The following is a 230686-nucleotide window of genomic DNA, read 5'->3' as shown; positions in this document are numbered from 1 at the left end:
TTGTTGATGTTATAATCTGTATCCTCGTAACGATAGGGTACTTCGGATTATTCACGACACATAGAAGGAAGATTCGGATTGATAATAAGAAGGTGCATGCATAATTGGCCACCTGATCCTTCATATTATTGAGGGTACTCATCTAAGAACAAAGGAGAATACACTTTGCAGCAGCAACTACAGCCAGGAAGCATGACAATAGGGGGACAGCAGCTAGACCACGGCGCCCATGAAATGTTCGATGTGCACGAGGTATTGTCCTGCCAGATCAATGTACTGGACCAGTTTATGATGTTCAGAACTTTTGTACAGGATCAAGAGCTTTTGTCTATTTTGGATCGGCAGTACAATTTCATGCTGGATCAGTACAACTTGACCTGCCAATGCTTTAAGACAGGGCAAAAGCCAAGCCAGGAAACGGCTACCTATCTTATCCCGAATATGACACAGCCGGTTTACGGCCTCCAACCGGCCCAGCCGAAGAAGCCTAACCAATCACTGGAAGAGGTGAAAGATGCGGGCGTCAGCGGGTATATGCTGGGTCTAATCAAATCCCATGCCTCACTGCTGGCCATGTCTTCACCCGAAGTGACGAACCCAGCGCTGCGCCGGGTGCTGGCTTCACAGGTGCAGAATTTTATTGAAATGGGATATGAGTTGTTCCTTTATCAGAACAAACATGCCTACTATCAGGTTCCGCAGCTTCAGGTTTCAGTAATACAGCAGATGCTGGATGCCTATGTTCCCGCTGCCGGTTCCCCTCAGATGCCCGTAAATAACTAGGCACTGACCAATTCTAACCGTAGAAGACCCGACTCGTTTGTTGTTGAACAGGAAGTCGGGTCTTCTTTTGTCTGCCTAAGCCTATACCAGAATAAAATAGCTCCCGAAAACGCATAGTAACACCAGACGGGGGGATATACATATGGGTACTCCAACTGGCAAGCTACCTTGGTGGCAGCTTACTCTGTTTGGTGTAGGCTGCACAATTGGCACGGGATTTTTTCTTGGTTCCAGCATCGCTATCCGTAAAAGCGGATTATTGGTGTTGGTTATTTTTGTGTTAGCGGCTGTGGCAACTCTGTTCGTCTATGAGGCGCTGGCCCAAATGACTATGCAGGATCCTCAAAAGGGTTCTTTCCGTAGTTATGCTAAGGCGGCTTTTGGACGTTGGGCCGGATTTGGCATGGGCTGGATCTATTGGTGTTCAGAAATTTTAATACTTGGCAGTACTTTGACTGCTTTGGGACTGTTCTCGCGGGTATGGTTTGCGAGTTGGCCGCTTTGGGTTTTTACCGCAATTTATGCCGTGCTGGGTCTGCTGGTAATTATTCTAGGTAGCCAGGGGATTAACAAAGCGGAAAATGTATTCGCCATGATCAAAATCGCCGCGGTACTGATGTTCATCGTGGTCGCCGTGGTTGCCCTTTTGAGAGGGAGGGGGAATTGGGATACGGTTCACAGTTCGGCAGCATGGTTGAACAAAGGGTGGATGGGCGCTTGGAAAGGGTTACTTTATGCGTTCTATGCTTTTGGGGGTATTGAGGTTATGGGCTTTATGGCGATGGACTTACGCGACCCAAAAGAAGCTCCGAAAGCAGGCAGGTTTATGCTGCTGGGCGTGACCCTGCTGTATGTACTGTCGATAGGACTCGCCCTATTATTCGTGAGCCCTGAGAAAGTGAGACCTGATCAAAGCTCAATTATTGCTGCTCTTGAAGCGATGGAACTACCTATTCTTGTATACGTGCTGAACGGGGTAATGATCGTGGCCGGGTTCTCTATCCTAGTGGCTTCATTGTATGCGGTCTCGACTATGCTGGTGACCTTGGCCGAGGATAAAGATGCCCCTTCTTGGTTGGCGGTGACAAAAGGAAAAAGAAAGATGCCGCTCTACGCGCTTGGTATTAATATGCTGGGCCTTTGCGTGACAATTGTACTGAGCTTGTTTCTGCCAAAGCAAATTTTTGAGCATATCACTACAGCTGCCGGTCTAGTTATTTTGTACACATGGCTATTTATCCTTGCCTCTTTCCTTAAGCTATTGAAACCAAAGATGGGCGGTTGGATTAGATCCTTGGTTGCTATGGCGCTGATCATTGCTGCCGTGGCAGGTACACTTTTTGAAAAAGGGGGCCGTCCCGGCTTCTGGTCCAGCCTTCTGATCATCTGTGTCGTTGCTTTAATTACCTGGTTTAGGGAGCACCTCTTGAAAAAACGCGAACAAACCTCATAAGCGCTTAAGAGTGAAATTTAATTCCTATAGCTTTGAACTTGTTCTTCATATAAGTATATGGACATTTAGACGGCGCACTTTCGTCATCCCGCAGAAAATATTGCTTCCATTCCAAATTGCTCTCCTGCCCATACCATTGAAGGGAAGGATGCGCAGGTATACTATCATAGTCTGCGAGCTTCTTGCGGATCTGCTTTTTCATATTTCGACCAAATGCGGTAGAATCGTTAATATTCTCGAATACCCAACGCGGCTGAAAGGCAATCACAAAATAAGGGGTATGGCGGCTTCTTCGCAGCTCATGTGCCGGGGTTGCGCAGAACGCAAAATACGGATGCCCATCATAGCAGAACTCCCACGAAGGATGTGCGGGATCGGTAGAAATTTCATCCGGCCAGGGCACCGTATCCACCGCACTGACGCGGCCCAGAATGGACCAGAACAAATTCTCATATTCCTCGATGGAGTAGCCTTCTGCCAGATCTGCCGGAGTTTCAAAAAACAGGACAAGGGAGGCATATTTACCGGTATCCCGCGAGCATTGGCCATATTGGCGAAGTAAATAAGCGACTTCCGTAGTCGAGTCTTCGTTTCGTGGATCAGCAACGAAACCAAAGCGTAAATTATTGGATAGAAACCCCTGCCGTCCCGGGATACAGGGATATTTGCCTTCAGGATCTGCAATCATAGATGTAAATTGACGAAAAGCATCCTGCTGCCAGTACGGCAGCTCAGCCAGATGTTCATCCAGCCAGACCTTTGTGTTCAAATGGGCCATCCAAAAACACCCTCCTCGTTAAGTTCAAAACATCCTATGCGAAGGGAGGGAGATAGGTGAAGGCCTAGGAAATCTCTTGCTGGTTGAACCTATTAGCCAAACAACTGTATAAATGCCTGAGAGCCGAAGTAGATGCCAAAACCAAGAAGGCAAATCCCCGCGGCAAGGGAAATGAACCGGAGCATAGAAGGGCCGGTGAACCGATGAAAGAAGCTAGACAGCATCGCCATCACCACATCCCAGAGTAGGATGCCGACAAAAATACCCATGCTGTTCCACAGCACCTGATCGAAATGTTGATTTTCTATGCTTTTGGCCAGAATGGAGCCGTAAATGCCTAACCAGAACAGAATGCTGAGTGGGTTCATCAGTGCCATTAGAAATCCAGAACGGAAGGCGCTAGTGCCGGTCTGTGCACCACGCGAGGCGGATCCAGGCACGGCATTGATATTTTTCAAAGTGTCAATTCCGGTATACAGGAGAACGAAGCTGCCGAATGTCCATAGGAAGGTTTTCATAAACGGGGTATTCAGAAAGTGAGCTAATCCAAAGTAAATGAGTAGCATATACACTAAATCCGCACACATAGCCCCCAGTCCAATCATCCAGGATTGGAAAAATCCCATCCGCGCTCCCCGGTCAAGCTGGGCTGCATTGATGGGACCAATAGGTGCAGATAATGAGATGCCGAGTACTATATAGGTGATAAAGCTATTCATGGTCATCGCTCCTTGAATGAGATGTTAACTTGTACAAGTCATTCTATTCAAGAAGTGGGCCGGTTAGAAGACGAGCCTGGTGGGCGCTATTCTTTTTGCAACATACTCTAAAGAATCTCTACGGCAATCGGTGTACACTTGTACCCATTGCAGACACTTTCGGAGCAGGGACAAGCTGATATGGCAATGATCAGATCCATCTCAGCCCGCAACTCCATATAATCCCCGGCTTTAGAAAGCGGTCGCTCCACGCTGACTTTTCCAGAAGGATCAATGACAGTATTCATAAAAAGATTAAACGGATAATGCTGATCGGGAGCGGGCAGGCCAAACTCCGATAGCGCCTCATTCAGGTTATTGTAACAGCTGGCGTGATCCTTTTTGTTATACAGCACCTCATACATCTCGGGACGACAGGCAGAGTTAATGAAATCATGACGGCCCACAGTATCCTTAATAATCGTAAGCAGTGGCCTGTATTGGTTGGAATAGAGGATGTCCCCCGGGAGCACATTCATCTTGCCTAGAGCATCTATCGTTACACCGGGGTCAATCCGTTCATTAGGGCGAACGGCGTTATAAGCAGCAAAATCTGCTACCTGCTCTCCTTCTACATCGGTTACCCGGACGATCTGCCCTTTGTCCAACTTGAAGCCCAATCCCTTGGTTGCTGGAATTAGCCATTGGTGTTCACTCATGAGTATTCTCCTTCGGTCATAGTCTGTGAGAAGTAGTATGGCTTTTTGCCAAAAAAGTCATACCAAGTATGGAGCAGTGTGACGTTCATAGAAACAATTGTATTAGATATGATGACATTACAAGCCTATAGTAGCGTTGTTGCAGGAATCATCCCATTTGTCGTTGAATATATCCCGTTAACCGTATTGCGTATTCAAGATACGCAGCCACAGGAGGGAACAACTTTGAAATCGACTACCGTTCAAAGCCTTACAGAGACGTTTAAGCTGGAAGTACTTGCAGGTGCTAGCTGCATGGAACGTGAAATCACTCGTTCAAAGGCGCATAGACCTGGTCTGGAGTTCGTGGGTTACTTTGATTTTTTCCCAACGAAGCGGGTACAAGTATTGGGCTGCAAGGAAATCAATTATCTGTTAACCCTAAGCGTTGAAGAGCGCAAGTTACATATTGGTAATATCGTCAAGTATCATCCACCATGCTTTATTGTGACGACAGGTCAGCAGGAGATTCCTTATTTAACTCTATTCTGCGAAGAAGAGGGCATCCCGTTGCTTCGGACGCAGGAGACGACGACAGAGATCATCGCAAAGATTGACACCTATCTGGTGAAGGCGCTGGCGCCAGAGCTTTCCATTCATGGGGTATGTGTAAATGTGTCTGGTATAGGTGTCCTACTCCGGGGCAAGTCTGGGATTGGAAAAAGCGAAACCGCGCATACGCTTATTAGAAGAGGCCACCGGTTTGTGGCGGATGATATCGTGGTGCTGAAGAAGCTGGGACCGGCAACGCTTCTCGGCACACATAATGAGACGACCCGCGAATTCCTAGCGCTGCGCAGTATTGGTCTGATCAATGTTGTACGCCAGTACGGGCGTAGAGCTTTTCAGGATGAGACGCGAATTGTACTCGACATTGAGTTGTCTCCTTGGCGAGAGAATTCCTTGAATAATGAGCTCGAGCTGGAGCCGAAGTTCACAGACTATCTTGGTGTCCAAATTCCACATATTGAAATCCAGCTTCAGCCCGGCCGTGACGTAGCCGGCCTAATCGAAGCTGCCGCCAACAACTGGTATCTGAAACAGCTTGGCTATAGCGCCGTTGAAGAGTTTATGCAGAGGATTGAAAACGGGATGCAGTCGTGAAGGTAAAACATATGGATAAATAGAATATCCAAGTACTTTTGAAAGGACTGTCCGCAGGTGAGAGTGCTGCTTATGGACGGTCTGTCTTTTTATTATGACCTACGCATTACTTTTTGCGTATGCTAAACTGTAATAATGAAAAGGGGGATGGACCATGGGTAGAAAACAAACTTTTACTGAAACCGAGCTGCTTGATATGACAAAAAAATTAGTATTGGATCATGGCTACGATGGCTTTCATCTCAAACTGCTCTCGCAGCATCTGTCCGGTGCCCGAAGTACCATTTATCAATATTATGCTAATAAAGAAGAAATCGTTGCCGCTTGTATGAAGCGCGTAATTGCAGCGGTATTAGATAAGGCATTAACAATTAACGAGGCAAATCCCATGGACGCTCTCGAGCAGTTACTTCTCATTTACGTAGAAGAATCTTCGCTCCATCAGCTCCTGGGAGATGCCAGTAAAATAAACACAGCGAATTCTGCTGCAGCGGCGAGGGATCTTGAATTTATTGAAGAAGCACATAAGACTCTTAAAATTCAGTTATCTGGTTTGTTCGCACGCGCACAGCAGGAAAAAAGCCTACGGCAGGATATCCCACTTCCTGTACTTATTGGTGTTTTTTTTAACCTAATTAATACACCAAATATGCTGAATATCCCAACACCTGATTGGGGTAAGGTGTTATTTCAAATGTGGATTGGGGGTGCAAAGAGCTGATCTAATTTTGAAGAGAATTTGACACATGTGTCATTTATATTGTTTAATAAATGAGACAGATGTGGTGGTGCCATCTAATTTGACACATGTGTCAATTAATATAAAGGGAGCTGAAAAAAGATAATGTTCTTAGCTATGAAGGAAATAATGCATAGTAAAATGAAGTTTTCAATGATTGCTATTATTTTTGTATTAATTGCTTGGTTGGTATTCATTTTATCAGGTTTAGGAACTGGATTATCTACACTAGCTGCATCCACACTCAAGACTATGAAGGCTGATTATGTAGTTTTTGAAGAAGGGTCGCAGTCTTCGATGAGCAAGTCTCTTCTGTCTGAGCAGTTATTGACCGAAGTGGAGTTATTGCCAAATGTTAGTGCTGCAGCACCGATGGGAAGTACAATGGCAACAGCGCTGAAAGAGCAAGGTGCTAAGAATGAGGATAAGGTAGACATCGCGATTATTGGAATTAATCCAGGAAGTTTCTTGGAGCCGACTATCGTGGAAGGGGAGAGTTTAACTTCTGAGAATTCTACTGGTGTACTAGTGAACTTGACCATGAAGGATGAGGGTTATAGCCTAGGTGATACTTTTCAGTTAGACGGTACAACGGAATCATTAACGATTATCGGGTTTGTGAAGGATCAGACCTATAACCACGTTGCTTCCGTATTTACTCCGATGGAGGAGTGGCGGAAGATTAGTTTTGCTGCTCCGGGTTCAGATAAAGGAATTCCAGGTCCGGTTAATGCAATTATGCTGCAAGGCAAGGATATCGATCCAGAAGTAATGAATAGCAAATTATCAGGTACGGATACGGTTACCCGGGCAGAAGCTGTTCAAGGGATGCCAGGTTACAAGGAAGAGAATGGTACTATTTTAATGATGCTAGCATTTTTGCTGGCGATCTCTGCATTCGTGCTTGGAGTGTTCTTCTATGTAATTACGATGCAGAAGAGCAACCAGTTTGGCATTATGAAAGCTATAGGTGCCAGTAACAAATTCCTTGGAAAAGCCATTATATCGCAAGTATTTATAATTTCTTTGACTAGTATTGTAATTGGAATCTTACTGACTTATGGGACAGCCGCCATTATGCCGAAGGGTATGCCTTTCAAGCTGGAAACGAATCTTGTCGTAATTTATTCTTTAATCTTACTAATCATCGCTGTGTTAAGTTCGATGGTATCCGTTCGAAAGATTACAAAGATTGATCCGCTACAGGCATTGGGGAGGGTTGAATAATGACTAAGGGATTACAAATGAATGATGTCACAAAATACTATGCTGAAGGAAGTAATCGTATCGCCGCACTTGATCATGTAACCCTATCGGTCGAGCCGGGTGAGTTCGTGGCTGTAGTTGGACCGTCGGGTTCAGGTAAAAGTACGTTCTTGTCTATCGCTGGAGCCATGCTTGAAGCTTCAGAAGGGGAAGTTAAGCTGAACGGGCATACTATTTCTACGCTTACTGCCAAAGAACTGTCGAATATAAGACTACAAGAAATCGGATTTATTATGCAATCTTCAAATTTGGTTCCATATTTAAATGTTTTGGATCAATTGCTAATAGTAAAAAGGATGTCGAGCACAGTAACTAGAGAGGATAAGCAATTGGCCACTAAGCTGCTCGAAGAGCTGGGTCTTGGCGCGAAGCTAACAAGTCTTCCAGAAGAGTTATCAGGTGGGGAGAAGCAACGGACAGCCATCGCTCGCGCTTTAATAAATAACCCTAATGTCATCTTGGCGGACGAGCCTACAGCTAGTTTGGATACTAAACGGGCCCATGAAGTAGTTAGTCTAATCGCGCAAGAGGTGAAGTCACGCCAGAAAGCAGCGATTATGGTTACTCACGATGAACGTATGCTTAAATATTGTGATAAAGTATACCGGATGGAGGATGGTAAGTTATCTTTGTTCCCTCTAAAAGATGTTTATAAATAAATTTTTCTCTGTCTACACAAATAGACCGCAGATCAATTCTGCGGCCTATTTTTTTAATAGTAAATTATGCTTTCAGAAATTAGAGGATCATTTAAGATTAGAGGTGTTGTATTCAACCAGCTCGAGTCAGTTGCTAAGTTTGAAACTTTTGTTAAAGACTGAGTAGCTAATGATGAAAAGAATCGTAATCAAAGAGCGACTGTGGCTGACACGGCGCTTTTTTTGTGATGATTGTAATCTTCTTGCGACATACTATTCCTATGTAATAACCCCCTCAAGGGTATGAATACGCAGGAGGACTTGCGTTATTGGCTGGGCATAGGCTATAAATGGTATAATTTCTAATAGGTATTTTGAGTGATCGTTACTAGGAGGTATTAATGATGAGTGATGAGCTATTGGAAAAATTGGACACTTGGCATGAAGAGGATGAATTTCAAGAAATCGTGGATGCAATAACGGAAATTCCTGAAGAGGAAAGAGATTATGTTCTAACTAGTCATTTGGGCAGAGCACTTAATAATCTCGGGCAATATGAAGAGGCCTTAGAGCAGTATTTGAGCATTGAAGAAGAGGGCGAAGGTGATCCGCTCTGGCATTACCGTATCGGAGTTTCCTACTATTATCTGAAGCGCTATGACGAAGCTTTAAAAGCATTTACAATTGCAGACGAGCTAGAGCCTGATGATGAGGACACCTTGGAGTTTTTGGGTTGGATCAAACGCAAATTGGCTAAGAAAGCTACCAAAAAGCCTGTGAGTAAACCCGCAAATAAGCCTGTAGTAGCAATCGACTCCACCAATTTTTGGGATGACAGCGAGTATGCGTTCGAAGAATATATCTCTGAACCGCCTACAGATGCATTGATTGCTTCAGTGGAAGAAGAGCTGGTATTTAAGTTGCCAAAATACTACGTTGAAATGATGAAGTTACATAATGGGGGAATTCCTCATAACAATCGGTACCCAATTCCGGGAACAGGAGAATTTATTACGATTTCAGGTATCCTTGGCATTGGACGAGATAAAAATAAGTCGCTCTGTGGAGCTTCTGGCAGCCGGAATGTGATTGAAAATGGACGTTATCCTGAGGTTGGTGTGGTGATTTGTGATTGTCCTTCGGAGAATGAAGTAATCATGCTGGATTACCGCGAGTTTGGAAATGATGGCGAACCTGAGGTTATCCATGTAGATCGTGATAACAAATACAAGATTACTCGCTTGGCTGACAATTTCGAGTCCTTTATCGGTGGACTGGTGAAATAGTGGATTCGGCGATTTAGCTGAAGGCGAGACGGGTTCCGAGTCGTTAGACTTTGGTGAACCTATAATTAGTCATGAATCAGCCCATTCATGAACCAGGAAACAGAGCAGCGGTTATCCAATCATGGAGATACGCTGCTCTGTTTTCTTTTTTATCCACTCATTGACCGTTAATGAACACCCTGGACTGAAGTACATCGAGCGCTTGGTTGATTTCCTCCAATTCTTCAGTAGAAGAATCTTTAATTCGATCCAGAAAACGTTCGCCGATTTGCTCAAAAGCTTTATTCATCATCGCTTGTCCCTCTTCAGACAGTCGGATAAATTGCTTACGCCGATCTTCTGCGACATCAAACTTCTCACAAAGGTTCTTTTCCGTTAATTTCTTAAGTTCACGGCTTGTGTTTGGCATAGAGATATTCTTACAATCGCTGATTTGGCTGAGGGTAACAGGCTGGCTAACGGCAATATACTCCAGAATACTATATTGAACAGGCGTAATACCTTCCGGTCTAACATCTTTGGTTAGGTCGAATGTTACTTCATGGACTGCCGTCGTAAAGGTCACTAATTTATGGAAAAACGCTTCTTTGTCCATTACGATCACCTCTTAGTGTAAACTTTAACAAAATAATTATCATAATACAATTATCATTTGACAACTAAATATAGGTTGTGATACGATTTTGTTATCAAATGATAATTAAAGAGGTGGAGCAATGAACGTCTTAGTCATCTATACACATCCGAATCATAAAAGTTTAAGTTATTCTTTTTTCAATAAAGTCATCCAAGGAAGTAATGAGAATCAACAGATCTCGAAGATAGAGGTACTTGATCTATATGAAGAGCAATTTGATCCGGTGCTGGTTTTTAATGAACATAAACGGAGAAGAGACATGCACACCGATCCCCAGCTAGAGAAATATCGTGAGCAGATTCGTCAGGCCGACAAAATTGTATTCGTGTATCCCATCTGGTGGGGGCGGCCTCCGGCCATGCTGCTAGGTTATATTGATCAAATGTTTGCTTCTAATTTCGCTTACAGAGAAAAGGGCGGGCTTATACCTGAAGGGCTGCTGAAAGGGAAGTCGGTAGTTTGTATTTCCAGCATGAAGGGTCCAACCCTGTATCCTTTATATTGGTTAAATAATTCCCATAAAGTGCTGATGAGAAAAGCATTGTTTCAATATTGTGGGATCAAGAAAGTGAAGTTTTTTGAGTTTGGCAACATGGAGAGCCCGAAAGGTAAACATGAAAAGAAGCTAAATCAGGTGTATCAATATTTCAAATCTGTAGCTAATTAATACGATAGATGAAGCAGCGTTATGATTATTTCGGCTCGTTGTATAGATAGGCAACATAATCCTGTAGCACTGAGGTATGATCCATTTGTCGCAGCATTATCCCGATATTACCGCGGTGATAGCTGCCATGATTCGCGATGTGAAAGATAGCTCCGGAAATAGATGTCTCAAGCGATCCCATAGTTGGATGATCTAACACAACGGTGGGGTCCTTATCTATGTGACTATTCAGAACCATTTTATTTTTACTGGATAGCTCACGATAGAGGACATCCATTTCTTCAATATCTTTTATTGCTAACAAGGGCTCTAGTTGTGCTGCTGATGCTATAGCTTCATTCCTAGTTCGCCCTGAAATCAAGTCAAACCAAATATTCTCCACGACATAAATATGCGTCACAACCTTTGCTACCGAAGAAAAACCACTCTGGATATCCTTATGATAAATGTCTTTAGGCAACTCCTTTAAGCGATGGATGATCGTTTGATTAGCCCATACATTGTAGTCATACATTTCTAACGTAGGATGTTTCTCCATGAGTTACTCCCCCTAAGATTATTGATGCTTTAATTATACCCATTCCAAAATTGTTCGGTACAATTTAGAGATGTTTATTATAGGATCCTTTGTCCAAAATAAACCAAGATACAGACGACAGCGATAAAGCAGAGGAGTAACCAATTCGCTAGCTTCATTCCCATCTACACCGTACCTGCCTTGAACATTGTTAAGTCCTCGCCGCTTACTTGTTTGATTAAATTCATTACCTTATAGGCTCCTCTGCCGTTCTCATAAGGCTTCATCTTATCTTTGTAAGTAGAGCGGTTCTCGTATAGCATCATAATCGAATGAACAAAGGTTTGATTAGTCATCTCTTCTTCAAGTAACATTTCAGCGAGTCCAGTTTGTTGAAAATACTGCGCTTGGGCAAGTTGACCAGAGCGGCTGCCACCATTCGTGTGAGGAATTAATAACATTGGCTTTTGCATAAAAAGAAGCTCCATCATAGAATTTGAGCCTGCACGCGATACGACAACATCCGCCATAGCTAATAAATGCGGCAGCTCACAGCTTGTAATGAATTCATACGATTTGTAGCCTGACATAGAGAGGTGATAATCAACCTTTCCCTCCCCGCAAATATGAACCACTTGAAATTTATCTATCAACTCAGCGAGTACATTGTTCACCATTTGGTTAATGCTGTGTGCCCCTTGGCTTCCTCCCATAATAAGAAGAACAGGCTTAACAGAGGTGAATCCGCAAAAGGCTAAACCACGTTGTTTATCCGCTAATTTGAATTGCTCCTTCAAGAGCGGTCCCACATGAACGGCCTTGAGTGAAGCAGATTTGGTTACAGTATCCAGAAAATTTGTACACAGATGAGTGGCAAACGGAAGTGATATTTTATTAGCTAGTCCAAGATTTAAGTCTGGTTCATAAATAATGATGGGCACTTTGTTAAGTTTGGCTCCAATCACGACCGGTACAGAAACAAATCCACCTTTAGAAAAAATTACACTTGGTTTGATGGCTCGTAGGAGCCGGTAGGATTGAAAGATGCCCTTCATGACTTTGAATACATCAGTTACATTCTTCCAGTCGAAGTAGCGTCTCAATTTTCCTGTGGAAATGGGGTGGTAGGTCACATCCTCCTTGTATTCAGACAAAAGCTTGCGCTCAATCCCTTGTTCAGAACCTATATAATGGACGTCCCAATCCTCTGCAAGACATTTAGGGATCAACACTAGATTACCAGATACATGTCCTGCGGAGCCTCCGCCTGTAAATACGATCGAGGGCCTCATGATAGGAACCCACCTTGTTGTAGCATTTCTTTTATTGCGGGTTGGCTCATCAACACATGATTGGAATCATAGCTTTGGAAGTCCACAGGCGGGCAAGAGGCATAAGCTTCTTGTAACCCTTCTATAGGAAAAGGAGGGAGAATCACATAATAGTGATCATCCAGATGAATGGAAGAAGCACTCTCGAATTCCGAAATTAGGGCCTCGCTTAAGCTTTCTCCTAGGCGAATCCCCGTTTCATTGATTTGGATCGTGCTAGTTGATAAGTTATCAATTAAGACTTGGGCAAGATCCTTAATATTGCAAGCAGGCATCTTGGTCACAAAGACTTCTCCGCCCCTGCTTTCTTCTGTCGCTTTAAGGAGTAAGGTAATTGCATCATCTATGGTTAAGAAAAAGCGAGTCATTCTAGCATCTGTAAGGGAAATGTCTACCTCATCCGCAATACTTTGTTTGAAAATGGGAACCACACTGCCGGTTGAGCCGAGGACGTTGCCACTTCTCACACATACAAACTGTGTTTTGGTTTGTCTGAGATTGGCATGAACCATTAACTTTTCGCCGAGTGATTTTGTCATTCCATAGGTGCTCGATGGATGAGCTGCTTTATCAGTGGAGACGTAGATCACTTTTTTAACGCCATGTTTAATAGCGGCTTGAATCACATGCTGAGTTCCGAGTACGTTAGTCTTCATCGCACTGTCCGGTTGTTGTTCGCAGATCGGGACATGCTTCAAGGCCGCTAAATGATAGATATAATCTACCTGATGGCAAGCCTGCATCAGTTCTTGCTTATCACGTATATCACCGATGATGAACGTTAGTTTGGGATTATGATGATATTCCTGTTGTAGTTCTACTTGAAGTGACTCATTGCGGGAAAATATTCTGATTTCTTTAGGGTCACTTTCCAATAACCGTTTCACGAGTTGTCTTCCCCATGATCCGGTTCCCCCAGTAATTAATATGGTTGTATTTTGCACGGTTTGTTCCTCCTATGATCTTAGCTACACAACAATCATAGTGTTCATATGTTACGTGAATATGGCAAAGCGAAAGCTCCCAAAATCAAAAAAAGGTTAAAGAACCCGTATAACAGGTCCCTTAACCCTTCTTTTAACATCTAATAGCCATCGGTTTGTTTACCGGATTGCTCCGCAATTTCCGCGCCGGCTCGATTATCCGAGGTACCTATATGCTTGTGGTCGGCTTGGGCTTGAGCAAGACCTTCAGCCACTCGACGGCCATAGTCTGGATCGGCCTTTGTGAAATGCTCGATCATATTATTCTGAATGACAGGCGCACATATTTTCAGTGCATCGACCAGGTTATGAATCAATTCATCCTGTTCCCAATCCTCGAACTTGCGATAGGTATCTCCAGCTTGCCCGAAGTCATTTGCCCGACTAATTTTGTCGCGAACTAGTCGATCATTATACATCGGTTGATGTTCTTTGCCAGAAGGGGTTGCCTCCTTTAACCCGCCAAGCGAGGATGGTTCGTAATTCACGTGTGGGTTTTGCTCAGGTGCCTTATCCACATGATAAGTCATTTGCCCATCCCGCTGATTCGTTGCTACCCTTGTCTTTGGAGCATTAATCGGCAACTGAATGTAGTTCGCGCCCACCCGGTGCCGCTGAGTATCCGAATAGGAGAACGTCCGGCCTTGCAGCAGCTTGTCATCCGAGAAATCCAGACCGTCTACTAGAACTCCAGTCCCGAAAGCGACCTGTTCGACCTCGGCAAAATAATTATCTGGATTTCGATCCAGAATCATCTTCCCTACAGGTAAAAATGGAAAACGTTCATGATCCCAAAGCTTAGTAGGATCGAGTGGATCAAAGTCGAGCTCTGGATGCTCATCGTCACTCAGGATTTGTACACAAAGCTCCCATTCAGGATAATCCTTGCGCGCAATAGCCTCATATAAATCCTGCGTAGCATGGCTGACGTTTTTGGCTTGGATATCCTCAGCGGCTTGCTGAGTGAGATTCTTAATGCCATGTTTCAGCGGCTCCCAATGGTATTTGATTAAGACGGCTTCGCCTTTTTCATTCACCCATTTATAGGTGTTGACCCCAGACCCCTGCATCTGCCGATAGTTGGCTGGAATCCCCCAAGGAGAGAACAAAAACGTAATCATGTGAGTAGCTTCAGGAGAGTTCGATACGAAATCAAACATCCGTTCCGGGTTTTGCAGATTGGTCACGGGATCTGGCTTGAAAGCATGAACCATGTCAGGGAATTTCAGCGGATCACGGATAAAGAAAATCTTCAGATTGTTGCCGACCAAGTCCCAGTTGCCATCCTCTGTATAGAATTTTGTGGCGAAGCCACGGGGGTCCCGAAAGGTCTCCGGAGAGTAAACACCATGAACTACCGTAGAAAACCGTACGAATACAGGTGTTTTTTTGCCTGCTTCTTGAAAAAGCTTAGCACGCGTATACTTCGAGACGGGTTCATCGCCTACTTTTCCGTAAGCTTCAAAATACCCGTGGGCTCCTGCACCCCTAGCATGTACAACACGTTCCGGAATACGCTCTCGATCAAAATGAGATATTTTCTCGATAAAGTGGTAGTTTTCGAGCGTCGACGGTCCGCGATTGCCTACCGTCCGTATATTTTGATTATCTGTAATTGGATGACCCTGTCGATCCGTTAAAGTCATATCTTCTTTTTCCTTGTCCATAGGGCAGAGCTCCACCTTTCTTCAGATATGTATAGTATTTTCTACCATAATTCTGAAAAGTATGCGAAACCCACTGACAAGAGATGTTATGAAAGTTACAATTTTTATTGGCATTTGAAATAATGACTGTTATATTTGAAAATACTATGTGTTATAAGCTTAGCAACTTGGTATCGACAGAATGGAGAGGCGGAATTACATGCAACAATTTTTAGATAGTATGATTAGCGTAACAAATGATTTTTTATGGTCGAAAATATTGGTGATCCTTCTTATTGCTTGTGGACTTTATTTCACCGTAAGATCGAAATTTGTACAGTTTGGTATGTTCAAAGAAATGTTTCGGGTTCTTAAAGGATCTAATGAAAGGTCAAAAGATAGTATTTCATCCTTCCAGGCCTTCTGCATCAGTATGGCGGCGAGGGTAGGGACAGGTAATATAACGGGAATCGCAATTGCTATTGCGATAGGTGGTCCGGGGGCTATCTTCTGGATGTGGGTGATTGCCATTATTGGATCAGCGTCTGGTTTTATAGAAAGCACTTTGGCACAGGTATATAAAGTGAAGGATAAGACCGGATTTCGCGGTGGGCCTGCCTATTATATGGAGAAAGGCCTGAACAAGCGCTGGATGGGAGCGATATTCGCGGTTCTGATTACATTATCCTTCGGGCTTGTATTTAACGCGGTCCAATCGAATACGGTCACAGTGGCCTTTGAGAATTCATTTGGCACCAATCGGGCCATTCTTGGCCTTATAATGGCTGCTGCCTTTGCGCTGGTTATCTTCGGCGGTGTTAAGCGTATCGCAAGAATGTCCGAATATATTGTGGTGGTAATGGCAGGAATCTACATTGGGGCTGCTCTTATTATTATGCTGATTAATATTACAGAGCTCCCGGGAGTTCTCGCACTCATTGTGAAAAGTGCCTTCGGATTTGAACAAGTCGCTGGTGGCTCTCTTGGTGCAGTAATTCTACAGGGCGTGAAGCGTGGTTTGTTCTCTAACGAAGCGGGCATGGGGAGTGCGCCAAATGCTGCAGCAACGGCAACCACAAGTCATCCGGTGAAACAGGGGCTAATGCAAGCCCTGGGCGTACTCACGGATACGTTACTTATTTGTTCGAGTACGGCATTTATTATTTTACTGTCTGATGCCTACAAGCAGCCTGGGCTAGATGGGATCAAGCTGACACAAGCCGCATTAAGCGAGCATATTGGTTCGTGGGCATCTGGATCACTAGCGATCATGATTTTATTGTTTGCCTTCAGTACATTAATTGGAAATTATTATTACGGTGAGACTAATATAGAATTCTTGAACTCCAACAAAAAAGTATTATTATTCTATAGATACAGTGTCTTGGCGATGATTATTTTTGGTTCCGTAGCAAAGGTTCAATTGGTATGGGATTTGGCTGACTTATTTATGGGTTTCATGGTTATCGTGAATTTGATTGCCATCCTGCTATTATCCAAAGTGGCCTTTGCCGCCTTGAAGGATTATAAGCAGCAGAAACGTGAAGGGAAGGATCCTGTTTTCTATAAAGACAGCATTCCGGGGCTCGAGAACATTGAAGGTTGGGACAATTCTTCAGATATAAAAAGATAGAAATGTATTTGAAGAGCTCAGGAGACTGAGCTCTTTTTGCTGTCAGATTAGAAAAACGAGCCTTTAGAATTGCTTCTATAGGCTCGTTTTGCATAGAGAATATTTAAACAGTCTTTTTTAATCTAGTATTTAACCTGCCGCCCACACATCTAACTCAATTTTTAATTCTGGTAAACCTAATCCTTTAACATAAGCAATGGTCATTGAAGGAGGCGTCATCCCGAATACTTTATTCCAAATTTCATAGAAATGATCCCAATCGATTTCTTCAGTGGCCCAAATGTTGATTTTGATTACGTTATCGGGAGTCAGCTTTTGAGAAGAGAGGACTTCCACAATATTACTCATTGTATTTGTTACTTGTTGATTAAAATCTGTAGGAATATTACTGTTTTGATCAATTCCAATTTGACCAGAAAATACATACATTTCAGCGTTCCTGCTTATTTTTGTTACATGACTATAGTTACCAACGGGTTTCGCAATATTTTCTGGATTATATCTTGTAATCACATGATTATTTAAGTTCATTTTTATGAAGTCTCCTTTAAATAGAAGATACATAACGATAGCTAGGTTATATATCTCCACTGTTTTTTAGTTTTAATTTTTGACAGACCTATCCTATCCATCATTAATTCTAGAAAAAAACAGCAGTAGAATACCCAATACCAAAAGATAAATATTTTAGGGATCTCTTTTTCATCAGGTATTCCTCCTTCATATTTAAAGTAAGATAACGCCATCAGAATGATAACATTAATCCATGCGTGACGGCAACTTTGCCTCCCTCGGCACAAAAAACACTTACATTAGCGGATATTATGTTGTTATAATTACAAACAGACCGGTTGGTATGTTAGGGGGAATACGTAATTATGGATACAAAATCACTAATGATTGAGAAGGCGACACTCCTTTTTCAACTAAAAGGTTATAAGAGTGTAGGCGTTAGTGAAATTTTAAAGGCTTGTGATGTTACCAAAGGAGCGCTCTATCATCATTTTCCAAATGGAAAAGAAGAGCTATTAATTGCTTGTCTAAAGAGCCTAAAGGAAGCCATAACAATAGATATGGAGGATATTTTTAAAAGGCATTCTTCTACGCAAGAGGCCACGCAATTTATGCTTAATAAGTTAATTCACAACTTGGAAACCGAGGGCAAGCTTACAGGCTATACATTTAGCAGTATTGTCAGTGAAATGGCTACAGTCAGTGAGCCTGTCCGCCAAGCATGTAACTCACTTTATGAGAACATTCAGACTATTTATTACACGAAGCTTACAACTGAAGGCTTCTCGAATGAACTAGCTTCTGATATTGCTTTATGGATGACAACCTCGATTGAGGGTGCGATCATGCTGTGTCAAACGCAGCGATCTACTGCACCTTTAAAGACTATTGCGAAACTATTACCGACAATTTTGAAAGGAAGAACATCATGAATTTAGAAACAAGATTACCGAGAAACGGCAAAGAGGGTGCATTATACGGTGCAATTATTTGTACACTAACCGTTCTGTTTATGTCTTCACTAAATGTCATTTTAGCGGTTGGAGAATTTAATGGGGAAGTTGCCTTATCGATCCTTAAGGTGTTTCCGATCATTTGGGTCATTGTTATGATTATAGAGCCTGTTGTTATTGGGCGTATCGCAGAAAAGCTGACAGCTAAATTCACACAACCTAGTGATAGCTTCAATGCCAAAATTCTATTTCGTATTCTTTTCACCGTACTAGGAATGTCTTTTGTGATGACCTTTATTGGAGACATTATCGGGAATGGATTGAGTTCTGATACGTTCCATCACTTCTTAGCGAATTGGCCAAGAAATTTCCTGATTGCACTGATCGCTGAAAGTATAGTGATCCAGCCTTTTGCACGATTTGTGATGGTAAAGCTACATGCTTCTCAGGATAAAAAGAAGTCCAGCACCGCTGGTATAACTGCATAAGGATTTTCGGAAAAAAACTCGTAACATAAATAAGCTCTCAGGCGAAGCGTTTCGTTTGAGAGCTTTTCTATTACCGTATATAATGATATTTTAGTCGAATAATTGAAACCCTCCTATAACAAAGAAAGCTTAACAATGAAAGGTAATATCGAACATGATGATCTATAGTCGTCTTGCCATAATGATGCCCCCATTTCCCTAGCTAGGCTCATATTCTTGTTGTTCTAGGATATAAGCTTGTAGGAGGGCGAATTTAATATGAAAAAATATGCAGTACCATCTTTACTGCTAATGATTGTTCTTGTGGCTTTTCCGCAAATCAGTGAGACGATCTACACTCCATCGTTGCCGGATATTGCGGTAGCACTTGGGGTCTCTAATAGTTCTGTACAATTAACATTAAGTATCTATTTTATCGGATTTGCTTTAGGTGTTTTGTGTTGGGGTTGGCTCTCTGATTTCATCGGACGGAGACCTGCCATGCTGGGTGGCCTCATTGTATATGGTATTGGATGCTTGATGTGTTTTAACTCGGAATCCATTACTCTACTTCTGGTCAGCCGTTTCATTCAAGCGTTTGGGGCAGCGACAGGCTCAATCATTACACAAACGATTCTTCGTGAGAGTGTATCCGGAAATAAGCGGCATGCCATGTTTGCCCAAATCTCGGCGGTGATTGCGTTTACTCCAGCCGTAGGGCCTCTTATTGGCGGATTCGTGGATCAAGCTTTTGGCTTTCGGGCGGTTTTCTTTACACTAGTAACGATGAGTGTGTTGTTATTTGTATATGCTTTTTGGAAGCTGCCAGAAACGACTGATGTTTCCGCGAGAAAAAAGGTGGCTATTCTACCTATCGTTAAAAGAATGCTCTCATTGCCACGTGTACTGGTGTTTGGGTTACTGATCGGGGGCATCAATGGAGTTTTATTTAGCTATTATGCAGAAGCACCCTTTATATTTATTGAACACTTTAACATTTCACCGGGAGTATATGGTTTTCTAGGTATTGTTGTGGCTTTGGCATCGATAGTGGGAGCAATGATGTCCAAGAGATTATTGAGTCTCTATGCCGCAGAAAAAATAATTCACATCGGCTGTCTAGTCATGGCTACCGGTTCCTTACTATTAACATTAGTATGTAGTCTCGGAACGTTGCCGGATATGATACTGATCGTATGTATCTTGGTAACCCTTTTTGTCATGTTAATGGGGGCCGGTATCGCCTTACCTAATTGTCTAAGTCTTGCGCTTGTCAATTTTCAGGATGTTGTGGGAACAGCAGGTGCGATCTTCAGCTTGGGATATTACTTATTAGTTAGTTTGGCGACATGGGGAATGAGCGCCCTGCATAATGGTTCATTACTGACGATGCCCATCTATTTCTTAGGGATTAGCGGCGGAATGTGGTTATTAAGTAGAAAGTTTATTGTAGCGGAATAGAATTTTTATAAGTGATTTGCAAAGAGAAGGTATGGAATGGGGCATCCATATAATAATGGCAGTCTGGAACCTTTTGAGTTCCGGACTGCTTTTTATTTGTTAGTCCACTTCCGGCACAATGACTTGGATATGACGAGGGAGAACACTTAGCGAAATTGGTAAAATCGGACCTTCTTCACCATCCACATTGGTTCTTACAGCTTCTGGAGAGCTTACAGTTACATTTTGGGCCGTGAAATAGACAACGTCTTTATGATCCTTAAGACTGCCAAGTAATAAAGAAATACTGGCTGTAATGGTATTGAGTATACTGAGGTCTTGAATAATAAAACAGTGAAGCAGACCATCGTCAACCGCAGCATCAGGGATCAGATTCTCGAATCCGCCAACGGAGTTGGTTAACACGGCGAGAAAAAGCGGGGAATCGCCTTGCCATGTTTTCTCGTCATAATGAATAACAAGAGGGTGCGGGGAAGTGCTTGTAAGTTGTTTTAGGCCTTCTTTCAAATATGCCAATGAGCCGAGCTTGGTTTTCTCTTCGATTGTTACGGAGGATAAGGATCCGGCGATTGAACCTACAGCAACAACATTTCCGAATAAGCGGTCATTTAAGCAACCAATATCTACTGTCTTTACGTTAGAGGAAGCAAGGGTTTGAATGGCTATTTCGGGATTCAGTGGAATCTGTAACGCGCGGGCAAAATCATTAACTGTTCCTAAAGGGACTACACCTAACTTTGGATGTTGTTTCTGATTCATAAGACCATTAATGGTCTCGTGAAGTGTGCCATCCCCGCCAATGGAGACGACTAGATCGTAACACTCCTCACAGGCAGTGATACAATAACGAGTTGCATCTAGTTCTTTTGCTGTCTCCTTGATCGTAACCAAGTAACCTTGATCAGCTAGAACTCTTTCTGCATATCTGACATATTCGCCAGCTTCTTCTTTACCAGATGAGGGGTTAATAATAATCATAGCTTGCGGCATAGGGATTATCCTCTCTTATTCAATCTAATACCTATTAGATGATTACCCCAAAGTGGTATAGCAGAAATCATAACAACCTAAAAAAAGGTGAGCAAGAACGACCTAAGTCGCCTTACTCACCTATTTATATATACATAATTCTTATATTTCTTCTGGATTAATAGACCTTGTCACCATTAAAAATGGAATTCTTAACGATAACATAATCGACTTTACGAATGGCTTCTAATTTATTGCCTCCAGCATAAGAAATCGAGGACTGAAGATCTTGCTCCATCTCTCTTAAGGTTTCTGCTAAAGCACCTTTGTGTTCGACAACAATTTTTTTGCCCTCAACATTCTTCTTTTCACCTTTTTGGTATTCAGAAGCGGAGCCAAAGTACTCTTTATACAGCTTTCCATCGATCTCGATGGTATCACCAGGAGATTCTTCATGCCCGGCAAATAGGGAACCGATCATGACCATGGAAGCACCAAATCTAATGGATTTGGCGATATCCCCGTGTGTCCGAATGCCTCCGTCAGCGATAATAGGCTTACTTGCAGCCTTGGCACACAAGCGTAGTGCGGCTAATTGCCAGCCACCTGTTCCGAATCCTGTCTTAATCTTCGTGATACATACTTTCCCTGGTCCAATTCCCACTTTAGTAGCGTCAGCCCCAGCGTTCTCTAATTCTCTAACGCCTTCAGGAGTTCCCACGTTTCCAGCAATAACGAAACTAGCAGGCAAATACTGTTTAATATGTTTAATCATTCGAATGACAGCTTCGGAATGACCATGTGCAATATCGATCGTAATGAATTCCGGAATTAACTGTTCGTTAGCTAATTGTTCAACAAAATCGTATTCTTCTTCTTTGACTCCGACACTAATGGATGCGATTAATCCGCGGGCGTGCATTTCTTTGATGAACGACGTACGCTTCTCCGGCTCAAAACGATGCATAATGTAGAAGTAGCCATTTTCTGCTAAGAAGCTGGCGATCTTCTCATCTATGATGGTTTGCATATTTGCGGGTACCACAGGTAATTTAAAAGTATGACCACCTAAGGTGACTGTTGTATCACACTCAGAACGGCTATTTACGATACATTTTGCAGGAATTAACTGAATATCTTCATAATCGAATACTTTTTTCATTATATACACCTCTAAATGCGAACATTATAGTATTTGTTTTGATTATTGTTCGTCCACTTTGTAATGTACAGCATTCCGAACAAGAAGTCAAAATTCTAGTACATTATGGTGTAAATTGGACTTAATTATACGACGATTTGGTGTACGGCTTATGATTCATATAAAAAAGCAGATTATTCATAACGAACCAAAGAAATGAGTATTGCGTTAATATGTACTATCATACAATGCCGGCCATCATATAAAAAAATAGTTGTTTAGAGGTCATCGAGCGATTCAAGCGATATAGACAAAGAAAAACCCCTTCTGCGGTTTGTTCAGCGGAAAGGGCTACATTTTTCTTTGAAATTTATTGTGCTTCTGCCTTGCTTACAGGCACCTGGATTTCATAAGTATCATCAATCCCTGCTAGTTTGACCTGAAGGGTTAATTCGAACTCATCCGGCAGCTGCTCACCTTCCTCGGGAATTATATCCACCAGAGCAGCATTCTTTTGTACAGTATGATCAGAATTGATGATTGGCATCACGCTCATTAAATTTCGCTCACCGTTCACCAGAACGATAAATTCTTCTGTCACCAGAAGACCTCTTTCCCGATTTTCCCAGTGTCCAATTAACTGATCGTCCGTCGTGGTTACTCCCTCGCGTTCAAGGGCAATCGACAGGCGGCTTCCATCGTGGTAAGCCTCAGAGACTTTCAGTGTTACACCTTCATGGGTATCGCTGATGCCGAGCTTGGTAATAAGGCCATTCTCTGCAGCCAACTTCAGCCCATTATCCACGTTATTATTGAACAGACTGCCTATGACAGGAATTTGTCCCAGTGTATCTGCCATAGCGGGTGAGATAAAGCCAGTGCTGATAATCCCTAGACCAAGTGCAGCTGCTGTAGTGGCGGCGATTAATGTTTTCTTAAACATACGTCCTCGTTTAGTGGTTTTATTCATGGGATTCTCTCCTATCCGGTTCATGATTTGTGTACTAAGGCTATACTGTGGCGTCCCGGTTTCCCGGATCATGCTTTCAATTTGTTCCATTTGTCTGTCATTCGTTGGATTGCGCAAATAATCCGCCTGCCCTTCGTTGTTTATTGGCTTGTTCCATGAGCTTCTGGCGCAAGCGCTGATATTTTTTTCGTACGGTTGCTGCCTTACAGTCCATGATTTGACCAATCTCTTCAAAATTGTATTGCTCCACTGCTTTCAGCAATAGAATGTGCCTTTCCTCTGAAGTGAGATAGGTCAGTAACTCAGTTAAAGGCGATTCCGGCTCTGGAATGTGCTCCGTGGCTTCCTCCTGTTGTTTGAAGTACGATACAATCTTTAACCTTCGATGCTGTTTCTTTAGCAGGTTTAGGCTGTGATGATAGGCAAGCTTGTACAACCATGCAGAGAAGGAGACAGTAGGCTCATAACGGTGAATATCTTGATAAGCTTTGATGAATATTTCTTGAACGGCATCTTGAGCTTCTTCCCGGTTTTTGAGCAGATGATAGCAATAGATGTACATGGGTTTTTCAAATCTGTGGATGATAGATGTATAAGCCTCATGATTTCCCGACTTAACCAGTGAAACAGCGGCCTCTATTTGCTCTGTAGCAGCGCCACTAGGTCTAGCTTCTTCCAAGCGATCACCTCCTTTGCTTTTCGTTTATATAACAATTTCAAGTCGTTGATTTGTGACATTGTTTTGTTTAGAATCTCAGAGACGTCGATAGTGACCTCTATGGAATTTGTAGCATCAGCATAAATGTCATTCCAACTCATGACCTTTTGTAACTAGTAAGGTCCCAGGGGGTTACACTATAATAAAGGTCAAGTCAGCACAGTATATAGGGGGCAATGTCTTGTTTAATCTGGTCAAACAGTGGTTCTGGTACGATTGGCTCGTCCTCCTGTTTCGGATTTGTTTTTCTACTTCTTTATTGATTACCATGTGTTATCTTTCGGACAATTTTACGATTCCTTTTTGGATCGCGTTTGTTTGGGGCTTGATCGCTTTTTCAGTGCCTTGGTTCTGTTTGCAGCTGCATTATAAATATTATCTGATTGCGGAGATCCTTCTTTCGGGTGGTCTATGTTTATATTTGGCTGCGCTATTTCCTGAATCCTATGTAACTTTTTTACCTACTGCCTTTATGATTGCTAGCAATAGTGCACAGAAGTCTTATCGTTGGTCAGCACCGATTACGGTTATTTTGATTCCAATTCTGTTGTCTAGGTTGTCACAGCAAGTGGATGCTGTATCGATGATCTTGAATATTGGCTTGGTGTATACGCTTGGCTTCGCCTTTCATTTACTGATGGTCAATCACAAGCAGAGCGGAATCATTAAGGATCAGAATGCGGTCTTGGAGCAGTATATCTCACAAGTCGAGCGTATGACACTTCTGGAAGAACGAGATCGGTTGTCCAAAGATCTGCATGATACGGTGGGGCATTCTTATACATCCATTCTTATGGGGCTAGAGACTTTACGTACGGAGGTGAACACTTCGGACGGGGCGCAAAAGATAGATGCCTTGTTAAAACTAACTCGCCATGGCCTAGATGACGTTCGGAGATATTTGCACCAAGTGGGTTCTTCGCAGGATTCGTTGACGCTTATACAGTCTCTGCAGAAATTAGTGGATGATTTTCAAACCTTCTCTAAGGTTAAGATTCGCCTAAGAACGTTCGGAGAGGCCTACACAGTATCCAAGCAGGCTCAAATGACATTATACAGATGTCTCCAAGAGTCAATAACCAACGCTGTACGCCATGGTCAAGCCAGTGAAATTGTCATTAGTCTCCATTACGAAGAGAAGTTGATCCGGCTGGATGTGCAGGATAATGGATTAGGCGCAGAGGATTTAACAGCAGGGTTTGGTCTGAACGCGATGAAGGAACGAGCTTCTAACTTGCAAGGGCAAGTGTATGTTTATTCAAAGCTAGGAGAAGGGACCTTAGTGACCTGTAGTTTGCCGAGGCTTGAAGAGATACAGGAGGAAACGGTCCGCTTACTACTGGTAGATGATCAGCCTTATATCCGGGATAGTCTGCGAATTATTTTAGAGCAGGAACCCGATTTTGAGATCATAGGTTTAGCAGAGAATGGTGAGCAAGCAGTAAGCTTCTGCGAACAGGATCAACCTCACGTGGTGCTAATGGACTTAAATATGCCAGACATGGACGGTGCGGAAGCAACGAAGCTTATTAAGCAAAAGTGGCCAGGGGTACGCGTGCTGATCCTGACTACTTTTCAAGAAACAGATTTGGCAGTCGAAGCACTGCAAAACGGGGCAGATGGCTACTTGTTAAAGTCTACTGAACCGCAGGAGCTATTCGAAGGGATACGTCTCGTACATCGGGGTGTGAAGATGATAACACCAGCTATTACGAATGTATTAATTGATCATTATGAGATGCATCCAACATCTGAAGCGCAGACTGAGCAGAGTAATGAGTATGGGCTGACCCCGCGCGAGCTGGAAATTCTAGAATGCCTGTCAAAGGGCATGCGTTATAAGTCTATTGCAGCTAAATTGTATTTGTCCGATGGCACGGTGAGAAATTACGCTTCTACCATCTATGCTAAGCTAGGTGTACGGAATCGCGAAGAGGCTGTTGAGAAAGCCTTTGGTACTTTGGAATAACTAAAACCGAATGATCTGAAATTGAAGCGCGAGCACCTTGTTGTCTATATTCCCTTACGGGAGTAGGCAATAGGGTGCTTTTTTTGTATGAAAAACTGTCATATGACATTACGGCACTGGTCGATTTTACATCAGAAGCGCTAGCATGGGAGTTGCTTAGATGAACAAATTTTTATTACAGAGAGGGAGAGAAGAAGATGAATCAAATGATCCGGAAACATGTGAGGAATTTCTGTTTCTTATTAATTACTTTTGCCACAGGGCTGTTTTACCTTTGCTTTTATTTGGTAGGCATCACCTTTGGAGTTGCAATGTCCTTCACCATAGTAGGGATTCCGATCCTTTATTATGTTTTGCGTTCTACCGAAACCTTTTTACAGCATGAGCGAATTCGAACGAAAATCTATACGGATATCTCCGTTCGCACGCTTCCAACCCGATCTCAAGAAGAAGGCAGCATGTGGGAACGGGTTAAGGCAGAGTTTCTAAATGAACATAACTGGAGAGCGATTATTGGACTGATGCTGCACGGTATTATCGGAATGCTCAGTCTAATATGTGCAACCCTTTTTTACTTGGCTCCTATTATTCTTTTGTTCGCACCTGTCTTGTACTTACTCGGCATCTCTTCTATATCGGTATTCGGGATTGAAAATAATACGCTGAGCATCTCACTTTTTTTCATGCTGTTAGGTGCGTTATTTCTATGGATAGGTGCTTATCTTGGAAACAGTCTGGTAAAGATGATCGGCAGGTATACGCGGCGTTTAGTAAAAGATTTTGCTAGAAGATAAACTTAAACGGGAAGAAGGAAGAATAATGGTAGCTTCAGTTTCATTTATAAAATTATTCTCGCAATCTCTTTGGATGATGTGGGAGAGCGTATTTGCTGTCATAACCAAATTTCGCAGTCAGTCTGTGCGCACATATGGGATATGTAAATTGGTAGTGGTGAAGTATCACGGGGAAAGTGTGGTCTGCCAAGATGGGCACCAGATACTTCCCGGTGATTGGGTGGGTGAGCTTCATCTGGATAATCGTCAGGTCGTGCAGCTGACACGTACATTTGGTGCAGATCGAGCGGGAATCCGTACTGCACGTATGCTCCGTGAGGCTATGAAGGAGATCAGTCGTGATCTGGACAACAATCCAGAACTAAGCAAAGTGCAGGCGTTAACGGGGATTACGCTACTTCACCGCGGAATCATTCATGGCATAGGGTTTGAGCAGCATCCTATCAAGTCCAAATGGCAGCGGCGATGGTTCGGAATCTATCTTCGGTTCTTACTTCGGATGCTGCATCCTGAGGGGAAACATCGCGTTGAGGACAGCACGGAGAAGTTGTCTCCTAAGATGCTCGTGCTTAGTAAGCAGTCTTTGAAAGCACGGTTTGCTCCTCGAAGGAAAGAGGCGGTTTCCTGATGCTAACGTTCATTATTCTAGCTATAGATATAATTGTTCTCTTTATGATTGTTCCTTTTGTGATTACCCGCATTTGGGGATGGGGAGTTCATACGGAAGGAGGAGCCGTGAAGGAAATTGCTTTTACGTTCGATGATGGCCCAGATCCTTGTTATACACCTGAACTGCTGGACTTGTTACATGAGCATGACGTTAAAGCGACCTTCTTCGTATTAGGCAAAAAGGCTGAGCAATACCCGGATATAATCGAGCGAATGCACCGGGAAGGACATCAGATAGGCATTCATAATTATACGCATACGCCTAACTGGATCTACTCCCCATGGACGAATAGACGGAAGCAAGTAGATCGAACAGCTGACATTGTGGAACGAATCACAGGCGAACGTCCTATTTTTTACCGGCCACCCTGGGGTCTTGTGAATCTAGGGGATCTCTTTTTAATAAGGAAGTCTTATCAGATCGTGTTGTGGTCTGTTATGGTCGGAGACTGGAAAGCGTCAGTTAGTGCAGAGCAATTAAAGCATGCCTTATTAAAAAAAATTAAACCAGGCTCCATCATCGTTCTTCACGACAGTGGAGATACGCCTTGGGCAGATGAAGAAGCGCCATTGAACATGATCACAGGACTGGAAGAGGTCTTAAAGGAGATTCCTAGAAGGGGGTTAAAGGGCCTGCGGGTGGATGAGCTGCTCAACAAGGAAGCTAGTCGTATTGGAGAAGCTAGATCCAGAGTCAACCATCACGGTCAGATTAATCTGTAGCTATGGATGACATGATGTCACTAGATTGGAAGGGAAATCCGACATTGAAAAAGAAAACCGTTCGAACTATCGTTATGACCGTTGCTGTAGTATACATGGTGTTGATTTTTGCAGGTCTATGTATGTATACATTTTCTAAGTTTAATGAAATTCTCAGTCATGAAGTTGAACAAAAGCTTAACTATAAGGTGGAGCTTACTTCTACTAAACTAAATAGTCGATTCTCGAATGATTTCGAGAAGAGCTTGGCTGGAATGAGGGAGGATGCAGGTTATTATTTTGTCATAGATAAAGCTGGTCGATATGTAGCAAGCCAGAACCCTAAGCACGTTATAGGCAAAGCTATATCTGATGAACCGGACATACAGCTGCAAAAGGTCGGTCAGGTCATAGCACAATCTACGGGAACTAGTGGTACGGAGAACTCGAAGAATGTCTATGCCTTTACAAGAATCGGCGATACAGATTATAAGTTAGTGCTGGTGATGCCTGTAAAACAGATTTTGGAGCCTATGATGGATAACCAATATTTAATTATAAGCGGTTTTGTTATCGCTCTGATTATTTTTATTGTCTTACTCTTCATTATCTTAACCCGCCTTATTGTACGACCGCTTCGCAGAATCAATGAGCATGTAATGGAGCTTGTTGAACACGGAGGCGATCTGACTAAGAAGCTGGACATGAAGCGAAATGATGAGATTGGGATGTTGGCGTATTCTATGAATCAGTTTCTGGATAACATTCGGGCCATCGTCAGGAATGTCACGTCACAGGCCAATCATCTGAATGAAAATGCAGGGATACTTCAAGTTTCAGCAGAGCAGACAAATGAGACATCCAAGCAAATCACAACGATTATTACGGATATGGCTGTGAGGTCGACGGAGCAAGCAGAACATGTGCGGCAAGTACTCACGATGATGGAACGGACAGTTGAAATCTCCGAGGAAATTATGCAGGAGACGGTAAATACAGTTCACGATTCCAATCATTTAATAAAAGCCGTGCAAACTGGCCAGCGTGCAAACCAGGCATCTGTAGATCATTTGGAAACTATGGTTAGTTCCATTGAAAACTCAACAGAAACCATTGCACAGCTGAACAACCGATCCAGCCAAATCGGTGAGATTATTCTCGTGATTTCCGAATTAGCCAGTCAGACGAATCTACTCGCGCTTAATGCAGCCATTGAAGCGGCCCGCGCTGGAGAGCAAGGGAAAGGTTTTGCAGTAGTTGCAGGAGAGATCCGTAAGCTTGCTGAAGGTTCCGAAAGAGCAGCCGAGCAGATTGCCAAGCTTGTTGGCGCGATTCAAGCGGATACGAATGCAGCGGTCAAAACGATGGAATCAAGTCAACAAGTGGTCAATCAACAGAATGACTTAGTATTACAAGGGCAACAATCCCTAGAGGAGATCGTACAGAAGGTTGATCTAACGACCCAAAGCACGCTGCGCATTCAAGGCATATTTGGTGAGTTATCTACCATGTCACATCAATCATTGAAGGCGCTAGTGCAATCTTCGCAGCTCATTGATCAGTCGGCATCTTCCTCACAGGAAGTAGCGGCTTCCACGGAGGAGCAACTTGCGACTATCGATGAGATGACGACCAGACTTAGAGAACTCAGCGAGTTATCTGTATTTTTAAAGTTAGAAGTTGGGATATTTACGATATAGTCTTATGCTAAAAACCTTTCAAACATTTTTATATAGGAAGGGCTATGGTACCATTTAGGATAAAGTGGTTCGCACCTATATTAAATCGTTGAGAAAAGGATGGGGTAGCATGTTGAATGCTTCTTACTGGTTAACCAATATAAGATTAGAGCAGGGTTATGTTATTGAGGATGGACAAGTGGTTGGTACGGATACGAAGGTTTGTCATATCCGAATTGACGGAGATAAGATTTCAGAAGTGGTTGGAGCGGACGTAGAGCTTCAGAGTCATCTACCTAAATATGACTGCAAAGGGTTATTGATGCTTCCTTCTTTTGAGGAGGCGCATATCCATTTAGATAAAACATATTTCGCTGGACCCTGGAAAGCGGTAAAGCCTGCGGCCGGTGTCTTCGAACGCATTGAGGAAGAGAAGGTATTATTGCCTAAGCTGCTGCCTATGGCGAGACAACAAGCGGAGAGCATCTTGACGCTTATACAGCGTTTCGGTGCGACACATGTGCGTAGTCATTGTAATATTGAGCCTGTCAGCGGTCTGAAGCGTTTAGAAGCAACCCTGCAAGCTTTGGATACCTTCTCCGGAAAAATTTCATCTGAAATTGTAGCTTTTCCGCAGCATGGTCTGCTTCGCTCTAATTCTGTTGAATTAGTAAAGCAATCTCTGGCAGAGGGGGCAACCTATGTAGGTGGTGTCGATCCATACTCCGTGGATGGAGATATCGAGAAGTCACTCCAGACCATGGTCGAGCTAGCGGTAATGAATAATGCTGGCATTGATCTTCACTTACATGATGGAAAAGAAGCAGGAAAACAGACATTGTCGCGTTTGGCTGATCTCACAGAAGAAGCTGGCTTACAGGGCAAGGTGACCGTTAGTCACGCATTCTGGTTCGCAGGTGCTCCGCAGCAGGAAACAGAAGAAATGGCTACACGGATGGCATCACTTGGTATGGGTATTGCATCCACAGTTCCTATTGGAAGAATGATGATGCCATTACCGATGCTGCACAGCCAAGGTGTACAAGTGAAACTGGCAACAGACAGCCTTACGGATCACTGGTCTCCTTTTGGAAATGGAGATCAATTGGAGAAGGCGGGACGGTACGCAGAGTTATATGGGTGTAGTGATGAACGGTCACTATCGCAATCCCTTAGATTCATAACAGGAGGGATAACGCCTCTTAATCTTAAGGGTGAACAGGTATGGCCAAAAGTAGGAAACACTGCAAGCTTTGTGTTACTGCATGCCAGCTGCTCGGCCGAAGCAGTAGCAAGAAGAGCGGACCGTCAAGCGGTATGGTTCGAAGGGCGTCTCGTGAGTGGATCATTATAGGGATATGAGAGGTGGATGACATGCTCATCTCTAACCATTTACAACAGTATAAAGCTGCGATGCTCTCTCTTCCGAAGGGAACCGCGCTATCGAAAGACGATCTGCAGGTGGATGAGCTTCTAATGAAGCGAAGCGGGAAGCTTGAAATGTACTATGCACCCCACAATGAATACATCAATCCCTCTGCAAAGGTGATTATTATCGGGCTAACACCCGGTTTTACACAAATGAGAATAGCCATACAAGAAGCAGTCATTGGGTTGAAAGCCGGGTTTTCAGATGAAGAGGTATGCAGAAAAGCAAAAGAAGCGGCGAGATTCGCAGGCTCCATGAGGAGGACGTTAATTCGCATGCTAGATATACTTGGCCTTCATCAGTATTTGAACCTTACCTCTTGTGACCAATTGTTTCAGGAGCAGCAAACGAATTTGCATACCACCTCTTTACTGCGTTTTCCTGTATTTGTAGAGAAGAAAAATTATAGTGGGGCACATCCTAAGCTGCGATCAGATTCATTCCTTAGAGAATGTGCATTATTGTCGTTAGAGCAGGAGCTGGGCATCCTGAGCCAAGCTTTAATTATTCCTTTAGGAAAAACGGTGGAGGAAATGCTTCAGCTGTTGGTATCTGAGGATAAGCTCGATGATCACCGCTGTTTATGGGGATTTCCTCATCCTTCTGGAGCGAACGGACATAGATTTAAACAGTTTGCCAGCCAGCGAGATAACATGACAAAGACGCTCCAAGATCATTTATGGAACGGCTGAGTGATCAATCTTATCGCAACATTTGTTCTGGACCTCCCGTCAAGAATGATAGAGTAACACAATTTCATTCATCTCAGGAGGTATAATTCACTATGAAAACATTCAAAGTAATCGGAGCGGTTCTGGCTGGCACGCTCATAGCATCGAACGTCATCTCTGCTGCCCCAATCCAGCCAGCTCCAGTCACACCAGCGGCTAATTCCTCAGTGCCGCAGGATTCTTATGGTGGTCTAAAATATGTGCTAGTCATTGATGGTAACGGCTTCTCCCCAGTCGATGTTCCGCTATACGTAGGTTCAAGTAAGGAAGTTATGATCCCTATCCGTACAGCAACGGAAGCGCTTGGATATAAGTTAACATGGACTCAAAGCCTTCAATCGCTAGGCCTTGAGAAAGAAAGCCAGTCGATATCCTTTCAAATTGCAAAAGATGCTTACCGTAATGGCACATTAATTCATTCGCTAGGTGCTGTACCAGAGCTAAAGAACGGTAAAACCTATGTTCCATTATCTTTCTTCGAAAAAGTATTGGAGCTTGAAGTAGTCGCAGGACCAACTGGAACCATATCGATTAATTCCAAGGAACAAGGAAATGGAGAGACTGCCTCAGACACGATCAAGCAAGGATCAATCACTAGTATCTATAAGGGCGAGCAAAATGCTGAAATCGGCCTCAACGGCTATGGTCATGGCGTTCGCTTAGGCATTTCTGATGAAACGGAAATCGTATCTGCTGATAATAAGAAGCTAACCTTTGCTGATCTGCAGCTAGGCATGTCCATCGAGGTTGAGCACAGTATGGTCATGGCTATGAGCATGCCGCCATTGGCGGGCGCGATCAAGATTGTTGTGAAAGACCAAGCTCCGGATCAGCAGACCTTGGGAACGGTTGGCGTGATCGAAGAGGTTACTTCTTCAGATAATGGCATGACCCGCGTTGTAATTAAAGGCGATAAGCTCAGTGATTCTTCCTTCGAGACGATTGTTCTAAATACTACAGACACTACGACTATTCTCGGCACGAAAGATAATCAGAAGATTGCCACAAGTGAGCTGAAAAAAGGTGACAAAGTGTATGCGTTCTACGGTCCGATGTTAACCAAGAGCTTGCCACCTCTCGGCCAAGCGACCAAAATCGTTGTAGAAAACTAATTTACATGAAATCGAAGAAATAACGGATGACATGGAAAAAGACCGGCGAGGTGTAGGTCAAGCTGTCTACACGGCTTAAATAGCTTTCTTTTAAAGCTACGAATTTATCACCATCACCGATGAGCAAATCTCGCTTCAGCACGGAAACCGTTAAGCTACCCAAGAAGCCGCTCAAACTGATTAACATGCCTGACAGGAAACCGAAAATTGGGTTGAGCGGCGTCAGGTAGGGATAGATCAAATAGGAGACCCCGGTTGTTACGACAAATGCACAGGCAAAACCTTCCCAGGTCAAATACGGGTTGGCAGTTGGGACCACTTTGCGCTTTCCCATATAGAGGGATGCGAGATAGTGGACCACATCATTCAGCTGTGTCAGCACTACTAGGAATAATACAAGCCCCGCCCCATACTCCGGTGTAGCAAATTGAAAATAGGCTAAGTGACTAAGTCCGAAAACCATCAGCATTAATCCCCACTGGGTTGAACTAACACTACGCAGGAAGCCAACGGTCCCTTTATTAATAAGCCTAGGTAGCGGTAGGAGTAAGAAAACATAGACTGGAATAAACACAATAAACATCCCGTACCACTCGATATAAATCCAGTAGAACTGTAGAGGAATGGATAAGTACGCCCACAGAAATAATCTGCGGTCGGATTTTCGTGACTTTATCATGGAGAAATATTCTTTGAGTGCGAAGAAGGTCAGCACCATTAGTGCCAACAGTGAGACGACTGGATTAAAGAGAGTAGCTAAACAAAAGATAAAAAGCATGCCCCACCAGGTTTTGATGCGGAAGCCGATACCCGTATAGTCTTTACTGGGCTGTAATTTGCCTATAACTACATACATCAAGTGAATGGCCGATAAGGCCGCAAAAATCAGGATTACCGTTAATAGAGAGCGGTCGATAGCTAATCACCAACTTGTCGTAGAGTAGATTCCATTAATGGGTTCATATGTTATTATGAAGGAAACGTTCAATCTTGATAAGGGGAAAATTGTAAATGGCAGATGATCCATCGGTCTTTATCTTGCTTACGAACACCGGAACGCTCTTTACGAAGCTTATCCAAGGCTACACGAGAGCTCCTTATAATCATGCCTCGATCTCCTTTAATCGGGAGCTTTCCGAGTTATATAGCTTTGGCAGAAAGCACCCAAGCAACCCTCTAAACGGAGGGTTCGTGAAGGAGAATATTAAGACGGGCACGTTCAGCAAATATCCAAATACCACGTGTGTTCTATATGAACTTCAAGTTACAGTCCGTGAAGTGGAGAAAATGGAGCGGGTACTCAAAGTCTTTATCCGAAGCCGGCAAAAGTACCTCTATAATATTCTCGGCGTGATTGGTATCGCACTGAAAGAACCTGTCGAATTCAGCAACTCCTACTTCTGCTCACAGTTTGTAGCGGAAATTCTGGAGAGGTCTGGCATTAAGCTATGGAACAAGCTGCCCGCGCTCGTAACGCCGGATGATTTTCGGCAAAGCGATCGGCTGAAGCTGATTTATCGAGGCAAATTAAGTGAGTACGAACCTAAAAGCTAAGGGAGAGTATTGGGATGAATAACAAAGAACGTTTCTCAAATCGGGTAGATTCGTATGTGAAATATCGCCCGAGTTACCCTAAAGAAGCCATTGATTATTTATACAATACGATTGGGCTAAAACCGAATTGTGATATTGCGGATATTGGCGCAGGAACAGGAATATTTTCGGCACTGCTTCTGGAGCGCGGGAGTCGTGTGACTGCCGTTGAACCAAATCCGGAAATGCGTACAGCTGCGGAGGAGATGCTCGCAAAGGATAACCATTTTCGCGCATTGCCTGGGTCTGCCGAGAAGACAGAATTGCCAGACCAGTCTGTAGACTTTATCGTATGTGCCCAGGCGTTTCACTGGTTTGATAGGGACGCAGCGCAATTAGAATTCAAGCGGATTCTTAAACCGGGTGGAAAGGCAGTTCTGATATGGAATTCTCGGCGTACTTACGGTACCCCATTCCTGGAGGAATATGAGCAGCTTGTGCAAACCTTCGGCACCGACTACACTGGGGTTAATCATAAGAACATTACCCCTGAAATCCTTAGCTCCTTTTTTAAGGCAGGGCAGATGCAAGCAGCGCACTTTAGCAATCAGCAGGTGTTTGATTTCGAGGGATTAAGCGGACGGGCGAGATCATCTTCCTACATTCCAGCCCCCGGAGATCCACGTTTCGAGAGTATGATGACGGAGCTGAGGAACCTATTTGAACGAAATAAACAGGATGATAAAGTATTTTTAGAATATGAGACCGAGGTCTATTGGGGCGAAGTATAGTATATGATCAGCATATTAAAAAGACTCAAATCCTAGTGATAACAGGGATTGAGTCTTTTTTTACTTTTAGTTATGAGAGATGAACGTAAAAGGTGGTGGATTCGCCGACCGTGCTTTTGGCGTAAATTTTTCCTTTATGTTGTTCAACGATGGATTTGGCAATCGCCAGCCCTAGGCCATAACCCCCTTGTATACGCGCTCGGGAAGCATTCGTACGGTAGAAACGGTCAAAGATTCTCGCTAAGTGCTCCGATGCAATGCCCTCACCCGTATTGGTGACCGATAACACCATATCATTATGGTGGTTTTTAAGGGATAAAGTGACTGAGCCTTTAGGATTCGTATATTTTACAGCGTTGTCTAAAAGGATCATAATCACTTGTTTAATTTGTTCACTATTCCCTAGCACGATCAGGTTAGGTTCAATGTCATATTCAAGCGAAATATGCTTTTCGAAGATAACAGCTTCCATTGTTAAAATAATATTCTCAACCGCTTCGCTCAAATTGAATTTCGAATAGATCAGGGTCGATCTGGAATCGTCCATCTCGGTTAGGTATAGCAGATCATTGGTCAGACGGGTCATTCTCTCTGTTTCCGACTTGATATAGTGCAGCCACTTCGATTGATTGTGAATAGTATCATCACTGTTGGAGAGAAGAACATCCGCATTGGTGTTAATAATGGTCAACGGCGTCTTCAATTCATGGGAAGCATCGGCAATAAACTGCTTCTGTTTATTAAAAGCCTCCTTCACCGGTGCGATAGACCGATTAGCGAAAAACCGGCTTGTGAAGTATAAAATAATTAGCATCACCGAGCCAACTACAGAGAAGGTATAGATTAGATTGGTGAGGATTTTCTGCTGGGCAGTGATGTCCAGAAATACAAGCATCGCTCCATCATTCGTATGCTGGATGTTGAAGATCCATTTGCTGCTGTCCAAGGTGAACCTTCCGGTATCTTTATCAGCACTTAGAGCCTCTTGCAGAGCTGTAGTATAAAAATCATCATCCATCGTAAATTTGGAATCTTTCCCGATGAGGTTCGACGCTGTATCTATCTTCAGCATAAATGAGACAGACCGTTCCGGAGGTGGAGTTCCGTTATCGATACGTTTATTATCAGCATGGGGTAACTGGGAACTTCCCTTAGTTGAGCCCATTCGTCCTGTATCACCGCCGGGAGACTTGTAGTTCTCCATAATTCTGTGAAGATCCATCTGAATATTGTTTTGGACATCTTGGTACGTAATGACATAAATCGAGATGAAAGCCACCAGCATTATTACGGATATAGTTACTAGGTTAACAATAAGAAATCGATTTCTGAGCTTCGTGAACATTAGGCTGTCACCTCTAATACATACCCTACATTTCTGATCGTACTAATGCGTACAGTGGAATTTAAGAAGGTCAATTTTTTTCTCAAAAAAGAAATATACACTTCTACATTGTTGTGCTCTGCCTCCGAATCAAACCCCCATAACTTCTCAATAATTTGTTCCTTGGAGGTTACGGCTTGTTTCCTCAGAATCAGAAGCTCCAATAATTCACTTTCCTTAAGATTCAGCTTGATCTCTTTGCCACCTACGGTAAGCTTCAGAGTCGATGTATTCAATTCAATATCCCCGAACTTTAAAGCATCATCTGGAATAACCTCGTTTTTACGTCTTAGTACAGCCCTTATTCGTGCCAGTAGGATCTCCGAGGAAAAAGGTTTGGCGATATAATCATCAGCCCCATAGTCTAGTCCAGTGACCATATCTGTTATCTCACCCTTTGCTGTAAGCAGGATAACGGGAGTGGATACCCCCTTCTTACGCAGCGACTTGAGGACGCTAACCCCATCCATCTCAGGCAGCATAATATCGAGCAGCAGCAAATCATAAATTCCGCTCAGTGCATAATCCAGACCCGATCTACCGTCATGGACTGCGTCCACCGAATAATTATGTTTTTTTAATATTTGAGTTAAGGCTTCGGCGAGATGAAGCTCGTCTTCTACGATTAATATTCTCATGGTTCTGCCATCCCCTACATAAAACGAGTATTTGTTATTGAGGTCATTATATCAGTATTACCTTTACTGAACCTTAATGAAGGTTGGTATAGAACTGTATTGTGAAAATTGAACAGGTGGCAAGTAACGGAGGGGAATTTTGGAACTGTAGGAGCAATAGCGTCCGCCTTTGTCTGCGAAAGTCCAACATTCACCGCAGTTACGATTTACACCTCTGTTAGTGGGATGTAAAACCATTTAAGATTCATTAAAGGTTTGGGATCTAAGATACATTCATAAGCACAAGAGACAACGATAAACAGAAAGGAATGATCCCATATGGCGATTGAGGTATTCAACCGTTATGAGAACAAATATTTACTGGATAACGAAGCCTACTATAAATTTTATAACCAATTACTTGAATACATGGAGCTAGACGATTTCAACAAGCAGCATGAGTTTTATTCCATAACCAACTTATATTATGATACTGCGCACAATACGCTGATTCGTAACAGTCTTGCGAAGCCGAAGTACAAAGAGAAGCTGCGTTTAAGAGCTTACGGTGTGCCAAATCAAGATACAAAGGTTTATCTGGAAATCAAGAAGAAGGTGTTCGGGCTGGTGAATAAAAGAAGAACGTCGCTCAAATTGGACGAGGCTTATGCTTTTGTTGCCACAGGCAGGGAGCCAGAATTCGAGGACTACATGAACAAACAGGTGATTGAAGAGATTAAATACTTTTTAACGCGATATGAATTGCAGCCTAAAGTGTATCTGTCTTATGACCGCAAAGCGTTGTTTTGTAAAAATAATCGTGATTTAAGAATCACGTTCGATACGAATATCCGAAGTCGGCGGTACGATCTCAAGATGGAGCATGGCGTTTATGGCGAACCATTACTAGAGCCGGGTCAGTGGCTGATGGAAGTAAAGGCTGAAAATACGATTCCGGTCTGGTTAGCAAAAATGCTCTCAGAGCATCAAATGTACCGTACAAGCTTCTCCAAATACGGTAATGAATATAAAAAAATGCTGAAGAACAGTAAAACAGATCGGGGGAGTGCTCTTTATGCTTGATTCATTATTTACCGTAGCAACGAGTACAGAGCTAACGTTTACCAACGCAATTCTAACTATTTTTATAGCTATCGCCCTTGGCGGGATCATTAGCTACACCTATATGAAGACAAATTCCGGCGGGTATTCGCAAAGCTTCACACTCACGATGGTACTGCTGCCCGTAATTGTGGCCATCATCATTCTGCTTATTGGCAGTAATGTTGCCAGAGCCTTCAGTCTTGCCGGAGCATTCTCCATCATTCGGTTCAGAAGTGCGCCTGGCGATCCGAAGGATATCACCTTTGTATTGTTCACCATGGCATCAGGACTTGCCTGCGGGGTAGGTTCTTTCGGATACGCGGTGTTGTTTACCCTTATTCTGTGCGCCCTGATGTTTATTCTTAATCGGACTAATTTTGGGGTAAGAACAACATCGCAAAAAACACTAAAGGTAACTATTCCAGAGAGTCTGGGGTATGAAGAAGCCTTCGCAGAAGTTTTCAATACATTTAATGTAGGGTATGAGCTTAAGAAGATTAGAACGACTGAGCTTGGCAGTTTATATGAACTGGTCTACTCCGTTACGCTGAGTGAGGCTGTGAACCAGAAGGAGTTCCTGGATGCGATCCGTACTCGAAATGGGAATCTAGATCTCTCGTTAACCATGACTCCCACTGTAAATGACTATTAAAATGACCGAAAGGATGGATGGAATATGAAAAATTATATAACAGTCAGTAAAATAGGGATTTTGTTATTGTGTGCGGGACTCATGTCGGCTTGCAGCAATAATAATACAACAGCACAGTCTGAAGCTACGTCGAGTGAATTAACGTTGAGCCAGAGTGGAGCTGCTACTGAAGTACAATTGGCAGGTGCTAAGCTGTCGGACTTGGTAACGTTCGATGAAGACGATTCTAATACAAGTTGGACGGCGGACCAATCCACGGATATTGCCCTGGCTGGCACGAGCGCTGTTGTCGAAGGTGCGGGAGCTGAATCCAAAGATGGGTCAGTGGCGATTATTGCAGCAGGAACCTATGTGCTTTCGGGTAAGCTGAGTGATGGGCAGATCGTAATTAATAATCAGGATGACGGAATTGTACATCTGGTGCTGAACGGTGTGAACATTACGGACAGTGACAGCGCTGCAATTTATATTAAAGAAGCGGGTAAAGTAATCATTACCTTGGAGGACGGAACAGAGAACTCCGTATCGGATGGGGCAACTTATGTCTATGCTGATGACACTACAGATGAGCCTAGTGCAGCTATCTTTAGTAAAGCAGACTTAACAATCAATGGCACAGGGAAGCTGTCTGTTTCTGCTAATTATAATGATGGGATTACAAGCAAGGATGATCTCAAAATCATGAGTGGCATCCTTGAAATTCAGGCTGCTGATGACGGGATTGTCGGTAAAGATCTAGTTGCTGTGCAGGATGGAAGTATCAGCATTACAGCTGAAGGTGACGGAATCAAATCGACCAATGATACCGAAACGGATAAAGGCTTTATTGGTATCACAGCAGGAACGTTTGATATTCAGGCTGGCAATGACGGAATTCAGGCGGAAACTGCACTTGTAATCGATGGCGGAACGTACACCTTGGTTACAGGCGGAGGCAACGAGAATGGTGAAGTGAAGACAGGTGATCCAGGGGCAGGCATGGGCATGAGAGGTAATCGTGGACAAGGAACAGGTGGCCAAGCACCAGGAACAACAGATACATCGACATCAGAAGCAAAGCCAGAGACAATGCCGGAGGCGTCACAGCAGGAAGCGTCAACTACATCAACAACGGCAGAATCCGAAACAGTAAGCACTAAAGGGTTGAAGGCTGGAGGAGATATTAGCGTAAACAACGGAACATTTAACATTGATTCTGCTGATGATGCAGTGCATAGCAATAGCAACATTGCGATAGCCGCTGGAGAATTTAACATCAAAACTGGCGACGATGGAATTCATGCGGATGCCTTGGTGGCGATATCCGGTGGCAAAATTGATATTACGAAGAGCTACGAAGGGATTGAAGGAGCGAACATCGCGATGTCCGGAGGCGAAGCTCACGTAGTCTCTTCTGATGATGGAGTGAATGTTGCAGGAGGTAATGATGAAGTGACTGTAGGAGGTGGCCCTCAGGAGCAGGATCAGTTCAGCGATGCTGCAGCTAATGTACTCACGATTAGCGGAGGAACATTAACGGTCGATGCCACAGGTGACGGATTGGATTCGAACGGCTCTATCGTGATGTCCGGTGGTACAGTAATTGTTAACGGACCTACTAATAGTGGAAACGGCGCTCTCGATTACGATGGCAGCTTTGAACAGAGTGGCGGTACTCTAATAGCCGCGGGAAGCTCGGGTATGGCTCAGGCAACGTCTGACACCTCCAGCCAACATGCAGTCAGCATGACGTTCCCTCAGATCCAGAAGGCCGGAGCATTGGTCCATCTGGAGGATAGCGAAGGAAACACAATCCTAACCTTTGCTCCATCGAAAGATTATCAGTCGCTCGTGATGAGTTCCCCTGATTTGAAAGACGGTGGATCATACACCCTCTACTCGGGAGGTACCTCGACTGGCAGTGAAGCAAATGGATTGTATACGGATGGCGAGTATACTGGAGGAACGAAAGTAGTAACGTTTGAAATCACCAGTAGTGTAACTTGGCTGAATGAATCCGGAGTAACCACCGCGAACACCAATCAAGGCCCAGGTGGCGGTGGTGGTGGAAAAGGAAGACCATAATCTATAAAATGCATATTAAAAGCCACTCCAGCACATTGGAGTGGTTTTTTGGTGGTTGAGATAATTAGTCGCTATTAATAGAGAGCAAATTCTGCTTAATGGGTTGATTTGAAGTCTTTATGATCACATTATGTGAATTAAAAGACAGAATTTGAATCAGCTGCTCGGCCATATGGTTCGCAGTATATTTGAACCCTCCTTTTACCCATTCCATGATTAATCCAAATAGAGCATAGGCCGTATAGCTAGAAAATAATTCGATATTTATATTGTTATTAGTATGATTAACCGCGACTAAGTCCTGCTTGGTTAGCTCCTTTAAGATGTCACAAATCTTATTTTGAAACCCAGGCAGAACATTGGAATTTACAATGATGGTATAAAAATTAGAATAGGAAACGACATGCTCAAAAATTTTGATGCTAGAGGTAGTAAGCTCACTCACCATAAATTTATCGGTATGGAGATAGGGATCTTTATAAGCCTTAATTAAATCCTCCAGCACATCATCAATTAACTCATTCAGAAGTTCTTCTTTGGTTTGATAATGCTTATAGAAGGTTCCACGGTTTAAATCGGCTAGGGTAACAATATCGGTTATCGTAATGGTGCGGAAATTCTTTTTTTCCATGAGTAATATCAATGCATTTTTTAGTTCTTTCCTCGATTTACTTGTTCTTCGATTTTTAAGCAACAGAAGACCACCTAACTGTCTATTTTCTAACCCTATTTCAACACAATCCTGCTTTATATTTATTTATGAACATTTGGTGTCCCGTTTGTATATTGATAGTTAAATTGCAGATGATTAAACTTAAGTAGAATAAATTTTAATCGTTTTAGAGATTTTATATATTAATACTTACATTATAGATAAACGTAAAGGAGACTTCCAACATGAAACTTCAAGACAGAGTTGCAGTTGTTACCGGAGCAGCATCGGGTATGGGGAAATCTATCGCAGAGTTGTACGCTAAAGAAGGTGCTAAAGTAATAGTAGCCGATCTTAACTTGGAAGGTGCGGAACAAGTCGCAGCAGGAATCGTTAGTAATGGTGGAGTAGCTAAGGCGTTAAAAGTAAACGTTGCTCTAGTCGAAGATATCAATAACATGATTGATACCGCAGTAAATGAATATGGAACGCTAGATATACTAGTGAATAATGCGGGTATTATGGATGGATTTGAGCCAGTTGGTGATATTAATGATGAGAGATGGGATCTTATCTTTGACATCAATACCAAAAGTGTAATGCGGTCCACACGTAAAGCGCTACCTATTTTCCTCGAAAAAGGAAAGGGCGTTATTGTGAATACCGCTTCTACAGGTGGCGTAAGTGGTGCTCATGCTGGAGCAACTTATACTGCCTCCAAACATGCAGTAGTAGGCTTGACAAAAAATACAGCTTTTATGTATGCCAACAAAGGCATTCGTTGTAATGCCATCGCACCAGGAGCTACTGCCACTAACATTAGTGCTTCTATGAAAAATATTAATGAGTTCGGCATGAGCCGTACTCAACTTACACAGGCTGTAATTCCTCGGGTGGGTTCACCCGAAGAAATCGCACAAGTTGCGTTGTTCCTGGCTTCCGATGACTCCAGTTTTGTAAACGGAGCAGTCCTCGCTGCCGATGCGGGATGGACTTCTGCATTCTAAAATTAGATAGCATAAAAACTCCGCTAGAGATTACTCTAGCGGAGTTTTTTATGCGCTTGATATTTCCAGGCCAACCCTTCAAAATAGAGAGAATGCTAACTATAAAGGGAGTTATATGAAATGAACGATGTTAGGGCGCGGAATCACGTGAAAGTGATTGGAGAAGGAGAACGAACCATTGTTTTTGCACATGGATTTGGGTGTGACCAGAGCATGTGGCAGTTTATTACGCCCTCTTTTGAGAAGAAATATCGAATCGTTCTATTTGATTATGTAGGCTCAGGTAACTCTGATTTAAGTGCATATACAACAGATAAATATCATACGCTCCACGGCTATGTACAGGATGTATTGGATGTCATCGAAACGTTGGAACTCAAAGATATTATTTTTATAGGTCATTCGATTAGCTCTATGATCGGGATGCTGGCTTCGATTGAGCGGCCGGATTATTTTGATAAAATGATTATGATAGGTCCTTCTTCATGTTATTTAAATGAGGGGAATACTTATTTCGGAGGCTTCGAGAAAAGTGATATTACTGAGCTTCTGGAGATGATGGAGATGAATTTCGCTGGCTGGGCTAGCTTTATGGCACCTCTTGCTATGAACAACCCTGACCCGGTGTTAACGAAAGAGCTGGAGCGCAGCTTTATCTCGGCAGATCCTGTTATTGCAAGGGAATTTGCAGAAGTTACGTTCTTTTCAGATCATAGGGAAGATCTACCTAAGGCTACAATCCCTACACTTATTCTACAATGCTCGGATGACAGTATCGTACCTATAGCGGCTGGAGAATATCTACATAAACACTTGAATAATAGTACCTTCCGTTTAATGGAGTCTAAAGGGCATTACCCACACATTAGCCATCCTGAGGAGACCATCACTTTAATTAATGAATATCTTACGTAAGCTAGATGAGATTATGCTGTGTTGAAAGGATATTTAGATCATGGATGACCGATTAAGATATGCGCCTTGTGGCTATGTTTCTATTACCCATGAAGGAATAATCAAGGATGTAAATCAGACGTTTTTGGACCGTATGGGGTATAAACAGGTTGATTTGGTGCATAAGCATTTTGAATCTATCATGTCTACGGCAAACAAGCTTATTTTTCATTCATACTTCTATCCTTTTATTAATCTTAATGGACAGGTGGAAGAGTTATTTATAAATCTGAAAGATAGTGATGGTAAAGCGGTTCCCTATTTATTGAATGGCAGAAGGCTCGAGTGTGAAGGTGTAGAGGTCATTGATTGTATCCTGGTACAGATGGGAAAACGTATTGACTATGAGCTGGAGCTTCGGTCTGCCAAGAAGCAAATAGAAGTGGCTTATTGGGAAAAGGATCAGGCGCTTGCCGAGCTCAAGCGAATTCATTTAGAAATTGAACAGAAACAAGCCGAGCTGCTGGAGATGAATGCCGTTTTAGTAGAGTTATCTAATACAGATAAGCTGACTGGGCTGAAGAATAGAAGGTTTCTTCAAGAGAAGCTGGAAGAGCAAATTGTAGGGTACGGCCAAGTTCAAACAGCATTTTCGCTGTGTATTATAGATATTGATCATTTTAAAAAAGTGAACGACACCTATGGGCATCAGACAGGTGACTATGTGCTGGAGAAAATGGCGAGTATCTTGAAACTGCAATCTCGTAAAGAGGATATTGCGGCTAGATATGGCGGTGAGGAATTCATACTTCTTTTACCTAATACAGACATCTCGGAGTCAAGGACTATAGCTGAGAATTTACGGCAGTCTATCGCGTATTCAACTTGGGAAATGGGCCGGATAACGGTGAGCATTGGTGTAGCTACATTTATTCCAGCCGATTCAGAAAACACCCTGCTGCAAAAAGCTGATCAAGCGCTCTATGCCTCTAAAGAACAGGGGAGAAACCGCGTTACCCACTTCATAGATTTGAATGAAAAGCTTCTTTAACAGGGGGCTTTTTTGTTATTTATAAACGATACATCCTCTTTGCTCTAATTGCTCTAAAATGTCTGTTTCCTTCAAGCTGTGATTCCATCGGAGATCCAGTTTCTCTAATCGTTCTAGTTGTAGAAGGGAATTCGGAATTTCTTGCAGGTTATTATCTCTTAGGTCAAGCTCAACAAGGCTGCTTAATTGACCTATTTGCTCAGGCAGCTGATTCAGTTTATTTTTTCGAAGGTTCAGTTTTCTTAACTTGCTTAGTTTACCGATAGATGAAGGTAGTTCAGTGATTCGATTATCATTTAAATCAAGTATCCGAAGTTCTTCTATAGCACCCAAATGCTCGGGTAACAAGACCAGTTGATTACCATACAGATGGATCTCTCTTAGCCCTTTTATTTGTGTGATTGAATCTGGCAGACTTTCTAGCTGATTGTAATATAGCCGCAATTCAATTAGACTGCTCATTGCGCCTAAAAGAGTAGGCAGTTGCTTGAGATTATTATCTGTTACATTCAGATACTTGAGTTTCTGGAGATTACAAAGCTGCTCCGGCAGCTGCTCGAACTGATTATTACTTAGGTATAGAAAAGAATCCAACCCCCGTAGTTCTCCAATACTCTCCGGCAATACCTTGAGTTGATTATGGCCTAAATCAAGCATTCTTAAGTGAACTAAACGACCGATGTTCTCGGATAACCGTTCGATGTCATTACCCGCATAATTTAGTACCTCTAATTCATCATGAAGGAAGAGTTGATCGGGAATCTCTTTAATATGGTTGTTGTACATGCTCAGTTCTAGTAGAGGATTGCTCTCAAACACGATCTCTGGCGTTTCTGTAAGTCCTTTTCCGTCAAAATTATATCTCATAGAAGGTTCTCCTTTGTTATTGGTATTGGCAATCGTTACGATAGAATATAACAGGATAATGATTTATTATCTGTATGTTGGTATACAAAACTATGGCGTGTTTTAGAAAGGAATAATGAGATGGAAGCTTCTTTTTGGAAAAGGGGATTTCTTTGGCGATCTGGAAGTGATCCGTCCCTCCAATGCAAGAGTGATATCAGCGGTGGCGATGAACGATACACTACCCGTTAGTTAAGGAACAATTGATGCTGCTGCAAATGGATCGTTTATTTTTATCGAATCGGTTATTACCCGAAATGAAATTTCATGCTGCGAGAGCGCGTGCAATTTTTACTCTAAGAAGACTATACCAAATATTCGGGATAGAGGAGCAAGGTGAGATGAGGATTAATCTCCGGCTGACCCATCAGCAGTTCGCGGATATAATCGGAACGCTCAGGGAGACGGCTACCCTTGTGCTTAAAGATCTGCAAGAGCAAAAGATTATTGAGATTCAACATCAACAGTTAACCGTGTTAGACCCGTCGTACTTACTGGAGTAAACGGATTTTGATTGAGAATAGTAGTTCTGGGATCTTTTTAAGAGAGTCGAAGATGAAAGGGGTTATGAATGTGGCTTGTAATCATTGTGTAGTAAGAGAACTGAATTTTGAAATTAAGGCTCATGGCGAGCTTAATCTAAGGATGTTACCTGAGGTTATTCATCATTTGAGTAGAAGCAATACGATACATAAGGTAGAAGAAAATGTGATTACGATTAAAGAGGCTGGGGCGCGGGATTTTCTGGATTTCTGTAATGATCATATGGCGTCGAAGCAGATTGAATTCCGTATAGATGACCAAACATGGAGACCTCTATCCGAGATGCCCACTGTACTTGATATGGAGTGGATTGATGAGGTTATCACTAAGGGGTTAGTGATTTGTCACTTCCAGCCAATCGTGAATGCAAAGGAAGAGATTTTTGCATACGAGGTCTTATCCAGATTTAAAAAAGAAGATGGAGCCCTTATCTATCCTAATGAGATCTTTACGGCGGCACGCAATCGTGGCCGTTTATATGCTTTAGACCGGTTATGTAGAATGACTGCTGTAAAATGTGCTGCACCCTTAAATAAAAAAACGTTTATTAATTTTATCCCAACGTCGATCTACGCTCCAGAGTTCTGCCTAAGATCAACAGTTGAATTGGCCAATCAATTAGGCGTAGATCCCTCTCTTTTTGTCTTTGAAGTTGTTGAGACGGAGAAAGTGGATGACCTTGCTCATTTGAAAGCTATTTTGACATATTACAAGGATCGGGGATTTGAATACGCTCTAGATGATGTTGGCGAAGGCTTCAGCACAATCGAGATGTTATTGGCACTTAAACCCCATTACATGAAGCTGGATATGAAATATGTTCAGGGTGTGTCTAGTGATCCGAGCAAACAGAAAGTAGCAGAACAGTTTTTAGAAAAGGCATTAGAAATCCAATCCGTTCCCTTAGCAGAAGGAGTGGAATTTAGAGAGGACTTTGAATGGCTTAAGCAGAGTGGTTATCAGTTGTTTCAGGGATATTTATTTGGAAAACCTGACCCTATTCCCAAACAGTGATCCTAATGAGTAGATCTCCGTCTAGAGGATGAGATGAATTCAGGTCAGAGTCTGATTACAGGTGAGCCCCGGGGCTGTACAATTTAGGTAATTGAGAAGGGGGGCGGATGAATATGGAATGGCATAAATACATCACACGTTGGGCAGATTCCAGGGGCTGGGAAGGGCGAGAGATTGATTATCAGTGGCCTTCTCCCTCATTTCCAGTGGTAAGTATTCGCAGCAATTTAGGTCGCTACTCTGGTCAGGGTTATGGCAGCAGACCTCGTGTGAAGACAGCTGTTGGATTAATTGCTATTGGAGATATAGCTGTAGGCTTGATTTCCATAGGTGCGATAAGCGTAGGGGTACTATCCGTGGGTGCAATATCACTAGGAATGTGGTTAGCACTTGGAGCGATAGCACTTAGCTGGCTTGGCTTCGCAGCTGGGGCGATTGCTATTGCAGGAGTGGCTGTAGGAGCGATCGCGATAGCCGAAAAAGCGTTAGGTGCTGTCGCCATAGGGGATACGGCATTTGGAGCGGTAGCCATAGGACGGATTGCTGGGGGAGCCGTAGCTATTGGACAATGGGCATATGGTCTAATCGCGGTTGGCGAGCATGGCTTTGGGTTAATTCCGATCACAGGTGATGTGTGGAATTGGTTTCGGCGACTATTTGGAGGTTGAACGCTCCTCCAGTCCTAAAGTATCACTCTTCGTCTGGGACAGTTGATAAATAATATCGATCAGTTAGAGGAAATTGATTGCAATTACCTATGTCGATCAAATATCAATTTCATACCAAATAATCATGCAATAAGATGCATAGTTATGTTAACCTTTGTAATGTAATCGAAACTTCATAGGCAAACCTATGGAAATGTAGGGACGCAAAGCTATAGGGACTAAGGTTATCACGACTATTGTCAGCCAGCTGCCAAAGAGTGTATAACGCTTTTTGTTTTTAAGGTTTAATAAAAATTAAGTCTTAATTTTTATGCAACTTTAGCTGCAATCAAGCTACTCTTTCGGGGTAGTTTTTTTTGTGCCCATTTTTAGGCATTGAAGAGATTTATATTACATCTGGGGGGTAGAAAAGATGAAAAAAATGATTGCAATCGCTACATCGGCAGCCATGTTAGCTAGCTTTTCGAGTGAGGCAGGTTATGCTTTAGCAAGTGATGTAAGCAAGGTAACTGTAGTGAACACTGTAGTACAAAGCAAGGCTGACCTAATAAGCAATGCGTCAGTTATTCCGTTTGATCTGTACGGCAAGGCTATCCTAGGCGCTTATAATGATGTTTTTAGAATGAATCCTGCGAATATTAAATCCATTACCAATAACGGTGGTAACTACTCAGGTTCACCTATAGCTAAGGCTATTGATGGCGATATGAGTACGCATTGGGAAACGGGCAAACCGAATAGTTCAACGTTTACGAATGAGGTTGTCTTTGTATTCAATGAGTCCACTGAATTAAATAGAATCGTATATGCTGCAAGACAATCCAGCGCAAAGGGTAAGGGGTTTGCCCAGGAATTTGATATTTATGGCTCAACAACGGATGCAGGCGATTATACGCTAGTATCCTCTGGAGAATATAAAGGCTCAACAGGTGACGTAGTAGAGGTGCAGTTTGACAGGGCAACCTTTAAGAGACTTAAATTTGTCTTCAAAAAAGCTAACCAAGATTGGGCGAGTGCGGCTGAGTTTTCTTTTTACAAAGAAGATGCCGTATCCGCTAAAATGAAAAATTTATTCACAGATGACAGCTTGAGTCAAGTTAGCGCAGCATTTAATACGATGGAGAAATTAACGGCTTTAGAACAAGAAGTGCAGACACATCCACTGTACGCGCAGTTTCAAGCAGATATAGAGAATGCAAAAGTACTTCTGGAGAATCATCAAATAGAGGCAACAGCGGCTAAGGTTTCGAAGCTAAAAGGCTATGGTACAGCATATGAAAATGCCTATAGCGAAGCTTATAGAATGCCCAACTCAAACGTATCAAAAGTAACGGTGAACGGCGGAAGCTACCCAGGTACGAAACCGGAATACATGCTCGATGACCAACCGAATACACACTGGGAAACCAATAAAAACAATGACGACAGCTTCACGAATGAAGTTGTGTTTGAGTTAGCGCAAGCGAAAGTATTAGATAGAGTGGCTTTCCTGGCTAGAGATAACCGCAAAGGCTTCCCAGAGGCTTTTCAAATTTATGCATCAGAAACAAGTAAGGGAGAGACCTTCCAGCTCGTATCTAGCGGAACCGCGAATAGTACGAATGACTTTCTGGAGTTTAAATTTGAACCTACGAAGTTTAAAAGATTGAAATTCAAGTTCACAAAAGCCAATATCAACAGACCCTTTGCAGCCGAATTTAGATTTTATACAGAGGATAAAGTAAGTGAAGCTGTAAATGGTATTTTCACAGATGGCACGATGAGTGCGGTTGTTCCCGCTTATAATAGCGTCGAAGCAATCAACGAATTAGAAGAAGCGGCAAAAGTACATCCGCTCTATCCAATCCTGAAGGATTCTTTGGATTTAGCTAAGAAGCTAGTGAATGGTGAAATTCAAACCGAAGGCACCATCATTGAGTCGGAACAACGTGGAGATATGAAAAAGCATGCGCAAGAAAACCTGAGAATTGGTTTCGGTACGAACAACCAGCCTACAGGTCTCGTTGCAATGCCTGGAGATACAATCAACGTTTATGTGGACGCAGCTTCGAGCGATAAATTGCCTTCTTTAGTCTTTTCTCAACAAGAGGCGGCTTGGAACGTTTGGGCTAGCAGTGTGAAATTGCGTCCAGGTAAAAACACAATAACCGTTCCTGAATTTGCGACGAATAGTTATTATGCACATGAAGTGACTAAGGGCGGTACAGTGTATATCGTCAATCCATATACAGCGGAGGAACAAGGTAAAGCACCTATGATCCGGTTCGAGGGGCTTACCAAGATCCCTATGATGACTAAGATTACAGATCCTGAACAATTCAAAGCCTTCTTAACCACCTATAAACAAAAAATAGATGAAGATAAGGCAGCGCATCCGAATGTTCAAGATCGCAAGCTCATTGATGTGGTGGAAATGGTCAGCGATCATGTTATTTTCACAGGCACTGCGACAGAAGCTTATAACATGTTTATTACGCAAGGAAATGATCCGCTGGGTACCGTAACCGGCTATGATACTTGGATGAAGACGATCTTTGACTTCTATGGCTTGGATGGCAGTAGTGTGATTCATGATGCCAAGCTAATTCGTGAGAATATCCGATTGATGCAGCCTTATGGTGCGATGTATGCAGCGGGGGACCATACAGGGATACAACTTGGAACCGTGGGGACAATGTTAGGTGATTTTAACAAAGTCTATCCAGGCTGGGGATTGAATCATGAAATAGGGCATCGCTTGGCGATGGGCGAACGAGAATATGGTGAAGTAACCAATAATATGGTGTCTATGCTGATGTCAGTCTATGCGGACTCGATGGATACTCGTATTCCTTTTGAAAGTGATATATATAAATATGTAATCGAAGAAAATAAAGTGGTTATGAATCAGCAGGGCTTATTTGCACAGCTTGGTGCCTATTGGCAGTTAGAATTGGCGCATCCGGGTTACTGGACAGAACTGACCAAGCTGTACCGCGAGCGGAAGGTCTCCCTTCCGAACGGCGACAATTCCAAGCAGCAGTATTTGGTGGAGTTCTCCTCTGAAGTGCTGGGGTTAGACTTAAGTAGCTATTTTGCCAGACATGGCTTCACTGTGAATCCTGAAACAAAAGTGAAGTTAGCTAAATATCCAGCACCGAAAAAGCTCTGGTATTTAAACAATTCAGTGGTTCATTATGAAGGAACAGGAATAGCAGATAAGAATGTTGCGATAAAGGTTAATATCACGCCTAACACTACTGCTAAATCGAACACACTAAGCTTCAGTATGGATACGGATCTTAAGAAAGATTTCTTAGGTTATGAGGTGTATAGAGACGATAAGTTAGTAGGGTTTACAGGGACTGACCAGTTCGTGGATACGAATGTAGATAACAGCATCAATTATACGTACAAGATCGTTGGTTATGATAAGAAGCTGAACCCACTGAAGCCGGTACAGGTTAAAGCCTTCAAGCCAGCGTTATCTGTTGAAGATCAAATCACGTTAAAGCTTAATCAAGCTTTTGATCCGATGAACTATGTAAAAGCGACTAACTATCAAGGAAACGATATTACGGCTAATGTCACCCTGAAAGCAAATACCGTTGATGTAACGCAAAAAGGCGACTACGAAGTGGTGTATGAAGTGAAGAACGAAGGGGTTACAGAAACCAAAACAACACTGGTTACGGTAACGAGTGACTATGCTTATCTTTCGGATCTTAATGCCAAGTCAGTCGTTGTTGGTTGGGGTGAATTAAAGAAAGATAAAGCCGTTTCTGGTGGAATCATCAGCCTTGTTCGACAAGGGCTAGCTGCAACCTATGCCAAGGGAATCGGTGTACATGCGAACTCTGAAGTTGTTTATGATATTGAGGGTATAGGTTATGACTTCTTTGAAAGCTACATCGGGATCGATCAAGCGATGAAAGGAAAGCCATCCTCTGCAACCTTTGAAGTGTATGTAGATGGAGAGAAGAAATTCGCGAGTGATGTTTTCCGGGCAGGGACAGAGCATGAATTTGTGAAAATACCTGTGACAGGTGCGCGCGAAGTGAAGCTGGTTACCACAGATGCTACAGATGGCAATGCTTCAGATCATACGGTATGGGCCGATGCGAAGTTTACGAATACTTCAAGTAAGCCGACCATCACAGTGCCGGAAGAGACAACTTTCGTTCAGTTGAATAGTGAATTTGATATTTTGACTGATGTCATAGCCGTTGATAAGGAAGATGGTAACTTGATTGGAGCCGTTGAGGTAAACCCGAATGGTTTCACTTCAAGTAAAACAGGCACTTACACCGTCGAACTGTCAGTTACAGACCGGGATGGGAATACAGCTGTGCAGACCCGAAAGATCGTTGTGTACAGCGCTAGTAAATACTTGAGTGATACAGCTTGGCAGTCGGCAAGAACGGATTATAATGTGGTTCGTAAGGATAAGGCAAGTTCTAACAATCCGATTAAACTACTTGTAAATGGCGTAACCAAAGAATTTACGAAGGGCTTAGGAACGCATGCTAACTCTGAAATTGTGTATAATCTGGCGGGTGCTAATTTCGAATATTTTGAAACATGTGTAGGGGTTGACCGAAATATCCCAGAGCAAAATAATTCTAGTGTGATCTTCAAAATCTTTGCCGATGGGGCAGAAGTATATAATAGCGGACTGATGAAATTTGGCACGGAAGCTAAAATAGCTCGAATCCCTGTGAAGGGTGTAAATGAATTGAAATTGGTATTAGATAATGCAGGTAACGGAAATGCATCAGATCACGGTGATTTTGCGGATGCGAAGTTTATGATTCTGAACAGTACGCCGGAGCTTACGATCCCTAAACCTGTATCCACCAAAGTGGGGCAAGCCATAGCCATAAATGAAAGCTATTCGGCAACGGATTCAGAAGATGGTGACTTAACGGCTCAAGTAAAGGTTACGGGTGAAGATCAGGTTAAATTCAACAAAGCTGGAAAGTATCCGATCACTTATATGGTAACCGATAGTGATGGAAATACGACCACGAAGACTAGAACTATAGCCGTAGTAGACATGACGGATTTTACGTATCTGACGGATTACGACTGGAACTCTACTCAGAACAGCTTTACCGCACCTTTGAAGGACAAATCTGTTAGTGCCAATACGCTGAGATTAACAGATAAGGGCAATCAAGTGGTGTCTTACGAGAGAGGGATTGGAGCGCACTCCAACTCGACGATTGTATACGATCTAAGCGATAAGAACGCGGACTACTTCACTTCCTATGTGGGTGTAGATCGGCAAATGTACGGTACGGTTGGTTCGGTGAGCTTCGAAGTGTTCGTCGATGGAGAGAAGAAGTTTGATAGTGGACTTATGAACTCCAGAGATCCACAGAAATTTATCGAGTTAGATGTTAATGGAGCCCAAGAGCTGAAGTTAGTCGTTACAGACGGTGGAAATGGCAACGGATCTGACCATGCTACATGGGGGGGGACCAAACTACATTTCGCGAATGGAGATCACCTATTCACTGGAGATCTGGAACAAGCGATTGCTGTGGCGAAAGCAATTTCTCTTGAAGGTTTCACAGCCGAGAGTATTGCGGTGTTTACGGCCAGTCTCTCGGGTGCAGAAGCAGCTTTGGCTAATCCTTCGGTCACACAAAGTGAGGTAGATGCAGCCGCAGCGGCGTTACAACAGGCAGCAGAGGGTCTCACCGAAATAGACCTTACGCAAGAAATCACGATTGCAGACCCATATTTAAGTGCCTCAATTAAGGCCGCACTAGGCGTATCTGGACAGCTAACGCTAGGGGACATGTATAAACTTACGACGTTAACGAGCGTAACTGGAAGAGCTAAATCTTTGGAAGGTCTTCAGTATGCTAAGAACTTAGAAACACTTAATATTGCTGGAAATGAAATTACGGATTTCTCTCCACTACAAGGATTGACTAAACTGACTAGCTTATTGGCCGACCCACAAGTGATTGAGATAGCACAATTAGAGGGTCCTGTAGTTGAATTGACCAATCTGGTGAAAGGGCTCGATGGCAGTAAAGTAATTCCTAGTTCAGCAGGGGTTAGAAACACTGGGACATTTAAAGAAATTATGTTTGATATGAATGAATGGGCAGCTAATCCAGAGGTGTTCACCCTAGATCTATCGAACGAAGAGAAGGGAACTTACATGCTAGGGGTAACTTATCAAGTTGCAGGTAATCTCGTGCAATTGATTTCTTTTATTAATAATCCTTAAATTCATAGGCACAGGAAAACAGGCAAATTGTGGTGTATTCAACCATGACTCGCCTGTTTTTTATTGAGTTTATCTAATAAGCCTCACTTTTATTTGGTGGCCGTCTGGGTAGGCGTTAAGCGCTTTTGGCTCCGCTGCTCTGCTAGTAGATGGTTCATCCATTGCTGAATACTTCTGCTCTGCACTGTTGCTAGGGTGGTGTGAGCAAGGTTGCGAGCTTCTAAAGGATCTTCAGTTAAGTTGTAGAGCTCAAACTCCTCAGGTACGGGTACTGTTTTAACTTTTGTAGTCCATTCACCGGGTTTTCCCTCCACAGGCTGGAGCGTGACATCCTGTACCCCGGGCTCACTCCAAAACTTAGGATTATCGAAATAGCGGGAAAATTTCCATAGCTCTGTCCGACCCTTTCTTTGGAGATACGTTAGAATCGTTTCAATATGGTTCGGCTGAACGACGGAGGAATAGGGTTCTCCCAAGGGATTTGTCTGATGCTGGCCGCGAGTCACATCATCGTCGGTCATGAAATAGACGGGGGCATCAGCAATCGCAGAGGAATCGTGCCCCAGTATCTGAGGTGCAAGATTACGGCCCACAAAAGGGCGGGCATCACTGAATCTATTTTGCATACGGCTCTGAAGGTTTGTGATGTCCAGATTGGCGAGCCCCAGCATAGTAGGAATCAGATCTACATGGCTTGTTAGGGCATGGGCATCCTGAGATTTGGGAAATAAGCGTCTATTATGGATGAGAAAAGGGACATGTAGAAATTCTTCGTAGGCAGAGTACCATTTTTGATGGAGATCGCCATGAGCTCCTAATAAATCTCCGTGATCGGAAGTAAAGATGACGATGGTATTGTCATAGAAAGAAGAGCGAGTTAGAGTCTCGAAGATCTTTCGCATTTGAAGGTCCGCGTTTTTTTGAAGTTGATAATACAGTTGGCGATAAAAAGGCTGGTCAATAATAGGCTGCAAGGCTTTTGGATAGAGGTCCCGGTAGCTGGCTTGGCAGCGCGGCTTGGTAGCTAATGATTCATTTTGCGTCGGAGAGGGAGCAACCTCAGGCATAGGCTCGACCTCAAACCTAAAATTAGGCAAATGTGCAGTGAGGGCTCCGTATAGAACAATATCATGTGGATTTACAAGGGAAGAGACGAGAAGCCAGGGTGGAGCGTTGTTGTTCTGGTTTTTTTGGCGATCCAGTGCTTGAATGATTTCTACAGTTTCTGCACCATATACCTCGTCGCGTCCACTTAATCCGATCGCGGCTGAGGAAGCAGAGTTTCGCGGATTTTTTCCAATCGGATCAGGTCCCACCCAACCAGAGAACCCAAAGTTATCTAAACGGTTCGCTCGTAAATAAATTTCTTCAAGCTGCCTGTCAGGGACGCCAGTCACCGAATTATAGCTGGGCAAGCTGTCATGGGTACCGGGAATGATAATATCCTCATTGGAGATATGCCACTTCCCTTTATAGTGGGTTTGGTAACCGGCTTCCCGGAAGTAGTCACCCATTGTAGGTACAGTGTTACTATCCAGCCAAAACATATTGGAATCAAAGGATTCTTTGGCAATTCCTACTGTTTGACTGACACCATGGAGCGAAGGATAGTGACCTGTAAACAGGGTTGCCCGGCTGGGACAGCAGGCCGTAGTTCCGATGTAGTGTCTGTGGAACTCAAGGCTATGGGATTTTAATAATTGCTGTGTGACTAGATTCTGACGTCGCCATTCTCTGATTTCGGGATGTTCATATATGGGGGCATATCGCTCCTCATCTACGAGAATAACAAGAAAATTGGGCCTCTCTAAACGGCGTGATGATCCTGTAGTGCCACTCATGGCAAACACATCCTTGATTAGATTATTTACTTAGATTATGTGGGTTGACTCCAAAACAGTAGCCTATCAGGAAGACCTTTTTAAAGTTTGTTTTGCAAAAAAAATCCAATTTGTCATATGACAAAAGAAATGACAACGCTCACTATAAGCAGACTATTCTTTTCACTATACTTAATCAGAAGTATATGAAATTAAATTAAATTTCTATTTTTGCTATTAAACGGTATCAAAAATATAAATATCTAGAGGTGATGCAAATGTTAGGAATCGGGTTGATCATCGTTATTATAGCTGGAGCCTATTTAATCGTTGCTTGCAACCAATTGATCATGATGCGTAATCGTGCGAAAGAGTCCTTTGCTACCATTGAAGCCTATTTACAGCAACGATTTGAGGCGCTGATGGAAGTATCGGAAATGGTTATCTTTTATGCCGTAAATGATCGTGAGACATTGGCGTTAGTGAATAGAATGCGTGCGGGCTTAAAGGATCATCAGCTACCTGTTGAGAAACTAACTAGATACGTGGAAATGGAGAAGTATCTTCATACCATAAATGTTCAGGTGGACAATTATCCCGAGCTAAAGGCTGGTGATGAGTATATTAAATTGCAACGAAGTATAAATATTTTAGAGGAAAAATTATCAGCCAGTAGACGGATCTATAATACAAATGTGACAAGCTACAATACGATAATTAGCACCTTGCCTTATCGTTTATTTGCAAGAGCTGCTGGGTTTAAATCAGAAATCTTACTCAAAATGGAGGGAGCCAAGCGGTCAGAGGTTAATTGGAAGGTATCCTAAGACGCTTTGCTCTGGAAAATTAAAGAATGCATGATTGTTTGAGGGAGTGGTTTCTATGAAAATCGTTATTGTGGATGATCATCCGTTAGTTAGAAGAGGGTTGGCATCTGTCATTTCAATGCAGCCAGGTGTGCAATTCGCTGGTGAAGCTACGAATGGTCAAGAAGCATTTGATGTGATTGAAGCGACAAAGCCGGATATTGTTCTCATTGATCTAAAGCTTGTTGATGAATCGGGCTTGGATGTCATTAAGACAGCACGTGCTCGCGGCATGGTTAGTAAGTTCATTCTGCTGACTTCCTCTGCAAGCAGAGAGGATTTTTTGAGGGCTGAAGAAGCAGAAGTAAACGGATATGTCCTAAAAGAGGCACTGCCGGAAGAGTTACTCTTTGCTATCCAGTTAGTGCATAAAGGGAGAAAGTACTATGATCCTGGTCTAATGGAAGAAAAGATGCGTATTAGCGGCAGCAGCCCGGCGGATGAATTGACATCGAAAGAGAAGGAAGTATTGATTGAACTTGGACAAGGTGCTTGCAACAGAACGATTGCTACACGTCTCTTTATCAGTGAATTTACGGTGAAGAAGCATGTCAGCCAGATTTTAGCGAAGCTGCAGGTTAATGATCGGACACAGGCGGCATTGTACGCAAACGCGATAGGGCTAACGAAATATGAAATGTCTTATGAGTAAAATATGTCATCAGCATTATATACGAGGAGGTGTCTCAGCAGCCAGTTCATAGCTCCTGAGGCACCTCCTGAATTTTTCTTTTTTGTATGTAATGTATTTAGGAAGCGGCTATGTAGTCCTCCGCATCCTTAAAGCTGATTCGTTTAAGTCCAGTTCAGTGAGTACTCACCTTTAGGTAAGTACATGAACTAAATGTGCGTACTTACGCATTTCCTTGATGTGGGTTACACTCAGTTTCAGAAACAGATACCGCTCAAGGAGGGAAAAACATATGAAAACACTTATTATCGTCACGCATCCAAACATGGACACGTCCATCGTCAATAAACGCTGGATAGAGGAGCTCCGCAAATACCCGGAAAAATATACGGTTCACGAGCTTTATAAAGCCTACCCGGATGGAAAGATCGACGTGGAAAAAGAACAACAGCTGGTTGAAGCTCATGACAAGCTGGTCTTACAGTTTCCCCTCTACTGGTGGAGTTCCCCGCCGCTGCTAAAACAATGGTTCGATGAAGTATTCACACACGGATGGGCGTACGGATCGAAGGCCAAAGCATTAATAAACAAAAAAACGGCTCTGGCCGTAACAGCCGGGGGAACGGAGCATGATTTTAGTGTGGAAGGAACCTTAGGAAAGACTCTTGAACAGTACCTGGTTCCCTTTGAAACGACTTTGTCGTACTGCAAAACTAATTACCGCTCTTTCTTTGTCTTTTATGGCGCTGAACACTATTTAGCAGATAACAGCGATTTACCACTTATTTTGGACCGCAGCGCGCAGGGGTACGTGGAGTTTCTTGACAAGCTTTAATGTAACAAAAAGAAGCAGTATTTCTATCAAAGGAAATGCTGCTTCTTTCCATGTTAAATTTGGAGCGGCTCTGTCTCCGACTTAACATCGGATACGATGTTTTCCTCTCCCCATATGCATATCATATCAAGCACGGGAATAACCGCTAGAACTCGTTCTCTAGCCCCTATAGCTTCTACAGTAGGCAGATCACCAATCGCGTAGGGTAGTCTATGTAGAAAAGATACAATTTGAATCCTCCGTATTCTGGGATGATTGAGTGTTTTTTTCTATATTATCACAATGAAATTTTATAGATGTCATATGACAAAATAGATGACAAAGTTAATTACAACATAGGATTCTATGGCGAGATCAGATGATATAATGAGTATAACTACTTTTCGATATTGTGTATTCTGTCTACCTAATTGTAACTAGGGAGTGCTGTTAATGTTTGAGTTGCCAGGATACCAAACTTTAGATTTTATAGAGACTACCTCAGATATCAAGCTGTACAGACTGCTACGTCAAGAAGATGGCCTTAAGTTTATCGCCAAGACAACTACAGGCGAGTATCCAGGGTCTACTATAGTTGATGCTTTTCGTTATGAGTATGACATACTTAAGCGACTTAACGGTCGTGGAGCAGTCGAGGCGTATAGTCTGGAACTCACACCGGAACGGCCAGTCCTTCTCTTGAAAAATATAGAGGGGGTTACGCTGGATCAGATACTGCATACACCTGATTCACTGGAGCTTCCAGCGCTACTTCGTATTGCCATAGCTATAGCCGATTGTCTTATGCAAATTCATCGTGAGAAAATAACACTAAATGAACTAACCCCCGCTCATCTAATCGTAAATCCTAGCACCTTTGAAGTGAAATTTATTGATATCCGTATGTCCTGTACCGAAAGTGTTTCCAGTCCTTTGTTAGCATTAAGTGGCCGACCGGATGCTTTGCTTCCTTATATATCGCCAGAACAAACGGGCAGAACAGGGGTGAACCCGGACTACCGTTCTGACTTTTATTCGCTTGGCGTTATCATATATGAGTGCCTGTCAGGTAGTCTTCCCTTCGAACTTCATGATGTGGTTGATATTGTATATCGTCATCTTGCAGATACACCGGAGCCTATACATCGCAGGTTTCCCACTATCCCTCTATCTGTCTCAGACATTGTTGGCAAATGCATGGAGAAAATGCCTAGTGCGAGATATGCCAGCGCCTTTGGAATTAAGTCGGATCTTGAGGAATGTCTAACTCACCTAGAACAATTCGGGTACATCGAGCCCTTCTTGTTAGGAAGCTGGGATATTCCGGAGCACTGGATGGTATCGGAAAAATTCTACGGAAGACATTTTGAGAAACTTAGCTTACGAGAAGCGCTGAAACGAGCATCACAAGGTGCTGTAAAGACGGTCTGGCTTAGTGGGGAGAGTGGTATCGGCAAAACAACCTTTCTAAAAGAAACGCTTAAAAATACGATTTCTTTGGATGTTTTTTTCGCCAGAGGCAAATTTGAATCTCTACATACCTCACTTCCTTATGGCATCTGGCATCAAGTGATAGAAGAATTGGTCAGTCAACTGCTGATGGAAACGAAGCTGCAGCTGGAGGTTTGGAAGCTGCGTATTTTACAAGCGGTGGAGAATTACGGGCAGCTGCTGATCCAGTTTGTTCCTAAGCTTGAACTCTTGATTGGCCCACAGCCTTCCGTACCTCCGTTGCCTCCGTTGGAAGCTCAGCATCGATTTCGATTAATCATGAGCCGATTTATTCAACTCTTTCCTCATGAAGATCATCCTTTGATCTTGATATTGGACAATCTGCAATGGGCGGATGAAACATCGCTGCAATATCTCATTTCGCTTATAGAAGACACGGCCACGAGTCATCTGCTAATCGTTCTATCCTATCGTGATCGGGAAATTACGAGGCTGCATCCGCTTAGTAGATTGGAAAAGCATCTGATCGACCGTAACGCAGCGATGAGCCGAATCACTTTACAAGCGCTTGAACTCACCGATATAAAACAACTGCTACTTGATGTTATGCGTTATGAAGCTGCAGACTTGGACGAGCTGGCGCGGGTGCTGCTACATAAGACTGATGGAAATCCGTTATTTATTAAGCAATTCCTTCAAGATTTAATTGATGATCAGCGGGTGGAATTTGATGAAAATATGCGAAGCTGGAAATGGGATCTCCAGCGTATTACTGAATTGAATGTTCCTGATAATGTAGCAGCATATCTATCAAGTAAATTACAGCAATTTCCTGAGCAGACGGTATATGCACTTAGTAGAGCCGCTTTACTAGGCAGCATATTTGATGTGGGTACGCTTGCCGAAATAACGGAGATTCCGATAGAAATATTGACCGAAGCGTTGGCAGTAGCTGTAAATGGACGCTTGCTACAACCTGTTAGCGGGGAGAAATATACGCATTTTAAATTCCAGCATAACCACATTCATCGGGCGGCTTATGCGCTTGTTCCCGAAGAGGAGCTCCCAGAGTTGCATTGGAGGATTGGATCACTATTGCTGGGTCGTCACCCTGATAGTGAGGGAACAGTCCTATTTGAAGCTGTCCATCATTTGAATCAGATACTTACCTGGATAGATAACCCTGAACAGAGGCTTCAACTGGTAGAGCTGAATTTAGAGGCAGGGATAAAAGCCAAACAAACAACCGCACATGAGACAGCCTTACAATATCTGCTTCAAGCGACGGCGTTATTAGAGGAGCAGAGCTGGGAGCAGCATTATGTGCTAACCTTTCGGGTATTTCGGGAAAGGGCTGAGCTCGAATACTTATGTTCCCATTTCGACACGACTAATGAATTATTCCATTTGTTAATCCATAAAGCTACAACAGATATGGATAAGGCTTATGTCTACGCGATGAGGGTTCAACTGGAAGCAAGTAATGATAACCATGAAGAGGTTATCTCTTTAGGGAGGCATACATTATCGTTACTGAAAGTGAAACATCAATTTGATCCGAGTTATGTTCAATTGACGCTCCAGTGGTTACGATTGCGGCGTAGGCTAAAGAAGGTTTCTATCGAGTCGCTTAAACTGTTACCTCCAATGACCGATGAAGCACGTAGAATCGCCATGTCTACTTTAGATCATTCGAGCAATTCCTGCTTCTATGTTAATCGAGAAGGTTGGCTCGCTTCTTCTCTCACCATGATTGAGTTAACGCTCGACTATGGGATGACTCCGGAGGCTTCTCTTGGATTCATAGGCTACGCCATGTTTCAATACTATTACTTCCGTAATGATGAAGAGACATTCAAATGGGCCATGCTGGCTTGCAGCTTATCAGAACCTTATCCGAAGCTTCATGTGACAACCCTGTCTGCGTTCGCCATGTGCTATGATAGCTGGCGGAAATATGATCCAGCTATGCTCCAAACATTTACCGAGCATGCAGGTAAAGTCGGTTTGGAATCGGGCGATCTATGGAAGGGTAACCAGAGTATACTGATTAATTGTGCTTCCCTTTTACAATTTGGTCACCCACTCGGTGATATCTATAATCGGTTAATTACTCATTCTGGAGCTTTGCTGCGCCATAACAACAGCCTCCATTGTAAGCAGGCTATCATAGCAGTGGCCATTCTTGTTCGATTGACAGGTTATCGCTCTGTGGATGATCCATTTAACATCACAGAGATTAGCGAATCTGATTTTGCACAGTCGGTTCATGGCGACACCTTTGATTTTATACAGGAAATGGTCTGGATCTATCAGTATTTGACAGGTTATATATTTGGGGAGTACAGAGAAGCCAGTGAGGCATTAGCCAAATCAGCAGCCATTATAAAATCACGTGAGGATGGGTTAGACACTCCTACACAGACCATGTACGAAGGTTTAGTTTGGGCGCAGTTGTATGAGGAATATGACGCTGAAGAGCAGCGCATATATCGGAGAAAAATGCGCGGTTGCCTGGAGAAAATGAAAAAGCTTGCTAGGCGTAGCCCGGAGAATTATCAGCATAAATATTTATTGATGAAAGCTGAGCTTACTCGTCTATCACGAGATCCTCGCCAAGCTGAAGTCTTCTATGAACAATCCATTGAGACCGCTCGTATTTACGGACATATCCATGATTTAGCATTGGCAGCGGAGTGCTATGGCAAATATGGGCTTCGCCATGGCAAATTACATCTGGCAAGAATCTATATGACGGAGGCCTACGAGGCTTATCTGCAATGGGGCGCAAAGGCTAAAGCGGATGAACTGGAGAAGCAGCACAGCTATTTGCTGCATATTAAACGCGAGCCTGGGCTCGATCGTGTGGATTCTCTTTCCGTGGTAATGTCTGCCCAAGCTTTGTCGGGTGAGATGGAGATGAGTCGATTATTGGCCACATTGATGCGAATCATGCTCCATAATGCTGGGGCCGAATATGGAGCCGTTATTTTTGATCATGATGGCAAATGGATGGTTGAAGCTTATGGTACCTCGGAAGCTCAGCATATAGAATCTGTACCGCTTGGGGAAGAATCGTCGCTGGTTCCGGCAGCAATTATAGCTTATGCGGCAAGAACACATGAGCAGGTTGTATTACATGATGCACTCAGTGAGGGAATATTTACGCGTAATACTTACGTTAGGAATCATAAACTGAAATCCGTTCTTTGTCTTCCGATCATGAATCAGAATAAATTGGTTTGCCTGCTCTATTTGGAGAATAATCTATCACCAGGTGTATTTACTCCGAGCAGGCTTGATGTGCTCAAGCTGCTTGGCTCTCAATGCGCCATTTCTATCGCCAATGCTAAGCTTTATTCAGGAATTCAATATCTTAAGAAAAATCTAGAGGACCAAGTCATAGAAAGAACCCGTAGTCTGGAGCGTTCAATGCGTGAAACGTCTGCAGCTTTGGCTGAAGCTACCGTCTTTGAGGAACGTAATCGTATTGCCCAAGAGATTCATGATATTGTCGGGCATACACTTACGTCGACGATCCTGCAGATTGAGGCTGGAAAGCGGCTACTCCATAAGAAGGACATTGACAGTGGATTTCAGCGTCTGGCTGAGGCCCAGGATCTTGTGCGGCATAGCCTGAATGAAATTCGCGGCTCCGTCCATATGCTGAAGGAGGACCGGTATTCTGATTTAACCGTTATGCTGAAGCAGCTGATTAGAGATACAGAGCGCAATACAGGCGTTGTTATCCATGCAGTTATTTATGATCTGCCGGAAGCCATGTCAACAGCCTATAAGAAGGCACTGTATCATGCTCTACAGGAGGGATTAACGAATGGAATTAGACACGGGAAAAGTACACAGTTCCATTTTAGCCTGGAGTCTGTTGGAGCGAATTTGCAGTTTAGGCTAAAAGATAGTGGGCTAGGGGCTAGTCCTATTGTGATGGGATTTGGTCTAAGAACGATGAAAGAACGGGTTGAGCAACTAGGGGGCAGCTTATCCATCGATTCAGAAATGAATGAGGGCTGTTTACTGGAGATCGATCTGCCAATGCGAAGGGTCGTGGATAGAAATGAGTAAGATTAAGATTGTAATTGCCGATGATCAATTGTTTACGCGTGAGGGACTTCGCACCATTCTGGATCTGGAAGATAATATGGAAGTGGTTGGTGCTGCCAAGAATGGGGAAGAGGCCTGCGAGATGGTGGAAGCATTCCAGCCTGATCTAGTACTTCTTGATATTCAAATGCCGGTTATGGATGGAATTAGCGCCTTGAAACGAATAAAGCAGATTCGGCCAGACATCTTTATTTTGATTCTGACTACTTTTATAGAGACTGATTATATTGTTGAGGGGATGGCCTACGGAGCGAGCGGCTATATGCTGAAGGATATGGACGCAGATAAAATGATCGCATCGATTCATGATACGTTATCCGGTCAGTTTATTCTTCCAGCTCCTGTAGCAGCTAAACTGGCAGCAAGGATGAATAGGCTAACAGAGGAGTATGAGCATTGGCAAAGATCTAGCCTAGATCGCATCAGTCTGACAGAACGGGAGGAGGAGCTGGCGCAGCTCATTATCCGGGGGCTTAACAATCGCGAAATTGCCGATACACTGCATATTGCGGAGGGGACAGCCCGTAACTATATTAGTAATCTTTATAGCAAATTAGAGGTGGTTGACCGGGCTCAAGCGATTGTGCGACTTCAAGCTATTATGTAAACGTGATTGATGCTAGCCAATTACTGTTGGAGCCAAGTAATAAAACATTGGGAAATTTCTCAGTATTCCAAATGTAACGGTCAGGATCAACATTACAGCCATAATACAATAGCTAAGTGGTTGAATACGCTTCTTTTCAGTAATCAAGTACAACATATACAAAGGTGCTAGAATAAATAGCAACGGGTTAAATCTAAACGACTGAATGAAGTCGAACTTTAATAAGGATAAGATAGCTCTTGTAATTCCACATCCCGGACAATAAAATCCGGTCCATTCATGAAACAGACAAGGAATACCCATATGGGTTAAGGGCAGCCATACAGTGAAATATAGTAAGCCAAGGAGACTTAAGGACACACTCCAAAATAGTTTGGGCTGTGTCCTCTTATTAATCGTAAAATTATACCAATTTATTAACATCTGATTGCACCAAAGCGTATGTAACAATACCAAAACTAAAGATTGTGAGGATCACATAAAGAGCTGAATTATCGGACACGAGTTGGCCGCGTTGTCTTTGAGCTTCTGCAACATGTTTACCGATCTGGTAGGCCCAAACCAGGCTCCATATCCCGCAAGTAATCAATGTCAGAAGAAAATGCTTTCCTCCAGTAAATGTGTAGTCCCCACTTAACTTGCCTACGTCATTCGTTAGAACGATAAACCAAAATATTCCGTATATTCCACATGTAATTAATGATAATATAATGGAAAATGCGACACTCCTTTGACTAATCATTGTTCACTCTCCTATGTATTTATATGAAAATTTTACAGTATTATCATAGTCAATTGTGAAAACATATACAAGATAATATTTAGTAGTTTGTTTTCTAGGAGAAAATCAGGAAACGTGGAACAAACTTACTATCTGGATATAGTGGAATCATTACTCCATATGAAATATACTTTTAAAGATTAGCCGCAAGACAGCTAGAATTTGAACTACGATTGGAGAAAATGAAACAATGTCTAATTTACCGAACTGCCCGAAATGTAATTCTGAGTACACTTATGAAGATGGAAGTCTACTAGTCTGCCCGGAATGTGCACATGAGTGGACATTAGAATCAGAGTCTGAGAATAGTGAAAGTCAAAAGGTTATCAAAGATGCCAACGGCAACGTACTAAATGACGGCGACTCAGTAACTGTAATCAAAGACCTTAAGGTAAAAGGAAGCTCATCCGTTCTGAAGATAGGCACCAAAGTCAAAAACATCCGTTTAGTGGACGGAGATCATGATATTGATTGCAAAATCGATGGGTTTGGAGCTATGAAATTAAAATCCGAATTTGTTAAAAAGATATAAAAAAATATAAAAGAAAGAATCAGCCTACCTTCTATAGAAGCAGGGCTGATTCTTTCTTTTTTTAGGTAATGTTTAAAGGCGTGTCATCTTATGATCTCGACAATTTGGTTTCGTCCTGCATTTTTGGCTTGATATAAAGCTTTGTCCACTGATTCGAATAAATCATTTAGTTGATTGGTCGGGCTTTCTGCATACTGCTCTGCAAAATTATTAATAGACAGTAGTCCCATGCTTACAGTGATGGATACAGAATGAGCAACTTCATCCACATGTACTTTATTGGCCTCTATCATGAATTTGATATGCTCTGCCCAGAGGTTTGCTTGTGTGTGGTTCGTATTTGGTAAATAGACGATAAACTCTTCCCCACCATAGCGTGCCAGAATATCCGTCTCTCTTAGTGAATGCTTAATGACCTCCACCGTGCTGCAAATTACAACATCGCCGACTAAGTGGCCGTAATTGTCATTCACCGTTTTGAAAAAGTCGATATCCAGTAGAATGATGGCAAAAGGCTGCTTCAATATCATATTTTCTATAATCTCTTTTTCTAAGTACTGCGTTAAGTAATGACGGTTATAACAACCAGTTAAGCTGTCCGTTATGGCCATCTGCTTGAGTTTTTGGTTGGTCTGAGAAAGCTTATTCTGGATTTCAATTAATGCCAGATTACGCTCTTGCAGGATCTCGTTCTGCTGATTAGTCTCAGCAATGAGGCGATGCAGTTCACTTCTATCCTGAAAGGTGAGAATCCGTCCAACCATGATCTCGCCTACGACAATGGGTGCCGCTGTAATATTGATGTATGCTTGGAGCGAGGTGTAGAAGACTTCAACTTCGGTTCTCTCCATGGGCTGTTTAAGATATGTATGTTGAAACAATCGGAAAGCGCTGGCAGTCTGCTCCAGGGGTGTTAGCGTTGATAAGTCGAAGCGGTCACCGATCTGTAGGTTGATTTTTGGCAAAAGCGATCGATTGATCTCTACCACAGTCTCGTTATCATCAAGTACAAGAATACCTACTGTGAGTGTGTCAATGATATCCTGATGGGCAATGGTTACGAGATCAAATATTTTATCACGATGGATGGCAATGACGAAAAAGATCGCAGAGATTAGTATCCCCAGAGAGGTCATCCCCGGAATCACCGGCTGAGATTTAAACAGTACTACATTAAGAAAGACATCCAGTAATACAAATACAGTCAGCACTAGCACACCCTTAAGTACATGCGTAACCTGTTTTTTGATCCGCTGTGTGGCGTTCGATATAAGCGCTGAATAGATGATATACAGAGAAATAATAATAGTGCAGATCAAGAAGAGAATAAACAGCCAAAAAAGCGGACCATAAGATCTTTCAACATATCCACCATGCATAGGCAGTACAAAGCTTTGCTTTGGATTGACGATCACTCCTATTAAGATCAATGCTGCGACAATGTATAGGAGCAGCGTTTTCTTTTTTCGGAGAAGGTATGATTTTCCAGTTAGAAATATCGTAAAAAGAAGCCATCCAATCGTTAACAGTATCGAGTCAATAAAAGCGAGCTTCACATAAAACAATTGAACATCGGGATCAGCTGTAGTTTTGAGAGCGAATTGACAGAAGGGCCATAACATCATCGTGAAATGGAAAGTCAAGTAAACCTTATGTAAGTTAGTGATGGTTACAGTAACAAATATGTAGATGAATAGAACGAAAAGAACGAAGAATAATGATAAGTCAATCCATGTCATGATATTCAATTTGGTAACACCTTCTTATATAAAAAAATAGGTTCATCTTTATTCATTTATGCTCGAAACCTTCTCCCACTCGGTTAGCAGCTCTTGTACACTCTGTGCGGACTGTGGCTTACTGAATAAGTAACCTTGAATTTTATCGCAGCCTTGCTCCTGTAGGTAATCGAGTTGTACAGTTCGCTCTACACCTTCTGCAATAACACACATATTCATGCGTTTACCAATCATAATAATTTGTTCGACGAGAACGGCTTGATGTGTCCCTGTTCGAATGGAATCAATGAAGGACTTGTCTATTTTTAATGTCGAGATCGGCATATGAGTAAGATAGCTTAAGGAGGAATAACCTGTACCAAAGTCATCCAAGGCAATTTTGATGTTGTGAGCTCTGAGTTCAGTCAGTTTGCTGCTCACATATTCGTAAGATTCAACCAGAACACTTTCTGTGATTTCTAGCTCTAAGAATTCAGGGTCTAGCTCGTAGGCTTGCAAGGTGTCTAGCACTAACTCATTGAAATCGCTTTGCAGGAGCTGCAGCATTGAAATATTAACAGACATGGTCAGATGTGATAATCCTTGCTCATGAAGACTTTTTAAAAAGGCGCAGGCCGTTCTGAGCACCCACGCTCCAAGAGGAATAATGAGATGGGAATCTTCTGCTATTTTGATGAACTTATCCGGAGGGACCATGCCTAGTATAGGGTTATTCCAGCGCATAAGAGCCTCTAGTCCCGTCACCCTGTTCTGAGTCAGATCAATCTGGGGTTGATAGAATACTTCCAGCTCATTTTTCTCTAAAGCATTATATAACTGCTTCTCAATGTTCATTCGCTCAGTGAAGGTATCGTTGAGCAGTTGATCAAAGACAATAATTTGCCCCTTACCAGCGTCTTTGGCTTTATACATAGCGATGTCTGCGCATTTAAGGAGTTCCATAATATTACTTCCATGTTCGGGGTGAGCACTGATTCCGATGCTTAGGCTAACATGCAGCAGACTGTCATCCATCTCAATCGCATCTTTAAAACCGGCAATAATGTGGGTGGCTACGCTAGTTATACACTGACTGTTCTCAATAGAATATAAAAGTATGATGAACTCATCCCCGGCGAAACGATACACTTCCCCACTACTCCCAACCAGGGACACCAATCTCTCACTAACCTTAACAATTAGCCGGTCACCAAATTCATGGCCCATTGTATCATTTACATATTTGAAGTAATCAATGTCGATAAACATTAAGGCTGCAATGTTATTCCTTTCCAAAATGTGAGGCCCATTCTCATAAAATGCTAATTTGTTGGGCAAGCCGGTTAATAGATCATGATACGCCAGATAATGCATCCTTTCTTCATTCATGGCTAGCTTCTCTTGATTCTCAATGAGCTGATCATATTGTTGTCTGAGTTCTTCTTCCGTAGCTGTGATTTCCTCATAGGCGGCCTCTAGATTTTCGTGGGCGCTTACCTTATCCCTATAGGCAAGATCCAGTTTCTTTTCGATCCTTTTAATTCGTTTCAGAGTACCTAGAATTAACGCAAAGATAAGCAAAGCTGTTATGAGGACAAAGAACCAGCCTTTAATTATATTACTAAGTCTTATCCATTCCGGATCTCGTGTAAAAGCGGAAACGGCTTTATCTGTTAAAGGGATCCATAAGCACCCTATAATAAAATATATTACGGCGATTTTTAAGGAACCCCGAACAGGATTGAAGGATTGTTTGGATATGGAATTTTTGTGTTTATTTCTTTGAAGCATATGTCCCTCCTATATTAAGCATGAGATGCGCGAGAGCTACTTGTTTTAGATCATTTCAACATATTTCATCAAAATCCTCTATTTGTCAGCGAGGTTCTGCAAATTTTAAGAATGAGTTTTTGGACAAGCTGAGGCTAGGCATTAATGCCTAGCTATGCTTGAACGTAACTTGTGTTATAATCAAACAAACAACTCGAAGAGAAAACTATAGTTAAGGGGGAATCGTAAGTGGAAATAGGTATCAGTACGTTCGTAGAAACAACACCGGATGTTCAATCAGGGGAGTTAATAAGTCATGCACAGCGATTGCGCGAGGTAGTAGAGGAGATTGTTCTTGCAGATAAGGTGGGCTTAGATATATTCGGTGTGGGTGAGCATCATCGAAAGGATTATGCTGCATCTTCTCCAGCAGTATTGCTGGCTGCGGCTGCCTCCCAGACGACACGAATTCGGCTGACCAGTGCGGTAACTGTGCTGTCCTCTGCTGATCCAGTACGTGTATTTCAGGATTTTGCAACACTTGATGGAATCTCAAATGGACGGGCAGAAATCATGGCAGGCCGGGGTTCTTTTATCGAATCTTTCCCGCTCTTTGGATATGATTTAAATGACTATGATGAGTTATTCGATGAGAAGCTGGACCTGTTGTTAAAAATAACGGCATCCGAAAAAGTAACATGGAGTGGAAATCACCGTCCAGCCATTAATAATCTGGGGATTTATCCGCGCCCTGTTCAGAATCCATTGCCCGTATGGATTGGCAGTGGAGGCAATACAGAATCTGTAATTCGTGCTGGCCTGCTCGGGCTACCACTTGTGCTCGCGATTATCGGAGGAAGTCCGTTGCAGTTTGCTCCACTGGTGAAGCTCTATAAGAAAGCGGCGGCCCAAGCAGGACATGATGTGTCGAAGCTTCCGGTTGCCTCACACTCGCACGGCTTTATTGCAGAGGATAATCAGCTTGCGGCCGATATGTTCTTCCCCTCTACGCAGGCTAGCATGAATGTGATTGGTCGTGAACGTGGCTGGGGTCATTATAGTCGGGCGAGCTTTGATGCGGCACGTAGATTTGAAGGTGCCTTATATGTAGGAGATCCAGACACCGTTGCAGAGAAGATTATTCACCTGCGCAAACACGTAGGAATTACACGCTTTATGCTGCATGTGCCGCTAGGTACGATGCCTCATAAGGATGTAATGAGAGCCATTGAGCTATTGGGGACTGAAGTAGCACCCATTGTTCGAGCTGAGATATCGAGATGGGAAGCAGAGGTCGAAGCAAAATAGGATTGACCCTTTCTAGATTAACCAGTATGATCTTACCAATTATTGTACTGATGGGAGGAGGGGACTGAAGTGGCGGATCGAATCATAGCGGACAGGCTTGAGGAATTAGGTATTGTTCTACCTAGTGCCAGTGAACCGGCGGCAAAATATGCTAACTACGTCATTGTTAATGGATTATGTTTTGTATCGGGAAAAGGCCCTGCCGGGCACCCCAAAGGCAAGCTGGGACAAGACTTCACCACCGAAGAAGGTTATCATTTTGCACGTCAGACTGGTATAGAGATCCTTGCCGTCCTTGAGTCAGCTTTAGGTTCCTTGGATAAAGTGAAGAGAGTGGTCAAAATTCAAGGATTCGTGAATGCAGATCCCTTATTCGAAGAACATCATAAAGTGCTCAATGGCTGTTCGGATTTAATGCTGGAGGTATTCGGAGACAAGGGCAGTCATGCTCGTTCGGTATTGGGCGCTGTTTCTGTAAGGGATAATCTTCCCATTATTATCGATTCTATTTTTGAAGTGGAATAACAAGAGGGCTGTGGCACCGAAAGGTGACCACAGTCCTCTTTTTTTAAAAATATTGGCTATGTTAAATCTTAATGTGGGACCGGGATTTCTTTTTCCATAACAAAATCATCCATGACGAATCCATGTCCGATATCCGCAATTTGCTCTCGTACGGTCCGGAAGCCTTTTTTCTCATATACCGCTATACTCGATTCGTTATGACGATTGACCGTCAGCCAAATATGGCTTAGGTTTCGATCTTTGCACAGCTTCTCAAGGAATGCCAACGCTTGGCTGGCATAGCTGCGTCCCCTGTACTCCTTGCCGATATAAAACTTGCTCAAGAAGAGCTTTCCCTCTTCTTGTCTGGCCGAAATATATCCGACTGCGGAGCCATCGTTATGGAGCAAGTAATATTCGTAGCCCTGATGCTGGATCTGATCCGTAATCGCTGGAACCGATTGGTACTTGTCAATCATGTAATCAATCTGCTCGATTGTAATAATGGAAACATAATATTCGCGCCATATTTCTGCCGCCAATCGCGCAACCTCAGCGGTTTCTTCCGCTGTATTCACGTGTGAAAACATAAGCCTCATGACAGGTGCCTGCCTTTCCTGGATCTTTCGCTTCATCCAATCAATAGAATATCATAAATTAATATATATAGAAGCGCTAGTCGCAACTAGCGAAGCATGAAAGGTAAGTAACGCTTCCAGTTGCTTTTGTAGGCTTCCACCAATAATTGTAACAGAACTAATTACCCTTTTTTTAGTAATAATAATTGAACATATCAATCAACGAGGTGATGACATCATGAGGATTCATAAGAAAGCAACACTACTTGTACTACTTACATCTATACTTTATACAGTTCCAGCCCATGCGGCGGTGACGCCTCAGAATCAGGTTACGGGCGTTTTTCTGGATGATCGGCAGCTTGAATTAGAGGTTCAGCCCTTGCTCATAAACGGTACAACGCTTATTCCCATGCGCAAGCTGTTTGAAGAACAGGGAGCAAAGATTTCATGGAACAACGATACCAAAACAGTTAAGGCCACTAAGGGAACGCTGCTGCTGACTTATCAAATAGGAGATTTAACTGCGAACAAAAATGGACAAGTCTTAAGCTTAACCGTTCCGGGTCAGGTTGTCGGTGGAAATACGATGATGCCGCTGCGTTTTGTCAGCGAGGCTCTAGGCAGCACCGTGAAGTGGGAGGCTAACACTCGGACCGTCCGCATCTATTCAGCACTGAATTACGATACAACGATTCGTTATGGGGTTAACCTGCGCAGTTCGCCGAATTCATCGGATCAATCAGGTGTCCAGCAAATGTTGTCCGTAGGCGATAAAGTCCATATCGTTAGAGAAGTGGATGCTTTGTGGTTAGAAGTGCGAACGCAAGACAACAAGACGGGGTACATATCTGCTAAACCGAAATATAGCGATTATACTAGTGATTCGCTCGCTGAGAAGCAGGGAAACGAACTGCTTGCATACGGAGAGAAGTATCTGGGAACCCCTTATGAATTTGGTGCAGCAACAAACCAGACGTCTACCTTTGACTGTTCTTCTTTCGTAGGGCATTTATTTGAGAACGTGTTGTCGGTGGATCTGCCACGTGCCTCTTATAATCAAGCCAAAGAAGGGAAGGAAGTTGGGATCACCGAACTGCGTAAAGGTGATTTGTTATTCTTTAGTGCACGTGGCCTCGACATTGGTCATGTTGCCATGTATGCGGGGAATAATCAGATATTGCATACGTATTCGAAGGAACAAGGCGTCCATTATGAAGCCCTGAGTGAGAAGTGGAAGAAGCGTTTTGTGACGGCCCGTAGAATGTTTTGATTGGGTAGCGATTAAGCTATAATGATCACGATGAAGAAGCATCCGAATACATTTGGGGGATGAAGCATAGTGACTAAAACAATCGTTGAAAAGCTGAACTTACAAAAATAAAACCAAGTAGCGATATTGAGTAAACCAGAAGGCTCCGATTATTTAGCGGAATTGACGGATTATGATACTTCGCTAAATGGGGCGTATGATCTTATATTTGCCTTTGTACTAGACATGGCGTCGTTACAGGAACTAGTGAACCGTGTGATTGAGCAACAGCATCTTCATAAGAATGGCTATCTCTTTGTGGCGTATCCTAAAAAGGGAAACAAAGTGTATCCGACCTTTATTCATCGTGATGACTTACTAGAGGGTCTGGGCAGTGATGAGAATGGCTACATCGGGACAAGCAATATTAAATTTGCACGCATGGTAGGTTTGGATGATGTCTTTACAGTTGTGGGGTTGAAAGAGGACGCTAAGGGGAAAGGTCAGCTTTCCAATACCCCAAGTCAATCTGTGGATGACTATATTTCTTTCATTCCAATTGTGGAAGAAGATCTGAAAGATACACCGGAGCTTCTAGCCATCTATCAATCGCTTACCCCGGGATACCGCAAAGACTGGGCTCGATATGTCTATAGTGCCAAACAAGAGGCAACAAGAGCTAAGCGTAAAGAGGAAATGAAGATGATTCTACAGGCTGGTTATAAGAGCCGTGAGCTGTATCGGCAAGCCAGTAGTACTGAACTCTAACTAGACCTTTCTTCATCAAAAAGATTATTTGTAGACATAAAGACGGTTTTTGAACTCCTTTTCCGTCTATGTTATGAACTTGATTGTTAAGGAGGCAGATAGTGACTTGTACGGATGCAGAACTGGTAGATAAGGTGTGTAAAGGGGATATGGATGCATTCAGTGGGCTTATCGGCAAATATTCCAATGCAGTATACGGAGTAGCTTACGGTAAATTGGGTGATTTCCACACCGCGCAAGACATTACACAAGAGGTTTTTGTTAAGACCTATCGTAATTTACTCAACTTAAAGGAGCCAGAGAAACTCGCCAGTTGGTTATATGCAGTTACTTCACGGGAATGTATGGATTGGTTTAGGGCGAATAAGAAGAAAGCTGCATATGAATTCATGGAGCAAATCGAGGTTTCTCAGCTGGAGACCACTGAAGATCAGCTCCTCCGAAAAGAACTCCAGCAAGATGTGTGGAAGGCATTAAACACCTTATCCGAAGCTAACCGTATAGTCACCATTCTATTCTATATCGACAACTACAAGGTTAGGGAGATCGCTGATTTCCTTGATTTATCTATTGAAGCTGTCGAGAGTAGACTCCGCAGATCAAGAACGATCTTAAAAAGGGAGATGTTGAGTACAGTGAATAACAATCTAAGTGAAAACAAATTGCAGGACGAATTTAAAAAGAGAGTTTTTCAGGATGAAAGAATGCCTGAAACCAACTTTCGTCGTGTGGCCATGGGCCAAAGTGAATTCGATGATATTGATATGCCTAAGACGAACTTTTCTAATGTAAATATGGCGGGTACTAAGTTTGACAATATTAATATGAGCAGTACTACTTTTAACGATATCAATATGCATCTTGTTAAGTTTAATGAAGTCGGATTGTGGGAAATCGAGGTTAGCAATAGTGAATTAGGAGAAGCCTATTTCCATGATATTCACTTGTATGGTAAAGGCAATAAGTTTGAACGATGCCAGCTTAACGGCACATCTTTTGTAGAGTGTGATCTTTCGAATGTAGAGATAAAAGATTGCAATCTTTCAGGCGTCACAGTTAATGGCATTTCATTAGAGGCTCTGCTAGAGAGTTATCATAAAAATAAATAATATTACAACAGTTCTATTTATTCCTCATAGATTTCATCGAAACCACTCCATCCTAGGAGTGGTTTTTAAATTTGGGGTATAATGGATGTAGATCATATAGTATAAACCTACAGGGGTGAAATATAGATGAAGCGCATTACGATTTTGATTGCGGATGATGAGGCGGAGATTGCGGATCTTGTGGCTTTGCATTTGCAAAAAGAAGGGTATCATATCATTAAAGTATCCGATGGGCGGGCAGCGGTGCAAGCTATTGACTCCCAAACGATAGATTTGGCGATTCTCGATATTATGATGCCAGGGCTGGATGGCTATGAGGTAACCCGTCACATCCGGGAGCAGCATCATCTGCCGATTATCTTTTTAAGTGCGAAAACTTCTGATCTCGATAAGATCACGGGACTTGTCATAGGCGCAGATGATTATATGACCAAACCGTTTAATCCCATGGAGCTAGTAGCCCGCGTTAATTCTCAACTACGGCGCTCTATACAATTCAGTCAGCCCGCAGCCATTCTTAAGTCGGTCCTTGAAGTAGGTGGGCTGACGATTTCACCAGATGAGCATACCGTCACTCTTTACGGCGAGATAATAGACCTAACTCCGAAAGAGTTTGATATTCTGCATTTATTGGCAAGCCATCCTAAGCAGGTGTTTAGTGCGGAAAGTATCTTCCAGCAGGTATGGGGAGAAGCTTATTATGAAAGTGGCAACACGGTCATGGTGCATATCCGTACCTTACGCAAAAAGCTCGGTGAAGACATCAATAAGAACAAATTTATTAAGACGATCTGGGGCGTAGGATATACCTTTACTGGGTAAGACCACTGAGATCTTATACATTTTAAGAAAAACTTTATAATTGTCCTGCCTTTTCTTTAAAGTGTCTTCGTTATTCTATTCCTATCAAGCATAAACGCTTTAAGGAAATGGGAGGACATTACGGATGAAAAAGTGGGGCTTTTTGGTGATTGTTGTGTTATTTCTTGGTTACGCTGCAGCTCGTTATTTACCGGATACGGGTAATTTAGCTGATAAGAATGATAAGGTTCAAAAAGGATCGATTAGAAATAGCGATAGTTTAAAGGTGGTTACGCAAGATCAGGTATATCAAGGGGATTTATTGCTGGTGAACAAACAATATCCGGTACATGAGGACAGTGTGAAGTCCGATATTGTAACCTTATCTGATCAGAAGGAACTGGTTCAGGGCTACGGATTACTAGATACCTCGATTCGGTTGTCTGAAAGTGTAACCCATAAATTTATTAAGATGATTAAGGCTGCTGAGAAGGATGGCGTGAATCATTTTTTAATTAGCAGCGGGTACAGAGACTTTGAGGAGCAAGAGGAATTGTATAAGGAAAAAGGTTCAGACTATGCTCTGCCAGCACAATATAGCGAACATAATCTAGGATTATCGCTGGACATCGGGTCGTCCCAATCGGAAATGAGCAAAGCACCTGAAGGCAAATGGTTGGAAAAGAATGCGTGGAAATACGGCTTTATTCTACGCTATCCGAAAGACAAAACGGAGATTACGGGGATAAAATATGAACCTTGGCACTTCCGTTATGTCGGCTTACCGCATAGTGCGATCATTTATGAGAAGGGAATTGTGCTGGAACAATATTTAGATCTTTTGAAGGAGAATAGAGAAATTTCAACGGTTGTAGACGGCAAAACATATACGGTGAACTATTATCCAGTATCAGGATATACAAGTATTAAGATTCCAAAGGAAGGGCAATATAAAACGTCGGGCGATAATATGGACGGCGTAATTGTCACTACATTTTGATGAGTACGAAGCCTAAGAGCGAGTCTACTATGAAATTATTGCTGGCAGCCGTATTTATTGTCTATATGTATTTCTTGATCCGAATTATTGTATTTAAAGGCGCACCTTTTAGCTTGCCATCACTTTGGGAACAGGCTGGGCGTATGCTTGAGCATCCCGACAGAATTTTTAATCGACAGGGCAACTATATACCTTTTAAAGAGATCTCGCGGGGGATAGAACATCTGTCACTTTCAGATCCTTTTTCATCACTTAATTTAGTGGGCAATCTTCTGGCGTTTATTCCTTTTGGAGCCATTGTACCTATGCTGTTATCGCAAAAAGAAAGGTTATTCCAAAAGGTCTTCATGCTCTCTTTTGCGCTGAGTCTGAGCTTTGAAGTTACACAATTAGTATTGTATATCGGCACCTTTGACGTAGATGATCTGATCTTAAATACTTGCGGTGGGGTAGTCGGTTACGCCATGTATAGAATGCTGGTTTCTTCTGGATTGTTTACAACTATATCGAAGCGGTGTTAGTATTTGTGGATGGTAGATATAGACAGGAAATAGAAGGGGCATGGTATGAAAAAACGTATTTCGGATATTGTTTCCATCATTGTAGGAGCATTGCTGTTCTCCTTGGCCGTTAACTTGTTTGTGATTCCGAACGAATTCGGTGAAGGCGGGGTAACGGGACTGACTATGATTACATACTATTTGTATCAATGGTCACCGGGTATTGTTAGCTTAATTCTTAATGCTTTATTATTGATTATGGGTTATAAATTTTTGGACAAAACGACGACGGTATACACGATTATTGCGGTGTTTTTTAACTCGTTATTCTTGATTCTTACGAAGAATTGGCATATCGCCAGCGATGAGTTGATCATCAATGCAATATTTGGAGGCATCTTGTCTGGTGTGGGTATCGGAATGATCATACGCGTGGGTGGGACGACCGCAGGTTCAACCATTATCGCCAGAATCTTGCATAAATTTTTGGATTGGAACGTTAGCTACGCTCTTCTTCTGGTCGATTTAGTTGTGGTATTTGCTTCGTATTTCATCATTGGTGTTCAAAGTCTGATGTTTACGATTGTGATGCTCTATATAGCGACTAAGGTGATGGACTTCATTATTGAGGGAGTGAATCCTAAGAAGGCCATTACGATTGTATCCAAGGAGCAGGACAAAATTGCTGAACAAGTGAATCGGATCATGGATAGAGGGGTCACAGTCATTTATGGCCGGGGATATTATACTAAAGAACCCAAAGAGCTGCTTTACATTGTCATTAGCAAACAGGAAGTGACCATGCTTAAGAAAATCGTAAGATCGATTGATAAAGAGGCTTTTATCGCCATTCACGATGTAAGAGATGTGTTCGGGGAAGGCTTTGTGGAACTGGCAAAATAAGAGCTAAAGTGCTGTCCGGTAGCTACCTGAGCTGCTTGGGCGGCTTTTTTTTGGTTGGGTATTCGAATGTGATAGATATCATTGCGTTTTCTGTTTGTTCACATTTTATTAAATTTTAAAGTGATTCAGCGCACACTCGCTCATTTGCAGCTTCTATATGCTCGTTATAGAGGCATTATCTAATTGCAGGAGAGAGGGTATTCATATGTTAGATCAACAAACGATTGCTATTATAAAATCAACAGTTCCTGTATTACAGGTTCATGGAACCACCATTACTACGACGTTCTATGGCATGTTATTTGAAAACCATCCAGAGCTATTAAATATATTTAATCATGCCAATCAGCGGCAAGGCAGACAGCAGACAGCGCTTGCTAACGCAGTTCTAGCAGCGGCTATGAATATTGATCAACTAGAGAATATCTTACCAGTGGTGAAACAGATTGCTGAGAAGCATCGCGCGCTAGGTGTATTGCCTGAGCATTATCCGATTGTGGGTGAGACCTTATTAGCTGCGATTGGGCAAGTGCTTGGCGATGCGGCAACACCGGAAATCATAGATGCATGGGCCAAGGCCTATGGTGTGATCGCAGATGCTTTCATTGGTGTGGAAGCAGAAAAGTATCGTGAAGCTGCGGAAGCTCCGGGGGGCTGGAGTGGATTCAGAAACTTTGTCGTCACTCGGAAGGTTAGAGAAGGTGAGCTTATTACTTCTTTTTACCTGTCTCCTGAGGATGGAGGGGAGATCTCCTCTTATGCCCCGGGTCAGTACATCACGGTTCGTGTTCAGCCTACGGGCGAGGAATATTCCCATATTCGCCACTACAGTTTGTCCAGTGCTCCGGGACAGATGTATTACCGTATCACTGTTAAACGGGAAGGCGAAGGGTTAGACAGACCCGCAGGCGTCGTATCTACTTATCTGCATGATTTCGTCCAAGTGGGCTCTATTTTAGAAGTGGGTTCTCCAGCGGGCGATTTTGTACTGGATCAGCGTAGTGATACTCCGGTGGTTCTAATCAGTGGGGGTGTGGGCTTAACCCCAATGGTAAGTATGCTGGAGACAATAATTGCTGCACAGCCAGAACGCGAGGTAACCTATATTCATGCAGCCATCAATGGAAGTTTGCATGCTATGAAAGATAGGGTGGCAGATTTAGCGCAATCTCATTCTTCTCTTCGGTCCTATGTATGTTATGAATCTCCAAACGAAGGAGAACAGTACAATAGATCTGGTTATATTGATCTTTCTTGGCTTCAAGAAATAGCAGATGTGAACTCTGAATTCTATTTCTGTGGGCCGACCCCTTTTATGAAGGTCATATATAAGGCGCTCAAGGAATGGCGGGTACCTGATGACAGAATTCATTTTGAATTTTTTGGCCCTGCCGGCAGTTTAGAAGAATAATATAAAACAAAAAGCGCTTCAGCCGATTGGCTGAAGCGCTTTTTGTTTTGCGTTAGTATTTATTTGAAAGAAGCAAATGGATCGGTGCCTTTAGGCAATATTGAACTGAAATTAAAGGTGTAGGTAGGAATTCCAGCTGCATAAGGTGCGATTTCATATTGTTGATAGAAGATAGCTAAGCCACTTTCACTGACGTAGAAGGCTGGTTTATCTGTGAGTCCACCCGTTGACTCCGGAAAAGCAATATCCTTAGTGCTTGCCTTCAACATTTTATCTAGCTTTTGTTTGTAGTTTGGTTCTGCCTTTAGCAGGTCTTTAAGCTCTATCTTCTTACCATCCTTCAGCGAGAAGGTATGTCCCTCGCGCATGGTACCGCCGTGTGCTCCACCGCTGTAACCATATTGATCGACTACAATACTAAGTATGCCTTCACGGTTAAAGGTGACAACATAATTTTGAGAATAGTCATATTTATTCTCTATCGTACCATCTCTACGGCTAGACTCTTTCTCAGCCTCTGACACGAATAGTTCAGCCTCTTTTTTGAAGGTAGCATTAATCGTATTTTGCACTTCATCGGTTAGACCGCTGATTTTTGGATATTGTACTTTAATACTAGCATTCTTATTGCTCTTGTCTAAGGCAACAGAGGTGATCTTGATGTCATTCATCACCTTATTGCTAAGCTCAAGCGATTTCTGAGCTGGATTATATACGCCTTGAACACCTAAATAATCATTTAACAGCTTGAAAGGAACATATAAGCGGTCATTGATCATCTTCACTTCATGATTTCCGGTCATGCTATAAATGTAATATCCGTTTAAATCGGTACTGACGCCATAGTCAGAGACCTCCATGTTCAGCTTCGCCGAGTCACTACCTACACTGTAAGTCTTTGTGGTTGAATTGTATTGAATAGCAAGGCCGAAGGCATCACGCAATACGGTTAAAGGGATCATGGTATTTCCATCTACGATTTTTCCTTGCTGCGTTAAGACTTGGCCTTTATATTTAAGCACCACAGAAGGCTGCTGAACGGCTTGTTTAACCGTTTTCGTGGTCGTTGCAGCCTGAACAGAATTCCCTCCGATGAGTCCAGTACCTCCAAGTAATACTCCAGTTGCTAATACAGCAGACGTCCATTTCATAGTTTTGTTCATGATTTAATTTCTCCTCTCCAATGATGGGCTTATGTAGTTCATTATGATTTTTGATGTTGTCTATCACTCCTACAATTATACCTAGGCCCCCAATAGATTTGATTACAAACAGGGTTACAGTGTTGTTGCATAGACGTGCAAAAGGTATATACTTTTTAACCATTTATTAATTTTTGACACAATCATAAGGACTTTAAAGTAATTACGGTAAGCTCGGGGCGGCAATTAAAACGTATAGGCATACGAGTCACTCCAATCCCGCGTGTGGTATAGATCTGGAGTCGACTATCTGGGAGCTGGTATAGTCCGCTTGAATATTTACTGCCGTGAGGCGGAGTATACAAGGCACCTACAAAGGGGAGACGCACCTGTCCTCCGTGACTATGGCCGGACAATTGCAGATCTATGGGAAGATCACTATATTCATCAGCAAAATCAGGCTCGTGAGCAAGGAGTAGGGTACATGCCTTATCAGGGATATGGCGTAGCGCCTGATGAATATCTGCTTTGCCGACCCACGGATCATCTACTCCAGCTAGATAAAGCGCCTCCGCATCTTTTTTTAAGACAATATGTTCATTATGAAGCACGTGGAAGCCAGATTGCGCTAACCCTTTCGTTACAGCTTTCCTAGTACCAAAAGCATCGTGGTTACCTAATACAGCATATTGTCCAAAGGGTGCCCGCAACTGTGAACATAAGTCTACAGCCTCAGAAATATATTCGGTTGAATGATCTAGTAGATCCCCAGTGAAGCAGATCAGATCTGGACTTACATGTTGAATTTGCTGTACTAACTCTGTTAAGGCCTCGGACTTCGTATACACGCCTAAGTGTAAATCACTGAAATGAACGATACGAAATCTATCGAATGTTGGAGGGAGTAGAGGAAGCTTTATATCTATATGTTTAACTTCAAGCCAGTAGGGCTCGACCCAGTGAGAATAAATGCCGGTCGCACTAGCGGTTCCAAGCAGCCCGAGCGACACTTGAGCACTTTTCTTCAGAAATTGGCGTCTGCTAATAGGTTTAGTATTCATGAATCCATCCTACGGTAGAATTGTTACTTTAATATGACAATATTCATTATGTCACCCATTGTGTCGATAAACTTACATATACATTTACTTAATGGGAGATGAACAGATGAGTATTATCGATGCCTTAGTCCTCGCAGCACCTTACTTCAAAAAGCTTCACTCGCAAGATATTATGATCGGTATTACGGACAGGGAAATCTTCCAGTATTATACTCCTAGTAATGCCATTAATCTTGGATTGGTTAAAGGAAGTCCTATTCCACCTGAAGACTTAACCATTTCAAATGGATTGAAAGGTGAGGTTAGCTTTAACCGCATTCCAGCAGAAATATATGGAGCTCCTGTGATTTCAACATGTGTTCCTATATATGGAACAGATAACGAGGTAGTGGGCGTGTTCGCAATTGCTTACACACTGGAGAACGAGAATAAGCTTGAGGTATTTACAGAAGAGATTAATGGGATAAGCAATCACCTAATGGATATGGTTCAGAGCGTAGCTGCCCAATCTGAAGAATTATCGGCCACCTCTCAACAAATATTAGATAATACACGTAGAGCGGTAACGGAGTCTCAAGAAGTAAATAAGGTTACTAGCTTCATTCGTGAAATTTCTGAGCAGACGAATCTGCTAGGACTAAATGCGGCCATCGAAGCTGCGCGTGTAGGAGAGCAGGGGGCGGGCTTTGGCGTTGTGGCTAAGGAAGTACGCAAACTGTCTGTAAATACCAAAGAAGCAACCCATAATATTGAAAAATCACTCAGTGATGTTCAAAAGTCCATTAAACAAATGGAGCTGGAAATTGAAGCGATCTCCGCTTCTTCACACGCACAAGCAGAACTTGTCACCGAATTCAGCGGGGTAATTGAACGCTTGAATAAGGCTAGCAAAGAAATGACTACTTTCATGCAATCCATCATCCAGTAGGGTGTATGCATAAAGTTACTTATCCTAAACCATGCTAGAAGAGACAGGCGCATTTCAGAAGGGAGCGAATTTCATTTATGAAACAACCCGATTCCAGTCTGCAAGCGAACGACAATGTAACTCAAGCCAAAAATGCTTTAGGCAAACTTCATTTCTCTGTCTCTCAGGCGCTTAGTCATCCAACAGAACAGACTTTGGCACAGGCTGAGAACCGTTTGGCGCATACCGAACAGGCGGTGGAGCAAGCTCAGGCCTGGTTAGGCCCCCAAGGTGTGGAGTTGGCTGAAGAACTGCTGGCCGAGGATAAGAGCAGGCTTGCTGCATTGAAGACGCAAGGGAAACGTTCAGAACGCTAGATGTTCCTGCTACAACCCGTGAGGCGACTAAGCTTCACGGGTTGTTCTCATGCACTGTTTCTTTAAGGGTGTAGCTTAGGATTGAGGATGGTATACTGGATTGAAGGTTCTGGCAAGAGCTTGGATGGGGGATAAACGATATGAATGGTAAGGACATTGAAGAGTTAACCCGGCAGGCGGAGGCTTTCGTTCGACAATGTTACGCTGAACTTGATAAGACTGAAGCTGATATGGATCATCGCATCCAAGCCGTACGAGAAGAAATTAATCAATCCGGGAGTTACACACATACAACGGAAGAGTTGGCTCATGGGGCAAGAATGGCTTGGCGAAATAATAGCCGCTGCATTGGCCGCCTCTTCTGGCAATCCATTGAGCTGATGGATGAACGTCTGGCAGAGACCGAGGAGGATATTGCTGAAGCTTTGCTGCGACATCTGGAAAAGGCGAGTAATGGAGGACGCATTCGTCCACTTATCACGGTCTTCCGCAGCGGGGTAGATCCTGACCGGAGAATCCGGATTTGGAACCATCAATTGATTCGTTACGCGGGATATCCTGGTGATGCTGAACATGAACGCGCTGGTGATCCGGCATCGGATGAATTTACGAAATTGTGCCAACAACTAGGCTGGCAGGGAACAAGGGGCGATTTTGATGTATTGCCGCTAGTGATCAGCATAGGTAATGGGCATCCCCATGTATTTCCTATTCCTCAATACCTCATTCAGGAGGTACCGTTAACGCATCCCGAAATTGAACGTTTTGCAGAGCTTCAGCTTCGCTGGTATTCTGTACCGATCATTTCGGACATGCAGTTGGAGATTGGGGGGATTCTATACCCCGCGGCTCCTTTTAACGGCTGGTACATGGAGACTGAAATAGGCTCACGTAACTTAGGGGATACTGGACGATATAACACTTTGCCGGCTGTAGCTGATCTGATGGGACTTGACCGCTCCAGTAACACAACGCTTTGGAAGGATCGGGTGCTTCTTGAGTTGAATCGTGCAGTACTGCATTCCTTTAAGCAAGCTGGGGTCAGTATCGTTGATCACCATACAGCAGCCGATCAATTTGTGAGATTCCAAGAGCAGGAGCAGGGACATGGACGTCAGGTTTCGGGACGCTGGTCATGGCTGATCCCCCCTATGTCTCCGTCGTCTACACCGATTTGGCATGACAGTAAGCTGAAAGAATATGATTACAGCCCTCGTTTCCTTTATCAGCGATCACCTGTGGCCACCTGCCCTTTTCACTAGCAATCGAATTTATGATCAAAAAAGCGCCAAGTTCCCCTTATAAGGAAACTGGCGCTTTTTAGGCTTTTAAATGATCCAGGAAAATTCGTTTGAGAAGCTCAAGCTGATCGTCGGAGTCTAGGTCCGATTCTAGCAGGAGAATATTCTTTTTCATCGTTAGTTTCCTGGAAAAGAGGGCAAAGCTATTCATAAGAGTGATCAAGGTCTCTTTCACAGGGAGACCGGCACGAATAGAACCGTCTTCCACTCCATTTTGAATGATTCTGGAGTATTCATGCCAGATCTTACGATTGAGTGCATTGAAATTCAGCACATCCTCCACAGGCTCACTGGAGTGCGAGGCGTAGCTTTCGAAATTGACCATAAAGATAATACTTAGATGATTCTGATCCAGTATAAAGAAATCAAATAATTTCTCAATCTTTTCAAGACAGGTAAGTGGCAAGTCGGCCACATATTTAAAATAATCGAGCATAGGCTCCAGCATTCGGGTGGCCACAGCCACGATGAGCTTTTCTTTTCTAGGAAAATATCGAAACAACGTCGCAATCCCTATATTTGCTTCACTCGCGACATCCTGCATCGTCGATTTTTCAATTCCTTTTTGCGAAAATACCTGTTCTGCGGCTTCGAGGATATCCAATAATCTTTGCTGCTTACCATCGGATCTTTCTTTTTCGTAGCGTGTTTTAGGATTCATGAGGGATAGACCCTTCCATTTTTTGATTAGGTTCTTTAATTATTAGTATTATATCCACCGTTTATTGGATTAAGCAAGTAGTAGTTGTAGTTGTTTCATAATAATGATATGATGTATATCACAGTGATAGTGTGACTATCATCACTCGAATTATTATATCACAATACGATTATAGAGGAGACTTAATTATGAATCGTCTAACTAATAAAGTAGCAATCATTACAGGTGCAGGCAGCGGTATGGGTCGTGAAGAAGCGCTTTTGATGTCCAAAGAGGGCGCTACAGTTGTAGCAACAGATATTAACGAAGCTGCCGTACAAGCGGTTGTGAAGGAAATCGAAGCCAATGGTGGACAAGCAGCAGCTTATGCACATAATGTAGCTTCTGAAGAAGATTGGATTAAGGTTGTAGAAGATGTGGTTAGCAAGTTTGGTAAAATCGATATCCTGGTAAATAACGCAGGGATCTCTTTCCCTGTTCAATTGCTTGAATCCACTGTTGATCAATGGAACAAAGTAATGAACATTAACGTGAGCAGCGTATTCTTAGGCATGAAGCATGTTGTTCCTCAAATGCAGAACAATAAAGGCGGTTCCATCGTCAATATTTCCTCCATCGCAGGTTTGACGGGCAGCAGCGGTGCTGGCGCTTATACAGCATCTAAAGGTGCCGTTCGTATGCTGAGTAAAGCAGCAGCTGTAGACTTTGGTAAAGATAACATTCGCGTGAACTCTGTTCACCCAGGCTTTATCGAAACCCCAATGAGTGCTGAATTTGTAAATGACGAAAGAATGCATAGCTTCTTTATGTCCCAGACTGCATTGCCACGCGTTGGACGTGCTTCTGAAGTAGCTGAAGCTGTATTATTCTTGGCTTCTGATGAAGCTTCTTACATTACAGGTGTTGAGTTGCCAGTTGATGGCGGAGTGGTAGCTAAATAATAAATTTATAAATAGGAAACACTAAGAAAGCCGTCTCATGCGTAGAATCTGTCTATGCGTAGGGCGGCTTTTTTGCACCCATTTCTACCGAACATTAGCCTACAACCCTGCATAACATATAGCACTTGTAAGTAGGAGAAGGGTGTGGTTCGGAGATGGGCATCCAATTAACAGCACTCCATTATGTATATCTGGCATTCATCGTGTTCATTATGGCACTTCTGATTAAGCGGCGGGATACAACGATGATCTGTATTGCAGGCATCTTTGTACTAGGCTGGCTCGCGACAGAAACGATTAGTGGTTCGGTCACAGGCGTATTCAACTCTTTTGTATATGCAACTAAGGAGCTAATGGGTACGATTATGATTATTTCGATCATTGTAGCCATGAGCAGAGTATTAACACGTACCGGAATAAACGAGACGATGGTTGCTCCGCTTACCCGTTTTTTACGTACGCCGTTTATGGCATTTTGGGGCATTGGCTTCATTATGATGGTAACATCATGGTTCTTCTGGCCTTCGCCAGCCGTTGCCTTGATAGGGGTTGTGCTACTGCCCGTTGCTATTCGTGTGGGATTGCCTGCACTTGGAGCAGCGATGGCGATGAATCTATTCGGTCATGGGATTGCGTTGTCGAGTGATTATATTATTCAAGGTGCACCTAAATTGACGGCAGATGCGGCAGGGCTGCCGGTAAGCAGTGTCATGGAAGCGAGTATTCCACTTGTGATCGTGATGGGTGTAGTCACTACAATAACAGCTTATTGGATGATGCGGCGGGATCAGAAGAATGGTACTTGGCGGGATGGACTTATCTCGGGGAAAAATGCCGGGAATGCGCTAGCTGCAGAGATTGATGCGGTAGAAGATCAAGCTGTCATTCCGCCCACACTGAAGAAATGGTTGGCTATCTTGATCCCACTCTTGTTTCTAGCTGATGTAGCGGGCATGTTTCTGCTGGATTTACAGGGGGGAGACGCAACTGCTTTAGTTGGCGGGACTGCTGTATTTATCTTGGTCGTAGTAACATTGCTCGCACATCGTAATAAAGGATTGGAGCAAGTTACCGCCTATCTAATCGATGGACTTACATTTGGCTTTAAAGTATTTGGTCCAGTGATTCCGATTGCTGCATTCTTCTATTTGGGTGATTCGGCCTTTGCTGAATTGTTTGGAAAAGTTTTACCTGCTGCATCTCAGGGGATTGTTAATGATCTTGGGGTTGCTCTAGCGCATAATGTGCCACTGAATGGTGCTGTAGGTGCTGTGACCGCCACCATAACAGGAGCCATCACGGGTCTTGATGGTTCAGGGTTCTCGGGAATCTCACTTGCGGGGTCCATCGGAAAATTGTTCGCGGTGGCCACTCATTCTGACGCAGCTACTTTAACTGCACTTGGTCAGGTATCTGCCATTTGGGTGGGTGGGGGTACGTTAATCCCATGGGCATTGATCCCAGCCGCTGCGATCTGCGGTGTAAGCCCGTTTGAGCTCGCTAGACGCAATGTTAAACCGGTACTAATTGGACTGATAGTTACTACAATTGTTGCTATGTTTCTGGTGTAGACCCAGCTTAAAACATGATGGAATCCAAAAAAAGCTGCCGAGAATATTCCCGGCAGCCTTATATGTTTATCGTATACCCTTCATGAAATTCTGAATCTTCGAAGAGAACAGGAAGAGAATTAACGCGAGCACAATGGCGACTCCGCCGATGACTCCGAAGTACAGCATTTCAGTATCCGGGGTATAGAACTTCACAATCTGAGCATTGATAGCTTGCGCAGCAGCATTGGACAAGAACCACATGCTCATCATCTGAGCTGTAAAAGCAGCGGGTGCCAGTTTGGTTGTTGCCGAGAGGCCAACAGGTGACAAGCATAGTTCCCCAATGACGACGATAAAGTAGCTGAGAACCAGCCATAATGGATTCACCAGTGAATGGGCTCCACCGAAGTAAGCCGGTACCAGAATCACTAGGAAGGACAGACCGGCAAACAATAAACCAAGCGAGAACTTTTGGGGAATCGTTGGTTGGCGGTTACCGAGCTTTAACCAAATCCAGGCAAATGCAGGTGCAAGGGCGATAATAAACAGTGGGTTAAGCGACTGGAACCAAGCAGGAGAAATGTGTATGCCTGCAAAATCCAACTGGGTGCGCTTATCAGCAAAGCTTGCTAGAACCGTTGAAGTTTGTTCCTGAATCGCCCAGAACATAATCGAAGCCATAAATAAAGGAATGTATGCGAGAATCCGTGATCGCTCTACAGCAGTTGTCTTGGGACTGCGGTACATCACAATAAAGTACATGGTAGGAATAAGCAGCCCTAAGACCCCTACAATTTTAATGAATGTCTCAAAAGTAAGTGCTCCAGTAAGAATGCCTATCGTAACTAATACAGCAAGCACAACTAATCCAATCCCAATCCAAGTAAACAATTTTTTCTTTTGTTCGGCTGGAATCGGGTTGTGTACAATCGTACCCGCCAGACCTAGATTTTTGGTGCGAGTCATTACGTAAACAACTAGTCCGATAAACATTCCGATTGCGGCAATCGAGAAGCCTAGATGGAAATTATTCATACCTACCGCGCCTACAATCAGTGGAGAGATGAATCCGCCGAGATTAATACCCATATAAAAAATGCTGAAAGCAGCGTCGCGGCGGTTATCTTGTTCGCTGTAGATTTCGCCTACAATACTTGATACATTGGGCTTAAGAAGTCCGGTTCCGAGCACGATCATAATCATCGAAGCAAAGAATAGCGTGGCATTTCCCGGTATCGCCAGTAAAATATGCCCGAACATAATTAGAACGCCGCCGTAAAAGACAGCCTTGGAAGTCCCGAAAATTCGATCTGCAAGCCATCCACCTATAATTCCAGACATATATACGAGTGATCCGTAGATAGACATAATTGAAAGGGCCATATCCTCTGGAAATCCGAGTCCGCCTTTGCTTACCTCATAATACATGTAGTAAACAAGGATCGCTCTCATGCCATAATAGGAAAAACGTTCCCAAAATTCAGTAAAGAAAAGTGTGAATAGTCCCTTAGGATGTCCGAAAAATCCGGTTTGCGGGACACTATCTACAATTTTTTGCCTGTCTGTTGCTGACATGAATCAAATCCTCCTAGATGCTAATTGCTCTTTTCATGAAGTTAACACAGCTCTACACTACCTTAATATTTATAATACCCTCATGAGGAAAATCACAACCCTTTGGTAAGAAGGTTCTGAATAATGTCATATTTTTTAGTAATATTTCCAGCGTGGATTATGAATTAACTTTTATTGTGAATGTCATCCAAAACAATTGAGTTTTGAATATTATATTGTTTGGAGTTGCATTATTTCGGAGATGAGCATATACTCTGAACAAGAAAGTGATTGATCAATAACCTAATAAGATTAGGTTACGTAAGGAGATTATCATGACAACAGAATCTAGTTCCGGTCGCAAGAAATCGGATGAATCGGTCACTGTAAACCGCCGGGAACAAATCTTGGAGGCAGCGGTTATTGTGTTCGCCGAGAATGGATACTACCGAGCTACAACAGCACAGGTTGCGGAAAAGGTAGGTATTTCTCAGCCCTATGTATTCAAGGTGTTCAAGAACAAAGAAGAATTGTTTGTCGCTTCCTTAGAACGGGCTTTTGAGCGGATTATTCATTCATTTAAAGGAGTAGAAGCCCCAGCAGATCAAGTGTTGAAGGAAAGTATTAAGGTATACGAGTTGTTGATGGAGACGCATCCGAATGAGATTATTTTGCAAATTCAGGGGTTAGGGATTCGCGATGAAGTCATTCGTGAAACCATGCAAAAGGGAATGCTGGAAATTACCAACCTTGTGCACGAGAAGTTTGTCGCCGCCGGGATCGAGCAGCCTGAAGTAGAGGTAAGCACCTTTATGGCCAATGGTATGCTGTGCAATATTTCTATGGCCCTTGGAATGCCTGAGCTGAAGCCGAAACATCGGAAATAGGTGTAGAGAAGAAGATACGTTGTAACATCTAAGAGCTTAGGCTCCTAGATGTATGATTATAAGTTAGTGATTGATCAATAACAATAATAGGAGGAATGATTTATGTTAACAAAAGCGCTCGTGCTTGGTGCAACCGGGGGAACAGGGACTGTTATTATCGCTGAATTGTTAAAGAGAGGAATAGAAACGGTGGCCTTTGGACGATCGATTCCAAAGCTGGAGAAGCTTGCAACAAAGCTGGGTAATCCCGCCGCGCTTAAGCTAATGGCAGGAGACGTATTTAATGTGCAGGATATATTAGCAGCTGCACAGGATGTGGATGTTATTTTTCATAGTGCATCTGTTCCATATAATGCGATGAGCACGCGACTGTTACCCATGGGAGAGGCGGTTATGGAGGCGGCTAATACGCTGGGAATAAAGGTTGTCGCAGTGGATGGCATTTATCCTTATGGGAGAAGACAGAATGACAAGCCGATCGACGAGGAATATCCGAAGAATCCGCATACAAAAAAAGGAAAAGTGAAACTTGAGTTTGAACGAATGTTTTTTAGCCGGCGTTGGAGTAATACACAGGGACTCATTGTCCGATTACCGGATTATTATGGACCTACTGCCAATGAGGCTTCTTATTTAGGATCGACCCTAGAGTCCATCGCTGCGGGTAAACCTGCAATGTTCATTGGCAATATGAACGTTCCCCGTGAGTATGTATATTTGCCGGATGCGGCTGTCATGATTGTTGAGCTCGCTTGCAGAGAAGAGGCTTATGGTCAGAATTGGAATATTCCGGGGACAGGCACAATTTCAGGTCGAGATATCGTTAAAATAGCGCAAGTAGCACAAGGTTCCAAGAAGCCTGTTATCTCTGTAGGAAGGATTGGATTATCGCTGCTCGGCACATTCGTTCCAGTCATGAAAGAGATCGTGGAGATGCTGTATTTAACCCAGGAACCAGTGATCCTAAGCGGTGGTAAATATGAGCGTAATGTGGGTCCAATTCCCACTACTCCTTTTGAGCAAGGGATAACTGAGACGGTGCTTGCTCTGATGAGTCGTCAGGTCAGGGGAGAATAAAGAACAACGGTCATTGTGAAAGATAGAATAAAAGGCAAACTTATGATACTATTTACTCCTATATAGAAAGAGGACGTGAGCTAAAATGATCAACATAACTATGCCCAATGTGGATGTTCGAATTACTAAACAAATCAACCCGCAGCTAAGCAATATTTACGGATTCACTGATTTCCATCTGATTCCAAGAGATTACGGCGGCATCTTCATGTTCTACAATGACCAAGATGAGTTGTTGTTTGTAGGTAAAGCGAGAAAGCTAAGACCCAGAATCAAAAAACATTTTGAAGATACCGTATCTGATATCAAGCATCATCGGGACGAGGTCACCAGAATTGATGTATGTTTAATCGAAAGTCCAGTTCATAGAGAGATATACGAAACCTATATCATTAATGAGCTGAAATCTAAATACAATGTAGATAAAGTAATGTTCAGATAAATATAAAGAAGAGGCGCCGTCTAATGACGGTGCTTTTTTTATGCTTGAAGAAAGCTAGGAATGAAATAAGAGCATCGGAACACACTATAAAAGATAGTTAATAAATCCTTAAAGGGAGATCGGTCATATTGAAGACTAAGTTTTTGATATTGAAGCTAACCTTACTGTGTATGTTTCTTGTGGTTAGTGTAATGCCAGTAACTGCCGATGCTGCAGCTAAAGAGAAAAAGAGCTCACACAAGCTATGCTTTACGCCCTCTGTAATAGAGCTTAAGGATAATCTCAGGAAACTATGGAGCGATCATGTGATATGGACAAAAAACTACATAGTTAGCGCTTTTGCGAATTCCGAGGATAAAGAGAAGGTACTGGCAAGGTTGCTACAGAATCAGCAGGAGATAGGGGATGTTTATAAGCCGTATTACGGTAAGGCAGTAGGGGATAAGCTAGCTCAATTATTGCGGGAGCATATCCTGATTGCCGGAAAGGTAGTTGCTGCTGCACTAGCAGGTAATCAGTCAGATTTGGAGAAATACAATAAAGAGTGGTACGACAACGCTGACGACATTGCAAAGTTCCTTAGCGCACAGAATCCCAAATATTCGTATGAACAATTGAAAGAGATGCTTCATGAACATTTGGAGCTAATAACGGATGATGTGACAGCTAGAGTTAAAAAGGATTGGGATGCCGAAGTCGTCGCCTTCGATAAAGGGCTTGAGCATATAAATATGTTTGGAGATCTACTAACCGTGGGTATTGTTAAACAATTCCCTGATAAATTCAATTAGAACCAGAGCACCCGCAAGGGTGCTTTTTTCTTGTTATAGGCAACCATTTAGGTCTTTTGATCCAATTCAAAAAGTTAGATATAAAGGCTCACTTACAGACAAGGCAAGTAAACTATAATAGACTCGTGGGCACTCGACATTTTTTGACATTTTTTTATAATTGAGGTGATAAGATCAATGATTTCTCCCTTTTTTAAAAAGAAAGATTCCGTGGATAAGCAGTCCAAACCGGGTATGGTTCAAAAGGTGCAATTATCAGAAGAGCAGGGCGAGGAAGTAGAGGAACAGATCGCTGGCGAGACTTTAGCAGGAGTGGTAACTACGGGAAAAGCTCCGCTTGATAAAAAATCACTCGATCTAATCTTCTCCGTGGAGCAGATTATTCAGGCCAGACAGCATGCCGAGACAAATATTAATGAACTTCAGGATCGGTTGACGCATTCCAGCAGCCATGTTGAACGTTTGAACCGGGACATGAAGAATCTCAATAAAGTGATTGAGGAAAGAGAGAAGAACGTTCGAGAGCTTGAGCATAAATTGATTGAGAAGAATCTAAAGGTCGATCAAGTGCTGGAAGATTATCGGGAGCTTCAGACCACCCTCACCGCAGAGATTGAAGAATTAAAAAGTACGATCGATCTGGAGCATCAAAAGTATGTAAATCTGATCCAAAAGCATAACGAAGCTCATGCAGAGAAGCTTAAAAAGATGAACGATCTGGAAGAGAAGCTCGGACGGATTGAAACTGAGAATGCGCATTTAAGACAGAAATACGATACGATCCGCCAAGAAAAAGCCTACCTCTCCGGTATGATCAGCGATTTTACCAATCGTATGACCGTCCCTTTTGGGAATGGAAGCACGCTGGCGGGAAGAAATGAAGACAACGGAGATACATAAGATTCATGGCAATGAATGAACCGAGCGCTGTTCTAATGATTGAGTTGCTGTCGCTTGAGCATGAACAGGCTGGTTATCAGATTGAGATAGGTTTAACCCGTGATATCGGGTATGCCAGACGCATGCTAACCATAGATGAATTTACATATGAACAACTAAACGCGTTGGCTCCCTATTTTGGGGAAAGAATGAGATTGTCATTGTATCCGAAGTGGGATCCTTTTCGTAATAGTTACTACAGCACACTGGTCATTATGAACCAGACCTTCAGCGAAACCCTGTATTTTGCTTGCTCTGAATATTATGTATCGCAGCTTCTTCAGTTAAAGGAATTAGACGATCCCCATGTACATGAAGAGATTGCTGTTGAAACGACATCACCCTCTATACCTCCAGCACGTAGGCTAAGAAAGAAAAACAAAAAACGGTTTGGAAGACTTGGACTGCAGAGTATTGTGCTCGCTTCTTGTTTAGTAGTTGTATTGTCTCTTCGAATGGGTGGTCAAGTTATGGATCGTGCAGAAGGGTTGAAAGGTCCCTCACTAGGCACCAGCGCTGAGGGGATCGAGAAAATGGTCTCTCTACCGTTCATTCCCCCTATTGGTAAGATAGAAACGACCCCTAGTCAGCAAGAGGAACCTGCGCCTACGCCAGAAACTTCTAAGCCTTCACCAGAACCTTCAGAGCCTCCTCAAGAGCAGATGAAGCGGTATGAGGAGATTAAATTAACCGGGGATAAATACACCTATAGCCTGCCGAAGGGTTACGTAGCCTTGTCATTTGATGATGGCCCGTCGAAATATACGAAAGAAATCGTAGATATTCTAGTAGAGCATGAGGTGGCAGCCACCTTTTTATTTGTAGGGAATAAGGTCTCTCGTAATGTGGAAGCGGTTAAGTATGCGAGCGAGCATCAGATGTCGATTGGAAGTCATTCGTGGGATCATAGCAAGATGACCGACAATGGGGTTAAGGAGAATCAGAATAATTTGGCGAAGGCTAATCAGGCATTGGAGCAAATCACTCAATCGCCGATTACTGTTTTTCGGCCGCCATACGGCGCGATTAATGATAAGTTAGCAGCCAATGTGACAGAACAGCAGATGAAGGTATTGTTATGGAATCGTGATTCTGAGGATTGGAAACGAAAGACCCCAGAAGACGTCATTCAATTTGTTCATCATACTGATCCGTCCGGTGCAGTCTATCTCTTTCACGAAAAGAAGATTACCGTGGAGGCATTGCCTGCTATCATTCAGTATCTAAAAGGGAAAAACATGAAATTCGTCATTTTTAAATAACATCAATGATCCATGATTGGGACTTATTTTAGAATAAGAGTAGCTGTTACAGGGTTATGATCGCTGTGTTCAAAAGATAGGTCATGGCCTTGTACGCCACTTATTGTGATATTCGGTGAAACTAGGAAGCCATCAATTACAGCCCGGAAATTTACACCTTCTGAATAAGCTACATCAAGTGTCCGGACGGACGGCACTTGAGCATCGACAGCCCATTGAAAGCCCTCCGGTTTGAAATCTTCAGGGAACTGCTGTAGCCATTCTGGCCAAGCTTGTGTAGTCTCAAAGGCCTCAGGGGTTGTGCCCGGTAAAGAATGATTCCAGTCTCCGCCTAAGATGAGGTAATTGCCTTTATCATTCTCTCTCTGAATATAAGTAGAAAGATATTCTAATTGCTGCTTGCGAATCGTTCCCCCTTGATCAAAGGCTGATAAATGAAGATTGATCAGGATCAGTTCTTTCCCGTTATCGACGGGGAATCTGCTCTCCATAAAGGCACGGTCAAGTTCAAACAGTTGACGAGGCCAGCTTTCTTTTCCCGGAAGATCATATCTAACGTTACTTGTGCTACTGAATTTAGATAAGGTTAATAAACCGCTATTTACTGAGCCCATCGGATCAAGAACGGGAATCGGTACCCAAGGCACCTTGTAGTTCGTTGCGAATACGTTGCTGTAATCAGAGAAGGTATTCGATAACAAGGAGACCTCATCTATGTGGTTGCTACGAGAAGAATTGATGTCCACCTCCTGCAACATGAATAGATCCGAGCCTGAAGTGGTCATTAGAGAGGCTATTGCCTCAAGATTTGTCTTCGTTTGTTCCCCGCTGCTTGAACGTGAATGGGTCCCGCCATCCATAAAGAAATCCTGCCCCCTATCCAGCCCGGCATAGCCAATATTAAAGGTTGTTATTACAAAAGGCTCTCCCTGCTTCATCATTTGTTCCTGATTATGGTTAACCGTTAGTGGAGTAGTCTCCTTCGGCTTATAATCGGTAATGGTAATATACAGTAAAAAGCCACCAAAGATTAAGACGGCAGCTAGAAGGGCAAAACCGATGATTTTTATTGTGGTTGAGCTCATTTAATTCGATCTCTCCTCAGATGTGATTTCATAGAACGGACTTCTAATGATGTAAACTTCGACGCTTCGCCACAACTCCCCTTGTTTAAATAAAAAAAATTTGAGACAATGAGTAGTGATGGACTGAACTTTAATGTTTTGAAAAGAGGATAACGAATGAATATGGAATCCATTTATGGATTAACTTTTGATCAACTGGCGGCATGGCTGTTAGAACGTGGACATAAAAAATTTCGAGCTACGCAGGTCTGGGATTGGCTTTATCGGAAGCGGATTACAGAATTCACGGAAATGCTCGATGTAAATAAAGAGTGTGTAGAATTATTGGAGCAGCACTATGTGATCCACACGTTGGAAGAACATGTGAAGCAGGAGTCTGCGGATGGGACGATTAAGTTCCTGTTCCGTCTGAAGGATGGCAACCTGATTGAGACGGTACTCATGAGACAGAAATACGGTTTGTCCGTATGTGTCACTACTCAGGTTGGATGTAATATCGGCTGCAGCTTTTGCGCTAGTGGACTGTTAGCGAAGAGTCGCGATCTTAGCAGCGGTGAGATTGTAGAGCAGATTATGAAGGTTCAGCAGCATTTGGATGCAGCAAACCTCGAACAAAAGGTTAGTCACGTTGTAGTCATGGGAATTGGCGAACCGTTCGACAACTTCAAGAACCTGCTCAATTTCTTATCGATTATTAAGGATCACAAGGGATTAGCCATTGCAGGAAGAGGTATTACTGTATCGACGAGTGGGCTTGCTAACAAAATCGTTGAATTTGCCGATGCGAATACCCAGGTGAACTTGGCAGTTTCGCTTCACGCGCCTAATAATGAGCTGCGGACGAAGATTATGAAGATTAACAAGGCCATTCCTATTGAGAAGCTTATGGAGTCCATAGATTATTATTTGGAAAAAACAAATCGCAGAATTACGTTAGAATACATTCTGATGAAGGATGTAAATGACGGCAAGGAGCACGCGCTTGAGCTGACCGAGCTAATCGGCGACCGGCGCCAGCTTGTTAATGTGAACTTGATTCCTTATAATCCAGTCGATGAGCACAGTCAATATCAAAGAAGTGAGCGGGAGACCGTACGAGCCTTTTTTGATACCTTGAAGAAGCAGGGCGTGAGTGTAAGCACTCGTCTGGAGCATGGTGTGGATATTGATGCTGCCTGCGGACAATTGCGAAGCAAACAGATCAAGAAATCGAAAGCTATGGCTTGAGGGACGGGGCGACCCCTTCACGCAGCTTTTTGTGATACAATGACGTGGCAGGTATTAGGAAAAGAGGTTGAATGAGCAATGTTGACATTTACAAGCTACAACGTGGAGAATGTTAAAGATCCTTTTGGTATACTAACCGGTAAACGGTATGAATTCGTGGTTCAACTGGATGTTCCAGAAGATGATGAGCTCTATATAGAGAATGGAGTTTCTGCTAGGGCGATTATTAAAGTGGATGAAGATCAAGTAAGCATCGTGAGTTATGATCTACAAGAGACAACAACAGGTCAGTTGCTTGATTTTGATATGGAAGAGGACGAGGAAGCAGCATTACTCCTTTTCTGTAAAGAGCATTTGCCAGAATAATGATGCAGCATTGACATCCTTGCCCAATGTTCAATTGTGGCAGGGATTTTTATTTACGCATGAATGTGAAATATAGGTTAAACTATTATAAAGCATCCAAAATAGGAGTTGTATACATGTCTAATGAAGAAGTGTTCTTGACCAAAGAAGGATTGGCTCAATTAGAGGAAGAACTGAAGGAATTGAAGGGCCCAGGGCGCAAGGAATTGGCAGCACGGCTCAAATTGGCGATCAGCTATGGAGACTTGAAGGAAAATAGCGAGTACCATTCGGCCAAGGACGACCAATCGTTCATGGAGACTCGTATTATGATTTTGGAGAAAATGCTGACCAAAGCCAAGATCGTAGATGAGAGTCAGATGGATCTGTCAAAGGTTAGTATGGGTTGTATCGTTACCCTGAACGATATCGAATACTCCGAGAAGATTGAATATAGAATTGTAGGGGCCGCTGAAGCAGATGTCCTAAACAACAAGATTTCCTATGAAAGTCCGCTGGGCAAGGAATTGCTGGGTAAAAAAGTCGGGGATATCGTTAGTGTAAACGCACCGATGGGTATCATCAAATATGAATTGCTTGAAATCAAAATGATGTAACACATGATAAAAAAGTCTCAACTCCGTCTCAGGGGTTGGGATTTTTTTAATTATAGGTAATGGCTATTGTGTATATTGATTTCATATCTTAGACGTCTTGCTAAGTTGCGCTTATAGTTTAGATTAACTTAGAGCAGAGGAGTACTGTTCATGATCCAGAGCATGTTAACAACGTTGTATCAAGTCATCGTGCCATTATCCATTCCAGTCATTGTCGGTGCACTGCTTGGACGGTTTAAGAATCTGGATACCAAGCCGTTATTGACGCTCTATTTATACTTTTTAACGCCGGCTATTATTCTTAATACACTGGCTACGGCCGAAATTTCTATGGATGATATTTACAAGACGCTAGCCTTTTCGCTGCTAAATCTGTGCTTTTTATGGGCGATTGCAAATATCATCGGGAAATTATTGAAGCTCGGCCCTTCTGAAATATCGGGATTGACTCTGGTCTCGACATTTACGAATAGTGTGAATTATGGACTTCCCTTGGTGTTGCTGGCTTTCGGACAGCTTGGGCTCGATAAAGCTTCTGTGTATGTGATTGGGCAGATGATTATCGTGAATACTGTGGGCGTTTATTTTGCGGCTAGATCGCAGTTCTCGGTGAAAAATGCTGTAAAGTCCGTGTTCTCTCTTCCTGCCATCTATGCAGCTATGCTAGCACTTTTTCTAAGAATATTTGACCTTCATTTACCTTCTGAGCTTGCTACAGGGGTCTCCATGGTTGCCGGAGGTTATTCACCAGTCGTACTGGCGATTCTGGGAGTACAGATGGTCAAAGTACGAACCATGCCATCTGAACGCAAGGGCCAGTCTGTTTTTTGGACAGGGATGATCATTCGATTAATCTCAGCTCCACTAGTGGCATACCTCGGATTATCTATTCTGCATATTGATGGTATTTTATTCTCTGTACTGCTGATTCTGGCCTCCATGCCAGTTGCCGTCAACGCTGTGGTATTAGCGGAGCGATTTGAAGCCTCTCCAGAGCTGGTATCCAAATGTATTTTATGGACGACGCTTGCTTCGTTTCTTGTGTTGCCGATCCTTATTGTGCTAGTGCAAGGTGCGTAAAGACAAAAAAGACCCTATCTTTCAGAAATGAAAGATAGGGTCTTTCTTACTGTTACTTAACCTAGTGGTTGATCTCTTAGAAGTCGAAATTATCAGGGTCAGGACCTACCCGTTGATCTTGGTTCAGGGCGTTGATTAGATTCATATCCTCTTCTGTTAACAGAAAATCAAACACATCTACGTTTTCGATGATCCGGTGCTCTTTAGTAGACTTTGGAATAGTAATAATTCCACGCTGCAGGTCCCAACGGATAATCACTTGAGCTACGGATTTACTGTGTTTAGCTGCTATTTGTTTCAGTACAGGCTGATCCAACAATTGCCCTTGCATTAATGGAGACCAAGCCTCCAATTGAATTCCTTGTTCCTGGCAGAAGCTAAGGAGTGCTTGCTGACTCAAATAAGGGTGGAGCTCTACTTGGTTTACCATCGGCTTAATTTCCAGATCCATCACCTCTTCAAGATGATGGATCTGGAAATTGCTGACCCCAATCGCTTTTACACGTCCCTCTTTATACAAGGTTTCAAGTGCTCTCCATGTCTCTTTATATTTTCCTTTTACAGGCCAGTGGATAAGATATAGATCAAGGTATTCAAGTCCAAGCTTAGCTAGGCTAGTCTCGTAGGCGGCAATGGTTTCTTCGTAGCCCATATCTGCAGTCCAGACCTTTGAAGTTACGAAGAGCTCTTTTCTGGACAGGTTGTTGTCCTGCAAAGCTTCTTTGATTGCTTGACCTACGCCAGTCTCATTGTCGTAAATCGCTGCTGTGTCGATGCTGCGGTAGCCATGTGCAATAGCAGATTTGACTGCTTGGATCAGCTCAGAGCCTTCTTCAACTTTAAATACGCCGAGTCCTAGCCAAGGCATATTTACCCCGTTGTGTAATGTAGTTGTGTCCTGTAGATGTTGAGCCATAATAAAATTACCTCCTGAGATATTTAAAAGTTTGATTGGTATGTTAATGCAAGGTTGATTAAGCAGCCTCCGACTGGAGAAGAGTCTCATCTTTCTTCTCCAGCGCACGACTCCAAGCGGTTAGGAATACAGCGGATAGAACCATTATAGCACCCACCCAGGTGGTATGAATCAGTCCCATATGATCCGTGACGATACCGCCAAGATAGGCCCCAATGGCAATACCGGCGTTAAAAGCAGCAATATTCAGCGCAGATGCTACATCTCGCGCACTCGGTACATATCGATCTGCAAGTGTAACTACGTGTACTTGTAGCCCAGGTACGTTCATGAAGGCTAACAGACCCATAAAGAAAATCGTAAGTAGTGCAGCCACTTTAAAGGGAGCGGTAAAGGTTAAGACGAACAGTACAACAGCTTGTATAGCAAACATGTAGAACAGGGCATTCATAGGGTTACGGTTGGCTAATTTGCCTCCAATGACGTTGCCGATGGCGATCGCTATACCATAGACAAGAAGAATGATGGCAACGGTACTCTCTTTGAAACCGCTGATTTCATTAAGAAGTGGAGATAAATAAGTAAAGACTACAAAGGTACCTCCATACCCTAAAGCAGTGATTGCGAAGGCGAGTAGTAACCGTCCGTTCGTTACGAGTTTGACTTGTTCACGAAGCGGTGTTCGGGTTCCTTTGCGCAGTCCTGTGGCAGGGACCAAGAATAGGTTGCCAATGAGCGCTATAAGGCCGATGGCAATAATGGCAATGAATGCAGCCCTCCAGCCTAACTGTTGCCCTAGAAAGGTTCCCAGTGGCACACCAGTAACAGTAGCTACGGTAAGTCCTGTGAACATGATCGCAATAGCACTGGCTTTACGATTCTCAGGCACGAGGTCGGCGGCAGTGGTCGAAGCAATCGACATGAACAGACCATGCGAAAGGGCAGATATTACTCTAGCTATTAGCAGAATTGTAATACTGTCGGCAGCCGCGGCAAGGCTATTGCCGATAATAAATACAATCATAATGATAAGCAATAATGTTTTGCGCGATACCGCGGTGGTCAGCGACGTTAAGATTGGGGCGCCAAAAGTTACCCCTAAAGCGTACAAAGTAACAGTTAATCCAGCTGTGGTCAGCGGTATATTCAGGTCATCAGCGATTAAAGGCAGCAGCCCTACACTGATAAACTCGGTGGTTCCGATCGCAAAGGCGCTAATGGCTAAAGCCAGGAGTGCCAGGGTACTTCTTTTTTGGTTTAACAACATGTCTCTCACTCCTACACTCTGATAATCACCGGCCGGTAAGTGCAATTATGAAGGCATGAGTCATTTAAGTATAGTACGTACTTTAAAGTGCTATAGGTACTAAAAAGTACCTATAAGAAATCACCTAAGGATATTGTCATCCATTCCTGGGAAATTATCCGCAAAAAAGCGTTAGGTCTCCTTCAGTTGAAGGGAATACCAACGCTTTGATGATTGATCTATTGTGTTCAGTTTGTTATTCGAAGCTGTATTTGATTCCCCATTGTTCTCTAACATTACTCATAATCTCCATGACATCTAAGGATAGCTTGAGGGTTTCCTGGTTGCCGTTTGCCGTGATATAGCGCTGCATATCCTCGATTTCGTATTGCAGCGCTTTGGAAGTATCGCCGGCTTCAATCGTTTCTAGGGTGCCATCTAAATATTGAATTGTAGCTGTAGAGGCCCGCGGAAAATTGTCTACGGTAATAAAGCCAAGTTCTCCAGCAACGATGCCGCGTTTAGGCATTTTGGAGCGCATCGTAAGGGAGATGACTGCCATTTCATCCGCATCATTGTTCAGAATGATTCCGGATTGTTCATCGACACCTGTCTCGAAACGTTTCACCGTCGTAAGAATCTCATATGGCTGTTTGGACAGAAAGAATCTTGTGAAGGATAAGGCATACGTCCCAATATCCAGCAGTGCTCCGCCCGCCAGATCTTTGCTAAAGAAACGGTTGTTCACATCATATTCTTTATGGCTGCCGAAGGAGACCTGCACCATTTTGAGGCGTCCGATCTTACCTTCATCCACGATTAGCCGTAGCTTTTTGTACAGTGGCATATGGTAGATGGTCATCGCCTCTGCGACGACTAAGCTTTTTTGTTTAGCAAGCTCGGCGATTTCCTGTAGTTGTTTGCTATTTACGGTGATCGCCTTTTCACAGAGGACATGTTTGTTATTCTGCAAGCTTTCTATGATGTATTCGTAGTGGTTACTATGTGGTGTTGAGATGTAGACGACATCAATTTCAGGATCTTGCAGCATTTCGCTGTAATTGCCATAAGCCTTCTCCGCTCCATATTGGCTTGCGAACGCTTGGGCTTTCTCTAAGGTCCGTGATCCTATCGCATATAAAGTTCCGCCGATGTCATTTAGAGCAGCCGCAAATTCAGTAGCGATACTTCCCGGGCCGATGATGGCCCATTTCAGATTGTTCATGGTTAGCACCTCTCCTGTTTTGATTGTTTGATTAAAAAATTGATATATAGCACATTTGTGCAATATAATAAAAAGTGTGCAAAAATAATCGTCTACAGTATAACGAGGGGTTCTGAATCCGTCAAATCCTTGTAGAAAGCGGGGAGTACTATCATGGATCGAAAAGAGGACAAGAAGCTGCTCATTAAGATTGCACAAATGTATTATGAGCAGAATTTAACGCAAAGTGAAATTTCGAATAAACTTGGCATATATCGCACTACCATTAGTAGGATGCTGAAGAGAGTCCGTGAAGAAGGTATCGTTACGATCACCATCAATTATGATATCGGCGATCATTGTACACTGGAGCAGGAACTGAAAGAACGATTCGGGCTGAAGGAAGCCATTGTTGTAGAGGTAGATCCAGCCCAATCCGGGGTGATCAAACGCAAAGCTATTGGACGGGCTTGTGCAAAATGGCTGGAGAAAGTGCTTCAACCAAAAGATATGGTAGGCTTCTCTTGGGGAAGCAGCTTAGCTGCGGTTATAGAGAATCTGACCCTCGCACAGAGACCTTTTGTAACCTGTGTACCTACGGTGGGCGGTCCATCTGGAAAGATGGAGAGCGGATACCATGTAAATAATATCTGCTATCAAGCAGCTTTAAAGTGGGGTGCACGCTCATTAATGATTGACGTCCCAGCTATCACGGAGCAAAAGGAGACCCGGGATCAGTTGATGCGTTCGCAGTATTACCAGACCATTGCCAAGGCATGGGATCAGCTGGACATCGCTGTATTCGGCATTGGATCACCGGAAATTAAAGGTGAAGAGGCGTGGCGTGGATTTTATGGCGATGCTGTGATTGATGAGCTGGAGAGCGGGAGAGTAGCAGGTGATATTTGCTCACGTTTCTATGATGGCAATGGATTGCCTGTGCGTACAGCAATATCGGATCGAACGCTGACCATAGAGCTGGAGCAGATTAAGCGGGCGAGGTACGCTATTGGTGTAGCGGAATCGTTGGAGAAGGTCTCGGGGATCTTGGGTGCGCTGAATGGCGGGTATATGAATGTACTCGTAACAACTGAAGAGACGGCGCAGAAGATCTTGGAGTAACCACTACTAAATGTAAACCATTGAATTTCGTGAAAATAACCTGAAAATGGTATGCGGAATACTGAAAATTTTGCTTGTAAGCACCCGACAGAGCGTGTAAGATATACAAGGTATTCATATCGAACATTAAAAACAAACTCATATAATCTTGGGAATATGGCCCATAAGTTTCTACCGGATAACCATCGTAATTATCCGACTATGAGTGAAATAGCGCATCTAGGGTTCCGCTTTCTTCGTTGGAGGAAAGGTCTGGACCGAGCGATGCGGACACTATGCAGTGTTACACCACTAAGGGACAAAAGCCCAGAAGGACAGATTCACTTGAGAGAAACGACTCAAGGGATTTGTCCTTTTTTTGTTTTTTTAATGAAGAAGGAGAGATCAGTTCACGATGAAAGTACTTCAAGAGCGCATTAGACAAGAGGGTCTTATTTTATCAGATACGGTACTAAAGGTAGATTCATTTCTGAATCATCAGGTCGATACGGAGCTTGCGCTGCAAATCGGTCAAGAGTTCAAAAAATTGTTCGGTCATCAACCGATCACAAAAGTAATTACTATTGAAGCTAGTGGAATTCAGTTCGCCATGGCTACTGCGATTGCATTAGGTGTACCGTTTATTTATGCGAAGAAAAAGAAAGCAGTCACCCTCGCGGAGGCGGTCTATTCAGCGCCTGTACATTCCTTTACACGCCAAGAGGACTATCTGGTCAGCGTCTCTCAGAAATATCTTGGACCGGATGACAAAGTGCTTATTGTGGATGATTTCCTCGCTACTGGTGCTGCACTTGTAGGACTGGTTGATATCGTGAAAGAGGCTGGAGCAGAGCTCCTTGGTGTCGGTTGTGTGATTGAAAAGAGCTTCCAAGAAGGCCGGAGCCTTCTGGAGAACAGAGGCATAGAAGTCCATGCCTTGGCCCGTATTGCATCTATGTCACCAGGTGAAATTCACTTCATTGATAATGAAAGCTCATTAGAGAAAATCAAGGAGAGTGCGGGATGTTAAGCAAGCAAAAGGTATTTACGTTAGGCCTTCAGCATGTACTAGCCATGTATGCCGGAGCAGTTATCGTACCGCTGATTGTTGGGGGCGCCTTGAAGCTGAATGGGACTCAGATGGCCTACCTTATCGCAGCCGATTTGTTCACTTGCGGATTGGCTACCCTACTGCAAATTATGGGCACCAAGTATTTTGGTAGCAGGCTTCCGGTTATTCTTGGATGTACCTTTACAGCGGTTGGTCCGATTATCGCGATTGCCTCGACACATAATCTGGCGACTGCGTACGGTGCGATCATTATTTCCGGTCTGTTCGTTGTACTTGCGGCTCCGCTTTATGGGAAGCTGCTGAAGTTCTTCCCAACCATTGTAACAGGTTCTGTCGTGACTATTATCGGCCTATCTCTTATTCCAGTAGCCATGAATAACGTTGCTGGCGGAGAAGGCAGCGCTGATTTTGGACAACCGCGCAATTTGCTGCTTGCCCTAATTACACTGCTTGTCATTCTAGCAGTTAACCGTTTCGCAACAGGATTTCTACGCTCCATATCTGTTCTAGTAGGTTTAGTGGTGGGTACTGCGATTGCTTATGGAATGGGCATCGTTAACTTTTCTACAGTAGGTGAAGCTTCTTGGGTGAGCATCGCACAGCCGTTCTACTTCGGATGGCCTGAGTTCAGTCTTACTGCAATCTTCACCATGATCATCGTTAATATTGTTAGTATGGTGGAGTCTACTGGGGTTTATTTTGCCGTAGGTAAAGTAATTGATCAGAAGGTTGAACAGAAGCAGATCGTGAACGGACTACGTTCCGAAGGTGTAGCTATCATGCTGGGTGGAATCTTCAATGCCTTCCCATACACTGCTTTTTCTCAAAATGTAGGCTTGATTTCGCTGTCTCGCATTAAGACTCGTAATGTTATTTTTGCCGCTGGCGGGATCATGATTGTACTAGGACTATTGCCTAAGCTGGCTGCCTTGACGACGATTGTACCGAATGCCGTACTTGGTGGAGCTATGATTGTCATGTTCGGTTCGGTGGCCGTTTCCGGAATATCCATTCTATCTGATGTGGATTTGCGTAAGGACGGTAATCTACTGATTGCGGCTTGCAGTATTGCTGTTGGCTTAGGCTCAGCGACACTTCCAGCTATGTTCGCAGAGCTGCCTGAATTCGCTCGGATGCTTCTGCAAAACGGTATCGTTTCTGGTTCGCTTACAGCGATTGTGCTGAACATCTTCCTCTCGAAGACAAAGGATGATGTGCAGGTAAAGGATAACACCGTACCCGTTCTTACTAAGGAGTCTCAAGTCTCCTAAACTTTATTGGATTGATGAAAAGGCTCAGACTAGGTGAAGTACAAACCTAGACTACCTGCAAAAACGAAATAAAAGATCTGACCCGGCTTCATGCACGGGTCAGATCTTTTTTTAAATATAATAATATATTATTCCACGCTTAAAAAAATCCTTATATTTTCTCCAGAAACGATTAACGGTTACTATGTTTGATTAATATCCCTATATTACGCGCGGTGCGCTCCATGTTGAAGGAAGCATCGGTGAGCGCTTTATCAAGCGTACAAACCCCTGGAACGATGGAGAAGAACATATCAATACCATGCTCGTACACAGCTTCTACGCCAGTACCTAGAGAACCCGCTAAGGCAATAACAGGTACACCAGCGGCTTGTGCTACCTTGGCAACACCAATCGGTGTTTTGCCATAGACGGTTTGGCTATCCATCCCACCTTCACCTGTGATGACATAATCCGCATCTTTCACTTTATCCGCAAGATTCATGGCATCGACGACGATGTTTACGCCTCGCTTCAACTGGGCTCCTAGGAAGGCCATCACGCCAGCACCTAGTCCACCTGCTGCACCGGCACCTGCTGTATCGTTCACTTCTTTACCGAGATCGCGTGCAATGATGTTTGCGAAATGTGCAAGATTTGCATCCAATTGCTTCACCATCTCAGGTGTTGCCCCCTTTTGCGGGCCGAAGATGGCGGATGCTCCACGCTCCCCAGTTAACGGATTGTCCACATCACATGCAGCTACTACCTGGAGACCTTGAAGCCTCGGATCTATATGAGCACTATCAATACGAGTAACTTCACTCAGCGACCCTCCACCATATCCAATCTCCGTTCCATCTTCTCGCAAGAAGCGGAATCCAAGTGCTTGTGCCATGCCTACACCACCATCATTCGTCGCACTGCCACCGAGACCCATAATAATGGAACGTACACCTGCATTCAGCGCATGAACGATGAGCTCCCCGGTACCCTTTGTTGTGGTGATCAACGGATTACGATCTTCCTTCGCTACAAGTTCAAGTCCAGAAGCAGCTGCCATTTCGATAATCGCGGTTTTTCCATCTCCCATAATGCCATAAAATGCATTCACAGGGTGACCAAGCGGCCCTGTTACGTTACATTGTACAATTCGTCCGCCTGTCGCATCGACGAGCGATTGAACCGTACCTTCGCCGCCATCCGCCATCGGAACCTTAATATATTCTGCATCGGGAAAAGAGGAGCGGAGTCCTCGTTCTATGGCCTCACAGGCTTCCATTGCGGTCATACTTTCTTTAAATGAATCTGGCGCCAATACAAACTTCATGCTCTCCACTTCCTTTTGTGTTGTTCATGCTCCAATACTTGTTATACGAACCATTGGAATACACCGAATACTAATGTCGATACGATGGCTAGTGTTAGACCAACTGCAGTTTCATAGGGAATCAATTTGAGACGTTCTTTCATCTGCATGTTCACACTACCACCTGTTGCATGGAAGAAGCTACCGTGAGGCATATGGTCGAATACAGTCGCACCCGCGTGAATCATTGCCCCCGCTCCTAGCGAAGCTACGCCAAGTCCCATGATGGTGGAGCCGAACACAGAGCTCGCTACGGCTGTACCTGCTGTTGTCGATGCTGTTGCAAGAGACATTAATGCACCACTGATTGGAGCAAGCAAGTATGCCGGTAGGCCAGATGCCGTAAGACCATCGATAATAACATCCTTCAATTGCGAATTCGCAATGATACCAGCTAGTGTACCTGTTCCAATTAACATGATGGCTACACCAGTCATTTTACCAAGACCAAATATAGCAAACTCATTTAACTTCTTAAATCTTCCCATTGCAATGGCGCCTATGATACCTCCAACTGGAAGTGCGATTACTGGATCGATGACGATGCCTGCAATTGGACGAAGGGATAACAAGATAATGGCTACAAGTGGAGCTAGAAAGGCTGTAAAGAAGCTTGGAAGCTGCTCATTCGGATTATTCGTCACCTCAGAGGCTTCGACCTTACTACCTTTATTGTTTAAACGCTTTGCGATGAAGTACGTTACGATAATTCCGAACACGGCTGGAATTATACCTGCTACCATCAACGAGGTTAATGGAATGTGAAGTGCATCTGATGCTGCAATTGCATTCGGGTTTGGTGACATGATGTTACCGGCCTTCCCGCCACCAATCATAGCGATCAGGATTGCCAATTTCGAAAGATTTGCACGTTGTGCAATAGCTAATGCAATGGGCGCTACAGTAATAACTGCTACATCCACGAATACACCGACCGCTGTAAGAACCATTGTTGCTAAGGCTAATGCGAGTAATGCTCGTGTCTCGCCGGCCTTCTGAACCAGCGTTTCTGCAATCTTTTTCGCCGCGCCTGATTCAATCAATACACCTGCTAACACACCTGCTGCCAAGATACGAAGCACGGCAGGAATCATCCCTTTGGCACCATCCATCATCAGCGTAATGGTATCCACCATACTCACACCGCCGATTAAACCACCTACTAGCGCACCAATCATCATGCCGTAGGCTGGCGGTACTTTTTTCAATATTAGAACGATTGCCACAACCAATGCAGCTAAAGCACCTAAAACGCTTACACTCACTGTCATGAGTAATTCCTCCCAGTTTTACACAGAATGTATAGGTAGATATGTGGTTTGAGCTCATACCTATACTTTAGCGATATTTTGTAAGCGTTTCATTAGGCGGACAAATAAACATTTCGCAATGGTTAATGTCTTTTTTTGTGCAAATGAACATATTGCCTCCTATTCATCACGGGACATACCAGAATGATCCAACAAATATAACCAACGCGCACTCATGAGTAGGAATAGCTCCTGATAATTTCTTGGATCTTTCCCTGTGAGCTCGGTTATACGCTGGAGTCGGTAACGTAAGGTATTCCGATGAATACGCAGTCGTTCAGCTATATGCTGTTGCTCTCCATTTTCGAGGTAAAATAGAACTAATGTCTGCTGAAGCTCGCCACTACGATCCTCCTCCATAAAATGCGCCCATAGCTGCAGCAGCTCCTCCGACATCCAATTCTGCACACTTGGAACGGCCATCGTCTCCAGTTGCAGATCCGTTGCATAATAAACCGGCTCATCCGGATATATTGCATAGCCTGCACGCATCGTATCTTCTGCGGATTGAATGGACTTCATCATCCCTTGAATCCCTGTAAAAGGTTTGCCTACAGCGATACGTAGTGGAGAAATCTCCTTTACATCTAACCAACGTCTTATCTGGTGAATGCCTTCACATATATCTGTATGTGGCTTCCGCTCGTGGAGATGGTCCTTGATCAGAATAACTTGTCTAGCATTACGAATGGTAATCAATTGAACAGCCGGGCGTCCTTCCAATACATCAGCTACCCGCTTCATTGTCACCATGAGCTCCTCTTCATTACGATCAATGAATTCAATGATGCATGCGATATGTGGCTTATCCACTTGAAAATCAATCTGCTGTGCTTGATGTCGCAAGTTCTGCACGTTCGCCTCAGCGCCATTCATCACCGCGAGCAGGAAATTCTCCTTCATTCGTTTGTCCCATTGTGCCTGCTCTAACAGCTTCATATGCTCAAGATACATTTCTGCCGTCATCTTCACCAATTCACCATACTTCGTCACTTCTTTGGGGTCCCCTGTAATCCCGATAACACCAACAATCTCATTCTCAAACTCAATAACCAGGTTCGTTCCAGGCAATACCCCCTGCAATCTAGCAGCGCTCTCCTGATCAATCTCGAATCTGCCACGACGCTCGATCGCGAGTAATGCTCCCTCATGTGATTGCCCTAATCGCTTACCATCTCCAGATCCAATAATTCGTCCTCGCTTGTCCATAACATTGACGTTGTACCCAATCACATGCATCGTACGTCGAACAATTTCCATCGCGATTTCTTTGGTCAAGCCCCTCATGGCTACTACCCCCTATTTAGAAAGTCTCTATGCAAGTCCTTGTTAATTTCATGCGCGATATAATATACCTTTAAGATCTTATCATTAGCACAAGATGAGCTTGATTGAAACACTACTAGTATATATTGCGGAGAATGGAGATCATAATCGAACTGGTATGTGGAATGATGTGGCGGAAATAAACCCCTATTCTAATTGCCAACCTCTTTTTATAGGCATAAAATTAGTTGAGCAGGTATAGATAAATTAGGACAGGGATGGAGTAGGAATGAATGAGAAAGTAGTAATGAATGATAAAATTGTCATGCCATTATGGACGATGTGCCTCTTTATTGTAGTGATGAACACAACGATGTTTAATGTATCGCTTCCATCTATTATTCAGGATCTCCAAATTTCTGCTGACCTAGGCTCATGGGTCATTTCCAGCTATTCGATTGGATATGCGTTGTCGACGGTGATTTATAGCCGGTTATCCGACTTGGTGCCGGTTCGCAAGCTCTTGACCATTGGTTTAATTACGCTTGGGACGGCATCCGTGTTTGGATTGTTCGCACATGACTTTAATATGCTATTAATTACGAGAATCGTGCAATCTGCAGGCGCCGGATCTATGGCAGGATTGGGGCTTGTACTGGCCAGCCGCTATGTTCCGATTGAAAGACGCGGCGCTGCTATTGCGATGATCTCGGCGGGTAGTGCAATGGCCTTTGGTTTAGGTCCTATTGTCGGAGGCGTGATCAGCCAGTACTTTGGCTGGAATGGATTGTTCGGAATTACTTGCCTAGTGCTTATCGTGCTGCCGGTGCTGCTGCGGTTATTGCCTAAGGAAAAGCCACAGCCTGCAAGCTTTGACATCCTAGGAGCGGCGCTGACCGTTGTAAATGCGGCAAGTTTACTGGTAGCTGTAACTACCCAGTCGCTTGTATGGCTAGCGGTGGGTGTAGCGTCTATTATCGTGCATGCCGTACATCTGAAGAAGGCCAAGGAATCATTCATTAATCCGCAGCTGCTTGCCATGCCAGGTTACTTGAAACTGGTTGCCGTAGGCTTTTGTATTCTGGTGCTGAACCTGGGGAACCTGTTCCTGATGCCGCTTGCGCTCGCTAATCTGTTCGGTAAATCAGCGCTGATGATTGGTTTGTATATCGCACCGGGAGCGCTATTATCTGCATTTCTGACCCGGTATGTGGGACGTTTTATTGATCGTTACGGTAATATCCGCTTCTTATTGATTGGACATTGTATACTTGCAGTCGTTATGGCTGTGTTTGCTATGAATCTTTCTGTATCACCTAGAGTACTACTGCTAGGTTATCTATGCTTCTCTCCCGCCTTCTCAGCTACGATGGCATCCTTAAATAATGAAGCTTCTATCGTTCTTCCAAGGACTTGGATTGGTTCTGGCATGGGGCTTTTACAACTGGTTCAATTCTTCGGAGGCTCTGTATCTGTTGCAGTCTGCGGGCTTTTACTGCATGCTCAGCGTGATATCTCCCCTGCAAAAGCATATCAGCATGTATACGGCGTGTTGCTCCTCGTTAGCTTGTGCTCGTTAGGAATTCTTCTTTTATATAGACGTTCTAACGCCAAGAGTAAGGTTGGGCAGTCTACGCACGCCTAGAACTGAAACGAAAAGGTAATAAAGACGTATCAGATGCTATAGCAGAACTAAGGAAGGAATGGTAATAATGGACAATGGGATGAATGTAATCTTATTTGAAAAAATGCCGGAAGGCGGGCTGCGAGTCATTGAGGAACGCACGTGGAGCATGAATATGATCGCAGCACTAGAACATGTCAATTATATTGTGGTTGGCAGTGTTGAATATGAAACGGTTGAAGGACGGCTGAATGTAGATGAAGGTAAGCTGGAGCTTTTACTTGTTCCGATGCACAACGAATGATTGAGATAAGGGAAGGAGAACCTTACGATGTCTAAAGATGAAAAGGATAAGGAATTAGCGGTATCCAAATTATTCACCTCTGAGGGTAAGCCCATTCGAGTATTATCTACTTCGCTAGGCATAGCTTTGTTAGCGAATGCTATGTTTATTCCTGGCGGCGCAGGGGCTAGCGCAAATACTTCTGGAGATGAACCACAGCTAGTGTCCTGGTCTACCGAAGAGGTTAAAGCCTATTTTGACAAAAATGTGGATTGGAATATTCCATATCCGGAAGGTGCACAAGAGGTAGAACAGGAAGGCCAAGGTGTTGTAACCAATAATGGAACGACGGTAGTGAATAACTATGGTGGATATCATTCAGGTTTTGGATGGGATGACTTGCTGCTGTATCACATGCTGTTTAACAGTGGTGGCAATTACTCTTCCAGAGGATGGTCTAAGGACCGCCCAACTTATTATGGAGGCACGAGAACAACTTATAAGCCACCTACCTATAGCAGTGAGAAGTTCCAGAATAAGAAGGTTCCGGGTTCTGTTGTAAAGCCCAAAACATCGACTTCCTCCACAGGCTCCATTACGAGAAGAGGTTCTTCTTCAAAAAATGGAATCGGTGGCACTTCCAGCGGATTAAACTCATCGAAGAACTCTAAATCCAGCTCAGGATCGAAGTCCTCTTCGAGATCAGGCTCAAGTAAGAGTGGTTTTGGCGGATGAGTGAGCAGCAGAGTGTATTTGAAATTCTAGATCAGTCTGAGCTTGAAAGAGGTCCGCGGGTCAAAGCGTTGTATGAGCTTGGGTTCACTTGGGCGGATCTTGAGGATGAAGAGTACTGGTTGGATGCGATTGCTCTAATGCAAAGGGACACTTATAAGGAGCTTGAAGATGCCTCATCAAAACTTTGGGCTATCCTCGATAAAGCGGTTCGCTATGTTCATCTAAAGCGCGATTTGTATGAACTGCTTGGGATTCCCCCTGTACTTTGGGAGATGCTTGACGATTGTCCGATGCCAGAAGAAGGATTCATTAGTCGGTATGCCAGATTCGACTTTGCCATAGCCCATGATGGGACGATTAAGCTGCTCGAACTGAATGCGGATACCCCAACAGGTTATGTGGAAGCCTCGATAGCTACACCATGGATCTGTGAGCAAGCTGGAATGCAGAGTCCTAATCAAGGGATGAAGGAACAGGTTGCGGCAGCCTGGCAGGTAGAACGTCCGGATACCGCAGCTTGTGTCGCTTATGGGTCTCATCTTGAAGATTCAGGTACGATCGAAGCATTAGTGAAGCACAGTGGTCTCGATATCCAGTGTGTGGATTGCCTTGATTTATGGGTCGATAATGGAATTCTCAAGGATGGGGAAGACCGCGTGATTGAGCGGATGTTCGCCTTATATCCTAAAGAGTGGATGGCTGTTGATGAAGGCGGGGATGCCCTCGCCTATGCGGTAGAGCAAGGAAATCTTCAGCTCTTTAATGGTCCTCACAGTATATTGCTCCAATCCAAGGGGCTGGTTGCAGCGGTGTGGGGAATGTATGAGCTGGGCCTGTTATTCGACAAGGAAGAGCGGGAGACGATCTCGCGCTATATTTTACCTACTTATAATAAGCCTGTATTCTCAGGGAACTTTGTGTCCAAATCTGTTTTTGGTCGTGAAGGGGGTTCGGTGCGCATGTTTGATGATAGCGGTGCGCTAGAGCTTGAAGATGAAGACGGTTATGACAGTAGTCAGCTCTTCCCCACTGTGTATCAAAAAAGAGCCGATTTAGCACGGATAACGACTTCAAAGGGTGAATTTCATCTGCTGACAGGCATGTTCGTGATTAACGGGGAGCCTTGTGGTATGCTCGGCCGAGCGGGCGGATTGATTACAGGCAATGCCAGTCATTTTATTGCGTTGGGAGTGAGATAATTGGATAAGAGCAAGAAAGCCCGAATCGGAGTCTTATGTATGATGCTTTTGACGGTACTGTTACTAAGCGCATGTTCCAGTAATCAGGGCAGTGTATTTGATTCAGGAACAGCTGGAACCTCAGATAGTGTAGCACGGGTACCGTGGGACTATCGGGTGGTAGAGAGTACCGTAGGGGATTTAATTGGGAGTGACATGACGGTTTTGCCGGATAATGAACTGCTTCCGAATGATGGGAATTATGCAACTGGCGATAAAATTTGGACGCTTCAGTTCATGGACGCCGAGCTAATTACGGACGCTGATCAGAAGAATGAAGTTCGCCTGTCTTCATGGAGCACGATTAAGTCTTATGCAGATGAAAAAACGGCAGCAGAGGATCTTACTAATCTTAAAGTATCGGTAACCACTGATGTTGATCTTGTAGGAGTATACAAGACTAAGTATAAGGATAAGACAAGAAACTTTGCGGTGCTTGAGCTCCCTTCAGGTAATCGGATTAAGCAGCCGATTGATGATGAACGCTATACTGCATTAGAGAAAAAGAAGACCGCTTCCGTAGTCCTTGAGGAAGTACATGATTTTGCCGATTATGATTCGGCGTATGCGAAATTTCGGGGGTGGGCGAAGTGACGATGGTGGTTAATTTGGTAGTGAGTGTGTTTGTGATTATTCTTTTGCAAGTGTTAGGCATGGTGATCTTTGGTTTGATGACTCCTTTTAAAGATATGGAGGAGCTGAAGAAAGGCAATGTGGCTGTAGCTTTGGCTTTAGGCGGCAAGTTTCTGGCAACGGCCATTATTATTGGTGTAGCGGCGTATACGAATACCTCCATTCTGCACATGATCATTTGGTTTGCGGTAGGTTATGTGTGCTTGATAGCGGCTTATTGGATCTTTGAATTGGCAACCCCAACCTTTAAGATTTCAGAGCATCTGGAGAAAGGGAATGTGGCTGTAGGCACTATGCTTTGCTTGGTATTTATTGGGACAGCATTTGCGATTAGCAGTTTGATTGTTTAGGTTCAACTTGAAAAGGGATAATGACAAAGGTTGCCCCGATCCATCCGTCGAGCGGCAGCCTATAATTCTCGCATAAACGCTTGATTACGTCCTTGAAGGACGCCGAAGGCGTGTTAGCTTGATGTGAAGAAGGGGTGGGCAGATGCATCTGTTTCTGAGAATTTCCACCAAGATGATGCGGTTACGTAAACGGACAATAGGGTTAATCATTCTGATCTTTATAATTCTTAGTGCGTCGATTGCTTACCTGATCGAACCCGGTACGTTTCATAGTTGGTTTAATGCATTTTATTGGGTCATGACAACGATGGCGACTGTAGGGTATGGGGATTATTTTGCAGAGACCGTAGTTGGAAAGCTGTTTACCATGTTTCTATATATCTTTGGTATCGGTCTCCTCAGCTTGGTTATTGGTAAGGTCATTGACTCCATTGCGGAGGTGCAGAGAAGGAGAGGAGCGGGAACGTTGAGCTTTCGGGGAAAGGATCATGTGATTCTAATTAATTGGAGTAAGAAAGCACAAGCTGCCGTAGAGGAGATTCTATGCTATTCGCCGAAATGCCATATTGTTATCATTGATGAGGTAGGCGCGCATCCCTTGGAGCATATGGAGCAAGTCCACTTTATAAGTGGTGATGCCTCCAGTGATGACATTCTGCTTAAGGCTAACATCCATGAAGCAAGAGCGGCCATTGTGTTCGGGGATACAAGGATTGATGAAGCATCGCTGATCGACGGCAAATCTTTATTAATTGCCTCTAGCATTGAGCGCATTGCGTCACAAGTACATACGACTGTAGAAATAATGCAAGAGAAGAATATACAGAATTTCAGGCATGTTCAGGTAAACGAGTTCGTTCTTTCGCATGATGCCATCTCCAGACTGGCTGTTCGTTCTGCGCTCCAAGAGGGCAACTCTGAGGTGATAACGCAGCTGCTGAGCCGTAAATATGGTGATGATATTTATGAGATTCCATTGAATAATTCATGGAAGACTTATGGGGACGCGTTTCAGAACCTGCTCTTGCAAGGCGCAACCTTATTAGCGGATCGTAGCGACCTAAGTATTAATCGAAAGCTGGATCAGGCTATTCCTAAGGATGCTAGATTGTATGTTGTTTCCGATGAAGCCACGTATCGTAGGATTAAGGGTTAGACCAGAAATAAACGGATTAGGCGGATTTTCGGAAGCTGCGGCTTCGCGGGATTCTGTCTTTTTTTGATAAAATGTGACTTATTTCACTGTTAAAATTGTTTTCTGTTCAGATTTTGTTCAGATCCCCTCCTTATTATGGTTTATTATGTCCTAAGAACTATACTAGGGAGGATAAATACAGAATGGATGGAAAAATATTTAAGAAAATAGTTGGTATTTTGTTGTCTGTAGTGCTGTTGGCAGGCCCAATGCTACAGACTTTCGGCATAGTACAAGCTGCCGATGCATCAGCTGGTAAAACTTATTTTACGGACACCGATAATTGGGGTGGGGGTCCGTTAGGCACGGAAGCAGCCGATGGTGACATGGATGTGGATATTAAGAATCAGAACAAAACAACCGCGGATAACTATAGTAAGTATCCGATTGAGTTTAAGATCAAGGCAGTTGCTAAGCTTCCGACGCAGAGCGCTTATATGCTGATTCGTGCTTACGATGTGGATGAGATCGCATCACTGACAGCGGCAGGTTCGAACGGTGAATGGGATAGAGTGTATTTCTCCAAAAATCCTGCTGATATTGCACTTGTAAATCCATATACAGCTTGGCAGACCAGTGGGAAATGGAAAACAAACGTCGCGGCTTCCGGTGTAGGTACCGGTGGACAGGGTTATCTGAAAGAACTTACTCGAAGCGCCTACTTGGGAACACTTTCTGGGCAAAATGAGCAATGGAATACAACGGTTTTACCCTTCAAGAAAGAGGATCTTGGAAGAATTGCTCTAGGCGATAACTATGTAGGCTTGTCGATTCATCATTATTTTAATGATATGCGGGAGTCAATTGCTCCTAATACAAACTGGACCATGAAGGTGGATTGGGCCCAGCTTGTTATTGATGGTGGTGAACGGCAGACCGGGGAGATCGAAAATGTAGGGATTAAGGTGGAGAATGGAAAGATCACACTGGATGCCAGCTTTATTCCTAAGCTATCGGGTAAAGATTATTCCATGGAAGTAAGCGTTGTTGAGAAGAGAGAGTTTGACGGCGAGTTAATCGATAAGAACGTAGGGCTCGATAAAAAGCTGTTTGAAGAGCCAACTGCTGGACAAGAGCAGACTTGGAAAACTGAATTTACGGACAGTACGTTTAGTCCGTCTAAAGAATACACGGTAAATGTGATTCTCTTTGATGACCGTGGAGGCGGAACTAGCGGAGAAAAATATACAAATCCGGGCCAAGCTCAGCATATGTATACTTTTTCAACCTTCGATCCGGTGGCGAAGGATATTACCAAGGCAGGGTTGCAATATGAGCCAACAGCCTTTAATGCCAATGAATTTTCCGGCAAATACTATCAAATTAATGGTAATGCCTATGGTTCTAAGCTGCAGAAGGTAAAGATCGTTACATTGCCGGATGCTGAAAAAGGCCAATTAGTATTAAACGAAACGGCAGTAAAAGCCGGTGATGAAATTTCGGTGAATGATCTTGGGCAACTAACCTTTGTTCCAGTGACTACCGGTTTTACTGGGAATATTGATTTTAAATGGAATGGGTATGATGGCTCGAAATACGGGGCGGTGGATGCTGTGGTTACGATTACTGCAACGGCAGCACCAACAGTGGGCCATATTGAGAAGTCGAGTCAGAAAGGAAATAATGTTCCTTTTATTGCTAAAGACTTCACGGATAAATTCGTAAACAGCAAGCACGATCCGCTTACTAAGGTCAAGATCATTACTGTTCCAGCGGAAGGTCAAGGTAAACTTGTTTACCGTGTAGGTAATGGACCTGAACAGACGGTGACTCCGGGAATTGAGATCAGCGCGGCAGATCTGGCCAGTCTGTCCTTTATTCCGACTGCGGAGACCGCGGGTACAGTGGCCTTCCAATGGAATGGTACAGATGGCAAGCAATACGCGAAGGAAAGTAAGAATGTTACAATTACCATCAATGCGCCACCAGTAGTTGCAGATATTCATAAGACAGGTGCTCATGGAGCTGCTATTCCTTTTACAACAGATGATTTCGCAAATGTCTATAAGGATGATAATAGCAATCTGAGCACGGTAAGGATCACTCTTCCAGCAGACTTTGCTGCTAATGGGCAGCTGTATTATAACAATACGGTGACAGAAGCAGTCTATCTTGAGCCAGGTATTCCAGCAGTTCTGAGTAAAGCTGATCTTGGCAGTCTTACCTTTGTTCCAGATACTAAACTGGCAGAAGGTACAGAAGTGAAATTCAAGTGGGAAGGGTATGATGGTCAGGTATACTCTGAGAATCTTGCCGAGGTCATCATTACTTATAATGGACTGCCGGTGGCTAATGCACTGAGCGTAGAAGGAAACGAGGGTGTGCCTTCCCTTACTGTTGTACTGAAGGGGACTGACCGCGAAACGGTTACAGGTCTTACGTACGGCATTGCTACACCTCCACTGAAAGGAATATTAACACCTGCTGATCCAGGCAATCCGGCAGGGGATACATGGATTTACACGCCAAACTCTGATTTTATTTCGGGTAAAGACAGCTTCACTTATGTTGTGACCGATGCTGACGGACAAACAAGTCCTGTTGAAGCAACCGTGAAGATTGAACTTCATAAAGCACTGAATGGATGGGTTGGTAATAAGAAACAAGGTGATCCAACTATCGTAAAAGCGATACCGGGTCAACCGCTTAAACTGTCGGCAGTGAGCTCGCTTGCGGCTGAGAAGGTAACGGCGAATGTTGCTGATACTTCCGTGACTTTGACTTTAGCTAATCCGCTTACTTACGAGACTGACGGATTTAAGCAATGGGAATACACCACGTTTGTATTGCCTTTGAATACCACAGCGAATAGCTATGCAGTTTCATTTAGCGCTTGGGGTGCAGGTGATGCTCCGTTAGCTGGTGAAGCGGCGGATAAGCTGATAGACAACAACTATCAGGTGGTTCAAACGGAGTTGATACTGAGTGCAAATCCAGAACGCATTTTGGGTGACGGTAAGGCTACAACAGAGTTGACTGCCGTCCTCAAAGACAGTAATGGAAACCCAATCAAGGGGATTGAAGTGGTCTTTAAAGCAGCTGTTGGCGGATTTGTAGGTAATGATCGCGCAGTAACCGATGACAACGGTATTGCGAAGGTAACCTATCATTCTGCACAAATCACAGGGGTTAGCGAGCAGAATATACCTGTTCAAGCTAATGTGAACAATGCCGAGCATGGTCTATTAGCTAAGAGTGAGATTACTATTACATTCTTGCCAGCTTCGATTCAGGGCTTTATTACAACGGGGGGATCTAACACTCCTGTAGCAAGTGCTCAAGTACGAGCTACCCTTGATTTGAACGGTGATGGCAAAATTGAGCCTGGTGTGGACTTCATTGAGAATATCGTGACCGATGAGAAGGGTGCGTATTATCTAGTCGTGCCTAAAGGCGATGCCAAATATGAGCTGGAGATTACACAAACGGTTGACGTGGGCGGTGTACCTACGGCAGTTACGTATAAACAGTATGCAAAAGTGGGACAAGTAACGGGTTCAGGAGACGAGAACTTCGAATCGGAGAAGACGCTGACAGGTCTGGTGCTCTTCAAACAGACGAACGGTCAATCTTCCTTGCTGAACTCCGAATGGCTTGGACATGCTAGTGTATTTTTAAAACAGCAAGATGGCAGCTATGTATCGGAGAATGGTAAACCTAAGGCTTTCCCACTACAGGCGCAGGGCGTATTTAATGCAGAGGGCCTTGCTGTAGGTCAGTATGAGCTTGAAGTGCGCTATGAACTGGAATCTGGAAAATCTATTGTAGTCAGCCGTAATACAGTAGCTGTAACTGCCGCTGGTGAATTGAATATTTCACAGTCTCTGGTTGACCCTTATGGTACGATCACTGACGCTGTAACAGGTCATGTCATTGAGGGTGCAAAAGTGATGCTGCATTACGCGGATACTCCACGGAATGCTAGTAAAGGTTTGACTCCGAATGGGGAGGTTACATTGCCTGTGATTGCAGGATTTGCACCGAATGATAATGCGAGTCCGAAGCAGTTGAGCGATAGTAATGGTTTCTATGCTTACATGGTCTATCCAGATACGGATTATTACTTAATGGTGACGAATGAGGGATATATTAATTATAAGAGTCCTGTTCTTTCTGTGGGTACAGATATTGTGCGGCATGATGTACAGCTTCAGCCAGTGCCTAACACTTCTGGTGCTACTCTATCGACTTCGACTGATCTGGCCGTAAAAGTAGCACTTACTCTCTCTGTAGAGAAGAACACAGTGAAGGAGAATGAGCAGTCACCGATTACAGTAGTTTACAAGAACGATTCGTCCGCTGTATCGGCAACAGGTGAGGTAAAGATTACTCTTCCTGATGGGGTAGTTGTTGTAGATGCTGCTGGCGGAACGGTTACGGGTAACGTAATCGTATGGAAAGTAACAAACGTAGGTGTGGGCAAGGGCGGTAGCTTTACTCCTGTTGTAAAGTGGCCATTGATCGATGCTGCAGAGGTCGCCTTAACGGTACCGGGAGAGTTTACCTCCGGGCAATCCTCTGCTAAGGCATTGGTGAAGGTAAATATATACTCCGATCGTTTTGGAGAACTGAAGCATTACCGTTATATTTTAGGATACCCGGATAAGGAGTTTAAGCTAAATGGCTCTCTAACACGGGCAGAACTGGCTGCAATTGTGGCTAGACTAACGGAGAATGAGACTATTACTTATGCTCTTCCTTACAGCGATATCCGTGCGGGGCATTGGGCAACCAATTATATCCGCATTGCTGTGAAGAACGGGTATTTCACAGGAGATCCGAGCGGGTTGTTCCGTCCGGACGCACCTGTAACCAGAGGAGAGTTAGCTTCGGTTATGGCTCGTTTCCTGAAACTTGAGACAGGCACACCGGCGGTGACACATTTCACGGATACTTCTGGTCATTGGTCAGGCAATGCGATTGAAGCATTGTATAACGGAAAGTTTCTAACGGGTTATCCGGATGGAACCTTCAAGCCGAAGAATGCAATCACTCGTGTCGAAGCGGTAACCCTGATTAATCGTATGCTGTATCGCGGACCGTTGAAAGGTTTGGCACCGCTATTCCCGGATATTGCAGAAGACCATTGGGGCTTCGGTGATGTACAGGAAGCTACGTTCTCTCATGAAGCGGTTCGTAATGGAGATGGAAGCGAGAAATGGCTTAGGTCTCTTAGCGACGATGTGAAATAAGAAGTACAAAAATAGGAAATAAGCTGATTCACTGAGACAAGGTCGTGTTTAGTGCCAAGTGGGTGCTAGATACGACCTTTTTTTGTTTGCCAATCTTTCCTTAAGGGTAAGAGATACATGATAATATCTACTTTACCTTTGGAAGGAGCCATTGTTAATGAGTGAACATCAAAAAGTGAACGGAAACAGCAAGAATGAGCAATTGGAACAGTTTCGCAGTAAGGATGAAGGTCACACCTTAACAACGAACCAGGGTTTAAAAGTATCAGAGGACGAGTTCTCCTTAAAAGCGGGTGATCGGGGCCCAACCTTATTGGAAGACTTTCATTTCCGGGAAAAAATGACGCATTTCGATCATGAACGAATCCCTGAGCGAATCGTGCATGCACGTGGATTTGCTGCTCATGGTGAGTTTGAATTATATAAATCACTGAAAGAATATACGAAGGCGAAATTCCTTCAAGATCCCTCCGTGAAGACACCGGTGTTTGTCCGGTTCTCGACGGTAGCCGGATCACGGGGATCAGCCGAGACGGTGCGGGATGCCCGCGGATTCTCTACCAAATTTTATACTGAGGAAGGGAATTACGATCTAGTCGGAAATAATATGCCCGTCTTTTTTATCCAGGATGCGATCAAGTTCCCAGATTTAGTACATGCGCTTAAGCCTGAGCCGCACAATGAAATGCCTCAGGCCGCATCGGCTCACGATACCTTTTGGGATTTCATAGCCAATAACCAAGAATCGGCCCATATGGCAATGTGGCTGATGTCGGACCGTGCTATTCCACGAAGCTTCAGAATGATGGAAGGGTTTGGGGTGCATACTTTCAGGTTGATTAATGAGCAGGGAAAAGCCCACTTTGTTAAATTCCACTGGAAACCGGTGCTCGGTGTACACTCTTTGGTGTGGGACGAAGCTCAGAAAATATCGGGTGCGGACCCTGACTTTCATCGCCGTGATTTATGGGAATCGATTGAAGCCGGCAACTTTCCGGAATATGAGCTGGGCATTCAGCTTCTAAGTGAAGAAGATGAATTTAAGTTTGAATTTGACGTGCTGGATCCTACAAAGCTATGGCCAGAGGAAGATGTACCTGTACAGATTGTTGGGAAAATGACCTTGAACCGCAACGTGGATAATGTTTTCGCCGAAACGGAGCAGGTAGCTTTCCACCCTGGACATGTGGTTCCAGGCATCGATTTCACCAATGATCCACTGCTTCAGGGCAGATTGTTCTCTTATACGGATACTCAGCTAATTCGGCTTGGCGGCCCGAACTTCCATGAGTTGCCGATCAATAGACCGGTATGTCCTTTCCATAACAACCAGCGTGACGGGTATGGACGGCAGACGATTAATCAGGGTTCAGTGAGCTATCATAATAATTCGCTTGCTAACAATACGCCCGCACCTGCAACAGAGGCTGAAGGTGGTTATGTACATTATCAGGAGAAGGTGGAAGGTCGTAAGGTGCGTAGCCGGAGCAAAAGCTTTGAAGACCATTTTTCACAAGCCAAGCTGTTCTGGAACAGCATGAGTACTCCAGAAAAAACGCATATTATTGAAGCCTATTCATTCGAGCTCGGGAAGGTAAAGAGTAAGTCAGTCCGGCAGCAGGTTGTAGATATGCTCGGGAACGTTACGTTAGAGCTTGCTGTGCCTGTAGCAAAGGCTATTGGGGCGAAGCCTCCGATAACAGGCGGTTCCGAGGTGACTCAAGCCTCCCCGGCACTAAGTCAGGTAAATACGAAGAAGCACCCAAACACACGTAAAATAGGGGTGATTATAGGCGACGGATTTGATGAAGTCTTGGTGATGCCTGTCCTGGATACGCTTATGAGAGCCGGGATCCAGCCGGAAATAATTAGCGATAAGCTTGGATTTATTAAAGGCTCAAAGGGGACAGAGCTTGAAGTCATTCATACCTTATCCACGACAGATTCGGTCCTCTTTGATGCGATTTATGCAGCTGGTGGAAATTCGGAACGTAAGAAATTCCATAAGGATACGGCGCAATTCCTGAACCAAGCCTATTCTCACTTTAAGCCCATCGCAGTGACTACTGAGAATGCTAAACTACTTGAAACGGCCGAGCATAGAAGCAGTCCGGGTGTAATCATTGGAGATGGCGGAGAGGTGTTTGCTGCCAGCCTTGTCGCGGCAATTACTGCCCATCGTTTTTGGGAACGTATGATTGAATAAATAACTGATACAGAGGGGATATCCCGTTCGCCAAAGGCGTAAGGATATCTCTTTTTTGTCCAAGAATAGATACATAACGCTCACAGTTGATTTAACATTTTGTTGTATATTACCGTTATAGATAATACTAGGCAGTAAACAGGATAGGAGAATATTAAAAGGAGGTGATCACTTGAGGAAAATAATCATTGCTGCACTAGCGATATTTGCAGGCATTATAGGGTTAACGGCATGCGAAAAAACGGCAGCACCGAATCCGTCCAATAGTGCTCATACTAATTCTCCAGCACCAGTAGATTCAGAAAATGATACCAAGGTAACCCAGACGCAGGAAGTAACTGACTTAGAGCAGTTTATTACCTCGAAACTCACAGGTGAGCACGGTGTATATACTAATCATATTGAAACAGATCAGTCGGCGGAAGCGGCGAGTGGATACGAAGTTCTGAGTGAATCGGCATCTCTCCGGATGCTGGCAGCTGTGCGTAGCGGCCAACAAGAGAGATTTGCAGAACAATGGCAACTAGCCAAGCAAACCTTTGATATCAAGAGCGGTTTCAGCTACCGTTATAGTCCTAAACAGCAGAAGCTATACCCCTTGAATGCTGCCGTTGATGATTTGCGCATGATTCAAGCTCTTTATGAGGCAGGGGAGAAGTTCGGCGATAAACGCTATACAGCTGAAGCGGATAAATATGGCCAAAGATTTTATGATTATAATGTAAAAGACGGAAAACTTTATGATTTCTACGATATGGAATATTCTTCAACAAACACATTCGTCACTTTGTGTTATATTAATTTGGGCACTTTGCGAAAATTGTCGATTCCTAGCCAATTTAGTAAGAAACTGACGAATGATATGAAAGTAATATTGGAAAACGGATATTTATCGGATGAATTCCCCTTTTATGAGACACGGTTTAATTATGAGACCGGAAAATATAGTTCGGAAAACATCAATACAGTAGAGTCGCTTTTATCCATTCTAGCCTTAGCTGAGGTGGGCCAGCAGAAAGCCACCAGCATTGATTTTATCAAAAGGCAGGTCGAAGCTGGAACGTTGTACGGGCAATATTCGAGAGAAGGTAAGCCACTGAGCGATATCCGGTCCACAGCCATTTATGCCATTACGGCTATGATCGGCGCAGAAATCGGCGATGAATCTCTCCACCACAAAAGCATTGAAAGAATGAACGAGTTCAGAGTAACAGATGTGGATAGCCCACTGTACGGAGGATTCGGTGATGTGGCTAGCGGCCAAGCTTATTCTTTTGACAACCTGATGGCATTACTGGCCTATGTCTATTAACTTAAACTTAATGTATTGAAGGTGAACCTGCATGATGGACAACACGGTAAAAACACCTCTAAGGCAGGAGTTAACTCTTGCTAATTTATCGGTTTCTCCTGCATTTCTTGCTGCATTTGGAGTGCTGCTTATTACCATCATCGCGCTGTTCACAGCTCCGTATGTCGGAGTGGCGGATAACGGTGACTTTTTCCGTAGCATTTATAGTAATGGACTCTATTTCAATCTGCCGGATTATGATAGTCAGTACTTTGGTTATTTTGTGAAGCAATATGGGATCTTTCAATATTTTAATGAGAATGGTGCAATGTTATTTTCCTCTCAGTCCTTATTTATCAAGCTGGCTATAGGACTTAACAAGTTGTTCTTCAGTAGTGAGGTATTCGACATCCGCTTTCAAGCGGCAATTTATACGATTCTATATGTAATCGCAATTTACTTATTAATAGAGGCTATTACATGGAAGATGTCCCGAACACAGGGATTCATCATTGCAGGTGTTGCCGTTTTTATATTCGGAGATACCGGGTATACGGCTTATTTTAACTCCTTTTACGGCGAGAGCGTTGTGATGATTACGACGATCTTCATGTTCGCTTCATGGCTGATGTTATATCGAAAAAGATTCAATGACTACGCGATGCTGGCCATATTCGTAATTAGCACGCTGATCCTGACTACTTCTAAGCAGCAGAATGCGCCAGTGGGGATGATCATTGCTGTTCTGGCATGTTCACTGCTTTGGATTCGTAGAGACAGGATATTTCGGATCCTGACAATGGCGTCTCTTGCTCTAATGCTGTTCGCAGGTGTGTTTACGTATTTGAATATCTCAAACGAGTTCGTAAACATTAACCAGTTTCATGCCATGACCCGAGGGGTGCTGAAGGAATCACCTGATCCAGAAGCAGCTTTAAAAGCGTTAGGGATGGATGAGCAATTCGCCATTCTGAAGAACAGCATCCACTACGAGAAGTACGTGACCATAGACGTGAATTCACCACTTCTCGAGGAGAATTTCTACAGTCGTTATGGATTTGTATCCATCCTTAAATATTATTTAACGAACCCAGACCAGCTTAATTCGATTCTTAATGTAGCTGCTCAAAGTGCATTCTCGATTAAGCCTGCGGCTATGGGGAATTTCGAGTATTCCGTTGGTAAGGAGTTTCGAGCACAGAGTCACTTTTTCACCGGATACAGCCAACTGAAACAAACGCTGGCCCCGCGAACTTTCGGGTTCATCTTTCTCTGGATGGTGCTTGTTATCGGTCTCTACATGCCTTCCTTTGTAAAAGCGATCAAGTCCCGTGATTTCAGAGGTATGCAGCGAATGGTATTGATTTTCGCTTCGATTGGCATTGGGCTTTCGGGTATTTTTGTATCGATTATCGGGGCAGGCGATGCCGATATTTCCAAGCATGAGTTCTTATTTACATTATCCTTTGACTTAGTCACTTTTCTGACCCTATCCAGTGTGATTGGGCGTAGAGTTTCTAAAAACAGTAATCAGGTTAAGCAGGTTAGAAAAAGCACCCCTTCTAGCCCGTATACAAAGCCTCAAAAGGATGTGAGTGTGTGAGTATCAGAGGAGTATTAAACGGTATATTGCTACTGACGTTGACCCTAACGACCCTTCTGATTCCCGTCACACCTGTCCAATCTGCTGCTTCTCCACAGCAGGTTCTACTACTCTATGACAGCCTCGCTAAGGGGACAACGAAGGAAGGCAACGTGATTGAACTCCAGCGACTGCTGGCGGCCTATTCCATGAAGGTCACACTTAGAAGTCTGGATCAATATGAGCAAGGGATGCTGGGGCATTACTCCAAGGTGATTATGGTCCGTAACGCAGCGGACATTGTGATGACTAATCCAATCTATGATGAGGATTGGGAGCATTATCAGGGACAGTATTTGCACATCGGGTACAGCCCTCCAGCCTCGCTGAAAAAGAAACTACAGTTAACCACAGATGTCATGTATGACGCGAATCCATCTATCCAGATCGGACAGTTCTCGGGAATTTCACTTCAGGTACAGGATATGCTCTATATAGCCGGAAGTCAGGGAACCCAGTCCCTTGGAAAGCTGACCTTCCAGGATGATAGCCTGCAAGCACCTTATGCAGTGAGTAAAGAGGGTGCTGCTTATGTTCCGTATTTTGAACAAGGCAATGTCAGTGCACTAGCGATGGGGTATGTTTTGAAGGATTGGCTTCATATCAACGCAACGCCTAAAGTGTATCTTGCGATCAAAGAGATCTATCCCTTCTCTGATCTGGGATTGCTGACAGAGACTGCGGAGCGGCTGTATCAAATGGGGGTTCCTTTTCTCGCAAGTGTGCGGCCAGTGTTCAGCAACACCGATTATCCGGCCATGCAGCGTTATCTGGTAGCCATCAAAAGAGTGCAATCGAATAATGGCAGCATTCTGGTCAATGCCCCTATTGCGATGCATTCAACGAGTACTAGTAATAAGGATCATTCACTTCAGGCGAAGATGGACGCGTTCATTAATCTGCTGGTGCACAACAAGATTGGGCCGCTTGGAATCGGAGCACAAATGCACTGGGCGTATGACAAGGAATACTCGGAGGCGGGGATGGGGTTTTTCGATTCTGTGATCCTGTATCCGGATGAAAATGTTGATTATATGGAGCAGAGCGATACCTCCAAGTCCTTTCCATCCTCTTTATATAGTGTGCCGATTAATTTTTTGCAGGATTTGCAAACATCCAATAATGTGATGCCAGAACTGCCGATGGACACGGTAATCACTGTGGATATGCCTAAGGATAAGGAAGAACTTGAGGAAATGCTGAAGATGCTGGCGCAATACTGGGTTTCTTTTGCGGATTATAAACAAGAAAGGCATGAGGTTGTTACAGACGTCAATACGATCACTTCATCAGAAGGAGTGATTTCTATTAATGGACAACCCCTGAGTCTGAATTATACGCCAGAAACAGTGAATAGCGATTATCGGTATACAGAAGAGCAGAAGAAGAGCTTTACGACGCTTTTTAATATACAGAATCAGTTCTTTATAGTTGCGATAATGATTTCTCTGTTGCTATTTGGCGGATTAATGATCATCGGATACCGAATGTATAGGAAAAAGTATTTGAAATGAGACAACTAATCGTGATTTGGAGGATCCTATGACGATTTCAGACATACTGATGGTAATTGCAGTGATCTGTATCTGGTCTTTATTGCTGGTGAATGTAACCCTCATTATCGCAGGCTATTTATATTACATTAAATCTGAAAATGAGGACATACCAGAGATAGAGGGCGAATATCCTTTGGTTTCAATTATGGTTCCTGCTCACAATGAGGGGGTAGTAATCTGTAAGACGGTGGAGTCTCTGCTAGCGCTTGATTATCCGGAAGATCGATATGAGATTATTGTGATTAATGATAATTCCTCTGATAACAGTGCTGAACTGCTGGCTGGTATCCAAAACCGAAATCCGGGGCGTCAGCTGATCGTCATAAATACGGATGCGATTACTGGTGGCAAAGGGAAGTCGAATGCACTGAATATAGGCTTCACCCATTGCAAAGGGCAGTTCATTGCGATTTATGATGCAGACAATACGCCTGAAAAAACGGCTTTACGTTATCTGGTCGCTGAGATCATGAATGATTCTAGCCTAGGTGCAGTAATCGGTAAGTTTAGAACCCGTAACCGTAACGCAAGCCTGCTTACCCGGTTTATTAATATTGAGACGTTGTCCTTTCAATGGATGGCACAAGCGGGACGCTGGAAGCTGTTCAAGTTATGCACCATTCCCGGCACTAATTTTATTATGCGCAGGTCTATCATAGAAAGTATCGGTGGCTGGGATGTTAAAGCGATAGCCGAAGATACAGAAATCAGCTTCAGAATATATATGATGGGTTATCGGATCAAGTTCCAGCCGAAATCGGTCACATGGGAGCAAGAGCCACAGACCTTAAAAGTCTGGTTCAAGCAGCGAACGCGCTGGGCTAAGGGCAACATTTATGTCATTGTCAAAAATATCCCCCTGCTGTTCGATAAATCCGCCGCAAAAGTCCGGTTCGATATTCTTTATTTTTTAGCTATTTATTTCTTATTGCTGATGTCATTAATCACCTCGGATGTGCTGCTCATCCTGCATGCTTTGGGCTATGTACATACTACTATTGCTGGGCTTAGCAATTTTCTCTGGCTGCTCGCCATCATTCTGTTCGTTGTAGGTACTTTCATAACGCTGACGACAGAGAAGGGCGAGATGAGCTTGTCCAATTTATGGATCGTAATGTTGATGTACGTCTCTTATTGTCAGCTGTGGATGGTTGTCGCGGCTTACGGATTATATCTTTACGCCAAAGATCTCATCTTCAAAAGAGAAGCAAAGTGGTATAAGACTGAACGCTATTAATAACGAACAAAGAAGTACTATGAGAAATATGTGATCACAGGAGAAACAGAACATGATGATGAAAAAACAAATGGTTATACTGTTAACCTGCCTCTCTCTTTTTCTAATTCAATTGAATGTTGCAGCCGCCGAGGCTCCGTCTCAGGATACTAGATTAACCTACACAACCTCTTTCACAGGAACAGATACTGCGTTAAAGGGTTCAAGTGCCCAGCAGCAATATTTTGAGGTCATGGATTATTGGAATGTGAATGAGATCAGAATTAACCTGCACTTTCAAATTTCGCAAATTACCAAGGAGCAGATGTCTAGCGTTACCTTAACGCTAAATGGCAGCCCATTCTACACATTTAGACCTTCTCTAAAAGATAATGGCGAGCAACAGCTGGTCCTTCAGGCACCTAAAGGGTTTCTAAAAAAAGGAACCAATACGCTTGGCATTCAGGGGTATTTGCAGTCAAACTATTCAGATGAACAATCTTGTTCTGTCGATTATGATTTTGATAATTGGCTGCATCTGTTTAATACATCCAGTATTAGTGTGATGTATACGCCGAAGCCCTTGACTGGGGGGATTAGTGACTTTAGCGAGCGCTTCTCTGGCGTTGATACCTTAACGAAGAATCATAGTGTTCTGACCGTACCGGATAAAAGCACAGGGGCAGAATTGGAGTCGGCTACTTATGCGCTTTCCGGACTTGTGAAGGGGAATACATTGGACAATAGAACGATTCCAATGCTTCCCTACCGGTCAGATGCGGTGAAGAATAAAGCTGCGGTTGTACTGGTAGCTATGTATGACCGAGTACCAAGCGGGCTAAAGGCTCAGCTAAGCACCTCTGAAGATTTAAGTACACATGCACTGCTGCAGTTAGTGAATAAGGATACTCAGCCCACACTTGTCGTAACCTCGAAGGATGAGAACTTACTGATTAAAGCAGGCCGTTTTGTTGCGAATGAAGAGTTATTGGGTCAAATCAGCAGTGATTTAAAGGTGGTCGATGATGCTACAGAAGTATCTGCACCCCCCCTTTCGATTAGCTCCAATATTACGTTTACAGAAACGGGTGATAAACTCACTGGGGCACGCCATCAGGAGCAGACATACTTTGTTTCACTGCCCTCTAACCGCTCGATTGCAGATTCAGGCAGAATCAGATTGGATTTCCGTTATGCACAGAATTTAGATTTCGACCGTTCATTAGTGACTGTCAGCATCAACAACACACCCATTGGCAGCAAGAAGCTGACCAAAGAGCTGGCGAATGGCGATATGCTGGATCTTCCAGTTCCCCAAAGCTTGAATATCTCTGGTAATTTCACGGTAACTGTAGCCTTTGATTTGGAGCTGAAGGGAGCCGAATGTACTTTAGATAAGGAACAAATGCCGTGGGCGTATATCAGTAAAGATTCTGTAATGCGTCTTAATACTAAGGATCGTACGGATCTTTTGTTTAATAACTATCCGTATCCATTCATACGCGACGGGCTTTACAATCAAGTAGCAGTTGTGCTGCCGCAAGAAATGGATGATTACGCATATTTGAGTTTAGCTAATGTATTTAATCTTCTGGGAAAATACGCTAGCGGAAATATAGGCAACATTCAGTTCTACACGGATAACATTAGCGCGGATCATTTGAAGAATAATAATGTTATCGCCATAGGCACGTATAAGAATAATAAGATCATCCGTGATCATAATGATAAGCTCTATTTTCAATATAACGGGAACGGAACAGCGATTCGCTCCAATGAGAAGATGAGTATTGAAGATCATTACGGTGCTCAAATCGGTACACTGCAGCTGATTGAATCGCCATTTGAGGCGGGACGGGGGCTGCTTGCTGTTACGGGAGTGGGCTCTGAAGAGTACTATTTGGCGTCGAAGTTGATTGCAACAGAGCGGGACAAATGGAAGGTGTTTGGCGATGGGGTAATCGTTGATAAGGACGGTAATGTCAATGCGCACCGTTTCAAGATCATTACTGGAGCAGCAGAGGATTCCGTGGTCAAAAAAATAACGGAACGAACGGACGTGCTGAGTTTCATAATCGTAATTATGCTGGTTCTGACACTGGTGATTCTATCGCTGATCCTGCTGCTTCGTAAACATATGAAGAAACGTGGTGATAAGCGTGAGACGTAATCGCAGCGGGTTAGTTTCAGATATCGCTCTCTTATCGTTCCTGGTGCTTCTTTTTATTTGTATTGTCTTCATTTCAGGGGCACCCGATGATTATATCCAGAATATTATCATTTTAAATGTGGCTTTTATTCTGGCGATTGTTACGTATTTTACAACGGTAACTGCAGGGCTGGTCTTGAACCTGGTGTTTATATTTACTTACGGCTTCTACACGATGTATCAGACGATATCTTTGGGAGAGACAATTGGACTGAATACTTACTTCTGGCTAATTATGACCCCATTGTTAACAGTGGTACTGTGGATATTTACACTAAGTAATCGTGAGCTGCAGGCTGAGAATCAGCGTTTGGAGAAAAAGACTGCCAATATGGCCATCATCGACGAGAACACAGATCTGCGTAACAGTATTTCTTTTCAGAAGGATGCTGCCTTATTTACAGGCATTTCGACTCGATATCAGATTCCGCTCACACTGCTTGTAGTGAAAGTGAAATACTGGAATGAGATTAGACGTATTATTCCCGAAGATAAGCTGGCTGAGGCCATTCATGACGTATCTCAGCTCAGTCAGGCCAGCATTCGTACCAATGATGCATTGTATTTACTGGACAAAGATGACGCAACATGGGGCCTTCTGCTGTTCACCGACAGCGATGGAGCAAAAATCGTAATTGAGCGGATTAAACTGAAGCTTCAAGAGCTTAATGACACTGAATTTGTCAAAAAGTATAAAGTCAGCCTTGGTCTCAAAATAGGTGCTGTAGAATATCAAGCCAGCACTATTGAGAACCCGTTAGATTTTATTGTTCAGGCTAAAAAACAATTAGAGTATGATGTATAAGTCAGTTGAACGTAAGGGAATATAAGGAATATCGGATATTAGTTGACTTTACATGTCGATTTCACGTATGATGGAGTGGTGGTCTAAATCGTAAGATTTACGAATTTTCCTACGTTTATTAGGTTATACTTATAGATAAACCTACAGATCATTTGGTTAATTTACCATAAAGGCTCCACTAATTTGTTCAGAAGGAGGACGATCAGAATGAGAGAAGGCATACATCCAAAGTTCAACAAGGTTATTTTCATGGATGCAAGCGTAGGCTTCAAATTCTTGAGTGCATCTACAAAATCATCCAATGAAACAATGGAATGGGAAGATGGTAACACTTATCCTGTTATCCGCGTGGACGCAAGTTCCGCATCCCACCCATTTTACACTGGTAAACAAAGAGATACAGAACAAGGCGGCCGTGTTGACAAGTTCAAACAACGTCTTGCACAAAAGAAATAAGCATTCATACGGTTTAAAAAGGGACAACCCATTTAGAAGCGATCGCTTCAGGGATGTCCCTTTTTTGTGTTCAGGCATGTTAGAATGAAATGGCATTGATAAATTTCGATAGTGGCAGGGGAGCGATCAGTAGTGGAAAATGAAATAAAAGTAGATACCGTCCTGAAGAGCGAGGACGTTCTGGAGTTTAACCTATGGTTTAGCTTAAATAGCCGAATTATACTTAACTCTTTCAGTGTGGTTGCTTATTTTGTGATTTTACTGTTAATTACTAAGGATTACAGTACTACAAGTATTTCAATCCTTGCTGGGACTGCTGTGATTCTTGCCGCTGTTTTATGGTATATGACCAAATCAAGCTTGACCAAAAAATCTAAAAAAGCCTTCGCTACAGACAGCCTGGCTCAGCAGCCTCAGAGTTATTCCATATCAGATGAAGGCATAAAATACGTATCCGAGGCAGGTTCCGGGCAAGTGAAATGGGAAGAGATACATAAAATAGGTGAAACAATGAACTTGTTCGTTTTTTTTGTGTCTTCCAATAGAGCACTGATTATCCCTAAACGTTACTTTCAGTCGGTACAAGATAAAACAGCCTTTAAGGACTTGGCCAGAAAATATATGTTCTCCCATCGAGTGAAGTTCAAATCGTAAGGTGTACAGATGTACTGGTATTTGTTGATTCATTTGTAGGAGTGATTAGGATATAATGATAGGAGCGACTTGAAAAATAGGAGAAATATGGCATGCCGTGGATTCAAGGATATCCGTATTACTTATTAATGGGTAGTGTTCTAAGCTTTTACATGGGCATCAGCTCCTATCGACATCGAAAGTCGGCAGGAAGACGCTATTTATGGATCTTAATGCTGCTGGTCAGCCTCATATTTATTGCAACAGCGGGAGAGATTTTGTCATCCTCTTTTCAGGCTAAGCTGTGGTGGAAGAATATGCAGCAGGCTCCGCTTTTTTTAAGTGCGTTATTTACTTATGCTGTCGTTAAAGAATATGTGTCTCCTTCCGCGGAGCGTCTGCCAGTAAAGCTTGCTATTTTCTCGATTCCAATTGCTTTGGACGTACTGCTTATTTTTACGGATACTTATCATCATCTAATGCGTAGTGAAGTGGGCATGGCCACTGTTGCGGGTGTTAGTGGAATTACTGTAAAGCCTACGCTTCTTAGCATGGCTTTTATTGCTTATGATCAGCTATTTGGTCTATATGCGGTCTGCTTGCTAGCTGTTTCCTTAATGAATAGACCGAGAGCTTTTTTACGACGTGCTTTCTTACTGTTTGCTGGGCTGCTTGTTCCGGTCATCTCTGTTTTTTTACTTCCCTTGTTGAAGATCACGCTTACAGGCTTTACGGCCTTCACTTATCTACCCGCAATTATAGCGGCTTATTTGTGTTTATTCATTGACTCCAAATCTACGATCTATCCTTTAACTAAAATCAAAATCCTGGAGCATATGAAAGACGGCGTAGTTTTGACAGACCGGAATGATAGAATCATTGGTATAAATGAGGCTGCAACCTCCATTTTATTTGAGATTACCGGGATACCGAATGAGACCTGGATGGGGAAAAATATTGATCTTTTTATGAGGCATCACAAGGACATTGGTGCTCATTATAGTCAAAGGACAGAAGGACAGTTTGAGATTGTATGTACTGGAATAAGAGAGGTTTGTTATGGGGTTTCCTTAATAGCGACTGAACTTCACGCAACAGAGAACAAGGGGATGCTAATTGTTTTTAGTGATCATAGTGAAAAGAAGCGGTATGAACGTGAATTGGTCTATCAAGCAACGATAGATGATTTGACGGGACTTTATAATCGCAGGCATTTTATGCAAATGGTGCAAAACCAAACGATTCCGGACGGACTAGGACTGGCACTGTTGTTATTTGATATCGATGACTTTAAGTTAATTAATGATACCTATGGTCATTTAGCAGGAGATCAGGCATTAGTTGATTTCTCGAATAAAATACTTCAGGTGTACCAAAACAAGGGCATTGCCGGAAGAGTCGGGGGCGAGGAGTTTGCTGTATGCTTTTTTGCTGAGGATAAACGTGCAGCCTTGATGGAAGCAGAGGGTTTTCGCACTACGATGAGTGATTATAAAATAATTTTGAATGAACACGATAGCATTCAGCTTACCGCTAGCATCGGAATTTCTTTTACAATGCGTAGAGAGGTGACTTTCGAGGATTTGTATCGGGAAGCGGATGAAGCGTTATATCGTTCCAAGAAATCGGGCAAGAATAGAGTAACGCTGGGTCGTGAGCCCATTTTAAGAGAAGCGGTGAAGGGATAAAGAGGTGTTCTAATGAATCTGACAATTGATGAAGTGATGAGTAAGCTTGAAGAGATGGGTACAGAGCAGACGAAACGCACCTTCGTACGACATGGTGCTGAGGAGCCTTTATTCGGAGTGAAGGTAGGCGATCTGAAGAAGCTGGTTAAGATCGTGAAGAAAGACCAGAGTCTGGTTAAGGCTTTGTACCAGACGGGGAATTATGATGCAATGTATCTGGCAGGAATTACGGTTGATCCTAAGCATCTTACGAAGGAAGAGCTTCAGAACTGGGTGTCAGCAGCTTACTGTTATGCTTTGGCGGAATATACGGTAGCGTCTGTCGCTGCAGAGAGCCCTTACGCTCTAGAACTTGCAAGAGAATGGATTTCTTCATCAGATGAAATGGTGGCCGCCTGTGGCTGGAGTACTTATGGGAATTACATTTCAGTTACGCCGGATGATCTGCTAGATATCGCTGAGATTAGAGAGCTGCTACAACAAATACAATCTACCATTCATCAGGAACAGAATCGAGTTCGTTACACTATGAATATGTTTGTAATTATTGCCGGCAGCAGCGTAACCGAACTGCATGATGAGGCAACGCAGATTGCTGCAAGCATTGGAAAGGTCCAGGTACAAATGGGACAAACCGCATGTAAAGTACCGCTGGCTGTAGATTATATTGCTAAGGTTGAACAGGCTGGAAAGCTTGGCGTGAAGAAGAAGACTTGTATTTGTTAATATAGCTAGTGTAGTATCGCCTTCAAGTAGTCACTCCATTTCCCCTCATATTCTATTGAGGAGCGAGTGAACTTGGAGGCTTTTTATGGCAAATAAAAAGTGTTTCAACGGTATCCAAAAGTGTTTAATTTACAAGCAGTAAAAATTCACATAGATGTCTCGATAGGGTATTGGAGCAGGAGAAAGAGCTATTAATACAAGGATTTAGGCAAAGAGCTAGTTAGATGACAGGACGGAGGCACTTTGTGAAAAAACACCGATTTACTTTGCAGTATAAAATACTATCCGTTACAGTGTTGATTGTGATCTGTCTATTAGGATTTGTTATGATCATGCATGATAGAATTAATACGCTACAGCGGGAAACCAGCTTTATTTCCCATCAGGACCGAGAGATAGCTAGTTTGGCTAACAAGATCGAGAAGAACATTCTTGATATGGAAACAGGACAACGAGGTTATATTATCACCGGCGATGACAAATATCTGGAGCCCTATAATTTAGGAAAAGCACAATGGAAGGCGAGCTATGATAAGCTCTCTTTGCTGAATGCTAATGATTCCTTGCAACTCCAGCGTCTGGTGGACATTGAAAATAGTATCCAGCATTGGATCGAGCAATCCGGGGATTATGTAATAGAATTGAAAAAAGAGGGACAGGAAGCGGAAATCTTACGATATTTCAATTCGGATGATGGCAAGGATCAAATGGACCAGATTCGTAGTCAGTTCAGTACTTACCGTGAGACGATGAATGAGAACACTAATACTCTGATAGCTGAACAGGCGGATCGAAACAAATTGCTGCTAGAGTTCCTTTATATTGCTTGGGCGATTATTGCTATTACCTCAGTGGTCGCTTCGTGGATCATTTCACGTGCTATCGTTAGTACGATTCGCAAGGTTACCCATACGATTGCTGGCTTAGATTCCTCTGTTGATATGAAGACAAGAGTGGAGATTACCACGAATGATGAAATCAGGGATCTCAGCGTCGCTACGAATCATCTGATAGATATGCAACAAGAGCGGATATGGATTCAGGATCATGCTAACGATTTATTGTCAAGGTATCAGGGCATCACACTTGTCTCACAACTGGGGGACATTTTTTTAAGTAAAACGGCAGAAGTTATTGATTATCCATACAGTGCCTTATATATACGGACACAAGAACATGATCAAGACTTGTTAAATAGAACCTCCACGTTTGGTGGAAGCAGCAACATTACAGATCATCGGACATTTCAAATCGGAGAAGGTTTGGTTGGTCAATGCGCTAAAGAGGCGCGCTTGATGCATATACAGGATCTTCCGGAGAGTTATATCAATATTCAGTCTGGGCTGGGCGTTTCTGCGCCGAAATCTCTTTTATTATTTCCGGTTTCTTTTTCAGATGAAGTAGTTGCTGTGGTGGAAATTGCGACCTTCTCTCCTCTTACGGAGCGGCAGATTGAATTTTTGGATTCTATTTCAGATGCATTCGGCGCTGCAATCAACAGTACGATCAGCAGTATGAGGATTGATCAGCTTCTGGAACAATCCCAGCGCTTAAATGAAGAACTTCAGGTGTATACCGAAGAATTACAAACCCAATCTGAGGAGCTGCAAATCCAGACAGAGTCGCTACATGCAACGAATAGAAAGTTGGAGGAGAAGAACCTCTTAGCCGAGCGAAAGTCATTTGAGGCTGAACAAGCTCAAATCGAGCTTGCTCAATCTGCGGAGTTATTGCGGCAAAGCTCTCAATATAAATCGGAGTTCTTGGCCAATATGTCTCATGAACTCCGAACCCCGCTTAACGGCATATTGTTACTCTCCGAATTTCTCATGGAGAATCAGTCGGGAGCTTTAAGCGAGGAGGATATTGAATTTTCACAAGCTATACATTCTTCTGGACAAGATCTGCTGAGGCTGATTAACGATATTTTGGATTTGTCCAAGGTTGAGGCAGGGAAGCTGAATATTGAAATTGAAGCAATAAATCTAACGGAGATCCCGGAGGCAATGCTTCAGAGCTTCAACCAGCTTTCTCGAAAAAAAGAGATTCCTTTCCATATACAAATCGGGGAGGGTTTGCCTACACTATTTTATTCGGATGCTCAAAGGGTACGGCAAATTATTATAAATCTGCTGTCCAATGCGTTTAAGTTTACAGCTAAAGGCTCAGTAATTCTTGAAATACGCTTAGCGACTAAAGACGAGTTAGTGAAATTAGGCAATTTGGAAACAGGGTTATTTATTGCTTTCGCCATCAAAGATACTGGAATTGGGATCCCCTATGCGAAGCAGTCCATTATTTTCGAAGCTTTTCAACAGGCGGATGGAAATACAGAACGTCAATATGGTGGAACTGGGCTTGGGTTATCCATATCCAGAGAACTGGCAATCCTGCTCGGCGGTAGAATTACAGTGGAGAGTCAGGTAGGAATGGGTAGTGTCTTTACGGTGTATTTGCCATTGAAGCTTCAGGATCCTAGTCTTGAAGAAACTACTGAGAAAGTAGTAGATCTTAGTCATGAGGAAGAAGGTTCGGTTGCTCTTGCCGCTGCAACCAGTGAGAATATTAGTAGCGATTTCACCTCGCTAAATCATAAGCATGTTCTAATTGTGGATGATGATGAGCGGAATCTGTTCGCGCTGTCTAACATGTTAAGGAAGCGTGGACTGCAAGTGACTACAGCTGCGGATGGAGAGAGAGGCATACATGCGCTGGAGCAATCTGCATCCGTAGACATCGTTCTTATGGATATCATGATGCCGGTAATGAACGGCTATGAGGCTATCAATCGAATCAGAGAAATACCAACAAAGAAGGAAATTCCAATTATTGCGCTGACTGCGAAAGCGCTGAAGGAAGATAAGGCGAAAATCTTACAAGCGGGAGCAACAGATTATCTCAGCAAGCCCATTAACTTAGACCGTTTATTAGCTTTGATGCAATTGCTCTTAACTAGTGATTCATAGAGTGATAGATTCTAGAAAAATCAAACAAGCGCGCGCCAATACTTCATTGGCGCGCGCTTGTTTAGTTTATGACAAATGTCCATTAATAACGTTATTCTTCTTATTGTTGAACGGAATCTACTACGACTTTAGCAGCTGTACCGATTGGTGGCAGGCTCTTAGTCAGCATAGGGCTGTAGAATCCTATAACCTTTGCACCTTTTACAAGTTCGCTGCTGTTTACAGCTTTGCCATCGGAATTGATTAGCGCGGTATCTTTGCTAATGCGAAGTACTACTTCTTGTTGTGACTGTTCGTTCAGGCCACTGCCTTTAACGGTGATGCTGATGTTTCCTTCATCGTCTTTTTGAACTTCTTCAATGGTACCTGCAGTACCCAAAAGATCATTCTGTTTCTGCTCATCTAAAACAGTGATCTTGTAAGTTGGAGTTTGAGGTGGCAGGCTCATGGTCATGATCATGGAATGCTCTGCTTTTACGGTCATACCGATATGAAGATCTTTCAGCGCAAGCTTTGTACCGTCTGCCATTTCGATAGTCGTATCCTCACCTACATTCAGTACGATGCCATCTGTGCCTACACCCTGGATCTGAACGGATTGGTATTTGCCCTCATTATTGACAGCTGTAATCACGCCAGTCTTGGTCATATGCTCTTCCTGATTAGCAGCAGTGATCACGATGGAATCTCCCTTCACTGTCATGTTATGGTGGATAATTTCACTTACAAAGGAAGCTGGAACATATAAAATGGAGTCAACCAATTGTGGTGCAGTTCCAAGCGTAGTATTCATTTTATTAATGCTATAGCGATCTTCTCCGGCTTTCACTGTAGTGAACACAGCACCATTGATAAGATCAACGGATTTAGTTTGTCCATTCCAAGTTAGTTCAAAGCCCAGTGCTTCAGTAACCGAACGAAGTGGCACCATAGGCTCTTTGCCATTTGTAGTTTGGAAGCCTGTTTCTTTCAGGGCGGAACCGTTGATTTCAATCGCAAATGTTTTTGGGTTAGCGCTAACCGTAGTTTGAGCAGCATTATTTTTTGCGGAAGTTGTGGTAGGTGCAGCATAGGCTGCTCCAGTTGAAAGTGCTAGGGACAAAGTTAAAAGAACTGTGCTTGTTTTTAAAATGTTGTTCATAGTTGTAAGCTCCTTTTTTAAAAAACTTTTGTTAGTCTTGTTATTATTCAGACGGGACATCCCTCCAATATGTTGCAGCTTTTTATAATTGGCTCGTGATATTCATTTACCCAAATCCTAAAAAAAGAATAAGAGACCCTTCCAATTGTAGTAATATGTAATTATTAACAATCGCTCACATTAGGAGGCGCTATGGAGTCATTCAAAGATCGACTTAGATTCATGAAGGTCCAGCAGGACGGGCTTATTAAGGAATATGAAGCTCTGATTGCGGAATATGAAAGTCACGATCTGGTCAACGAGAATGAACACTTGAAGAAGGAATATGAGAAACATAAGCTTGCTCTAGTAGATTTAAAGACTCAGGTAGGGAAGCTTCAAGAAGAGAATGTAGAGCTAAAAGTTACACTAACGGAACAAATCTTAAATGAGAAACTTGGTATTCTTAGCTTGTCGAGACAGAAGCTGCAGACTTATTTTTCCTCTAAAAGCCTTACCCATACGGACCGGCTGACGGCTTTTGAGATGGAGACGAAGCGTCATATTCAGCAGCTGTATCAAACAGCCGCGAGGCAGCTGGGTGAGGATAAAGCGGATTTATCCAGCCAGATTGGAGCGTTGTCGGCGGAGTTAAATGAGCGTGTACTAGCGCAGCGACAAAGACTGAGGGAATCCGAGATTGCTCTGAACTCCAGAATGGATAACGGATTACATGATTTTGCCTCAGAAGAGATCAGTGAAGAAGTATTGGAACGCCGAAGAAAACAAAATCAGATCGAAATGAAAATTGGACTAGGTTGGATTAACAAGCTTGGGATCCTGCTACTGATCTTGGCCGTGGGAGCGGCATTCAGATACTCCTATTCCAATTGGTTCACCGGGTATATGAAAGGGGGAGCCTTTTTCCTACTGGGTTTACTGATGTTAGGGGGCGGGGAGTGGCTATATCGCAAAGGAAAAGGGACGTTCGCTTTAGGGCTGCTTGGCGGCGGAATTTCAGTGCTGTACGGCTCTATTTTCTATAGCTATTTTTTACTGGATATTATCAGTATTTATGTAGGGCTTTCCTTATCGGTGCTCGTCACTTTGACTGCGGTGCTCCTGTCTTTAAGGTATGAATCACGAAGTATTTGTGCTTTGGGCTTAATCGGAGGGTACCTGCCACTATATTCTTATCTGGGGGCTTTCGGTCTTTCGGGCAATGCAGTTTATGTGGCAATGGGCTACTTGTTTCTTCTGAATTTATTCATTCTACTAATCTCCTTCCGCAAACGCTGGAACGTGGTTAATTACATCAGCTACTTATTTAATACACCCTCTATGCTGATATTAATAGCGTTATCGGATAGCAACGGCATGAATATGATTTATGCGGTGCTGACATTTGCGATGTATTTGGGTATTACGTTATGGTACCCGTTCAAGTATCGCTCCAAGTTGTCTTGGTGGGATTTCTCTCTACTGGGATGCAATACGTTTATTAGCTGTCTTACCTTGTATCTTCTATTTCTCGATGCAGGGCTCAAGGCTTACAATGGTGCGCTGGCGCTGCTATTCTGTCTGCTGTATCTGGGTCTTGGAAGAGGAATTGAGAAGCTTATGCCACAGGAAAAAGAAAGCATGCTGCTGTTCTACGCTACTTCGCTGACCTTCGGTATTCTGATGATTCCGTTCCAATTCGGAGCAGCTTGGTGGTCCATAGGCTGGTTGATCGAAGGCGTCGTTCTTACCCTGTTTGGTAATCTAAATCGATTTAAGGGGATGGAAAGAGCGGGCTGGGGGATTTTGACATTGTGCCTTGTGATGTTCTTCGGTTTAAATGTACCGATACAGCTCAGTATAGCCAATGAATGGCTGAATACCACAGACGCCTATTTTCCGCTAAAATATGTCTTCATTACTGCAGGCATGCTGATTATCGCCGTATGGTACGCCGTTCAGCATAATCGAAAGGATGTCCTACAGCGCAGTGAGCCTTACGAAATCACCTTAGCCCTGTGGTTTAAATACGCAGCATTATTGAATTTTTGGATCTATGGTTTATATGAATCGAGAAGACTGTATCGTCTCGCTGTACCGGAGGATTTCTCGCATAGAACCTTCTATAATTTGCTGCTGTCCGCTCTGTTAACTATTATTCTGGCCTATGTATTGCCAAAGGTGAAGGTGCTTTATGACACGATTGTTAAGTATTTTGTGAGACTTCTCTTTGGGATCGGATATGCTATTTGTTTGGTGATTACAGTAGGCTTGCCAAGCCTGCAGAATGATCTTTCACGTAATACCGGGGCTGATTATATCGCACTGGGTATACTCATTATCTTCAATATTTTCGTGTGGTTTAGCGGACGTGATCTGCTGATCACCTTGCTTAAACGTGAGTATAAAAGTATGGAAATTTATCCTGTCTTCATGGGGGTATATCTGCTCGGAATCATCACCGCTTTTCTGGGGGTACAGCTGCAATTAAACGATGCGGGATTAATATTTAGTCTTGTGTATCTGTTGATAGCAGTTCTGTTCATCATGTACGGCTTCCGCAAAAGATATGTGTATATCCGGCGCTTCGGCCTTGGATTAACGCTTCTGGCGACAGGTAAGCTGCTGCTATACGATCTGGGACTACTGAATACCGGAAGTAAGATTATCGCCTATGCCAGCTTTGGGATTTGCCTGCTCGGGATCTCCTATCTCTATCAAAAGGTATCAAACAAAATGGAGGAGGGGCAGGCAGCGACGGAGAATGTGACTAAGGGGTAGAGGTTAGAACTCATAGTTGAATTAAAAAGTCCCCGTCCCCGGCTGCTTACTCTCCGGTTACGGGGACTTCGTATGATCACAACGCCGTTTGTTTATACTTGATTAGATTACGCCTTCAGCCAACATAGCATCGGCTACTTTTTTGAATCCAGCGATGTTTGCTCCTGCAACGAGGTTGCCGGACTGTCCATACTGCTCGGATGCATCTACAGACTGTTGATAAATGGAAACCATGATCTCATGCAGCTTCGTATCAACATCTTCAAAGCTCCAGGACATACGCATGCTGTTTTGTGCCATTTCAAGTGCAGATACAGCTACGCCGCCAGCATTAGCTGCTTTGGCAGGTGCGAATAGCACGCCAGCTTGTTGGAACTGGTGAATAGCTTCAAGGGTGGATGGCATGTTGGCGCCTTCGCCGACTGCTTTAACACCATTTTCAATCAGTTTCAATGCCATGGCTTCATCAATCTCATTCTGAGTAGCACTCGGAAGGGCGATATCACAAGGAATAGTCCAAATTTGCGTGGAATCTTCGGTATACACAGCGTTAGGGTGTTCATTCACATATTCACTAATCCGTTTTCTTTCGACTTCTTTCAGGCGGCGGACAGTTTCGAGGTTAATGCCGTTTTCGTCATAGATATATCCAGCGGAGTCACTACAAGCTACGACTGTTGCACCTAGCTGTACAGCTTTTTCAATCGCATAGATCGCTACGTTACCAGAACCGGAAACAACAACGCGACTTCCTTCAAAGGAAAGGCCTTTTGCTTTTAGCATCTCGTTTACGAAATAAACTGTACCGTAACCAGTAGCTTCTGTCCGAGCCTGACTTCCGCCGTAACCAATACCTTTACCAGTCAATACGCCAGCCGGATATCCTCCGCGGATCCGCTTGTATTGTCCGTACATGTAGCCAATCTCACGACCACCTACACCGATATCTCCTGCAGGAACGTCTTGGTCAGGACCGATGTAATTTTGCAATTCAGTCATGAAGCTTTGTGCAAAACGCATGATTTCGCCTTCGGATTTTCCTTTAGGATCAAAGTCGGATCCACCTTTACCTCCGCCGATGTGTTGGCCGGTAAGAGCGTTTTTGAAAATTTGCTCGAAGCCGAGGAATTTGATAATACTAGCATTAACGGATGGGTGAAAACGAAGTCCACCTTTGTAAGGTCCAATGGCACTGCTGAACTGTACACGATATCCACGGTTAACTCTGACCTTGCCTTGATCATCTGTCCAAGGAACACGGAACATAATCAAACGTTCTGGTTCAACCAATCTTTCCAGAATGGCATTTTCCTGATACTTAGGTTCAGCAGCCAGGATTGGAAGCAAAGATTCAAGGATTTCCTTTACAGCCTGATGGAATTCGGGCTCGAAAGGATTACGCGCAACAACCTGTGCGTATACGTCTTCAATATAACGATGTGCCTTGTTGCTGTTTGTGTCTAATTGCTGGGTAGATACAGAGCTCATGAATTCAACCGCCTTTTCTAGTATTCAATTTGGTCCAACACTTTTTTTATATTTTGGCACAAGTCAATGTTCCTCACAACTGTTTTTATTAAATAACTTACTTGAAGTGGAATGTTGTAGAGCCTGTGGTAGCAAGAAAAGTGTGAACAAACCGTGGTATACTTCGCGTAATGACGCGTTAAAGCGCGAAATATGCTACAATGGATGTGTAATCATTGTAGGGAGATGAAATTTAAAAAATGAGTGACAAATTAAACGAGCAGGAATTAGTAACCGTATTATCTGCCAAAACCAAATTAGATCCTAAACTAATTCGTTTAGTGTTGAAGCATGAACAGACCTTTATCAATAACGCCAAGGCCAATGCCAAAGGCGAGGTAGACATCGACAATGATGATCTAGTTGACTATGTTGTTGCCCAGCGTGATGTGAAGCTGGATGAAATCACAGTGGAGACGATTCTTGATGCGGAGATGGATTATTTAATGGATAAAGGGTTGGCAGGATACATCGATTAACCCTTGCACATTTCCGGCTCTAAAGCCTTTAAAATAAGAGGATATAGAGCCGGAATGAAAAAAAGTAGGCATTTACATTGCATTCAATGATTTAGTGTGGTACAATGAAGTTAATCATAAATTTAACCCTTAATTCACATATTGTAAAAGGTTATCATTTGTGCGTATGAGTCCTTTTCCAATGTGTGAATTTTTATTTGTTCGTACACTACGTAGGAATAAAAGGACATGTGTTAAATAAAATATTGGAGGTAATATCATGCAAACAGGTACAGTTAAATGGTTTAATGCAGACAAAGGATTTGGTTTTATCGAGGTTGAAGGTGGAAGCGACGTATTCGTACACTTCTCCGCAATCACAGGCGACGGATTTAAATCTTTGGACGAAGGCCAACGCGTTGAGTTCAACGTAACTCAAGGCGCTCGTGGACCACAAGCCGAAAACGTTGTAAAACTGTAATTCGAAAATTAGGCTGCCCTTAACTCAAGTTGAGGGCAGCTTTTTTATTTTCATCTTATGAATCTGCCCCTAATAGGGTGGCGAAATCGTCTCGATTCGATCCAAGGAGGGGTACTTATGTATTTTCGTAAAAAAGCACTGGAGGATCTTCCGCAGGAAGACACAGCCATTTGGTCTTGTACCAAGGAAGGTTGCACCGGTTGGATGCGCGATAATTTTGCATTTCAGTATGTACCTACCTGCTGGCAATGTAACTCTCCCATGACGAGAAGTATGAAGATACTGCCAATGCTTGTGAACACGAATTCAGATATGAAGGCTATGAAGAAAGGCATCACGATTAAGTAACAGCCTTTACTAAAACCATGCTAGAGATGGTTAAATAGAAGCAGCTAACATACTCAAACAGCTGGACCCTTGATGGTGGGCAGCTGTTTTTTTGTTGGAGTATTTTATTTCTGTTCGAGCAATTTTTCCCACTCGGTTAAGATGGTGTTCTCTGAAAGATGTTTCAAATGTTCAGGAACCTCTACATGGCACATTAATTCCAGGCTGTTTCCGTCCGGGTCATTGAAGTACACAGAAGCATTCCCTTGATAAGCTCGAATAAAAGGCTCAACAGAAGTTCGATTACGGAACGGTACAGCGTCTACCCCAATAGATTCCAGCCATTGCAGTGATTGCTTCAGATCGTCATAAGTTACGCGGAAGGCAATATGCCTTAAAGATGGGTGGTATGGCGTTTCTACTTCCTTTCCTTCCCAAATGCCGATCCAACTCCGGCCTTTCTCAATCCAGAAGAATGCAGTTTCCTCATCCCGCCAGGCCATTTTTAATCCCAATCGCTCATAAAATTCGATAGATACCTCAAGATTACTTACTGGTAAATGTGCTTCGTATAGTCCTTTTATCATATTCTCGACTCCTCGTGCAGGCTTAGCCTGAATTTTATCAATAACTACCAGGTTCTTCCGTGTATCAGTTCCCATTCTTTCCAGGGTACCATTCCTAGCTCAGGTCTGGGCGGATCAGGCAGTACAGCTAGGAACTCTAAGGAATGACCGTCTGGATCACTGAAATACACGGATACGGCTGGCATCCAGCCAAATACATACAATTGTCCCTTATCATCATCGAGGAAGTTGGAGGCTTCAATCCCCTTTGCCCTAAGGTAGGATACTGACTGCTTCAAATCCTCAAGCGTTACTTGGAAAGCAAAGTGCTGACGCACAACCTCGGAAGGTGTCTTCTCCCAAATCCCCAGCATGGCCTGATTACGTTCTTCTCCAATCCAGTAAAATCGCCGTTTACGGCCTTCAGTATTCTCCGAATGGGCTAAGGGTAGTCCCAGAACATGTTCATAGAAATGAGCAGATTGTTCTAGGTTAGTCACGTTCAGATGGGTTTCAAACAGTCCTTTGATCATAGGGCGGCACCTGCCGGGCTACTGATTTTGCGAGCTAAATTTAGGAATGATTCTAAGACTAGGCGAATGCGATCTTCAATTTCTTGACCACCCTCGTACCCGTCGTATTCAACCTCGAACCGCTTGCGCTGCATCCCGCCGATGGAGATCCAGTCTGGCGTATTAATCCCATGTAGGTTGCGTACAACCGCCTGCAATTGAAGTAATGAGCTTACACCTACAGCTCCACCTGCAGAGCTACCGGACAATACCACTTTGCCGTTGAAGTGCGTCTGGCCTAGATGGTCGAGAGCGTTTTTCATCACGCCGCTCATGGAGCCGTGGTATTCCGGGGTAATCAGGATGATTGCGTTCGCAGTTAGCATCTCTTGCTGGAGGGCGCTTAGATGCTCATGCTCCGAGTAAGACTCATCTGGTGAATAAAAGGGCAGTGGGCGTTTATGGAGATTAAACAGGGTAACTTGTTCGCCTTGCTGATTAATAAAATGTGCGGCATGCTCTGCCAGCTTCGTGCTGGTCGCTTCTTTTCGATTGCTGCCTGTCAGGATCATGACTTTCATCGGTATCCACTCCTATGTGAGGTCAATTGCTATAAACCAATGATAATTGAATCGACCTCTGTTAACATCAGCACAAGGGATGAACCTGCATAGCAAAGACGCTCAGCCATTGTGCTGAGCGTCTAAGTCTAAAGTTGTAGATGAGCTGTGGCGCTATGAATTGTAGCCGTTTTTCAATGCAAAAATGGCAGCTTGAGTCCGATCCGATAAGTTCAACTTTCCAAGTACATGACTGACATGAGTCTTAACAGTCTTCTCGGTGATGACCAGCTTACTGGCAATCTCTTTGTTGCTCATACCTAATGCAATAAGGTCTAACACTTCCTGCTCACGCGGGGTAAGAAGCTCAGATGCGGTGATTGTAGCTGATGTTGTACTGGGTCCGTTCAGATCCGGATTGCTAACATCCAGTTGTTCTGGTGTAGAAGCTGCCATTAGATTCATCAGTTGACTGGCAGCTTCGGAATGCAGCTCAACTTGACCACTGTGTACCTTGCGGATGGCGACAACCAGCGCTTCTGGTTCTATGTCTTTTAGCAAATATCCTTTGATCCCTACACGGATAGCAGGGAGTACATGGTCTTGATCAGAAAAGGAGGTCAACACAATGATTTTGACCTGTGGATGGGAGATCCGCAGCTGTTTAGCTGTCTCGATGCCGTTCATAACGGGCATGTGCAAATCCATTAATATGATATCCGGCTGGAGCTCAGCCGTTCTCTCTAGTGCCTCGCGGCCGTTCGACGCTTCTCCGATAACCTTAATGTCCGGTTGTGTCGAGAGAAACACTTGGAGCCCTCGACGAACCATTGCATGATCGTCAACCAGTAATAAACCTATTATCATTTGTGATCACCCGACTTCATGTGGATTGGAGGGGGAAAGGGATGGTTACCTCAACCGTTGTGCCTTGATGCTCTTCGCTCTGGATATGAATATGGCCGTAGAGTGCCTCAGCTCTTTCCTTCATAATATGTAGGCCGAGAGATTCATTGGTGTCTGTGTTACTGCGCCGTTTGGCACCGCCCTTACCCTGATCGGAAATGCTCAGTATCACCTCGGTAGCGTTCAAATGTAGAGATACTTCAGCTTTAGAAGCTCCGGAGTGCTTACGTACATTATTAAGTGCTTCTTGACCAATGCGCAGGAGTCCTTCTTCCACATTGCGGGGAAGTTCAAGTACACCGCTGCGTTGACTCTGTATCAACAGCCCTAGTTGCTGACCATGAGCCTGCAGCGCGGTCAATAACCCGGCTTCCAGTCCTGCAGGGCGAAGCTGCATGATTAAAGCGCGCATTTCTTTGAGTGCAGATTGAGAGAGCTCTTGAATATCGCGGACAGCCTCAGCAGCCGGATGGGAGGTGTGCTCTTGCTTTAGTATCCTTTCTACACCTTTAGCCGTCATCGAGAGGGAGAACAGAATCTGGTTCACCGAGTCGTGAAGGTCACGGGCCAGTCGATTCCGCTCGTCCAGACGCGCGATTTCGCGGCGCTTTTCTCCGAGCTGTACACTTTCCAGTGTAGCTGAAATGTGCTCGGCAATCGCTTCGAGTACTTCTCCATCTGCGGTAGCGGAGGCGAGTGCTTTAGGCGAGGTGATAAGTAGAATGGCTGAGCCATGTGCAGTAATCTGCCGAAAGGGGGCGGCAAGCATTATAACTCGCTCTGTAACAGGCTGTTCGGAACAGCATGAGTTCGTAATTTCCTGTTCTTCGTCAGAGGTTAGTGCCTCGAAGCGCTGTCCTTTCGCAATATTCCTTAGACGATTCTTAAAGGAATCCGAGAGCTCAAAAGGAGCTAGTTCAGGTGTTATATTAGCTGCATGAGCGGCTGCGTGTACTTCGAATTTGCCCTCATGCTGTCCAATAATCGCTGCAAAAGGCCAATCGAAATATTGGGCAATCAGTGCGGTGGTTTTCTCCGCCAAAATGCTTGGGGAGGTACATTCACTAGCCGTTAGATTCAAAGCGGCGCTGAATTCACCTAATTTGGCGTACAGATTGGCACGGCGCTGCTCGGTGCTATATAACTGCATGCGTTCAATGGCACTGCCGATTTGCAAGGCCACGGATTGCAGTAGAGCCAGCTCGCTGTCGGGGTAATGTGCTTTGCCCGGTGCAGCTACATTCATAAGTCCTAAGTAGCGATTGCCTGAATGCAGCGGGATAGTGGCGTGGTGGGTGATCCCTAATGTATCACCCCAGTTATTTTGCCTGGCATTACTGAGCCGCTTGCAGTTTAGAATGTTAACAGCCTGCTCTAGCCGTCCGTCCCATAGGCGATCTAAGCACCAGCAGCTTCCACACTGCATCGGCTGTTTATTGTCCCGTTGCAGAGCTGGCGGTAAACCCCGATCTGCGGCGAATTCATACTCCATATTCTCTTCACTCAGGAAGATCCAGCCTGCCGTATTTCCTGTCAGATCTAACAGCTTGCCCATAACTGTATCGAGCATCGGTTTGAGCTCATTGGAACTGTTTAAGGTCTCCGCAATCGTCTTGAGCGTCAATAACTCGTGGATTCCGGTTTCTTCCGGCATGAGGTTCTCCCCCTTTAAATTAATTAGGTTCTATCTATTGTAACGTAGAATGCTTTGTTCATTCTAAAATTTATGTAATCATGAAGCGTTAAAAAAGGTGGACCCTTAAGATCTGGTCTGACCTTAGAGAACCACCTAAATAAATTCGTTAATTTACAGCTGCAGGGGTATTGGAAGATGTGACATGTTCTACATCATCGTGCTGAATCAGTCCATGTTTCTCCCAAGCTCGACTCTTCCAACGGAAATACATAATGACAGCTCTTGTCCACTCATCAGCCGCAGTGGCAATCCACACACCGGCCAATCCCAGATTAAGCTGGAATACCAGGAAATAGCCAAGGGGTAAGCTCATGCAGACCATGGAGATCAGTCCCATATATACTGGAAACTTCGCATCGCCCGAGGCGCGTAGTGAGTTAATGATGACCAAATTAGTTGTGCGACCGGTCTCTAGGAAGAAACTAAGCAGTATAACCTGAGCCCCCATCAGAATAATGTTCTCGTTGTCTGTGAAGAGACCAAATAGTGGTACCCGGAAGACGATCACAAGAGCATCTATTACTACTGTGACCAGAAGTGCCCACTTCACACTGGTGAATACACGCTTATAGGCTTCCTTGGGGCGCCTGGCTCCCACCAGATGTCCTACGATAATGGAGGTTCCCATGGAGACGGCTACACTAAATAAATAAATGTAATTGGAAATGTTGAGCGCGTATTGACGAGTGGCCATAGCCTCGGCGCCCAGATAGGTAATATACAGCGTGAATACGAGCTGACAAGATTGATAAATAATCGACTCAAACGCGGACGGGATGCCGATTTTGAGAATTTGCTGCACATACTTTTTGGAAAGATGAATGTAGTAGGTTAACTTTACCCGTACCTCCATCACTCTGTAGAGCAGTAAGAAGAAAATAATAAGACAGATAAACCGACTGACAACCGTTGAGATAGCTGCGCCTTCGACACCTAACGCTGGAAGTCCGAAATGACCATAGATGAGTAAGTAGTTACCCACCACGTGAATGATGTTCATCAGCAAGGATACGACCATGGTCTGTTTAGTGAAACCGTGCGTACGGATTGTGGTCGCCAGAGCATTGATTAATGCTTGGAGAAAAATACCGCCCCCGACAATATGTATATAGGATTTAGCGTAAACGAGAATATCCCCTTTTACATTCAGAGCAGTTAGTAGAGTTCCTCCGAATATTAGCAAAAACGTACTTAGGACAATTCCTACTAACAGGTTTAGGGTAATGGCATTGCCGGTCACTTGAGCGGCTTCCAGAGGTTTTTTGGAACCGAGGTATTGGGAGACCACAATTGCTGCGCCGTTACCAATTACACTGAGAACTAAAATAGCCATTGTGATAATCTGATTCGCTGCGCCAACGCCTGATACGGCATCGTCCGATACGGAGCTAATCATAAAAGTATCCACACTGCCCATGAGCATAAATAGGAACAGTTCCAGGAATATCGGCCAAGTTAGTTTTACAAGGTTAAATTCTTGGTGATTATTGTGCTTCATTGTACACCTTCTTACATCATGATTAAATTCCTGTTATTCCATAAACAAACTGTAATGTTAGCACAGCTTTCATGAAAATGCAGTACTTTTACAAAAATATGACAAAAGGTTATGGATTAGAGCAGAAATAAAGTCAGTAGGAGTACATTAGTATCCTCCAGGTAACTACATCACAATAAAGTGCCTACTTCCCTTAAGGAGTGTAAGGCTCTACAATTTGTACATGACTTACAAAAATATATAAATAGGGAGTGCACATAAATATGAAATTGCAATTAGCGTTAGATCTTGTAGACATTGCGGGAGCGAAAGAGATTGTCTCAGAGGTTGCTGAATATATAGATATTGTTGAAATTGGAACGCCTATCGTTATAAATGAAGGACTGCACGCAGTGAAGGCTATCAAAGAAGCTTTTCCTTCTTTGACAGTGTTGGCTGACCTGAAAATCATGGACGCAGGCGGTTATGAAGTGATGAAGGCTGTGGAAGCAGGCGCGGATATTGTTACAGTACTTGGTGTTTCTGATGATGCTACCATTAGAGGTGCAGTGGAGGAAGCGAAAAAAACCAATAAAGAGATTCTGGTTGACCTGATTAATGTGAAGGATATTAAAGTTAGAGCGGCTGAAGTAGACGCACTTGGTGTAGACTATGTCTGCGTACACTCTGGCTATGACCATCAAGCGGAAGGTAAAAATTCCTTTGCAGATTTGAATGCAATTAAAAGTGTGGTTAAGCAGGCTAAAACCGCTATCGCAGGGGGAATCAAGCTAAGTACACTTCCGGAAGTTATCGCAGCGAATCCTGATCTTGTAATTGTAGGTGGCGGCATCACAGGCGAGACTGATCAAAAGGCTGCTGCGGCAGAAATGAAACGCCTAGTTAGTCAGGCTTAAGATTACAATGGACACAATGAAATATGCGCAGCAAATTATATTGGAGCTTCAGCGCTCCATTTCTCAGCTTGATCATCAAGAGGCTGAGCGAATGGCTGAACTCCTTCTTCAGTCGAATAAGGTATTTGTGGCCGGGGCTGGTAGATCAGGATTAATGGGACGAGCTTTTGCAATGCGACTCATGCATGTCGGTAAAGAAGCGTACGTCGTGGGAGAAACGGTAACCCCGGGTATCGAGCCTGGTGATGTGCTTGTGCTCGGTTCCGGTTCAGGTGAGACGAAGGGGCTGATCTCTATGGCCGAGAAGGCCAAAGGAGTGGGTGCGGAGGTTATTGCCGTTACGATCACGCCAGATTCGACTGTAGGGCGTTTAGCGAACTATACAGTGAAGCTGCCAGGATCTCCAAAAGATCAGGCTGATGGAAGCTACAACACAATCCAGCCGATGGCATCCTTATTTGAACAGACGATGTTGGTCTTCTATGATGCGGTTATTCTGCGAATGATGGAGAAAACGGGGCAGTCGACTAAGATGATGTTCGGCAAACATGCTAATTTAGAGTGAGAGTACAGAAACGAATGCCTTCCTAGAAAGGAGGTTATTCGTTTTTGTGTTAATATAAAAGTTTACAAGCTGCATAGAAATAATAACGTTCCAAGCTAATTAATAGGTGTGTGTAGGATGACAATAGGAGAGAGGAGGCGCTTTAGTTATGGCAACCGAGATTAAAGATCGCATCAACTTGAAGGAAATTAACTGCGAGAAGGAACTGACGCTTGCGGTAATTGGAGGCAAATGGAAGCTGATAATTCTGTGGCATCTTGGGCTTGAAGGGACCAAGCGGTTCAGTGAGCTGAAGAAGTTAATTCCTCATATTACACAAAAAATGTTGACTAATCAGCTTCGAGAGCTTGAAGAAGATCAGTTGGTGCTTCGGAAAGTGTATGCCGAGGTTCCTCCAAAAGTTGAGTATTCCCTGACCTCATATGGGCAGAGTCTGCTTCCCGTCCTTCGATTGATGTATGATTGGGGTAAGAATTACGGGGAAAATGTGATCTGGAAAGACACACCGCCGGAAGATAGATGCTAATAATAGACTGTGAACATTAATAATCCCTGAGAGGTCTGAATCGACCTTTTCAGGGATTTTTTGTGTTTAATATAGAGTGATGTAAATTATGATTTAGGCTTTTTGTTCGAACAGCTTGGCGATCTCGACGATTACGTTTACCGATTTTTCCATGTTGTCAGCAGAGGCGTATTCGAATTTGCCGTGGAAATTTTCGCCCCCGGTGAATATATTAGGTGTCGGCAAGCCCATATAGGAGAGCTGTGAGCCATCTGTTCCCCCGCGAATCGGGCGGATGATCGGTGTGATGCTCAAATTCTCCATCGCCTCATGGGCAATATCGACAATATGACGCACCGGTTCGATTTTTTCGCGCATGTTGTAATATTGGTCTTTCATTTCAAGTACGATGTTCTCTTCACCATGGATGCTCTTGAATTCATCTACGATGGCAGAAAGATAGGCTTTACGTGCCTCGAATTTCTCACGGTCGAAGTCACGGATAATATATTGGAGTTTACTGAATTCTGGTGTGCCCTCAATAGAGCTTAGGTGATAAAAGCCATCATAACCATCTGTGTACTCAGGTGCTTCCTCAGCAGGGAGTCTAAGATGGAGCGCCATAGCTATTTTTGCAGAATGAATCATTTTTCCTTTGGCAGTACCAGGATGTACATTGACTCCGTAAACTGAGATTTTGGCAGATGCAGCATTAAAGCTTTCATACTCTAGTTCACCGAGTGGGCCTCCGTCCACAGTGTAAGCGTAAGAAGCATTAAAAGCAGCTACGTCAAATTTATGAGGTCCGCGGCCAATTTCTTCGTCCGGTGTGAAGGCGACTCTAATCTTCCCATGCTTGATTTCTGGATGTTGAATGAGATAATGCATGGCAGTCATAATCTCGGCAATACCGGCTTTATTGTCTGCGCCAAGCAGGGTGGTACCATCGGTTGTAATTAATGTATGGCCTTTATATTCTGCCAGCTCTGGGAAGCTCGTTGTAGACAATACAACATTTAATTCTTTGTTCAAAAGAATATCTTTGCCATCGTAGTTCTCCACGATCTGCGGCTTTACATTCGTTCCTGTGAAATCAGTTGCTGTATCGAGATGCGCCAAAAAACCAATGGTTGGAACATCCTTCTCCGTATTGGCTGGGAGTGTAGCCATGACATACCCATGCTCGTCCACCTGCACTTCATTCATGCCGATCTCCTTGAGCTCTTCGACCAGCTTGTGGGCCAGCACCATCTGCCCCGGAGTGGACGGACAAGTTTCATTATCCTCGTTCGATTGGGTATCCATTCGAGCATACGAAATAAACCGTTCTATAACCTCTTTTTTCACTGTGGGTCATCTCCTCATTACTGTTGTATCTATATAGTATCACTTTCCATATCCGGTCTCATCCCTGAGGAGGAAGATTAAGAGTAAGATTAACTTTAATGAGGTGATGTTTCTTGCTTCACTAGCTTTGCTGAAAGTAAATACCGGTCCGGTGCTGACCCTACGTATGAAAAAGGGTAACAGGTGATCAAGGTAAGAATAGCCTTATCGCTTGGTTTTATTGCACCGCGTTCATTCCCGTCTACAATCGTGCTGCCGGTCACTTCGTAGGTGAACGTACCGTCCATGCTTTCCAGTTCGATCAGATCTCCTGCGACAAGTTCTCCTATACTGCGAAATACGGTATCACGGTGTCCAGCAAGCACACTATTACCGATTGCACCGATGGTTGCGCTACCTATATAGTGTCCAGCTCCTTTTTTTAATTCTGGGCTTTCCGTACCCTCCAGAATAGCCACCTTCTTATTTAAGGTGGGGAAGCGGATTTCTCCAATCACCTCACCCTCTTTATAGGAGGGAAAAGAAGAGGGTTGTTCTTTTGGAGAACTGACCATTCCCTTAGGGAGAGGGTTCTCTTCATTTGGAAGGGGCAGGGCGAGGGCTTCCTCCCTCTTTTTTGCCCAATCATTTAGGGCCTGCTTGGCCTCGATGGGCGCTTTGACGACTTGAACGATCGAATAAATCAGCACAACTAAAGAGAGTATGAAGATTAGCTTCACGGTTAATAAGACACCATTACGCTTCTTCATACTCTCTCCTCCAGACTTATATTACTAAACGTTATTCTTTCTTCGATTTCAATCTGCGCATGATGATCACGCTGAGTACCGCAATAGCTAAGCTGGCAAGAATTAAGTTATACCAAGGCTCGGCGGTATTTGGAAGCGCGTTGCCTGCCTCTGGTGCGCCCAAAGGAATGTCGCCGTCAGGTAAGGCTACCTCATCGCTTGGCCGAGGTGTTGCACTGGTGGTTTGACTACCAGCACCTGTTGAAGCTGCAGGTGTAGGCTCATTACTGCTTCCGCCCATTGGAATCGGTTCTTCAGTAACGCTTATTTCGTCGACAGCAGGCGGTGAAGCTGTAGGTGTTGGCGATGGTGTTGGTGTAGCAGTTGGTGGCACCGATTGACCAGGTGTTACGACAGCTGTAGGTGAAGCGGTAGTCGTTGGTGAATCCGTAGGTGTCGTAGTTGGTGAATCCGTAGGTGTCGTAGTTGGTGCAACAGTAGTCGTTGGTGAATCCGTAGGTGTTGTAGTTGGTGCAACCGTAGGTGTTGGTGAAGCTTCAGGTGTAGCTGGTGGTGTTTCCGTAGGTGTTGTAGTCGGTTCAGTTGTAGCTGCCGGCGTTGCTGTAGGTGATGGATCAGGTGTAGGTGCAACCGTCGCTGTTGGCGTTGGCGTTGAAGTAGGCTCGGCGGATGGACCTGGTTCTCCGGAAGCAGAGAATTCAAAAGCTACGGTCGTGGCCTTTCCTTGATATTCGTTGCCGGCTTCCCATGGGAAGGTTACATCCATTTGAATTACACTCTTCTCTCCTCCAGCAAGTGAACCGATGGTTACTCTGCCGGCTGCCTCGCTCATCACTCCCGAATAGATGATTACTCCCTCTTTTTCGAGTGTCATTCGGAGAATATTGTACAGCTCTACGTCTCCAGAGATGAATTTAAAGTCCACAAAGTAATCGAAGCCTTCTGTGCCATCATTAATAATCGTGTACTCTGAGCTCATTTCGTCACCGGGCTTCATATTGTTCATGGTGGCTGTGCTCGTGGTATGAGAATTCACAGTAAGTTTAATGGTATCCTGAGCGCTTACCCCTCCAGCGTGCCATATTACTCCTACCAGAATAATCAGAACGTAAGCAGCTATGAAGACCGAATGGTATTTCTTCTTCACTTTCTTTGCTCCTTTCTCCTGAGCCGCTTGTAGCTGTTGAAAACAAAATCTGCGGGCTTCCGGCAAAATCCTCCGTTTTAAACACTTATTCCATAATACATTGTCGAAATAAGTGGTATTGTGAAGTACCACTCTTTCAATTATGGGTGGAATCTTTCCGAAAGAACGAAGGAGAGGGCGTATCTAAAATACAAATCGTTCGTTATAGCGAATACATAAAGTATAATCAAAATGATATCCAAAGAAAAATGATGTATTACAACTAATTAGATCATATTTGCTTAAATAATAAGAGTATAGTCCGTTTATCTGTTGATTTCTCTCTATATCTCTTTATTTTTATGTTTTTTCATTTCTAAGTAGTATTTTATTAAGAACGGTTTCGAAAACAAAACAAAAAAGGCAAGACGGATATCTGAAACGGGAGAACTCCCGATACTCAGATAACGTCCTGCCTTGTTAGGACTGCAATCTTACAGTTCTTTCATAGCCTCAGCTACAATTTCATAGGAACGAAGACGAGCCTCATTATCATAAATCCCTGCGGAGATAATCAATTCATCAGCTTGTGTCTCTTTCAGAATGTCTTGAAGTCGTTCTTTAATCGCTGCTTTATCGCCAGAGAAGGAATAACGCTGCTTATCGAGCATGATTGCTTTTTCTTGTACCGTCCATAGCCCATCCATACTCTCAACGGGTGGTTGTAGCTTGCCTGTCCGCCCGCGGATGATATTGAGGAACTGCTGCTGCTGCGAGGTAGCCAGCTTTCTTGCCTCATCTACACTATCGGCTGCTGTAACCCCGAGTCCGATCATAACATAAGGTTTGTCTAGTACTTCTGATGGACGGAAATTACTGTGGTATATGTGCAGCGCCTGAAGTAAATACTCAGGTGCAAAATGGCTGGCAAAGGCAAAAGGCAACCCTAGCTTGGCTGCTAGCTCAGCACTAAAGCCGCTGGAGCCTAAGAGCCAGATGGGAACATTTAAGCCTTCCCCAGGAACCGCGCGTACTCCGGCTGGGCGCGATCCTGCTCCTGCAGGGTCGAAGTAAGCTCTTAACTCACTTAGCTGCTCAGGGAATTCACTACCGTCGCTTCCTAGGCCACGACGTAGCGCACGGGAAGCTGGTTGATCAGATCCGGGTGCTCTGCCCAGTCCAAGATCGATCCGTCCCGGATATAAAGATTCGAGAGTCCCGAACTGTTCGGCAATCACAAGTGGCGCGTGGTTGGAAAGCATGATGCCGCCAGAGCCAACACGTATACTTTGGGTGCCACCAGCAATATGTCCGATCAAGAGTGAGGTAGCAGAGCTGGCAACGCCGATCATATTATGATGTTCAGCGAACCAATACCGATGATAGCCCCACTTCTCAGCGTGCCGGGCTAAATCTAGAGAGTTATGAAAAGAGTCTGCCGCGGTCCCTCCTTCCACAATAGAAGCCAGGTCCAGTACGGAGAATCGAATGTCACGAGGTTGTTTCAATGTTATCCCTCCTATAATAAATGCTCTATGCTCATAGAGCAGTATTTGTAGCTACGAAAATCGCTACTCGATTAGTATACCATGTAATAAAACTATATACACACTTTAAGTAAGTTGTTTGTCTTCCAAGTAAGAAAGAGGAGGAAAAGATGAATTTTTTAAAATAATGTAAGCGCTTCAAAAAAACTATTGTTATTTCCAATCGGGCTTGCTATAATCACATCGAAAAGTTCCCTAAAAAAGGAAGTTATCATTATGAAGCCAACCATAAGAGATGTTGCCAGAATGGCCGAGGTGTCGATTAGCACAGTGTCACGTGTTATGAATGCACCGAATTCGGTAGTGGAGAGCAAACGGAATCGAGTGATGGAGGCTGTAGAACGATTGCGGTATCAACCTAATTCATTTGCACGTGGTTTGATTTACAAGAAGTCCTTTACACTGGGCCTGCTTATTCCGGATATTGAGAACCTGTATTTCGCAGGAGTGATTCGGGGAATGCAGGATGCTTGCATCAAGCTTGGGTATAGTCTGATGATCTGCAATACGGACCGCGACAAAGAACGACTACTGTCCTATATTGATAACTTCCACGAGAAACAGGTGGATGGAATTGTATTTGCCAGTGATGTCCTTTACCCTGAGTATCATGATAAATTGGTCGGTTGTAGAATTCCATTTGTGCTAGTGTCCTCGCATTCCGATGAGTTCGACATTCCGAGTGTGGAAGTGGATGATGAAGCGGCTGCCTATGATGCGGTAAAGTTCCTGATTGATTTAGGTCATAAAGACATTGGTATGATTGGTTTTAACCATGATAATTCCGTATCAGGACCACCGCGCTATGAGGGATTTGCAAGAGCGCTAACAGAGTCAGGGCTACAGCAGAATATTGTGAAGAGCAAATATGCCAGTCATCGGTTTGAACATGCTTATCAAGCTGCACATGAACTATTTACGGATTACCCTGAGCTAACTGCTATTTTCTGTGTTGCAGATGAATTCGCGATGGGGACGATTTCTTATCTGAAGGATCGCAATATTCTTGTTCCAGGTCAGGTATCCGTGATTGGGTTTGATAATCTAAGGATGTCGGGTATGTTCATCCCGAAGCTAACTACGATTGCACAGCCGATTTATGAGTTAGGGTATCGTGCGGCCGAGAAGCTGCATGAATTGCTTACAACAGGTGAAGTGCAGGTATTGAATGAGAAGATGGAGCATAAGCTGATTGTGCGGGAATCTACACGAGAAAAATAGGAGTAGTTCACTTTTGTACCACCCTCTGAAAAGCTTTTCAGAATTCGGCGCTCGTCTTAGGCAACATTTGAATAATTGCTTGGACAATCAAAATAATTTTTACCAAAACATTTCAAATACAGATTGGAAACGCTTACTTTATGTGATACTATAACAAATGTAAGCGCTACAATTAATTGGAATTGGTGATTCGATTCTTTTTTAGTATAAATCCTTAGATTCTGAAAAGCTTTGCAAGGGGGTGATCTGCTACAAGCTGCTTATACATGCCAGGGTACCGGATGATTGAGTCAGAAGCAATCTCTAAAACCATTAAAGGGGATGTACAAAAGATGAAGAAAACCTCAGGACGTAAACAGTCATTGGCATTAGTACTGTGTTTATCCTTCACTATGATGCTGAGCGCATGCGGCGGAGGCAATAACAACAACGCAGCGGCTACAGATCCGCCTGCGGCTACTTCCAGCCCAACAGCAGATAACACCGAAAAAGCAACAACAGCTCCTAGCACCGAACCTTCGGGATCGCCGTTAGAGTTAGCCATGAAAGGCGACTATAAAGGAACTAAAGTAACGATGTTCGGTCCTTTTGTAGATGCTGACCAAGTGAAATTTGAGAATAGTATTAAAGAGTTTGAAGAGAAGACAGGAATTGATATTCAATACGAGGGCTCAAAAGAGTTCGAAGCTACGATAAACATTCGAGTAGACGGTGGAAATGCTCCGGATATCGCTGATTTCCCGCAGCCGGGACTCCTAGCCTCAATTGCTAAGACTGGTAAGGTTATCGATTTAACTAACGTACTGGATCAAGCCAAATTGACGGCTAATTACAACAAGAGCTGGCTTGATATGTCTAATATGGACGGGAAAGACGGCAAGATCATGGCGGGGATTTGGAACCGCAGTAATGTAAAGAGCTTGGTCTGGTATCCAAAAAAGCAATTTGACGAAGCGGGCTACAAGGTTCCTGAGACATGGGATGAGATGATGGCTCTGACGGAACAAATTGCGAAAGACGGTGATCCTGCTTGGGCTATTGGTATCGAGAGTGGTGCTGCAACAGGCTGGCCAGCAACAGACTGGGTAGAAAATATAATGCTTCGTACGACCACACCTGAGAATTACGATAAATGGGTAAAGGGTGAGCTGCCATTTACCTCTCCAGAAGTGAAAAATGCAGTTGAAACCATGTCCAAAATATGGCTCAACAAGGATTATGTCTATGGTGGTGCAAAATCCATCGTGACGACATCGTTCGGGGATGCCCCAGCGCCAATGTTCAATAATCCTCCTAAAGCATGGTTTAATATGCTCGGCAACTTTATTACAAGCTTCTTCCCTGAAACGGCAAAGGTTGATGTAGATTATGATTGGTTCTACCTGCCGCCTATTGATCCTCAATATGGTAAACCAGTGCTAGTTGCTGGCGATATTTACGCGATGTTCAACGATCGTCCTGAAGTGCGTGCAGTTATGGAATTCTTTACTACAGGAGAATCCATTAAGAGCTGGGTACAATCGGGCGGCGTAATTGCTCCAATGAACGATGCTTCCCTGGATTGGTATACCTCAGAATCCGATCGCCGGATGGCGAAGCTGGTTCAGGATGCTTCCACGCTGCGCTTTGATGGCTCTGACCTGATGCCGGGCAAAGTGGGCGCAGGTACCTTCTGGAAGGGCATGACCGACTACGTAAGTGGTACTGCGACGCTGGATCAGGCGTTGGAACAAATCCAGTCTGGCTGGAACAACTAACCTAATATTGAAAGCACACAGTTAAAAGAGGGGCAGCGGGATTTGAAGGTTCTCTGCCCCTCTTTTTGTTTTCCAAAGCGCGAGTATAGGAGGAGCTGGAGCTAATATGGGTGGACAATCACAACTACAACCACAATTGAAGCCACAATTAAAAGCCAAGCAGACGGTAAGTCTTAGAGCGGTATTGCTGTCTCTTTTAGTATTAATAGCCAATGTTGTTGTTAATGGCTCGATCTTTTTATTCTTTCGGGATTCGACGCTAAATCCGCTACTAACGGCGGTTCTGGCTGTTCTATGGGGGGTTCTGGGTGTTTATCTGATCTATTACACACTTACCTGGGCAGTCGAGCAATATCCTGATTACGTACGCAGGAAGGTATTGCCTTATATTTTTATTGGTCCGGCAGTGATTATATTGGGGTGGCTACTGGTGCTGCCTGCGCTGCGGACGCTGTATTTAAGCTTTTTTAATGCTTCTTCAGAGAAATTTGTGGGTCTCAGCAACTATGCAGCGATCTTTAGCGACCATCTAATGGCAACGGCACTGCGTAACAACTTACTTTGGGTATTCGTTGGTACATTGGCATGTGTAGCTTTTGGGCTCTTGATCGCAATTCTTGCCGACAGAAGCAGCTATGAGAAGCTAGCCAAATCGATCATCTTTATGCCGATGGCTATTTCTTTTGTAGCTGCAGGCGTTATTTGGAAGTTTGTATATTACTATCAACCCGGCGATGAACAAATTGGACTTTTGAACGCCATCGTTACTTATTTCGGGGGAGAACCACAGGCGTGGACGAGTATGCTTCAGCCGTGGAATAACTTTTTCCTCATCATCATTCTGATCTGGATGCAGACTGGATTTGCGATGGTGATATTCTCAGCAGCTATTAAGGGAGTTCCTGATGACATATTGGAAGCTGCGCGAGTGGATGGTGCAAATGAGGTGAAGATTTTCTTTGGAATCATGATTCCCTACATTTCAGCAACCATTCTGACTGTGACAACAACCATTATCGTCTTTACGTTGAAAATATTTGACGTCGTCATGGTGATGACTGGGGGTCAATATGATACAGAGGTAGTGGCTACACAGTTTTACCGCCAGTTCTTTATGTACCGGAATTTCGGTTATGGCTCCACGCTGGCTATTGTTCTGCTGATCGCGGTGTTGCCTGTGATCATAATTAATCTACGTCAGTTCCGTAAGCAAGGGGGATTCTAATGGCCGGGAAAAAGAAGAGAAAAGGCAGCAAGACGATTGTTAATATCGTGCTGGGTGTGATTTGTTTCATTTGGTTGCTTCCGACCCTTGGGCTCTTCATTTCCTCCTTCCGTCCCGCTGCCGATATTCTGCAGACTGGATGGTGGAAAGCTTTTCCCCATCAGGAGTGGAAGGCTGGAGAGACCCTTCAGCTATCGAAGGATGTGGATTTGCGGGAGCCGATCGAGGTGAACGGTAAAACTTATAGCGATGAGCAGCTGAAGGCGGGTGTGAAGGCCGATGGCAGCCGTTTGATGTGGGAGAACCGTAGAGCGCGTACCATAAATCAACAAGAACAAGGCTGGAAAATGACACCGGATCTTACATTGGATAACTATAATAACGTGCTTTCGGGCAAGGAATACAAGCTCAAGCAAGCTGATGGCAGTGAAACGGTGCAAAAGGGTACCGGATTGTCGCAGGCCTTCTGGAATACACTGACGATTGCTGTTCCGGCGACGGTAATTCCGGTGTTGATCGCTTCTTTTGCCGCCTATGCTTTTGCTTGGCTACGTTTTCCTGGGCGCCGCACACTTTTTGTCATCATTATTGCTATGCTCGTTATTCCGATACAAGTTGCACTTATTCCAGTGCTCAAAGATTATACGGCTCTTGGACTGAACGGAAGCTACTTGGGCATTTGGCTGGCGCATACGGCCTTTGGATTACCGCTAGTTACCTACTTTATGTATAACTTTATCAGTCAGCTTCCTAAGGATTTGTTCGAGTCGGCTTTTATGGATGGGGCGAGCCATTTCACTATTTTCAGTAGGCTGATTCTGCCGTTATCTGTGCCCGCACTGGCTTCTATCGGAATCTTTCAATTCCTATGGGTGTGGAATGACTATTTAGTCTCGCTGATTTTTATCGGCAATCAACCGTCAGTGCAGGTCATGTCGATGAAGATCGCCGACTTAGTAGGTTCACGAGGCAACGACTGGCATTTACTCACCTCGGCTGCATTTATCTCCATGCTGATGCCGCTCGCGATTTTTTTCCTGCTGCAAAAGTATTTCGTCAGAGGGCTTATGGGTGGATCAATAAAAGGTTGATTTGAACAAAACTGTGTCAGGAGGAGCATAGAGAGATGAAGATGAAACCATACGTACATCCGGCTGCGGTGTATCCTTACCGGGAGTGGAGTCTTGATGAGGAGACTTATGATGAAGAGAACAATCAGAGAAGCGAAAGTGTATTTGCTCTTGGTAATGGATACATTGGCATGCGCGGTAATTTCGAGGAAGGTTACCATGGCCACTCGGGCTCATCTGTAACAGGGAACTATTTGAATGGATTTTTTGATTCTGAGCCTATTGTTTATCCAGAGGGAGCTTATGGGTATCCTTCCCGCAACCAAGCCATGCTGAACGTAACGGACGCCAAGATTATTGAGCTCAGCATTGAGGGTCATACCTTTCAGTTGAACAGTGGGCAAGTGCACCGTTATGAACGGAAGCTGGATATGCGAAATGGGATCTTGCATCGGCAGGTAGAATGGGAATCTCCTGCCGGACACAGGGTACAGCTGAACATTCGTCGGATGGTGGCCATGCAGCATAAACATTTAGCGGCCATAGATTACGAGGTTAAGGCATTGAATTTTGAGGGAACCCTAACGTTTAATTCATCGATCGATGGTGAGATTCAAAGACCGGAGGTCACGGATGACCCCCGGCTGGGATCAGGGAGTAAGGAACCCAATTTGCTGCTAGTCGAAACCGGTCATGAGCTCGAGCAGTCCTTTTTGTGGATGAAGCAGAGGACGCGGCATACCGGGTTTGCTCTTTTAACAGGGATAAGTCACAGTCTGACTTGTAGCTCTGGATATGAAAGGCTCATGCAGCTAGAAGATCAGCGATTATCCATGCAATGGGTTGTACCAGTGGTGATGGGGGAAAGGATCTCCCTGACCAAGTACATTTCGTATCACACTTCTAAGGATTATATAGAAGACGAGCTGTTGAGCAGGTGCTTAGAAGTACAACGATTGGCGGAGAATTGTGGATTTGAAGCGCTTGTTCATGAACAACGGGCTTTTCTGGATCATTTCTGGGCACATACCGATGTGGAGATTCAGGGCGATCTTGCGCTTCAACAGGGTATCCGTTTTAATGCTTTTCAGTTGCTGCAATCCGTAGGACGTGACGGGGTTACGAATATTGGGGCCAAGGGCCTGACAGGTGAAGGATACGAAGGTCACTATTTCTGGGATACCGAGATGTATATGATACCCTTTTTTACATTTACACAGCCGGAGATTAGCCGGAAGCTACTCGAGTTTCGTTATGCTACGTTAGATAAGGCACGGGAACGGGCAGCAGTGATGTCTCAGAAGGGAGCACTATATCCTTGGCGCACCATAGATGGGGCTGAGAACTCTTCCTATTTTCCGGCAGGAACGGCACAAATGCATATTAACGCGGATATAGCCTATGCCATTAAACAGTATGTGCGGGCAACTGGCGATTATGAGTTTCTTGTCCTGGAGGGGGCGGAAATGATATTTGAGACCTCCCGCTTTTGGGTGGATCTGGGTCACTTTAATCCGGCCAGGGAGGGTGCGTTCTGTATTGACGCGGTGACGGGTCCCGATGAGTATACAGCTATCGTTAACAATAATGCATACACTAATCTTATGGTAAGGGATCAACTCTATTACGCATATGAGATAGCCAGACTGTTAGGAAAGCAGTATCCGGAGCCTTTTGAACGACTGAAGCGCAAGATTGGTCTGACTGAGGAAGAGCCTGGTGATTGGCTGGTCGCCGCAGAAAAAATGTATATCTCTTTTGATGAGGAGCTTGGCATCTATGCTCAGGATGATACGTTTCTGACTAAGAAGAAGTGGGACTTTGAACATACGCCAGCGGATAAATACCCACTTCTGCTTCATTACCATCCGCTGGTGATTTACCGCCATCAGGTGCTCAAACAGGCAGATCTGGTAATGGCCATGTTTCTGTTAGGTGATCAGTTCAGCTTGGCGGATAAGATCCGGAATTACAATTACTATGAGCCGCTAACGACACATGATTCTTCTTTGTCACCGTGCATTCACAGTATTATTTCTGCTGAGATTGGTGATTTAACGGGGGCATACGCCTACTTTGACCGCACAGTACGGATGGACTTAGATGATATCAACCGCAATGTGAAGGACGGACTGCATACTGCTGCTATGGCAGGATCTTGGCTGTCGATTGTAAATGGATTTGGTGGGATGCGCTTATGTGGCGGTATGCTATCCTTTAATCCTGCCTTGCCAGCACAATGGGACAGCTATCGGTTTAAAATAACAAGCGGTGGGCATTTATTGGATATTTATGTTGATAGTAAGGTAGTGATCTATACACTACTGACAGGTGAAGTGGTTGAAATTCTACATAAAGGGAGCCTGGTGCAGTTAACTGTAAAGAAGCCGGTGTCCCTTTCAAATGTGAAGCAGCTTGAAGCTGTTATTTTCGAGCTGGACGGGATTATTACCGATTCTAGTGAGTATCATTATCTGGCCTGGAAAGCCTTAGCCGATGAGCTGGCGATTTCTTTTGATAGAGAGAAGCATGTACGTCTGAAGGGCCATAGTCGAATGGAATGTTTAGAGATCCTACTGGAGGGAAGCGGCCTGAATTTACCCCAACCGGTAAAAGGAATGCTATGCAATAAGAAGAACGAAATGTACAAGCAGCTGATTCAACAAATGACAGCAGATGATTTGCACCCTGGTATCCATCATCTGCTAACTGATTTGAAAGATAAGCGAATCGCTGTCGGGCTGGCTTCAATCAATGAGAATGCGATGATGATTCTTGAACGCTTGGAGATCGGACACTTGTTTCAGGCGATTGCTGACCCTAAAAACATCCGTATGGGCAAGCCGGATCCGGAAATTTATTTACAAGTCACCGAGATGCTGGGCATATCACCTGACTGCTGCGTAGCTATCGAAGATACAGCGGAGGGGATAGCCGCCATCAAAGCCGCTGGTATGAGGTCCGTTGGAGCCGGAAGTCCATCCTTGAAAGAGATTGCTGAGCTATGGTTTCCTTCTACCGCGGAGTTACATGTAGAGGAATTGGTACAGCTGTACAAATAGTGAAAAGTCGTTCCCTGAAAAGCAGTAAACCTCCCAGTCATGGGAGGTTTACTGCTTTGTTTATTTCAATACTTTCCGGACTAGCTTGATCTTATTCCCATAGGGTGGGTACACAATTCCGAGATCGATTCGTGTGCCTCTCTTGACGATGCTTTTACGGTGGGAAAAGACTTCAAAGCTGTGCTTCCCGTGATAACCGCCGATTCCAGAGTTCCCTACCCCACCAAACGGCAAGCTAGCGTTCGCCACATGCGAGATCGTATCATTGATGCAGCCTCCTCCGAATGAGACTCGGGAAAGCACCTCTTGTTCAACATTTTTATCGGCTGTGAACAGATAAAGTGCAAGTGGTTTTGGATGCTCGTTAATACTCCGGATAGCTTCATCCAATTGATGATATTCCAATATGGGCAGGATCGGACCGAAGATCTCATCTTCCATAGAAGCGTCAGTCCAAGCCGCAGGATAGATTAGTGTAGGTTCAATATAACGTTCTTCTGAAATGACGGTTCCGCCCATAATCACCTTTTTCTGATCCCGTTCAATGAGACTGGTGAGTCTTTGCAGCTGGCGCTCATTTACGATCCGGCCATAATCTGTATTCGGCAACGCATTCTGACCATAGAATTCAGTAATTTGATGTTTGATTTTGGTGATCAATTCATTAGCAATGTCCTTATGAACGAGCAAATAATCGGGGGCAATACAGGTTTGACCGGCATTTAATAATTTTCCCCATACGATTCGCTTCGCTGCAACATCAAGATTGGCGGATGTGTCGACAATGACCGGACTTTTCCCGCCAAGCTCCAAGGTTACAGGCACTAGATTCTTCGCAGCGGCTTCCATCACGATTTTGCCGACCGGAACACTGCCCGTGAAGAAAATATAATCAAACTTGGCATGGATCAGCAGATTGGTGGTCTCTTTCTCCCCCTGAACTACGCGAATATACTGGGGTTCGAAGGTCTCCTGAATGAGCTGCTCTATAACAGCCGTGATAGATGGTGTGCTCTCTGATGGCTTGAGGACAGCGCAGTTTCCAGCGGCAATGGCGCCTATAAGCGGTTCGATCAGCAGCTGAAATGGATAATTAAAAGGACCTATAATGAGCGCGGTACCGTAAGGTTCACTTAAGATATAACTCTTCGCAGGAAATAAATGCAGTGGTGATCTAACCTTTACGGGCTTCGCCCAACGTCTGAGATGCTTCATCATGTAACCTAAGCTGTCCAAGGTGAAGCCAATTTCTGTGGCATAAGCCTCAAACTCACTTTTTCCTAAGTCCTGTTCTAAGGCAGTGATAATTCGACTCTCATATCGTTTAATACTGTCTTTAAGTTTTTGTAACTGACTAAGTCTAAAAGCAATCTCTTTAGTTACACCACGATTAAAAAAATCCTTATGTTCTTCAAGCATCACTTGAATGCTTGCCGTTGTATGTGATGTCATAACACTCCCCTCCTTCATTGTAATAGTTCAAATTATGGGAGCCGATAAAAGGCGAAAGGTTCGCCAAAGCGGAAGGAATCACTTGCCTCATCCAGCTTGCTCGTAGTTTCCTCATTAAGCTGAATGGAGGTACTATGCAAATTCTGCTCCAGCTGCTCTACGCGGGTAGCCCCAACAATAACTGTCGAGACGGCAGGACGATTCATGAGCCAAGCTAAGGAAAGTGCAGTAGAAGAGGTTCCCAGTTCTTCAGCGATCTGCCTCACTTTGTTCCCCAGTTCGATCCGTTCATGATTCAGGAATCTTTTGAAATTAGGATCGGTATCTGCTCTGGACCCTGAAGGTGCAGAACCGCTTGAATTATATTTGCCTGTGAGAATTCCGCCCGCCAGAGGAAAATAAGGAATAATCCCTACACCTTGATCAAGACAAAGGGAGAGAAGCTCATTCTCCGGGGTCCGATCCGCTAAGGAATAGCTGCACTGAATTGAAATATATTTGGCGAAGCTCCGTGCCTCACTAATTCCAATCGCCTTCATTAATTGCCATGCTGTATAGTTGGAAGCCCCGATATAGCGTACTTTGCCCGAAGATACCATATCGTCCAAGGTCCGTAACGTCTCTTCAAGTGGCGTATTGGGATCGAAGGTGTGGATCTGGTATAGATCGACATAGTCCGTTTTTAGGCGGCGAAGACTATCTTCTAGCTCCTGCATCAAATGGGGCCTCGAGGAGCCGCTTCCGTTAGGTCCGTCATTCTTAACTAAGCCTGCTTTAGTGGCGAGAACAGCCTCATGTCTTCTACTTTCCAAGGCCAAACCGATGATCCGCTCAGATTCGGAGCCGGCGTAAATATTAGCGGTATCGATAAAGTTAATGCCATGATCCAGCGCAGCATGTACAATTTGAATGGAGGTTTCTTGATCCGCCCTTTTACCAAAAGCGTTTGTACCCAGTCCCAATGCGGATACTTGTAATCCGCTATTACCAAGTCTTTTAAAGTTCATTCTCAGCACTCCTCATCATCTATTTTTTTAGGCTTAGTAAAAAGATCCAGAGCTGTCTCCACGAACATCTTCACAGCAATGGAAGTATCGGCAAGCGAACTAACTGCGATATGTATATCTCTGTAGGCGTCAGGCTGCAGTTCGCGGGTTACTACATTTGGAGGTAAAGATAACAATGATAACTCAGACATCACACCCACAGCCAGCCCCTCTTGAACCATATTAAGAGCTGTTGCATAGTTATTAACCACATATTTTACATTCAGATAGCTGCTGCTTCTGCGGAATAAATCTACTACCGGTGGTTCATAGCCTGCTTTACAGATCAGCATAGGCTCACCCGCTAATTCACTCACACCTATAACCGAACGCTCGTGCAAAGGATGATCATCTCTGATAACAGCGTACAGCTTTTCTCTATATAGTGGGATGGTTTCAAAGGCCTCGCTGGGAGCGAGCAATAAGCCAACATCAATTTCTTTGGATTCCAGCCATTCTCTAACTTCGGCGATAGAGCCTTCCTGCAGGCTGATCGTGATATTCGGATATCGTGCAGTGATAGAGCTAATAATCTTCGGCAAAAAATAGGCAGATGCTACAGGAAAAGCCCCAATCCGAATGCTTCCTTTCTCAAGTCCCCTCTCTGCGTAAATCTCCTGATTGACCTTATCGAAGCCCATTAGAATTTCACGAAAGATAACAAGGATGCGCTTGCCAATGTCAGTAAGCATTAGGCCGCTCCGCCGATCCCGAAGTAATAGCTTTACATCCAGTTCAGCTTCTAAAGAGGAAATTGCTCGACTGACAGCAGGCTGAGTCATATTCAGTTCTACACCAGCTTTGGTAAAACTACCGCTTTCCGCGATTTTGACGAACAAACGAATTTGAGTATTGTTCATAACAAATATGATATGCCCCTTATGAGTATTATTCATTTCATTTATATTCTTAATTATTGTATCATTTGTGATGAATCTACACCAAGGAGTGAATACATGAATCAGCAGAAGAAAAGCATCATCCTTCTTATATTTTTGGTGATGGTATGGGGCATAAATTGGCCTATATCGAAAATCGCCTTAGACTACGCTCCGCCCTTATTATTTGCAGGTATCCGAACCGTCATCGGCGGATTCATTCTTATTCTAATTGCACTTCCTAAGATGAAGGAGCTCCGCTTCAAGCAGCTATGGCCGATCTATCTGACCTCGGCTATATTAAGTATCGTGTTTTACTATGGATTTCAGACGATTGGCTTGCAGTATGTACCCGCAGGATTATTCTCGTCCATTGTATTTCTGCAGCCGGTCTTGCTGGGCATTTTTTCATGGCTGTGGTTAGGAGAGAGCATGTACGGGCTCAAAATGGCCGGTCTGTTGCTAGGGTTTATCGGAGTAGGCTCCCTCAGTATTGGAGGACTTAACGGAAGCATCTCTATAGGGGGAATTGTGCTTGCTTTAGCCAGTGCTTTGAGCTGGGCATTAGGAACGGTGTATATGAAACGAAATGCTGTGCGCGTGGATATGCTATGGATGACCGCTATGCAAATAACGATCGGTGGTATCATTTTGCTACTCTCGGGATCTGCTACGGAGAAGTGGTCGGATATCACCTGGAGTGGAACGTTTATCGTGGATACCTTATTTATCGCTATTTTTGTGATTGCGCTAGGCTGGCTGATTTATTTCAAGCTGATTAACGAGGGAGAGGCAGGGAAGGTCGGATCATTTACTTTTTTAATCCCACTGATCTCGATAGGTACTAGCGTAGTCTTTTTAAATGAGCAGATTACTTTAAATCTTGTGATTGGTCTACTCCTTATTGTTAGCAGCATTGTTCTGGTGAATGTGAGGATAGGGCGTGCCGCGAAGCAGTCGGTTTAGTTAACTTGTGCAATGGTTGTAGTAATCAGGAACGTAAGAGGGCATTATGTCTAATAGAGCAATAACAAAAGGGACACTCCTGGAGCTTATAGCTTCTGGGAGAGTCCCTTTTTAATAAAACGTAAAGCGCGTGCGGCTTCAGCTGTTGAGGGCCGAGTGGCTACAGCATAAGTAGCAGATTTAGCACGCTCTACTTCCTCCAACACCCGGTTTAAGTGACTGAAGACCGCACCAAGATCACGAATGCTTGATAGCGAACAATTCCCTTGTAGTTCAGAGAAACTGGCCAATTGCAGGTCACGGGCACGCTCTATACAATCGGCAAGAGAACGTTGGCATTCGGCCTCTGATAAGGTTCTGGTTCCATAAAGAGCAATACAATCTGCGGTTGACTCCAGCACATCCTTCATCCAGTCCGAAGAGGCATGATGCGCTGGCAGAAGACGAATATCGTCGGCAATGTCTTTGACGTAGGAATGAATGCTTTTTAGGTGTGAGGTAGCCTGTATGAGCCCCTTCAGTTCACCCCGGCACTGATAATGTGTGAGGGTATAGAACATTTCCTTCTGTTCCCGGCTGCTATTCGACAGGAGTTTACCTGCTTCCTCCAGCAAATTGTCTTTCGGAGAATCGCGTCTTACGCCTACGAGATCTTTTAATGCATCCGCAAGTAGAAGACTTCCTTCGAATGCCAATGCTTTTACCTTGACGAACCTGTTCGGCGGCACGATAATCATATTGATGGCCAGGGCGATTAACACGCCGATAAATGTTTCCCCTATTCTCCAAAGCACGTAGTCATTCTGATAAAAAGTAAGTGCTAGAACGGAAGTAACACCCACCTGTGAAACAGCTTGAATGTTCATCTTACAGGCCGTAGCGATGCCAATCCCGATGAGTAGAATGAGCAGGATAGAAAGCCCGCCTACATCAAAAAACTGGCCAACAATTAGGCTAACGATCCCGCCAAGAATAATGCCGATCAGGCGGTAGATTCCTTTTTCTAGCGATGCTTTAACACTGGCTTGGGTGATGAGGATAGCCGCAAGGGGTGCGAAGTATAAATATTGGCTACCATATATGCTGTGTACGGCCACCCATGAGAGTGAAGCAGCCAGCGTAATTCGTATCATGTAAAGTGAGAAACCATATTTTTCAAGGCGGTCTTGTAACCCCTCGTTCATTATCATTCATCTTCTTTCGGAAAAAATGAAAAAACTGTCTGGTCTTTCAGTTCGTTTTCATTATAACACCTTGAAAAAGGCTTGGAGGACTGGATATTTTACAAAGTTGTTAAGTTTACGCATTCCTTATCCATGTAAGCTATCGCATATAATGGTACAATCTAATATGCTATATCTATTGGAGTGTCGAATGAGAGGAGGAATTGTCGCTTATTAGCGCTGAGCATGCCCATTCGATTGTTCTCCGCGAGATGCGGGTAAAATAGTATTGTGATACTTTAGGCAGGGAGGTTGTTAGCTATAGCTATTCAGGAAGGCACCATTATTTCATTTGAAGAGGTTACCAAGCAATATGACGACGAAGATCCGGTGTTAAAAGGAGTCAGCTTTGAGATAGAGCGCGGCAAATTCTATACACTACTTGGTCCATCAGGCTGTGGTAAAACGACTATTCTACGATTGATCGCTGGGTTCGCAGAGCCAACAAGCGGGTCTATCTATTTAAACGGTAAAGTGATCAACCACATTCCAGCCAATGAGCGGCAGGTCAATACGGTCTTTCAGGATTACGCACTGTTTCCACACCTGAACGTATTCGAGAATGTGGCTTTCGGACTGCGCATTAAGAAGCTTAAGAAAGACGTCATCACGAAGAAGGTGCAGGAAGCGCTAAGTTTCGTTAACCTTGTGGGCTACGAGCAGCGTGCTATTAACGAAATGTCCGGTGGTCAACGGCAGCGCGTGGCCATTGCTCGTGCGATTGTGAACGAGCCGCAGGTTCTTTTGCTGGACGAGCCGCTATCTGCGCTCGATCTGAAGCTGCGAACAGAGATGCAGTACATACTGCGAGAAATGCAGCAACGGCTTGGCATTACCTTTATTTTTGTTACACATGACCAGGAAGAGGCACTCGCGATGTCCGACTGGATTTTTGTCATGAACAAAGGAAAAATCGAACAAAGCGGCACGCCTAACGATATCTATGATGAGCCAATTAACCGTTTCGTGGCTGATTTTATTGGCGAGTCCAACATTGTTCCGGGTGTAATGATTGAAGACTATCTGGTGGAGTTTAACGGGCGCCGCTTTGAATGTTTTGATGCCGGTCTTAAACCAAACGAATCTGTGGAGATTGTTATACGCCCCGAGGATTTGGAAATTTCAACATTGGAACAGGGTAAGCTACGTGTGCGAGTGGATTCCCAGTTGTTCCGGGGTGTCCATTATGAAATCAGTTGTTATGATGAATCCGGACATGAATGGCTTGTGCATTCTACACGTAAAGCGACTGTAGGCAGTGAAATTGGCCTTTATTTTGATCCGGAAGCGATTCATGTTATGCGTTTTGGTGAAACGGAGGAAGAGTTCGACAAACGTCTGGAAGCTTACGCCGAGGTGGAGAGTCATGAAGAATAAGGGCAGATCGTATTATCTCATCCCTTATTACCTCTGGATCGCCTTGTTTGTAATCGCACCAGTGCTGCTTGTCATCTATTATTCTCTATTTGATCTGGATGGGCATCTTACGCTAGATAACTACGTGAACTTCTTTACACCTGTGTACTTAAAAATGACGCTGACCTCATTCTGGTATGCGTTTTTGATTACAGCATTCTCTTTGCTGGTCGCCTACCCGGCAGCATATCTGTTGACGAGAACGAAGCATAAGCAGTTATGGTTATTGCTGATTATTTTACCAACATGGATTAATTTGCTGCTAAAAACTTACGCTTTTATCGGCATATTTGGTACGTTCGGACCAATCAACAATTTCTTTGATCTGCTTGGAATCGGAGAACAACAAATTTTGTTTACGGGCTTCAGCTTTGTATTTGTATCTGTGTATATCTTTATCCCATTCATGATCTTGCCGATTTACAGCGCTTTGGAGGATCTTAATTTATCCTTGCTGGATGCGGCACGTGATCTGGGTGCTTCAGGCTGGACGACGTTCCGGCGCGTTATTTTTCCATTGACCATTTCGGGTGTACGTTCCGGATGTATGGCGGTATTCATACCAGCGCTGTCCCTGTTTATGATTACTCGTCTGATTGCAGGCAACAGGGTCATTACACTCGGTACTGCGATTGAGCAGCATTTTCTGGTCACACAGGACTGGGGCATGGGCTCCACGGTTGCAGTGTTTCTGATTGCTATTATGGCGCTGTTCATGATTATTACCGGCGGATCGCGGAAAGGGGTGCGGAATGAGAAATAAAAACGGGTTCTCCAATCTGTACCTAGTGCTAGTGTTCGCTGTTCTGTATGCGCCAATCTTCTATTTGATGTACTATTCGTTCAACAGCGGGGGGACGATGCACAAGTTCGAGGGCTTTACGCTGGATTACTACCGTGAGGTCCTTCAGGATACACGTCTGATTATCATCATGATCAACACGCTTGTCATCGCGCTTCTGTCCTCGGCTATCGCCACGCTTATCGCTATTATTGGTGCACTGGCCATTAAGAGTGTACAAAACCGCCGTGCTAAAAATACCTTGTTATCTTTGAACAACGTATTGATCGTTAGTCCGGATGTCATTATCGGTGCATCGTTCCTGATCCTGTTCACCATTGCAGGCATCAAGCTTGGTTTCGTGTCCGTCCTGCTCTCGCATGTCGCGTTCAGTGTACCAATTGCCGTGTTGATGATTCTGCCGCATTTACAGGATATGAGTCCTTCACTAACGGATGCCGCACGTGACCTCGGCGCAAGCCGCAAGGATGTTCTGACTAAGGTTATTCTGCCGATTATCAAACCGGGGATCTTTAGTGGATTCTTCATGGCACTTACGTATTCACTGGATGACTTTGCAGTTACGTTCTTCGTAACGGGTAATGGTTATTCGACGCTATCAGTTGAGATTTATTCCAGAGCCCGGCAAGGGGTGTCACTATCCATTAATGCGTTGTCGACACTGATCTTCCTGTTCACGATATTGCTCGTTGTCGGTTATTACTTCCTGACTCTTAAGAAGAACCGATCCAATACCTCGGAGGCCGTGGCGGAGCCTGTAGCGGAAGCGGGGGTGCCTAGATGAAACAGTTGATTAATGCTTTTTTGGCGATTGTAATCACGGCATTTGCGCTAATGTACTTAGGCTCCTGGATGAACTCAAGAGAGGGCTATTCCGGAGGGAATACACTGACTATCTATAACTGGGGTGACTATGTCGATCCTGATCTGCTCAAGGAATTTGAAAAGGAAACCGGATTAACGGTCATTTATCAAACCTTTGACTCTAATGAAGCTATGCTAACAAAAGTGGAGCAGGGTGGAACTACTTTTGATGTAGTCATTCCTTCGGATTACGCCATCGCCAAGATGAAAGAAGAAAATTTGCTAATACCGCTGGATCATAGCAAGGTTCCGAATCTAAAGAATATTGATCCGCGGTTTATGGATCTTTCCTTCGATCCTGGTAACAAGTATTCCGTGCCTTACTTCTGGGGAACTGTCGGGATTATCTTCAACCCTGAAATGACCAAGGGGATGGACTTCACCAGCTGGGATTCCCTCTGGGACAGCAGGCTGAAGAACAACATTTTCTTGGTGGATGGAGCACGCGAAGTAATGGGTATGGCTTTGAACAGCCTACACTATTCCGTTAATGACCGGGATGAAGCTCACCTGCAAGAAGCGCTGACCAAGCTGAATAAGCTATCTCCTAACGTTAAGGCGATTGTCGGAGATGAGATCAAGATGCTGCTTGCCAATGAAGAGGCTGCTGTCGGAATTGTATGGTCCGGCGATGCTTCAGAGATCATGGACGAGAATGATAAGCTTGATTATGTAGTGCCTGAGGAAGGCTCGAACAAGTGGTTCGATAACATGGTCATTCCAAAAACGGCGGATAATGTGGATGGAGCACATAAGTTCATTAACTTCATGCTTCGCCCAGATGTAGCAGCTAAGAATGCAGAATACGTAGGTTATTCCACACCTAACATTCCTGCGCTGGAGCTGCTTCCGAAGGAAACCTCCGAGGATACCCGGTTCTACCCGCCTGCCGAGATTACGGATCGGCTTGAGGTGTATGATAACCTTGGGAAACGGATGCTTGCTCATTACAATGAGCTCTTCCTGAAGTTTAAGATGAATAAGAAGTAAGCTATCTAGACTGAACTAATGTTAAAAACTTAAAGCTGAGTAGTCTCTGCGGAGAATCATTGGACTTCCGGCAGCTGTTGTTTGCAGATTTCTTGATTGGTATCGCTCTTCGCGGTGGAAATCCGCAAACAAAGGCTGTCGCTAACGCTCCTACAGTTCCAATATTCCCCTCCATTCCTAATCGCTTTTTGTTATGTTCGTTGTTCAGCCTATATAGGGGAGGAAAGTAAGTAGAAGAGCGTCTACATACGGATTACCGTGTTAGACGCTCTTTTAATATCTGAAAAGAGGGACGCAATGCCTACTATACTAGTTGCTGACGACGACGCGAACATTCGCGAACTCGTCTGTTTATTTCTACGTAACGACGGATTTGATACAGCCGAAGCTGCAGACGGCAAAGAAGCGTTAGCCGTTTATGCCTCAAAGCAGGTTGATCTTGTTGTACTCGATATCATGATGCCGGTTATGGATGGGTGGACGTTATGCAAAGAGCTACGAAAAGCCAATCCAGATCTTCCCTTACTTATGCTAACTGCCAGAGGTGAAACCTGGGAGAAGGTGAAGGGCTTCGAACTGGGAACAGACGATTATTTGACGAAGCCATTCGATCCGCTGGAGTTGACGGTTCGTGTTAGATCCTTATTGAAGCGATACAAGATTGGTTCCACCCAGACGATCCAGTTCGGCAACGTCGTCCTTGATCGGCAAACCTATAAGGTGATGAGAGGAACAGAGTCATTCACGTTGCCGCTTAAGGAGTTCGAATTGCTGTATAAGCTAGCTGGAACACCCGGGCAAGTCTATACGCGCGAGCAGTTAATCGATCAGATTTGGGGAATTGATTATGCTGGAGATGATCGAACGATAGACGTACATATTAAGCGTCTACGTGAACGATTTGCGTCTGCAACTGATTTTCGAATCGAAACGGTACGGGGGCTTGGCTATCGGTTTGAGGTCTACGAATGATCAAATCCTTATATACACGTGTTGTTCTGACCTTTCTGGTCTCCGTGATTGGAGGGACATTGATTTCTCTATTTGTGACAACTTGGGTATTCCAAGATAAATTAAACGAAAACCTGCGAATTCCTTTACTTCGCTTTGGTCAGGACATCGCCCGGATATACGAAACCTTACCGTTACATGAAGCGGATGCTCTTGTTAGTGGAATGAAGCAGCTGGATTCCTATCATATTCGAATTTACGATAAGAACGGCCATTACCGGTCCTACGGAGAGCTTAATGGAGAGAGCCCTGCTACCGTGACTAGGGAGCAACTAAAGAAAGTATTGGCTGGTGAAGCTGTTCAAGTAAAACCGAGTATAGGTTCTTCCAACCTCTTAGGACTACCTTTGAAAACTGAAATGGGAACGAAGGCGATGTTTGTGGAGCCGCTTGTGCCTCCTACTTTGTCTTCTACGAGGAATCTGCTATTTAATTTTTTGGCGTATTCGTTAATAACGGGAAGTGTATTAATTTTGGTCGCTTCTATGTTCTTAGTGAGACCGATCAAAAGGCTTACAAAGGCAACTAGGCGTATAGCAACTGGGGATTTTAATGTCGAATTGAATATTAAGCAGATGGGTGAGCTAGGTACCTTGGCTAATAGCTTCGAGGAAATGATGCACGATCTTCAGCACCTTGAGCAAATGCGCAGGGAGTTCGTAACGAATGTGTCACATGAGGTTCAGTCTCCGCTCACCTCCATATCTGGTTATGCTATTGCGCTCAAGAAAGTTGCCCTCACAGAGGATGAACGGAATCGTTATCTCGATATTATTATTGCTGAAGCGGAGCGGATGTCCAAGATGAGCGATAGTCTGTTAAAGCTGAGTGTGCTTGAATCACAATCCCAACAACTGCGACTTATCACGTTCAGTCTTGACGAACAGATCAGACGAGTAATTGTGGCGATACAGCCCCAATGGTCGGCGCGCAACATCAGTTTTGAGCTTGATTTGAAACCAGTAGTCGTATGGGCTGACCATGATTTGTTAAGTCAGGTGTGGACGAATCTCCTTGGAAATAGTATCAAATTCTCCAAGGATGACAGTGTGATTAACGTCAGCATCAAACAAGATTTGAACAATGTATCCGTCCGAATATCCGACACTGGCATTGGTATTTCTCCCGAGGACCAAGAGCGTATATTTGAACGCTTCTTTAAGGCTGATCGTTCCCACAGTCGCAAGTATGGTGGTAGCGGGATGGGACTAGCCATTGTTAAACAGATCGTATCGCTTCATAAAGGGGATATCCGAGTGGAAAGCGAACCTGGCCAAGGAACGACCTTCATCGTCACCTTACCAATTATAGCGCCCACAGAATAATTAGCGTTCAAGGATATTTTGCGAGGGGGTGAACGCCCGCCTCATTGTTCATACTACGGTAGCACAGGTAAGATTTCTTGCTTGCGCTGCCGTAGTATTTTTTTGCCTATTCATATTTAGTTCATATTGTGGTCATGAGGAGTACATCATTGTTGGTTAAGATCTCATTAGCGAAACGTTAAGGCGACATAATAAATAGAATAGGACAGGAGAAGATGAGGGTGACACAAACAGAAGTAATAAAAACGGGGAATGAAAAGAAAAAGCATAAAGTACGTAACTTGTTGCTAAAAATATTAGGAGCAATCGTGATTTTGATCGTGCTTTTTCTAGCTGTTGTTTATACAGTTAATGTGATTAGCAACAAATCTGATCAGAAAAAAATACATCAATATGGTCAGTTAGTTCCTGTTGACGGAAAAAGTATGAATGTTTTGATCCAAGGACAAGGGAAGCAGACTATTGTACTTATCCCGGGCTTTGGAACTGGAGCGCCAGCACTTGATTTTAAGCCGTTGATTGATGAGTTATCACCATTTTACAAAGTGGTCGCGGTTGAGCCGTTTGGTTATGGATTAAGTGATGAGACCGATAAGGAACGAACTACAGCGAATATCATAAGTGAGGTTCATGAAGCCGTACAGAATCTAAACATTGACCAATATATTCTAATGGGTCACTCCATTGGAGGTATTTACGGATTGGAATATGCGAAGAAATATCCAAACGAAGTGAGTGCATTTGTAGGGGTTGATAGTAGTGTTCCTGAGCAAGGCGGTATGGATGTTAAATTCCCGATAAAAAAATTAAAGCTGCTCAAAGACTCAGGTATCATTAGATTGGGATTGCAATTAAGCGGTGACCCTTATGATGGACTGCCATTTGATGATGAGACCAAAAAACAAATGAAATTGATATCGCTCAAAAATATGAATAATTCCACTACCTTAAATGAAATGGAACATATATATCCTAACTTTGTCGCAGCCAGAGGGTTGAAATTCGACAAGAATCTTCCCATTATATTCTTTATACAAGCGAATAATACAACCGTGAAAGATTGGATTCCTCTGCATGAAGGGCAAGTTAAGGAATCTGTGCATGGAAAAGTGATGACATTTGAGGGCGGACATTATTTACACCATTCCAGATCTAAGGAAATCGTTGAGAACCTAAATTTGTTCATGGAAGAAGTCAAATAAATAAAAAAACGCTCCGACTTTCCTCCTATAAGGAAAATCGGGGCGTTCTTTGCGCTTAAGTGCTGAGATTATTTGATGCCGATTCTCATCCGATAGCTGACCAGAACCTCTAGGGTGCGTCCTTGAAAATGTTGTTCAACCGCAGCTGTGAAGTCTGCAATGTCCTGATCGAGCAAGGTAGCGTCCTGTTTCAACACGGTTCGTATTCCGCCTTGACTTAGAGCGAGTCCTACATAGCGCTGCGCATCGCAGGATTCAAGATTATGAAATACGATCTCTCTTGCAAAAGAGAAAGCTCCACTAGCCTGAATCCGTGACAAATGCCCTTCTTTGTCCCATTTATGTGCTCTCTCAGCATCAGGTAAGAGTGAGGCGAGCAGTTCCTCGGATTTGGAGATCAGTTGGTTGTAACGTTCTTCTACCTTCTGTTGAAGGGGGAGAGGCCAGTCGCAATCGTAGGCAGCGAAGACACCACCTGTTCTCAAGACCCGGGAGATTTCTCGAAGTGTGCTTTCAGGATCCATCCAGTGGAATGACTGTGAGCAGGTCACTATGTCTACGCTGTCCACTGCAAGTGGAAGCTGGTTAGAATAACCTTGTACAAAAGTGATGGATTGAGGATCTTCTATCCGGCTTAATTTATCGATTGCTTTTCCCAGCATATCTGGATTCGGTTCAATGCCTATTACGTGGTCCGCGACATCCTTCCACAGAAAAGTAGACAAGCCCGTGCCGCAGCCTATATCTGCGACGACTGAAGGTGTGCTGCCTAAGTAGTCGGTCAGCAGCTTGATGATCAGGGGAGGAGCTTCAGGACGGTAGCGGTCATAGTCCGCTTGAAAGCCGAGAAATCGATCGATGTTTTGCTTGCTATTGTTTTCAGGTATCATGTGATCCTCCTTCATAGAATCTATTTATAGGTCTATTGTATAGCCATCGCTCCGCTATGCCAAATAATGGATTGAAGGCAATCGCAACAACTGCTGCTTAGAATAAACAAAATCCCCGGAGGACACCTTATGTGTGTAACCGGGGATTTTAGGCTATGTCTAGTTTTAGAGTGTGTTAAGAATACCTAGTGCATGCTACCGAAGTAATTCTGGGTCGATGGCAGGTACAAGTCCTTCTGCTGCAGCACGATTTAGTAAGGCAGAGATTGCAGCGTAGCCGTCATCGCCTAAGTTCATCGAGAACTCATTCACATAGAGATCAATATGAGATTTTGCCACTTCTGGAGCTAACTCTTGTGCGTGGCTAAGCACATAGTCTCTAGAGTCAGTAGGATGATCCCATGCATATTGAAGAGAGCTGCGAATCGAGCCAGTGATTGCATCGGTATCCAGATCGCGGCGAGCAATGATCGCGCCGAGTGGAATCGGCAGGCCAGTATCGCTTTCCCACCAGCTGCCTAGGTCAGTCAGCATATTAAGACCATAAGATGCGTAAGTAAAGCGGGCTTCGTGAATTACAAGTCCGGCATCGATATGGCCATCACGTACAGCAGGCATGATCTCATCGAAAGGCATGACGACGATTTCACCGATGCCTCCCGTTATATGCTGTGCTGCCCATAATCTGAAAAGTAGATAAGCCGTAGAGCGTTCGCTAGGCACTGCAATCCGGCGTCCAGCTAGCTTTTCGGGACGTTTGATCGCTGTTGGGCCACTTGCGGTAAGGAGCAACGGCCCGCAGCCGCGACCCAGTGCGCCGCCGCATGGCAGCAGTTTGTAACGCTCAAGAACCCATGGTAAGGCGGCATAGGAGATTTTAAGGACTTCTGGGCCTTCTCCATTAGCAGCAAGTGTGTTGGTAATATCAATGTCGGCATAGGTTACATTCAGTTGTGGTGCATTCGGGACAAGCCCGTGTGCCCAGGCATGGAATACAAAGGTATCGTTAGGGCAAGGGGAAAAAGCGATATTAAGCTCAGTTGTCATTACAGCACCTCCAATAGTATAGCGGCTGCCGCCGTTAATGCTTCCATTGCATCGCCGATCTTCCAGGCGGACCGGTCGCGGGGACCAACCGGGTTCGAAATGGCGCGGAGCTCCAGTACCGGGAGCCCCAGCGCCTCAGCGGCCACGGCAACCCCGTGGCCTTCCATCGCCTCCGCGACGGCACCAGGATGCCGCGCGATGAGGGCGGCGCCCGTCTCCGCGGTGCCGGTCGCCGTCGAGACCGTAAGCACGGTCCCCGTGCTTACGGTCAGTCCGGCCGCTGCCAGCGCGGCCGAAACCGCCTGTACCGTGCCGCGGTCAGCCGGCACGGACACGCTGCCGAAGCCAAGCTCGGCAGCGCTGCGGAAGCCCTCCGGCGTCTCGGCCCCGAGGTCGGCGGCTATCATCTCGCTGGCAACGACCAGCGAGCCTAAAGGGGCCACCCCCGGGAACCCGCCGCCGATCCCGGCGCTGATTACGCAGCCGTAAGATCCGGCTGCGAGTGCTGCGGCGGTTCCCGCCGCCGCTGCTGCCGTACCTGCGCCGGCAGCAATCACATGGAACCTGTCGCTGCCTTGCAGGCCGCGCAGGACCGCGTCTCGCTCTGCGGCTACGGCTGTTACGATCAGCACGCGCCGCGCACCAGCATGTTCCTCCACCATCAGGTTGCCTCCTTTGAGAGAAGTGAAATCGCTTACTAAATAGTCATTCGTAAAGACAAGAATACGCCGTTTTAAGGGTCAGGTCAAACTTAGAGTGATTTTCATCACGCTCTTAAAAATTCGTAGAAAGAACATTAATAGCTCGTTAAGCACCTTATGTTATCTTTTTTAAGTGGCGAGGTTGACAAAGGTAGTGTGAGGAAGTATAGTTATCTTAACTTAAAGATATTTAACATAAAGACATTTACTTTAGATTGTACAACATCGCTGTCAAACTGGAGGTGGAATTGATGAGTAATACCGAAGAGAATGTTCGTAATACAGAGAATACTACGGAGATGGATCAGGCGTCTTCTTTAAAGTTATTTGTTGTATTATCTAAGGCTTACAGAAGCTTGATGGATCAAGCTGTGAAGGATATGAAGAGTTACGGGCTGGCGTCTGCCGAATTCATGGTGCTTGAGGTGCTGTATCACCGGACCCGTATTCCACTGCAACAGATCGGGGAGAAGATTCTCGTTACGAGTGGAAGCATCACCTATAATATCGACAAGCTGGAGAAGAAAGGTCTGCTGAAACGTGTTCCGTGTAGCGAGGACAGACGCGTGACCTATGCGGAAATTACGGATGCAGGGCGTGAGCTGTTCGATAAGATTTTCCCGCGTCATGTGGCTTCGATTCATGATCTAATGCATGGACTGGATAAGGAAGAGAAGGGCCAGGCTATCGATTTACTGAAGAAGTTAGGTAAAGGTGTATAGAGCGCTGAAATATCATTAGGAAGAGCGCTTCTATAAGGTTAGAAGCAGTTCGCTGCTTCTTGCCGCTGGTAGACAAAAAAATTTACCATATATCTTAATATTAAGATAATTAAATCAAAGAAAATTGGAGTGGATTAACCATGATAAGTGTAGGAATATTATTGATGAGATTAGTGATCGGGATTGCGTTTATCGGACATGGCGCACAAAAGCTATTTGGATGGTTTGGCGGATATGGCCCGAAGGGTACAGGCGGCTGGATGGAGTCCATAGGCATTAAACCAGGCGTTACGATGGCGGTATTAGCAGGTATTCTAGAGCTGGCGGGTGGATTTATGTTCGCGGCAGGGCTACTAACTCCTGTTGCAGCAGTGTTAATCGCTGCTACGATGCTTGGAGCCATCATTAAGGTTCATGCGCCAAATGGCTTCTGGTCTACTGCAAACGGTATTGAGTTTCCACTCACAGTACTTGTGGTTGCGGTAGGTATAGCACTTACGGGGCCGGGTTCGATTTCTCTGGATGCCTTGATTTTTAACTAAGAAGGGGGTTTATAATAATGACACTTCAAACTGCAGGAATCCACCATATTACAGCTTTTGTTGGCGATGCTCAGCGTAATGTTGATTTTTACGCCGGTATTCTAGGACTACGGCTGGTGAAGAAAACGATTAATTTTGACGCTCCGGAAGTTTATCATTTATATTTTGGGAACGAACAGGGTGCACCGGGGACGATAATTACATTCTTTCCATCTTCCATGGGGCGTAAAGGTAGAATTGGCGCTGGACAGGTCGGTGTAACCACTTATGCAATACCTGTGGGCTCATTGGCATTCTGGAAACAACGTCTTGCTGCATATCAAATTTCGGTCACCCTCAGCAATAGAATCTCGGAAACCTATCTATCCTTCACTGATTATGACGGTTTACGTATTGACCTTGTGGAACGTGAGGAAGGAGCGCTTAGTAAGTGGTCTTTCGGAGGGGTTCCTACCGAGCATGCGATCAAAGGGTTCGGTGGCGCTGTGCTCTACAGCAACAATCCGCTGCAAACGGCAGAGACGCTTGTCCATACGATGGGAATGGAGCATATCGCGGATGGAGACGGATATAGTCGTTACAGAACCACTGGCGATTTGGGTAATATTATTGATCTGAAGACAACGCCAATCCCGCTAGGTGCAGGAGGTACAGGTACGGTTCACCATATTGCATGGCGTGCAAAAGATGATGCTGAGCAGCTGGAATGGGGGCAACATGTACAGAGCCATGGACATCATCCAACACCGGTTCAAGACCGCCAATACTTCAATGCGATCTATTTCCGTGAAAGAGGGGGGATCCTCTTCGAGATTGCTACAGACCCTCCAGGCTTTGCTCGAGATGAGGCACCGGATGCTCTGGGCGAGAAATTGATGCTGCCTTCTTGGTATGAACCGCATCGTACGGCTATCGAAGAAAATTTAAGTCCTATTCAAATAAGAGAAATTGAGGTGAAGCAGGGATGATTCATGTATTTCATAAAGGTAAGGATATAACGAAGCCCACGCTTGTATTATTCCACGGTACGGGGGGCAATGAGCAAGATTTACTACCGCTTGCAGGGTTATTATCTCCAGATTCATCAGTTCTGGGTATCAGAGGGAATGTTCTAGAGAATGGTATGCCGAGGTTCTTCCGGCGGCTGGCTGAAGGGGTGTTCGATGAAGCCGATCTAATCTTCCGTACTCACGAGATTAAGCAGTTTCTGGACGATGCCGCAGCGCAGTACGGATTTGATGCCAACAATCTGGTAGCCGTGGGTTACTCTAACGGTGCAAACATTGCCGGCAGCTTGCTGTTCCACTATAAGGAGGTTTTCCGCGCCGCAATTCTACTGCATCCGATGGTGCCGCTGCGGAATGTAGCGCTTCCTTCTCTTGAAGGGGTGTCTATCTTCATTGGAGCAGGTACAAATGATCCGCTTATCGCTTCTTCGGAGACTGAGGATTTGGAGATTATTTTACAGAAGGCAGGCGCAGAGGTGACAACACACTGGGGCAACCAAGGTCATCGCCTGAGTGTTGCTGAGGCTGAAGCCGCTAGAGATTGGTTGCAAATGCGCAGCACATCTACAAATGCATAAAACAATCAGAATAACCGCCGGAAGGCGGTTATTTTTGTTACACAGGCGCTAGCAGCCCTCCATAAAAGGATTGATCAATTCACTTCCTTTACGTTAGTATGAAGAATACAAAAAAAGGCCTATGGGTTGCTTTAGAAAGGTTGAAGTAAGGATTATGATTGGAATGCAAAATGGTAATAAGCTTGCCGCAGGTGGACCCTCACGGAAGCAGAGATTACAGCTGGCTGTGATTCTCGGTTCCATTACAACGATCGGCCCGTTGTCGATTGATATGTATTTGCCTGCACTGCCTACGCTTGTCGCGGATTTCGGTACGACTGCTGCTTTAGTACAGCTTAGTCTGACCTTCTTTTTGCTTGGACTAGCTTCAGGACAGTTGGTCGCTGGACCGCTGAGTGATGTGTATGGCCGTCGCCGTCCGCTGCTTATAGGAATGTTCATCTATGCCATATCATCAGTGCTGTGTGCTTTTAGTCCGTCGATTGGACTGCTGGTTGCTTTACGGTTTATTCAGGGGCTTGCTGGTTCAGTAGGCGTGGTTGTCTCTAGAGCGGCTGTTCGTGATTTATATAGTGGCTCTGAACTCACTAAGTTCTTCTCACTATTGATGATTGTGAATGGTCTCGGACCGATTTTGGCTCCGGTTATTGGGGGCCAACTGTTAAGAGTAACTACATGGCAGGGGATATTCTTAGTTTTATTTGCTGCCGGAATTATTTTTTGTCTAACCATTTTATTGCGCTTGCCAGAGACACTGCCGAAGGAGCGACGCTCTAAGAGTGGACTGAAGGGGACACTGCTTACCTTCCGGGTATTGCTTGGCAATCGTAAGTTTATGGGCTATGCCTTGTCGCAAGGTTTTGTTACGGCATCCATGTTTGCTTATATCTCAGGTTCTTCTTTTGTATTGCAAAATATTTTTGCGGTTACACCGCAGGTATACAGTCTGATCTTTGCTGTGAATGGGATTGGAATTATTATTACAGGCCAAATTGCCGGCAGACTTGCTGGCAAGGTAAGTGAGACTAAATTGCTATTTAGCGGACTATTGCTCTGTACGACGGGAGGCCTCTTACTACTGCTGACGATTCTGGTAGGAGGAGGGCTGATCCCTATTCTGATCTGTTTATTTGCAGTTGTCTCCAGTGTGGGGATTGTCGGAGCGACCAGCTTCTCATTGGCGATGCAAGATCAAGGAGAAGCGGCAGGCAGTGCCTCGGCGTTAATCGGATTAATTCCTCTGCTGCTAGGTAGCTGTGTGGCGCCACTTGTTGGTCTTGGGGGAGTTGAATCAGCACTTCCGATGGCGATTGTAATAGCAGGGACCGGACTTCTCTCGATTCTTTCTTATATGCTGCTTGTTAGACGAGGAAAAGCAAGCGCCTAGCAGCCCATCCTTACAACCAGCAAGTAGTATTTTCAGCAAACTTTCAGCGGGTCTTAACGTTCCTTACTTGCAAAAGGATTATATTGGAGGTAAGGAAGGGAGGGATAACCATGAGTATATCAGCAGTCTCAGGTTCCACATCGTATACTACCTCGACATCTAGCACTACAGATACCAGTACGCTTGAGAAACAAAAAGCGAAGCTAGAAGCTGAACTGGACAAGATTAATACCAGCGCAGACGATGACAAGACCAAGGAAACGAAAACGAAGCAAATTGAACAACAGATTAAGACCATCGAGGCACAAATCTCGCAGAAGTCTCAGAGCAGTGCTTCCTCCGCTAACAGTGTTGTAGAGGCACCTGCCAAACCTGCGAACAATAAGCCTGCTGCAGCAAGTCCGCAAGAGATAGCTACCGCAACAACGGATAGCAAAGGCAGATTTGATATCCGTGTATAACCTATTGTAAACCGCATTACATAATAAAAAGGGCATCCTTTGCCGTGAGGGATGTCCTTTTTGTTATGTATTTTTAGGTTTAAACTTTAATTTACATGTTCTTTTAACGCATTGTTTGCCAATACTGACAAAGCACCCTTAAGTAAAGTTCCGTCATAATAACCTGTCCATCTTCGTAATATATTTATTATGATTACTCCACTTTTCCCATAAATTCTTTAATTATTGCAGGGGTAAAGGCACTGTTGGCAGTCTAATGGATTAGGTGTTGATTATCACGGGTCTTCTATTCCAAGTATTGCTATAATGAATTAGTTGTAAAAATTGTCTAGCACAACATGTGTCAGCGGTAAAGGCAGGTGGGCTCATGCATTCTAAGCAACAGACATTAGAAAGATTCAAAATTGTAAGGCTAATCCTATCTATCTATCGGATCAGGGCGGTCAGAGCTCTTTTTCCAGTCGCTATTATTGCGTTCGTATACTGGGAGGGGCAACATGAGCTGAAGCAGGTTCACTTAGGGCTTATTATGCGTGAACTTAGGCGCGTGCCCACGTCCGCTATTTTTCAAATGGTCGGCTTTGCCCTTCTGGCAGTAGCTGTAATGAGTGCCTATGACTATTTGATTCGGGCACATTTCCGTTTAAAAGTAGGGCTATGGAGTACGTTTCGGTATGCATGGATTGCTAATACATTTAATAATTTGATTGGCTTTGCGGGTCTGGCTGGAGTGGGTTTAAGGACGCTGCTGTATAAAAAAAGTGGAGTGCCAACCTCTGTGCTAACCCCGGCCATCGTATTTCTATCCCCACTTATGATTACTGGGTTATCCTTGCTTTCATGGGCTAATATCTTTGGCTTACTCCCGGCAACGGCTTTGCTGGAAGAACATCGCTGGCTCGTATTCGCAGTATGGGGGATGGCACTTTATTTGCCGATATTTGTGTTTGTACAGCGCTCAGCACTTTATGCAAAGTGGATTAACCGTGGAGAAGGCAGAACACCATGGTTTACAGTCGTGGCTTCTGTGGGTGCTTCCTTTTTGGAATGGAGCTTTGCAGGCGTGACTTTCTGGACCATCAGCAGCCATCTTTTGGACGAGGTCCATTTCATAGCTATCTTTGGTGTGTTTACGATTGCCGCCATTGCAGGCATATTGAGTATGGCCCCCGGCGGTATCGGTGCATTTGATCTTATCGCCTTGCTTGGACTTACACAGCTTGGATACCAGAGCGATAAGGCGATGGCGGTACTTGTTATCTTTAGATTGTTTTATTATGTCATTCCTTGGTTGATTGGATTGGTGCTGGCTGCACTGGAAATTGGTTTGCAAGGAAAAAAGGGTCTAGATCGTTCAGCTCCAGGGTTCGAACCCTCTCTTAATCTATGGCAAAAGATTTGGGGGTGGCCGGGTCAGTATTCCTTTCTGAGCGATCTAGGGGTGTGGGCTCTCGGTAAGTTAGTATTAGCAAGCGGTCTGATTCTCTTGTTATCTACTGCAACGCCGGGGTTGTTGTATAGGTTGAAGATTACGGAGGAGATATTGTCCTTTCCAGTGATGCAAATGTCGCATCATCTGTCTGTACTTATTGGTTTCATGCTAATTATATTGTCACGGGGGATTACGTTGCGAGTACATAGTGCATATGTATGGACTAGCATACTTCTGTTCACTGGATCGGTGTTTGCTGTGGCTAAGGGGTTTGATTATGAAGAGGCACTTTTTCTGCTTCTGGTAGCTCTCATCCTGTGGGTATCCAGATCTCGGTTTTATCGAATCAGTGCCCAAGTCAGTAAACAGAGCACGATCTGGTGGTTTGCCCTAACGTCTGTCATCGCGCTTACTTATTATTTGATGGGCAGTTATGTACATCGTGGATTTCTGAAGCATCTACCTCCCGGAGTGCAGCCTGAATGGCTTCAGCGGCATAGTCATGTCGCCTTTACGGCAATCGGAGGGCTAGCCTTCTCCTGGATCATTCTCACTATGCTGGTAACCCTTCGGCCGCATCATAAGGCGGAGGAGCTTTTCGGTGCTTTTGATATAGCCAAGCTGAAGCGCTTTTTAGAGGGCGTTCAAGGCAATGCCTTGACCCATATGCTGTTTTTAGGGGATAAAAGCTTCTTCTGGGCGCAGAATGACAAGGTGCTTCTTGCGTTTTCCAGAGTCAGAGACAAGCTCGTTGTCCTAGGTGATCCGCTAGGTGAGAAAAGCTTAATGAACGAAGCTATCAATGAATTCAGACAAGCTGCGGATAAATTTGGGCTGGTTGTCGTTTTCTATCAAGCTACGCCTGCCTTCTTATCCATCTATCATGAGCAGGGCTATCGCTTCTTCAAGCTGGGTGAAGAGGCATTGGTAACGCTCAATACCTTTACGCTAAGTGGCAAAAAGAATAGTGATTTGCGCAGTGTAAGCAATCGTTTTGAACGGGAAGGTTATGTTTTTGAAATTGCAACTGCACCACATGCTGAAAATTTACTGCGAGAGCTGCGGTCGGTTTCGGATGAATGGCTGAGCAGGCGAGTCGAAAAAGGATATTCGCTGGGATGGTTCAAGGAAGATTATCTACAGCTAGCGCCCATTGCGATCCTGCGGAACAGCGAAGGGTTGGTACTGGCTTTTGCTTCGATTGCACCGGGGTATGACCGGGGAGAGACCCTGTCTATTGATTTAATGCGCCATCGAAAGGGCGCACCGAATGGTACGATGGATTATTTATTCATTCGTTTGCTGGAATGGGCGAAGTCGGAGGGGTATCACCGCTTTAATCTTGGCAATGCTCCACTATCCAGTGTGGGTCAGAATGCCGGAGCACTACGAGAGGAAAAACTGGCTCATCTCGTGTTTAAAAGAGGTGGACACTGGTACGGCTTTGCCGGACTGCGTCGCTATAAAGAAAAGTTCAGCCCGGAGTGGGAGCCGCGTTACTTGGCCTATCCAGCTTCCGTAACGTTGCCCATCCTTACACTGGATCTGGTAAGGCTAGTATCCCGTCATCCAGAAAATACTCCAAACAACAACTAAAATAGGGTGTTCATCGCTGAAAAATGGCGATGAGCACCCTATTTATATACAACATAATTACTTTTTGTCAGTCCCTGCATCGGGTAGCGCCCAAACAGATACGCTGCCGCCGTTGACCGGGAAGGTCGCCCAGCCATCTTTTTCAATCGTTATAGTCGCCTTGTGATTATGGGTGAAATCCACCCATGCTTCACCAGCGCGTTTTTCCCCTACGAACATTCTCTTTTGGCCGTTCTCACCGTTACTAATCACAACCGCACAACCGGAGCGCTCGATGTCTTTCACGCCGAGCCGCGTCCAGCCAATCGTGTTGGGATGATCGAAATAATCCTTCTGTTCACCATAAGCCTTGTGATAGCGGGTGTATAATAGCGGATCAATGGCATCTTTTTTACCTGGTACAGGTGTAGGACCTTCAATTCCATAATAATCGCCATAAAACACAACCGGATATCCATCGCGTCGCAGTAGGATAAGTGCATAAGCACTTTGCTTAAACCAATCATCTACCCAAGATTCCAGAGCTTCATGGGGTTGAGAATCATGATTATCAACGAACGTTACAGCATTGGTAGGATGGGTCTGCACCAGTGTGTCGTCGAGGATTTTAGTTAAATCAAAGTTTCTACCCCCCAAGGAAGCTGAATGCAGCTTGTAGTGAAGGGAGACATCGAAGAGGTCGATCTTATAATCCACGGTATTTAGAAATTGTCGGCAGGATTCTAAATCCGAATTCCAGAACTCACCCACGATATAGAAATCCTTCTCACATTTATTAAACATTTCTACCGCGAATTCTTTTACAAACTCATGGTTAATATGCTTGATGGCATCTAAGCGAAAGCCGCTGCAGTGGAGCGTGTCCACCAGCCATTTTCCCCATTGGATCATTTCCTTTTTGACCTCTGGATGACTGTAATCAATATTTGCAAACATTAGATAATCGTAGTTGCCGAACTCGTCGTCCACATTCTGGTTCCATGTTTTGTTCTCGCCTACGATACGAAATACTCCTGTTCGCCCCGATTTGGCATCAAAGTCAGTGCCGTTGAAATGATTGTGATTCCACTTAAAGGAAGAGTGTTCATTCCCGCGGCCGGGGAAAGTAAACTTAGTCCAGCCCTCAATCTCGAAAGGCTTGGAGATTTCTTTCATCCGGTCATTAGGGTCGACCTCGATAACCTGAAAGACTTCCTTTTCATCCGCGCCTGCCTTATGATTCATGACTAAATCAACGTACACCGCGATGCCATTTTTTTGACATTCCGAAATGGCGTCGATCAGTGCTTGCTTGGTGCCATATTTGGTGCGTACCGTACCTTTTTGGTCATATTCGCCCAGATCGTATAGATCATACACGCCATAGCCTGTATCGTCAGCGGAGACGGCCTTTGTCGCAGGAGGTACCCAAACAGAATCAATGCCTACGGCCTTTAGCGCGGGAGCTGTTTCTTTTAAGCGATCCCAGTGTTTGCCGTCCGCAGCAACATGCCATTCAAAAAATTGCATCATTGTATGGTTCCTCATTATTTCTTGCGCCTCCCATATCCATAAAGCGAATTTTTCCTACACTCTGATTAAATTTTCAGATAACTCCTATTAAACCTAAAAACAGACTATGAAAAATAAGGACGGTTGAGGAATGCGCTATTAGGGACAAGAATGCATTTATATAGGTTTGAAAAGGGTGATTTCTGACCTCTGGGAGAGGTGAACAGCGTTTCGTCCGTTTCTTTTCGAACTGTACAGGGCATGATCAGCCTCTGAGAGCAGCTCTTCTAGAGTGGCTTCAAGACTTAGGGCTTCTACTACTCCGAAGCTGGCGGTCACGTTAATGGGCCCGATAAGTGTGTACAAGATGCTTTGTTCAATATCGGCACGGATAGTTTCACAGAGCCTTGCAGCTTGCTTCAACGACGTATCTGGTAGACAGATCACGAATTCCTCGCCGCCATAACGACCGAAGAGATCTCCTTCTCGTAGATGTCTGCTGCACACCTGAACAATATGCTGGAGAGCTTGATCTCCATATTGATGCCCGTAGCGGTCATTAATGCTCTTGAAGAAGTCTACATCCAGTAAAATCATGGAGAATGAACTGCGCAGGCTGGCGGACTGTGTAAGCAGCGCTCGACTGAGCTCCAAAAAATAGGTGCGGTTATATATCCCCGTTAAGCTGTCCATCGTAGCCAATTGACGCAGTTTGTCCCGAAGCAGTATTTGTTCAGTCACGTCGATCAGCATAATCATCTGGCCCGCGATGTTTCCCCCTTGTTTTTGTACCGGAGAGGAGCGGATTTGATAATAACAGATTTCACCAGCTTTGTTCCAAGCCACTTCCCGTTCTTCGCGCAACAGCGGCTCGGCATCCATTACATAGGACAAGGCGTCTTTGCCTGCGTTAAGAAACAGCTGCGCTAAGGGTCTGCCAATCGATGAGGAGTTCAGCCCCTCTATCATATCCGCGGCTGCACGATTGTAATCGACTAGCATGTCCGAACGGTCGGTGACAAGCACGCCTTCTCGCATGCTTTCGAACAGATTCTCACGAGCAATAGGTGCGGCAGTTAACATTCCCCGGGATAAAATAGCCCAAATATATAGGCATGAAGTCAAGCTCATAATGATGGGGACCGGGTCCATACCGTAAGGCGTTAAGCCCATTAGATATAAAAATGAGCCAAGGGTGGGAAGGCTTAGTCCGATGATGATCGTAATGATTTGCCTGCGGTATACTCGCTTCATTCGGTTCCACTGCCAGATCATAAGGCAAATGGCTGCCAGCAGACAGCCAAAAGTAAAGCTGCCGTGAACAATATACCAAGGTCCCATCACTACATCAACAAGTGGGGACGGGGTATTGTCTCGTAAATAAATGGATTTATAGAAGAGATGATGATAATCGTTAGTCCATACCAACAGTGTTGAAATGAACGGAATGATAAATAATGCCACCCGCATGCCTTTTTTAAACAAACCCTCCAGCCCAACGAAATGTATCACCATAATTAGGCTTGCCGGTGCAATAAAGGGCATCCCCAGATACTCTAGCTTAATCCAGAGACTGATTTCCTCCAGTGTTTTTCCTGATAGCTCTAAAGCAAAACCGAAGGTGTAAATAGCAGATGCAAAGGAACTTATAACAAAAGCTCTGATGCCTAAGAAATCGGTTTTTTTATAATAGGCGAAAAGGGCTAGTAGTACGCTCAGCACACCTGATATAGCAACAATAACAATATAATTCGAAATTACAGATCCCATGGGTCTATTGTCACCTACTAAGGAGAGATATTGGATAAATATTACCACATATTTACGGATATAAAAAAATAAGTTCTGATTCGTAACTCGAAAAATGTCTCATAGACAAAATGACGCAAATTCACAGGAGCTATTTTACTAATTGTCTAATGAGAGTGTAGCGAGCAGGGTGTAACATGTTAGTTAATACTACACGACAGAAGAATTAACTCAATTTACTCAATTATGAGTTAGATTAACTAACATTAAATGCAGAGCTTATTTTGATAAGGGGGGCTGAGGATGTCATTACTCGCGACCAATATTCCGGAAATTCAGCTGAAAAATGTTGAAATGCGCTATCGTACAGAAGCTGCAGAAGTGCTTGCGCTGCATCAGGTGAGTCTTGATATTGCCAAGGGGGAGTTCGTCTCACTGCTCGGGCCTTCAGGATGTGGCAAAACAACGCTTTTGAGACTGATGGCAGATCTCATCGTGCCAACGGGCGGGAATATTGTAGTCGCTGGAAAAAGTGCCAGAGAAGCAAGGCTGGCCCAGAAATATGGCATTGTTTTTCAAAGTCCAGTGCTGTATGACTGGCGGAAGGTGAAGCATAACATTACCTTGCCACTGGAACTGATGGGCGTCAAGAAGTCGATCCGAGAGGAAAAGGCGATGGAGCTGCTTGATCTAGTGGGGCTGCAGAGCTTTGCAGATAAATATCCATGGCAGCTAAGTGGAGGGATGCAGCAACGTGTGGCGATTGCCAGGGCGTTGTCGATGGAGCCGGAAATTCTGCTGATGGATGAGCCGTTCTCTGCGCTGGATGAATTTACGCGTGAGCGTCTAAATGAAGAGCTGCTGTCCGTCTGGAGTAAGGTGCAGAACACCATTGTCTTTGTAACGCATAGTATTCCTGAATCTATATTCCTTTCAGACCGGGTGTTTGTTCTTTCCCCGCATCCAGGTCGCTTGTCCGCTGTGGTTGATATTCCTCTGCCACGTCCACGAACGGCGGAAATGAGAAACAGCCCAGCGTTTTTCGAACTGATCGCAAATATTCGCGACAGCTTCGAAGGGGTGTGAGGATGAGAGGGGGCAGTATCTTCATACGAGGTCGCCTGCTGCCGTTGTTTGTCTGGATTGTGGGTCTGCTGCTGCTCTGGGAAGGAACCTCCTGGATGCTGCTCCATGTGGTGGAGACGCCGCTAGCACAGTCCAAACTGCCTTATGTGCATGAGGTGTTAGCCACCTTGTGGCAGTATGGAGGCACACTCTTGAAGGAAGGAGCCGCGACCTTCGGCAATGCGGGTGTTGGTTTCCTGATTGGGGCTGTGGCTGGTGCCTCATTAGCAGTGCTGATGAGCTTATCGAAGACAATAGAGCAGTTAACCTTTCCTTATGCGATTGCCTCACAAATGATTCCGATTCTAGGGCTGGCGCCAATCATCTATGGGATTGTGCGCGATGAACAGACCTCACGGATTATTATTTCGGGCTATATCACCTTTTTCCCGGTGGCATTGAACATGCTACGCGGTTTGCGAAGTGTAGATCCTTCAGCGCTTGAATTAATGCATTCTTACGCAGCGAAGCCGTGGGCAGTCTATTGGAAACTGAGATTTCCAGCAGCTCTGCCTGGTTTGTTCGGGGGACTTAAAATAGCTGCTCCGCTTGCTGTCACTGGTGCTATCCTGGTAGAGCTGATGGGTGCACAGCACGGGATTGGTGTAATCATGCTGCGCAATCTCTACTATGGCAGCTCTCATACCTATATGTTCTGGTCTACGGTGATTGTTGGCGCTTTGTTGGGAATTGCAAGCTATTGGTTGATTAGTCTAATCGAACGTCTGGTAGCGCCGTGGCAGCCTGAATATCGTCCGAAAGGAGGCGGTGGCTAATGGAGACCAACTCTGTTCGGGAGATCCCGTTTATTGGCCCTGTAAGTAATGAAACGGCTGAACCAGCGCGTTGGGGCGGTTCACGAATGCTGAAGAGAATCTTTAACACAAGGGTGTTACTGCCTATGTTAGCGGGTGTGTTGTTCCTTGCCCTATGGGAATTTCAATTTTTTCATAAGATCTTTGATTTGAAAAAATATCAGCTGCCGCTGCCTACAGCCATTGCTGCGACCATGAGAGATAATTTCAGCTTGTTGTTGTCCTATACCGGATACACCCTTACTGAGGCTGTGTTAGGAATGTTGGTTGGTTCTGCGATTGGATTTCTGATTGCCTTAGCCGCTACTGCGTGGCCGCGTTGGGGGAGCGGAAGCTTAACGCTGGTTGCTGCTCTAAATGCTGTGCCCATCGTCGCCCTCGCGCCCATTATGAATCTGTGGTTCGGGGATGGAATAGGCTCGCGAATTGCCATAGTAACGGCGACTACGATGGCGACAATGGCGATCAATGCCTATAAAGGCATGGCGGCGATCGATCCATTGGCTTTGGATCTGATGCATTCCTACGCGGCGGGTAAGCCGGCAGTATTTCGTTATTTGCGGATTCAGAGCAGTCTGCCTTATATATTTACGGCGCTGAAGATTAACGCCACTGCCAGCATGATCGGGGCCATTGTTGGGGAATTCTTTTTCTCCTCCAAAGGGCTTGGGTATCTGCTCTCCAATTCCATAAAGGTCGCCAAAATGCCGCTAGGCTGGTCCTGCATTGTTCTGGCTGCCATTGCAGGTGTACTTTTCTACCTGGTGGTTGAGCGACTGGAGAAAGTATTCATCAAGTGGCATCCTTCGCAGCGTTAACCTAATGATCATTACATCCAGTGATGTGGGAATGGAATAGAGAAACCGCCCACGGCTGTCTGCATAGCGCGTACCACGATGATTGTCCATACTGTGCTGTCTTACAATATAAGGATCTATAAGTTTCACACTATACATCATTCCTTATATTTCTCGCTTAAGCGCTTATCGTCCTTATAAGGACGCGGAAGGCGTTTATGCTTGGTACAAACTTAAATTACGGTAGGGGGAGTTTCATTGATGAACGGCAAAAAACACAAATTTCGTGGTGGTTTGTTGGCGATCGTGATGATGTTGAGTGTTTCTTTAATGGCGGGTTGCGGGGGCAATAATAATAACCCGGCAGCTGAAGCTACGACTGCTCCTGAAACTTCAGCAGCTCCTGAGGCAAGTGCTGCGGCTGAACCAGCGGCTGATCCGGTAACCGTGAAGCTGCAGCTGAAATGGGTGCCGCAGGCGCAATTCGCCGGGTATTTTGAGGCGCAGGATAAAGGTTATTACAAGGAAGAGGGACTAAATGTAGAGATTTTGCCGGGTGGGCCGGATATTGTTCCAGAACAGCAAGTGGCAGGTGGTTCTGCGGATATTGGTGTTGGTTGGGTAGCCAGTCTACTGCCGAGTCTGGAAGAGGGTATGCCGCTGGTGCAAATCGCGCAAATCTATCAAAAGAGCGGATTGGTCCTAGTCTCCAAAAAATCGGCAGGCATCAATTCCGCAGCCGATCTAAAAGGTAAAAAGGTTGGGAACTGGATGGGTGGCAATGAGTTTGAGCTATTAGCCCTGTTTGATAAATATAAATTCGATCCGAATAAGGATCTAAGCTTTACGAAGCAAGGTTTTACGATGGATCAGTTCTTAGGGGATCAGATTGATGCGGCTTCGGCGATGACATATAACGAATATCAGGTTGTACTTGAGTCGGGCATCAAGGCAGAGGATCTGAATGTGATCGATATGAATACAGAAGGTGTAGCGATGCTGGAGGATAACTTGTTTGCCAATAAGGAATGGCTTGCGGAGAACAAGGAGACTGCGGCCAAGTTTGTTCGCGCTTCTTTGAAGGGCTGGAAAGACGCCATTGCCGATCCTGCGGCTGCGGTGGACAGTGTAATGAAGCAAGCGGAAGATGGAAGTACGACTAAAGAGCATCAACTAACGATGATGACCGAGGTTGCCAAGCTGATTCTGCCTGAGGGCTTTGATAGTGCCAAAATGGGATTCACCGATGCAGCAGCGTTCCAGCAAACGGCTGATATTTCGCAAAAGTTCGGTGTTATTAAAGAACCGGCTAAGGTAGATGCAGCTTACACGAACGAAATCGTAGAAATGGCGGCAAAGTAAGAAGTCGAACTTATAGTTATAATAGATGACCGCCCGTTCTGGCGGTCATCTATTATAATCAGCAGTCTATCTGTGCATCTGAAATAGAGAAAGAGGTGCGAGTTATGTCTCTCCTAGTGACACAAGTCGGAAAGGTTAAGAATTATGTGAATGGCGCTTGGGTAGCGTCGTCATCTGGGCAGGAAGAAGAGGTATATAATCCGGCGACTGGTGAAGTAATTGCCTACGTGCCCCTATCAAGCAAAGAAGAATTGGGTAGGGCGGTCGATGCGGCTGCTGTAGCATTTCAATTGTGGAAAAGAGTCGCCGTGCCCCGTCGCGCACGTTATTTCTTTCAATATCAACAGCTGCTGGTAGAGCATTGGCATGAGCTGGCTGAGCTGATTACGCTGGAGAATGGGAAGAGTCTGGAAGAGGCGCAGGGGGAGGTGCAGCGTGGTATTGAGTGTGTGGAATTTGCCGCAGGCATCCCCACATTAATGATGGGCAGCCAGCTTCCTGATATCGCTACCGGAATTGAATCCGGGATGTACCGTTATCCGTTGGGGGTTATTGGGGGGATTGCCCCGTTTAATTTTCCGATGATGGTCCCTTGCTGGATGTTTCCACTCGCCATTGCTTGTGGGAATTCCTTTGTGCTGAAGCCTTCTGAGCGTACGCCACTGCTCGTTAATCGGTTGGCTGAGCTATTTGCCGAAGCGGGTTTTCCGCCAGGTGTGCTGAATGTTGTTCATGGAGCACATGAGGTGGTCAACGGGCTGCTGGAACATGAGGAAGTGAAGGCGATTTCGTTCGTGGGCTCGCAGCCGGTAGCGGAATATGTATACAAGACAGGGACGGCGCAGGGCAAGCGGGTGCAGGCTTTAGCAGGAGCTAAGAATCATTCCATTGTTCTGCCTGACGCGGAGCTGGACAATGCGGTGAAAAATATTATTGCGGCGGCCTTTGGCTCTGCGGGTGAGCGGTGTATGGCTTGCTCGGTTGTGGTAGTCCATGAGGCTATCGCTGACGAGCTAGTTGATCGCCTGATAGCTGGTGCGGATGAGCTTAAGATTGGTAATGGTGCCGCTGACGGGGTATTTCTGGGTCCGGTCATCCGTCAGTCGAATAAGGAGCGTACGCTCGATTACATTGAGACTGGAAAGGCTGAACAAGCCGAGCTTGTGAGAGACGGACGGAAAGATCCGGCTGCGGGCGGTGTGGGTTATTTTATCGGGCCGACGATCTTTGATTATGTACAGCCGGGAATGACCATCTGGAAGGATGAAATTTTTGCGCCAGTATTGTCTGTGATTCGTGTGAAAAGTCTGAGTGAAGCGATAGCGGTAACGAATCAGTCCCCATTCGCGAATGGGGCGTGCATTTATACAGATAGCGCAAAGGCGATCCGTGAATTCCGGGAAGAAATTGATGCAGGGATGCTGGGTGTGAATCTGGGCGTGCCTGCACCCATGGCCTTTTTTCCCTTCTCGGGTTATAAGAAATCATTCTATGGAGATCTGCATGCCAATGGGCGAGATGGGGTGGAATTCTATACACGTAAAAAGATGATCACGGCCCGCTATTAGAGAAACTGAGCTACTAGAGAGGAGAAAAACTTATGCAGCGTCTTGGGAATGATAGCGAGCTTGCGTTGAAGAAGGATCAGCAATATTTATGGCACAACATTACGCCTTACAGTGAAAAAAATCCGCCTATGATTGCCGCCTCGGCAAGTGGATCGTGGATTACGGATATACAGGGTAATCGCTTTTTGGATGGAATGTCTGGGTTATGGTGTGTAAACGTGGGATACGGCCGCAAGGAGCTGGCGGAAGCAGCCTACAACCAATTGCTGACGTTGCCTTATTTTCCGCTGACGCAAAGTCACCTCCCGGCTATTGCGCTGGCGGAGAAGCTGAATGAGTGGCTTGGAGACGAATACGTGATTTTCTTTTCCAACAGTGGGTCAGAGGCCAACGAAGCTGCGTTTAAAATAGCCCGCCAGTACCAGCAGCAAATCGGCCAGCATTATCGCCATAAATTTATTGCCCGTTACCGTGGATATCACGGCAGCACGCTTGGTGCGTTATCTGCGACGGGTCAGGCTCAGCGCAAATATAAGTATGAACCGCTGACGGGTGGGTTTCTGCATGTAGCTCCCCCGGACAGCTATCGCCGCCCGGCAGGGATTTCTGTGGAAGAATTCAACCTCCAATGTGCACAGTCAATAGAGGATATGATCCTTTGGGAAGGCGTAGAGACGGTAGCTGCGGTGATTATGGAACCTGTGATTACGGGCGGTGGCGTCATCGTGCCGCATCAAGTCTATCTGAATCGGGTGCAGGAAATCTGCCGCAAACACGGCGTGCTGCTTATTATAGATGAGGTGATTTGTGGATTTGGACGCTCTGGACGTAAGTTTGGTCATCACAACTATCATGTGAAGCCGGACATCGTGACAATGGCTAAAGGATTGACCAGTGCTTATCTTCCCCTGTCCGCCACAGCTGTTCGTAAGGATATCTATGAGGTATTTAAGGACAATAGTGATGATTACGGTCATTTCCGTCATGTGAACACGTTTGGTGGTAATCCAGCTTCGTGTGCACTAGCGTTACGCAATCTGGAAATTATCGAGCAGGAGAAGCTGGTGGAACGTGCAGAGCTTTTGGGCAAAAGACTGAACACTGCATTCACCGAGTTACTGGATCACAAGCTTGTAGGTGATGTCCGCAGCTTTGGCTTGGTGACAGGGATTGAGCTGGTTGAAGACAAGGCCAGTAAGAAACCGGTTGATCTGAGTATTGTGAAAGGCATTATTGCTGAATGCAAATCCAAAGGACTTATTATCGGCAAGAATGGCGATACGGTAGCTGGGTTCAACAATGTGCTTACCTTCGCTCCGCCCTTATCCTCCACAGATGAAGATATAGAGTTTATTATTAATACGTTTAAATCTGTAATGAGCGGGGGCTGGGCAAAGTGATTTTGTCCGGGTATAGGAATTGGTAGGCACGCAGGGCAACCTGAATGGAGATCCGGTTCTCCGGCTGCATGAAGTCTTCGCCCAGCAGTTCTGTTATTTTGTCCAGACGATAATACAGTGACTGTCTAACGATGAACAAATTTCGTGCGGCAATCTGTTTGGAACCATCATGGTCAAGGTAGACTCGCAGTGTGAGAAGCAGCTCGGAGCCCTTAGTTTGATCGTGGTCGATTAATGGACCAAGATAGCTGCGAATGAAGTTCTGCAACGTTTTCCCGTCATTTAAGCTAAGTAGTAATTGAAAAACGCCAAGCTCATCGTAAAACAGCAGTGACTTCTGATAACAGGAGTATAACGATAAGGCTTGCAGGGCTTCTTGGTAACCGGAATAGGCCCGTTTTAGACGCTTATGCGATTTGCTGACTCCGATAACCAGCTGCAAATCTTTGAGCTTCTCGTCGGAGCGGATATGCTGAAGGGCCTCGAGTGCTTGCTGAAGCCGCATTTTTCCAGGCATTTTTGATTGAATGTCGAGTGCGATGACGGTGAGGCGATTGTTCTTGAGTGTGATCAGCGGACGTAGGGAATGTTTCTCGAAGATGGAACGCAGGGTGAGCGAAAGATGGAAGGTGATAGATTCCCATTCGTTCTCCGAGCTGTTCCATTTTACATCTCTGGGGTTCTTGATCTCTATAAGGCATACACGGTAAGGGAGTTCGTTGACCACGTTGAAATTGGAACCAATCAGACCTTTTAAGCGGTTGTCATCCTCCATGCGACCATTGATCAGCTCATCGACCCAAAGATTTTCTGAAAAAAGCTTGCGCTCTTCCATATAACGGGTTCGTAGCAGCTCCTGAGCAATGGACAGTGAGGCAGAATCCAGCAGCAGACAGTCGAATTCTTGTGGCTTATGATTGCAGACCATCAAGATATAAGCCCAGGTCTGATCCAATGCGCCTACAGGTTTTATTGCAATAGTCTTTTGTCCATATTCTCGGATATATGGCGCAGCGTCAGGCTGAACACCTTCCATTTCGTCGCCGAAAGCGGTGAAGAAATTCAGCAGGGGTGTTTGCTCCTCCGGCGAAAGTGCGGGGAAGAACAATGGCTTACCCTGCAGCTGCATATAGATAATTTGTGTGCGGGTGCTTTTACACAATAATTGTAGTACCTTCAAGGTTCCTTGTGAGGTTAAAGTTAGGCGGTGAAATTCACGCGAGATGCTTTCGAGTTCTTGCAGCATCCGGTGATGCCGATTGATGATGATGGAATGAAGGTCTAGGGTGATATCCACGAAGCGAACCGTGCGGGTGAAGATGATCAGCGGGAAGTCATTTGCGTTAGCTAAGTCGATCATCTCTTGTGGGATGGTGCTGAAATACGTACCTAACTCAATACATAAACAAGCGGCATTTTTATCGATTAGGTTCTGCATGAATTCCAAGGAGGCGGGCAGATCGACGCTTGCGCCAATCCCCGTAGTCAGAATCATTTCTTCCCCGTGAATCAGTGTATCGAAAATGGCACTTTCCAGTACATGTACCCAGCGAATGGCACGGCTCAAGCCGCTTTTGCCGCCGATGACTTCGGCCTCTGCGAATAGTGGTCTTGTTAAAGCGTCGCGAATGGTTAATACAAGCTCCCAATCCATAGTTATTCCCCCTCGATCGTCTGTACTCAACCCAGCCATTAACGTCCTGTTATTCTCAGCCTATTCTCACATGTAAAAAATACAGTTTTGAAATTAGACAAAGTGTCTAATGCAACGAAAATTCGAAATGACTATAGTTTGATTAAAGAATGTCAGTATATATAACCTGATCAGGCAGGACATTGAGAGATAATTTCTATTAATGCTTATATTACTACAATAATCCGAAGATGTAAGCAAAATATTCAGAATAAAATGGAAAATATGTTATGTTATATAACACAAAGATGAGAATTATCCATAAGGAGGAACTAGTGATGGAGCATTCTTCTCCGTTAACAGCATTTACACCAGAGATGTTCATGCGTAACTTTGCCGAGGCTGAGCCGCCTCTGACCTATAAGGGTGCTATGGATGAGGCTAATCGCTGTCTATATTGCTACGATGCCCCTTGCATACAAGCTTGTCCGACCAGTATTAATATCCCCTCCTTTATCAAACGGATTGCGACTGACAATTTGAAGGGCTCGGCACAGACGATTATGGATTCCAATCCTGTGGGTGCCAGCTGTGCCCGCGTTTGTCCTACAGATGAACTATGCGAAGGAGCTTGTGTGTTAAATGATGCCTCGGCGCCGATCCAAATCGGATTGTTACAGCGTTATGCGACAGATTGGGCGATGAACAGCGGAGTTCAATTATTTAAAGCAGGCATTCCTAATGGGAAAAAGGTAGCTGTAATCGGCGGCGGTCCTGCGGGGTTGTCTGCGGCTAGGGAGCTTGCCCGTGAGGGCTTTGCTGTTGTAATTTACGAAGCCAAGGAACTGGCTGGTGGACTGGATACACATGGGATTGTGTCGTTTCGGCTTCCACAGTCAATCTCTCTTTGGGAAGTAGAGCAGGTAGAGAAGCTGGGTGTGGAAATACGTACAGGTGTAAAAGTCGGAGCAGATGTCTCTGTAGAAGAGTTGAAATCGGGCTATGATGCCATCGTCTTGGCAGCAGGCATGGGTTATGTACCTCCGTTAGGAATTGAAGGTGAAAAATTGGCTGGCGTCTATGATGCCATTGCCCTCGTGGAATCCACAAAGACCGCCATTCCTCTGCTAGAGCTGATGGGCCAGCGGGTCGCAGTTATTGGTGCGGGCAATACAGCTATTGATGCGGCTACATGCTCAGTGCGTCTGGGAGCCACAAATGTAAAAATGATCTATAGGCGGACCCGCGAAGAGATGACGGCTTACGATTTTGAATATGAATTTGCGAAGCAGGAGGGTGTGGAGTTTAACTGGCTTACTTTGCCGAAGCGTATCGTGGGTGATGAGCTTGGGAATGTAACCGCACTGGAATGTGTGCAGATGAAGCTGACAGAGGAGCCGGGCAAGGATGGACGCCCAGTGCCTATGCCGATAGAGGGTTCGGAGTTCTTGATTCCGGTAGATGCGGTTGTAATAGCTATTGGTCAAAAGCGTCGCCTAGATCTGATCGATTCTTTAGGTCTTGCGCATGATCGCGGGGTTGTGAGGGTGGAGGAGGCCACCTGTAGAACCTCTGATCCGCAAATTTATGCTGCTGGCGATATCATATTTGGTTCAGGCAAAGGGGAGGCCATGGTAGTATCAGCAGCCCAGCAGGGAAAAGACGCAGCCTATGCAATTGTAAAACAGTTCTCAGGCCTGCAGGAGCCTGCCGTTAGATCTGTGGGCTGAGCTTAGGAATTAAATTGGATTTTATAAGACAGGGAGGGAACATCAATGGCAGATTTAAGTATTGATCTCGCAGGAATCAAATCACCGAATCCATTCTGGCTGGCTTCCGCGCCGCCTACGAATACAGGCTATCAAGTGCAGCGGGCCTTTGAAGCAGGATGGGGCGGGGCGGTGTGGAAGACGCTCGGTGATCCGATTATTAATACTTCATCGCGGTTTGCGGCAGTGAACTTCAATGGGCAGCGGGTTGCGGGCTTTAACAATATCGAATTGATCACCGACCGTCCGCTTGAGGTCAATCTGAAGGAAATCTACGAAACGAAGAAAAGATTCCCGAATCATGCGATTATCGCCTCCCTGATGGTAGAACCTTCACAGTATAAATGGCATGAGATTGTTAAGCGGGTAGAAGATGTGGGCGTAGATGGCCTAGAGCTTAACTTTGGCTGTCCGCATGGTATGGCTGAGCGGGGAATGGGCGCTGCTTCGGGGCAGCAACCAGATCTGGTGCAGGCGCAGACCACTTGGGTAAAAGAAGTGGCGACCACCCCGGTGATAGTAAAACTGACACCCAACATTACCGATATCACCGTCGTTGCCCGTCATGCCGTTAAGGGTGGAGCGGATGCGATTAGTATGATCAACACTATCAACAGTCTTGCAGGCGTAGATATTCATAGCTGGAATACGATTCCGAATGTTGGGGGTCAGGGCGCTCATGGCGGTTATTGCGGCCCGGCTGTGAAGCCTATTGCGCTTAGCATGGTGGCTGAGTGTGCTCGTGACCGGGGAGTAGGTATTCCAATCTCCGGCATTGGAGGAATTTCTACCTGGCAGGATGTTGTGGAGTTCATGCTTATGGGCGCTACGGGCATTCAAGTATGTACCGCGGTCATGCATCATGGCTTCCGGATTGTGGAGGAAATGATCGATGGGCTGAATAACTATTTGGATGACAAAGGGCTGGCTTCCGTAACTGAACTAATCGGCAAATCGGTAACCCGATACTCCAATTGGGGCGATCTGGATCTCAACTATAAGGTCGTTGCCCGCATTCATGAGGAGAACTGTATCAACTGCAATAAATGCCATATTGCTTGCGAAGATGCTTCACATCAATGTATTGATATGTTAACTAATGCAGATGGGAAAGCTATTTTACAGGTTCGTGAGGAGGACTGTGTAGGTTGTAATCTTTGTTCTATTGTCTGTCCAGCAGACGGCGCGATCGATATGGTTCCAGTAGACACTGGGGTTGCCCCTCTGACTTGGAATGAGCGTCAGAAGGTGATCGGTAGCTTAAATGGCTCTTATTCAGAAGTGGAGGTGGGATAAGGATGAAGAAGATTATTAAAAATGGCATCATCGTTACCGCAGCAGATACGTATACAGGCGATGTGGCGATTGAAAACGGGGTTATTACAGCGATTGGCCTTCATCTAGAGGTCCCGGGTGCGGAGATTATAGATGCCTCTGGGTGTTATGTTTTTCCTGGAGGCATCGATCCTCATACGCATCTGGATATGCCTTTTGGCGGCACAGTTACAGCCGATGATTTCGAGACGGGAACTATTGCGGCTGCATATGGCGGAACGACCACAGTCATTGATTTTTGCTTAACCACCAAAGGACAACCGCTACAGCAAGCCGTAGATACATGGCATCATAAGTCGCAGGATAAAGCGGTGATTGATTACAGCTTCCACCTGATGGTCTCAGAATTAAACGATAAAGTACTGGGCGAGCTTCCGAAGATTATTGAGAATGAAGGCATTACCTCACTTAAGGTATTTATGGCCTATAAGAACACTTTTCAGGCGGATGACGGTACACTTTTTAAGACACTGCAAGCCGCGAAAAAAGAAGGCGCGCTCGTAATGGTGCATGCGGAGAATGGGGATGTCATTGAATATTTGGTGGAGCAGGCTTTGGCTGCAGGCAACACCGATCCGATCTTTCATGCGCTGACTCGTCCGCCAGAGCTGGAGGGTGAAGCTACGGGGCGTGCGGCTTATTTGACCGAGCTGACGGATTCACAGCTGTATGTTGTACATGTGACCTGTGCAGAAGCTGCTTGGAAGATTGCTGAAGCACGTAAAAAAGGACTGCGTGTTTACGGCGAGACTTGTCCGCAGTATTTAGTTCTGGATCAGACGGCGCTAGAGAAGCCAAATTTCGAAGGTGCCAAATACGTATGGTCTCCGCCGCTGCGTGAGCAGTGGAATCAGGATGTGTTATGGGATGCGCTGTGGAGCGGCAGCTTGCAGACGATTGGCTCGGATCAGTGCTCCTTTGATTTCAAAGGGCAAAAGGATCTGGGACTTGGCGACTTCTCCAAAATCCCGAACGGTGGACCGACCATCGAGGATCGGTTTACGATTCTTTATTCGGAAGGTGTGCAGAAGGGGCGGATCTCGTTAAATAAATTCGTGGATATTATTTCGACCTCCAGTGCCAAGCTGTTTGGATTGTACCCGCAAAAAGGCACAGTAGCAGTAGGCAGCGACGCTGACTTGGTTATTTTTGATCCAGCTGTAGAACGAACACTCTCTGCGGACACGCATCATATGAACGTCGATTATAATGCGTTTGAAGGCTTTGAAGTAAAGGGAGAGCCCGTTTCTGTCCTCAGTAGAGGTGAGTTTGTGATTCGCGACAAGCAATTTGTTGGCAAGGCGGGCTCGGGAAAATATTTAAAACGCAAGCGTTTTGCAGCGGAGGCTCCCCTTCCGTCCAAGGCAGAAATTAGCGGAGGTGTAGTCTAGTGTCTGCTTATGCGGAATATGTCAAAGAACAGCAAGAGATCGACGGGCTGCTCTTTAAAGGATATACCATTGCCAGTATCCAAGAGGACTTGGACGGTGCCCGAATAAAGTTTGTTAGAGGAGAACCTGCCAAAAGCACAATAGAGTTATTGTTGCTGACAGCGGATGCCCGTAAGTACGTGACCACTCTTGTGGTTGCAGGGCAGATGGAGGCAGGTGAGCAGACCGGTTGTTACAGTGGAGAGGTTTGAGGTGTATGAGTTGAAAACCGAGTAGTAAGCTTCTGGATTAGGGAGCTTGGTGCTCGGCTTTTTGTTGTGTCATTGTAAAGCGGGTGCTGAAAATGTGACGTTATTTTGCGTAATTGCTCTGGGAGGACGATTATAGGGAAAATCTCCGTATATTTAGCCGATTACGGTTATGAAATAGATATTAAAGGGAATACCTCCCTATAAATCACTATGATATCCCTGATATTGAACGATTCCGGTAAATAAAAGGGAGCTATTCCCTTTATATTGGTTTTTATCTCTTGTAAGACCTAGATATAGGGAGACTTTCCCTATATCTAGTCCTTTATCTAATTTACAGCTTCTGTTCATGCTCCATATACTCATGCCGTAATATGGACATGATATGCAGAGATTCAAAGTGTTCCCCTACTTTTATACAGTCACGTAGAGTACCTTCCAGTGTAAAGCCACAGCTTTCATAGACATGGCGTGCTCTGTGGTTGTGGTCTCTAACATCTAACCATAGGCGATGTGATTCAGTGTGGCGAAAGATCCAGTCGGTCACGAGACAAAGCGACAGCTTACCATACCCAAACCCCTTGGAATGGATGACGATTCTTTTAATACAAACGGTAAGATGAGTGTCTTGAAGTCCTGTAATGATGATATAACCGACTCTTTTTCCTGAACTGTCCCAAACTGTAAGATGTAGAATATTTGGGTCTTGGAGGGTTGCAGCGTGTTCCGCTTTAGTCCATTGACCGATATAGACGCGGTTTATTTCGCTTTGTTCAATGGCTAGAACGAACGCTAAATCCTGCACAGTGGTACGTTGTAAAACCATGGCTTCTGAATGGATGATCATAACCATACGCCCCTGTCTCATATATACTTTTTATCTATGGTAACTGACGATTTACTCACTGTCATTCATGTAGTAGGAATGCTCGCAACTTCGTGTATAATTGAGACCAGGTGTTAAGAATTCCAATCGGATGAGGAGATCAGCTGGTTATGTACTTTCTTGATATTATGTCTTGGCTGACAGAGGATAATCTGCGGCATCTGCTTGAACAATATCGTTCGTTTGGGCCCTTTCCGGGCATTGCATTGACGTTTATGAAATCATTTATACCACCACTACCAACGATTGCGATCGTAGGGTTAAATGGAGCAGTATATGGGTTATGGTTAGGTTTTTTGTATTCTTGGATCGGCCTGGTTGCGGGCTGTGTGACTACATTTTGGATTATTCGCAAAGTGGCGTCCCATCGTTATCTGCGAAAATGGGCTGAGCGCCCCAAAGTAGCCAAAAGCATGACATGGGTGCGGCAAAGTGGATTCAGCTATGTTTTTCTGCTTAGTATATTTCCGGTAGGGCCCTTCGTTGTAATTAATATGGCTGCTGGTCTGGCTGGTATGAGGTTTCGGTCGTATCTCCTAGCGCTCACTGTAGGGAAAGCGATCATGGTATTTGCGGTTTCATATATTGGAAATGATCTGGAACGGTTCATCCGCCAGCCGTGGGAGATCCTCTATGTGTTGGCATTTATTGGCCTGTCACTATGGGGTGTTAAAGCCATCGAGGCGCGATTCGCTAGAACCGTACAGGATGGAAATAAGAGCGCTTAGTATTGCGAATCAACTATTTAAATAGAACGAAGGAGGAAATGAGGATGAAATATCGTAAGCTTGGCAGTACAGGAATGAATGTATCAGTGATCGGCTTGGGTACTTGGCAGTTCGGTGGAGAGTGGGGCAAGGATTTCACTCAGGTTGAAGTTGATGCCATGCTGGATAAGGCAGGAGAGCTGGGTATTAATTTGATTGATACGGCTGAATGTTATGGAGACCACTTATCAGAGAAGTTCATCGGGGGCTATCTGGCTCGCCGGAAACGAGAAGACTGGATTGTGGCTACGAAATTCGGACATCATTTTCAGGGACATTTGCAGAGGGAACAGTTATGGCGTGCTGAGGATGTACTTAAGCAGCTAGATGATTCATTGCGTGCACTCCAGACAGAATACATTGACCTTTATCAATTCCACTCGGGCACAGATGAACAATTCGATAATGACAAGCTGTGGAGTATGCTCGACAGACAGAAGCAGGCAGGAAAAATCCGTCATTTAGGTGTCTCGATAAGTGCATCAGGCTCGGGTGTACATCAGACCTCTGCAGCAGCGGATGTTCAAGCAGAGGCCATACAAGTAGTATATAACCGGCTGGATCGTCAACCTGAGGAAGAGATTCTTCCGCTCTGCATCGAGCATAAATTGGGTGTGTTGGCGCGTGTTCCGTTGGCGAGTGGTTATTTAAGCGGCAAGTATAAGCCGGATGCGGTGTTTGGTCAGGGTGATGTGCGAGCTAATCATAAAGAAGATGTAAGACAAAAACAGCTACGCGCTGTAGCTGAGATTGCAGCGAACGAAGTGCCTTCTGGTCTCGATATGGCGCAGTGGGCTCTGGCGTGGTGCCTTCAGCATTCCGCGGTAACCAGTGTAATTCCAGGTTGTAAAAATGTAGAGCAAGTCATCTCCAACGCCAGTGCTGCTGATCTGGATATGGTGAAGGGTTCCACACAATAAGCTGGGGCCTACACAGAAAAAAGCTCCTTAACCTTCGCCTCGGCTGGATTCTCCTCGTAGATATGGGTCCAACTGTTCGTGGAAGCGTCATAAAAATAGTCCTGTTTCCATTGCTGGAAATGGATTGCGATACTTTGTACAGCGGATACAATTCTCTCTACCTCCTGATTCGTCATAATAGGGTGTAGAGAGATGCGGATCCAACCTGGTCTAAGCGACTGGTCTCCTACAGTAATTGCCTCAGCGATCTGAGAAGATTGCGCCCATCCTAATCCAAGCAGGTAATGCCCATATGGACCCGCACAGGAGCAGCCCCCCCGGGCTTGTATACCAAAGCGGTCATTCAATAGTTGAACTGCAAGATTATAATGAATATCACGTAGTGTAAAAGAGACAATGCCATGTCGTTCTGTATGATCTCCAGCTAGCAGCGAGCATTCGGGTATGCTACGGAGCCCGTTCATTAATTGCTGGCATAGCTCATGCTCTCTAATCACCATATATTGACCGTTTCCATTCATCTGGTCCTTTAGCTTCACGCAAAGTGCTGTCCGAAAAGCTTGCAGAAACCCCGGCGTTCCCCCGTCTTCCCGCATCTCTATTTCATTGGTGTAGCGGCGTCCTCCCCAAGGATTGACCCAAGCCACTGTACCTCCACCCGGTTCGTCAGGAATACGACCATTACTTAGAGCCTTATCAAAAATTAGAACGCCATTCGTGCCCGGTCCACCCAGAAATTTATGCGGAGAAAAAAAGATTGCATCCAGCTTCTCCAGTGGTGAGACAGGATGCATATCGATAGGCTCATAAGGAGCACTGGCGGCAAAATCTACAAAACAAAGGCCTCCGTGACGGTGCATAATCGCGGCAAGCTTCTGGTAGGGAGTCTGAATTCCGGTTACATTGGAGCAAGCCGTAAATGAACCGATTTTCCAGCGGCGATGCTGATACAATTTCAACTGGGCTTCAAGCTGCTGAAGATCTATATTTCCATTTTCTCCGGGAGGAACAGTCACGACGTCACCAATCCCCTCCTGCCAGGGAAGGATATTGGAATGATGCTCCATATGGCTGGTGAAGATCACAGGACGCTCCTCCATCGAATGGGAGCTATAGTCCTGAAGCCATTCAGGGAGCCTTAAGCCCATGATACGCTGGAGCTTGTTTACGGCTCCCGTTGTTCCATTTCCGCAGTAGAGCAGGATGTCCTGGGGGCCAGCATTTACATGCTTTTTAATAATTTGTCGTGCTTCATTATAAGCCAGTGTCATGGTTAATCCGGTCATGTTGGAGTCTGTATGTGGATTACTAACATATGGACCGAAGGCTTCCTGAAGCTTCCGCTCAATCGGTTCATATAAGCGTCCGCTTGCAGTCCAATCGGCATACAGCAGTGGCTGTCTACCATAGGGAGTGGTGATCTGATGCCGAATACCAATGGTGTACTCACGAAAAGTCTCGAAATGGTTTTGTAGTGAAGCGGGCGTCTCTGCAGAAGAGGCGTGGATGATGTTTAGCACGGATTTCCCTCCAGCCCGTACACCGTCTATTCTAAGGTTATAAGTGTGTTATCGGCGTACCAGTAGTTTCTATGCCACCAGTATATGCTTGCTTGGGGAATTGGGTTAAAGCCTAGTTGATTCATTTAAATAAATAATTGAACATCGCTTTCTAGTGCATCTTTTAAATACGACGCAGCATCTATAATCTCGACCTCTGGCAGTAGCTCCTCTGTTTTAAAGCCCATAATCTCGACGGAGAGCTTGCAGGCATAGAACTTGATGTTTTTCTTACGAGCCCCTTTTAGAAAATGGATCAGCTTCGGCGCACCTTGCTCCTCCATCATTTCTTCTAACATCATCCGGCCCAGCCCGCTGAAATTCAAATGGGAGAGTGGCAGCTGGTTAGGACCTTTTGGCGTAATGACATCCATCAGCTTCTCATAAATACTCTTATCCTCTAGCGTCATCTTCTCCGGATCACGTACTAGAAACAAACCCCAGAAAGAGAAAAACATCGTAACCTCTACATCAATATCTCTCGCAGCATTCGCTAGAATCAGTCCTGCCATGGCTTTGTCGTATTCTCCGCTGAACATCAGAAGATTTATTTTTTTACTCACCTGCATAGGCCTCCCGTTACATATTTTGAATTATAAGAAAGTATAAGTATCACGAAATACGTTATCCTTATAATTCTCGCATAAACGCTTACCGTCCTTAAGAGGACGCCGAAGGCGTTTTAGCTTAGAATGTCATTAGTATGGTTATGGAGGGGAGAAGTATGCGAAGGGACCTTCCGAATTCACAAAAAAAAGCCCCCTTACGGGAGCTTCATCACCTTTATTTTGTTACCTAGCTTCTACTAATGTGCTTCAGAATCTTTGGATTCTGGATCTAAGGTGCTGCGGATGTCATGGTAACGGGCGGAAAGCCAAATGCTTCCGGTAAATAATACGATGAGTCCAAGAACGATAGAAAATCGCCAGTCACCTGCTTTGAAGTTCAGCTGAAGTACGGTTAGTACAAGCGAAACCTGGGTCCAAACCAGTGTTCTTTTGCGAAAAGCCGGGATATCACCAGTCATCTTTGGGATGTTCCGAATGATCAAATAGGCAATAACTGCGAGAATAAGCGCAAATATAGCGGTTACGGCTAATTCAGAAGAGGATAGGACATGCATAGTCTCAGGCATCCTTTCAGCTTGCAAAAGTTAGGATTCAAAAAAGGTGAATTATTATTTCTTGAAAATACCTAGCGGAGCTCCGATCGGTAAGAAAGTGCGTCCAAAATGAGCGTTTAGCACAGAAGCGCCACATCCGTATAAGGATACGATACCAATTCCAAGTTCGGCGCAAGCAGCAAGCTTATGAAAGAATTCTGGAGCGATACCAAAGGAATCGAAGGTTAGTCCAATAAAAAGGAAATCTATCAATACAAAAATGATAAGCAAAACTCTATTAGCCTCAACCGCACCAATGGTCATAAAGATTGTAAAGATCAAATAACCCAGAAATACAAATCCGAGCTGCTTAGGATCTACAGCCTCTGCAAGCGTTGGGCCGAATACGCCGAGCTTGATCAGCCAGCTGCTAGCCATGCCGAACCAAAAGAAAGCGTAGGCGCCAAAGGCGGTCATACCAAAGGTGTTGTTGTGCTTAGCATCTTGAATTGCGGCAAATAGTTGAGCGAATGCTCCCAGGAAGATAGCCCAAGGAATGACGTAGCTAAGTCCTGTTGTAAACTCAAGCTTCTGCGAAGAAGCAACCAATGTGACAATAGCCAGTCCGAATAGCCCGATGGCGCTAGGGTCTGCGGTGACGATTTTGACAGATTGGGTGTTAGGGGATTGCGCTGACATGACAGTAAAAGCCTCCATTATTATATATAGTTTTACGCTCTTAAAAACAGCACTCAGGGAGCGCTGTTCATAGGCTTGCCTATCATATCATATCGGTATGGGCTTGCCTATAAAACAACACTCATTTTTTGTTGAGAAAGGGTGGTCTTATGTCCAATAAGAGGGTATTTACACGTTTATCATCTATTAATATATCCTTTAGCCGAACAAACGGAGTTATTATGTCAAGATTAGACATTATATGCAGTGATAATCTTCACAATCTATCGAAAATTGATGTATAATAGTCAGTGATAATTATTATCAAATCAAATGAAAAAGGCGGTAAGCTTGAAGTGAACAAATGGACATTATTTACCAAGGCGACCCGGTTTTGGAGTTTCTCTGTTATGCTCATCCCGATTGTTTTGGGTACGGTTGGGGCATATGTATGGGAAGGGGCATTCCATCCGGTTTTATTTATTCTTACCTTAATAGGGGCAATTTCGGCGCATTTATTCTCCAATATGGTGAATGATCTGTGGGATTTCCGCAACGGAACCGATACAGAAGCAAAGAATTCCGCTGGTGAAATCAGCACAAACTCCGGGCTACTGACAGGTGGAATCCTCTCGGAGTCTTTTTATGCAAGGATGACCTGGAGTATGCTGGGGATTGCACTCATCTGCGGTGGAATCCTTAGTATATATAGCGGTTGGAATATCCTCTGGTTTGTACTTGTAGGTGCTTTAATCGCTTATTTCTATGTGGCTCCGCCACTGCGTTATGGATATCGAGGCAAAGGGTACAGTGAGCTGGCCATCTTTATTGCTTTTGGTATTATGCCGGTATTGGGCTCTTATTTCGTACAAACGGGTCAATTCAGCATGAAGCCTGTTATTCTTTCGTTGCCAGTTGGATTTTTAACTACCTTATTGTTGTTTAATCACCATTTCCTACATTGGAAAGCGGATGAGCAGGCTGGAAAGCTTACGCTTGTTGTAGTGTGGGGGGAGCAGAAGGCACTTGTATTTTCGCGTGTACTTCTCTTCACTGGTTACGCCTCTGTGGTGGTCTGTGTGCTGATGGGCGTACTTCCAGTTTATGCGCTTTTGGCGCTAGTTACAGCTTTCTGGCCGATTCGTATTTATCGTGAACTGAAGCCACATAATGCTTCGCCAGCCTATATCCCACTCATGGGTGCTTCACAAAAGGCCTCCGTGCGTTGCGGTGTAGTGATGGCAGCAGCATTACTAATTCAAGGATTATTCTAAAAGTATAAGAATATATAGATTTCACGTTATACATTATCCTTATATTTCTCGCATAAACGCTTACCGTCCATTAGGGACGCTGAAGGCGTTTTTGCTTGTACTAATAATTAACATACAGAAGGAGTGAGCTTTCATGGAAAAGAAGGACAAGGAATTGATGAAGGAAGAACCAAACGCTAAAAGTAACCAAATGGTGCTTGGAGACTTCCACTCTATTTTAGAAGAAGGAAAGGTTTGGAAAACAGGTGGATTTACACTGCCTGATGGATCGTTCTGGGCTTATCGTGAACCGGAAGCGGTAGTTATTGTTCGTAATGATACCTTGTATGTACGTGCCAAATTATCTCGTGAGAATCATCAAGTGCAAATTCTAGACAATGCTAAGCATATGTATTACTCCGCGGAGCCAGTGGAAATTCCTGAGGCTGGAGAGATTAGCTTCGAGCTTCAAATTCGTTGCCGCACACAAGGAACAGCACCTGGAGACTTGTACGACGGTTATGTATCGCTGAACTTGCTTGATTTTACGACAGGTGCGGCGTTAGACTTTTTTGCGGGAAATGATAAATATGCTAGTGTATATGGTATTCTGCCGTTCCCGGGCGTACAAGTACCAGAGAGCAAAGGAACGAAATATTTCTGCATCTTTAAAGAAGATACGGATTTCCAGCCACGTGAATTTAATACCTACCGCATTACGTACCACCGTGGCAAGGATGAGGCTGTATTCTATTTGAATGGCAAAGAGGTACGCCGCGAGAAAAATATTCCGCTCAAATTCAACAACTTTACAGTGGCGCTCGGAATTATGACAGAGAAGGATCTGAGTCCTGAGGGTAGCGTGTCTGTGCATGGACAAACGGTTATTGCTGAATGGTCCCCAGTAAAGATTACAACGACTGAACAGTAATACCTTGCAGGCTCAATTGATAAATAAGGGTGTATGGTGTGAATATTAAAAGCTTTCTAAGATTTGTGGAGTTGCCGACAAAAGTAGCCAGTATGATCCCCTTCCTAATGGGGACGCTGTATGCCCTGTACCGGTTTGAGGATTTTTATGTGTTGCGTTTTGGTTTGATGTTCGTTTCCTTACTAAGTTTTGATATGGCAACGACAGCGATTAACAACTATTACGATTTTAAAAAAGCTTCCAAAACCCACGGCTATGGCTATGAAACGCATAATGCAATTGTACATTTTAAGCTAAAAGAGAGCACCGTCGTGGCGACCATTGTTATTTTGCTAGTGTTGGCTGCAGGGGGAGGGATCGCCCTTGTTACTCAGACAGGTTTGCTGGTCTTTTTGCTGGGTGGACTGTCGTTCTTAATAGGTATCCTTTATTCGTTCGGACCGATTCCGATCTCGCGGATGCCGTTAGGTGAACTGTTCTCAGGTTTGTTTATGGGTTTTGTTATTATTTTTATCTCTGCTTATATCCATACCGACGAGCATGTGGTGTCGCTGCTGCTTCAGAACGGCTGGGTCAGCCTGAATATTAACATTGTGGAAGTGCTATACCTGTTCTGGTTCTCTGTTCCCGCCATTTTAGGGATTGCAGGGATTATGCTCGCTAATAATATCTGTGATATTGATGAAGATATGGAGAACCGCAGGTACACGCTTCCGGTCTATATTGGCCGCCGCAATGCGCTCTTGCTGTTTAAATATCTTTACTATGTCTCTTATCTGGATCTTGTAGTGTTGCTGATCTTGGGGGTTAACCCTATTCTTGTCTTGGCGATTCTACTTACACTGATCCCCTTGCACCGAAATATCTATTTGTTCACACAGAAGCAGGAGAAGGCGAGTACCTTTATTCTTGCCGTCAAAAATTTTGTGTTGATGAGCACGGCACGTATGGTTGTGCTTGGTGCGGCTGTCCTGTTAAATATGATCATGTAGCTTCTCCATCGAATTAAAAAGCAGTGTCTATCGGAGTCGAGGCTCCTTTGGGTGCTGCTTTTTTTGCGTTCTGACTGTTCTCTTTGATTAGTGCTGCGTTTCATTTTATGATAAGGTGTCTTAAAGTATAGTAACTAGACCAAGGGAAGAGGTGTGCCGTTATGGTGCAAAAACTTCGCTGGGGGATCATAGGCTGTGCGCAGATTGCGACAGGTTCAGTGATGCCAGCTATCATGAATTCAGATTCGGGAATGATTAAGGCGATAGCGAGTCGTGGCTTGGAAAAAAGCAGCGCTGTAGCCGCAGAGTTCGGAATAGAGAAAGCATATGGCAGTTATGAAGAGTTACTTGCAGATAAAGAAATCGATGCGGTGTATGTTCCGCTCCCGAATCATCTTCATCGAGAATGGGTGATCCGTGCGGCAGAAGCGGGTAAGCATGTGTTGTGTGAGAAACCGATCGCGCTGAACAGTGCAGAGGCTGCAGAGATGGTGAAAGCATGCAACGATGCAGGCGTCCACTTAGCAGAGGCATACATGTATCGGCATCATCCACGGATTGCTGAACTCCAGGACATTATCGCTAGCGGTGAAATCGGAGAATTACGCTCGATTCGAGGTACATTTACTTACAATGATGCTACAGACACTTCAAATATTCGTTTTAAATCGGCTTGGGGCGGCGGCTCGCTTTATGATGTGGGCTGTTATCCATTAAGTGCAGCACGACTTTTGTTTGGGACGGAGCCGGAAGCTGTGACCGTGCATGCGAAGTTCTCCCCTGAGCATGATAATGTAGATATGATGGCTTCAGGGCTGGTAGAGTTTCCAAATGGTTTAAGCTTGATCTTTGATTGCGGTATGTGGGCATATAACCGCCAGCTCTTGGAGATTCTTGGGACTGAGGGACGAATTGAGGTGCCTATGCCTTTCAACGCTAGAGACGAGGATGCGGAATTCTTTGTGTACACTGGCGATGAGATGAGACGGGTTGATGCCACAGGGGCTAATCCGTACATTCGGCAGGTGGATGATTTTGCAGCTGCTGTGTTCACAGGAAAGAGACTCATTGCACCGGAGGATCCAGTGCTAAGTATGCGGCTGGTTGAAACCTGCCTTGCTTCAGCTAAACAACGCCAAAGAATTAGCATGCAGTAATAGCTGAATCTTATATGAATCTACAAAAAAACCTCCGGCTTTCTGCTATAAGCAGATGCCGGAGGTTTTTAAAATATAAGAAAGGCGTTTTGCTTGCGTGTTCAGCGTTTAAACTGTACCCACTAGAATATCATCTTCGTCGTCATTGCTATTAAAGGCTTCGCGGTCAAATTCACCTTCTGAATTTGCGACCAACAACGCGGTTACAGCTGTTCCCGTTGCATTTACAGCGGTACGACCCATATCGATGAGCGCTTCTACACCTGCAACGATAGCGATTCCTTCAAGCGGCAGACCAAGAGCGGTTAATACTACCGTAGTGGAGATTACGGCTGGTCCAGGTACGCCAGCTACACCAATAGAAGAGATAATACTTACTAAGACCAGCGTAATGTAGTCCGTCCAGTTCAGATCAATACCGAATACTTGGGCGGTAAACACAGCCACAATTGCCGGCCAAATCCCGCCGCAAGCATTAAAGTTGACCGATGCTCCTAATGGGGCGATAAAGCTCGCGATCCGTGGGGAGACATGCAGACGCTTCGTAATGACTTCAAGATTGACAGGAAGTGTTGCGTAGCTGCTTCTGGTTGTGAAGGCAACAGTAATGGTTGGATATATTTTGCGGAAGAAACGAATTGGGTTCACTTTCGCTACCAATAGAACCAACCCGCCAAAGATAAGCACAAAATGTATAATCATTGCTACATATGAGGTGATAATAACACTGCCCAGCTCCTGCAGCGTTTCCCAGCCATACCGAGCAGTAATTCCGGCAATCAGTGCGAATACGCCGTAAGGTGTCAGGCGAATAATGAATTTCACGACCTGATGCAGTATCAGTGTCAATGACTCAATAAGATCACGTACAGGTTTCACGGCTTCTGGTTTCTTAGAACCAATCTTGATGATAGCTACTGCTAGGAAGATAGCGAAAATGAGCAGAGGCACAACTTTTCCCGTAGCTGCTTCATTCACAGGGTTAGATGGAACGAGATCTAGAATAACCTGTGAGAAGGTCGGAATTTCCCGAGCAGCGAAATCTGCGGGTACATCCTGCTGAATCCCTTGGCCGGGATTGAACAGCAATGCCACGGATAGGCCGATAATAGAAGCAATACCCGTCGTACCGAGGAACCAGGCGAAGGTTTTGATCCCTATTTTACGTAGATACTCCAGATTAGTTAAGGAAGAAATGCTGTTCAATACGAGTATGAAGACTAAAGGAATGACGAGCATGCGAATCAAGCTTACATAAATGCTGCCGAATGTACTGATAGCTTTGGTCTCTAAATCGAAGTATTGAAAGAATATTCCGGCAATAAGTCCGATGCCAAGTCCGATGAGTACCCGAGTACCAAACCCGATTCGTTTACGTGCCAGTAGAAACAAAATTGCAAAAACAAATATGGAAGCAACAAATCCATACCAGTTCGTTTCGATGGCGGATAACAAGTTGTTATCTATGTTCACTACCAATACCCCCTTAAACCTAGTTTTTTAATGTGATTAATCCTATTGAGATCAATCTATATAGAATTTATAGTAAAGTCAATGTAATAATATGTTAAAAATAATTAATCCCGATAAAAACCATGTGAAAAATAAAAATTGATTGACAAGGGACTGTAGCATGAATAATATGGAACTTAATTGTTAGACCAATTGGAATCGACTGGACAGCCGGAGATTCAACGAAAGACGCGTAATCTGCGTCTCGTTGAGTCTCTTTTTTATTTTAGAGAAGGGAGAGGTAATGGAGGTAAGATGCGAAAATGTAGTGAAGTGGCATGGATCGACTGGACAGCCAGAGATTCAACAGGTACGTAATACGTACCGTGTTGAATCTTATTTTATTTGAAAAGGATGGTACACATTATGAAAAAACTTACGATATCTTTGGTTGCTGCAACTGTCGTCTTTTCCGCACTGACGTATGCTGCAGTATCCGCTAATAAAAAGACAGCAGAGGCAGCATCCATTGAAGCAAGCAGTAATACAGCAGTATCCGTTTCTGCAGCAGCGGCATCTGTAGCTACTTCTGCAGCCGTAGTCGTTGTTCAGGCAGAAGCCACTTCGGCTCCTGTTACAGAAACGGTTCAACCGGAATCTTCAGCTCCAGCCGTGGAGACTGTCTCCGCAAAAGCGACTGCTGCTCCAGACGTAACCGTTGATTCTGGGGAGAAGATTGTTGCCTCAGCAGCTCCAGCGGTGGGTGAAACTCAGCCTAAGGCGACCGTCGCTCCAGCCGTGGAGACCGCTAAGGTAGCTACAACTACAACCACGGTAGCTGCGACTGTCAAAACGCAAACTCAAACAGCTACACCGGTTCCATCGGCTGCGCCTACGGCAGCTCCCAAAGCAAATGTAACGGCTAAAGCCGCTCAACCGACCGCCGCTCCTGTCGTATCTGCACAGCCTAAGGAAACCGCGGCACCTGTAGCCAAAGCAACGGAGACACCTACCAAAAAGGTGATTACCTTCTCTACTACAGAGGTCGTTAAAGCGACTGCTGCTCCAGTAGTTGAGCCTGCCCAACCGAAGACATCGTCCTCTTCTTCATCGTCATCCACGGTCAGCGCACCAGCAGCAGCTCCAGCGGAAACGGTTCAGGCACCAGCACCAGCCGTTGAGGAAGAGGTTTGTCCTTGATGAGCAGCAGGCTCATTCAGGATTCCTTTCAGCTCATATATCACATAAATCGATTTAAGGCGAGGTGCACATAATGATACGACCATTAACCTTTAAAAAAATTTTAACGCTGCTGCTGGCAGCCTCCCTGCTAATTCTGCCTACTCAGGCAGGAAGAGCTTATGCTAATCCGGATAACGCAGAGGCGCTGACCTCTTCCCAAGCTGGCGTTAACCAGTATGATTATTTCAATCATGTTTATGACCGTCTGAATGATCCTAACCATGTATTTAAAACGGCAACCTATGAGGATATCGTTCATCTTTTTGAGAGTGAAGGCACTTACGCTGTTCTGGTTGGCGGTGCTTGGAGCGGGAATACACAGGCCGACATCGGCTTTATCAACGAGGTAGCCAAGGAGTATGGCATCTCTACGATTTATAACTTTGATACTAAGCTGGATGGGGATACCCTTCAGATTGCAGACAGCAATAATAAATTTGCTTACAAATACGTTGATTTAGTAAATAAATATTTGAAGAATTTAAATCTATCCTCAAAGGACGTTCCAGAACGCAATGTTAGCTATACCAATAAAAACGGGGATGTCGTAACGGCTAATAAGATCGAATCTCCATTTCTCTTGGTATACAACAAGGATCACAAGGATGCACAAGGAAATATCGCTCCTGTTGTATCCTATCTGGATAAAAGCTACTCGTGGAATGAGTTCCTGACGAACGGAACACTTGATGCGGCGAAGGTTAATGCTTATAAAGCATCCGTAAGACAGGTGCTTAGTGCCGCTTCTGGGTACAGTACGATCGATGAGTCCGCTTATATCAAGGCAGCATTCAACAAGAACTATGAAGGTGAAAACCCAGGGAAACCTACGATTTTTAATGAATCGGATGGTACGCTCGTTTATGAACATGTTACCTATCATCAGCTGAAGCAAATTTTGGCGAGTGAGGGCAACTATGCGATCTTGTTAGGGGGCTCATGGTGCCCCAACACGCAAGCCGTTATTAAATATATTAACGAGTATGCCAAAAAACATAATATCGCTAAGGTCTACCTCTTCGATACTAAACTGGACTCGGGTGTGACGGTTGCTGAGCCTAGTAATAACAGTGGTACCGCTGGCAATGCGAATCCGCATAACAACAATGAGCTTCAAATTAGAACAACGAATCATCCATATGCGAAGCTGTATGTCGATCTGGTCCGTACTTATCTGACCAATATCAAGACCGAGAACAATACAGCAGCCAAGCCATCTGTGATTAGTTATGTGAATGAGCTTGGAGACACCGTGATTGGAGATAGACTTCAGGTTCCATATCTGTTCACGTACAACAAGGATAACAAAGATGCAGGCGGCACAAATGCACCTATTCTAGGGCATATTGAGCTTATGTACAGCTGGACGAACATCCAACCGGATTACGTGCAGGCGAATTACCCAGTCGGAGCCAGATACACTAACACTACAACAGCTCTGGATAAGCTATTCTCTAAACTGGAAGCTGTGCCCGCTGAACTTACAGGTGTAGCACCAACCGCAGCAGACAAGAAGGATGGGCAAATCTTGGGCACAAGTTCAGGCTTGGAATATAAGCTGGCTGGAGATACGGCATATACGCAAGTATCAGGCTCAGCGATTACAGGGCTTGCGCCTGGTGTTTATAAAGTAAGATATGCGGCTACATCAGGATCTCAAGGCCCGACGAACGCAGCGGGACCAACGATCATTCCTTATAATGCTGGAGAAGACGTAAGTGTGGAGGTGCCTGCTTATATCCATCAACAAGCAGCTCCAACAGGTCTATTCGGCGTAGCTCCTACTTCTGAAGCTAACGATGATGGGCAAATTACGGGCTCAGCTGAAGGGCAGGAGTATAAAGGTGTTGGAGAAGCTGATTATAAGCCTGTAACAGGCGTAGCTATCACAGGTCTTACTCCGGGCTTTTATAATGTGAGATTTGCGGCAAAAGAAGGATACAGTGTAGGTAAAGATGCTACTGTTGAAGTTCCGGCCTATGGCGAGCAAGCGGCACCTACAGGATTAGTAGGTGTGGCACCAACCAGTGCAGCTAATGACGACGGTAAAATTATAGGGACTACGAAAGCGCTGGAATATAAGCTGTCTACGGTTACCGATTATGTCTACGCATCAGATGTAGAGATCGTTGGATTGGTGCCGGGTATCTATCAGGTAAGATACGCAGCTAAAGAGGGATTTAACGCGGGTAGAGCAGCAGATGTAATCGTTCCAGCATTCAGTGCAGAGCAAGCAGCGCCATCCGGTTTACAGGGGGTAGCACCTACCTCTACAGCGAACAATGATGGGAAAATTACAGGAACCACGACAGCCTTAGAATATAAGCTGTCTAGTGTAACTAATTATGTGTATGCACCAGACAAAGAAATCACAGGATTAATACCGGGCACGTATCAAGTGAGATACGCAACCAAAGAAGGTTATAAGGCAAGTCCAGCGACTGACATTGTGGTTCCGGCCTATGTGCCTATTTCAGATCCTGGAACAGGTGGATCGGGTGGGAATTCTACACCGATCACGACTACACCAACACCAATAGCAAGCCCTCAACTGGTTGCTACAACAACAACTGGTAACACTGTGAATTTATCATCAACAGCAGCAACCAAAACGGATAAAACCACAGGAGTAACCACAGCAACAATCACGAAGGAAGTGGCTACCGAGCTTGTGAATCTTGCTAAAAAGGCAGAAGCGGATGGGAAGAAAGCCGTACTGGAAATTAAAGTTGCGGCTACTTCTGAAACCCGAACAGCCGAGCTTACGCTACCGAGAGGCATAATTAACGAGTTGGTCTCTGGCACAAAGACCGAGATTACCGTTTATTATGAGAATGTAGGTGCGATTACGCTCGATGCCAAATCTTTGGCAAGTATCAGCGCAGCCTCGGATGCAGGGGATATTGTCATAACCATTGCTAAGGTTTCGTTAACGGCAGAAGGTAAGGCTGTTCTCGGGGACAGACCCGTTTATGATTTGTCGGTAAAAGCAGGTCGGAGTATCATTTCCACCTTTGGTGGGGGCATTATCCATATCAGTGTGCCGTATACACTGCAAGCAGGAGAGCACAAATATGCGGTCATCGTATACCATATCAATGCCAACGGAAGCCTGGAGAATGTACGCGGGAATTATAACGCTGCCAAGGGAACCGTAGATTTTGTTACCACACATTTCTCCCAATATATTATTGGATATAACAAGGTGAGCTTTGCGGATGTTTCAGAGACTTCGTGGTATAGCAGTGCAGTAGGTTATCTTGCGGCACGCAGTATCACATCCGGTACGGATGCAGAGCATTACAGTCCGAATGCTGCAATAACTAGAGGGCAATTCATAGTCTTGCTCTTGAATGCTTATGGAATCATACCCGACGCTACCGCAACTGATAATTTTGCGGATGCGGGCAATACGTATTACACGAACTATCTCGCGACTGCTAAGCGCCTTGGGGTAGCCACAGGTTCGGGAGATAATCAATTCCAGCCAGAGGTTCAGATCACTAGACAGGAGCTATTTACACTCCTGTATCGCTCACTTGTAGCGCTAGGTGAACTACCATCCGAGAAGAAGGCTGTAACTCTTTCTGATTTTGGTGATGTAGGGGATATTGCTGGCTATGCACAGGAAGCCCTTCAGGCTCTGGTGGAAAGAGGTGTAGTAACCGGAGCGAATAGCAAGCTGAGTCCTAAAGAAGTTACTACAAGAGCGCAAGCGGCACAGGTCATTTATAATCTATTATCGAAATGATTGAGCGGTAGCTGAATGTAACAGTAGAACCCCCCTGCAAAAAAAAGCAGGGGGGTTCTACTGTTAAAACTTAATGCAGATTTTTCAGAAGTGTACATGGAAGATGGAATCATTTGTTACAGTGATATCAGAAGACGAATCGAAGGCATCTCTAAAAAATGCTAACTCAAACTTTGCGGTAACTGGAACAAGATGGATTGATAGAGCACGAGATTACACCTTCCGTTCCACCCGTCGTAGAGTATTCCCTAACACCCCTAGGGGTATCGTTACTTGAGCCTATGAGAGCATTAAATCAGTGGACGAGTCAAAATTATGTATGGGTTTAAAAGACCAGAGCTTCATATGATCAAGTGGATCAAACAGAATAATTTGCGTGGGATAGATCTCTTCACTCTAAGGGGGAACCAATGGTTCTCCCTTTTGTGCTGAAAAAGGCATTAACATTCATAAATATAAGATTAGTGAGTTAAATTATGGAGTGGGACTCAGTTGAATGATACAATTATTGTAATTTCATGGAATAGTAATTCTTAACATCGTCAATTAGTCGCTAGAGAGGGGATTAGGATATGGGCCTTGCTGATGATCCAGTCATTGCGATTTCTGGTTTATGGATGAACTACACGGACCGAATGGTGCTAAGGGGCATTGACCTTAAGGTATACAGAGGCCAAATTATTGGCTATATCGGCCCTAACGGGGCAGGAAAGAGCACAACTGTTAAGATTATGCTCGGTCTGGTAGAAGGCTATAACGGCAAAGTAGAGATTTTCGGTAGGGATATTGCTGATGGAGATGTTTCTTACAAGAAAAGAATAGGATACGTGCCGGAGGTGGCCGAATTATATGATAGTCTCACCGCTAGAGAGTATCTAACCTTTGTAGGTGAGTTGTATGGCATGAAGCGTAGTGATGTGGACTACAAAGCTGGAAAATTAATGGCCTTACTAGGTCTTGAGAAGGCTTATGATTCGCGGATCGCAACCTTCTCCAAAGGGATGAAACAAAAGGTACTGCTGATCTCCAGCATGCTTCATGATCCCGATATTCTGTTCCTAGATGAACCGTTAAGCGGTCTGGATGCCAATAGCGTAATGGTAGTAAAGGAGATTTTTGCATCTTTGGCGGCAAGGGGCAAGACCATTTTCTATTCTTCACACATCATGGATGTGGTTGAGAAGATCAGTAGCCGGATTGTTTTGATCGATGGTGGAGATATCGTGGCGGATGGGAGCTTTGCTGAGTTAAGAGAGAAGGGCCGCGAAGGGTCGCTTGAGGATATTTTTAATCAGTTAACTGGATTTGATAAATACCGTGATATTGCTGGGGAATTTGTTGCGGTCATGCAAGAGGTATCTTCCTCATGACTGATTTCTATGTGCTGAAGCTTCTGGATAAGCTGCGAGGTGGGTTTAGCCGAATCGGAGTTGATTATGATGTGATGCGGAGTATTCTGCAGGTCAAACTGACGATGGACGGAAGAAGAACACCGACAGTGCTGGCTGGAATGCAGAAAAAGGAGGAGAAGAAAGAGGGCTCGCCGCTGCGTGTGCAATGGATTTATTTACTTTTTGGCGTCATGTTAGTTCCTCTTATGATGTTAACGGGCAATTATATGCTACAAATGAGCCTTGTATTTGGTGTAGTGATGTTTATGATTACGACCACGCTGATCTCTGATTTCTCTTCCGTGATGCTTGATCTTCGGGACAAAAACATACTTGCTTCAAAGCCAGTGAACCGCCGTACCTTGAACATGGCGAAGAGCATCCACATTCTCATTTATTTATTTTCAGTGACGCTGACATTGACCGGACCTTCGCTGATTTTGTGCCTGTTTAAACAGGGAGTACTATTTTTTCTAATATATGCTTTTGAGATCATTCTGATGGACTGCTTTATTCTCGTTATTACGGCGCTGCTTTATTTACTGATCATGAAGTTTTTCGACGGGGAGAAGCTCAAGGATATTATTAATTATGTACAGATCATTTTGACTATAGGGATTACAGTAGGGTATCAGCTCGTAGTTAGATTGTTCGATATTGCTGAATTGAGTCTCTCTTTTAAGCCGGCATGGTGGCAGTATCTGATTTCTCCGATTTGGTTTGCGGCTCCCTTTGAGATGTTGATTGGCGGGGCCAGAGATACACACTTCGTCGTGCTTTCAGTACTAGCTTTAGTAATTCCGGTTCTGCTGATTGTGGCGTATGTTAAGCTGATGCCTCTATTCGAAAAGAGCTTACAGAAGCTTTCAGAGCAAGGGAATGTTGGCAACAGTAACGCCCGAATGGTGGACTGGTTGTCGAAAATAACTTGTAAGAACCCGTTAGAGGGAATGTTCTTTCGTTTTAGCTGGTCAATGATGAAGAATGAGCGTGACTTCAAGTTAAAGGTATATCCGGCAATCGGTTATTCCATTGTCTTCCCGTTCATTTTTATATTTGGGATCTTTTGGGATGGGAATGCATCGTCTATCAAGGATTCAAACACTTTCCTGATGATTTATTTCGGTGCGACGTTACTTCAGACGGTTGTTCTAATGCTAAGGTACTCTGCGGGTTATAAAGGCTCTTGGATTTATAAGCTGATTCCTCTGCCGAACACCGCACCCATCTATCGTGGAATGCTTAAGGCAGCGATAGTTCGCCTGCTATTACCTTTATTCGCTATAGAAGCGATAGTGTATCTTTGGTTGTTTGGGCTGCGAATTATACCAGACTTGGTAGTTGTCCTGTTTGCAATGCTGATCTATGGAGTCATTTGTTTCCGTTCTTATCCTCCGGTACTACCTTTCTCAGAACGTTATGAGGCAGCTAAACAGAAGGATTACACTGCAAATTCCTTTGGGTTATTATTTTTGCTGATGGGGATGGCAGGTATTCATTATGTCTTTACTTTGTTTATGGGTGGAATTTATATCTACCTGTTGGTACTGGTAGTTTTGAATCTATGGATTTGGCGAATTACCTTTCCGAAAAATATATCATTAACAGGTCATAATTCAAGTTTTCCGGGTTGAGTAATGTGTCAAATATGGACATTTTTCACGAAATAAAAAAAGGGTATAAATTCCAGTATTTACTTAGACAATCTTCTGAATACAGAGTAGAATACATCTAAAGTTTCTTTTTATGGATAACCTATAATCTTTACGCACTCTTCCATATCTAATATTCGTGTACTGATTTTTTACTTGAGAAATACGCTGAGTGATTACGGGATTCAAAACCGGTGAAGAGGTTAATTAATGGATAAAATGGGAATCCACTATAATGTATGGATTGTTTTACTATCATTTGTGCTAGCGGCGACAGTTACTTATTCTGCACTGAATCTGATTTCGCAAGTTTCGCGTTCTACTGGCAAAATCCGACGTCTGTGGTTGATCTCGGGAGCATGTGTGTTAGGCTGCGGTATTTGGGCAATACATTATGTTGGGATAATGGCGAATCGCTTTCCAGCGGAGGTCAATTATTATCCAGGCAGATCTATAATATCGCTATTGGTGGGTGTGTCATTCTGCTATTTGGCATTCCGGATCACATCTGTTCCTCAATTAAGGATATGGAATTTAGTAGTAGGTGGTATTCTCTTGGGAAGCGGCTTTTCGGCTATGCACTATATCGGAATGTCTTCTATAAAGATTGTGACGAGGATTCATTATGATATATGGATTCAAGCCGCTGCTGTAATTCTGATTTTGGTTTCGTCTTATATCGGATTATTGATGTTTCACAAGTTTAAAGAATGCGCAGGGTTTCAGCGATGGAAGCTATACTCGGCGTTGTTTATTGGATTTTCAGTTACCGGATTGCATTACACAAGTGTAAAGGCTAGTCATTTTGAATATAACAACTTGCCTGGAAGCAAACCTTTTTTTGTGGAGACGGATGTTATACTGTTAATGGCATTTTCGCTGGCAGCGTTACTTATGCTCGCAGTTTCTGCTGGCGCCGTATTTCTGGATCGCCATGTGCTTGAACGAATGGCATATCATGATCCACTAACAGAGCTGCCGAATCGACATGGACTAGAACGCTATTTTAAAGATGAATTTTTTGAAAGTGGATCTGGTGCTGTTTTTATAGTGGATTTAGATCGCTTTAAGTCAATTAATGATACGCTGGGACATGATATAGGTGATATGTTACTACAGGAGGTTGCTGTTAGATTAATCCGTTCTGTAGGAGATAAAGGGAAGACCTTCCGTTTAGGCGGTGACGAATTCCTGATTGCTCTGCCAGATTGCACGCTGGAGGGTGCGCAGGAAGAGGCGGCGCATATTATGCATGAACTTAAGAAATTCTATCGTATTCAGGGCAACGAGCTATATGTTACTGCAAGCGTTGGAATTAGTATGACTCCTTTGCATGGGACTGACCGCTCAGCGCTAATGAAGGCTGCGGATACGGCTCTTTATACTTCTAAGGATTCAGGTAAGAATAAATGGAGTGTGTTCGACCAAGAAGTAAATCGCAATCAGTTGCGGCGGATGTCGCTAGAGAAGGATCTTCGAAAAGCATTGGCTCGTTCTGAGTTTATGGTTGTGTATCAGCCGAAATGGGACTCTTATATGAATGTTACGGTGGGGCTTGAAGCGTTACTGCGCTGGAGACACCCAGAACATGGGATTATTTCACCAGGAGAGTTCATTCCTATTGCAGAGGAGACCGGACTGATCGTTCCGATTACCTATTGGATGTTACATGATGTGTGTAGCCAGAACAGGTTCTGGCATAAGGAAGAGATAGCTAACGTACCGGTCTCTATTAATATGTCCGCACGGATGTTTGAGGATGGAAGTCTATACGATGTTGTAGCGGAAGCACTCACATGTTCAGAATTAGAGCCACACTTTCTCGAACTGGAGATTACAGAGTCCATTGCGATGCATAACATGAAAGAGACGGTTGCACAGCTGTCTAGACTTCGAATGCTTGGGGTAAGAGTATCGCTGGATGACTTTGGGACAGGCTTTTCCTCCCTTGGTAATTTGGATGAGATCCCAGTGAACACACTCAAGATTGACCAAGTATTTATTCGTAACAGCAAGATGCACTCCAAGAAAGCTATTATCAGCAATATTATTGCGATTGCGACTCATCTTAATATGGAAGTCGTGGCGGAAGGTGTGGAGACACCAGAGCAGATTGAATTGCTGAAATCACTGGGCTGTAGAGTCATGCAGGGTTATTATTACGGTCGGCCGATGCCTGTACATGAGCTGGGTGAGTGGTTTTTAGCGAATACGGCAGCGTCGTGATCTCAATACATAGAAGAGGGGCTAGCGACCAAGCAGAATTTCTCTGCTTGGTCGCTAGCCCCTTTAAGTTTAAGAACTTACATGGATGAGAAGGATTATACTTTGAAGCGTTCAATTAGAATCTGTAGCTTCTCAGCTAGCGAGGACAGGAAACCTGCAGCTGACTCCACTTCTTCCATGGCTGCAAGCTGCTCTTGTGAGGAGGCGGATAATGTTTCCGCACCACTTGCTGTCTGATTAGCGACGTCTACAATATTCTGTAGAGTAGTAACGAGACCATCGGAGATGAAGGCTAGTTCGCGGACTGTACCGGAAATCTGCTGACTTTGTGAAGCCATCCCAGAGACAGACATTTCAATCTCGGAGAAGGATTGACCTGCCGTTACGATTAATTCCCGGCCTTGCTCCATCTCTTCTGTAGAGCGCTTCATGGTTTCTCCTGCATGGTCCATCTGATTTACAATGATGTTTACGAGTTGACCGATTTGGGCAGCGGATTGGGCGGAACGTTCGGCAAGCTTGCGTACGGATTGTGCAACTACCGCAAAGCCTCTTCCCTCTTCTCCGGCTCTTGCAGCTTCAATGGCTGCATTCAGCGACAGCAGATTGGTTTCTTCTGCGATACTTGCAATCGTGCCCACGATATTCTCGATTTCCTTGGAGTAGCCGCCCAAGGTTTCAATAATGACAGCTAAATCAGTGATGCTGTCACTGACGACGCTCATCTGCTGCGTAGTAGAATCCATTGCTTCTCGACCTGTACGAGCCTTTTCAGCGTTACTGGTAGCATTATTCATTGCGTTATCTGCATTTCCTGCAATCTCTGTAATGAAGTGTGACAAATCTTGTACAGACTTATAACCACCCTCCAAATTTTGCAATTGTGTATTAGCTCCATCAGCAAGCTCAATCGAAACGTTCACACTGTACTCACCAGCACGATTAGTTTCTTGCGCACTGGCAGAGAGCTCTTCAGATGAAGATGCTACCTGCATGGAGGTTTCATTGACCTCGGTAATGAGCATGCGCAAGCTCTGTGTCATGCCGTTGAAATTTCGAGCTAGTGTACCAATCTCATCCTTGCTGTTGAATGAAATAGGATCATGAGTAAGATCACCCTGTGCAACAAGATTTACGCCTCGGGATAACTTTGTTAGTGGACTTACCATTCGGCGGATTAAGAGGTATGCTGCCACAATAGCAATAACTAGAATGGAAGTCCCGATAATAAAAGGCTGAACAATGATGTCCCGGGTCCGTTCTTGAATTAAAGGGCCATCAAAGTTAATAGCCATTAGCGCAACTATAGGCTTGGACGGATCATGATCCTGATAGATGGGGCCGTAACCCGTCTTAAGTGAGGTACCTTCGTATGTATAAACCTTGGAGTAAGCGGAATGCTTAGATTTAGTGATCATTTGCTTCTCTTCATCTGAGAAATAAAAAGTGTCGCCTGCTTTATAACCTCTTGCTTTGAAACTTGAATCAGCGGCGAGTATCTTACCGTCTAGCGATAAAATGAACGCCTCTTTAAAAATAGCCTTATGTGCCACAATCCAACCGATCCGGTCCTCGACAGCCTCCAGTTTGCTTTGATCTCCTGCAATTAAGGCGGTAATGTCTGAGGGGTCAATCAGTCCGGTTGTAATATTGGCGCAGCCTACCAATTCAATACCTGCTGCTTCGTCTACTTGCTTGTAAGCAGTACGGTATCCGAAGAACCCGATGGATGATCCAACAAGAAGTAACACGATAAACATCATCCAAGTTAATTTAGTTGCCAATTTCATTTTTTGCACCAACCTTGACAAATTATGTTTTCGGTGACAATCGATCTCACTGCTACGATTATAGCGTATCGTTAAGCCTAGAACCTTACATAGAATATAGTATTTTTGTGTCGGAAATTGTAAATTGGTGGAATATTTATGGAAATAAACGTGATTATGAAATGTTTAGTAGACAAAAGCATTGAATCCTAACCAGTTCTAGTGGTACGCTTGAGTTATTAAAAACGGATTGGGAGTTGAAACAAGGATGCCGCATCAATTAGATCCGTTAATAGAGCGTCTTGGATTATCTATGTGGAGAGTACAACGTAAGATCATGTCACAAATGTCATTGCACAAAGAACTCGGACTTACCGTACCTCAGATGGGTCTGTTAAATATAGTAGCGAAAGAGAAGCAGTCGCGGGTTATACAACTGGCGGAGTCTATGGAGGTCAAATCGAGTGCCATTACAGTGATGTTGGATCGTCTGGAAGTGCTGGGTTTCATTAAGCGTGAGACGGATGGAAAAGATCGGAGAGCGGTTGTCGTAACCATCACCGAGCTAGGCCAGCGGACACTTGAAGAAGGACATTTCCGTTCAAAACAGCTGCTTGCTGAACATTTATCTATACTGAAACCGGAAGAGCTGCAAAATTTTGCAGAGTACTACCGTATGATCGAGGATCAGGAACGGTAAATCTCCAGGTTTAGTATATTGATACAGAAAAAGGCCACCTTCTCCGGAAGGTGGCCTTTTTTGAAATCTTATTTTATGAATGGCTTATGGTTCAATTGGTTTGTCTGGCAGTTGCGTAATATAGCTATGGGAGAGCTGTAAAAGTCTCAATGCTCGGTTGTATTCATCCTCAGTGGCAGACGGTGCTTTTCCATTCTTATCGATTGAATATTGAGTGTTGTCTTCAAAGCTGTTACCCGGAATAAGCAGTCCTGAACTGGAAATGAAAGAACCGGAAGGTAAATAATATCGCTCTGGCAGCAAATTATAAGTCTGACTGAGTAGATCTTGACCGAAAACCAGGTTATTCTCTAATGAA

Annotated in this window: 202 protein-coding genes, 1 pseudogene and 2 riboswitches (2 of these 205 only partly in view); of the genes and pseudogenes, 138 read left to right on the top strand and 65 right to left on the bottom strand. The window is 44.4% G+C overall.

The annotated features are described in order from the left end of the window. From MHB64_RS30040 to MHB64_RS30030, 3 genes are all read left to right on the top strand, one after another. Nucleotides 1-104 carry the 3' portion of an MFS transporter gene (locus MHB64_RS30040; RefSeq protein ID WP_094868468.1) on the top strand. It extends 1147 nt beyond the left edge of the window, so 104 of the gene's 1251 nt are visible here — the last part of the coding sequence; its start codon lies beyond the left edge, outside the window; it ends in the stop codon at nucleotides 102-104. An 88-nt stretch (nucleotides 105-192) separates the two neighbouring features. Next, nucleotides 193-783 carry a spore coat protein gene (locus tag MHB64_RS30035; protein ID WP_341136138.1) on the top strand — a complete coding sequence of 197 codons (591 nt, stop codon included), beginning with the start codon at nucleotides 193-195 and terminating at the stop codon, nucleotides 781-783. A gap of 142 nt (nucleotides 784-925) precedes the next feature. After that, nucleotides 926-2236, top strand: a complete 1311-nt coding sequence (locus MHB64_RS30030) for an amino acid permease (protein ID WP_341135998.1) — start codon at nucleotides 926-928, stop codon at nucleotides 2234-2236. Between the two features lie 4 nt (nucleotides 2237-2240). Here MHB64_RS30030 and MHB64_RS30025 read toward each other — a convergent pair whose 3' ends face one another. From MHB64_RS30025 to MHB64_RS30015, 3 genes are all read right to left on the bottom strand, one after another. Continuing rightward, complete coding sequence (locus MHB64_RS30025; protein ID WP_094868466.1) at nucleotides 2241-3014, bottom strand: YqcI/YcgG family protein; 774 nt, start codon at nucleotides 3012-3014, stop codon at nucleotides 2241-2243. A 92-nt stretch (nucleotides 3015-3106) separates the two neighbouring features. Beyond that, nucleotides 3107-3733 carry a LysE family transporter gene (locus tag MHB64_RS30020; protein ID WP_094868465.1) on the bottom strand — a complete coding sequence of 209 codons (627 nt, stop codon included), beginning with the start codon at nucleotides 3731-3733 and terminating at the stop codon, nucleotides 3107-3109. A 107-nt stretch (nucleotides 3734-3840) separates the two neighbouring features. Continuing rightward, nucleotides 3841-4431 (bottom strand): DUF1989 domain-containing protein, encoded by a 591-nt coding sequence (locus tag MHB64_RS30015; protein ID WP_094868464.1) that lies wholly within the window; start codon nucleotides 4429-4431, stop codon nucleotides 3841-3843. Nucleotides 4432-4656: 225 nt separating this feature from the next. On the opposite strand from MHB64_RS30015, the gene hprK reads away from it, so the two are divergent. From hprK to MHB64_RS29990, 5 genes are all read left to right on the top strand, one after another. Next, nucleotides 4657-5574 (top strand): HPr(Ser) kinase/phosphatase, encoded by a 918-nt coding sequence (gene hprK / locus MHB64_RS30010; protein WP_280788086.1) that lies wholly within the window; start codon nucleotides 4657-4659, stop codon nucleotides 5572-5574. Between the two features lie 154 nt (nucleotides 5575-5728). After that, nucleotides 5729-6295 (top strand): TetR/AcrR family transcriptional regulator, encoded by a 567-nt coding sequence (locus MHB64_RS30005; protein ID WP_094868463.1) that lies wholly within the window; start codon nucleotides 5729-5731, stop codon nucleotides 6293-6295. A gap of 123 nt (nucleotides 6296-6418) precedes the next feature. Continuing rightward, nucleotides 6419-7540 (top strand): ABC transporter permease, encoded by a 1122-nt coding sequence (locus tag MHB64_RS30000; protein WP_094868462.1) that lies wholly within the window; start codon nucleotides 6419-6421, stop codon nucleotides 7538-7540. Next, nucleotides 7540-8238: an ABC transporter ATP-binding protein gene (locus tag MHB64_RS29995; protein WP_094875312.1), complete on the top strand. Its 699-nt coding sequence runs from the start codon at nucleotides 7540-7542 to the stop codon at nucleotides 8236-8238. Before MHB64_RS30000 ends, MHB64_RS29995 begins: the two co-directional genes overlap by 1 nt. Before the next feature lie 383 nt (nucleotides 8239-8621). Further along, on the top strand, nucleotides 8622-9503 hold the full coding sequence (locus tag MHB64_RS29990; protein WP_341135997.1) for an SMI1/KNR4 family protein: 882 nt from the start codon (nucleotides 8622-8624) through the stop codon (nucleotides 9501-9503). 157 nt (nucleotides 9504-9660) lie between these two features. Here the strand turns inward: MHB64_RS29990 and MHB64_RS29985 are convergent, their stop codons facing one another. Then, nucleotides 9661-10098 (bottom strand): MarR family winged helix-turn-helix transcriptional regulator, encoded by a 438-nt coding sequence (locus tag MHB64_RS29985; protein ID WP_094868459.1) that lies wholly within the window; start codon nucleotides 10096-10098, stop codon nucleotides 9661-9663. A 121-nt stretch (nucleotides 10099-10219) separates the two neighbouring features. Between MHB64_RS29985 and MHB64_RS29980 the strand changes: the two genes are divergently transcribed. Then, nucleotides 10220-10807 (top strand): NAD(P)H-dependent oxidoreductase, encoded by a 588-nt coding sequence (locus MHB64_RS29980; RefSeq protein ID WP_094868458.1) that lies wholly within the window; start codon nucleotides 10220-10222, stop codon nucleotides 10805-10807. Nucleotides 10808-10832: 25 nt separating this feature from the next. On the opposite strand, the gene MHB64_RS29975 is transcribed toward MHB64_RS29980, so the two are convergent. The 4 genes from MHB64_RS29975 to MHB64_RS29960 all read right to left on the bottom strand — a co-directional run bounded on the left by MHB64_RS29975 (nucleotide 10833) and on the right by MHB64_RS29960 (nucleotide 15305). Beyond that, entirely contained in the window at nucleotides 10833-11345 is a 513-nt protein-coding gene (locus MHB64_RS29975; RefSeq protein WP_256990333.1) for a DinB family protein, read from the bottom strand. Nucleotides 11346-11509: 164 nt separating this feature from the next. Beyond that, nucleotides 11510-12616: an undecaprenyldiphospho-muramoylpentapeptide beta-N-acetylglucosaminyltransferase gene (locus MHB64_RS29970; protein ID WP_341135996.1), complete on the bottom strand. Its 1107-nt coding sequence runs from the start codon at nucleotides 12614-12616 to the stop codon at nucleotides 11510-11512. Further along, nucleotides 12613-13599, bottom strand: coding sequence for an SDR family NAD(P)-dependent oxidoreductase (locus tag MHB64_RS29965; protein ID WP_341135995.1), 987 nt, complete (start codon nucleotides 13597-13599; stop codon nucleotides 12613-12615). The genes MHB64_RS29970 and MHB64_RS29965 overlap by 4 nt, the downstream gene beginning before the upstream one ends. A 140-nt stretch (nucleotides 13600-13739) precedes the next feature. Continuing rightward, the gene (locus MHB64_RS29960; RefSeq protein ID WP_094868455.1) at nucleotides 13740-15305 is read right to left on the bottom strand and encodes a catalase; all 1566 of its coding nucleotides are present in this window, start codon (nucleotides 15303-15305) and stop codon (nucleotides 13740-13742) included. Between the two features lie 199 nt (nucleotides 15306-15504). Here MHB64_RS29960 and MHB64_RS29955 point away from each other — a divergent pair, with 199 nt between their 5' ends. Beyond that, nucleotides 15505-16917 (top strand): alanine/glycine:cation symporter family protein, encoded by a 1413-nt coding sequence (locus tag MHB64_RS29955; protein WP_341135994.1) that lies wholly within the window; start codon nucleotides 15505-15507, stop codon nucleotides 16915-16917. Nucleotides 16918-17046: 129 nt separating this feature from the next. Here MHB64_RS29955 and MHB64_RS29950 read toward each other — a convergent pair whose 3' ends face one another. Next, nucleotides 17047-17448: a RidA family protein gene (locus MHB64_RS29950; protein WP_341135993.1), complete on the bottom strand. Its 402-nt coding sequence runs from the start codon at nucleotides 17446-17448 to the stop codon at nucleotides 17047-17049. Nucleotides 17449-17795: 347 nt separating this feature from the next. Here MHB64_RS29950 and MHB64_RS29945 point away from each other — a divergent pair, with 347 nt between their 5' ends. The 3 genes from MHB64_RS29945 (at nucleotide 17796) to MHB64_RS29935 (ending at nucleotide 20311) form a co-directional block, all read left to right on the top strand. Further along, nucleotides 17796-18362, top strand: coding sequence for a TetR/AcrR family transcriptional regulator (locus MHB64_RS29945; RefSeq protein WP_341135992.1), 567 nt, complete (start codon nucleotides 17796-17798; stop codon nucleotides 18360-18362). Next, the gene (locus tag MHB64_RS29940; RefSeq protein ID WP_341135991.1) at nucleotides 18359-18871 is read left to right on the top strand and encodes a DUF2798 domain-containing protein; all 513 of its coding nucleotides are present in this window, start codon (nucleotides 18359-18361) and stop codon (nucleotides 18869-18871) included. The genes MHB64_RS29945 and MHB64_RS29940 overlap by 4 nt, the downstream gene beginning before the upstream one ends. A 258-nt stretch (nucleotides 18872-19129) precedes the next feature. After that, nucleotides 19130-20311: a multidrug effflux MFS transporter gene (locus MHB64_RS29935; protein ID WP_341135990.1), complete on the top strand. Its 1182-nt coding sequence runs from the start codon at nucleotides 19130-19132 to the stop codon at nucleotides 20309-20311. A 99-nt stretch (nucleotides 20312-20410) separates the two neighbouring features. Here MHB64_RS29935 and MHB64_RS29930 read toward each other — a convergent pair whose 3' ends face one another. From MHB64_RS29930 to MHB64_RS29915, 4 genes are all read right to left on the bottom strand, one after another. After that, nucleotides 20411-21301, bottom strand: a complete 891-nt coding sequence (locus MHB64_RS29930) for a diacylglycerol/lipid kinase family protein (protein ID WP_094868450.1) — start codon at nucleotides 21299-21301, stop codon at nucleotides 20411-20413. A gap of 157 nt (nucleotides 21302-21458) precedes the next feature. Next, nucleotides 21459-22442: a GMP reductase gene (gene guaC / locus MHB64_RS29925; RefSeq protein ID WP_094868449.1), complete on the bottom strand. Its 984-nt coding sequence runs from the start codon at nucleotides 22440-22442 to the stop codon at nucleotides 21459-21461. Nucleotides 22443-22791: 349 nt separating this feature from the next. Beyond that, on the bottom strand, nucleotides 22792-23391 hold the full coding sequence (locus tag MHB64_RS29920; protein WP_341135989.1) for a DUF4179 domain-containing protein: 600 nt from the start codon (nucleotides 23389-23391) through the stop codon (nucleotides 22792-22794). A gap of 97 nt (nucleotides 23392-23488) precedes the next feature. Further along, nucleotides 23489-24070 (bottom strand): RNA polymerase sigma factor, encoded by a 582-nt coding sequence (locus MHB64_RS29915; protein WP_256990334.1) that lies wholly within the window; start codon nucleotides 24068-24070, stop codon nucleotides 23489-23491. A 220-nt stretch (nucleotides 24071-24290) separates the two neighbouring features. Here MHB64_RS29915 and MHB64_RS29910 point away from each other — a divergent pair, with 220 nt between their 5' ends. From MHB64_RS29910 to MHB64_RS29875, 8 genes are all read left to right on the top strand, one after another. Next, complete coding sequence (locus MHB64_RS29910; protein WP_094868446.1) at nucleotides 24291-26078, top strand: helix-turn-helix transcriptional regulator; 1788 nt, start codon at nucleotides 24291-24293, stop codon at nucleotides 26076-26078. 197 nt (nucleotides 26079-26275) lie between these two features. Beyond that, nucleotides 26276-26872, top strand: coding sequence for a sensor domain-containing protein (locus MHB64_RS29905; RefSeq protein ID WP_341135988.1), 597 nt, complete (start codon nucleotides 26276-26278; stop codon nucleotides 26870-26872). A 25-nt stretch (nucleotides 26873-26897) separates the two neighbouring features. Continuing rightward, nucleotides 26898-27500: a YkoP family protein gene (locus tag MHB64_RS29900; protein WP_094868444.1), complete on the top strand. Its 603-nt coding sequence runs from the start codon at nucleotides 26898-26900 to the stop codon at nucleotides 27498-27500. Next, nucleotides 27500-28264, top strand: a complete 765-nt coding sequence (locus MHB64_RS29895) for a polysaccharide deacetylase family protein (RefSeq protein ID WP_280788064.1) — start codon at nucleotides 27500-27502, stop codon at nucleotides 28262-28264. The genes MHB64_RS29900 and MHB64_RS29895 overlap by 1 nt, the downstream gene beginning before the upstream one ends. 11 nt (nucleotides 28265-28275) lie before the next feature. Then, nucleotides 28276-29943 (top strand): methyl-accepting chemotaxis protein, encoded by a 1668-nt coding sequence (locus MHB64_RS29890; protein ID WP_341135987.1) that lies wholly within the window; start codon nucleotides 28276-28278, stop codon nucleotides 29941-29943. 109 nt (nucleotides 29944-30052) lie between these two features. Next, nucleotides 30053-31276, top strand: a complete 1224-nt coding sequence (locus MHB64_RS29885; RefSeq protein WP_341135986.1) for an amidohydrolase — start codon at nucleotides 30053-30055, stop codon at nucleotides 31274-31276. A gap of 20 nt (nucleotides 31277-31296) precedes the next feature. Then, nucleotides 31297-32043, top strand: coding sequence for a uracil-DNA glycosylase family protein (locus MHB64_RS29880; RefSeq protein ID WP_094868440.1), 747 nt, complete (start codon nucleotides 31297-31299; stop codon nucleotides 32041-32043). Between the two features lie 92 nt (nucleotides 32044-32135). After that, a complete protein-coding gene (locus MHB64_RS29875) occupies nucleotides 32136-33194 on the top strand; it encodes a copper amine oxidase N-terminal domain-containing protein (RefSeq protein WP_341135985.1) in 1059 nt (352 codons plus the stop codon). A 1-nt stretch (nucleotide 33195) separates the two neighbouring features. Here MHB64_RS29875 and MHB64_RS29870 read toward each other — a convergent pair whose 3' ends face one another. Beyond that, on the bottom strand, nucleotides 33196-34110 hold the full coding sequence (locus MHB64_RS29870) for a phosphatidate cytidylyltransferase (RefSeq protein WP_042192888.1): 915 nt from the start codon (nucleotides 34108-34110) through the stop codon (nucleotides 33196-33198). A gap of 95 nt (nucleotides 34111-34205) precedes the next feature. On the opposite strand from MHB64_RS29870, the gene MHB64_RS29865 reads away from it, so the two are divergent. Together MHB64_RS29865 and MHB64_RS29860 are read left to right on the top strand one after the other, a co-directional pair. Beyond that, complete coding sequence (locus MHB64_RS29865) at nucleotides 34206-34748, top strand: hypothetical protein (protein WP_341135984.1); 543 nt, start codon at nucleotides 34206-34208, stop codon at nucleotides 34746-34748. A 14-nt stretch (nucleotides 34749-34762) separates the two neighbouring features. Continuing rightward, nucleotides 34763-35518 (top strand): class I SAM-dependent methyltransferase, encoded by a 756-nt coding sequence (locus MHB64_RS29860; RefSeq protein ID WP_341135983.1) that lies wholly within the window; start codon nucleotides 34763-34765, stop codon nucleotides 35516-35518. Nucleotides 35519-35588: 70 nt separating this feature from the next. Here MHB64_RS29860 and MHB64_RS29855 read toward each other — a convergent pair whose 3' ends face one another. Continuing rightward, nucleotides 35589-36863, bottom strand: a complete 1275-nt coding sequence (locus MHB64_RS29855; protein WP_341135982.1) for a sensor histidine kinase — start codon at nucleotides 36861-36863, stop codon at nucleotides 35589-35591. Next, nucleotides 36863-37540 (bottom strand): response regulator transcription factor, encoded by a 678-nt coding sequence (locus MHB64_RS29850; protein ID WP_094868435.1) that lies wholly within the window; start codon nucleotides 37538-37540, stop codon nucleotides 36863-36865. The genes MHB64_RS29855 and MHB64_RS29850 overlap by 1 nt, the downstream gene beginning before the upstream one ends. 318 nt (nucleotides 37541-37858) lie before the next feature. Here MHB64_RS29850 and MHB64_RS29845 point away from each other — a divergent pair, with 318 nt between their 5' ends. The 3 genes from MHB64_RS29845 to MHB64_RS29835 are packed head-to-tail and all read left to right on the top strand — an operon-like array spanning nucleotide 37859 to nucleotide 41339. Further along, the gene (locus tag MHB64_RS29845; RefSeq protein ID WP_094868434.1) at nucleotides 37859-38602 is read left to right on the top strand and encodes a polyphosphate polymerase domain-containing protein; all 744 of its coding nucleotides are present in this window, start codon (nucleotides 37859-37861) and stop codon (nucleotides 38600-38602) included. Further along, nucleotides 38595-39275, top strand: a complete 681-nt coding sequence (locus tag MHB64_RS29840; protein WP_094875342.1) for a DUF4956 domain-containing protein — start codon at nucleotides 38595-38597, stop codon at nucleotides 39273-39275. Before MHB64_RS29845 ends, MHB64_RS29840 begins: the two co-directional genes overlap by 8 nt. A gap of 24 nt (nucleotides 39276-39299) precedes the next feature. Then, complete coding sequence (locus MHB64_RS29835) at nucleotides 39300-41339, top strand: carbohydrate-binding domain-containing protein (RefSeq protein ID WP_341135981.1); 2040 nt, start codon at nucleotides 39300-39302, stop codon at nucleotides 41337-41339. 64 nt (nucleotides 41340-41403) lie between these two features. Here MHB64_RS29835 and MHB64_RS29830 read toward each other — a convergent pair whose 3' ends face one another. Further along, nucleotides 41404-41970 carry a TetR/AcrR family transcriptional regulator gene (locus tag MHB64_RS29830; protein ID WP_094868498.1) on the bottom strand — a complete coding sequence of 189 codons (567 nt, stop codon included), beginning with the start codon at nucleotides 41968-41970 and terminating at the stop codon, nucleotides 41404-41406. A gap of 266 nt (nucleotides 41971-42236) precedes the next feature. On the opposite strand from MHB64_RS29830, the gene MHB64_RS29825 reads away from it, so the two are divergent. From MHB64_RS29825 to MHB64_RS29815, 3 genes are all read left to right on the top strand, one after another. Further along, complete coding sequence (locus tag MHB64_RS29825) at nucleotides 42237-42998, top strand: SDR family oxidoreductase (protein WP_042131593.1); 762 nt, start codon at nucleotides 42237-42239, stop codon at nucleotides 42996-42998. Between the two features lie 120 nt (nucleotides 42999-43118). Next, a complete protein-coding gene (locus tag MHB64_RS29820; RefSeq protein ID WP_341135980.1) occupies nucleotides 43119-43913 on the top strand; it encodes an alpha/beta fold hydrolase in 795 nt (264 codons plus the stop codon). Between the two features lie 40 nt (nucleotides 43914-43953). Next, a complete protein-coding gene (locus MHB64_RS29815) occupies nucleotides 43954-44943 on the top strand; it encodes a sensor domain-containing diguanylate cyclase (RefSeq protein ID WP_094868430.1) in 990 nt (329 codons plus the stop codon). A 15-nt stretch (nucleotides 44944-44958) separates the two neighbouring features. On the opposite strand, the gene MHB64_RS29810 is transcribed toward MHB64_RS29815, so the two are convergent. Next, nucleotides 44959-45810 carry a leucine-rich repeat domain-containing protein gene (locus MHB64_RS29810; RefSeq protein WP_094868429.1) on the bottom strand — a complete coding sequence of 284 codons (852 nt, stop codon included), beginning with the start codon at nucleotides 45808-45810 and terminating at the stop codon, nucleotides 44959-44961. Nucleotides 45811-46055: 245 nt separating this feature from the next. On the opposite strand from MHB64_RS29810, the gene MHB64_RS29805 reads away from it, so the two are divergent. From MHB64_RS29805 to MHB64_RS29790, 4 genes are all read left to right on the top strand, one after another. Further along, nucleotides 46056-46352: a helix-turn-helix domain-containing protein gene (locus tag MHB64_RS29805; protein WP_341135979.1), complete on the top strand. Its 297-nt coding sequence runs from the start codon at nucleotides 46056-46058 to the stop codon at nucleotides 46350-46352. Nucleotides 46353-46404: 52 nt separating this feature from the next. Next, a complete protein-coding gene (locus tag MHB64_RS29800; protein WP_306440366.1) occupies nucleotides 46405-47406 on the top strand; it encodes an EAL domain-containing protein in 1002 nt (333 codons plus the stop codon). A 113-nt stretch (nucleotides 47407-47519) separates the two neighbouring features. Beyond that, on the top strand, nucleotides 47520-48074 hold the full coding sequence (locus MHB64_RS29795) for a hypothetical protein (RefSeq protein ID WP_094868427.1): 555 nt from the start codon (nucleotides 47520-47522) through the stop codon (nucleotides 48072-48074). Nucleotides 48075-48242: 168 nt separating this feature from the next. Continuing rightward, nucleotides 48243-48329, top strand: a riboswitch (cyclic di-GMP riboswitch). 157 nt (nucleotides 48330-48486) lie between these two features. Then, on the top strand, nucleotides 48487-54300 hold the full coding sequence (locus MHB64_RS29790) for an NPCBM/NEW2 domain-containing protein (RefSeq protein ID WP_341135978.1): 5814 nt from the start codon (nucleotides 48487-48489) through the stop codon (nucleotides 54298-54300). A gap of 89 nt (nucleotides 54301-54389) precedes the next feature. Here the strand turns inward: MHB64_RS29790 and MHB64_RS29785 are convergent, their stop codons facing one another. Further along, nucleotides 54390-56141 carry a sulfatase-like hydrolase/transferase gene (locus MHB64_RS29785; RefSeq protein ID WP_094868425.1) on the bottom strand — a complete coding sequence of 584 codons (1752 nt, stop codon included), beginning with the start codon at nucleotides 56139-56141 and terminating at the stop codon, nucleotides 54390-54392. Nucleotides 56142-56398: 257 nt separating this feature from the next. Between MHB64_RS29785 and MHB64_RS29780 the strand changes: the two genes are divergently transcribed. The 5 genes from MHB64_RS29780 to MHB64_RS29760 all read left to right on the top strand — a co-directional run bounded on the left by MHB64_RS29780 (nucleotide 56399) and on the right by MHB64_RS29760 (nucleotide 64612). Beyond that, nucleotides 56399-56947 carry a LemA family protein gene (locus MHB64_RS29780; RefSeq protein ID WP_179281471.1) on the top strand — a complete coding sequence of 183 codons (549 nt, stop codon included), beginning with the start codon at nucleotides 56399-56401 and terminating at the stop codon, nucleotides 56945-56947. Between the two features lie 55 nt (nucleotides 56948-57002). Beyond that, on the top strand, nucleotides 57003-57638 hold the full coding sequence (locus tag MHB64_RS29775) for a response regulator (RefSeq protein ID WP_094868423.1): 636 nt from the start codon (nucleotides 57003-57005) through the stop codon (nucleotides 57636-57638). Between the two features lie 271 nt (nucleotides 57639-57909). After that, a complete protein-coding gene (locus MHB64_RS29770) occupies nucleotides 57910-58452 on the top strand; it encodes an NAD(P)H-dependent oxidoreductase (RefSeq protein ID WP_094868422.1) in 543 nt (180 codons plus the stop codon). A gap of 432 nt (nucleotides 58453-58884) precedes the next feature. Beyond that, nucleotides 58885-63966 (top strand): AAA family ATPase, encoded by a 5082-nt coding sequence (locus tag MHB64_RS29765; protein ID WP_341135977.1) that lies wholly within the window; start codon nucleotides 58885-58887, stop codon nucleotides 63964-63966. Next, nucleotides 63959-64612 carry a response regulator transcription factor gene (locus tag MHB64_RS29760; protein ID WP_341135976.1) on the top strand — a complete coding sequence of 218 codons (654 nt, stop codon included), beginning with the start codon at nucleotides 63959-63961 and terminating at the stop codon, nucleotides 64610-64612. Before MHB64_RS29765 ends, MHB64_RS29760 begins: the two co-directional genes overlap by 8 nt. Nucleotides 64613-64624: 12 nt before the next feature. Here the strand turns inward: MHB64_RS29760 and MHB64_RS29755 are convergent, their stop codons facing one another. Next, on the bottom strand, nucleotides 64625-64915 hold the full coding sequence (locus MHB64_RS29755) for a DUF2752 domain-containing protein (RefSeq protein ID WP_256989672.1): 291 nt from the start codon (nucleotides 64913-64915) through the stop codon (nucleotides 64625-64627). Between the two features lie 100 nt (nucleotides 64916-65015). After that, nucleotides 65016-65354 (bottom strand): DUF4234 domain-containing protein, encoded by a 339-nt coding sequence (locus MHB64_RS29750; RefSeq protein WP_094875359.1) that lies wholly within the window; start codon nucleotides 65352-65354, stop codon nucleotides 65016-65018. Nucleotides 65355-65583: 229 nt separating this feature from the next. On the opposite strand from MHB64_RS29750, the gene MHB64_RS29745 reads away from it, so the two are divergent. After that, nucleotides 65584-65925, top strand: a complete 342-nt coding sequence (locus tag MHB64_RS29745; protein WP_094868417.1) for a zinc ribbon domain-containing protein YjdM — start codon at nucleotides 65584-65586, stop codon at nucleotides 65923-65925. Nucleotides 65926-66008: 83 nt separating this feature from the next. Here the strand turns inward: MHB64_RS29745 and MHB64_RS29740 are convergent, their stop codons facing one another. Both MHB64_RS29740 and MHB64_RS29735 read right to left on the bottom strand, forming a co-directional pair. Beyond that, nucleotides 66009-67664, bottom strand: a complete 1656-nt coding sequence (locus MHB64_RS29740) for a histidine kinase N-terminal 7TM domain-containing diguanylate cyclase (protein WP_341136137.1) — start codon at nucleotides 67662-67664, stop codon at nucleotides 66009-66011. Between the two features lie 48 nt (nucleotides 67665-67712). Further along, complete coding sequence (locus MHB64_RS29735) at nucleotides 67713-69434, bottom strand: putative bifunctional diguanylate cyclase/phosphodiesterase (RefSeq protein ID WP_341135975.1); 1722 nt, start codon at nucleotides 69432-69434, stop codon at nucleotides 67713-67715. A gap of 228 nt (nucleotides 69435-69662) precedes the next feature. On the opposite strand from MHB64_RS29735, the gene MHB64_RS29730 reads away from it, so the two are divergent. Both MHB64_RS29730 and MHB64_RS29725 read left to right on the top strand, forming a co-directional pair. Further along, nucleotides 69663-70721: an LLM class flavin-dependent oxidoreductase gene (locus MHB64_RS29730; RefSeq protein WP_042192850.1), complete on the top strand. Its 1059-nt coding sequence runs from the start codon at nucleotides 69663-69665 to the stop codon at nucleotides 70719-70721. 69 nt (nucleotides 70722-70790) lie between these two features. Then, nucleotides 70791-71246 (top strand): RidA family protein, encoded by a 456-nt coding sequence (locus MHB64_RS29725; protein WP_256989668.1) that lies wholly within the window; start codon nucleotides 70791-70793, stop codon nucleotides 71244-71246. A 68-nt stretch (nucleotides 71247-71314) separates the two neighbouring features. On the opposite strand, the gene MHB64_RS29720 is transcribed toward MHB64_RS29725, so the two are convergent. Next, on the bottom strand, nucleotides 71315-71824 hold the full coding sequence (locus tag MHB64_RS29720; RefSeq protein WP_094875362.1) for a GNAT family N-acetyltransferase: 510 nt from the start codon (nucleotides 71822-71824) through the stop codon (nucleotides 71315-71317). 217 nt (nucleotides 71825-72041) lie between these two features. Here MHB64_RS29720 and MHB64_RS29715 point away from each other — a divergent pair, with 217 nt between their 5' ends. The 8 genes and pseudogenes from MHB64_RS29715 to hmpA all read left to right on the top strand — a co-directional run bounded on the left by MHB64_RS29715 (nucleotide 72042) and on the right by hmpA (nucleotide 79547). Then, a complete protein-coding gene (locus MHB64_RS29715; RefSeq protein ID WP_341135974.1) occupies nucleotides 72042-73076 on the top strand; it encodes a C40 family peptidase in 1035 nt (344 codons plus the stop codon). 123 nt (nucleotides 73077-73199) lie between these two features. After that, nucleotides 73200-73823 carry a YdeI/OmpD-associated family protein gene (locus MHB64_RS29710; protein ID WP_341136136.1) on the top strand — a complete coding sequence of 208 codons (624 nt, stop codon included), beginning with the start codon at nucleotides 73200-73202 and terminating at the stop codon, nucleotides 73821-73823. 101 nt (nucleotides 73824-73924) lie between these two features. Then, a complete protein-coding gene (locus MHB64_RS29705) occupies nucleotides 73925-74932 on the top strand; it encodes a sigma-70 family RNA polymerase sigma factor (RefSeq protein WP_341135973.1) in 1008 nt (335 codons plus the stop codon). 126 nt (nucleotides 74933-75058) lie between these two features. Continuing rightward, nucleotides 75059-75754: a response regulator transcription factor gene (locus tag MHB64_RS29700; RefSeq protein ID WP_094868414.1), complete on the top strand. Its 696-nt coding sequence runs from the start codon at nucleotides 75059-75061 to the stop codon at nucleotides 75752-75754. A 124-nt stretch (nucleotides 75755-75878) separates the two neighbouring features. Next, nucleotides 75879-76536 (top strand): annotated as a pseudogene (locus MHB64_RS29695) (M15 family metallopeptidase); the annotation flags it as partial. Nucleotides 76537-76732: 196 nt separating this feature from the next. Next, the gene (locus tag MHB64_RS29690) at nucleotides 76733-77254 is read left to right on the top strand and encodes a VanZ family protein (RefSeq protein ID WP_341135971.1); all 522 of its coding nucleotides are present in this window, start codon (nucleotides 76733-76735) and stop codon (nucleotides 77252-77254) included. Nucleotides 77255-77299: 45 nt separating this feature from the next. Next, a complete protein-coding gene (locus MHB64_RS29685; protein WP_094868411.1) occupies nucleotides 77300-78136 on the top strand; it encodes a YitT family protein in 837 nt (278 codons plus the stop codon). A 205-nt stretch (nucleotides 78137-78341) separates the two neighbouring features. After that, a complete protein-coding gene (gene hmpA, locus MHB64_RS29680) occupies nucleotides 78342-79547 on the top strand; it encodes an NO-inducible flavohemoprotein (protein ID WP_341135970.1) in 1206 nt (401 codons plus the stop codon). 59 nt (nucleotides 79548-79606) lie between these two features. On the opposite strand, the gene MHB64_RS29675 is transcribed toward hmpA, so the two are convergent. Next, nucleotides 79607-80710, bottom strand: coding sequence for a PdaC/SigV domain-containing protein (locus MHB64_RS29675; protein WP_094875370.1), 1104 nt, complete (start codon nucleotides 80708-80710; stop codon nucleotides 79607-79609). Nucleotides 80711-80892: 182 nt separating this feature from the next. Further along, nucleotides 80893-81750 carry a metallophosphoesterase gene (locus MHB64_RS29670; RefSeq protein WP_094868408.1) on the bottom strand — a complete coding sequence of 286 codons (858 nt, stop codon included), beginning with the start codon at nucleotides 81748-81750 and terminating at the stop codon, nucleotides 80893-80895. 91 nt (nucleotides 81751-81841) lie between these two features. On the opposite strand from MHB64_RS29670, the gene MHB64_RS29665 reads away from it, so the two are divergent. The 3 genes from MHB64_RS29665 to MHB64_RS29655 all read left to right on the top strand — a co-directional run bounded on the left by MHB64_RS29665 (nucleotide 81842) and on the right by MHB64_RS29655 (nucleotide 84296). Continuing rightward, nucleotides 81842-82678, top strand: a complete 837-nt coding sequence (locus MHB64_RS29665) for a methyl-accepting chemotaxis protein (protein ID WP_441339138.1) — start codon at nucleotides 81842-81844, stop codon at nucleotides 82676-82678. Nucleotides 82679-82755: 77 nt separating this feature from the next. After that, the gene (locus MHB64_RS29660) at nucleotides 82756-83034 is read left to right on the top strand and encodes a hypothetical protein (RefSeq protein WP_094868406.1); all 279 of its coding nucleotides are present in this window, start codon (nucleotides 82756-82758) and stop codon (nucleotides 83032-83034) included. Between the two features lie 140 nt (nucleotides 83035-83174). Next, nucleotides 83175-84296 (top strand): nitric oxide synthase oxygenase, encoded by a 1122-nt coding sequence (locus MHB64_RS29655; RefSeq protein WP_341135969.1) that lies wholly within the window; start codon nucleotides 83175-83177, stop codon nucleotides 84294-84296. 58 nt (nucleotides 84297-84354) lie between these two features. Here the strand turns inward: MHB64_RS29655 and MHB64_RS29650 are convergent, their stop codons facing one another. Next, complete coding sequence (locus MHB64_RS29650; protein WP_094868404.1) at nucleotides 84355-84996, bottom strand: TetR/AcrR family transcriptional regulator; 642 nt, start codon at nucleotides 84994-84996, stop codon at nucleotides 84355-84357. A gap of 188 nt (nucleotides 84997-85184) precedes the next feature. Here MHB64_RS29650 and MHB64_RS29645 point away from each other — a divergent pair, with 188 nt between their 5' ends. Then, complete coding sequence (locus MHB64_RS29645; RefSeq protein ID WP_094868403.1) at nucleotides 85185-85937, top strand: SDR family NAD(P)-dependent oxidoreductase; 753 nt, start codon at nucleotides 85185-85187, stop codon at nucleotides 85935-85937. A gap of 155 nt (nucleotides 85938-86092) precedes the next feature. Beyond that, nucleotides 86093-87508, top strand: coding sequence for a hypothetical protein (locus MHB64_RS29640; protein WP_341135968.1), 1416 nt, complete (start codon nucleotides 86093-86095; stop codon nucleotides 87506-87508). 66 nt (nucleotides 87509-87574) lie between these two features. Here MHB64_RS29640 and MHB64_RS29635 read toward each other — a convergent pair whose 3' ends face one another. Beyond that, nucleotides 87575-89065, bottom strand: coding sequence for a peptide MFS transporter (locus tag MHB64_RS29635; protein WP_341135967.1), 1491 nt, complete (start codon nucleotides 89063-89065; stop codon nucleotides 87575-87577). Between the two features lie 314 nt (nucleotides 89066-89379). On the opposite strand from MHB64_RS29635, the gene MHB64_RS29630 reads away from it, so the two are divergent. The 6 genes from MHB64_RS29630 to MHB64_RS29605 all read left to right on the top strand — a co-directional run bounded on the left by MHB64_RS29630 (nucleotide 89380) and on the right by MHB64_RS29605 (nucleotide 94442). Next, nucleotides 89380-89931, top strand: a complete 552-nt coding sequence (locus MHB64_RS29630; protein ID WP_094868400.1) for a TetR/AcrR family transcriptional regulator — start codon at nucleotides 89380-89382, stop codon at nucleotides 89929-89931. A gap of 102 nt (nucleotides 89932-90033) precedes the next feature. Further along, a complete protein-coding gene (locus MHB64_RS29625) occupies nucleotides 90034-91008 on the top strand; it encodes an NAD-dependent epimerase/dehydratase family protein (RefSeq protein ID WP_341135966.1) in 975 nt (324 codons plus the stop codon). An 85-nt stretch (nucleotides 91009-91093) separates the two neighbouring features. Then, a complete protein-coding gene (locus tag MHB64_RS29620) occupies nucleotides 91094-91450 on the top strand; it encodes a nucleotide excision repair endonuclease (protein WP_341135965.1) in 357 nt (118 codons plus the stop codon). 128 nt (nucleotides 91451-91578) lie between these two features. Next, nucleotides 91579-92241, top strand: a complete 663-nt coding sequence (locus MHB64_RS29615; protein ID WP_094868397.1) for a glycosyltransferase — start codon at nucleotides 91579-91581, stop codon at nucleotides 92239-92241. 210 nt (nucleotides 92242-92451) lie between these two features. After that, complete coding sequence (locus MHB64_RS29610) at nucleotides 92452-93141, top strand: hypothetical protein (protein ID WP_341135964.1); 690 nt, start codon at nucleotides 92452-92454, stop codon at nucleotides 93139-93141. Nucleotides 93142-93152: 11 nt separating this feature from the next. Next, a complete protein-coding gene (locus MHB64_RS29605) occupies nucleotides 93153-94442 on the top strand; it encodes a polysaccharide deacetylase family protein (protein ID WP_341135963.1) in 1290 nt (429 codons plus the stop codon). A 23-nt stretch (nucleotides 94443-94465) separates the two neighbouring features. Here MHB64_RS29605 and MHB64_RS29600 read toward each other — a convergent pair whose 3' ends face one another. After that, entirely contained in the window at nucleotides 94466-95527 is a 1062-nt protein-coding gene (locus MHB64_RS29600; RefSeq protein ID WP_341135962.1) for an endonuclease/exonuclease/phosphatase family protein, read from the bottom strand. Between the two features lie 156 nt (nucleotides 95528-95683). Here MHB64_RS29600 and rlmN point away from each other — a divergent pair, with 156 nt between their 5' ends. The 4 genes from rlmN to MHB64_RS29580 all read left to right on the top strand — a co-directional run bounded on the left by rlmN (nucleotide 95684) and on the right by MHB64_RS29580 (nucleotide 98796). Further along, nucleotides 95684-96754 carry a 23S rRNA (adenine(2503)-C(2))-methyltransferase RlmN gene (gene rlmN / locus MHB64_RS29595; RefSeq protein WP_341135961.1) on the top strand — a complete coding sequence of 357 codons (1071 nt, stop codon included), beginning with the start codon at nucleotides 95684-95686 and terminating at the stop codon, nucleotides 96752-96754. Nucleotides 96755-96832: 78 nt separating this feature from the next. Further along, a complete protein-coding gene (locus MHB64_RS29590) occupies nucleotides 96833-97120 on the top strand; it encodes a DUF6509 family protein (RefSeq protein ID WP_094868392.1) in 288 nt (95 codons plus the stop codon). A 116-nt stretch (nucleotides 97121-97236) separates the two neighbouring features. Next, a complete protein-coding gene (gene greA / locus MHB64_RS29585; RefSeq protein ID WP_042131553.1) occupies nucleotides 97237-97716 on the top strand; it encodes a transcription elongation factor GreA in 480 nt (159 codons plus the stop codon). 150 nt (nucleotides 97717-97866) lie between these two features. Beyond that, entirely contained in the window at nucleotides 97867-98796 is a 930-nt protein-coding gene (locus MHB64_RS29580) for an AEC family transporter (RefSeq protein ID WP_341135960.1), read from the top strand. Nucleotides 98797-98872: 76 nt separating this feature from the next. Here the strand turns inward: MHB64_RS29580 and MHB64_RS29575 are convergent, their stop codons facing one another. From MHB64_RS29575 to MHB64_RS29565, 3 genes are all read right to left on the bottom strand, one after another. Then, entirely contained in the window at nucleotides 98873-99712 is an 840-nt protein-coding gene (locus MHB64_RS29575; protein ID WP_341135959.1) for an aldo/keto reductase, read from the bottom strand. A 58-nt stretch (nucleotides 99713-99770) separates the two neighbouring features. Continuing rightward, on the bottom strand, nucleotides 99771-100979 hold the full coding sequence (locus MHB64_RS29570) for an MFS transporter (RefSeq protein ID WP_094868389.1): 1209 nt from the start codon (nucleotides 100977-100979) through the stop codon (nucleotides 99771-99773). Between the two features lie 235 nt (nucleotides 100980-101214). Continuing rightward, nucleotides 101215-102183 (bottom strand): Gfo/Idh/MocA family protein, encoded by a 969-nt coding sequence (locus MHB64_RS29565; protein ID WP_341135958.1) that lies wholly within the window; start codon nucleotides 102181-102183, stop codon nucleotides 101215-101217. A gap of 153 nt (nucleotides 102184-102336) precedes the next feature. Between MHB64_RS29565 and MHB64_RS29560 the strand changes: the two genes are divergently transcribed. The 3 genes from MHB64_RS29560 to MHB64_RS29550 all read left to right on the top strand — a co-directional run bounded on the left by MHB64_RS29560 (nucleotide 102337) and on the right by MHB64_RS29550 (nucleotide 105606). After that, nucleotides 102337-103284, top strand: coding sequence for a sugar-binding transcriptional regulator (locus MHB64_RS29560; RefSeq protein WP_341135957.1), 948 nt, complete (start codon nucleotides 102337-102339; stop codon nucleotides 103282-103284). Between the two features lie 118 nt (nucleotides 103285-103402). Beyond that, a riboswitch (purine riboswitch) is annotated at nucleotides 103403-103506 on the top strand. A gap of 172 nt (nucleotides 103507-103678) precedes the next feature. Further along, nucleotides 103679-104293 (top strand): xanthine phosphoribosyltransferase, encoded by a 615-nt coding sequence (locus MHB64_RS29555; protein ID WP_094868386.1) that lies wholly within the window; start codon nucleotides 103679-103681, stop codon nucleotides 104291-104293. Further along, nucleotides 104287-105606 carry a nucleobase:cation symporter-2 family protein gene (locus MHB64_RS29550; protein WP_280787364.1) on the top strand — a complete coding sequence of 440 codons (1320 nt, stop codon included), beginning with the start codon at nucleotides 104287-104289 and terminating at the stop codon, nucleotides 105604-105606. The genes MHB64_RS29555 and MHB64_RS29550 overlap by 7 nt, the downstream gene beginning before the upstream one ends. A 172-nt stretch (nucleotides 105607-105778) precedes the next feature. Here the strand turns inward: MHB64_RS29550 and MHB64_RS29545 are convergent, their stop codons facing one another. The 3 genes from MHB64_RS29545 to MHB64_RS29535 form a co-directional block, all read right to left on the bottom strand. After that, nucleotides 105779-106915, bottom strand: a complete 1137-nt coding sequence (locus tag MHB64_RS29545) for a glycerate kinase (RefSeq protein ID WP_094875392.1) — start codon at nucleotides 106913-106915, stop codon at nucleotides 105779-105781. A 41-nt stretch (nucleotides 106916-106956) separates the two neighbouring features. Next, complete coding sequence (locus tag MHB64_RS29540; protein ID WP_094868383.1) at nucleotides 106957-108225, bottom strand: GntP family permease; 1269 nt, start codon at nucleotides 108223-108225, stop codon at nucleotides 106957-106959. A 159-nt stretch (nucleotides 108226-108384) separates the two neighbouring features. After that, entirely contained in the window at nucleotides 108385-109551 is a 1167-nt protein-coding gene (locus MHB64_RS29535) for a sugar diacid recognition domain-containing protein (RefSeq protein WP_094868382.1), read from the bottom strand. Nucleotides 109552-109819: 268 nt separating this feature from the next. On the opposite strand from MHB64_RS29535, the gene MHB64_RS29530 reads away from it, so the two are divergent. From MHB64_RS29530 to MHB64_RS29435, 20 genes are all read left to right on the top strand, one after another. Continuing rightward, nucleotides 109820-111175: an MFS transporter gene (locus MHB64_RS29530; RefSeq protein WP_341135956.1), complete on the top strand. Its 1356-nt coding sequence runs from the start codon at nucleotides 109820-109822 to the stop codon at nucleotides 111173-111175. 67 nt (nucleotides 111176-111242) lie between these two features. Then, complete coding sequence (locus MHB64_RS29525; protein ID WP_042192779.1) at nucleotides 111243-111458, top strand: hypothetical protein; 216 nt, start codon at nucleotides 111243-111245, stop codon at nucleotides 111456-111458. Between the two features lie 27 nt (nucleotides 111459-111485). Beyond that, nucleotides 111486-112172 carry a hypothetical protein gene (locus tag MHB64_RS29520; RefSeq protein WP_094868381.1) on the top strand — a complete coding sequence of 229 codons (687 nt, stop codon included), beginning with the start codon at nucleotides 111486-111488 and terminating at the stop codon, nucleotides 112170-112172. Further along, the gene (locus tag MHB64_RS29515) at nucleotides 112169-113371 is read left to right on the top strand and encodes a glutathionylspermidine synthase family protein (RefSeq protein WP_341135955.1); all 1203 of its coding nucleotides are present in this window, start codon (nucleotides 112169-112171) and stop codon (nucleotides 113369-113371) included. The genes MHB64_RS29520 and MHB64_RS29515 overlap by 4 nt, the downstream gene beginning before the upstream one ends. Before the next feature lie 39 nt (nucleotides 113372-113410). Continuing rightward, nucleotides 113411-114004: a hypothetical protein gene (locus tag MHB64_RS29510; RefSeq protein ID WP_179283576.1), complete on the top strand. Its 594-nt coding sequence runs from the start codon at nucleotides 113411-113413 to the stop codon at nucleotides 114002-114004. Beyond that, nucleotides 114001-114393 (top strand): DUF350 domain-containing protein, encoded by a 393-nt coding sequence (locus tag MHB64_RS29505; protein ID WP_042192771.1) that lies wholly within the window; start codon nucleotides 114001-114003, stop codon nucleotides 114391-114393. Before MHB64_RS29510 ends, MHB64_RS29505 begins: the two co-directional genes overlap by 4 nt. A 172-nt stretch (nucleotides 114394-114565) precedes the next feature. After that, complete coding sequence (locus MHB64_RS29500; protein WP_341135954.1) at nucleotides 114566-115549, top strand: potassium channel protein; 984 nt, start codon at nucleotides 114566-114568, stop codon at nucleotides 115547-115549. Nucleotides 115550-115731: 182 nt separating this feature from the next. Continuing rightward, nucleotides 115732-120780, top strand: coding sequence for an S-layer homology domain-containing protein (locus MHB64_RS29495; RefSeq protein WP_341135953.1), 5049 nt, complete (start codon nucleotides 115732-115734; stop codon nucleotides 120778-120780). Nucleotides 120781-120937: 157 nt separating this feature from the next. Beyond that, the gene (locus MHB64_RS29490; RefSeq protein ID WP_094868377.1) at nucleotides 120938-122986 is read left to right on the top strand and encodes a catalase; all 2049 of its coding nucleotides are present in this window, start codon (nucleotides 120938-120940) and stop codon (nucleotides 122984-122986) included. A gap of 172 nt (nucleotides 122987-123158) precedes the next feature. After that, complete coding sequence (locus tag MHB64_RS29485) at nucleotides 123159-124298, top strand: glycosyl hydrolase family 8 (RefSeq protein ID WP_341135952.1); 1140 nt, start codon at nucleotides 123159-123161, stop codon at nucleotides 124296-124298. A gap of 34 nt (nucleotides 124299-124332) precedes the next feature. Then, the gene (gene wsfD / locus MHB64_RS29480; protein ID WP_341135951.1) at nucleotides 124333-125880 is read left to right on the top strand and encodes a glycan biosynthesis hexose transferase WsfD; all 1548 of its coding nucleotides are present in this window, start codon (nucleotides 124333-124335) and stop codon (nucleotides 125878-125880) included. After that, entirely contained in the window at nucleotides 125877-127433 is a 1557-nt protein-coding gene (locus MHB64_RS29475; RefSeq protein WP_094868375.1) for a hypothetical protein, read from the top strand. Before wsfD ends, MHB64_RS29475 begins: the two co-directional genes overlap by 4 nt. Before the next feature lie 28 nt (nucleotides 127434-127461). Continuing rightward, nucleotides 127462-128712 carry a glycosyltransferase family 2 protein gene (locus MHB64_RS29470; RefSeq protein ID WP_341135950.1) on the top strand — a complete coding sequence of 417 codons (1251 nt, stop codon included), beginning with the start codon at nucleotides 127462-127464 and terminating at the stop codon, nucleotides 128710-128712. 52 nt (nucleotides 128713-128764) lie between these two features. After that, nucleotides 128765-130861, top strand: a complete 2097-nt coding sequence (locus tag MHB64_RS29465) for a cellulose biosynthesis cyclic di-GMP-binding regulatory protein BcsB (protein WP_341135949.1) — start codon at nucleotides 128765-128767, stop codon at nucleotides 130859-130861. Further along, nucleotides 130851-131705 (top strand): diguanylate cyclase domain-containing protein, encoded by an 855-nt coding sequence (locus MHB64_RS29460; RefSeq protein ID WP_094868373.1) that lies wholly within the window; start codon nucleotides 130851-130853, stop codon nucleotides 131703-131705. Before MHB64_RS29465 ends, MHB64_RS29460 begins: the two co-directional genes overlap by 11 nt. Before the next feature lie 207 nt (nucleotides 131706-131912). After that, complete coding sequence (locus MHB64_RS29455) at nucleotides 131913-132161, top strand: type B 50S ribosomal protein L31 (RefSeq protein ID WP_094868372.1); 249 nt, start codon at nucleotides 131913-131915, stop codon at nucleotides 132159-132161. A 132-nt stretch (nucleotides 132162-132293) separates the two neighbouring features. Further along, on the top strand, nucleotides 132294-132815 hold the full coding sequence (locus MHB64_RS29450) for a YcxB family protein (protein ID WP_094868371.1): 522 nt from the start codon (nucleotides 132294-132296) through the stop codon (nucleotides 132813-132815). Nucleotides 132816-132907: 92 nt separating this feature from the next. Next, nucleotides 132908-134482 carry a sensor domain-containing diguanylate cyclase gene (locus MHB64_RS29445; protein ID WP_341135948.1) on the top strand — a complete coding sequence of 525 codons (1575 nt, stop codon included), beginning with the start codon at nucleotides 132908-132910 and terminating at the stop codon, nucleotides 134480-134482. Nucleotides 134483-134500: 18 nt separating this feature from the next. After that, a complete protein-coding gene (locus tag MHB64_RS29440) occupies nucleotides 134501-135208 on the top strand; it encodes a DNA alkylation repair protein (protein ID WP_094875420.1) in 708 nt (235 codons plus the stop codon). 245 nt (nucleotides 135209-135453) lie between these two features. Further along, nucleotides 135454-138174, top strand: a complete 2721-nt coding sequence (locus tag MHB64_RS29435) for a CHASE3 domain-containing protein (RefSeq protein WP_341135947.1) — start codon at nucleotides 135454-135456, stop codon at nucleotides 138172-138174. Nucleotides 138175-138274: 100 nt separating this feature from the next. Here MHB64_RS29435 and MHB64_RS29430 read toward each other — a convergent pair whose 3' ends face one another. Next, nucleotides 138275-139315: a stalk domain-containing protein gene (locus MHB64_RS29430; protein WP_341135946.1), complete on the bottom strand. Its 1041-nt coding sequence runs from the start codon at nucleotides 139313-139315 to the stop codon at nucleotides 138275-138277. A 192-nt stretch (nucleotides 139316-139507) separates the two neighbouring features. On the opposite strand from MHB64_RS29430, the gene MHB64_RS29425 reads away from it, so the two are divergent. Then, nucleotides 139508-142075, top strand: coding sequence for a DUF2339 domain-containing protein (locus tag MHB64_RS29425; RefSeq protein ID WP_341135945.1), 2568 nt, complete (start codon nucleotides 139508-139510; stop codon nucleotides 142073-142075). A 102-nt stretch (nucleotides 142076-142177) separates the two neighbouring features. Here the strand turns inward: MHB64_RS29425 and gdhA are convergent, their stop codons facing one another. Beyond that, the gene (gdhA, locus tag MHB64_RS29420; protein WP_094868366.1) at nucleotides 142178-143563 is read right to left on the bottom strand and encodes an NADP-specific glutamate dehydrogenase; all 1386 of its coding nucleotides are present in this window, start codon (nucleotides 143561-143563) and stop codon (nucleotides 142178-142180) included. Between the two features lie 239 nt (nucleotides 143564-143802). Here gdhA and MHB64_RS29415 point away from each other — a divergent pair, with 239 nt between their 5' ends. The 3 genes from MHB64_RS29415 to MHB64_RS29405 all read left to right on the top strand — a co-directional run bounded on the left by MHB64_RS29415 (nucleotide 143803) and on the right by MHB64_RS29405 (nucleotide 144889). Further along, a complete protein-coding gene (locus MHB64_RS29415) occupies nucleotides 143803-144081 on the top strand; it encodes a hypothetical protein (RefSeq protein WP_094868365.1) in 279 nt (92 codons plus the stop codon). A 259-nt stretch (nucleotides 144082-144340) separates the two neighbouring features. After that, nucleotides 144341-144541, top strand: a complete 201-nt coding sequence (locus MHB64_RS29410; RefSeq protein ID WP_019914790.1) for a cold-shock protein — start codon at nucleotides 144341-144343, stop codon at nucleotides 144539-144541. A 117-nt stretch (nucleotides 144542-144658) separates the two neighbouring features. Then, nucleotides 144659-144889, top strand: coding sequence for a cold-shock protein (locus MHB64_RS29405; protein WP_042131520.1), 231 nt, complete (start codon nucleotides 144659-144661; stop codon nucleotides 144887-144889). Between the two features lie 104 nt (nucleotides 144890-144993). Here the strand turns inward: MHB64_RS29405 and MHB64_RS29400 are convergent, their stop codons facing one another. The 6 genes from MHB64_RS29400 to MHB64_RS29375 form a co-directional block, all read right to left on the bottom strand. Continuing rightward, nucleotides 144994-145455, bottom strand: coding sequence for a VOC family protein (locus MHB64_RS29400; RefSeq protein ID WP_094878628.1), 462 nt, complete (start codon nucleotides 145453-145455; stop codon nucleotides 144994-144996). Between the two features lie 44 nt (nucleotides 145456-145499). After that, on the bottom strand, nucleotides 145500-145967 hold the full coding sequence (locus MHB64_RS29395) for a VOC family protein (RefSeq protein WP_094878629.1): 468 nt from the start codon (nucleotides 145965-145967) through the stop codon (nucleotides 145500-145502). After that, on the bottom strand, nucleotides 145964-146527 hold the full coding sequence (locus MHB64_RS29390) for an NADPH-dependent FMN reductase (protein WP_341135944.1): 564 nt from the start codon (nucleotides 146525-146527) through the stop codon (nucleotides 145964-145966). Before MHB64_RS29390 ends, MHB64_RS29395 begins: the two co-directional genes overlap by 4 nt. A gap of 153 nt (nucleotides 146528-146680) precedes the next feature. Continuing rightward, the gene (locus MHB64_RS29385; protein ID WP_256989662.1) at nucleotides 146681-147373 is read right to left on the bottom strand and encodes a response regulator; all 693 of its coding nucleotides are present in this window, start codon (nucleotides 147371-147373) and stop codon (nucleotides 146681-146683) included. Nucleotides 147374-147389: 16 nt separating this feature from the next. After that, nucleotides 147390-149066 carry a GAF domain-containing sensor histidine kinase gene (locus tag MHB64_RS29380; RefSeq protein ID WP_341135943.1) on the bottom strand — a complete coding sequence of 559 codons (1677 nt, stop codon included), beginning with the start codon at nucleotides 149064-149066 and terminating at the stop codon, nucleotides 147390-147392. Between the two features lie 148 nt (nucleotides 149067-149214). Then, entirely contained in the window at nucleotides 149215-150606 is a 1392-nt protein-coding gene (locus MHB64_RS29375; protein ID WP_094868360.1) for an MATE family efflux transporter, read from the bottom strand. Nucleotides 150607-150869: 263 nt separating this feature from the next. On the opposite strand from MHB64_RS29375, the gene hxlA reads away from it, so the two are divergent. The 3 genes from hxlA (at nucleotide 150870) to MHB64_RS29360 (ending at nucleotide 152593) form a co-directional block, all read left to right on the top strand. Beyond that, complete coding sequence (gene hxlA, locus MHB64_RS29370; RefSeq protein WP_094868359.1) at nucleotides 150870-151502, top strand: 3-hexulose-6-phosphate synthase; 633 nt, start codon at nucleotides 150870-150872, stop codon at nucleotides 151500-151502. Between the two features lie 7 nt (nucleotides 151503-151509). Then, nucleotides 151510-152067 (top strand): 6-phospho-3-hexuloisomerase, encoded by a 558-nt coding sequence (gene hxlB, locus MHB64_RS29365; RefSeq protein WP_341135942.1) that lies wholly within the window; start codon nucleotides 151510-151512, stop codon nucleotides 152065-152067. 148 nt (nucleotides 152068-152215) lie between these two features. After that, complete coding sequence (locus MHB64_RS29360) at nucleotides 152216-152593, top strand: winged helix-turn-helix transcriptional regulator (protein ID WP_094878633.1); 378 nt, start codon at nucleotides 152216-152218, stop codon at nucleotides 152591-152593. 93 nt (nucleotides 152594-152686) lie between these two features. On the opposite strand, the gene pepT is transcribed toward MHB64_RS29360, so the two are convergent. From pepT to MHB64_RS29340, 4 genes are all read right to left on the bottom strand, one after another. Continuing rightward, nucleotides 152687-153919 (bottom strand): peptidase T, encoded by a 1233-nt coding sequence (gene pepT / locus MHB64_RS29355; protein ID WP_341135941.1) that lies wholly within the window; start codon nucleotides 153917-153919, stop codon nucleotides 152687-152689. A 95-nt stretch (nucleotides 153920-154014) separates the two neighbouring features. Next, nucleotides 154015-154668, bottom strand: a complete 654-nt coding sequence (locus MHB64_RS29350) for a sortase (protein WP_341135940.1) — start codon at nucleotides 154666-154668, stop codon at nucleotides 154015-154017. A gap of 31 nt (nucleotides 154669-154699) precedes the next feature. After that, entirely contained in the window at nucleotides 154700-155815 is a 1116-nt protein-coding gene (locus tag MHB64_RS29345; protein ID WP_341135939.1) for a hypothetical protein, read from the bottom strand. Nucleotides 155816-156288: 473 nt separating this feature from the next. Then, nucleotides 156289-157302 carry an LLM class flavin-dependent oxidoreductase gene (locus tag MHB64_RS29340; RefSeq protein ID WP_094868355.1) on the bottom strand — a complete coding sequence of 338 codons (1014 nt, stop codon included), beginning with the start codon at nucleotides 157300-157302 and terminating at the stop codon, nucleotides 156289-156291. 255 nt (nucleotides 157303-157557) lie between these two features. On the opposite strand from MHB64_RS29340, the gene MHB64_RS29335 reads away from it, so the two are divergent. The 5 genes from MHB64_RS29335 (at nucleotide 157558) to pgmB (ending at nucleotide 165676) form a co-directional block, all read left to right on the top strand. Continuing rightward, nucleotides 157558-158562 carry a LacI family DNA-binding transcriptional regulator gene (locus MHB64_RS29335; protein ID WP_094868354.1) on the top strand — a complete coding sequence of 335 codons (1005 nt, stop codon included), beginning with the start codon at nucleotides 157558-157560 and terminating at the stop codon, nucleotides 158560-158562. 332 nt (nucleotides 158563-158894) lie between these two features. Next, on the top strand, nucleotides 158895-160319 hold the full coding sequence (locus tag MHB64_RS29330) for an ABC transporter substrate-binding protein (protein WP_094868491.1): 1425 nt from the start codon (nucleotides 158895-158897) through the stop codon (nucleotides 160317-160319). Nucleotides 160320-160425: 106 nt separating this feature from the next. Then, complete coding sequence (locus tag MHB64_RS29325) at nucleotides 160426-161544, top strand: carbohydrate ABC transporter permease (protein WP_094868353.1); 1119 nt, start codon at nucleotides 160426-160428, stop codon at nucleotides 161542-161544. Further along, nucleotides 161544-162635, top strand: coding sequence for a carbohydrate ABC transporter permease (locus MHB64_RS29320; protein WP_341135938.1), 1092 nt, complete (start codon nucleotides 161544-161546; stop codon nucleotides 162633-162635). Before MHB64_RS29325 ends, MHB64_RS29320 begins: the two co-directional genes overlap by 1 nt. A gap of 35 nt (nucleotides 162636-162670) precedes the next feature. Next, on the top strand, nucleotides 162671-165676 hold the full coding sequence (gene pgmB, locus MHB64_RS29315; protein ID WP_341135937.1) for a beta-phosphoglucomutase: 3006 nt from the start codon (nucleotides 162671-162673) through the stop codon (nucleotides 165674-165676). 60 nt (nucleotides 165677-165736) lie between these two features. Here pgmB and MHB64_RS29310 read toward each other — a convergent pair whose 3' ends face one another. Genes MHB64_RS29310 through MHB64_RS29300 form a run of 3 tightly spaced genes read right to left on the bottom strand, consistent with a single transcriptional unit; the run spans nucleotide 165737 to nucleotide 169034 of the window. Further along, nucleotides 165737-167128, bottom strand: a complete 1392-nt coding sequence (locus MHB64_RS29310) for an aldehyde dehydrogenase (protein ID WP_341135936.1) — start codon at nucleotides 167126-167128, stop codon at nucleotides 165737-165739. A gap of 32 nt (nucleotides 167129-167160) precedes the next feature. Next, entirely contained in the window at nucleotides 167161-168135 is a 975-nt protein-coding gene (locus tag MHB64_RS29305) for an aldo/keto reductase (RefSeq protein WP_341135935.1), read from the bottom strand. A gap of 2 nt (nucleotides 168136-168137) precedes the next feature. After that, on the bottom strand, nucleotides 168138-169034 hold the full coding sequence (locus MHB64_RS29300; RefSeq protein ID WP_341135934.1) for a LysR family transcriptional regulator: 897 nt from the start codon (nucleotides 169032-169034) through the stop codon (nucleotides 168138-168140). Nucleotides 169035-169130: 96 nt separating this feature from the next. Here MHB64_RS29300 and MHB64_RS29295 point away from each other — a divergent pair, with 96 nt between their 5' ends. Then, complete coding sequence (locus tag MHB64_RS29295) at nucleotides 169131-170018, top strand: DMT family transporter (RefSeq protein WP_094868347.1); 888 nt, start codon at nucleotides 169131-169133, stop codon at nucleotides 170016-170018. An 86-nt stretch (nucleotides 170019-170104) separates the two neighbouring features. On the opposite strand, the gene MHB64_RS29290 is transcribed toward MHB64_RS29295, so the two are convergent. Beyond that, a complete protein-coding gene (locus tag MHB64_RS29290; RefSeq protein WP_280787334.1) occupies nucleotides 170105-171202 on the bottom strand; it encodes an FUSC family protein in 1098 nt (365 codons plus the stop codon). A 306-nt stretch (nucleotides 171203-171508) separates the two neighbouring features. Here MHB64_RS29290 and MHB64_RS29285 point away from each other — a divergent pair, with 306 nt between their 5' ends. The 7 genes from MHB64_RS29285 (at nucleotide 171509) to MHB64_RS29255 (ending at nucleotide 178851) form a co-directional block, all read left to right on the top strand. Continuing rightward, entirely contained in the window at nucleotides 171509-172618 is a 1110-nt protein-coding gene (locus tag MHB64_RS29285) for an ABC transporter ATP-binding protein (RefSeq protein ID WP_094868490.1), read from the top strand. Further along, a complete protein-coding gene (locus MHB64_RS29280; RefSeq protein WP_042192705.1) occupies nucleotides 172608-173420 on the top strand; it encodes an ABC transporter permease in 813 nt (270 codons plus the stop codon). Before MHB64_RS29285 ends, MHB64_RS29280 begins: the two co-directional genes overlap by 11 nt. Then, the gene (locus tag MHB64_RS29275; RefSeq protein WP_094868345.1) at nucleotides 173410-174243 is read left to right on the top strand and encodes an ABC transporter permease; all 834 of its coding nucleotides are present in this window, start codon (nucleotides 173410-173412) and stop codon (nucleotides 174241-174243) included. The genes MHB64_RS29280 and MHB64_RS29275 overlap by 11 nt, the downstream gene beginning before the upstream one ends. Next, nucleotides 174240-175313, top strand: coding sequence for an ABC transporter substrate-binding protein (locus MHB64_RS29270; RefSeq protein WP_094868344.1), 1074 nt, complete (start codon nucleotides 174240-174242; stop codon nucleotides 175311-175313). Before MHB64_RS29275 ends, MHB64_RS29270 begins: the two co-directional genes overlap by 4 nt. 297 nt (nucleotides 175314-175610) lie before the next feature. Then, a complete protein-coding gene (locus MHB64_RS29265) occupies nucleotides 175611-176285 on the top strand; it encodes a response regulator transcription factor (RefSeq protein WP_094868343.1) in 675 nt (224 codons plus the stop codon). Beyond that, nucleotides 176282-177649 carry a sensor histidine kinase gene (locus MHB64_RS29260; RefSeq protein WP_094868342.1) on the top strand — a complete coding sequence of 456 codons (1368 nt, stop codon included), beginning with the start codon at nucleotides 176282-176284 and terminating at the stop codon, nucleotides 177647-177649. Before MHB64_RS29265 ends, MHB64_RS29260 begins: the two co-directional genes overlap by 4 nt. A gap of 221 nt (nucleotides 177650-177870) precedes the next feature. After that, nucleotides 177871-178851 (top strand): alpha/beta hydrolase, encoded by a 981-nt coding sequence (locus MHB64_RS29255; protein ID WP_042192697.1) that lies wholly within the window; start codon nucleotides 177871-177873, stop codon nucleotides 178849-178851. A gap of 68 nt (nucleotides 178852-178919) precedes the next feature. On the opposite strand, the gene MHB64_RS29250 is transcribed toward MHB64_RS29255, so the two are convergent. The 3 genes from MHB64_RS29250 to MHB64_RS29240 all read right to left on the bottom strand — a co-directional run bounded on the left by MHB64_RS29250 (nucleotide 178920) and on the right by MHB64_RS29240 (nucleotide 181450). Then, entirely contained in the window at nucleotides 178920-179741 is an 822-nt protein-coding gene (locus tag MHB64_RS29250; protein ID WP_094868341.1) for a class I SAM-dependent methyltransferase, read from the bottom strand. A 195-nt stretch (nucleotides 179742-179936) separates the two neighbouring features. Continuing rightward, the gene (locus MHB64_RS29245; protein ID WP_094868340.1) at nucleotides 179937-180788 is read right to left on the bottom strand and encodes a 1,4-dihydroxy-6-naphthoate synthase; all 852 of its coding nucleotides are present in this window, start codon (nucleotides 180786-180788) and stop codon (nucleotides 179937-179939) included. Next, nucleotides 180788-181450, bottom strand: coding sequence for a futalosine hydrolase (locus MHB64_RS29240; RefSeq protein ID WP_341135933.1), 663 nt, complete (start codon nucleotides 181448-181450; stop codon nucleotides 180788-180790). The genes MHB64_RS29245 and MHB64_RS29240 overlap by 1 nt, the downstream gene beginning before the upstream one ends. 290 nt (nucleotides 181451-181740) lie before the next feature. On the opposite strand from MHB64_RS29240, the gene MHB64_RS29235 reads away from it, so the two are divergent. The 7 genes from MHB64_RS29235 to mprF all read left to right on the top strand — a co-directional run bounded on the left by MHB64_RS29235 (nucleotide 181741) and on the right by mprF (nucleotide 189214). Further along, nucleotides 181741-182211, top strand: coding sequence for a MarR family winged helix-turn-helix transcriptional regulator (locus MHB64_RS29235; RefSeq protein ID WP_280787328.1), 471 nt, complete (start codon nucleotides 181741-181743; stop codon nucleotides 182209-182211). A 140-nt stretch (nucleotides 182212-182351) separates the two neighbouring features. Beyond that, complete coding sequence (locus tag MHB64_RS29230) at nucleotides 182352-182753, top strand: DoxX family protein (protein WP_094868338.1); 402 nt, start codon at nucleotides 182352-182354, stop codon at nucleotides 182751-182753. A gap of 17 nt (nucleotides 182754-182770) precedes the next feature. Beyond that, a complete protein-coding gene (locus MHB64_RS29225; RefSeq protein WP_094868337.1) occupies nucleotides 182771-183721 on the top strand; it encodes a ring-cleaving dioxygenase in 951 nt (316 codons plus the stop codon). Continuing rightward, a complete protein-coding gene (locus MHB64_RS29220) occupies nucleotides 183718-184338 on the top strand; it encodes an alpha/beta hydrolase (protein WP_341135932.1) in 621 nt (206 codons plus the stop codon). The genes MHB64_RS29225 and MHB64_RS29220 overlap by 4 nt, the downstream gene beginning before the upstream one ends. A 163-nt stretch (nucleotides 184339-184501) precedes the next feature. Further along, on the top strand, nucleotides 184502-185725 hold the full coding sequence (locus tag MHB64_RS29215) for a multidrug effflux MFS transporter (RefSeq protein ID WP_094868488.1): 1224 nt from the start codon (nucleotides 184502-184504) through the stop codon (nucleotides 185723-185725). 110 nt (nucleotides 185726-185835) lie between these two features. Further along, nucleotides 185836-186186, top strand: coding sequence for a FlxA-like family protein (locus MHB64_RS29210; RefSeq protein WP_094868335.1), 351 nt, complete (start codon nucleotides 185836-185838; stop codon nucleotides 186184-186186). 367 nt (nucleotides 186187-186553) lie between these two features. Then, nucleotides 186554-189214 (top strand): bifunctional lysylphosphatidylglycerol flippase/synthetase MprF, encoded by a 2661-nt coding sequence (gene mprF / locus MHB64_RS29205; protein WP_341136135.1) that lies wholly within the window; start codon nucleotides 186554-186556, stop codon nucleotides 189212-189214. Nucleotides 189215-189271: 57 nt separating this feature from the next. On the opposite strand, the gene MHB64_RS29200 is transcribed toward mprF, so the two are convergent. Further along, complete coding sequence (locus tag MHB64_RS29200; protein WP_341136134.1) at nucleotides 189272-190744, bottom strand: alpha-amylase; 1473 nt, start codon at nucleotides 190742-190744, stop codon at nucleotides 189272-189274. A gap of 138 nt (nucleotides 190745-190882) precedes the next feature. After that, nucleotides 190883-192475, bottom strand: coding sequence for a histidine kinase N-terminal 7TM domain-containing diguanylate cyclase (locus tag MHB64_RS29195; RefSeq protein ID WP_094877288.1), 1593 nt, complete (start codon nucleotides 192473-192475; stop codon nucleotides 190883-190885). A gap of 282 nt (nucleotides 192476-192757) precedes the next feature. Between MHB64_RS29195 and MHB64_RS29190 the strand changes: the two genes are divergently transcribed. The 6 genes from MHB64_RS29190 to MHB64_RS29165 all read left to right on the top strand — a co-directional run bounded on the left by MHB64_RS29190 (nucleotide 192758) and on the right by MHB64_RS29165 (nucleotide 199521). Further along, nucleotides 192758-193540, top strand: coding sequence for an ABC transporter ATP-binding protein (locus tag MHB64_RS29190; RefSeq protein ID WP_094868331.1), 783 nt, complete (start codon nucleotides 192758-192760; stop codon nucleotides 193538-193540). A gap of 2 nt (nucleotides 193541-193542) precedes the next feature. Further along, nucleotides 193543-194355 (top strand): ABC transporter permease, encoded by an 813-nt coding sequence (locus MHB64_RS29185; protein WP_094868330.1) that lies wholly within the window; start codon nucleotides 193543-193545, stop codon nucleotides 194353-194355. Continuing rightward, nucleotides 194355-195212: an ABC transporter permease gene (locus tag MHB64_RS29180; RefSeq protein ID WP_341135931.1), complete on the top strand. Its 858-nt coding sequence runs from the start codon at nucleotides 194355-194357 to the stop codon at nucleotides 195210-195212. Before MHB64_RS29185 ends, MHB64_RS29180 begins: the two co-directional genes overlap by 1 nt. Nucleotides 195213-195452: 240 nt before the next feature. Next, complete coding sequence (locus tag MHB64_RS29175; protein WP_341135930.1) at nucleotides 195453-196553, top strand: ABC transporter substrate-binding protein; 1101 nt, start codon at nucleotides 195453-195455, stop codon at nucleotides 196551-196553. A 104-nt stretch (nucleotides 196554-196657) separates the two neighbouring features. Continuing rightward, on the top strand, nucleotides 196658-198121 hold the full coding sequence (locus MHB64_RS29170) for a CoA-acylating methylmalonate-semialdehyde dehydrogenase (RefSeq protein ID WP_280787322.1): 1464 nt from the start codon (nucleotides 196658-196660) through the stop codon (nucleotides 198119-198121). A gap of 32 nt (nucleotides 198122-198153) precedes the next feature. Further along, complete coding sequence (locus MHB64_RS29165; protein ID WP_341135929.1) at nucleotides 198154-199521, top strand: aspartate aminotransferase family protein; 1368 nt, start codon at nucleotides 198154-198156, stop codon at nucleotides 199519-199521. Here MHB64_RS29165 and MHB64_RS29160 read toward each other — a convergent pair. Further along, complete coding sequence (locus MHB64_RS29160) at nucleotides 199487-201214, bottom strand: PucR family transcriptional regulator (protein WP_341135928.1); 1728 nt, start codon at nucleotides 201212-201214, stop codon at nucleotides 199487-199489. The genes MHB64_RS29165 and MHB64_RS29160 overlap by 35 nt on opposite strands. Before the next feature lie 278 nt (nucleotides 201215-201492). On the opposite strand from MHB64_RS29160, the gene MHB64_RS29155 reads away from it, so the two are divergent. The 4 genes from MHB64_RS29155 to MHB64_RS29140 are packed head-to-tail and all read left to right on the top strand — an operon-like array spanning nucleotide 201493 to nucleotide 205900. Then, a complete protein-coding gene (locus MHB64_RS29155; protein ID WP_341135927.1) occupies nucleotides 201493-202884 on the top strand; it encodes an NAD(P)-dependent oxidoreductase in 1392 nt (463 codons plus the stop codon). Nucleotides 202885-202929: 45 nt separating this feature from the next. Beyond that, nucleotides 202930-204219: an NAD-dependent dihydropyrimidine dehydrogenase subunit PreA gene (gene preA, locus MHB64_RS29150; protein WP_094868323.1), complete on the top strand. Its 1290-nt coding sequence runs from the start codon at nucleotides 202930-202932 to the stop codon at nucleotides 204217-204219. 2 nt (nucleotides 204220-204221) lie between these two features. Beyond that, a complete protein-coding gene (gene hydA / locus MHB64_RS29145; RefSeq protein WP_094868322.1) occupies nucleotides 204222-205649 on the top strand; it encodes a dihydropyrimidinase in 1428 nt (475 codons plus the stop codon). Continuing rightward, complete coding sequence (locus tag MHB64_RS29140; RefSeq protein ID WP_094868321.1) at nucleotides 205649-205900, top strand: hypothetical protein; 252 nt, start codon at nucleotides 205649-205651, stop codon at nucleotides 205898-205900. The genes hydA and MHB64_RS29140 overlap by 1 nt, the downstream gene beginning before the upstream one ends. Before the next feature lie 334 nt (nucleotides 205901-206234). Here MHB64_RS29140 and MHB64_RS29135 read toward each other — a convergent pair whose 3' ends face one another. Further along, on the bottom strand, nucleotides 206235-206747 hold the full coding sequence (locus MHB64_RS29135; RefSeq protein ID WP_341135926.1) for a GNAT family N-acetyltransferase: 513 nt from the start codon (nucleotides 206745-206747) through the stop codon (nucleotides 206235-206237). A gap of 149 nt (nucleotides 206748-206896) precedes the next feature. Here MHB64_RS29135 and MHB64_RS29130 point away from each other — a divergent pair, with 149 nt between their 5' ends. Continuing rightward, nucleotides 206897-207514 carry a TVP38/TMEM64 family protein gene (locus MHB64_RS29130; protein ID WP_094868319.1) on the top strand — a complete coding sequence of 206 codons (618 nt, stop codon included), beginning with the start codon at nucleotides 206897-206899 and terminating at the stop codon, nucleotides 207512-207514. A 44-nt stretch (nucleotides 207515-207558) separates the two neighbouring features. Next, on the top strand, nucleotides 207559-208473 hold the full coding sequence (locus MHB64_RS29125) for an aldo/keto reductase (protein WP_094868318.1): 915 nt from the start codon (nucleotides 207559-207561) through the stop codon (nucleotides 208471-208473). 8 nt (nucleotides 208474-208481) lie between these two features. Here the strand turns inward: MHB64_RS29125 and MHB64_RS29120 are convergent, their stop codons facing one another. The 4 genes from MHB64_RS29120 to MHB64_RS29105 all read right to left on the bottom strand — a co-directional run bounded on the left by MHB64_RS29120 (nucleotide 208482) and on the right by MHB64_RS29105 (nucleotide 211833). After that, complete coding sequence (locus MHB64_RS29120) at nucleotides 208482-209993, bottom strand: aminotransferase class V-fold PLP-dependent enzyme (RefSeq protein WP_341135925.1); 1512 nt, start codon at nucleotides 209991-209993, stop codon at nucleotides 208482-208484. Nucleotides 209994-210118: 125 nt separating this feature from the next. Continuing rightward, on the bottom strand, nucleotides 210119-210595 hold the full coding sequence (locus MHB64_RS29115) for a DsrE/DsrF/DrsH-like family protein (RefSeq protein ID WP_094868316.1): 477 nt from the start codon (nucleotides 210593-210595) through the stop codon (nucleotides 210119-210121). Nucleotides 210596-210837: 242 nt separating this feature from the next. Continuing rightward, entirely contained in the window at nucleotides 210838-211155 is a 318-nt protein-coding gene (locus MHB64_RS29110) for a hypothetical protein (RefSeq protein WP_094877300.1), read from the bottom strand. A gap of 54 nt (nucleotides 211156-211209) precedes the next feature. Then, the gene (locus MHB64_RS29105) at nucleotides 211210-211833 is read right to left on the bottom strand and encodes an acetate uptake transporter (protein WP_042192624.1); all 624 of its coding nucleotides are present in this window, start codon (nucleotides 211831-211833) and stop codon (nucleotides 211210-211212) included. Between the two features lie 290 nt (nucleotides 211834-212123). Between MHB64_RS29105 and MHB64_RS29100 the strand changes: the two genes are divergently transcribed. The 4 genes from MHB64_RS29100 to MHB64_RS29085 all read left to right on the top strand — a co-directional run bounded on the left by MHB64_RS29100 (nucleotide 212124) and on the right by MHB64_RS29085 (nucleotide 216145). Then, nucleotides 212124-213086: a prenyltransferase gene (locus tag MHB64_RS29100; protein WP_341135924.1), complete on the top strand. Its 963-nt coding sequence runs from the start codon at nucleotides 212124-212126 to the stop codon at nucleotides 213084-213086. 133 nt (nucleotides 213087-213219) lie between these two features. Further along, on the top strand, nucleotides 213220-213996 hold the full coding sequence (locus MHB64_RS29095) for a DUF6081 family protein (RefSeq protein WP_256989907.1): 777 nt from the start codon (nucleotides 213220-213222) through the stop codon (nucleotides 213994-213996). Between the two features lie 38 nt (nucleotides 213997-214034). After that, nucleotides 214035-214988, top strand: coding sequence for a 1,4-dihydroxy-2-naphthoate polyprenyltransferase (locus MHB64_RS29090; protein ID WP_094872046.1), 954 nt, complete (start codon nucleotides 214035-214037; stop codon nucleotides 214986-214988). Nucleotides 214989-215149: 161 nt separating this feature from the next. Beyond that, nucleotides 215150-216145, top strand: a complete 996-nt coding sequence (locus MHB64_RS29085; RefSeq protein WP_094877353.1) for a Gfo/Idh/MocA family protein — start codon at nucleotides 215150-215152, stop codon at nucleotides 216143-216145. Nucleotides 216146-216253: 108 nt separating this feature from the next. Here the strand turns inward: MHB64_RS29085 and MHB64_RS29080 are convergent, their stop codons facing one another. After that, nucleotides 216254-217612: a dicarboxylate/amino acid:cation symporter gene (locus tag MHB64_RS29080; RefSeq protein ID WP_094877356.1), complete on the bottom strand. Its 1359-nt coding sequence runs from the start codon at nucleotides 217610-217612 to the stop codon at nucleotides 216254-216256. A gap of 186 nt (nucleotides 217613-217798) precedes the next feature. Here MHB64_RS29080 and MHB64_RS29075 point away from each other — a divergent pair, with 186 nt between their 5' ends. The 7 genes from MHB64_RS29075 (at nucleotide 217799) to MHB64_RS29045 (ending at nucleotide 227859) form a co-directional block, all read left to right on the top strand. Beyond that, nucleotides 217799-217975: a hypothetical protein gene (locus MHB64_RS29075; protein ID WP_341135923.1), complete on the top strand. Its 177-nt coding sequence runs from the start codon at nucleotides 217799-217801 to the stop codon at nucleotides 217973-217975. A gap of 48 nt (nucleotides 217976-218023) precedes the next feature. After that, entirely contained in the window at nucleotides 218024-218797 is a 774-nt protein-coding gene (locus MHB64_RS29070; RefSeq protein WP_341135922.1) for a hypothetical protein, read from the top strand. 73 nt (nucleotides 218798-218870) lie between these two features. After that, complete coding sequence (locus MHB64_RS29065; RefSeq protein WP_341135921.1) at nucleotides 218871-222590, top strand: S-layer homology domain-containing protein; 3720 nt, start codon at nucleotides 218871-218873, stop codon at nucleotides 222588-222590. A gap of 197 nt (nucleotides 222591-222787) precedes the next feature. Then, a complete protein-coding gene (locus MHB64_RS29060) occupies nucleotides 222788-222919 on the top strand; it encodes a winged helix-turn-helix transcriptional regulator (protein WP_341135920.1) in 132 nt (43 codons plus the stop codon). Between the two features lie 243 nt (nucleotides 222920-223162). Then, nucleotides 223163-223960: an ABC transporter ATP-binding protein gene (locus tag MHB64_RS29055; RefSeq protein WP_341135919.1), complete on the top strand. Its 798-nt coding sequence runs from the start codon at nucleotides 223163-223165 to the stop codon at nucleotides 223958-223960. Further along, nucleotides 223957-225615, top strand: coding sequence for a hypothetical protein (locus MHB64_RS29050; RefSeq protein ID WP_341135918.1), 1659 nt, complete (start codon nucleotides 223957-223959; stop codon nucleotides 225613-225615). Before MHB64_RS29055 ends, MHB64_RS29050 begins: the two co-directional genes overlap by 4 nt. Nucleotides 225616-225843: 228 nt before the next feature. Further along, nucleotides 225844-227859, top strand: a complete 2016-nt coding sequence (locus MHB64_RS29045) for a bifunctional diguanylate cyclase/phosphodiesterase (protein WP_341135917.1) — start codon at nucleotides 225844-225846, stop codon at nucleotides 227857-227859. Between the two features lie 95 nt (nucleotides 227860-227954). On the opposite strand, the gene MHB64_RS29040 is transcribed toward MHB64_RS29045, so the two are convergent. Beyond that, on the bottom strand, nucleotides 227955-229649 hold the full coding sequence (locus MHB64_RS29040; RefSeq protein WP_341135916.1) for a methyl-accepting chemotaxis protein: 1695 nt from the start codon (nucleotides 229647-229649) through the stop codon (nucleotides 227955-227957). A 247-nt stretch (nucleotides 229650-229896) separates the two neighbouring features. Here MHB64_RS29040 and MHB64_RS29035 point away from each other — a divergent pair, with 247 nt between their 5' ends. Then, nucleotides 229897-230328 (top strand): MarR family winged helix-turn-helix transcriptional regulator, encoded by a 432-nt coding sequence (locus tag MHB64_RS29035; RefSeq protein WP_094872058.1) that lies wholly within the window; start codon nucleotides 229897-229899, stop codon nucleotides 230326-230328. A gap of 84 nt (nucleotides 230329-230412) precedes the next feature. On the opposite strand, the gene MHB64_RS29030 is transcribed toward MHB64_RS29035, so the two are convergent. Next, nucleotides 230413-230686, bottom strand: the final stretch of a protein-coding gene (locus tag MHB64_RS29030; RefSeq protein WP_341135915.1) for an LTA synthase family protein. It continues 1589 nt past the right edge of the window; the window shows 274 of its 1863 coding nt (coding positions 1590-1863); the start codon falls outside the window, past its right edge; it ends in the stop codon at nucleotides 230413-230415.

It is taken from the genome of Paenibacillus sp. FSL K6-2859 (genome assembly GCF_038008265.1).
GTDB classification, from domain to species: Bacteria; Bacillota; Bacilli; order Paenibacillales; family Paenibacillaceae; genus Paenibacillus_AQ; species Paenibacillus_AQ nitricinens.
The sequence above is the reverse complement of the archived record's forward strand: the minus strand, read 5'-3'. Positions and strand labels throughout refer to the sequence as shown.

What these genes read in the sequence shown, in the direction of transcription:
- MHB64_RS30035 (WP_341136138.1), top strand. Translation starts at nt 193, where the DNA reads ATGACAATAGGGGGACAGCAGCTAGACCACGGCGCCCATGAAATGTTC.
- MHB64_RS30030 (WP_341135998.1), top strand. Translation starts at nt 926, where the DNA reads ATGGGTACTCCAACTGGCAAGCTACCTTGGTGGCAGCTTACTCTGTTT.
- MHB64_RS30025 (WP_094868466.1), bottom strand. Translation starts at nt 3,014, where the DNA reads ATGGCCCATTTGAACACAAAGGTCTGGCTGGATGAACATCTGGCTGAG.
- MHB64_RS30020 (WP_094868465.1), bottom strand. Translation starts at nt 3,733, where the DNA reads ATGAATAGCTTTATCACCTATATAGTACTCGGCATCTCATTATCTGCA.
- MHB64_RS30015 (WP_094868464.1), bottom strand. Translation starts at nt 4,431, where the DNA reads ATGAGTGAACACCAATGGCTAATTCCAGCAACCAAGGGATTGGGCTTC.
- MHB64_RS30005 (WP_094868463.1), top strand. Translation starts at nt 5,729, where the DNA reads ATGGGTAGAAAACAAACTTTTACTGAAACCGAGCTGCTTGATATGACA.
- MHB64_RS30000 (WP_094868462.1), top strand. Translation starts at nt 6,419, where the DNA reads ATGTTCTTAGCTATGAAGGAAATAATGCATAGTAAAATGAAGTTTTCA.
- MHB64_RS29995 (WP_094875312.1), top strand. Translation starts at nt 7,540, where the DNA reads ATGACTAAGGGATTACAAATGAATGATGTCACAAAATACTATGCTGAA.
- MHB64_RS29990 (WP_341135997.1), top strand. Translation starts at nt 8,622, where the DNA reads ATGAGTGATGAGCTATTGGAAAAATTGGACACTTGGCATGAAGAGGAT.
- MHB64_RS29985 (WP_094868459.1), bottom strand. Translation starts at nt 10,098, where the DNA reads ATGGACAAAGAAGCGTTTTTCCATAAATTAGTGACCTTTACGACGGCA.
- MHB64_RS29980 (WP_094868458.1), top strand. Translation starts at nt 10,220, where the DNA reads ATGAACGTCTTAGTCATCTATACACATCCGAATCATAAAAGTTTAAGT.
- MHB64_RS29975 (WP_256990333.1), bottom strand. Translation starts at nt 11,345, where the DNA reads ATGGAGAAACATCCTACGTTAGAAATGTATGACTACAATGTATGGGCT.
- MHB64_RS29970 (WP_341135996.1), bottom strand. Translation starts at nt 12,616, where the DNA reads ATGAGGCCCTCGATCGTATTTACAGGCGGAGGCTCCGCAGGACATGTA.
- MHB64_RS29960 (WP_094868455.1), bottom strand. Translation starts at nt 15,305, where the DNA reads ATGGACAAGGAAAAAGAAGATATGACTTTAACGGATCGACAGGGTCAT.
- MHB64_RS29955 (WP_341135994.1), top strand. Translation starts at nt 15,505, where the DNA reads ATGCAACAATTTTTAGATAGTATGATTAGCGTAACAAATGATTTTTTA.
- MHB64_RS29950 (WP_341135993.1), bottom strand. Translation starts at nt 17,448, where the DNA reads ATGAACTTAAATAATCATGTGATTACAAGATATAATCCAGAAAATATT.
- MHB64_RS29945 (WP_341135992.1), top strand. Translation starts at nt 17,796, where the DNA reads ATGGATACAAAATCACTAATGATTGAGAAGGCGACACTCCTTTTTCAA.
- MHB64_RS29940 (WP_341135991.1), top strand. Translation starts at nt 18,359, where the DNA reads ATGAATTTAGAAACAAGATTACCGAGAAACGGCAAAGAGGGTGCATTA.
- MHB64_RS29935 (WP_341135990.1), top strand. Translation starts at nt 19,130, where the DNA reads ATGAAAAAATATGCAGTACCATCTTTACTGCTAATGATTGTTCTTGTG.
- MHB64_RS29930 (WP_094868450.1), bottom strand. Translation starts at nt 21,301, where the DNA reads ATGCCGCAAGCTATGATTATTATTAACCCCTCATCTGGTAAAGAAGAA.
- guaC (WP_094868449.1), bottom strand. Translation starts at nt 22,442, where the DNA reads ATGAAAAAAGTATTCGATTATGAAGATATTCAGTTAATTCCTGCAAAA.
- MHB64_RS29920 (WP_341135989.1), bottom strand. Translation starts at nt 23,391, where the DNA reads ATGAATAAAACCACTAAACGAGGACGTATGTTTAAGAAAACATTAATC.
- MHB64_RS29905 (WP_341135988.1), top strand. Translation starts at nt 26,276, where the DNA reads ATGAATCAAATGATCCGGAAACATGTGAGGAATTTCTGTTTCTTATTA.
- MHB64_RS29900 (WP_094868444.1), top strand. Translation starts at nt 26,898, where the DNA reads ATGGTAGCTTCAGTTTCATTTATAAAATTATTCTCGCAATCTCTTTGG.
- MHB64_RS29895 (WP_280788064.1), top strand. Translation starts at nt 27,500, where the DNA reads ATGCTAACGTTCATTATTCTAGCTATAGATATAATTGTTCTCTTTATG.
- MHB64_RS29890 (WP_341135987.1), top strand. Translation starts at nt 28,276, where the DNA reads ATGATGTCACTAGATTGGAAGGGAAATCCGACATTGAAAAAGAAAACC.
- MHB64_RS29885 (WP_341135986.1), top strand. Translation starts at nt 30,053, where the DNA reads ATGTTGAATGCTTCTTACTGGTTAACCAATATAAGATTAGAGCAGGGT.
- MHB64_RS29880 (WP_094868440.1), top strand. Translation starts at nt 31,297, where the DNA reads ATGCTCATCTCTAACCATTTACAACAGTATAAAGCTGCGATGCTCTCT.
- MHB64_RS29875 (WP_341135985.1), top strand. Translation starts at nt 32,136, where the DNA reads ATGAAAACATTCAAAGTAATCGGAGCGGTTCTGGCTGGCACGCTCATA.
- MHB64_RS29865 (WP_341135984.1), top strand. Translation starts at nt 34,206, where the DNA reads ATGGCAGATGATCCATCGGTCTTTATCTTGCTTACGAACACCGGAACG.
- MHB64_RS29860 (WP_341135983.1), top strand. Translation starts at nt 34,763, where the DNA reads ATGAATAACAAAGAACGTTTCTCAAATCGGGTAGATTCGTATGTGAAA.
- MHB64_RS29855 (WP_341135982.1), bottom strand. Translation starts at nt 36,863, where the DNA reads ATGTTCACGAAGCTCAGAAATCGATTTCTTATTGTTAACCTAGTAACT.
- MHB64_RS29850 (WP_094868435.1), bottom strand. Translation starts at nt 37,540, where the DNA reads ATGAGAATATTAATCGTAGAAGACGAGCTTCATCTCGCCGAAGCCTTA.
- MHB64_RS29845 (WP_094868434.1), top strand. Translation starts at nt 37,859, where the DNA reads ATGGCGATTGAGGTATTCAACCGTTATGAGAACAAATATTTACTGGAT.
- MHB64_RS29840 (WP_094875342.1), top strand. Translation starts at nt 38,595, where the DNA reads ATGCTTGATTCATTATTTACCGTAGCAACGAGTACAGAGCTAACGTTT.
- MHB64_RS29835 (WP_341135981.1), top strand. Translation starts at nt 39,300, where the DNA reads ATGAAAAATTATATAACAGTCAGTAAAATAGGGATTTTGTTATTGTGT.
- MHB64_RS29830 (WP_094868498.1), bottom strand. Translation starts at nt 41,970, where the DNA reads ATGGAAAAAAAGAATTTCCGCACCATTACGATAACCGATATTGTTACC.
- MHB64_RS29825 (WP_042131593.1), top strand. Translation starts at nt 42,237, where the DNA reads ATGAAACTTCAAGACAGAGTTGCAGTTGTTACCGGAGCAGCATCGGGT.
- MHB64_RS29820 (WP_341135980.1), top strand. Translation starts at nt 43,119, where the DNA reads ATGAACGATGTTAGGGCGCGGAATCACGTGAAAGTGATTGGAGAAGGA.
- MHB64_RS29815 (WP_094868430.1), top strand. Translation starts at nt 43,954, where the DNA reads ATGGATGACCGATTAAGATATGCGCCTTGTGGCTATGTTTCTATTACC.
- MHB64_RS29810 (WP_094868429.1), bottom strand. Translation starts at nt 45,810, where the DNA reads ATGAGATATAATTTTGACGGAAAAGGACTTACAGAAACGCCAGAGATC.
- MHB64_RS29805 (WP_341135979.1), top strand. Translation starts at nt 46,056, where the DNA reads ATGCTGCTGCAAATGGATCGTTTATTTTTATCGAATCGGTTATTACCC.
- MHB64_RS29800 (WP_306440366.1), top strand. Translation starts at nt 46,405, where the DNA reads ATGAAAGGGGTTATGAATGTGGCTTGTAATCATTGTGTAGTAAGAGAA.
- MHB64_RS29795 (WP_094868427.1), top strand. Translation starts at nt 47,520, where the DNA reads ATGGAATGGCATAAATACATCACACGTTGGGCAGATTCCAGGGGCTGG.
- MHB64_RS29790 (WP_341135978.1), top strand. Translation starts at nt 48,487, where the DNA reads ATGAAAAAAATGATTGCAATCGCTACATCGGCAGCCATGTTAGCTAGC.
- MHB64_RS29785 (WP_094868425.1), bottom strand. Translation starts at nt 56,141, where the DNA reads ATGAGTGGCACTACAGGATCATCACGCCGTTTAGAGAGGCCCAATTTT.
- MHB64_RS29780 (WP_179281471.1), top strand. Translation starts at nt 56,399, where the DNA reads ATGTTAGGAATCGGGTTGATCATCGTTATTATAGCTGGAGCCTATTTA.
- MHB64_RS29775 (WP_094868423.1), top strand. Translation starts at nt 57,003, where the DNA reads ATGAAAATCGTTATTGTGGATGATCATCCGTTAGTTAGAAGAGGGTTG.
- MHB64_RS29770 (WP_094868422.1), top strand. Translation starts at nt 57,910, where the DNA reads ATGAAAACACTTATTATCGTCACGCATCCAAACATGGACACGTCCATC.
- MHB64_RS29765 (WP_341135977.1), top strand. Translation starts at nt 58,885, where the DNA reads ATGTTTGAGTTGCCAGGATACCAAACTTTAGATTTTATAGAGACTACC.
- MHB64_RS29760 (WP_341135976.1), top strand. Translation starts at nt 63,959, where the DNA reads ATGAGTAAGATTAAGATTGTAATTGCCGATGATCAATTGTTTACGCGT.
- MHB64_RS29755 (WP_256989672.1), bottom strand. Translation starts at nt 64,915, where the DNA reads ATGGGTATTCCTTGTCTGTTTCATGAATGGACCGGATTTTATTGTCCG.
- MHB64_RS29750 (WP_094875359.1), bottom strand. Translation starts at nt 65,354, where the DNA reads ATGATTAGTCAAAGGAGTGTCGCATTTTCCATTATATTATCATTAATT.
- MHB64_RS29745 (WP_094868417.1), top strand. Translation starts at nt 65,584, where the DNA reads ATGTCTAATTTACCGAACTGCCCGAAATGTAATTCTGAGTACACTTAT.
- MHB64_RS29740 (WP_341136137.1), bottom strand. Translation starts at nt 67,664, where the DNA reads ATGACATGGATTGACTTATCATTATTCTTCGTTCTTTTCGTTCTATTC.
- MHB64_RS29735 (WP_341135975.1), bottom strand. Translation starts at nt 69,434, where the DNA reads ATGCTTCAAAGAAATAAACACAAAAATTCCATATCCAAACAATCCTTC.
- MHB64_RS29720 (WP_094875362.1), bottom strand. Translation starts at nt 71,824, where the DNA reads ATGAGGCTTATGTTTTCACACGTGAATACAGCGGAAGAAACCGCTGAG.
- MHB64_RS29715 (WP_341135974.1), top strand. Translation starts at nt 72,042, where the DNA reads ATGAGGATTCATAAGAAAGCAACACTACTTGTACTACTTACATCTATA.
- MHB64_RS29700 (WP_094868414.1), top strand. Translation starts at nt 75,059, where the DNA reads ATGAAGCGCATTACGATTTTGATTGCGGATGATGAGGCGGAGATTGCG.
- MHB64_RS29690 (WP_341135971.1), top strand. Translation starts at nt 76,733, where the DNA reads ATGAGTACGAAGCCTAAGAGCGAGTCTACTATGAAATTATTGCTGGCA.
- MHB64_RS29685 (WP_094868411.1), top strand. Translation starts at nt 77,300, where the DNA reads ATGAAAAAACGTATTTCGGATATTGTTTCCATCATTGTAGGAGCATTG.
- hmpA (WP_341135970.1), top strand. Translation starts at nt 78,342, where the DNA reads ATGTTAGATCAACAAACGATTGCTATTATAAAATCAACAGTTCCTGTA.
- MHB64_RS29675 (WP_094875370.1), bottom strand. Translation starts at nt 80,710, where the DNA reads ATGAACAAAACTATGAAATGGACGTCTGCTGTATTAGCAACTGGAGTA.
- MHB64_RS29670 (WP_094868408.1), bottom strand. Translation starts at nt 81,750, where the DNA reads ATGAATACTAAACCTATTAGCAGACGCCAATTTCTGAAGAAAAGTGCT.
- MHB64_RS29665 (WP_441339138.1), top strand. Translation starts at nt 81,842, where the DNA reads ATGGGAGATGAACAGATGAGTATTATCGATGCCTTAGTCCTCGCAGCA.
- MHB64_RS29660 (WP_094868406.1), top strand. Translation starts at nt 82,756, where the DNA reads ATGAAACAACCCGATTCCAGTCTGCAAGCGAACGACAATGTAACTCAA.
- MHB64_RS29655 (WP_341135969.1), top strand. Translation starts at nt 83,175, where the DNA reads ATGAATGGTAAGGACATTGAAGAGTTAACCCGGCAGGCGGAGGCTTTC.
- MHB64_RS29650 (WP_094868404.1), bottom strand. Translation starts at nt 84,996, where the DNA reads ATGAATCCTAAAACACGCTACGAAAAAGAAAGATCCGATGGTAAGCAG.
- MHB64_RS29645 (WP_094868403.1), top strand. Translation starts at nt 85,185, where the DNA reads ATGAATCGTCTAACTAATAAAGTAGCAATCATTACAGGTGCAGGCAGC.
- MHB64_RS29640 (WP_341135968.1), top strand. Translation starts at nt 86,093, where the DNA reads ATGGGCATCCAATTAACAGCACTCCATTATGTATATCTGGCATTCATC.
- MHB64_RS29635 (WP_341135967.1), bottom strand. Translation starts at nt 89,065, where the DNA reads ATGTCAGCAACAGACAGGCAAAAAATTGTAGATAGTGTCCCGCAAACC.
- MHB64_RS29630 (WP_094868400.1), top strand. Translation starts at nt 89,380, where the DNA reads ATGACAACAGAATCTAGTTCCGGTCGCAAGAAATCGGATGAATCGGTC.
- MHB64_RS29625 (WP_341135966.1), top strand. Translation starts at nt 90,034, where the DNA reads ATGTTAACAAAAGCGCTCGTGCTTGGTGCAACCGGGGGAACAGGGACT.
- MHB64_RS29620 (WP_341135965.1), top strand. Translation starts at nt 91,094, where the DNA reads ATGATCAACATAACTATGCCCAATGTGGATGTTCGAATTACTAAACAA.
- MHB64_RS29605 (WP_341135963.1), top strand. Translation starts at nt 93,153, where the DNA reads ATGAATGAACCGAGCGCTGTTCTAATGATTGAGTTGCTGTCGCTTGAG.
- MHB64_RS29600 (WP_341135962.1), bottom strand. Translation starts at nt 95,527, where the DNA reads ATGAGCTCAACCACAATAAAAATCATCGGTTTTGCCCTTCTAGCTGCC.
- rlmN (WP_341135961.1), top strand. Translation starts at nt 95,684, where the DNA reads ATGAATATGGAATCCATTTATGGATTAACTTTTGATCAACTGGCGGCA.
- MHB64_RS29590 (WP_094868392.1), top strand. Translation starts at nt 96,833, where the DNA reads ATGTTGACATTTACAAGCTACAACGTGGAGAATGTTAAAGATCCTTTT.
- greA (WP_042131553.1), top strand. Translation starts at nt 97,237, where the DNA reads ATGTCTAATGAAGAAGTGTTCTTGACCAAAGAAGGATTGGCTCAATTA.
- MHB64_RS29580 (WP_341135960.1), top strand. Translation starts at nt 97,867, where the DNA reads ATGATCCAGAGCATGTTAACAACGTTGTATCAAGTCATCGTGCCATTA.
- MHB64_RS29575 (WP_341135959.1), bottom strand. Translation starts at nt 99,712, where the DNA reads ATGGCTCAACATCTACAGGACACAACTACATTACACAACGGGGTAAAT.
- MHB64_RS29570 (WP_094868389.1), bottom strand. Translation starts at nt 100,979, where the DNA reads ATGTTGTTAAACCAAAAAAGAAGTACCCTGGCACTCCTGGCTTTAGCC.
- MHB64_RS29565 (WP_341135958.1), bottom strand. Translation starts at nt 102,183, where the DNA reads ATGAACAATCTGAAATGGGCCATCATCGGCCCGGGAAGTATCGCTACT.
- MHB64_RS29560 (WP_341135957.1), top strand. Translation starts at nt 102,337, where the DNA reads ATGGATCGAAAAGAGGACAAGAAGCTGCTCATTAAGATTGCACAAATG.
- MHB64_RS29555 (WP_094868386.1), top strand. Translation starts at nt 103,679, where the DNA reads ATGAAAGTACTTCAAGAGCGCATTAGACAAGAGGGTCTTATTTTATCA.
- MHB64_RS29550 (WP_280787364.1), top strand. Translation starts at nt 104,287, where the DNA reads ATGTTAAGCAAGCAAAAGGTATTTACGTTAGGCCTTCAGCATGTACTA.
- MHB64_RS29545 (WP_094875392.1), bottom strand. Translation starts at nt 106,915, where the DNA reads ATGAAGTTTGTATTGGCGCCAGATTCATTTAAAGAAAGTATGACCGCA.
- MHB64_RS29540 (WP_094868383.1), bottom strand. Translation starts at nt 108,225, where the DNA reads ATGACAGTGAGTGTAAGCGTTTTAGGTGCTTTAGCTGCATTGGTTGTG.
- MHB64_RS29535 (WP_094868382.1), bottom strand. Translation starts at nt 109,551, where the DNA reads ATGAGGGGCTTGACCAAAGAAATCGCGATGGAAATTGTTCGACGTACG.
- MHB64_RS29530 (WP_341135956.1), top strand. Translation starts at nt 109,820, where the DNA reads ATGAATGAGAAAGTAGTAATGAATGATAAAATTGTCATGCCATTATGG.
- MHB64_RS29525 (WP_042192779.1), top strand. Translation starts at nt 111,243, where the DNA reads ATGGACAATGGGATGAATGTAATCTTATTTGAAAAAATGCCGGAAGGC.
- MHB64_RS29520 (WP_094868381.1), top strand. Translation starts at nt 111,486, where the DNA reads ATGTCTAAAGATGAAAAGGATAAGGAATTAGCGGTATCCAAATTATTC.
- MHB64_RS29515 (WP_341135955.1), top strand. Translation starts at nt 112,169, where the DNA reads ATGAGTGAGCAGCAGAGTGTATTTGAAATTCTAGATCAGTCTGAGCTT.
- MHB64_RS29510 (WP_179283576.1), top strand. Translation starts at nt 113,411, where the DNA reads ATGATGCTTTTGACGGTACTGTTACTAAGCGCATGTTCCAGTAATCAG.
- MHB64_RS29500 (WP_341135954.1), top strand. Translation starts at nt 114,566, where the DNA reads ATGATGCGGTTACGTAAACGGACAATAGGGTTAATCATTCTGATCTTT.
- MHB64_RS29495 (WP_341135953.1), top strand. Translation starts at nt 115,732, where the DNA reads ATGGATGGAAAAATATTTAAGAAAATAGTTGGTATTTTGTTGTCTGTA.
- MHB64_RS29490 (WP_094868377.1), top strand. Translation starts at nt 120,938, where the DNA reads ATGAGTGAACATCAAAAAGTGAACGGAAACAGCAAGAATGAGCAATTG.
- wsfD (WP_341135951.1), top strand. Translation starts at nt 124,333, where the DNA reads ATGGACAACACGGTAAAAACACCTCTAAGGCAGGAGTTAACTCTTGCT.
- MHB64_RS29470 (WP_341135950.1), top strand. Translation starts at nt 127,462, where the DNA reads ATGACGATTTCAGACATACTGATGGTAATTGCAGTGATCTGTATCTGG.
- MHB64_RS29465 (WP_341135949.1), top strand. Translation starts at nt 128,765, where the DNA reads ATGATGATGAAAAAACAAATGGTTATACTGTTAACCTGCCTCTCTCTT.
- MHB64_RS29455 (WP_094868372.1), top strand. Translation starts at nt 131,913, where the DNA reads ATGAGAGAAGGCATACATCCAAAGTTCAACAAGGTTATTTTCATGGAT.
- MHB64_RS29445 (WP_341135948.1), top strand. Translation starts at nt 132,908, where the DNA reads ATGCCGTGGATTCAAGGATATCCGTATTACTTATTAATGGGTAGTGTT.
- MHB64_RS29430 (WP_341135946.1), bottom strand. Translation starts at nt 139,315, where the DNA reads ATGAACAACATTTTAAAAACAAGCACAGTTCTTTTAACTTTGTCCCTA.
- MHB64_RS29425 (WP_341135945.1), top strand. Translation starts at nt 139,508, where the DNA reads ATGGAGTCATTCAAAGATCGACTTAGATTCATGAAGGTCCAGCAGGAC.
- gdhA (WP_094868366.1), bottom strand. Translation starts at nt 143,563, where the DNA reads ATGAGCTCTGTATCTACCCAGCAATTAGACACAAACAGCAACAAGGCA.
- MHB64_RS29415 (WP_094868365.1), top strand. Translation starts at nt 143,803, where the DNA reads ATGAGTGACAAATTAAACGAGCAGGAATTAGTAACCGTATTATCTGCC.
- MHB64_RS29410 (WP_019914790.1), top strand. Translation starts at nt 144,341, where the DNA reads ATGCAAACAGGTACAGTTAAATGGTTTAATGCAGACAAAGGATTTGGT.
- MHB64_RS29405 (WP_042131520.1), top strand. Translation starts at nt 144,659, where the DNA reads ATGTATTTTCGTAAAAAAGCACTGGAGGATCTTCCGCAGGAAGACACA.
- MHB64_RS29400 (WP_094878628.1), bottom strand. Translation starts at nt 145,455, where the DNA reads ATGATAAAAGGACTATACGAAGCACATTTACCAGTAAGTAATCTTGAG.
- MHB64_RS29395 (WP_094878629.1), bottom strand. Translation starts at nt 145,967, where the DNA reads ATGATCAAAGGACTGTTTGAAACCCATCTGAACGTGACTAACCTAGAA.
- MHB64_RS29390 (WP_341135944.1), bottom strand. Translation starts at nt 146,527, where the DNA reads ATGAAAGTCATGATCCTGACAGGCAGCAATCGAAAAGAAGCGACCAGC.
- MHB64_RS29385 (WP_256989662.1), bottom strand. Translation starts at nt 147,373, where the DNA reads ATGATAATAGGTTTATTACTGGTTGACGATCATGCAATGGTTCGTCGA.
- MHB64_RS29380 (WP_341135943.1), bottom strand. Translation starts at nt 149,066, where the DNA reads ATGCCGGAAGAAACCGGAATCCACGAGTTATTGACGCTCAAGACGATT.
- MHB64_RS29375 (WP_094868360.1), bottom strand. Translation starts at nt 150,606, where the DNA reads ATGAAGCACAATAATCACCAAGAATTTAACCTTGTAAAACTAACTTGG.
- hxlA (WP_094868359.1), top strand. Translation starts at nt 150,870, where the DNA reads ATGAAATTGCAATTAGCGTTAGATCTTGTAGACATTGCGGGAGCGAAA.
- hxlB (WP_341135942.1), top strand. Translation starts at nt 151,510, where the DNA reads ATGGACACAATGAAATATGCGCAGCAAATTATATTGGAGCTTCAGCGC.
- MHB64_RS29360 (WP_094878633.1), top strand. Translation starts at nt 152,216, where the DNA reads ATGGCAACCGAGATTAAAGATCGCATCAACTTGAAGGAAATTAACTGC.
- MHB64_RS29350 (WP_341135940.1), bottom strand. Translation starts at nt 154,668, where the DNA reads ATGAAGAAGCGTAATGGTGTCTTATTAACCGTGAAGCTAATCTTCATA.
- MHB64_RS29335 (WP_094868354.1), top strand. Translation starts at nt 157,558, where the DNA reads ATGAAGCCAACCATAAGAGATGTTGCCAGAATGGCCGAGGTGTCGATT.
- MHB64_RS29330 (WP_094868491.1), top strand. Translation starts at nt 158,895, where the DNA reads ATGAAGAAAACCTCAGGACGTAAACAGTCATTGGCATTAGTACTGTGT.
- MHB64_RS29325 (WP_094868353.1), top strand. Translation starts at nt 160,426, where the DNA reads ATGGGTGGACAATCACAACTACAACCACAATTGAAGCCACAATTAAAA.
- MHB64_RS29320 (WP_341135938.1), top strand. Translation starts at nt 161,544, where the DNA reads ATGGCCGGGAAAAAGAAGAGAAAAGGCAGCAAGACGATTGTTAATATC.
- pgmB (WP_341135937.1), top strand. Translation starts at nt 162,671, where the DNA reads ATGAAGATGAAACCATACGTACATCCGGCTGCGGTGTATCCTTACCGG.
- MHB64_RS29310 (WP_341135936.1), bottom strand. Translation starts at nt 167,128, where the DNA reads ATGACATCACATACAACGGCAAGCATTCAAGTGATGCTTGAAGAACAT.
- MHB64_RS29305 (WP_341135935.1), bottom strand. Translation starts at nt 168,135, where the DNA reads ATGAACTTTAAAAGACTTGGTAATAGCGGATTACAAGTATCCGCATTG.
- MHB64_RS29300 (WP_341135934.1), bottom strand. Translation starts at nt 169,034, where the DNA reads ATGAACAATACTCAAATTCGTTTGTTCGTCAAAATCGCGGAAAGCGGT.
- MHB64_RS29295 (WP_094868347.1), top strand. Translation starts at nt 169,131, where the DNA reads ATGAATCAGCAGAAGAAAAGCATCATCCTTCTTATATTTTTGGTGATG.
- MHB64_RS29290 (WP_280787334.1), bottom strand. Translation starts at nt 171,202, where the DNA reads ATGAACGAGGGGTTACAAGACCGCCTTGAAAAATATGGTTTCTCACTT.
- MHB64_RS29280 (WP_042192705.1), top strand. Translation starts at nt 172,608, where the DNA reads ATGAAGAATAAGGGCAGATCGTATTATCTCATCCCTTATTACCTCTGG.
- MHB64_RS29275 (WP_094868345.1), top strand. Translation starts at nt 173,410, where the DNA reads ATGAGAAATAAAAACGGGTTCTCCAATCTGTACCTAGTGCTAGTGTTC.
- MHB64_RS29270 (WP_094868344.1), top strand. Translation starts at nt 174,240, where the DNA reads ATGAAACAGTTGATTAATGCTTTTTTGGCGATTGTAATCACGGCATTT.
- MHB64_RS29265 (WP_094868343.1), top strand. Translation starts at nt 175,611, where the DNA reads ATGCCTACTATACTAGTTGCTGACGACGACGCGAACATTCGCGAACTC.
- MHB64_RS29260 (WP_094868342.1), top strand. Translation starts at nt 176,282, where the DNA reads ATGATCAAATCCTTATATACACGTGTTGTTCTGACCTTTCTGGTCTCC.
- MHB64_RS29250 (WP_094868341.1), bottom strand. Translation starts at nt 179,741, where the DNA reads ATGATACCTGAAAACAATAGCAAGCAAAACATCGATCGATTTCTCGGC.
- MHB64_RS29245 (WP_094868340.1), bottom strand. Translation starts at nt 180,788, where the DNA reads ATGACAACTGAGCTTAATATCGCTTTTTCCCCTTGCCCTAACGATACC.
- MHB64_RS29240 (WP_341135933.1), bottom strand. Translation starts at nt 181,450, where the DNA reads ATGGTGGAGGAACATGCTGGTGCGCGGCGCGTGCTGATCGTAACAGCC.
- MHB64_RS29235 (WP_280787328.1), top strand. Translation starts at nt 181,741, where the DNA reads ATGAGTAATACCGAAGAGAATGTTCGTAATACAGAGAATACTACGGAG.
- MHB64_RS29230 (WP_094868338.1), top strand. Translation starts at nt 182,352, where the DNA reads ATGATAAGTGTAGGAATATTATTGATGAGATTAGTGATCGGGATTGCG.
- MHB64_RS29225 (WP_094868337.1), top strand. Translation starts at nt 182,771, where the DNA reads ATGACACTTCAAACTGCAGGAATCCACCATATTACAGCTTTTGTTGGC.
- MHB64_RS29220 (WP_341135932.1), top strand. Translation starts at nt 183,718, where the DNA reads ATGATTCATGTATTTCATAAAGGTAAGGATATAACGAAGCCCACGCTT.
- MHB64_RS29215 (WP_094868488.1), top strand. Translation starts at nt 184,502, where the DNA reads ATGCAAAATGGTAATAAGCTTGCCGCAGGTGGACCCTCACGGAAGCAG.
- MHB64_RS29210 (WP_094868335.1), top strand. Translation starts at nt 185,836, where the DNA reads ATGAGTATATCAGCAGTCTCAGGTTCCACATCGTATACTACCTCGACA.
- mprF (WP_341136135.1), top strand. Translation starts at nt 186,554, where the DNA reads ATGCATTCTAAGCAACAGACATTAGAAAGATTCAAAATTGTAAGGCTA.
- MHB64_RS29195 (WP_094877288.1), bottom strand. Translation starts at nt 192,475, where the DNA reads ATGGGATCTGTAATTTCGAATTATATTGTTATTGTTGCTATATCAGGT.
- MHB64_RS29190 (WP_094868331.1), top strand. Translation starts at nt 192,758, where the DNA reads ATGTCATTACTCGCGACCAATATTCCGGAAATTCAGCTGAAAAATGTT.
- MHB64_RS29185 (WP_094868330.1), top strand. Translation starts at nt 193,543, where the DNA reads ATGAGAGGGGGCAGTATCTTCATACGAGGTCGCCTGCTGCCGTTGTTT.
- MHB64_RS29180 (WP_341135931.1), top strand. Translation starts at nt 194,355, where the DNA reads ATGGAGACCAACTCTGTTCGGGAGATCCCGTTTATTGGCCCTGTAAGT.
- MHB64_RS29175 (WP_341135930.1), top strand. Translation starts at nt 195,453, where the DNA reads ATGAACGGCAAAAAACACAAATTTCGTGGTGGTTTGTTGGCGATCGTG.
- MHB64_RS29170 (WP_280787322.1), top strand. Translation starts at nt 196,658, where the DNA reads ATGTCTCTCCTAGTGACACAAGTCGGAAAGGTTAAGAATTATGTGAAT.
- MHB64_RS29165 (WP_341135929.1), top strand. Translation starts at nt 198,154, where the DNA reads ATGCAGCGTCTTGGGAATGATAGCGAGCTTGCGTTGAAGAAGGATCAG.
- MHB64_RS29160 (WP_341135928.1), bottom strand. Translation starts at nt 201,214, where the DNA reads ATGGCTGGGTTGAGTACAGACGATCGAGGGGGAATAACTATGGATTGG.
- MHB64_RS29155 (WP_341135927.1), top strand. Translation starts at nt 201,493, where the DNA reads ATGGAGCATTCTTCTCCGTTAACAGCATTTACACCAGAGATGTTCATG.
- preA (WP_094868323.1), top strand. Translation starts at nt 202,930, where the DNA reads ATGGCAGATTTAAGTATTGATCTCGCAGGAATCAAATCACCGAATCCA.
- hydA (WP_094868322.1), top strand. Translation starts at nt 204,222, where the DNA reads ATGAAGAAGATTATTAAAAATGGCATCATCGTTACCGCAGCAGATACG.
- MHB64_RS29135 (WP_341135926.1), bottom strand. Translation starts at nt 206,747, where the DNA reads ATGATCATCCATTCAGAAGCCATGGTTTTACAACGTACCACTGTGCAG.
- MHB64_RS29130 (WP_094868319.1), top strand. Translation starts at nt 206,897, where the DNA reads ATGTACTTTCTTGATATTATGTCTTGGCTGACAGAGGATAATCTGCGG.
- MHB64_RS29125 (WP_094868318.1), top strand. Translation starts at nt 207,559, where the DNA reads ATGAAATATCGTAAGCTTGGCAGTACAGGAATGAATGTATCAGTGATC.
- MHB64_RS29110 (WP_094877300.1), bottom strand. Translation starts at nt 211,155, where the DNA reads ATGCATGTCCTATCCTCTTCTGAATTAGCCGTAACCGCTATATTTGCG.
- MHB64_RS29105 (WP_042192624.1), bottom strand. Translation starts at nt 211,833, where the DNA reads ATGTCAGCGCAATCCCCTAACACCCAATCTGTCAAAATCGTCACCGCA.
- MHB64_RS29095 (WP_256989907.1), top strand. Translation starts at nt 213,220, where the DNA reads ATGGAAAAGAAGGACAAGGAATTGATGAAGGAAGAACCAAACGCTAAA.
- MHB64_RS29085 (WP_094877353.1), top strand. Translation starts at nt 215,150, where the DNA reads ATGGTGCAAAAACTTCGCTGGGGGATCATAGGCTGTGCGCAGATTGCG.
- MHB64_RS29070 (WP_341135922.1), top strand. Translation starts at nt 218,024, where the DNA reads ATGAAAAAACTTACGATATCTTTGGTTGCTGCAACTGTCGTCTTTTCC.
- MHB64_RS29065 (WP_341135921.1), top strand. Translation starts at nt 218,871, where the DNA reads ATGATACGACCATTAACCTTTAAAAAAATTTTAACGCTGCTGCTGGCA.
- MHB64_RS29055 (WP_341135919.1), top strand. Translation starts at nt 223,163, where the DNA reads ATGGGCCTTGCTGATGATCCAGTCATTGCGATTTCTGGTTTATGGATG.
- MHB64_RS29050 (WP_341135918.1), top strand. Translation starts at nt 223,957, where the DNA reads ATGACTGATTTCTATGTGCTGAAGCTTCTGGATAAGCTGCGAGGTGGG.
- MHB64_RS29045 (WP_341135917.1), top strand. Translation starts at nt 225,844, where the DNA reads ATGGATAAAATGGGAATCCACTATAATGTATGGATTGTTTTACTATCA.
- MHB64_RS29040 (WP_341135916.1), bottom strand. Translation starts at nt 229,649, where the DNA reads ATGAAATTGGCAACTAAATTAACTTGGATGATGTTTATCGTGTTACTT.
- MHB64_RS29035 (WP_094872058.1), top strand. Translation starts at nt 229,897, where the DNA reads ATGCCGCATCAATTAGATCCGTTAATAGAGCGTCTTGGATTATCTATG.